This window comes from Bacillus sp. GBSW19, assembly GCF_002998655.1.
Classification (GTDB): domain Bacteria; phylum Bacillota; class Bacilli; order Bacillales; family Bacillaceae; genus Bacillus.
In genome coordinates this window covers 56,151-286,836 of sequence record NZ_PVRF01000002.1, presented here as the reverse complement: position 1 = coordinate 286,836, position 230,686 = coordinate 56,151, and the positions used below count along the sequence as shown (strand labels likewise).

At 41.8% G+C, this 230,686-nt stretch carries 238 protein-coding genes, 1 other RNA gene, 2 pseudogenes and 2 riboswitches (1 of these 243 running past the window's edge); of the genes and pseudogenes, 173 read left to right on the top strand and 68 right to left on the bottom strand.

Features of this window, described 5'->3' with window-relative positions; genetic code table 11:
• The 10 genes from gap to C6344_RS11245 all read left to right on the top strand — a co-directional run.
• Positions 1-217, top strand: partial view of a type I glyceraldehyde-3-phosphate dehydrogenase gene (gene gap / locus C6344_RS11290; protein WP_012011304.1) — the 3' portion only. 791 nt of this gene lie to the left of the window's left edge; only the last 217 of its 1,008 coding nucleotides appear in the window; its start codon lies off the left edge, out of view; it ends in the stop codon at positions 215-217.
• A 213-nt stretch (positions 218-430) separates the two neighbouring features.
• On the top strand, positions 431-1,615 hold the full coding sequence (locus tag C6344_RS11285; RefSeq protein ID WP_034660025.1) for a phosphoglycerate kinase: 1,185 nt from the start codon (positions 431-433) through the stop codon (positions 1,613-1,615).
• Positions 1,616-1,645: 30 nt separating this feature from the next.
• Entirely contained in the window at positions 1,646-2,407 is a 762-nt protein-coding gene (gene tpiA / locus C6344_RS11280) for a triose-phosphate isomerase (protein WP_106072953.1), read from the top strand.
• Positions 2,400-3,935: a 2,3-bisphosphoglycerate-independent phosphoglycerate mutase gene (gene gpmI / locus C6344_RS11275; protein WP_106030511.1), complete on the top strand. Its 1,536-nt coding sequence runs from the start codon at positions 2,400-2,402 to the stop codon at positions 3,933-3,935. Before tpiA ends, gpmI begins: the two co-directional genes overlap by 8 nt.
• Positions 3,936-3,965: 30 nt before the next feature.
• Complete coding sequence (eno, locus tag C6344_RS11270; RefSeq protein ID WP_003212752.1) at positions 3,966-5,258, top strand: phosphopyruvate hydratase; 1,293 nt, start codon at positions 3,966-3,968, stop codon at positions 5,256-5,258.
• Positions 5,259-5,516: 258 nt separating this feature from the next.
• Entirely contained in the window at positions 5,517-5,786 is a 270-nt protein-coding gene (locus C6344_RS11265) for a hypothetical protein (RefSeq protein ID WP_060597324.1), read from the top strand.
• Positions 5,787-5,844: 58 nt separating this feature from the next.
• Positions 5,845-6,612 carry an ATP-binding cassette domain-containing protein gene (locus tag C6344_RS11260; protein WP_106030510.1) on the top strand — a complete coding sequence of 256 codons (768 nt, stop codon included), beginning with the start codon at positions 5,845-5,847 and terminating at the stop codon, positions 6,610-6,612.
• A complete protein-coding gene (locus C6344_RS11255) occupies positions 6,584-7,981 on the top strand; it encodes a hypothetical protein (protein ID WP_106072952.1) in 1,398 nt (465 codons plus the stop codon). Before C6344_RS11260 ends, C6344_RS11255 begins: the two co-directional genes overlap by 29 nt.
• Entirely contained in the window at positions 7,978-8,346 is a 369-nt protein-coding gene (locus tag C6344_RS11250; RefSeq protein WP_060597321.1) for a zinc metalloprotease, read from the top strand. The genes C6344_RS11255 and C6344_RS11250 overlap by 4 nt, the downstream gene beginning before the upstream one ends.
• A complete protein-coding gene (locus C6344_RS11245) occupies positions 8,343-8,624 on the top strand; it encodes a hypothetical protein (protein ID WP_060597320.1) in 282 nt (93 codons plus the stop codon). The genes C6344_RS11250 and C6344_RS11245 overlap by 4 nt, the downstream gene beginning before the upstream one ends.
• Positions 8,625-8,646: 22 nt before the next feature.
• On the opposite strand, the gene C6344_RS11240 is transcribed toward C6344_RS11245, so the two are convergent.
• Positions 8,647-9,111: a GNAT family N-acetyltransferase gene (locus C6344_RS11240; RefSeq protein WP_106048206.1), complete on the bottom strand. Its 465-nt coding sequence runs from the start codon at positions 9,109-9,111 to the stop codon at positions 8,647-8,649.
• A 49-nt stretch (positions 9,112-9,160) separates the two neighbouring features.
• Entirely contained in the window at positions 9,161-9,511 is a 351-nt protein-coding gene (locus C6344_RS11235) for a hypothetical protein (RefSeq protein WP_223250421.1), read from the bottom strand.
• Between the two features lie 180 nt (positions 9,512-9,691).
• Here C6344_RS11235 and C6344_RS11230 point away from each other — a divergent pair, with 180 nt between their 5' ends.
• The gene (locus tag C6344_RS11230) at positions 9,692-10,324 is read left to right on the top strand and encodes a MarC family protein (protein WP_060597319.1); all 633 of its coding nucleotides are present in this window, start codon (positions 9,692-9,694) and stop codon (positions 10,322-10,324) included.
• Positions 10,325-10,379: 55 nt separating this feature from the next.
• Here C6344_RS11230 and C6344_RS11225 read toward each other — a convergent pair whose 3' ends face one another.
• Positions 10,380-10,916, bottom strand: coding sequence for a GbsR/MarR family transcriptional regulator (locus tag C6344_RS11225; RefSeq protein WP_060597715.1), 537 nt, complete (start codon positions 10,914-10,916; stop codon positions 10,380-10,382).
• Positions 10,917-11,185: 269 nt separating this feature from the next.
• Between C6344_RS11225 and C6344_RS11220 the strand changes: the two genes are divergently transcribed.
• From C6344_RS11220 to C6344_RS11205, 4 genes are read left to right on the top strand one after another with little or no spacing between them, the layout of a single operon-like run.
• Positions 11,186-12,334, top strand: coding sequence for a betaine/proline/choline family ABC transporter ATP-binding protein (locus tag C6344_RS11220; protein ID WP_034660016.1), 1,149 nt, complete (start codon positions 11,186-11,188; stop codon positions 12,332-12,334).
• A gap of 13 nt (positions 12,335-12,347) precedes the next feature.
• Complete coding sequence (locus C6344_RS11215) at positions 12,348-13,001, top strand: ABC transporter permease (protein WP_060597318.1); 654 nt, start codon at positions 12,348-12,350, stop codon at positions 12,999-13,001.
• Positions 13,002-13,014: 13 nt separating this feature from the next.
• Positions 13,015-13,932: an osmoprotectant ABC transporter substrate-binding protein gene (locus tag C6344_RS11210; RefSeq protein WP_034660015.1), complete on the top strand. Its 918-nt coding sequence runs from the start codon at positions 13,015-13,017 to the stop codon at positions 13,930-13,932.
• A 21-nt stretch (positions 13,933-13,953) separates the two neighbouring features.
• Positions 13,954-14,643: an ABC transporter permease gene (locus tag C6344_RS11205; protein WP_034660014.1), complete on the top strand. Its 690-nt coding sequence runs from the start codon at positions 13,954-13,956 to the stop codon at positions 14,641-14,643.
• Between the two features lie 80 nt (positions 14,644-14,723).
• Here the strand turns inward: C6344_RS11205 and catR are convergent, their stop codons facing one another.
• The 3 genes from catR to C6344_RS11190 all read right to left on the bottom strand — a co-directional run bounded on the left by catR (position 14,724) and on the right by C6344_RS11190 (position 16,063).
• On the bottom strand, positions 14,724-15,044 hold the full coding sequence (gene catR / locus C6344_RS11200; protein WP_106072951.1) for a catDE operon transcriptional regulator CatR: 321 nt from the start codon (positions 15,042-15,044) through the stop codon (positions 14,724-14,726).
• 82 nt (positions 15,045-15,126) lie between these two features.
• Positions 15,127-15,528 carry a helix-turn-helix domain-containing protein gene (locus tag C6344_RS11195; RefSeq protein WP_060597316.1) on the bottom strand — a complete coding sequence of 134 codons (402 nt, stop codon included), beginning with the start codon at positions 15,526-15,528 and terminating at the stop codon, positions 15,127-15,129.
• A 130-nt stretch (positions 15,529-15,658) separates the two neighbouring features.
• Positions 15,659-16,063: a helix-turn-helix domain-containing protein gene (locus C6344_RS11190; protein WP_034660010.1), complete on the bottom strand. Its 405-nt coding sequence runs from the start codon at positions 16,061-16,063 to the stop codon at positions 15,659-15,661.
• Between the two features lie 153 nt (positions 16,064-16,216).
• Between C6344_RS11190 and C6344_RS11185 the strand changes: the two genes are divergently transcribed.
• The 19 genes from C6344_RS11185 (at position 16,217) to C6344_RS11090 (ending at position 35,495) form a co-directional block, all read left to right on the top strand.
• Positions 16,217-16,459, top strand: coding sequence for a helix-turn-helix domain-containing protein (locus C6344_RS11185; protein ID WP_106072950.1), 243 nt, complete (start codon positions 16,217-16,219; stop codon positions 16,457-16,459).
• Between the two features lie 17 nt (positions 16,460-16,476).
• Entirely contained in the window at positions 16,477-16,767 is a 291-nt protein-coding gene (locus tag C6344_RS11180; protein WP_060597314.1) for an AbrB/MazE/SpoVT family DNA-binding domain-containing protein, read from the top strand.
• Between the two features lie 186 nt (positions 16,768-16,953).
• Positions 16,954-17,187, top strand: a complete 234-nt coding sequence (gene secG / locus C6344_RS11175) for a preprotein translocase subunit SecG (RefSeq protein ID WP_003212746.1) — start codon at positions 16,954-16,956, stop codon at positions 17,185-17,187.
• Positions 17,188-17,311: 124 nt separating this feature from the next.
• Entirely contained in the window at positions 17,312-18,058 is a 747-nt protein-coding gene (locus tag C6344_RS11170; protein WP_060597313.1) for an alpha/beta hydrolase, read from the top strand.
• Between the two features lie 19 nt (positions 18,059-18,077).
• Positions 18,078-20,420, top strand: coding sequence for a ribonuclease R (gene rnr, locus C6344_RS11165; RefSeq protein WP_106072091.1), 2,343 nt, complete (start codon positions 18,078-18,080; stop codon positions 20,418-20,420).
• Between the two features lie 139 nt (positions 20,421-20,559).
• Positions 20,560-21,030 (top strand): SsrA-binding protein SmpB, encoded by a 471-nt coding sequence (smpB, locus tag C6344_RS11160; RefSeq protein WP_060597311.1) that lies wholly within the window; start codon positions 20,560-20,562, stop codon positions 21,028-21,030.
• 176 nt (positions 21,031-21,206) lie between these two features.
• Positions 21,207-21,569: a transfer-messenger RNA gene (ssrA, locus tag C6344_RS11155) on the top strand.
• A gap of 519 nt (positions 21,570-22,088) precedes the next feature.
• Positions 22,089-22,268, top strand: a complete 180-nt coding sequence (locus C6344_RS11150; protein WP_080869546.1) for a tryptophan RNA-binding attenuation protein — start codon at positions 22,089-22,091, stop codon at positions 22,266-22,268.
• Between the two features lie 254 nt (positions 22,269-22,522).
• Positions 22,523-23,443, top strand: a complete 921-nt coding sequence (locus C6344_RS11145; RefSeq protein ID WP_066030409.1) for a terpene synthase family protein — start codon at positions 22,523-22,525, stop codon at positions 23,441-23,443.
• A 1,113-nt stretch (positions 23,444-24,556) separates the two neighbouring features.
• Positions 24,557-26,167 (top strand): histidine kinase N-terminal 7TM domain-containing diguanylate cyclase, encoded by a 1,611-nt coding sequence (locus C6344_RS11135; RefSeq protein WP_060597308.1) that lies wholly within the window; start codon positions 24,557-24,559, stop codon positions 26,165-26,167.
• Positions 26,168-26,421: 254 nt separating this feature from the next.
• A complete protein-coding gene (locus tag C6344_RS11130) occupies positions 26,422-26,877 on the top strand; it encodes a DUF6376 family protein (protein WP_060597307.1) in 456 nt (151 codons plus the stop codon).
• A 106-nt stretch (positions 26,878-26,983) separates the two neighbouring features.
• Positions 26,984-27,289 carry a metal-sensing transcriptional repressor gene (locus C6344_RS11125; protein ID WP_060597306.1) on the top strand — a complete coding sequence of 102 codons (306 nt, stop codon included), beginning with the start codon at positions 26,984-26,986 and terminating at the stop codon, positions 27,287-27,289.
• A gap of 74 nt (positions 27,290-27,363) precedes the next feature.
• Positions 27,364-27,570 (top strand): copper chaperone CopZ, encoded by a 207-nt coding sequence (gene copZ, locus C6344_RS11120; RefSeq protein WP_024423475.1) that lies wholly within the window; start codon positions 27,364-27,366, stop codon positions 27,568-27,570.
• An 81-nt stretch (positions 27,571-27,651) separates the two neighbouring features.
• Positions 27,652-30,087, top strand: coding sequence for a heavy metal translocating P-type ATPase (locus C6344_RS11115; protein WP_060597305.1), 2,436 nt, complete (start codon positions 27,652-27,654; stop codon positions 30,085-30,087).
• Positions 30,084-30,218, top strand: a complete 135-nt coding sequence (locus C6344_RS19125; RefSeq protein WP_258182048.1) for a hypothetical protein — start codon at positions 30,084-30,086, stop codon at positions 30,216-30,218. Before C6344_RS11115 ends, C6344_RS19125 begins: the two co-directional genes overlap by 4 nt.
• A 175-nt stretch (positions 30,219-30,393) precedes the next feature.
• The gene (locus C6344_RS11105; RefSeq protein ID WP_003213370.1) at positions 30,394-31,671 is read left to right on the top strand and encodes a cation:dicarboxylate symporter family transporter; all 1,278 of its coding nucleotides are present in this window, start codon (positions 30,394-30,396) and stop codon (positions 31,669-31,671) included.
• Positions 31,672-31,687: 16 nt separating this feature from the next.
• On the top strand, positions 31,688-33,133 hold the full coding sequence (gene aspA / locus C6344_RS11100) for an aspartate ammonia-lyase (RefSeq protein ID WP_060597304.1): 1,446 nt from the start codon (positions 31,688-31,690) through the stop codon (positions 33,131-33,133).
• 116 nt (positions 33,134-33,249) lie between these two features.
• Complete coding sequence (locus tag C6344_RS11095) at positions 33,250-34,566, top strand: sensor histidine kinase (protein WP_060597303.1); 1,317 nt, start codon at positions 33,250-33,252, stop codon at positions 34,564-34,566.
• Positions 34,563-35,495, top strand: coding sequence for a response regulator (locus tag C6344_RS11090; protein ID WP_060597302.1), 933 nt, complete (start codon positions 34,563-34,565; stop codon positions 35,493-35,495). Before C6344_RS11095 ends, C6344_RS11090 begins: the two co-directional genes overlap by 4 nt.
• 16 nt (positions 35,496-35,511) lie before the next feature.
• On the opposite strand, the gene C6344_RS11085 is transcribed toward C6344_RS11090, so the two are convergent.
• Entirely contained in the window at positions 35,512-36,120 is a 609-nt protein-coding gene (locus C6344_RS11085; protein WP_060597301.1) for a TetR/AcrR family transcriptional regulator, read from the bottom strand.
• Between the two features lie 89 nt (positions 36,121-36,209).
• Between C6344_RS11085 and C6344_RS11080 the strand changes: the two genes are divergently transcribed.
• Positions 36,210-36,758: a hypothetical protein gene (locus C6344_RS11080; RefSeq protein WP_060597300.1), complete on the top strand. Its 549-nt coding sequence runs from the start codon at positions 36,210-36,212 to the stop codon at positions 36,756-36,758.
• A gap of 239 nt (positions 36,759-36,997) precedes the next feature.
• On the opposite strand, the gene C6344_RS11075 is transcribed toward C6344_RS11080, so the two are convergent.
• Genes C6344_RS11075 through C6344_RS11065 form a run of 3 tightly spaced genes read right to left on the bottom strand, consistent with a single transcriptional unit; the run spans position 36,998 to position 39,565 of the window.
• Positions 36,998-37,936 (bottom strand): metal ABC transporter substrate-binding protein, encoded by a 939-nt coding sequence (locus C6344_RS11075; protein ID WP_066030412.1) that lies wholly within the window; start codon positions 37,934-37,936, stop codon positions 36,998-37,000.
• A 13-nt stretch (positions 37,937-37,949) separates the two neighbouring features.
• The gene (locus tag C6344_RS11070; RefSeq protein ID WP_066030413.1) at positions 37,950-38,822 is read right to left on the bottom strand and encodes a metal ABC transporter permease; all 873 of its coding nucleotides are present in this window, start codon (positions 38,820-38,822) and stop codon (positions 37,950-37,952) included.
• Entirely contained in the window at positions 38,822-39,565 is a 744-nt protein-coding gene (locus C6344_RS11065; RefSeq protein ID WP_060597298.1) for a metal ABC transporter ATP-binding protein, read from the bottom strand. The genes C6344_RS11070 and C6344_RS11065 overlap by 1 nt, the downstream gene beginning before the upstream one ends.
• Positions 39,566-39,993: 428 nt before the next feature.
• On the opposite strand from C6344_RS11065, the gene C6344_RS11060 reads away from it, so the two are divergent.
• From C6344_RS11060 to C6344_RS11025, 7 genes are all read left to right on the top strand, one after another.
• Complete coding sequence (locus C6344_RS11060; protein ID WP_106072949.1) at positions 39,994-42,093, top strand: heavy metal translocating P-type ATPase; 2,100 nt, start codon at positions 39,994-39,996, stop codon at positions 42,091-42,093.
• Positions 42,094-42,235: 142 nt separating this feature from the next.
• On the top strand, positions 42,236-42,922 hold the full coding sequence (locus C6344_RS11055) for a DsbA family protein (protein ID WP_060597713.1): 687 nt from the start codon (positions 42,236-42,238) through the stop codon (positions 42,920-42,922).
• Entirely contained in the window at positions 42,919-43,332 is a 414-nt protein-coding gene (locus C6344_RS11050) for a disulfide oxidoreductase (protein ID WP_060597297.1), read from the top strand. Before C6344_RS11055 ends, C6344_RS11050 begins: the two co-directional genes overlap by 4 nt.
• 146 nt (positions 43,333-43,478) lie before the next feature.
• Entirely contained in the window at positions 43,479-44,090 is a 612-nt protein-coding gene (locus tag C6344_RS11045; RefSeq protein WP_003212961.1) for a trimeric intracellular cation channel family protein, read from the top strand.
• A gap of 321 nt (positions 44,091-44,411) precedes the next feature.
• Complete coding sequence (locus tag C6344_RS11035; RefSeq protein ID WP_034659982.1) at positions 44,412-46,427, top strand: Na+/H+ antiporter; 2,016 nt, start codon at positions 44,412-44,414, stop codon at positions 46,425-46,427.
• 63 nt (positions 46,428-46,490) lie between these two features.
• Complete coding sequence (locus C6344_RS11030) at positions 46,491-47,360, top strand: ROK family protein (protein WP_106048294.1); 870 nt, start codon at positions 46,491-46,493, stop codon at positions 47,358-47,360.
• A gap of 69 nt (positions 47,361-47,429) precedes the next feature.
• Positions 47,430-48,275 (top strand): aldo/keto reductase, encoded by an 846-nt coding sequence (locus C6344_RS11025; protein WP_034659979.1) that lies wholly within the window; start codon positions 47,430-47,432, stop codon positions 48,273-48,275.
• A gap of 40 nt (positions 48,276-48,315) precedes the next feature.
• Here the strand turns inward: C6344_RS11025 and modB are convergent, their stop codons facing one another.
• From modB to C6344_RS11005, 4 genes are all read right to left on the bottom strand, one after another.
• A complete protein-coding gene (gene modB / locus C6344_RS11020; RefSeq protein ID WP_066030416.1) occupies positions 48,316-48,981 on the bottom strand; it encodes a molybdate ABC transporter permease subunit in 666 nt (221 codons plus the stop codon).
• Positions 48,981-49,757, bottom strand: a complete 777-nt coding sequence (modA, locus tag C6344_RS11015; protein ID WP_060597294.1) for a molybdate ABC transporter substrate-binding protein — start codon at positions 49,755-49,757, stop codon at positions 48,981-48,983. The genes modB and modA overlap by 1 nt, the downstream gene beginning before the upstream one ends.
• A gap of 151 nt (positions 49,758-49,908) precedes the next feature.
• Positions 49,909-51,759: an LTA synthase family protein gene (locus C6344_RS11010; RefSeq protein WP_106072102.1), complete on the bottom strand. Its 1,851-nt coding sequence runs from the start codon at positions 51,757-51,759 to the stop codon at positions 49,909-49,911.
• Positions 51,760-51,884: 125 nt separating this feature from the next.
• Positions 51,885-52,376 (bottom strand): metal-dependent hydrolase, encoded by a 492-nt coding sequence (locus C6344_RS11005; protein WP_060597293.1) that lies wholly within the window; start codon positions 52,374-52,376, stop codon positions 51,885-51,887.
• 171 nt (positions 52,377-52,547) lie between these two features.
• Here C6344_RS11005 and C6344_RS11000 point away from each other — a divergent pair, with 171 nt between their 5' ends.
• The 3 genes from C6344_RS11000 to C6344_RS10985 all read left to right on the top strand — a co-directional run bounded on the left by C6344_RS11000 (position 52,548) and on the right by C6344_RS10985 (position 55,101).
• On the top strand, positions 52,548-52,976 hold the full coding sequence (locus C6344_RS11000) for a MarR family winged helix-turn-helix transcriptional regulator (protein ID WP_034659971.1): 429 nt from the start codon (positions 52,548-52,550) through the stop codon (positions 52,974-52,976).
• A gap of 82 nt (positions 52,977-53,058) precedes the next feature.
• Positions 53,059-53,202: a small acid-soluble spore protein SspJ gene (gene sspJ, locus C6344_RS10995; RefSeq protein ID WP_034659969.1), complete on the top strand. Its 144-nt coding sequence runs from the start codon at positions 53,059-53,061 to the stop codon at positions 53,200-53,202.
• A 121-nt stretch (positions 53,203-53,323) separates the two neighbouring features.
• A riboswitch (Lysine riboswitch) is annotated at positions 53,324-53,502 on the top strand.
• A 192-nt stretch (positions 53,503-53,694) separates the two neighbouring features.
• Positions 53,695-55,101 carry an amino acid permease gene (locus tag C6344_RS10985; RefSeq protein ID WP_060597291.1) on the top strand — a complete coding sequence of 469 codons (1,407 nt, stop codon included), beginning with the start codon at positions 53,695-53,697 and terminating at the stop codon, positions 55,099-55,101.
• A gap of 35 nt (positions 55,102-55,136) precedes the next feature.
• On the opposite strand, the gene C6344_RS10980 is transcribed toward C6344_RS10985, so the two are convergent.
• Entirely contained in the window at positions 55,137-56,075 is a 939-nt protein-coding gene (locus C6344_RS10980) for an iron-hydroxamate ABC transporter substrate-binding protein (RefSeq protein ID WP_060597290.1), read from the bottom strand.
• A gap of 259 nt (positions 56,076-56,334) precedes the next feature.
• Here C6344_RS10980 and C6344_RS10975 point away from each other — a divergent pair, with 259 nt between their 5' ends.
• The 20 genes from C6344_RS10975 (at position 56,335) to liaR (ending at position 77,857) form a co-directional block, all read left to right on the top strand.
• On the top strand, positions 56,335-57,387 hold the full coding sequence (locus C6344_RS10975) for a FecCD family ABC transporter permease (protein WP_060597289.1): 1,053 nt from the start codon (positions 56,335-56,337) through the stop codon (positions 57,385-57,387).
• Positions 57,388-58,410 carry a FecCD family ABC transporter permease gene (locus tag C6344_RS10970; RefSeq protein ID WP_106072948.1) on the top strand — a complete coding sequence of 341 codons (1,023 nt, stop codon included), beginning with the start codon at positions 57,388-57,390 and terminating at the stop codon, positions 58,408-58,410.
• Between the two features lie 19 nt (positions 58,411-58,429).
• The gene (locus C6344_RS10965) at positions 58,430-59,245 is read left to right on the top strand and encodes an ABC transporter ATP-binding protein (protein ID WP_060597288.1); all 816 of its coding nucleotides are present in this window, start codon (positions 58,430-58,432) and stop codon (positions 59,243-59,245) included.
• Between the two features lie 176 nt (positions 59,246-59,421).
• Positions 59,422-60,144: a response regulator transcription factor gene (locus C6344_RS10960; protein ID WP_034659958.1), complete on the top strand. Its 723-nt coding sequence runs from the start codon at positions 59,422-59,424 to the stop codon at positions 60,142-60,144.
• Positions 60,145-60,147: 3 nt separating this feature from the next.
• Positions 60,148-61,902, top strand: coding sequence for a HAMP domain-containing sensor histidine kinase (locus C6344_RS10955; protein ID WP_106072947.1), 1,755 nt, complete (start codon positions 60,148-60,150; stop codon positions 61,900-61,902).
• Between the two features lie 137 nt (positions 61,903-62,039).
• A complete protein-coding gene (gene uxaC / locus C6344_RS10950; protein WP_060597287.1) occupies positions 62,040-63,476 on the top strand; it encodes a glucuronate isomerase in 1,437 nt (478 codons plus the stop codon).
• Positions 63,477-63,544: 68 nt separating this feature from the next.
• On the top strand, positions 63,545-64,555 hold the full coding sequence (locus tag C6344_RS10945; protein WP_060597286.1) for a LacI family DNA-binding transcriptional regulator: 1,011 nt from the start codon (positions 63,545-63,547) through the stop codon (positions 64,553-64,555).
• Positions 64,556-64,614: 59 nt separating this feature from the next.
• Positions 64,615-66,072, top strand: coding sequence for a tagaturonate reductase (locus C6344_RS10940; RefSeq protein ID WP_106072946.1), 1,458 nt, complete (start codon positions 64,615-64,617; stop codon positions 66,070-66,072).
• Positions 66,069-67,562, top strand: a complete 1,494-nt coding sequence (locus C6344_RS10935) for a UxaA family hydrolase (RefSeq protein WP_106039086.1) — start codon at positions 66,069-66,071, stop codon at positions 67,560-67,562. Before C6344_RS10940 ends, C6344_RS10935 begins: the two co-directional genes overlap by 4 nt.
• Positions 67,563-67,582: 20 nt before the next feature.
• Positions 67,583-68,971: a glycoside hydrolase family 28 protein gene (locus C6344_RS10930; protein ID WP_034660694.1), complete on the top strand. Its 1,389-nt coding sequence runs from the start codon at positions 67,583-67,585 to the stop codon at positions 68,969-68,971.
• 176 nt (positions 68,972-69,147) lie between these two features.
• Positions 69,148-70,098: an ABC transporter substrate-binding protein gene (locus tag C6344_RS10925; protein WP_106072945.1), complete on the top strand. Its 951-nt coding sequence runs from the start codon at positions 69,148-69,150 to the stop codon at positions 70,096-70,098.
• Positions 70,064-71,122: a FecCD family ABC transporter permease gene (locus C6344_RS10920; protein ID WP_060597281.1), complete on the top strand. Its 1,059-nt coding sequence runs from the start codon at positions 70,064-70,066 to the stop codon at positions 71,120-71,122. The genes C6344_RS10925 and C6344_RS10920 overlap by 35 nt, the downstream gene beginning before the upstream one ends.
• Positions 71,119-72,405, top strand: coding sequence for a heme ABC transporter ATP-binding protein (locus tag C6344_RS10915; protein ID WP_106072944.1), 1,287 nt, complete (start codon positions 71,119-71,121; stop codon positions 72,403-72,405). Before C6344_RS10920 ends, C6344_RS10915 begins: the two co-directional genes overlap by 4 nt.
• Before the next feature lie 123 nt (positions 72,406-72,528).
• On the top strand, positions 72,529-73,101 hold the full coding sequence (locus tag C6344_RS10910; RefSeq protein WP_106071434.1) for a cob(I)yrinic acid a,c-diamide adenosyltransferase: 573 nt from the start codon (positions 72,529-72,531) through the stop codon (positions 73,099-73,101).
• A 216-nt stretch (positions 73,102-73,317) separates the two neighbouring features.
• Positions 73,318-73,710 (top strand): membrane protein, encoded by a 393-nt coding sequence (locus C6344_RS10905; protein ID WP_034659942.1) that lies wholly within the window; start codon positions 73,318-73,320, stop codon positions 73,708-73,710.
• A 15-nt stretch (positions 73,711-73,725) separates the two neighbouring features.
• Positions 73,726-74,388 (top strand): stress responsive protein LiaH, encoded by a 663-nt coding sequence (liaH, locus tag C6344_RS10900; RefSeq protein ID WP_060597278.1) that lies wholly within the window; start codon positions 73,726-73,728, stop codon positions 74,386-74,388.
• A gap of 111 nt (positions 74,389-74,499) precedes the next feature.
• On the top strand, positions 74,500-75,369 hold the full coding sequence (gene liaG / locus C6344_RS10895; protein WP_106072943.1) for a LiaG family protein: 870 nt from the start codon (positions 74,500-74,502) through the stop codon (positions 75,367-75,369).
• Positions 75,370-75,372: 3 nt separating this feature from the next.
• Positions 75,373-76,164, top strand: a complete 792-nt coding sequence (gene liaF / locus C6344_RS10890; RefSeq protein WP_181185435.1) for a cell wall-active antibiotics response protein LiaF — start codon at positions 75,373-75,375, stop codon at positions 76,162-76,164.
• Positions 76,161-77,225, top strand: a complete 1,065-nt coding sequence (liaS, locus tag C6344_RS10885; RefSeq protein ID WP_034659938.1) for a two-component system sensor histidine kinase LiaS — start codon at positions 76,161-76,163, stop codon at positions 77,223-77,225. Before liaF ends, liaS begins: the two co-directional genes overlap by 4 nt.
• Positions 77,222-77,857: a two-component system response regulator LiaR gene (gene liaR / locus C6344_RS10880; protein WP_034659937.1), complete on the top strand. Its 636-nt coding sequence runs from the start codon at positions 77,222-77,224 to the stop codon at positions 77,855-77,857. Before liaS ends, liaR begins: the two co-directional genes overlap by 4 nt.
• A gap of 47 nt (positions 77,858-77,904) precedes the next feature.
• On the opposite strand, the gene C6344_RS10875 is transcribed toward liaR, so the two are convergent.
• Genes C6344_RS10875 through C6344_RS10860 form a run of 4 tightly spaced genes read right to left on the bottom strand, consistent with a single transcriptional unit; the run spans position 77,905 to position 81,934 of the window.
• Positions 77,905-78,273 carry a hypothetical protein gene (locus tag C6344_RS10875; protein ID WP_034659936.1) on the bottom strand — a complete coding sequence of 123 codons (369 nt, stop codon included), beginning with the start codon at positions 78,271-78,273 and terminating at the stop codon, positions 77,905-77,907.
• Positions 78,274-78,313: 40 nt separating this feature from the next.
• Positions 78,314-79,432 carry a Ger(x)C family spore germination protein gene (locus C6344_RS10870; RefSeq protein WP_106072942.1) on the bottom strand — a complete coding sequence of 373 codons (1,119 nt, stop codon included), beginning with the start codon at positions 79,430-79,432 and terminating at the stop codon, positions 78,314-78,316.
• The gene (locus C6344_RS10865; protein ID WP_060597275.1) at positions 79,429-80,523 is read right to left on the bottom strand and encodes a GerAB/ArcD/ProY family transporter; all 1,095 of its coding nucleotides are present in this window, start codon (positions 80,521-80,523) and stop codon (positions 79,429-79,431) included. The genes C6344_RS10870 and C6344_RS10865 overlap by 4 nt, the downstream gene beginning before the upstream one ends.
• Positions 80,510-81,934, bottom strand: a complete 1,425-nt coding sequence (locus tag C6344_RS10860) for a spore germination protein (protein ID WP_106071437.1) — start codon at positions 81,932-81,934, stop codon at positions 80,510-80,512. The genes C6344_RS10865 and C6344_RS10860 overlap by 14 nt, the downstream gene beginning before the upstream one ends.
• A 113-nt stretch (positions 81,935-82,047) precedes the next feature.
• Between C6344_RS10860 and C6344_RS10855 the strand changes: the two genes are divergently transcribed.
• On the top strand, positions 82,048-82,215 hold the full coding sequence (locus C6344_RS10855; protein WP_003213147.1) for a YvzF family protein: 168 nt from the start codon (positions 82,048-82,050) through the stop codon (positions 82,213-82,215).
• An 89-nt stretch (positions 82,216-82,304) separates the two neighbouring features.
• Entirely contained in the window at positions 82,305-83,699 is a 1,395-nt protein-coding gene (gene fumC, locus C6344_RS10850) for a class II fumarate hydratase (protein ID WP_034659931.1), read from the top strand.
• 78 nt (positions 83,700-83,777) lie between these two features.
• On the opposite strand, the gene C6344_RS10845 is transcribed toward fumC, so the two are convergent.
• Positions 83,778-84,656, bottom strand: coding sequence for a TetR/AcrR family transcriptional regulator (locus C6344_RS10845; protein ID WP_106072941.1), 879 nt, complete (start codon positions 84,654-84,656; stop codon positions 83,778-83,780).
• 192 nt (positions 84,657-84,848) lie between these two features.
• Between C6344_RS10845 and spxO the strand changes: the two genes are divergently transcribed.
• Positions 84,849-85,013, top strand: a complete 165-nt coding sequence (gene spxO / locus C6344_RS18860) for an anti-adapter protein SpxO (RefSeq protein ID WP_095285802.1) — start codon at positions 84,849-84,851, stop codon at positions 85,011-85,013.
• A gap of 20 nt (positions 85,014-85,033) precedes the next feature.
• Here the strand turns inward: spxO and C6344_RS10840 are convergent, their stop codons facing one another.
• Both C6344_RS10840 and C6344_RS10835 read right to left on the bottom strand, forming a co-directional pair.
• On the bottom strand, positions 85,034-86,365 hold the full coding sequence (locus C6344_RS10840; RefSeq protein ID WP_106030476.1) for a sensor histidine kinase: 1,332 nt from the start codon (positions 86,363-86,365) through the stop codon (positions 85,034-85,036).
• The gene (locus C6344_RS10835) at positions 86,362-87,039 is read right to left on the bottom strand and encodes a response regulator transcription factor (protein ID WP_066030424.1); all 678 of its coding nucleotides are present in this window, start codon (positions 87,037-87,039) and stop codon (positions 86,362-86,364) included. Before C6344_RS10835 ends, C6344_RS10840 begins: the two co-directional genes overlap by 4 nt.
• Before the next feature lie 336 nt (positions 87,040-87,375).
• Here C6344_RS10835 and C6344_RS10830 point away from each other — a divergent pair, with 336 nt between their 5' ends.
• Complete coding sequence (locus C6344_RS10830; protein WP_034659926.1) at positions 87,376-88,746, top strand: S1C family serine protease; 1,371 nt, start codon at positions 87,376-87,378, stop codon at positions 88,744-88,746.
• 45 nt (positions 88,747-88,791) lie between these two features.
• Here the strand turns inward: C6344_RS10830 and C6344_RS10825 are convergent, their stop codons facing one another.
• On the bottom strand, positions 88,792-89,637 hold the full coding sequence (locus tag C6344_RS10825) for an oxidoreductase (RefSeq protein ID WP_060597271.1): 846 nt from the start codon (positions 89,635-89,637) through the stop codon (positions 88,792-88,794).
• 110 nt (positions 89,638-89,747) lie between these two features.
• Here C6344_RS10825 and C6344_RS10820 point away from each other — a divergent pair, with 110 nt between their 5' ends.
• The 3 genes from C6344_RS10820 to C6344_RS10810 all read left to right on the top strand — a co-directional run bounded on the left by C6344_RS10820 (position 89,748) and on the right by C6344_RS10810 (position 91,500).
• Complete coding sequence (locus C6344_RS10820; protein ID WP_181185436.1) at positions 89,748-90,194, top strand: YusW family protein; 447 nt, start codon at positions 89,748-89,750, stop codon at positions 90,192-90,194.
• A gap of 148 nt (positions 90,195-90,342) precedes the next feature.
• Positions 90,343-91,173, top strand: a complete 831-nt coding sequence (locus tag C6344_RS10815; protein WP_008347057.1) for an ABC transporter ATP-binding protein — start codon at positions 90,343-90,345, stop codon at positions 91,171-91,173.
• A gap of 72 nt (positions 91,174-91,245) precedes the next feature.
• Entirely contained in the window at positions 91,246-91,500 is a 255-nt protein-coding gene (locus tag C6344_RS10810; RefSeq protein ID WP_060597269.1) for a YusU family protein, read from the top strand.
• Between the two features lie 326 nt (positions 91,501-91,826).
• Here C6344_RS10810 and C6344_RS10800 read toward each other — a convergent pair whose 3' ends face one another.
• From C6344_RS10800 to C6344_RS10785, 4 genes are all read right to left on the bottom strand, one after another.
• Positions 91,827-92,690: a DUF6973 domain-containing protein gene (locus tag C6344_RS10800; protein ID WP_106036530.1), complete on the bottom strand. Its 864-nt coding sequence runs from the start codon at positions 92,688-92,690 to the stop codon at positions 91,827-91,829.
• 206 nt (positions 92,691-92,896) lie between these two features.
• Complete coding sequence (locus C6344_RS10795; protein ID WP_060597266.1) at positions 92,897-93,244, bottom strand: spore coat protein; 348 nt, start codon at positions 93,242-93,244, stop codon at positions 92,897-92,899.
• Between the two features lie 11 nt (positions 93,245-93,255).
• The gene (locus C6344_RS10790; protein ID WP_223249598.1) at positions 93,256-93,507 is read right to left on the bottom strand and encodes a hypothetical protein; all 252 of its coding nucleotides are present in this window, start codon (positions 93,505-93,507) and stop codon (positions 93,256-93,258) included.
• 26 nt (positions 93,508-93,533) lie between these two features.
• Positions 93,534-93,671 (bottom strand): YuzL family protein, encoded by a 138-nt coding sequence (locus C6344_RS10785; RefSeq protein WP_003212904.1) that lies wholly within the window; start codon positions 93,669-93,671, stop codon positions 93,534-93,536.
• Between the two features lie 199 nt (positions 93,672-93,870).
• On the opposite strand from C6344_RS10785, the gene C6344_RS10780 reads away from it, so the two are divergent.
• The 23 genes from C6344_RS10780 to C6344_RS10675 all read left to right on the top strand — a co-directional run bounded on the left by C6344_RS10780 (position 93,871) and on the right by C6344_RS10675 (position 117,757).
• Positions 93,871-96,258 carry a 3-hydroxyacyl-CoA dehydrogenase/enoyl-CoA hydratase family protein gene (locus tag C6344_RS10780; protein ID WP_106072940.1) on the top strand — a complete coding sequence of 796 codons (2,388 nt, stop codon included), beginning with the start codon at positions 93,871-93,873 and terminating at the stop codon, positions 96,256-96,258.
• A gap of 12 nt (positions 96,259-96,270) precedes the next feature.
• On the top strand, positions 96,271-97,446 hold the full coding sequence (locus C6344_RS10775) for an acetyl-CoA C-acetyltransferase (protein WP_034659915.1): 1,176 nt from the start codon (positions 96,271-96,273) through the stop codon (positions 97,444-97,446).
• A 14-nt stretch (positions 97,447-97,460) separates the two neighbouring features.
• Entirely contained in the window at positions 97,461-99,242 is a 1,782-nt protein-coding gene (locus C6344_RS10770) for an acyl-CoA dehydrogenase family protein (protein WP_106072939.1), read from the top strand.
• 110 nt (positions 99,243-99,352) lie between these two features.
• Positions 99,353-99,709, top strand: coding sequence for an arsenate reductase family protein (locus C6344_RS10765; RefSeq protein ID WP_003213086.1), 357 nt, complete (start codon positions 99,353-99,355; stop codon positions 99,707-99,709).
• A gap of 66 nt (positions 99,710-99,775) precedes the next feature.
• Positions 99,776-100,159 carry a glycine cleavage system protein GcvH gene (gene gcvH / locus C6344_RS10760; protein ID WP_106072938.1) on the top strand — a complete coding sequence of 128 codons (384 nt, stop codon included), beginning with the start codon at positions 99,776-99,778 and terminating at the stop codon, positions 100,157-100,159.
• A 45-nt stretch (positions 100,160-100,204) separates the two neighbouring features.
• Positions 100,205-100,441 (top strand): YusG family protein, encoded by a 237-nt coding sequence (locus C6344_RS10755; protein ID WP_003212882.1) that lies wholly within the window; start codon positions 100,205-100,207, stop codon positions 100,439-100,441.
• Between the two features lie 128 nt (positions 100,442-100,569).
• Entirely contained in the window at positions 100,570-100,914 is a 345-nt protein-coding gene (locus C6344_RS10750; RefSeq protein WP_003213068.1) for a toprim domain-containing protein, read from the top strand.
• Positions 100,915-100,926: 12 nt separating this feature from the next.
• Complete coding sequence (locus tag C6344_RS10745) at positions 100,927-101,229, top strand: thioredoxin family protein (RefSeq protein ID WP_003213095.1); 303 nt, start codon at positions 100,927-100,929, stop codon at positions 101,227-101,229.
• A 120-nt stretch (positions 101,230-101,349) separates the two neighbouring features.
• Positions 101,350-101,691: an SCP2 sterol-binding domain-containing protein gene (locus C6344_RS10740; RefSeq protein ID WP_003212918.1), complete on the top strand. Its 342-nt coding sequence runs from the start codon at positions 101,350-101,352 to the stop codon at positions 101,689-101,691.
• A gap of 102 nt (positions 101,692-101,793) precedes the next feature.
• Positions 101,794-101,902: riboswitch (SAM riboswitch) on the top strand.
• Between the two features lie 155 nt (positions 101,903-102,057).
• Positions 102,058-103,083, top strand: a complete 1,026-nt coding sequence (locus tag C6344_RS10735) for a methionine ABC transporter ATP-binding protein (RefSeq protein WP_003213439.1) — start codon at positions 102,058-102,060, stop codon at positions 103,081-103,083.
• Positions 103,076-103,744: a methionine ABC transporter permease gene (locus C6344_RS10730; RefSeq protein ID WP_003213651.1), complete on the top strand. Its 669-nt coding sequence runs from the start codon at positions 103,076-103,078 to the stop codon at positions 103,742-103,744. Before C6344_RS10735 ends, C6344_RS10730 begins: the two co-directional genes overlap by 8 nt.
• Positions 103,745-103,758: 14 nt before the next feature.
• Entirely contained in the window at positions 103,759-104,580 is an 822-nt protein-coding gene (gene metQ / locus C6344_RS10725) for a methionine ABC transporter substrate-binding lipoprotein MetQ (RefSeq protein ID WP_003212678.1), read from the top strand.
• 104 nt (positions 104,581-104,684) lie between these two features.
• Entirely contained in the window at positions 104,685-105,053 is a 369-nt protein-coding gene (locus C6344_RS10720) for a carboxymuconolactone decarboxylase family protein (protein ID WP_003212803.1), read from the top strand.
• Positions 105,054-105,268: 215 nt separating this feature from the next.
• Positions 105,269-105,406 (top strand): YuzK family famiily protein, encoded by a 138-nt coding sequence (locus tag C6344_RS18855; protein WP_162839378.1) that lies wholly within the window; start codon positions 105,269-105,271, stop codon positions 105,404-105,406.
• A gap of 211 nt (positions 105,407-105,617) precedes the next feature.
• Positions 105,618-106,403: a Fe-S cluster assembly ATPase SufC gene (gene sufC, locus C6344_RS10715; RefSeq protein WP_003213654.1), complete on the top strand. Its 786-nt coding sequence runs from the start codon at positions 105,618-105,620 to the stop codon at positions 106,401-106,403.
• Between the two features lie 18 nt (positions 106,404-106,421).
• On the top strand, positions 106,422-107,735 hold the full coding sequence (sufD, locus tag C6344_RS10710; RefSeq protein ID WP_066030431.1) for a Fe-S cluster assembly protein SufD: 1,314 nt from the start codon (positions 106,422-106,424) through the stop codon (positions 107,733-107,735).
• Complete coding sequence (locus tag C6344_RS10705; protein ID WP_060597263.1) at positions 107,735-108,955, top strand: cysteine desulfurase; 1,221 nt, start codon at positions 107,735-107,737, stop codon at positions 108,953-108,955. Before sufD ends, C6344_RS10705 begins: the two co-directional genes overlap by 1 nt.
• Positions 108,945-109,391 (top strand): Fe-S cluster assembly sulfur transfer protein SufU, encoded by a 447-nt coding sequence (gene sufU / locus C6344_RS10700; protein WP_008347017.1) that lies wholly within the window; start codon positions 108,945-108,947, stop codon positions 109,389-109,391. Before C6344_RS10705 ends, sufU begins: the two co-directional genes overlap by 11 nt.
• A 17-nt stretch (positions 109,392-109,408) precedes the next feature.
• Complete coding sequence (gene sufB / locus C6344_RS10695) at positions 109,409-110,806, top strand: Fe-S cluster assembly protein SufB (protein WP_034659904.1); 1,398 nt, start codon at positions 109,409-109,411, stop codon at positions 110,804-110,806.
• Positions 110,807-111,237: 431 nt separating this feature from the next.
• Positions 111,238-111,810, top strand: coding sequence for a restriction endonuclease subunit S (locus C6344_RS10690; RefSeq protein WP_060597262.1), 573 nt, complete (start codon positions 111,238-111,240; stop codon positions 111,808-111,810).
• Between the two features lie 4 nt (positions 111,811-111,814).
• Positions 111,815-114,871, top strand: coding sequence for a type I restriction endonuclease subunit R (locus C6344_RS10685; protein WP_060597261.1), 3,057 nt, complete (start codon positions 111,815-111,817; stop codon positions 114,869-114,871).
• A 42-nt stretch (positions 114,872-114,913) separates the two neighbouring features.
• Complete coding sequence (locus C6344_RS10680; protein ID WP_060597260.1) at positions 114,914-116,122, top strand: restriction endonuclease subunit S; 1,209 nt, start codon at positions 114,914-114,916, stop codon at positions 116,120-116,122.
• A gap of 18 nt (positions 116,123-116,140) precedes the next feature.
• Positions 116,141-117,757, top strand: coding sequence for a type I restriction-modification system subunit M (locus C6344_RS10675; protein ID WP_060597259.1), 1,617 nt, complete (start codon positions 116,141-116,143; stop codon positions 117,755-117,757).
• A 169-nt stretch (positions 117,758-117,926) separates the two neighbouring features.
• Here the strand turns inward: C6344_RS10675 and C6344_RS10670 are convergent, their stop codons facing one another.
• Positions 117,927-118,577, bottom strand: coding sequence for an FMN-dependent NADH-azoreductase (locus tag C6344_RS10670; protein ID WP_106072937.1), 651 nt, complete (start codon positions 118,575-118,577; stop codon positions 117,927-117,929).
• Between the two features lie 83 nt (positions 118,578-118,660).
• Here C6344_RS10670 and C6344_RS10665 point away from each other — a divergent pair, with 83 nt between their 5' ends.
• A complete protein-coding gene (locus C6344_RS10665; RefSeq protein ID WP_106072936.1) occupies positions 118,661-119,593 on the top strand; it encodes a helix-turn-helix transcriptional regulator in 933 nt (310 codons plus the stop codon).
• 71 nt (positions 119,594-119,664) lie between these two features.
• Here C6344_RS10665 and C6344_RS10660 read toward each other — a convergent pair whose 3' ends face one another.
• On the bottom strand, positions 119,665-120,864 hold the full coding sequence (locus tag C6344_RS10660; RefSeq protein ID WP_106072935.1) for a DUF418 domain-containing protein: 1,200 nt from the start codon (positions 120,862-120,864) through the stop codon (positions 119,665-119,667).
• Positions 120,865-121,116: 252 nt separating this feature from the next.
• Here C6344_RS10660 and C6344_RS10655 point away from each other — a divergent pair, with 252 nt between their 5' ends.
• From C6344_RS10655 to C6344_RS10620, 8 genes are all read left to right on the top strand, one after another.
• Entirely contained in the window at positions 121,117-121,812 is a 696-nt protein-coding gene (locus tag C6344_RS10655) for a response regulator transcription factor (protein ID WP_106036537.1), read from the top strand.
• On the top strand, positions 121,799-123,106 hold the full coding sequence (locus C6344_RS10650) for a HAMP domain-containing sensor histidine kinase (protein ID WP_106072934.1): 1,308 nt from the start codon (positions 121,799-121,801) through the stop codon (positions 123,104-123,106). Before C6344_RS10655 ends, C6344_RS10650 begins: the two co-directional genes overlap by 14 nt.
• Positions 123,107-123,143: 37 nt before the next feature.
• Entirely contained in the window at positions 123,144-123,572 is a 429-nt protein-coding gene (psiE, locus tag C6344_RS10645; protein ID WP_106072933.1) for a phosphate-starvation-inducible protein PsiE, read from the top strand.
• Between the two features lie 443 nt (positions 123,573-124,015).
• On the top strand, positions 124,016-124,924 hold the full coding sequence (locus C6344_RS10640; RefSeq protein WP_223250423.1) for an alpha/beta fold hydrolase: 909 nt from the start codon (positions 124,016-124,018) through the stop codon (positions 124,922-124,924).
• Positions 124,925-125,063: 139 nt separating this feature from the next.
• Complete coding sequence (locus tag C6344_RS10635) at positions 125,064-126,017, top strand: ABC transporter substrate-binding protein (RefSeq protein ID WP_106030461.1); 954 nt, start codon at positions 125,064-125,066, stop codon at positions 126,015-126,017.
• A gap of 70 nt (positions 126,018-126,087) precedes the next feature.
• Positions 126,088-127,104 carry a FecCD family ABC transporter permease gene (locus C6344_RS10630; RefSeq protein ID WP_034659893.1) on the top strand — a complete coding sequence of 339 codons (1,017 nt, stop codon included), beginning with the start codon at positions 126,088-126,090 and terminating at the stop codon, positions 127,102-127,104.
• Positions 127,097-128,134 carry a FecCD family ABC transporter permease gene (locus tag C6344_RS10625; protein ID WP_066030438.1) on the top strand — a complete coding sequence of 346 codons (1,038 nt, stop codon included), beginning with the start codon at positions 127,097-127,099 and terminating at the stop codon, positions 128,132-128,134. Before C6344_RS10630 ends, C6344_RS10625 begins: the two co-directional genes overlap by 8 nt.
• A 21-nt stretch (positions 128,135-128,155) precedes the next feature.
• On the top strand, positions 128,156-128,899 hold the full coding sequence (locus C6344_RS10620) for an IucA/IucC family C-terminal-domain containing protein (protein WP_066030439.1): 744 nt from the start codon (positions 128,156-128,158) through the stop codon (positions 128,897-128,899).
• Positions 128,900-128,914: 15 nt separating this feature from the next.
• Here the strand turns inward: C6344_RS10620 and C6344_RS10615 are convergent, their stop codons facing one another.
• Complete coding sequence (locus C6344_RS10615) at positions 128,915-129,793, bottom strand: endonuclease I family protein (protein WP_106071448.1); 879 nt, start codon at positions 129,791-129,793, stop codon at positions 128,915-128,917.
• 169 nt (positions 129,794-129,962) lie between these two features.
• On the opposite strand from C6344_RS10615, the gene C6344_RS10610 reads away from it, so the two are divergent.
• On the top strand, positions 129,963-131,198 hold the full coding sequence (locus C6344_RS10610) for a pyridoxal-phosphate-dependent aminotransferase family protein (protein WP_066031736.1): 1,236 nt from the start codon (positions 129,963-129,965) through the stop codon (positions 131,196-131,198).
• 157 nt (positions 131,199-131,355) lie between these two features.
• Positions 131,356-132,546 (top strand): MFS transporter, encoded by a 1,191-nt coding sequence (locus C6344_RS10605; protein WP_106072932.1) that lies wholly within the window; start codon positions 131,356-131,358, stop codon positions 132,544-132,546.
• Positions 132,547-132,603: 57 nt separating this feature from the next.
• Here C6344_RS10605 and C6344_RS18995 read toward each other — a convergent pair.
• Both C6344_RS18995 and C6344_RS10595 read right to left on the bottom strand, forming a co-directional pair.
• Positions 132,604-132,744 (bottom strand): annotated as a pseudogene (locus C6344_RS18995) (oxalate decarboxylase); the annotation flags it as partial.
• 60 nt (positions 132,745-132,804) lie between these two features.
• A complete protein-coding gene (locus C6344_RS10595) occupies positions 132,805-133,965 on the bottom strand; it encodes a PucR family transcriptional regulator (RefSeq protein WP_060597245.1) in 1,161 nt (386 codons plus the stop codon).
• Between the two features lie 321 nt (positions 133,966-134,286).
• Between C6344_RS10595 and C6344_RS10590 the strand changes: the two genes are divergently transcribed.
• The 4 genes from C6344_RS10590 to yunB all read left to right on the top strand — a co-directional run bounded on the left by C6344_RS10590 (position 134,287) and on the right by yunB (position 137,787).
• Positions 134,287-135,138 (top strand): DUF72 domain-containing protein, encoded by an 852-nt coding sequence (locus tag C6344_RS10590; protein WP_034659883.1) that lies wholly within the window; start codon positions 134,287-134,289, stop codon positions 135,136-135,138.
• Positions 135,139-135,199: 61 nt separating this feature from the next.
• Complete coding sequence (locus C6344_RS10585) at positions 135,200-136,573, top strand: bifunctional metallophosphatase/5'-nucleotidase (RefSeq protein WP_106036540.1); 1,374 nt, start codon at positions 135,200-135,202, stop codon at positions 136,571-136,573.
• A 67-nt stretch (positions 136,574-136,640) separates the two neighbouring features.
• Entirely contained in the window at positions 136,641-136,946 is a 306-nt protein-coding gene (locus C6344_RS10580; protein WP_106036541.1) for a YunC family protein, read from the top strand.
• Between the two features lie 76 nt (positions 136,947-137,022).
• Positions 137,023-137,787 carry a sporulation protein YunB gene (yunB, locus tag C6344_RS10575; protein WP_034282711.1) on the top strand — a complete coding sequence of 255 codons (765 nt, stop codon included), beginning with the start codon at positions 137,023-137,025 and terminating at the stop codon, positions 137,785-137,787.
• 35 nt (positions 137,788-137,822) lie between these two features.
• Here the strand turns inward: yunB and C6344_RS10570 are convergent, their stop codons facing one another.
• A complete protein-coding gene (locus C6344_RS10570; protein WP_066030446.1) occupies positions 137,823-138,803 on the bottom strand; it encodes a M23 family metallopeptidase in 981 nt (326 codons plus the stop codon).
• A gap of 291 nt (positions 138,804-139,094) precedes the next feature.
• Between C6344_RS10570 and lipA the strand changes: the two genes are divergently transcribed.
• Entirely contained in the window at positions 139,095-139,991 is an 897-nt protein-coding gene (gene lipA, locus C6344_RS10565) for a lipoyl synthase (protein ID WP_034660686.1), read from the top strand.
• Between the two features lie 39 nt (positions 139,992-140,030).
• Here the strand turns inward: lipA and C6344_RS10560 are convergent, their stop codons facing one another.
• Positions 140,031-140,666 carry a YhcN/YlaJ family sporulation lipoprotein gene (locus C6344_RS10560; RefSeq protein WP_034659879.1) on the bottom strand — a complete coding sequence of 212 codons (636 nt, stop codon included), beginning with the start codon at positions 140,664-140,666 and terminating at the stop codon, positions 140,031-140,033.
• A gap of 120 nt (positions 140,667-140,786) precedes the next feature.
• Between C6344_RS10560 and C6344_RS10555 the strand changes: the two genes are divergently transcribed.
• From C6344_RS10555 to C6344_RS10545, 3 genes are read left to right on the top strand one after another with little or no spacing between them, the layout of a single operon-like run.
• Complete coding sequence (locus C6344_RS10555; protein WP_008346837.1) at positions 140,787-141,062, top strand: YutD family protein; 276 nt, start codon at positions 140,787-140,789, stop codon at positions 141,060-141,062.
• A gap of 19 nt (positions 141,063-141,081) precedes the next feature.
• Positions 141,082-141,516: a DUF86 domain-containing protein gene (locus tag C6344_RS10550; RefSeq protein WP_034659878.1), complete on the top strand. Its 435-nt coding sequence runs from the start codon at positions 141,082-141,084 to the stop codon at positions 141,514-141,516.
• A gap of 18 nt (positions 141,517-141,534) precedes the next feature.
• On the top strand, positions 141,535-142,308 hold the full coding sequence (locus C6344_RS10545) for a TIGR01457 family HAD-type hydrolase (RefSeq protein WP_106036583.1): 774 nt from the start codon (positions 141,535-141,537) through the stop codon (positions 142,306-142,308).
• 42 nt (positions 142,309-142,350) lie between these two features.
• Here C6344_RS10545 and C6344_RS10540 read toward each other — a convergent pair whose 3' ends face one another.
• Entirely contained in the window at positions 142,351-142,851 is a 501-nt protein-coding gene (locus tag C6344_RS10540) for a phosphatidylglycerophosphatase A family protein (RefSeq protein ID WP_060597240.1), read from the bottom strand.
• A gap of 115 nt (positions 142,852-142,966) precedes the next feature.
• Between C6344_RS10540 and yutH the strand changes: the two genes are divergently transcribed.
• The 6 genes from yutH to C6344_RS10505 all read left to right on the top strand — a co-directional run bounded on the left by yutH (position 142,967) and on the right by C6344_RS10505 (position 150,839).
• Positions 142,967-143,995, top strand: coding sequence for a spore coat putative kinase YutH (yutH, locus tag C6344_RS10535; RefSeq protein ID WP_106036542.1), 1,029 nt, complete (start codon positions 142,967-142,969; stop codon positions 143,993-143,995).
• An 85-nt stretch (positions 143,996-144,080) separates the two neighbouring features.
• On the top strand, positions 144,081-145,064 hold the full coding sequence (locus tag C6344_RS10530) for a 2-hydroxyacid dehydrogenase (RefSeq protein ID WP_106048239.1): 984 nt from the start codon (positions 144,081-144,083) through the stop codon (positions 145,062-145,064).
• Between the two features lie 208 nt (positions 145,065-145,272).
• Entirely contained in the window at positions 145,273-146,574 is a 1,302-nt protein-coding gene (locus C6344_RS10520; protein WP_034659873.1) for a homoserine dehydrogenase, read from the top strand.
• Entirely contained in the window at positions 146,574-147,635 is a 1,062-nt protein-coding gene (gene thrC / locus C6344_RS10515) for a threonine synthase (RefSeq protein ID WP_066030449.1), read from the top strand. The genes C6344_RS10520 and thrC overlap by 1 nt, the downstream gene beginning before the upstream one ends.
• A complete protein-coding gene (thrB, locus tag C6344_RS10510; protein ID WP_066030450.1) occupies positions 147,632-148,564 on the top strand; it encodes a homoserine kinase in 933 nt (310 codons plus the stop codon). Before thrC ends, thrB begins: the two co-directional genes overlap by 4 nt.
• 304 nt (positions 148,565-148,868) lie before the next feature.
• Positions 148,869-150,839 (top strand): alpha/beta hydrolase family protein, encoded by a 1,971-nt coding sequence (locus C6344_RS10505; protein ID WP_066030451.1) that lies wholly within the window; start codon positions 148,869-148,871, stop codon positions 150,837-150,839.
• A gap of 49 nt (positions 150,840-150,888) precedes the next feature.
• Here C6344_RS10505 and C6344_RS10500 read toward each other — a convergent pair.
• Positions 150,889-151,188: pseudogene (locus C6344_RS10500) on the bottom strand (NifU family protein).
• A gap of 121 nt (positions 151,189-151,309) precedes the next feature.
• Between C6344_RS10500 and C6344_RS10495 the strand changes: the two are divergent.
• On the top strand, positions 151,310-151,639 hold the full coding sequence (locus C6344_RS10495; RefSeq protein ID WP_106072931.1) for a YuzD family protein: 330 nt from the start codon (positions 151,310-151,312) through the stop codon (positions 151,637-151,639).
• A 99-nt stretch (positions 151,640-151,738) separates the two neighbouring features.
• The gene (locus tag C6344_RS10490; protein WP_058013767.1) at positions 151,739-151,969 is read left to right on the top strand and encodes a hypothetical protein; all 231 of its coding nucleotides are present in this window, start codon (positions 151,739-151,741) and stop codon (positions 151,967-151,969) included.
• Positions 151,970-152,020: 51 nt separating this feature from the next.
• Here C6344_RS10490 and C6344_RS10485 read toward each other — a convergent pair whose 3' ends face one another.
• Positions 152,021-153,088, bottom strand: a complete 1,068-nt coding sequence (locus C6344_RS10485; protein WP_060597234.1) for an NAD(P)/FAD-dependent oxidoreductase — start codon at positions 153,086-153,088, stop codon at positions 152,021-152,023.
• A gap of 255 nt (positions 153,089-153,343) precedes the next feature.
• Between C6344_RS10485 and C6344_RS10480 the strand changes: the two genes are divergently transcribed.
• The 3 genes from C6344_RS10480 to erpA all read left to right on the top strand — a co-directional run bounded on the left by C6344_RS10480 (position 153,344) and on the right by erpA (position 155,141).
• Positions 153,344-153,580 (top strand): YuzB family protein, encoded by a 237-nt coding sequence (locus tag C6344_RS10480; RefSeq protein ID WP_003213414.1) that lies wholly within the window; start codon positions 153,344-153,346, stop codon positions 153,578-153,580.
• A gap of 270 nt (positions 153,581-153,850) precedes the next feature.
• A complete protein-coding gene (dapF, locus tag C6344_RS10475) occupies positions 153,851-154,705 on the top strand; it encodes a diaminopimelate epimerase (RefSeq protein ID WP_060597233.1) in 855 nt (284 codons plus the stop codon).
• A gap of 73 nt (positions 154,706-154,778) precedes the next feature.
• The gene (erpA, locus tag C6344_RS10470; protein ID WP_012011138.1) at positions 154,779-155,141 is read left to right on the top strand and encodes an iron-sulfur cluster insertion protein ErpA; all 363 of its coding nucleotides are present in this window, start codon (positions 154,779-154,781) and stop codon (positions 155,139-155,141) included.
• Positions 155,142-155,263: 122 nt separating this feature from the next.
• Here the strand turns inward: erpA and C6344_RS10465 are convergent, their stop codons facing one another.
• A complete protein-coding gene (locus tag C6344_RS10465; RefSeq protein WP_106071454.1) occupies positions 155,264-155,680 on the bottom strand; it encodes a hypothetical protein in 417 nt (138 codons plus the stop codon).
• A gap of 206 nt (positions 155,681-155,886) precedes the next feature.
• Here C6344_RS10465 and C6344_RS10460 point away from each other — a divergent pair, with 206 nt between their 5' ends.
• The gene (locus tag C6344_RS10460) at positions 155,887-156,093 is read left to right on the top strand and encodes a hypothetical protein (protein WP_012011136.1); all 207 of its coding nucleotides are present in this window, start codon (positions 155,887-155,889) and stop codon (positions 156,091-156,093) included.
• Positions 156,094-156,140: 47 nt separating this feature from the next.
• On the opposite strand, the gene yumC is transcribed toward C6344_RS10460, so the two are convergent.
• The gene (yumC, locus tag C6344_RS10455; protein ID WP_034659862.1) at positions 156,141-157,139 is read right to left on the bottom strand and encodes a ferredoxin--NADP reductase 2; all 999 of its coding nucleotides are present in this window, start codon (positions 157,137-157,139) and stop codon (positions 156,141-156,143) included.
• Positions 157,140-157,530: 391 nt separating this feature from the next.
• Between yumC and C6344_RS10450 the strand changes: the two genes are divergently transcribed.
• The 4 genes from C6344_RS10450 (at position 157,531) to C6344_RS10440 (ending at position 160,157) form a co-directional block, all read left to right on the top strand.
• A complete protein-coding gene (locus C6344_RS10450; protein ID WP_161937191.1) occupies positions 157,531-158,748 on the top strand; it encodes an NAD(P)/FAD-dependent oxidoreductase in 1,218 nt (405 codons plus the stop codon).
• A gap of 137 nt (positions 158,749-158,885) precedes the next feature.
• A complete protein-coding gene (locus C6344_RS18850) occupies positions 158,886-159,011 on the top strand; it encodes a YuiA family protein (protein ID WP_159049984.1) in 126 nt (41 codons plus the stop codon).
• A gap of 81 nt (positions 159,012-159,092) precedes the next feature.
• Positions 159,093-159,413: a YuiB family protein gene (locus tag C6344_RS10445; RefSeq protein WP_034659859.1), complete on the top strand. Its 321-nt coding sequence runs from the start codon at positions 159,093-159,095 to the stop codon at positions 159,411-159,413.
• Positions 159,414-159,512: 99 nt separating this feature from the next.
• A complete protein-coding gene (locus C6344_RS10440; protein WP_060597230.1) occupies positions 159,513-160,157 on the top strand; it encodes a 3D domain-containing protein in 645 nt (214 codons plus the stop codon).
• Between the two features lie 42 nt (positions 160,158-160,199).
• On the opposite strand, the gene C6344_RS10435 is transcribed toward C6344_RS10440, so the two are convergent.
• Positions 160,200-160,676 carry a divergent PAP2 family protein gene (locus tag C6344_RS10435; protein ID WP_034659857.1) on the bottom strand — a complete coding sequence of 159 codons (477 nt, stop codon included), beginning with the start codon at positions 160,674-160,676 and terminating at the stop codon, positions 160,200-160,202.
• A gap of 327 nt (positions 160,677-161,003) precedes the next feature.
• On the opposite strand from C6344_RS10435, the gene C6344_RS10430 reads away from it, so the two are divergent.
• The 3 genes from C6344_RS10430 to C6344_RS10420 all read left to right on the top strand — a co-directional run bounded on the left by C6344_RS10430 (position 161,004) and on the right by C6344_RS10420 (position 164,918).
• The gene (locus C6344_RS10430; protein WP_060597229.1) at positions 161,004-162,494 is read left to right on the top strand and encodes a leucyl aminopeptidase; all 1,491 of its coding nucleotides are present in this window, start codon (positions 161,004-161,006) and stop codon (positions 162,492-162,494) included.
• Between the two features lie 141 nt (positions 162,495-162,635).
• The gene (locus C6344_RS10425) at positions 162,636-163,964 is read left to right on the top strand and encodes a Na+/H+ antiporter family protein (RefSeq protein WP_106072930.1); all 1,329 of its coding nucleotides are present in this window, start codon (positions 162,636-162,638) and stop codon (positions 163,962-163,964) included.
• 177 nt (positions 163,965-164,141) lie between these two features.
• Positions 164,142-164,918 (top strand): sporulation protein, encoded by a 777-nt coding sequence (locus C6344_RS10420; RefSeq protein ID WP_106036547.1) that lies wholly within the window; start codon positions 164,142-164,144, stop codon positions 164,916-164,918.
• A 66-nt stretch (positions 164,919-164,984) separates the two neighbouring features.
• Here C6344_RS10420 and C6344_RS10415 read toward each other — a convergent pair whose 3' ends face one another.
• From C6344_RS10415 to adeR, 3 genes are all read right to left on the bottom strand, one after another.
• Positions 164,985-165,581 carry a biotin transporter BioY gene (locus C6344_RS10415; protein ID WP_106036548.1) on the bottom strand — a complete coding sequence of 199 codons (597 nt, stop codon included), beginning with the start codon at positions 165,579-165,581 and terminating at the stop codon, positions 164,985-164,987.
• A 115-nt stretch (positions 165,582-165,696) separates the two neighbouring features.
• A complete protein-coding gene (gene ald, locus C6344_RS10410; RefSeq protein ID WP_060597226.1) occupies positions 165,697-166,833 on the bottom strand; it encodes an alanine dehydrogenase in 1,137 nt (378 codons plus the stop codon).
• Between the two features lie 110 nt (positions 166,834-166,943).
• Entirely contained in the window at positions 166,944-168,173 is a 1,230-nt protein-coding gene (gene adeR, locus C6344_RS10405; RefSeq protein WP_034659848.1) for a sporulation transcriptional activator AdeR, read from the bottom strand.
• A gap of 405 nt (positions 168,174-168,578) precedes the next feature.
• Between adeR and C6344_RS10400 the strand changes: the two genes are divergently transcribed.
• The 8 genes from C6344_RS10400 to C6344_RS10365 all read left to right on the top strand — a co-directional run bounded on the left by C6344_RS10400 (position 168,579) and on the right by C6344_RS10365 (position 180,106).
• Positions 168,579-168,872, top strand: coding sequence for a WXG100 family type VII secretion target (locus C6344_RS10400; protein WP_003213769.1), 294 nt, complete (start codon positions 168,579-168,581; stop codon positions 168,870-168,872).
• Positions 168,873-168,967: 95 nt separating this feature from the next.
• The gene (gene yukD, locus C6344_RS10395; protein ID WP_003213579.1) at positions 168,968-169,207 is read left to right on the top strand and encodes an ESX secretion system protein YukD; all 240 of its coding nucleotides are present in this window, start codon (positions 168,968-168,970) and stop codon (positions 169,205-169,207) included.
• Between the two features lie 14 nt (positions 169,208-169,221).
• On the top strand, positions 169,222-170,535 hold the full coding sequence (essB, locus tag C6344_RS10390; RefSeq protein WP_106072929.1) for a type VII secretion protein EssB: 1,314 nt from the start codon (positions 169,222-169,224) through the stop codon (positions 170,533-170,535).
• Positions 170,536-170,586: 51 nt separating this feature from the next.
• Complete coding sequence (gene essC, locus C6344_RS10385) at positions 170,587-175,062, top strand: type VII secretion protein EssC (RefSeq protein ID WP_106072928.1); 4,476 nt, start codon at positions 170,587-170,589, stop codon at positions 175,060-175,062.
• Entirely contained in the window at positions 175,059-177,956 is a 2,898-nt protein-coding gene (gene esaA, locus C6344_RS10380) for a type VII secretion protein EsaA (RefSeq protein WP_106072927.1), read from the top strand. The genes essC and esaA overlap by 4 nt, the downstream gene beginning before the upstream one ends.
• Positions 177,946-178,431, top strand: coding sequence for a type VII secretion protein EssA (gene essA / locus C6344_RS10375; protein WP_034659843.1), 486 nt, complete (start codon positions 177,946-177,948; stop codon positions 178,429-178,431). Before esaA ends, essA begins: the two co-directional genes overlap by 11 nt.
• Before the next feature lie 98 nt (positions 178,432-178,529).
• Entirely contained in the window at positions 178,530-179,273 is a 744-nt protein-coding gene (locus C6344_RS10370; RefSeq protein ID WP_034660685.1) for a (S)-benzoin forming benzil reductase, read from the top strand.
• A 299-nt stretch (positions 179,274-179,572) separates the two neighbouring features.
• Positions 179,573-180,106 (top strand): HD domain-containing protein, encoded by a 534-nt coding sequence (locus C6344_RS10365; RefSeq protein ID WP_060597222.1) that lies wholly within the window; start codon positions 179,573-179,575, stop codon positions 180,104-180,106.
• On the opposite strand, the gene C6344_RS10360 is transcribed toward C6344_RS10365, so the two are convergent.
• Positions 180,103-181,587 (bottom strand): esterase/lipase family protein, encoded by a 1,485-nt coding sequence (locus C6344_RS10360; protein ID WP_060597221.1) that lies wholly within the window; start codon positions 181,585-181,587, stop codon positions 180,103-180,105. The two genes, C6344_RS10365 and C6344_RS10360, sit on opposite strands and share 4 nt — an antisense overlap.
• 182 nt (positions 181,588-181,769) lie before the next feature.
• On the opposite strand from C6344_RS10360, the gene C6344_RS10355 reads away from it, so the two are divergent.
• The 9 genes from C6344_RS10355 to C6344_RS10315 all read left to right on the top strand — a co-directional run bounded on the left by C6344_RS10355 (position 181,770) and on the right by C6344_RS10315 (position 188,148).
• Positions 181,770-182,006 carry a YuzF family protein gene (locus C6344_RS10355; RefSeq protein ID WP_003213721.1) on the top strand — a complete coding sequence of 79 codons (237 nt, stop codon included), beginning with the start codon at positions 181,770-181,772 and terminating at the stop codon, positions 182,004-182,006.
• A gap of 185 nt (positions 182,007-182,191) precedes the next feature.
• A complete protein-coding gene (locus C6344_RS10350; protein WP_034659839.1) occupies positions 182,192-183,295 on the top strand; it encodes an AI-2E family transporter in 1,104 nt (367 codons plus the stop codon).
• A 66-nt stretch (positions 183,296-183,361) separates the two neighbouring features.
• Positions 183,362-183,583, top strand: coding sequence for a spore germination protein (locus C6344_RS10345; protein ID WP_034659837.1), 222 nt, complete (start codon positions 183,362-183,364; stop codon positions 183,581-183,583).
• A 99-nt stretch (positions 183,584-183,682) separates the two neighbouring features.
• Positions 183,683-183,904, top strand: a complete 222-nt coding sequence (locus tag C6344_RS10340; protein ID WP_106072926.1) for a spore germination protein — start codon at positions 183,683-183,685, stop codon at positions 183,902-183,904.
• Between the two features lie 96 nt (positions 183,905-184,000).
• A complete protein-coding gene (locus C6344_RS10335; RefSeq protein ID WP_034660684.1) occupies positions 184,001-184,249 on the top strand; it encodes a YueH family protein in 249 nt (82 codons plus the stop codon).
• 27 nt (positions 184,250-184,276) lie between these two features.
• Entirely contained in the window at positions 184,277-184,684 is a 408-nt protein-coding gene (locus C6344_RS10330; RefSeq protein ID WP_060597219.1) for a YueI family protein, read from the top strand.
• 60 nt (positions 184,685-184,744) lie between these two features.
• Positions 184,745-185,296: a cysteine hydrolase family protein gene (locus tag C6344_RS10325; RefSeq protein WP_060597218.1), complete on the top strand. Its 552-nt coding sequence runs from the start codon at positions 184,745-184,747 to the stop codon at positions 185,294-185,296.
• Positions 185,297-185,313: 17 nt separating this feature from the next.
• Positions 185,314-186,783, top strand: a complete 1,470-nt coding sequence (locus C6344_RS10320; protein ID WP_106072925.1) for a nicotinate phosphoribosyltransferase — start codon at positions 185,314-185,316, stop codon at positions 186,781-186,783.
• A 138-nt stretch (positions 186,784-186,921) separates the two neighbouring features.
• A complete protein-coding gene (locus C6344_RS10315; protein ID WP_106072124.1) occupies positions 186,922-188,148 on the top strand; it encodes an EAL and HDOD domain-containing protein in 1,227 nt (408 codons plus the stop codon).
• 33 nt (positions 188,149-188,181) lie between these two features.
• Here the strand turns inward: C6344_RS10315 and C6344_RS10310 are convergent, their stop codons facing one another.
• Positions 188,182-188,535, bottom strand: a complete 354-nt coding sequence (locus tag C6344_RS10310; RefSeq protein WP_060597216.1) for a YuzC family spore coat inner layer protein — start codon at positions 188,533-188,535, stop codon at positions 188,182-188,184.
• A 505-nt stretch (positions 188,536-189,040) separates the two neighbouring features.
• On the opposite strand from C6344_RS10310, the gene degQ reads away from it, so the two are divergent.
• The 6 genes from degQ to C6344_RS10280 all read left to right on the top strand — a co-directional run bounded on the left by degQ (position 189,041) and on the right by C6344_RS10280 (position 193,862).
• Positions 189,041-189,181 carry a degradation enzyme regulation protein DegQ gene (degQ, locus tag C6344_RS10305; RefSeq protein ID WP_003213123.1) on the top strand — a complete coding sequence of 47 codons (141 nt, stop codon included), beginning with the start codon at positions 189,041-189,043 and terminating at the stop codon, positions 189,179-189,181.
• Between the two features lie 151 nt (positions 189,182-189,332).
• Positions 189,333-190,256, top strand: a complete 924-nt coding sequence (locus C6344_RS10300) for a polyprenyl synthetase family protein (protein WP_106071456.1) — start codon at positions 189,333-189,335, stop codon at positions 190,254-190,256.
• Positions 190,225-190,407, top strand: a complete 183-nt coding sequence (gene comX, locus C6344_RS10295; RefSeq protein WP_317615021.1) for a competence pheromone ComX — start codon at positions 190,225-190,227, stop codon at positions 190,405-190,407. The genes C6344_RS10300 and comX overlap by 32 nt, the downstream gene beginning before the upstream one ends.
• Positions 190,408-190,420: 13 nt before the next feature.
• On the top strand, positions 190,421-192,727 hold the full coding sequence (locus C6344_RS10290) for an ATP-binding protein (RefSeq protein WP_106071458.1): 2,307 nt from the start codon (positions 190,421-190,423) through the stop codon (positions 192,725-192,727).
• An 80-nt stretch (positions 192,728-192,807) separates the two neighbouring features.
• A complete protein-coding gene (gene comA, locus C6344_RS10285; RefSeq protein ID WP_058013793.1) occupies positions 192,808-193,449 on the top strand; it encodes a two-component system response regulator ComA in 642 nt (213 codons plus the stop codon).
• 23 nt (positions 193,450-193,472) lie between these two features.
• The gene (locus C6344_RS10280; RefSeq protein ID WP_106071459.1) at positions 193,473-193,862 is read left to right on the top strand and encodes a hotdog fold thioesterase; all 390 of its coding nucleotides are present in this window, start codon (positions 193,473-193,475) and stop codon (positions 193,860-193,862) included.
• A gap of 107 nt (positions 193,863-193,969) precedes the next feature.
• Here C6344_RS10280 and mnhG read toward each other — a convergent pair whose 3' ends face one another.
• From mnhG to C6344_RS10245, 7 genes are read right to left on the bottom strand one after another with little or no spacing between them, the layout of a single operon-like run.
• Entirely contained in the window at positions 193,970-194,344 is a 375-nt protein-coding gene (mnhG, locus tag C6344_RS10275; RefSeq protein WP_003213369.1) for a monovalent cation/H(+) antiporter subunit G, read from the bottom strand.
• Positions 194,328-194,609, bottom strand: a complete 282-nt coding sequence (locus C6344_RS10270; RefSeq protein WP_012011105.1) for a Na(+)/H(+) antiporter subunit F1 — start codon at positions 194,607-194,609, stop codon at positions 194,328-194,330. The genes mnhG and C6344_RS10270 overlap by 17 nt, the downstream gene beginning before the upstream one ends.
• Entirely contained in the window at positions 194,609-195,088 is a 480-nt protein-coding gene (locus C6344_RS10265) for a Na+/H+ antiporter subunit E (RefSeq protein WP_066030467.1), read from the bottom strand. The genes C6344_RS10270 and C6344_RS10265 overlap by 1 nt, the downstream gene beginning before the upstream one ends.
• Positions 195,089-195,094: 6 nt before the next feature.
• Complete coding sequence (locus C6344_RS10260) at positions 195,095-196,573, bottom strand: Na+/H+ antiporter subunit D (protein ID WP_066030468.1); 1,479 nt, start codon at positions 196,571-196,573, stop codon at positions 195,095-195,097.
• On the bottom strand, positions 196,566-196,907 hold the full coding sequence (locus tag C6344_RS10255) for a Na(+)/H(+) antiporter subunit C (protein ID WP_066030469.1): 342 nt from the start codon (positions 196,905-196,907) through the stop codon (positions 196,566-196,568). Before C6344_RS10255 ends, C6344_RS10260 begins: the two co-directional genes overlap by 8 nt.
• The gene (locus C6344_RS10250; protein ID WP_106043633.1) at positions 196,907-197,338 is read right to left on the bottom strand and encodes a Na(+)/H(+) antiporter subunit B; all 432 of its coding nucleotides are present in this window, start codon (positions 197,336-197,338) and stop codon (positions 196,907-196,909) included. The genes C6344_RS10255 and C6344_RS10250 overlap by 1 nt, the downstream gene beginning before the upstream one ends.
• Positions 197,335-199,740: a Na+/H+ antiporter subunit A gene (locus C6344_RS10245; protein WP_106072924.1), complete on the bottom strand. Its 2,406-nt coding sequence runs from the start codon at positions 199,738-199,740 to the stop codon at positions 197,335-197,337. Before C6344_RS10245 ends, C6344_RS10250 begins: the two co-directional genes overlap by 4 nt.
• Before the next feature lie 219 nt (positions 199,741-199,959).
• Between C6344_RS10245 and C6344_RS10240 the strand changes: the two genes are divergently transcribed.
• A complete protein-coding gene (locus C6344_RS10240; protein ID WP_012011099.1) occupies positions 199,960-200,169 on the top strand; it encodes a hypothetical protein in 210 nt (69 codons plus the stop codon).
• 72 nt (positions 200,170-200,241) lie between these two features.
• Here C6344_RS10240 and C6344_RS10235 read toward each other — a convergent pair whose 3' ends face one another.
• The 7 genes from C6344_RS10235 to malK all read right to left on the bottom strand — a co-directional run bounded on the left by C6344_RS10235 (position 200,242) and on the right by malK (position 209,227).
• On the bottom strand, positions 200,242-201,579 hold the full coding sequence (locus tag C6344_RS10235; RefSeq protein WP_003213451.1) for a 2-hydroxycarboxylate transporter family protein: 1,338 nt from the start codon (positions 201,577-201,579) through the stop codon (positions 200,242-200,244).
• A 175-nt stretch (positions 201,580-201,754) separates the two neighbouring features.
• Positions 201,755-202,714, bottom strand: a complete 960-nt coding sequence (locus C6344_RS10230; protein ID WP_060597207.1) for an ABC transporter permease — start codon at positions 202,712-202,714, stop codon at positions 201,755-201,757.
• The gene (locus tag C6344_RS10225; RefSeq protein WP_003212654.1) at positions 202,715-203,761 is read right to left on the bottom strand and encodes an ABC transporter permease; all 1,047 of its coding nucleotides are present in this window, start codon (positions 203,759-203,761) and stop codon (positions 202,715-202,717) included.
• Positions 203,754-205,289, bottom strand: coding sequence for an ABC transporter ATP-binding protein (locus C6344_RS10220; RefSeq protein WP_060597206.1), 1,536 nt, complete (start codon positions 205,287-205,289; stop codon positions 203,754-203,756). Before C6344_RS10220 ends, C6344_RS10225 begins: the two co-directional genes overlap by 8 nt.
• A 159-nt stretch (positions 205,290-205,448) precedes the next feature.
• On the bottom strand, positions 205,449-206,531 hold the full coding sequence (locus C6344_RS10215; RefSeq protein ID WP_034659810.1) for a BMP family lipoprotein: 1,083 nt from the start codon (positions 206,529-206,531) through the stop codon (positions 205,449-205,451).
• Between the two features lie 394 nt (positions 206,532-206,925).
• Positions 206,926-207,633: a response regulator gene (locus C6344_RS10210; RefSeq protein ID WP_066030473.1), complete on the bottom strand. Its 708-nt coding sequence runs from the start codon at positions 207,631-207,633 to the stop codon at positions 206,926-206,928.
• Positions 207,626-209,227 carry a malate sensor histidine kinase MalK gene (gene malK / locus C6344_RS10205; RefSeq protein ID WP_034659806.1) on the bottom strand — a complete coding sequence of 534 codons (1,602 nt, stop codon included), beginning with the start codon at positions 209,225-209,227 and terminating at the stop codon, positions 207,626-207,628. Before malK ends, C6344_RS10210 begins: the two co-directional genes overlap by 8 nt.
• Positions 209,228-209,412: 185 nt before the next feature.
• On the opposite strand from malK, the gene C6344_RS10200 reads away from it, so the two are divergent.
• A complete protein-coding gene (locus C6344_RS10200; RefSeq protein ID WP_106072923.1) occupies positions 209,413-209,970 on the top strand; it encodes a DUF5366 family protein in 558 nt (185 codons plus the stop codon).
• A gap of 243 nt (positions 209,971-210,213) precedes the next feature.
• Here the strand turns inward: C6344_RS10200 and C6344_RS10190 are convergent, their stop codons facing one another.
• The 3 genes from C6344_RS10190 to C6344_RS10180 all read right to left on the bottom strand — a co-directional run bounded on the left by C6344_RS10190 (position 210,214) and on the right by C6344_RS10180 (position 213,831).
• Positions 210,214-210,624, bottom strand: coding sequence for a thiol-disulfide oxidoreductase DCC family protein (locus C6344_RS10190; RefSeq protein ID WP_034659802.1), 411 nt, complete (start codon positions 210,622-210,624; stop codon positions 210,214-210,216).
• Between the two features lie 18 nt (positions 210,625-210,642).
• Positions 210,643-212,544 carry a transglycosylase domain-containing protein gene (locus C6344_RS10185; protein WP_045210149.1) on the bottom strand — a complete coding sequence of 634 codons (1,902 nt, stop codon included), beginning with the start codon at positions 212,542-212,544 and terminating at the stop codon, positions 210,643-210,645.
• Between the two features lie 108 nt (positions 212,545-212,652).
• On the bottom strand, positions 212,653-213,831 hold the full coding sequence (locus C6344_RS10180; RefSeq protein ID WP_249117089.1) for an MFS transporter: 1,179 nt from the start codon (positions 213,829-213,831) through the stop codon (positions 212,653-212,655).
• A gap of 217 nt (positions 213,832-214,048) precedes the next feature.
• Between C6344_RS10180 and kapD the strand changes: the two genes are divergently transcribed.
• On the top strand, positions 214,049-214,666 hold the full coding sequence (kapD, locus tag C6344_RS10175) for a 3'-5' exonuclease KapD (RefSeq protein ID WP_034659799.1): 618 nt from the start codon (positions 214,049-214,051) through the stop codon (positions 214,664-214,666).
• Here kapD and kapB read toward each other — a convergent pair.
• Positions 214,663-215,055 (bottom strand): kinase-associated lipoprotein KapB, encoded by a 393-nt coding sequence (gene kapB / locus C6344_RS10170; protein WP_034659797.1) that lies wholly within the window; start codon positions 215,053-215,055, stop codon positions 214,663-214,665. The two genes, kapD and kapB, sit on opposite strands and share 4 nt — an antisense overlap.
• A gap of 90 nt (positions 215,056-215,145) precedes the next feature.
• On the opposite strand from kapB, the gene C6344_RS10165 reads away from it, so the two are divergent.
• The gene (locus tag C6344_RS10165; RefSeq protein ID WP_034659795.1) at positions 215,146-215,325 is read left to right on the top strand and encodes a hypothetical protein; all 180 of its coding nucleotides are present in this window, start codon (positions 215,146-215,148) and stop codon (positions 215,323-215,325) included.
• Here C6344_RS10165 and C6344_RS10160 read toward each other — a convergent pair whose 3' ends face one another.
• Together C6344_RS10160 and C6344_RS10155 are read right to left on the bottom strand one after the other, a co-directional pair.
• Complete coding sequence (locus tag C6344_RS10160; protein WP_034659793.1) at positions 215,326-216,618, bottom strand: ATP-binding protein; 1,293 nt, start codon at positions 216,616-216,618, stop codon at positions 215,326-215,328.
• Positions 216,619-216,751: 133 nt separating this feature from the next.
• Positions 216,752-217,927: a MalY/PatB family protein gene (locus tag C6344_RS10155; protein WP_034659792.1), complete on the bottom strand. Its 1,176-nt coding sequence runs from the start codon at positions 217,925-217,927 to the stop codon at positions 216,752-216,754.
• An 83-nt stretch (positions 217,928-218,010) separates the two neighbouring features.
• Here C6344_RS10155 and C6344_RS10150 point away from each other — a divergent pair, with 83 nt between their 5' ends.
• Positions 218,011-218,271 (top strand): YugE family protein, encoded by a 261-nt coding sequence (locus C6344_RS10150; RefSeq protein ID WP_003213422.1) that lies wholly within the window; start codon positions 218,011-218,013, stop codon positions 218,269-218,271.
• On the opposite strand, the gene C6344_RS10145 is transcribed toward C6344_RS10150, so the two are convergent.
• Complete coding sequence (locus C6344_RS10145) at positions 218,268-219,092, bottom strand: alpha/beta fold hydrolase (RefSeq protein WP_034659788.1); 825 nt, start codon at positions 219,090-219,092, stop codon at positions 218,268-218,270. The genes C6344_RS10150 and C6344_RS10145 overlap by 4 nt on opposite strands.
• A gap of 175 nt (positions 219,093-219,267) precedes the next feature.
• Between C6344_RS10145 and C6344_RS10140 the strand changes: the two genes are divergently transcribed.
• The 3 genes from C6344_RS10140 to yugI all read left to right on the top strand — a co-directional run bounded on the left by C6344_RS10140 (position 219,268) and on the right by yugI (position 221,553).
• A complete protein-coding gene (locus C6344_RS10140; RefSeq protein WP_003213765.1) occupies positions 219,268-219,768 on the top strand; it encodes an Lrp/AsnC family transcriptional regulator in 501 nt (166 codons plus the stop codon).
• Positions 219,769-220,962 carry an aminotransferase gene (locus C6344_RS10135; protein WP_034659785.1) on the top strand — a complete coding sequence of 398 codons (1,194 nt, stop codon included), beginning with the start codon at positions 219,769-219,771 and terminating at the stop codon, positions 220,960-220,962.
• Between the two features lie 198 nt (positions 220,963-221,160).
• Positions 221,161-221,553 carry a S1 domain-containing post-transcriptional regulator GSP13 gene (yugI, locus tag C6344_RS10130; RefSeq protein WP_034659784.1) on the top strand — a complete coding sequence of 131 codons (393 nt, stop codon included), beginning with the start codon at positions 221,161-221,163 and terminating at the stop codon, positions 221,551-221,553.
• Between the two features lie 67 nt (positions 221,554-221,620).
• Here yugI and C6344_RS10125 read toward each other — a convergent pair whose 3' ends face one another.
• On the bottom strand, positions 221,621-221,857 hold the full coding sequence (locus C6344_RS10125) for a DUF378 domain-containing protein (RefSeq protein ID WP_003212952.1): 237 nt from the start codon (positions 221,855-221,857) through the stop codon (positions 221,621-221,623).
• A gap of 144 nt (positions 221,858-222,001) precedes the next feature.
• On the opposite strand from C6344_RS10125, the gene C6344_RS10120 reads away from it, so the two are divergent.
• The 5 genes from C6344_RS10120 (at position 222,002) to C6344_RS10100 (ending at position 226,704) form a co-directional block, all read left to right on the top strand.
• Positions 222,002-223,165, top strand: coding sequence for an iron-containing alcohol dehydrogenase (locus C6344_RS10120; RefSeq protein WP_034659783.1), 1,164 nt, complete (start codon positions 222,002-222,004; stop codon positions 223,163-223,165).
• A 121-nt stretch (positions 223,166-223,286) separates the two neighbouring features.
• Positions 223,287-224,459 (top strand): iron-containing alcohol dehydrogenase, encoded by a 1,173-nt coding sequence (locus tag C6344_RS10115; RefSeq protein WP_034659782.1) that lies wholly within the window; start codon positions 223,287-223,289, stop codon positions 224,457-224,459.
• Positions 224,460-224,585: 126 nt separating this feature from the next.
• Complete coding sequence (locus tag C6344_RS10110; protein ID WP_024423293.1) at positions 224,586-225,941, top strand: glucose-6-phosphate isomerase; 1,356 nt, start codon at positions 224,586-224,588, stop codon at positions 225,939-225,941.
• A gap of 110 nt (positions 225,942-226,051) precedes the next feature.
• Positions 226,052-226,270: a spore germination protein gene (locus C6344_RS10105; protein ID WP_060597201.1), complete on the top strand. Its 219-nt coding sequence runs from the start codon at positions 226,052-226,054 to the stop codon at positions 226,268-226,270.
• 32 nt (positions 226,271-226,302) lie between these two features.
• Entirely contained in the window at positions 226,303-226,704 is a 402-nt protein-coding gene (locus C6344_RS10100; RefSeq protein WP_034659780.1) for a YugN-like family protein, read from the top strand.
• Here C6344_RS10100 and C6344_RS10095 read toward each other — a convergent pair.
• Positions 226,701-227,687 (bottom strand): potassium channel family protein, encoded by a 987-nt coding sequence (locus C6344_RS10095; protein ID WP_060597200.1) that lies wholly within the window; start codon positions 227,685-227,687, stop codon positions 226,701-226,703. The genes C6344_RS10100 and C6344_RS10095 overlap by 4 nt on opposite strands.
• 125 nt (positions 227,688-227,812) lie before the next feature.
• Here C6344_RS10095 and C6344_RS10090 point away from each other — a divergent pair, with 125 nt between their 5' ends.
• The 4 genes from C6344_RS10090 (at position 227,813) to C6344_RS10075 (ending at position 230,671) form a co-directional block, all read left to right on the top strand.
• The gene (locus C6344_RS10090) at positions 227,813-228,037 is read left to right on the top strand and encodes a YuzI family membrane protein (RefSeq protein ID WP_060597199.1); all 225 of its coding nucleotides are present in this window, start codon (positions 227,813-227,815) and stop codon (positions 228,035-228,037) included.
• A gap of 81 nt (positions 228,038-228,118) precedes the next feature.
• Positions 228,119-228,793 (top strand): zinc metallopeptidase, encoded by a 675-nt coding sequence (locus C6344_RS10085; protein ID WP_060597215.1) that lies wholly within the window; start codon positions 228,119-228,121, stop codon positions 228,791-228,793.
• Between the two features lie 48 nt (positions 228,794-228,841).
• Entirely contained in the window at positions 228,842-230,134 is a 1,293-nt protein-coding gene (locus C6344_RS10080) for a hemolysin family protein (protein WP_034659775.1), read from the top strand.
• Between the two features lie 135 nt (positions 230,135-230,269).
• Complete coding sequence (locus C6344_RS10075) at positions 230,270-230,671, top strand: secondary thiamine-phosphate synthase enzyme YjbQ (protein WP_060597198.1); 402 nt, start codon at positions 230,270-230,272, stop codon at positions 230,669-230,671.
• The last annotated feature ends 15 nt before the right edge of the window (positions 230,672-230,686 follow it).

The following is a 230,686-nucleotide window of genomic DNA, read 5'->3' as shown; positions in this document are numbered from 1 at the left end:
AGCTGAAGGAGAACTTAATGGAATCCTTGGCTACAGCGAAGAGCCATTAGTATCTGGTGACTACAATGGTAATGCAAACTCTTCAACAATCGATGCTCTTTCTACAATGGTGATGGAAGGCAGCATGGTGAAAGTCATTTCTTGGTACGATAACGAGAGTGGATATTCTCACCGCGTTGTTGACCTTGCAGCTTACATTGCAAAACAAGGTCTTTAATTTCTCACACTGAAGGAACTCACTTGGTTCTTTCCTAGAGACACGATATAATGAAGACGGACAAGGGAAGGGGAAGCATCCCTTTCCCTTTTTCTCTGTTTTTATCCGTTCTGCACGATTTCTCGTTTTGATGAGGGCAAAATGGGAAAAGGATAAAGAGAGACTTGTCCAATGCGTAAGGAAACCAGAATAAAGGAGGATCTCCTGACGAGCATGAATAAGAAATCAGTAAAAGACATTGACGTAAAAGGTAAAGTTGTGTTCTGCCGCGTAGATTTTAACGTTCCAATGAAAGACGGAGAAGTGACGGATGATACTCGTATTCGCGCAGCATTACCAACGATTGAGTATTTAACAGGACAAGGCGCAAAGGTACTGCTAGCTAGTCATTTGGGTCGTCCGAAGGGTCAAGTTACTGAAGAACTGCGTCTGACACCTGTGGCAAAACGTCTGCAAGAGCTTCTTGGACAAGAAGTGAAAAAAGCGGATGAAGCTTACGGAGACAACGTGAAAAAGCAAATCTCTGACTTAAAAGAAGGAGATGTGCTAGTGCTTGAAAACGTTCGTTTCTATCCTGGTGAAGAAAAGAACGATCCTGAATTATCAAAAGCATTTGCTGATTTAGCCGATGTGTATGTCAATGATGCGTTCGGTGCTGCACACCGTGCACATGCATCCACTGCTGGTATTGCAGCATATCTTCCGGCTGTTTCGGGCTTCCTCATGCAAAAAGAGCTTGAGGTTCTAGGAAAAGCCATTTCAAACCCTGATCGTCCATTTACAGCGATTATCGGTGGTGCAAAAGTAAAGGATAAAATCGGTGTGATTGAAAGTCTTCTGGATAAAGTGGACAACCTCATCATCGGCGGCGGACTTGCTTACACATTTGTGAAAGCACTTGGCCACGAAGTAGGAAAATCTTTATTAGAAGAAGACAAAGTAGATTTAGCGAAATCCTTTATGGACCGTGCAAAAGAAAAAGGCGTGAACTTCCTGATTCCAACAGATGTTCTGGTAGCCGACGACTTTTCAAATGATGCGAATACAAGCATTGTGCCAATCTCTGAAATTCCAAGTGATCTAGAAGCACTTGATATTGGAACAGAGACAAGAGAGAAGTATGCTGATGTCATTAAAAACAGCAAACTTGTTGTCTGGAACGGACCAATGGGTGTATTTGAAATTGATGCATTCGCTAAAGGAACAAAAGCAATCGCAGAAGCACTGGCAGAAGCAAAAGATACATATTCTGTCATTGGCGGTGGAGACTCAGCAGCAGCTGTTGAGAAGTTTGGTCTTGCTGATCAGATGAGCCATATTTCTACAGGCGGCGGCGCTTCACTTGAATTTATGGAAGGCAAAGAGCTTCCAGGTGTTACTGCATTAAACGATAAATAAGACCAAAACTGCTATAAGGAAGTGTCAATCATGAGAAAACCAATTATAGCTGGGAACTGGAAAATGAACAAAACACTTGGCGAAGCGGTTAGCTTCGTTGAAGAAGTCAAGTCATCCATTCCATCTCCTGACAAAGTGGAATCAATTGTCTGTGCGCCAGCACTTTTCCTTGAAAAGCTAAACAGCCTTTCTAACGGAACAGACCTTAAAATTGGTGCACAAAACATGCACTTTGAAGAAAATGGTGCATTCACTGGTGAAATCAGCCCTGCTGCGCTAAAAGATCTTGGCATCGGCTACTCAGTGATCGGTCATTCAGAGCGCCGTGAATTCTTCGCTGAAACAGATGAAACAGTGAACAAAAAAGCACATGCTGCATTCAAGCATGGCATCTTTCCAATTATCTGCGTAGGTGAAACGCTTGAAGAGCGTGAAGCTGGCAAAACAAATGAACTTGTCGCTGATCAAGTGAAGAAAGCACTAGCTGGTTTAACGACTCAGCAAGTCGCTGAATCTGTCATTGCATATGAGCCAATCTGGGCGATCGGTACAGGGAAATCTTCTACAGCGAAAGATGCAAACGATGTTTGTTCGCATATCCGTCAAACGGTTGCAAGCGAATATGGTCAAGAAGCGGCAGACAGCCTTCGCATTCAATATGGCGGAAGCGTGAAGCCGGCGAATATTAAAGAATATATGGCAGAATCCGATATTGACGGTGCTTTGGTAGGCGGCGCAAGCTTAGAACCTCAGTCTTTCGTTCAATTATTGGAGGAAGGTCAATATGAGTAAGAAACCAGCTGCATTAATCATCTTAGATGGATTCGGTTTAAGAGGCGAAACAGTCGGTAACGCTGTTGCCCAAGCAAAGAAACCGAACTTCGACCGCTACTGGAATGAATTCCCGCATCAAACCTTAACGGCTTCAGGTGAGGCAGTAGGCCTCCCGCAAGGTCAAATGGGTAACTCTGAAGTTGGGCATCTGAACATCGGTGCAGGACGCATTGTGTATCAAAGCTTAACAAGAGTGAATGTTGCCATTCGTGAAGGGGAATTTGAGAAAAACGAAACGTTCCTAGATGCAATGACTTATGCAAAAGAGAATGACAAGGCCCTTCATTTATTCGGTCTCTTGTCAGACGGCGGTGTGCACAGCCACATCCAGCATCTCTTTGCCCTGCTGAAGCTGGCGAAAAAAGAAGGCTTAACAAAGGTATACATTCATGGCTTCTTAGACGGACGTGATGTTGGTCAAAAGACAGCCAAAGTGTACTTAAAACAGCTTGAAGAACAAATCAAAGAAATCGGTGTCGGAGAAGTGGCAACACTTTCTGGACGCTATTACTCAATGGACCGTGACAAACGCTGGGATCGTGTGGAGAAAGCATATCGCGCGATGGCGTATGGTGAAGGCCCAAGTTATCAAAACATTTATGATGTCGTTGATGACTCCTATGAAAATGGAATCTACGATGAATTCGTTATTCCATCTGTCATCACGAGAGAAAATGGTGAGCCAGTTGCAAAAGTAAACGACGGAGACTCTGTGATTTTCTATAACTTCCGTCCAGACCGTGCGATCCAAATTTCGAACACCTTCACAAATGAAGATTTCCGCTCATTTGATCGCGGGGAAGCACATCCGAAGGATTTACACTTCGTCTGCTTTACACACTTCAGTGAAACGGTTGATGGCTATGTCGCCTTCAAACCAGTGAATTTGGATAACACAGTAGGAGAAGTGCTTTCTCAAAATGGATTGAAACAGCTGCGGATTGCTGAAACAGAGAAATATCCTCATGTGACGTTCTTTATGAGTGGTGGGCGTGAAGAAGAATTTCCTGGTGAAGACCGCATCTTGATCAATTCGCCAGATGTGGCAACCTATGACCTCAAGCCAGAAATGAGCGCTTACGAGGTAAAGGATGCACTTGTTGCAGACATCAATGCTGATAAGCATGATGCGATCATCCTGAACTTTGCTAACCCGGATATGGTTGGTCATTCAGGTATGCTCGAGCCAACAATCAAAGCCATTGAAGCAGTAGATGAGTGCTTAGGAGCTGTAGTCGACGCAATCCTAGCAAAAGGCGGACATGCCATCATCACGGCAGACCACGGTAACGCAGACGTGCTAATTACCGAAGAAGGAAAGCCGCATACTGCACATACGACAAACCCTGTTCCAGTCATCGTGACGAAAAAAGGTGCAACGCTTAGAGAAGGCGGCATTCTAGCCGATCTATCTCCAACGCTTTTAGACTTACTTGGTCTTGAAAAACCAAAAGAGATGACAGGAACATCATTGATTCAGAAATAAAAAAATTGATTCAAAAGGAGAGAAATAACGATGCCATACATTGTTGACGTATATGCACGCGAAGTATTAGACTCTCGCGGTAACCCAACAGTTGAAGTAGAAGTTTACACAGAATCTGGCGGCTTTGGCCGTGCATTAGTACCAAGTGGTGCTTCTACTGGTGAATATGAAGCAGTAGAACTACGTGACGGAGACAAAGACCGTTACCTTGGAAAAGGTGTTCTGACAGCTGTAAACAACGTAAATGAAATCATTGCACCAGAACTTTTAGGCTTTGATGTAACAGAACAAGTAGCGATTGACAAAATGTTAATCGAACTTGATGGAACAGAAAACAAAGGGAAATTAGGCGCAAACGCAATCCTTGGCGTATCTATCGCTGTAGCACGTGCGGCTGCTGATTTCTTACAAATTCCACTTTACCAATACCTTGGTGGATTCAACTCCAAAACGCTTCCAGTGCCGATGATGAACATCGTCAACGGCGGAGAGCATGCGGATAACAACGTAGACATTCAAGAATTCATGATTATGCCTGTAGGTGCACCGAACTTCCGTGAAGCACTTCGCATGGGCGCACAAATCTTCCATAGCCTGAAATCTGTATTAAGTGCAAAAGGCTTAAACACAGCTGTAGGTGACGAAGGCGGATTCGCTCCAAACCTTGGTTCTAACGAAGAAGCACTTCAAACAATCGTAGAAGCGATTGAAAAAGCTGGTTTCAAACCAGGTGAAGAAGTGAAACTTGCAATGGATGCTGCATCTTCTGAGTTCTACAACAAAGAAGACGGTAAATATCATTTATCAGGCGAAGGTGTTGTGAAAACATCTGCTGAAATGGTTGACTGGTATGAAGATATGGTATCGAAATACCCAATCATCTCGATCGAAGACGGCCTTGATGAAAACGACTGGGAAGGTCACAAACTATTAACTGAGCGCCTTGGCAGCAAGGTTCAGCTAGTAGGAGATGACTTATTCGTGACAAACACGAAGAAGCTTTCTGAAGGAATCAAAAACGGCGTAGGTAACTCTATCCTGATCAAAGTAAACCAAATCGGTACATTAACTGAAACATTTGATGCAATCGAAATGGCAAAACGCGCAGGATACACAGCAGTCATCTCTCACCGTTCTGGTGAAACAGAAGACAGCACAATTGCAGACATCGCTGTTGCAACAAACGCTGGACAAATCAAAACAGGTGCTCCGTCTCGTACGGACCGTGTGGCGAAATACAACCAATTACTTCGCATCGAAGATCAATTGGCTGAAACAGCACAATATCACGGCATTGCAACATTCTATAACTTGAATAAATAATGCCAGCTACGCGCTGCGTCCCGCTCTTTCATGAGAGCGGGACGCAGCGTTTTTTTTGTGTTGAGCGAAATCCGATAGCTAATTCATTTGTCTTATCCTATTTTTGTAAAAAATCCTCCTTCAGTTAGAGAAGCAGTCAAAATCCCCTCCATTTATAAGCACTAAATCATGAAAAATCGACTAAAAATATGATCTGAAATGAACTTATGCTTTCTGTAAGGGGGTGGTATCATTTTACATATATTAGGGGGTGATGAGATGCTGAATCCTTTTAGCCTTCGTTTTCCAGTAGGTGTGTATATGTATGTCCTTCACCTACTGGCGGCCTATGATGAAAGGAAGCAACGAATTCTAACTTCTAAGAACATACAGAAAAATGCATTTTGGATTTATGTCCTTGCCGCTATTTTAGGTATTGTGACAGTCGCAGCATTGATTTGGGCATGCAAGACCTTTGGAAAAGGCTCTAAATTTTTAGGCGAATTCAAGTTCTTAGGCATGTACGTGAAAATCAAATGCGGTTTCTAACAGGGATGAGAACAGATGCGAGGTCATCTGTTCCATCTGAAACAAACGGAGGAATATGATGCTGACATTACAAATACAAGAAAAAACGTATAGCCGCACCTTCTCTCTCCGCCATATACAAATGAACGTAGAGAAAGGCCGAACGATGCTTCTTTTAGGACACAATGGTGCAGGAAAGACAACAATGATCCAAGCTATGTTTGGGCTAACGCCATTTACTGGCTCTGTTTCCTTACATGGTGAACAGCTGAACCTTCAATCCTCAGCACATATTTCCCTATTGAAAAAACACGTTTCCTATATTCCTGACGAACATGCGTTGTTCGATTATTTAACACCGAGGGAATACTTTCAATTACTTCAGCTGCCACATGAGCAAGATATCACACGTGAAGAGACATTCATCGATTTGTTTGAGCTGAGTCCGTATATGGATCAGCCAATCGCTCAGCTGTCCCATGGCAATCAAAAAAAAACACAAATCATTTCGCAGCTTCTCAGGCCATGTGATTATTATGTGTTCGACGAGCCAACGAACGGACTTGATCCAGATATGATGATTATCTTAAGAAAGGTGCTCATGAAGCTGAGAGATCAAGGCGCTGGCATTCTGATATCAACTCATCATTTGAGCTTTGGTGATACATTATATGACCATCTCATGATCTTAAGAAATGGTGACGTCAAGCTGAATATGTCCCGCCAAGAAACGACTCAGACATTTCCTCATCAGGCACTTGAAGAGATTTATAAAGAAGTAAATCGAGATTACTATATGCAGGTGGAGAGGTTACTCAATGATTTGGACACGACACGTTCTTCATAAAATAGAATGGGGCATGCTGACAGCGAAAGGAAAGCAGCTTGGAAAAAAGTATCCTTTGCAGCTTCTCGCAGCTGCCGTTTTTCTCTTGCTGATCTATGCGATATACGTTGTCATCAGCCTGCGCTTTTACATGCAGGTAGGTGAAAGTGAGCCAGCTACGCTATACCTCCAATTTGTCAAAATGTCGCTCTTACTATTAGGAGCAGGGATTGTGTTATCCCGGAATAAACTGAAGCGCCAAGAATATCAATTCTACTTTTTAAACAGTGCGATTCAGAGTGTGCCATTTATCCTTTGCGTGTATTTCTTTCCAGTTCTTTTTTGCTTCCTCATGGCTGGACTGCTTTTTTTACCGATTATATTAGGTCTTTTGATCACGGGTGTCACTCCATCTCTGTATTGGATCATCGTTGTCTGCATCACATGTTGCATATTGGCACTTTATACGGTCTCTTCATGGATGCTGCTGCGGATCGGTGTGAGCCATTTCGTATCAAAAACAAAAGAGCATTTGCTGCTTCAAACGATCGGCTTTGCGGCGCTTCATGTACTAATATTTCTCCTTTTTCAAAAAGCGGTGGAGATGATCCATGTATGGCCGGCTGTCTATCTGTTGTTACTTGTCATCATCCTAAGCGCTGGATGGCTATGGGTGAAGGGTTTAGCAGCTTGCTATGTTCATCAGATGTTTTTGCAGCTGAAAAAAGAGGTGAAGTCGTTTTCCTACCAGAAAATCAGAACGCACTCTTCCTTTCTGACGCATCTGCGGCAGGAATTGGTCTATTTCAGCCGATCAGCTGTTTTTAAAGAGCAAGGCATTTTGTTTCTCTTTCTCATTTGTTTGACGGTGGGGCTGCCATTTGTTTTTACCCCGGCAGAAACTGGCTGGCTGTATGCCTTTATTGTGCAGTTTGCGTTAAAGGAAATATTGATCATGCTTCCGCTGATGATTGGCAGGGAATATCATATCAATCAAAGGGCCATCTTTATGTTAAATACATCAAAGGGCGCTTATTTAATGTCGAGAATGTTATTTTATTACACCATTAATCTGCTGACATATTTTGTGTATATTGGGCTTGCCTATTTGGTGATCGGTATTGAAAGTGAAGGTCATGGATTGGCGAGTTTGTCCATTTTATTGATTACCGCCATGGCGGCCTGTACAGGGTTTGTCGTGAAAATCAGTGATTTTAATAAGCTGTTTGTGATCGTGTTGATGATTGCTGTATTCAGCTTTATCGATATGCTTTTATTAGAATGGCTTTCATCTGATGTATCTCTTCTCGCCACCGCTTATCTGCTTGGTTCACTTGCCTTTTTCAGTTGTATATATGCTGCGATGTTAAAAAGGCCTGTATTGCGATGATGGGGCTTGTCATTAGTTTACTAGCTGTTGTGCTCATTCACGAACTCGGTCATATGTTGATGGTCATGGTGTGTAACAAATTCGAAAAAAGACCCCTTTTTGATTTTGTGATGATGATTGATTGGAAGCAAGTGGCGATCGTCCATGAGACATTTGCCCGGCCGAGCTTTAATCTGATGGTGGCACTTGCGGGTCCGCTGTTTCCTGTGCTCTGCTCGAGTGTGCTTTTTTTAATGTGGAAGCATCCGGTGAGTCATCAGCTGTTGTTTTTTTCTTTACTGAACACTGTGATGCTGCATCCAGCTTGCCCAGATGGGAAAAATATCACAGCCAGTTTAAAAGAGATGAAGGAGAGAAAGAGATGATCAAAGTATTTCATTCGTTTTCTAGCGGCTTAACACTTGCGATGCTGTATATATTTGCTGTGTTTATGACCCCTGTCTTTTTACTGCTGCTAGAAGTCAATCATGTTGAATCAAGTCCGACACTGTTTGGTATGCCATTTTATATCATGAAAATTGAAGAGTATCAATTCAGCTCAGAGGCGACGCTTTTTGGATGTGTTGTCTGCTTTTTAGCTGGCGCTGTGCTTTACTTTTTCATTCAATATGTGATTCATGCTGTGAAAAAGCGAAGAGTATAAAAAAAGCAGGCTGAACAAAAAGTCAGTCTGCTTGAAACGTGAAGGACAGCCGTACCATATCCATACATTGAATCCCGTTTTCATAAATCGGTTCATCATAATGCTTAAGGAAGAAATCGCGATCGATCGAAGTCAGGCGGAAGCCGCATTTTTGATAAAGTGCGAGCTGCTGAATACTCGAGTTGCCTGTGCCGATTTCAATCCTATGGAAACCAGCGGCTTTCGCTTCAGCGATCGCATGACGGATCAGCTGTTTCCCAATTCCCTTTCCTTGCCATGACTCCTTCACAGCAACATTCATGATTTCGACTGTATGCTGAGGTAGCGATGATAGCACATAAACACCAATCACATCCTCTTCATGAAAGGCGGCATAACAAGAGCCGGATTGCACATAAGCGAGAACCTTTTCCTTTGAAGGGTCAGCTAATAGTAAAAGATCCATAGGGAGAGATTGATCATGAGATAATCGCTGAATCTGTATCACATGTTTTCATCCTTTCTATTCTTTCATATACCCTTGTTTCACGCCCCAATCATATTGGTCCTGTACCCACCTGAGAGGGAGGGTGATGAGTGACATTCGGGTCTTTTTTGACAGTTGGTTTTCTTGTAGCCTGTGCGGTCTGCTTATTCGCTTGAGCAGTAGCTTTTGCTGCTGCCAGCTCTTTTTGAAGCTGGTCGACTTTTATCTCAAGCGCTTTACGCTGTTTGACCTCTTTTTCATAGGCTTTCTTTTCTTTTTTGAGCTTTTTTGTGACGGTGGCTATTTGCTTTTTTTGTTCATCGTTTTCATGCTTCATATCCGTTTGATCTGATTTTAACTTCGAAAGCTGCTTAGTGTTCGTTTTGCTTTCTTGCTGATGTTTTTCCTCTGCTGCTGCCAAACAATCCAGCCAGCTGCGCCTAACACCGCAACAGACAGAAGAATGATCGTAATGGTTTTTTCAAGTGTGAACCCTTTTCTTTAAACCTCTATTATCATCGGTTAAAGATAAACAGGTTTTAACATCAAAGGGAATATTCACATCAGTTTGGCAGACACTATGAAAAAAGGAGGGTGTCTGTTGATTTCCTTTATGATTCATGTTGTGGTCTCATTATTTGCTGTATCAAACCCCATTGGAAACGTGCCTCTTTTCATCACCTTAACAGAAGGCTATACAGAGAAAGAACGCGCTCAGACAGCCAAAAAAGCCATCGTGGTCTCTTTCATTATTTTGATTGCCTTTCTATTGGCAGGCAGGCTCATATTCAAATTGTTTGGGATCGATATTCATGCACTCCGCATCGCCGGAGGTATTTTTATTTTTGGTATCGCTTACAATTTGCTGAATGCAAAAGAATCACACGTCCAAAATCCTCATTCGGAGGAAAAGGCAGAAAGCAAAGAGAAGGCAGATATCTCCGTTACGCCGCTGGCAATCCCGATCATCGCTGGGCCCGGTACAATCGCTACAGTAATGAGTTTAACCCCGGGAAGTCAAGGGATGCTCCACATGTTTTCGATTCTAATCGGCATTATCATTGTTCTTGCCATGACGTATTATGCCTTTCATTATTCCAGTTTCATTATGCGGAAAATGGGGAAAACAGAGATGAATGTTGTGACGCGTTTGATGGGATTAATTCTTGCTGTAGTGGCAGTTGAGATGATCGGCGCAGGCTTAAAAGGGATGTTTCCGATGTTTATGTCATAAGTGTATATAAAAAAGCTGTTTTTTTCTACAATGATGTAAAATAAAACAGCTTTTTTTAAGGTTTCGGCACATGCTTAAATACTTCTTCACTTTCAAAGAATTCAATTAAGCGGCTAATCCAATCATAGTAATCAAGACTTTCCTTGATTTCTGAAAGAAGCAGATTGATTTTATCCTCTGTTTCTTCAGGTAAGTCGTCCTGTTCAAGCAGCTCTTGCAATTCCTTGCACGTTTTCTTATGTGCTTTACGGTTTTTGCTGACAACTCGGGACCAATTGGCTGCAAACAATGAAATAAACGTTTGGTATTGATCTTGCTCAACGTCATAAAGATCTTTACGTATTCCTTTTTCATAAACCTTTTCCGCAATATTCAAATCGAGCATTTCTCGAACGACTTGACTCATCCTCGTTTTGCTCATGCCGGTCGCCTCTGATAGCTCTTCCAGCGTCATTGGTTTACGGTTCATGTGAATGATACCAAGCACTCTACCCACTGTAGAAGAAAGACCAAAGGCATTCATGTTCTCCGCAGCTTTTTCAATATAATGATCCTGTGCTTTTTGAATGGCGCCTAACGCTTGCTTGTCCACTCCCCGCTTCATCCCTTCACGACTGACAATTTGTAACACAATATATCATATACCTGTTTGTTGATGAAAACAATAAATATTGAGTAATTGCTAGTAATTTGAAGGAAAAAGGAGAGATCTCTAGATATTACAGCGTTAACTGAAAATTTTATATAAATCTTATGCAATACAAACACATCATAAACTTTTTATTTTATAAAGTTTGCACTATAATGAATAAGGTGTAAATTTTCTGAATATATAGATCCAACTAATTGGAGGTGTCTCATTTGCTGAAACTAGAGAATGTATCTAAGACGTATAAAGGCGGAAAAAAAGCTGTCAAAAATATTGATTTAGAAATAGCAAAAGGAGAATTTATTTGTTTTATTGGACCAAGTGGCTGTGGTAAGACAACAACCATGAAGATGATCAACCGACTCATTGAACCTTCCTCAGGAAACATTTTCATCGAGGGAGAAAATATTATGAAAAAAGATCCAGTTCAATTAAGAAGAGAAATCGGTTATGTGATTCAGCAAATTGGACTGTTCCCCCATATGACCATCGCGCAAAACATCTCACTTGTGCCGAAGCTCTTAAAATGGCCGGAAGAAAAACGGAAAGAACGAGCACGCGAACTGCTGAAGCTCGTCGACATGGGCCCGGAATTTTTAGAGCGCTATCCTCATGAACTCAGTGGAGGACAGCAGCAGCGCATCGGAGTTCTTCGCGCACTGGCAGCAGAACCCCCTCTGATCCTCATGGATGAACCATTTGGTGCACTTGATCCAATTACACGAGATACATTGCAGGAAGAATTTAAGAAACTGCAAAAAACGTTAAATAAAACCATCGTATTCGTCACACATGACATGGATGAAGCCATTAAACTCGCTGACCGAATTGTGATTTTAAAAGATGGAGAGATTGTCCAAGTAGGCACACCTGAAGATATTTTGCGTAACCCCGCCAACGAGTTCGTAGAAGAATTCATCGGAAAAGAACGCCTGCTTCAATCAAATCCGAATATGGAACGTGTAGAACAAATGATGAACACGTCACCAGTCACCATTACAGTCGAACAAACGTTGACTGATGCCATCTACATCATGAGAGAAAAGCGGGTCGATTCCTTGCTTGTAGTAGATGAACATCATGTGCTAAAAGGCTATATCGATATTGAAACAATCGATGCGAACCGCAGAAAAGCGGCTTTCGTTGGTGAGATCTTAAATACAGAGTTCTATACTGTACAAGAAGGCGCACTTCTAAGAGACACCGTTCGGAAAATCTTAATACGCGGTATTAAATATGTACCGGTTGTGGATGCCAAAGGGCATTTAAAAGGCATTGTAACACGGGCAAGTCTTGTAGATGTTGTGTACGACTCTATTTGGGGAGACGATACGCCGGCGTCTGCCATTGAAATGAACTAAGGGAGGTGGACACATGGATCAAATCATCGATTTTCTAGAGAAAAATGGTGGGGAACTCCTCACAAAAATGTGGGAGCATTTATATATTTCCTTAATTGCCGTCGTGCTAGGAATTATCGTTGCCGTTCCTTTAGGCGTCGTTCTCACACGAATGAAACGAGGCGCAGGTTTTGTCATCGGTGTCGTGAATATCTTTCAAACACTCCCTAGTTTAGCGATTCTTGCATTTTTTATTCCTATTTTGGGGGTGGGGAAAATACCTGCAATCGTTGCTCTCTTTTTCTATTCGGTATTGCCTATTTTGAGAAATACGTATGCGGGCGTCCAAGGTGTGAACAAAAACATGCTTGAATCCGGTAAAGGGATCGGCATGACCACATGGGAACAAATTCGTCTTGTGGAACTTCCGCTTGCTGTACCGATCATTATGGCAGGTGTCCGAACGTCAACGATTTATTTAATTGGCTGGACAACACTTGCTGCTTTTATCGGTGGAGGAGGTCTTGGTGACTACATTTTGATTGGACTTCAGCTATACCAGCCGGAATACATTATTGCAGGTGCCATCCCAGTCACCATTTTAGCGGTCATCATCGACTTTTCATTGATGAAGCTGGAGAAAAAAGTAACACCAGAAGGCTTAAAAGGATTGAAGGAAGTTTCATAAGGAGTTGGCTTATGTGAAGAATCGAAAAACAAGATGGATCAGTGCACTGCTTGCCGGATGCTTGCTATTGATAAGCGGCTGTTCACTACCTGGACTAGCCGGCTCTTCAGGTAATACGCTGCGAATTGGAGCACAAAACTTTACCGAATCAGAAATTATGGCCTACATGGTTAGCGATATCATCGAACATTACACAGATAAAAAGACAACCATTGTGAAAAACCTAGGCTCTAATACCGTACAGCAGAAAGCAATGGAAAACGGAGATATCGACATTTCTGCCACAAGATATACAGGGACAGATTTGACGAGTACGCTTGGAATGGATGCGGAAAAAGACCCGGAGCGTGCGATGGAGATCGTCCAAAAAGAATTTAAGAAACGCTATGATTACAAATGGTTTGATTCCTATGGCTTTGATAATACGTATGCCTTTGCCGTGACGCAAAAGATGGCTAAGGAAAACAAGTTAGAAACCGTCTCTGACTTGAAAAAGAATGCGAAAAATTACCGGTTCGGTGTCGATAATATTTGGCTCAAAAAGAAAGGCGACGGTTATGAAGGATTCGTGAAAACATACGGAATTGAATTTGGAAGCACGTATCCAATGCAGATTGGTTTAGTCTACGATGCATTAAAAAATGAAAAAATGGATATTGTGCTTGCCTATTCAACAGATGGACGAATCAAAGCCTATGACCTCAAAATTTTAAAAGATGATAAGCGGTTTTTCCCGCCATATGATGCATCGCCAGTTGTCCCGGAAAAAGTCCTAAAAGAGAACCCAGGGCTTGATAAGGTGATCAACAGGCTGATCGGAAAAATCGATACAGAGCAAATGCAAGAGCTTAACTATCAAGTCGACGGGGAGCTTCAAGAACCAGCCACCGTTGCGAAAAATTTCCTGAAAAAGCACAATTACTTTGAGTAAGATGGGGAGGTGTCACGGCTGATGGACACACTGCAGCAATTATGGACGTATTATCAGCAGAACGGTTCATATGTGTTAGAAGAATTTTATCGGCATTTTCTCATGTCAGCGTATGGGGTGCTGTTTGCGGCGATTGTCGGAATTCCAGTAGGCATCTTTGTGGCGCATTACCGTAAGCTGAGCAATTGGATCTTCGCCATTACCAATGTTATACAAACCATACCGGCGTTAGCGATGCTTTCCGTGCTGATGCTTGTATTAGGTCTTGGCGCAAATACAGTCATCTTATCACTCTTTCTGTATTCGCTTCTGCCGATCATCCGCAACACGTATACAGGGATTGTCAGCATTGAACATGCTTATTTAGAATCGGGTAAAGCGATGGGCATGACGAAATGGCAAGTGCTGAGAATGGTTGAATTACCGCTTGCTTTATCGGTCATTATGGCTGGTTTAAGAACCGCCCTTGTCATCGCCATCGGCATTACAGCGATTGGGACATTTGTTGGTGCGGGAGGTCTAGGTGATATCATCATCAGAGGATCAAACGCCACAAATGGAACAGCCATCATTTTAGCAGGTGCTATTCCAACTGCGCTCATGGCCATTATCGCTGACCTAGTCATGGGCTGGCTCGAACGCTATTTAAGCCCAACTAACAAGAAAAAAGAAAGAAAAGCATTAGCTGCAAAAAACATCACATCTGCTTAAGCGGTTAAAAAGACAAAACCTCCCTTACATCTGTAAGGGAGGTTGTTTTATGATGATCAGGCGGTTCACATGCAGGTATTTTATGATTCAAGCGTGATCCATTCAGAGGACCACTTCGAAATTTCCTCAAAAACGGGTGCAAGGGAACGCCCCATATCAGTTAAAGAATACTCAATGCGCACGGGTGTTTCAGCAAAAACCTCCCGTTTTACAATGCCTGCTACTTCCAGCTCTTTTAATCTCTCAGATAATACTCTTCCGCTTAAATTTGTCAGAGCAGCCTCAATTTCACTAAAGCGCTGCGGACCTGAGAGAAGCTGAAAAACAATCAGTGCAACCCAGCGTTTACTCAATAACTCAACTGCTTTTTCAAACCGCGGGCACATGTCAGATTGATTCATCTTTCTTCACTCCAATCTGAACCCATTATACCGTAAATCTGTCATAAATCAGCTCAAAAAGCTTGTCAATGCTCAAAACATTCTATGATGACGAACGGCTGTTTAACATAAATAACAGATAGCGGTTAAGATCCTCTATTTCTTTTTTCGAAAGAGTTGACCAAATGTCTCCATCAAATATTTCGAGATCACCAAGTTCATATAGCGCTGCAGCTTCCTTTATTTTGGATAATGCCATTTCCTCTTCCTTCAACTGATGGACAGAAGAGGCTTCCTCAATATAGCCCGCAGCCTGCATCATTTCCTCATAAGGGACCTTTAATGCACCGGCTAGTTTTTTAATCGTAGGAGGCTTTGGAATACCGCGTTTCCCGTTTTCAATACGAGAAATACCAGCAGCGCTGACCTCTGAATACATCGCTAATTGGTTCACTGACAGCTTCTTTTCCTCACGTAATGCTCTTAAATATGCACCAAAGTTCATCAAGGCAAAACCTCACATGGTTATAGATTAGATATGTCTATTTTATCTGATTTGTTGACTATTGGCAACAAGTATACCATGAAAATATTGACATTAGTTAATAGTGGATGTACATTAGGTTTATGCCCCGCTATTTGTTCGCCTTTTTTTGGTTGATGAGCGTGAGAAAGTATTCATTCAGCTGGCTGATGTCTTGTGCGGAGAGCCTTTCCCATTTGTCCCCATCAAAAATGGGAAGATGTTCTACATCCTTTTGAAGCGCCGTTTGATAGATTTTCAACATGGATTCATATTTTGGTTTCATTTCATGAACTTGCTCCTGTTCAATATGACCGGCAAGCAGCATTAAATCCTCATAAGGCACCTTCAAGGCATGTGCTAATTTTTTGATAGTCAAAGGTTTTGGCACACCGCGCTTTCCATTTTCAATACGAGAAATTCCAGCAGCGCTTACACCTGAATACATGGCGAGTTGATTGACAGACATTTTTCTATTTTCTCTTAAAATGCGTAATTGTTCACCAAAGTGATTCATGACATCGAACCTCACATTTCAGTATATGACTTATTTTAGTATGATCATTGACCAAAGGAAATAGCAGAGGGGTAAAAGTGTTGACTTAAGTTAATAGATCTGTTTCATGTGAGCACCTACACGTTGTACATATTGATTCCATAGGAGGTTGTAATGATGGTCGAAAAGATTCAGATCAGGCGGGCTTTTGTCATGCAGTATATGATCGAAAACGATATGTCTTTAAATCAGCTCGCTGATGAAATTGGCATTTCTCCTGCCACACTCAGCAGGGTATTAAATGGTCACCGGAAACCAGGCCAGCTTGTCATTGGCAAAATGATTCATTACTTTGATAAAAAATTTGAAGATCTATTTTACTATGAAGATGTTGACAAAAGTCAACGAATGAAATGATCAAGGAGGCAATGTCGTTGAAAAGAACTGGGATGGTCAGACATATTGATTCACTAGGCAGAATTGTTCTGCCTTCAGAAATGCGCAAGGTGCTCAATATTAAAGAAGAGCAGCTATTAGAAATTTTCATTGAAGATCAAACCATTATGCTGAAAAAATATGATGCAGATAAGAGCTGCCTGTTAACTGGACAAGTGACGAAGTATAACAAAAGCTATGGAAATGGGAATGTGATGCTGAGTCCTGAAGGAGCTGAACGTTTGTTAGTAGAATTAAAACAGCTATTGAAAGAAGAAGCAACCCGTTAAAAACGTATTTTTAACCGAAAATTGCATATAAAAAATGCTGCATACTACTCTTTGGAATGAAATTGAATCAAAATAACGAATAAAGTCGACAATATAGAGGGAATCTTTATTTTGATGTTTCGTGACATGCACCTTGTTTTCATGTAAAATAAAGTTATGTGTACCAGTTTGTCTGGAGGTGTTTTCATGCACGCATTTGTTATCACATTACTCGTAATTGTCAGTATCGCACTTATCATCGTTGTATTGTTACAATCAAGTAAAAGTGCTGGACTGTCAGGCGCTATTTCAGGTGGAGCCGAGCAGCTTTTCGGTAAGCAAAAAGCGAGAGGCCTTGACTTGATACTTCACCGATTAACGGTTATTTTGTCAGTGCTTTTCTTCATCTTAACACTTGCATTGGCATATCTAGGCGTGTAAGGCGCGAGTAACAGAAGGTCTGATCTTTTTTCAGACCTTTTTTTATTATCAGCACTCTTTTGTGTTTGTTTCATACATACAAGTGGAAAATATAAACCATATCAGAAGGAAAGGAAGTCACATCATGAAAGTTGTTACACCGAAACCATTTACGTTTAAAGGTGGAGAAAAGGCGGTGCTTCTTCTTCACGGTTTTACTGGGAATACAGCCGATGTTCGAATGCTAGGCCGTTATTTGAACGAAAGAGGGTATACATGCCATGCACCTCAATATAAAGGACACGGTGTGCCGCCAGAAGAGCTTGTCCAATCTGGCCCGGCTGACTGGTGGAAAGATGTAGAAGAAGGCTATCAATTCTTAAAAGATGAAGGCTATGAGGAAATTGCGGTTTGCGGACTATCCCTCGGAGGAGTTTTTTCATTGAAATTAGGTTACACTGTACCTGTAAAGGGAATTGTACCTATGTGTGCACCTATGTACATAAAAAGTGAAGAAGTCATGTACCAGGGTGTACTAGAATATGCCCGTAACTATAAGAAATTCGAGGGTAAGTCAGAGGAGCAGATTGAACAGGAAATGGAAGAGTTCAAGAAAACGCCAATGGATACACTCAAAAGCCTGCAAGAACTGATTGCAGATGTCAGAAACAATGTCGACATGATTTATTCACCTACTTTTGTTGTTCAGGCACGTCACGATCATATGATTAATACAGACAGTGCGAATATCATTTATAACGAAGTAGAGACAGATCAAAAGCATTTGAAATGGTATGAAGAATCAGGCCATGTGATCACGCTTGATAAAGAGCGTGAGAAGGTTCATCAGGATGTATATGCATTCTTAGAATCACTTAATTGGTCAATTTAAATATATAGGGGGTTAGAGTGTGCAAAAAGAAGAATTTATGGATGAATTACTCGCTTTTATGAAAGATGAAGCTTATAAACCGTTAACCGTTCAAGAGCTGGAAGTGATGATGGAGATTACCAATCCTGATGATTATAAAGAGCTCGTCAAAGCACTTGTGATGCTGGAAGATCAAGGACTCATTGTTCGCACGCGCAGCGATCGCTACGGTGTACCAGAAAAAATGAACTTGGTAAAAGGAAAGCTGTCTGCTCATGCAAAAGGTTTTGCATTTGTGACACCAGAAGAGTTTGGACAGGATGATATTTTCATTCCGCCTAATGAGCTAGGCACAGCGATGAATGGTGATACGGTCATGGTTCGTGTCAGCCACAAATCAAACGGCACAAAAAAAGAAGGAACTGTCATCCGAATTCTGGAGCGTAATACTCAGACGGTTGTCGGTACCTACACAGAAACGAAAAGCTTTGGCTTTGTCATTCCTGATGATAAAAAAATCACAACCGATATCTTCATCCCGAAATCCGCTAAAAATGGAGCGGTCGAAGGGCATAAAGTGGTCGTGACGCTGACAAGCTACCCAGAAGGAAGAATGAGTGCAGAGGGCGAAGTGACTGAAATCCTCGGTCATAAAAATGACCCTGGCATTGATATTTTATCGATCATTCATAAACACGGCCTGCCAGGTGAGTTCCCAAAAGAAGCGCTTCAGCAGGCAGTAGACACACCTGAAACGATTGATGAAAAAGACCTGGAAGGCAGACGTGACTTGCGCAACGAAACGATTGTAACAATTGACGGAGCAGATGCGAAGGACTTAGATGATGCCGTTACGGTGCAAAAGCTGGATGATGGCAAATATAAGCTAGGGGTGCATATTGCAGATGTCTCTCATTATGTCACAGAGAACTCCCCGATTGATCAGGAAGCTTATGAGCGTGGAACGAGTGTGTATCTCGTAGACCGCGTCATTCCGATGATCCCGCACCGCCTGTCAAACGGTATTTGCTCATTGAATCCGAAGGTCGATCGTCTCACCCTGTCTTGTGAAATGGTCATCGATCGAAATGGGAAGGTCGTCAAACATGAGATTTTCCAAAGTGTGATCAAAACGACGGAAAGAATGACCTATTCTGATGTGAATAAGATTTTAGTCGACCAAGACGAAGAGCTTTTAGACAAATATGAGCCGCTTGTGCCAATGTTCCAAGAGATGGAGAAGCTTGCAGAGATTCTTCGCGACAAACGAATGGAGCGCGGAGCAGTAGACTTTGATTTCAAGGAAGCAAAAGTGCTTGTAGATGATGAAGGAGCGGCGAAAGACGTTGTCATTCGTGAGCGATCTGTCGCAGAGAAATTAATTGAAGAATTCATGCTTGTTGCAAACGAAACGGTTGCAGAGCATTTCCACTGGTTGAATGTACCTTTCATATATCGAATTCACGAAGAACCAAATCCTGAGAAGCTTCAGCGCTTTTTAGAGTTCGTGACAACGTTTGGTTACATTGTGAAAGGAACGTCGACAAACATCCACCCGCGTGCCCTTCAAAGTGTACTTGATGCTGTGAGGGATCAACCAGAAGAAGTTGTGATACAAACCGTGATGCTTCGTTCGATGAAACAGGCGAAATATGATCCAGAAAGCATCGGCCATTTTGGGTTATCAACGGAATTCTATACGCACTTTACATCACCGATCCGCCGTTATCCGGATTTAATCGTGCATAGACTGATCAGAACCTATTTGATTCAGAAAAAAACAGACGAAGCAACCTTAGAAAAGTGGGGCCAGCTGCTGCCTGAAATCGCAGATCATGCGTCTACTATGGAGCGCCGTTCAGTCGATGCAGAGCGTGAAACAGATGACCTCAAGAAGGCAGAATTTATGCTTGATAAAATCGGTGAAGAGTTTGATGGCATGATTAGTTCCGTGACGAACTTCGGACTATTTGTTGAACTGCCGAATACAATTGAAGGTCTTGTCCATGTCAGCTACATGACAGACGACTACTATCGCTTTGATGAACAGCACTTTGCCATGATCGGTGAGCGGACAGGAAATGTCTACCGTATCGGTGACGAAATCACTGTCAAAGTGGTTAGTGTTAATAAAGATGAGCACTCCATTGATTTTGAAATCGTCGGCATGAAAGGCACCCGCCGTAAATCGCCAAAAGATTTTAAGTTCAAAAAACGGACAGATTCACCAGCGAAAAAAGGACGCGGAGGTCAAAATGCCTCTGGGGATAAACCAAAGGAAGATAAAGGCGGAAGTGACTGGTTCACAGGCAGTAAGAAGAAAAAAAAGAAAAAACGCGTATTTGATAACGCGCCAAAACAAAAGCGTAAAAAGAAAAAGTAACGTGCCAAAAAGCAAATAGGGCGTCACGCTCTATTTGCTTTTTGACCATATGGCGTCAGCATTGTCGAAAGCTGGATTGTTTGATAAAATAATCCGTACGATTTGGACCGTGTTTGTGTCAAAAGGAGGGTGTACGCCAATGCCAAAGGGAGAGGGAAAGGTTGTTTCCCAAAACAAAAAAGCAAATCATGACTATTTTATAGAAGAAACGTATGAAGCCGGCCTTGTGTTACAAGGAACTGAAATCAAATCGATTCGTGCAGGAAAAGTGAATTTAAAAGATTCCTTTGCCAAAATCGAGCGAGGAGAAGTGTTTCTTCACAACATGCACGTGAGCCCATACGAGCAGGGGAACCGTTATAACCATGATCCGCTGAGAACGAGAAAGCTGCTGCTTCATCGCAAGCAAATCAGCAAATTGATTGGTGCGACAAAGGAAGAGGGCTACTCACTCGTGCCTCTGAAACTCTATTTAAAAAATGGCTTTGCCAAAGTGCTGATCGGAATTGGTAAAGGGAAAAAGAAATATGATAAACGTGACGATCTGAAGAAAAAAGATGCAAAACGTGAAATCGAGCGTGCTTTCCGTGATCGCCAAAAGCAATTCTAGATTCATGCAGATGTCTTGCTGAGAGCGGAAGCATTATGCTACAATATGTTATGCAGTAAACAATCATTGCTTTTCTTACAGAAACCACCAGTTGTTTCAAGCGAAGAGATTGTTATAATAGTTATATACGGAAGCAGTTAAGCTGAACGTTTCCATCCCGTATATCCCTTTTACAAGGGGACGTTACGGATTCGACAGGGATGGTTCGAGCTTAGGCTGCGAGCCGAGAGGCGATCTCGTTAACACGCACTTAAATGTAACTGGCAAAACTAAAAGTTTTAACCAAAACTTAGCACTAGCTGCCTAATAAGTGCAGCGAGCTCTTCCTGACATCGCCTATGTGTCTGTGAGGAGCCCAATGAAGTAGGCTACGCTTACGTTTCCGTCTGAGGACGTAAGAAGAGATCCATCAGACTAGCTCTCCAAGCGCCCGTCAGCAGGCATGCGGATGAGTGAACACGAAATATGTTGACTACGCTCGTAGACGCTTAAGTAATCGATGTCTCTGGACGTGGGTTCGACTCCCACCGTCTCCATCAAAACTTTTAGAATGCAGTCGGGTATCAAGGGTTTGAAAGCCCTTGATACGGGTTTGGCATCATTTTAGAAGTTCCAAAACTCTATCATTATTTTTAAAAGGCGCTATTTTTTGAGCGTCTTTTTTTATGCCCTTTAATAGATCCATCACTTGATTTGACAGACTTTGTGAAGCGTATGTCGGAGCAGAATCTAATGGTGCAGTTTATAGAGGAGCAAAAAATGATAAATATTTAATTACTTCGCTAAAAACATCCTTAATCATTGTGGTGTATTGAGATTCCTTAATTGTTCAGGGCTTTATGTTGGTCGCTCAATTAATGGTTTGCACGATGCAGCTCTCTTAAAGCCTCCTTAATAGATTAATTTGTCACTCAAACATTGAGCACTTTAATTATGTTATAATATGATATCTTTATTGCCAAATAGAAATTTTATTTAAAAAATGTATGTTTATGGATCTTATTAGATTTAAGGTTTAGCCAAGAAACATCATTATTCTATAAGTTGAGGTGAAAGAGATGTCAGTCATTATATCAACAGACGATTTAGAGCATGTTTGTCCTAATTGTAATGGAACAAGTCATATTTCTATTAAGAACGAAGAAAAAATATGCCCAAAATGTGATGGGAAAGGTGTTATCCTAACTGCTTTAGGCCAAACATTACTTCATTTTATGAAGAAGCATATACGCAATTAATTCAAAGAGATTCTGTACAAAGACAAGAACAAAGTTAAACCAACTGTTTGTTTAATAATGGAATATTGTTCAAGTCTCTTTATAGTTTACCCTGCGGAAACAGGTAAATGGTATTTTTTATTAATTATTCTGTTAAGATAAGCATTTTTCTGTTTATCTTTTTTTAGACAGAAAAACAAGATTATTAACTGCGTTTTTTGAAAATTTAAACAGGGTAAATACATAAAAAAGAAAATAATTTTTAGGAGGACGAAATGTTAGAAGTAAAAAACATACCGAAAATAGAAGAATGTTTCGAAAGTTCTATCAATCCTTATGTTAAAAAAGTACATGAAGACACAGTTAATTGGGCTAAAATTAATAATTTAATGAATGATTCAAACATAAAAAGATATGAAAGACAAAAAATTTCATACTTGGCAGGACGTTCTCAACCTTATGACTCTTACGACAGTGTAAGATTGTCTTCTGATTATCTTTTATTGTTTTGTATATTGGATGATTATAGCGACAATTTGAACAATCAAAAGTTATATGATATATATTCTAAAAAGATAATTGAAATTCTTAATGAAAGAGCATTTTATGATGATGATACTTTTTTATATGCGTGGCATGATTGGTGGAAACGTCTTAGTATAGGAATGCCTGATGAATGGAAAAAAAGAATTATTCAAAGTATTCAAAATTGTTTTAATTCTATTAAATGGGAAATTAAAAATGAAAAAGAAAAGTACATACCAACTCTTGAAGAGTACGTCAATCATAGGATGCATAGTGGGAGTGTTTTTGTCTGTTTTGATCTAATAGAAAGAGGAGGGAGAAGTTTTATTCCTGCTTCTAGTCGTAGTATTTTACTGAGAGATTTAATTAACTCTATCAATAAAATAGTAAATTGGACAAATGATTTATTATCTTTTAAAAAAGAATTTGAGAATGATGAAATTCATAATTTGGTTATCATTCTGCAAAAACAAGAAAATTGTTCAATAGAGACAGCTTTAGATAGAGCAAAGGAAATGTTAAACATAGAAATTAATACATTCATTGAACTTAAAAATAAAGTCTTTATCAGTAATGAGCCTTTTGATAGTGGTATGATTAAATTCATATCTAGGTTGGAGAATGGTGTTCGAGGACATTATGAATGGAGTATGAAGACTAAAAGGTTCTAATTTATTATTCTTAAATGATAATTGCTACCCTTATAGTGCTATTAAATAAAAATATATACTGTATATTTATGATGACTATTACCCCTCATTATATATGTGGCTCCGCTTTATAAAAAGAGGTTATATTATGTTTAATATGAGGGAGGTTTTGTACGACTAATATATCAAAACGTTTTAGATCCATTGCTTCATGATAAGGAACAGGGTCGTGGATATTTATTGATGTTGTTTGCATTTCTTTAAGTTGGGGTGAATCGGTTTAAAAGAACGTGGCCTCTACCACTAGATCAATTGGCATAGCATAGAATATTGATGTTTTTAGGTTTGAGCATCAATGACCCCGTTCCTTATCATTTGGCATCGCCTTACTCGATTTAAAGATACAACGATTTTCCAGGACATTTTCAATGAGATTATTCTTCAAGCCATTAATCGGAATAATCTAGCAATACAAAATCGGCTTTGTGTTGAGAAGGATTTCTAGAGTGGAATATGAGAACAACACCTTGCTTTAACGAGAAATTTCTCTATTATAAAATGGATGGAATTAAGAAGAAAATAAGACTGACGAGATTTTCTCGGAAAACTTAAAGATGCCGATAGCCAGCATCTTTTTTTAATGTATTGGTCAACTTATGTCCCCCGAAACAACTGTAAAAATCGAATTAACAAAGGACAAACAACTATAATAGCAATGATGAGTAAGAGCTGATTAGATAAGAGTTCCACAAACGTTGTTTGAATCACATAAACTGCAATCAGTAGTAAATAACTCACCAAAAATATCAACCCAGAACTTCTCTTCTCAAATGGCTTCTCTAAGAGAATCAGCATAAATAGCCCCGCCATAATAATCAAAAAAGTCATATACCTTGTAAGCCTCCTCGTCATTGATCCCCGATTTCCACATTGTACAGATATTTCACCTACCGCAACATACTTCTCCCTCAAATTAAGCAAAAAGTAGTGAAAATATAAGGGATCACGAACAGATAACGACCGAAACTGTACAAAAAACCTCCAACCAAATCAAAATCACATCTTCCCATTTATGACTTCCTCATATATAGTAAGATTAGACTAGTTCTAAATAACTGAAATTGGGGCGTTTACATGGATTCGATTGTTTTACATTTTATTGTGATCATGAGTGTTTCTGGCATTCTGTCCGTGATATTATCAATCATTGCTCATGCGAACCGCCGCCGGTATATTGGCTGTCAATTGTTTATGTACATGTCTGGAGCAACTGCGATTTATATCTTTGGGCACACGTTTGAATTATTGGCAAGTACACCTGGACAGATCATGTTCTGGGTTTGTTTTCAATACATAGGTCTTCCGTTCATCGCACCATTCAGTCTGATGATTGTGCTGCAATTTACGGGATTCCATCAATATTTCACAAAGCGCCGCGTGCTTCTCATCTTACTGATTCCAACTCTCACTACCATTATGGTGTTCACCAACTCTTTTCATTCACTCTTTTATCGTAGCATCACGATGAATCCAGTAGACGGATTTTTATTGGCTGATTTTACGATTGGCTATTGGTATATCATTCATGGCGTCTATACATTTGGCTGTTCGATGCTCGCTATTTTTATGCTGGTTTGGTTTTTACGTGTCACAAAAAAAGAATATTTAAAGCAGATCCTCATTTTGCTAGTGGGAATGTTACTGCCAATCACGACATCTTTTATCTATTTATTAGGCGTTACGCCTCTTCATATTGACCCGGTCCCTGTGGTGATGTTTTTAACCAATGCACTCTACTTATGGGCGATTATGTCGTTCCAGCTCTTTAAGCTCTCTCCCATTGCAATGGAGCGTGTGTTTGAGCATATGTCTGAAGGGGTTCTCATTTTAGATCGATACCGGACACTCATAGATTACAACCCCGCTGCTGCATCGATCATTCCAGCACTTTCTAATAAAAAGGGCATTGGCTTTAAAATTGACGATATTTTCTCAGGGATCATCAAAGATACCGCGTTCATTCAGTGGCTGCGTTCTCCGCAGGATCATTCGCAATATGATTTAATGTTGAAAAGGGAAAAAGATCATTCCAGCTATTATCACTTGACCGCATCGTCCCTATTTAATAGAAGAGGAGAGATCGAGGGCAGGCAAATTGTGATCAGTGATGTAACAGAGCAGCGTTTGCTGCAGGAAGAGCTGGAGCGTCGTGCGTATATTGATGGGTTGACGAATATCTTCAATCGTTCTTCTTTTATTGAACGAACGCAGATGATCTTGGAAGAGGATGCGCAGGATACGGCGATCTTGCTGTTTGATATTGATTTCTTTAAACAAATCAATGACACGCATGGACATCATATTGGAGACGAGGCGCTGCGTCATGTTGTCACCATTTGTCAGCAGCATTTACAGATGGACGATTTATTCGGACGATATGGCGGAGAAGAGTTTGCTATTTGTCTGCCGCATCATTCATTTGAAGAGGCATGTCATATTGCGGAGCGAATGAGACATTCGTTTGAGACGAGTTTCTTTGAGACTGATGAGGAAAAAGTGCGAGTGACAGCGAGCTTTGGAATCGCTCATACAGCTTATGATCCAAATGTATTAGAAACTCTTCTATTTGAAGCGGACCAAGCCTTGTATATGTCAAAACGCCAAGGGCGCAACCGGATTTATGCGTCAACTGGAGCGGGCTATATGCTGTATGAAGAGCATGATCTACCGCCAGCTTCTCATTGACTGTTGTCCTGACATTCGATATGATAAACATAACATTTGAACGGTTTCCTAAAGGGGAGTAGCTTTTACGGTTTGGTCGTCATTACAGAAACTCACGTTGTTTCTCGGCCATTCCGGCATGAACATGTTAGCCAGACCTTTGCCTATCACACATGAGGCAAAGGTCTGGCTTTTTTAAGGTCTTATTGCATCTGTGTGATGGGGGAGCGGGACAAATGATGTTTTCAATACCGCAGATGAAAGGATGATCGATCTTGAAAAAACATGTGATCTCTTTGTTATTTTCGGGCACGCTTGTATTAAGTGGATGCTCCGGTTTGCTTGACCAAGTAAGTGATACAACGACATATGTCACAGAGGCAAATGAGTATGTGACGGACATTCAGCAATTTACGGAGGACTTTCCACAGCTCGCAGAAGAAGCTGTAAAAAACGCCGCCAAAAAAGCAGAATTAACCCAGCAGCTTGAATCATTGAAGGCAGACATTCAAGAATTTAATGAACTGACAGCACCAAAAATAGCAGAAGACCTGCATGTGCAGATCATTGAAAAAAATAAGGTGCTGTCAGAGGAAATTCAAACGTATTTACAGCAATTGAAAGCGGACAACATCGACGTTGCTGCTATGCTTGAGGACCAGCAAGGGTTGATCAAGCAGCTTCAGCAGTCCGTCAATCTTTTACAGGATATTGAACAATTAACAAACTAGGACAAACACAGCTCTTAGACGCGCATTCAGCATATCTTTGCCTTTTCCAGTGGAGATATGCTTTAATTTAAGGAAAGACAAGTCATATTAGAAAAAAGGTGATCACATGACAGAACATGAAGAAAGACATATGGCTTCGCCTAGAGCCGAGAAGGATAAAGATCAATTGATCAATCGGTTGAAACGAGTGGAAGGACAAGTGCGCGGGATTCAGCAAATGATTGAAAACGATCGTTACTGTATAGATGTTGTCAATCAAATCTCCGCTGTCAATGCAGCTTTGAAAAAAGTCAGTCTTCATTTGATGGAAAAGCATACACATCACTGCGTAGCGGATGCTATTAAGAGCGGCAATGGGGATGAAGCCATTGAAGAGTTAATGAACGTCTTTCATAAGCTCACAAAATCGTAGCATTTATATGTTTACATTGATACCCTACTAGGGTATAGTAAGGTGTAGAAAATGATTGATGGAGGCGATGAGAAGTGGAACAAGCAACACTTCAAGTGCAGGGCATGTCTTGCGGACATTGCGTGAAAGCAGTCGAGGGAAATGTAGGAGAATTAGCAGGTGTTGAATCTGTGAAAGTCCATTTAGACAAGGGACAGGTGGAGGTTTCTTTTCATCCTGATCAAGTCACGTTACACCGAATCTCTGATGTGATTGAAGAACAGGGATATGATGTCGTATAAATGATATACGTGCTGCATGTGACAGCGCGTATTTTTTTCAAAAAAAGATACCCCCATGGAGTATGTGAAGAGGTGAGATGAATGAAAAAGGAAATTGATTTTCATATTACGGGGATGACCTGTGCTGCCTGTGCAGGACGCATTGAAAAGGGTTTGAACAAGCTGGAAGGTGTGGATGATGCCAATGTGAATTTGGCGCTGGAAACATCTCATATTGTGTATGAAACAGAACAACTAACACCAGATGATCTGAAGCAAAAAATTCAATCCCTTGGCTACAATGTGGTGATGGAGCAAGCAGAATTTGATATAGAGGGAATGACGTGTGCAGCGTGTGCCAACCGAATCGAGAAAAAAATTAACCGGATGGACGGTGTTGATCACGGATCTGTGAACTTTGCACTTGAGACCCTTCAGGTCACGTATCATCCTGGCCAAACGTCTACAAGTGATATAAAGGATGCGGTTCAGTCCATTGGATATTCTTTAATTGAACCAGCTGCAGATGAAGCAGAGGAAGGAAAGAAAGATCATCGCCAAGCAGCAATAGAGAAGCAGACGGCACGCTTTTTATTTTCAATGATCTTGTCACTGCCGCTTCTTTGGGCAATGGTCAGCCATTTTTCCTTCACGTCTTTTATTTGGCTGCCAGAAGCGTTCATGAATCCATGGGTTCAGCTGGCTTTAGCAGCGCCGGTTCAGTTCATTGTCGGCTGGCCCTTCTATGTAGGAGCATATAAAGCTTTACGTAATAAAAGTGCCAACATGGATGTTCTTGTCGCACTTGGGACATCAGCTGCGTTTTTCTATAGTTTATACGAAAGCATTCAGTCAGCGGTTCAAGGCACACATGAGGCAGCCCTCTATTATGAAACAAGTGCTGTGCTTATTACGTTGATCGTGCTCGGAAAATTAATGGAAGCAAGAGCAAAAGGGAGATCATCAGAAGCGATTCAAAAGCTGATGGGCCTACAAGCGAAAGAAGCGGTCATCGAGCGAGATGGAAAAGAGATGACCGTGCCAATTTCCGAAGTAAAAGTGAATGATCTTGTGTTTGTCAAACCGGGGGAAAAAGTGCCGGTAGATGGAGAGATCGTGGAGGGAACAACCGCAATTGACGAGTCCATGATTACGGGAGAAAGTCTGCCTGTTGATAAAACTGCAGGTGATGCGGTTATCGGGGCAACCATCAATAAAAATGGGTTTATGAAAGTGAAAGCGACAAAAGTCGGGAAAGAGACCGCCCTTTCACAGATTATCCGAGTCGTAGAACAAGCACAGGGCTCAAAAGCGCCGATTCAAAGGATGGCAGATCAAATATCAGGGATATTCGTTCCCATCGTTGTAGGAATTGCTGTGCTCACCTTCCTGATATGGTTTTTCTTTATTGAACCAGGAAATGTGACGTCAGCCCTTGAAACGTTTATCGCAGTCATCGTCATCGCATGTCCGTGTGCGCTTGGTCTTGCCACACCAACCTCTATAATGGCTGGCAGCGGCCGTGCAGCTGAATCAGGCATTTTATTTAAAGGCGGGGAGCATTTAGAAGTGACCCAATCACTCGACACGGTTGTTTTAGATAAAACAGGGACTGTGACAAAAGGGGAGCCGAGTCTGACAGATGTGTTGGCATATGCCAATTGGACAGAAGCTGCGCTGCTACAGCTAGCAGGATCAGCAGAACAGCAGTCGGAACACCCGCTTGCCAGAGCGATCACAGACGGAATGAAGGAACAAGGTCTTGAAGCGGTCGAGGTCGAAGCGTTCCAAGCAGACCCAGGCCATGGAATTGAAGCAAAAGCCGCAGGACGCAAGCTTTTGATTGGAACGCGTAAGCTATTACAAAAACATCATATCCCATATGATCAAGTCGAAGCGTCTGTAACGTTACTGGAGCAGCAAGGGAAAACGGCTATGCTTGTCGCGATTGATGGAGAAGTCGCCGGCATAGTCGCGGTCGCAGATACGATCAAATCATCCTCACCTCAAGCTATCAAGCGTCTGAAAGAGCAAGGGATTCACGTTGTGATGATGACAGGTGATAACAAGCTGACAGCAGAGGCGATTGCGAAACAGGCGGGCATTGATCATGTCATTGCTGAAGTCCTGCCTGAGGAAAAGGCTGCTCACATTGCGGCGCTTCAGGAACAAGGAAAGAAAGTCGCCATGGTCGGAGATGGCATCAATGATGCCCCGGCTCTTGCGACAGCGAAAATTGGGATGGCAGTTGGAACAGGGACAGATGTCGCCATGGAAGCAGCAGATATCACGCTCATGACAGGAGACCTCCATGCCATTGCAGATGCGCTTGAATTTAGTAAAAAAACAATGAGAAACATCAAGCAAAATCTATTTTGGGCGCTTGCTTATAACTGCATTGGGATACCGATAGCTGCTTTTGGACTTCTTGCGCCATGGCTTGCAGGAGCAGCAATGGCCTTTAGCTCCGTGTCGGTTGTATTGAACGCGCTCAGATTGCAGCGTTTGAAACCGGTTAGAGAGGGAGTGGCACAATGAAGCTGAATGTCAAATGGATTTGGACGATTAGTGCATTGTTCTATGTTGCTCTTGTTCTTATTGGATATGCTATGTATGATGAATTTTATCCAAAGCAAGAACCGCCAAGTGAACAAATGCAACATCATTAAGACTTCGCCAAAAGCGAAGTCTTTTTTTAACAATTTTGTGGAAAAACCCACCTTTTAAAAGATTTTTCATAAAAAATTCACTTCTTTTTGTTCCTTTTTGTCGTTTTTTGTAGGTTCATCGTTAAGATGCGATTAAGCAACAAAGAAAGCGTTATCAAAAAAAGGGGGTTCACGTATGAAAAAGTTAGGGTTAGCTTCTCAAATACTCATTGCACTTGTTCTGGGTGTTATCGTGGGAGCGCTGTTTTATCAAAATGAAACCGTTATTAATGTGTTAACGCCGATTGGCGATATATTCATCCATTTAATTAAAATGATCGTTCTTCCAATTGTTATTGCTGCGTTGATTGTAGCAGTAGCTGGTGTAGGGGATATGAAAACCATCGGAAGACTCGGCGGAAAAACGATTCTTTACTTCGAAATTGTGACAACGATTGCATTAGCAGTGGGACTGCTTGCAGCAAACGTCTTCCATCCTGGTACAGGAATTGACATGAGCAACATGGAAAAAGGCGATATCTCTAAATATGAAGAGACATCGAAAGCTTCTTCCGAAAAAGCGAGTTTCTCTGAAACCATTGTGCATCTAGTGCCAACAAACGTTTTCCAATCCATTGCAGAAGGTGATCTATTACCAACGATCTTCTTTACAGTCTTATTCGGATTAGGAATTGCCGCAGTAGGAGACAAAGGGAAACCAGTATTAGGATTCTTTGAGGGTATACTCGAAGCCATGTTCTGGGTGACCAATAAAGTGATGAAGTTTGCACCATTTGGTGTATTCGCGCTCATCAGTGTGACGGTGATCAAATTCGGGGTCGGAGCGCTTCTCCCGCTAGGTAAACTGGTACTTGTCGTTTACGGTACAATGGCATTCTTCGTCATTGTCGTACTTGGCATTATCGCAAAATTAGCTGGAACAAGCGTCTTTACACTATTTAGAGTGCTAAAAGAAGAAATCATTCTTGCATTCTCAACAGCAAGTTCAGAAGCTGTACTGCCTAGACTTATGGATAAAATGGAGAAGTTCGGCTGCCCGAAAGCGATCACGTCGTTCGTTATCCCAACAGGCTACACCTTTAACCTAGATGGAAGTGCCATCTATCAATCCATTGCCGCCATATTTGTTGCACAAATGTACGGCATGCCGCTTTCCATCTATGAGCAAATTACGTTACTATTAATCTTGATGCTGACATCTAAAGGAATGGCTGGTGTACCAGGTGCATCAATCGTTGTTGTCATCACAACACTTGGTGCAATGGGACTGCCGCTTGAAGGACTTGCCTTCATCGTTGGGATCGACCGTATACTTGACATGGTTCGTACAACTGTTAACGTATTTGGTAACTCACTTGCAGCCATTGTCATGTCTAAGTGGGAAAAAGTTTTTGATCAAGAGAAATCGAAGAAGTATATTGAGGAATTAAAACAACAAACAAAAGCAGCGTAAAAGGAGATCTTTTCAAATGACGAAGCTACAGGACAAGCAAGTTCGAATCGAACGAGACTTTCTAGGTGAAAAGGAAGTAGACACTCAAGCGTATTATGGAATTCAAACATTACGTGCAGTAGAGAACTTTCCAATTACTGGCTACCATGTTCATGAGGAACTCATCAAAGCATTAGGGATTGTCAAAAAGGCAGCCGCACTTGCAAATATGGATACAAAGCGACTATATTCTGGTCTTGGAGAAAAAATTGTTCAAGCCGCAGATGAGGTTATTGAAGGAAAATGGAACAACCAATTTATTGTCGATCCAATTCAAGGCGGGGCTGGCACTTCAATGAATATGAATGCCAATGAAGTCATTGCAAATAGAGCGCTTGAACTACTAGGAAAGGAAAAAGGCGCTTATACTGAGCTAAGTCCAAACACGCATGTGAACATGTCGCAGTCAACAAACGACGTTTTCCCAACAGCGATTCATATTTCAACATTGAATATGATTGAAAAACTACTTTATACGATGGAAAACATGCATCAAGTCATGACGGAAAAAGCGCAGGAATTCGATCATGTCATTAAAATGGGGCGTACGCATCTTCAGGACGCTGTTCCAATCAGACTTGGTCAAGAGTTTAGTGCTTATGCAAAGGTTCTTGCTCGTGATATTAAACGTATCAAGCAGTCTAGACAGCATTTATATGAAGTTAATATGGGAGCAACAGCAGTCGGAACTGGCTTAAATGCTGATCCTAAATATATTCGCCAAGTGGTTGGCTATCTATCTGACATTAGCGGATTACCGTTAGTTGGAGCAGAAGACTTAGTCGATGCCACGCAAAATACGGATGCTTATACAGAAGTATCAGCTGCACTGAAAGTATGTATGATGAATATGTCCAAAATGGCGAATGATATTCGCTTGATGGCATCAGGTCCAAGAGCAGGCTTTGGTGAGCTTCACCTGCCGCCGAGACAGCCAGGTTCATCTATCATGCCAGGGAAAGTTAACCCAGTAATGCCTGAGGTCATGAACCAAGTGGCATTCCAAGTGATCGGAAATGACCACACGATCTGTCTTGCATCAGAGGCTGGTCAGCTTGAACTGAACGTCATGGAACCAGTTTTAATATTCAACTTACTGCAATCTCTCAGCATGATGAAAAATGTATTCGAATCCTTCGTGGACAACTGCTTGCGTGATCTAAAAGCAGATGAAACAAGATTAAAAGAATATGTAGAAAGAAGTGCTGGTGTCATGACAGCGGTGAATCCGCATATTGGTTATGAAGCTGCTGCACGAATTGCAAGAGAAGCGATTCTTACAGGCGCATCTGTACGTGAGCTTTGTCTGCAAAATGATGTGTTAACAGAGGAAGAGCTTGACGTCATCTTGAATCCTTTTGAAATGACCAAACCAGGTATTGCTGGCGCATCACTTTTAGAAAAGGATCGTTTAGAAGATTAAGCGGCATCATGAGAAGCGCACACCGACAAAGTTCCGGTGTGCGCTTTTTCATGGATGTTTGTTTTTCTCAAGCTCACATAGTATACTATCGTCAATTATTAGGGATGTGACTGCGTTTGAATCTACTAAAAAAATGGCTGAATACAGAGCCTTATTTAATTGTGATGCTCATTGTACTGACACCGATTGGCGGAGAGTTTAAATTTTATCCATTTGAGGACAGCTTTCGGGTCAGCTTTGGAACCGTTGTCTTTTTCTTTATCCTGCTTCAAATGAAAAAATTCCCGGCATGGGCAAGCGGTATTATTGCAGGGGTATCTGTTTTTGCGTTTCGCGTGCTTCTTGATACAGCCGTCACAGGTCATCTTCCGCTGGAAGAGGCGGTTTCATTAAGATTTCCTTCCCTGCTTTATTATGTCGTCTATGGCACGCTCTTTTATTTATTACAGGTCAGACGTTTCCGCGATCAGCCTTGGCTGATTGGTGCGACAGGCATCATCATGGAACTGTGTGCGAGCGTTGTTGAGATGATTGCACTTCGTGGCACCATCGATGAAATTTTAACGATGCGGACGCTGTTTCAACTTTTTGTTTTGGCGATTTTCAGAAGCTTTTTCGTGTTGGCTTGTTATACAATGATTCGATTATATGAAGAGCAGGCGAGAGAGCGTCAAATGAAAAAGGAAAAGGAACATCTGCTGATGCTTCTGTCTAACCTTTACACGGAATCTACATATTTTCATAAAACACTTGCACATGCTGAGCACATTACAGCGACATCCTATCAATTGTATCAATCCCTGCACCACGCAAAGGATACAGAATCATTGGATTTGAAAAAGCTCGGAAAAACAGCCCTGCAAATTGCAGGAGAGGTACATGAGATCAAAAAGGATAACCAGCGGATTTTTTCTGCATTATCAAAGCTGATTCATGAAGAAAATTTCCAGGCTTATGCAAGTCCTGCCCATATTGCTGGGCTTGTGATTCGTATCCATGAAAATTACGCAGAATCTCTTAAAAAAAACATTGTCTTTCATTATGATGAAGATGGGCAGCATCCCGCCTATCACGTGTATACCATTCTATCTTTGTTAAATAATATCGTTTCCAATGCTGTCGAAGCCATTCCAGTGGATGGAGAGGTGTCACTCTCTATTTCACAGAAAGAGAACCAGGTGATCTTTCAAATCAGTGACAACGGGCCTGGCATTAAAGAGCGTAATCATCATGTGATTTTTAAACCCGGTTTTACTTTAAAATACGACCAGGCTGGGAATCCATCAAGCGGTATCGGGCTTTCCTATGTGAAGGATACAGCGGAGAAACTTGGCGGAAGTGTTGAGATGAAGAGTATCCCAAATAAACAAACGATTTTCACGTTAACGATACCAGTGGATCAAGTCAGTAGAAAAGAGGGGATTGGGAGATGAGATTTTTTATTGTTGATGATGATGAAGCCGTGCGTTCTTCACTGGCTCAGCTCATTGAAGATGAAGAGCTTGGCATTGTCGCAGGGGAAGCAGAGGATGGCGCAGAGTTAACGGCAAGCTACTTAAATGATTTGCACATTGATATCTTATGTATTGATTTATTGATGCCGGAAAGAGACGGTCTTGAAACGATTCGAGCCATTAAGGATGAGTTTCATGGGAAATACTTAATGCTGTCGCAGGTAGAAACAAAGGAATTAATCGGCCAGGCGTATACGCTTGGTGTTGAGTATTATGTGACAAAGCCAATCAATCGTGTAGAGGTCTTAAGCGTGCTCCATCTCATGATTGAACGTCTTCATTTAGAGCATTCAATTGAAAACATTCAGCACTCACTCAAATCCGTCATGCAGTTTCAGCAGCGCGGTCAGACGAAAACGAAGCAGCGGGGGAAAAGTCTTGCAGAGGCAGGTCAGTTCTTGCTGGCGGAGCTTGGGATTGTCGGTGAGAAGGGGTCTAAAGATTTATTAGATATGATTCTCTTCACAGATCAGTATGTAGGGCTGCATACTGATCATCATGATTCTTTTCCTTCTTTAAAGGTCATTTTTACCGGAATCACGGAGGATAAATTAAATGAGCCGTACACATCAGCAGACATTGCAAGAGAAGCGAAGGCAGCGGAACAGCGGGTAAGACGTGCGATCAACCAATCTTTGAAACACATCGCATCACTTGGGTTAACTGATTTTTCTCATCCGACCTTTGAAAATTATGCATCTAAATTCTTTGATTTCACCATCGTGCGAAAGAAAATGAGTGAATTAACAAAAGAGACGAGCGGTAGAGAAGAACATACTCGTATCAATGTGAAGAAATTTGTGCAGGTGCTCTACTACGAAGCAAAACGTATTTTTATGGAAGATTAAAAAAAGACATGCTCCCTCATGAGGGAGACATGTCTTTTTTGGTGATCGATTGCAGATGCATCTGCAGCACGGAGCGTAAGAGCTCAGGCGGTAAACGATGAGGCTGCAAGATTCCATTCAATGCAAGCCCGTTGATGACCGCATAAAGCCGCTCAGTTTCGACTAAAAGATCGATATGATCAAGCAAAAGCCCATCCTCTTTTAATTTCATTAAACAATATTGGGTCATTTGGAGAAGCTCGTCATACATCTTTGCATTGAGCGGCTGTAAATCTGGTTCAGTCAGCGACTTGACTGTAAAAGCCTGCCACACCTCCATTTCAAATCTTCGTTCTTCATCAAGTGGAAGAACCTGTTCCAATAACGCGAGGACATTTTCTTCCGTTGAACCGTTAAGCTGAAGTCCTGTAATACGCTCTTTGACTCTTTCCTGAATCAATGTCATAGAGAAAAGAAATAACTCTTGCTGTGTGGAAAAATAATGACGCATAGAGCCCGCTGAAATACCAGCTTCTACCGCTACTTTTCGTACAGAAGCGTTTTCCAATCCATCCTGTTTAATCACTCTCATGGCAGCTTGAGCGACTTTTTGTTTTTGTTTATGGTGATCGACGATTTTTGGCATACATTGATTTTAGCACAGCTATTGTTTTTTTAACACAGTTGTGTTATTTTTTATTTAATACAATTGTGTTAAAAAGGATGTGGTGAAAATTGGTCGGGTTATTGATTGTGGCATGTGAAATTGGTTTTTGGCTGTTTATTCTGGTGGGTTTAACACTGCGTTATGTATTTAGACAGAAAAAGTGGGGCGCCTTCTTTCTGGTCTGTACGCCGATTTTGGATCTAATCCTTCTTGCGGCTACTTATATGGATTTAAGGCAAGGGGCTGTGGCGAGTGTCATCCACGGGCTTGCGGCTGTTTATATTGGGGTGAGTCTCGCCTTTGGACATCAAATGGTGAAATGGGCAGATGCTCGGTTTGCTTATCGATTTGCAGGAGGCCCTAAGCCGAAGGGAAGACCTAAGTACGGGAAGGAACGGTCAGTGTATGAAATGGTCAGCTGGACGCGGCATTTCGTCTCTTATGTCATCGGAGCTGGTCTGCTATTTGGGTTATCTTTTCTCATCCAAGCACCAGAACGAACGGAAGCACTGATGCAGCTAGCGAGAGTATGGGGAATGGTCTTAGCCATTGATTTCGTCATTAGCATCAGCTATGTGATCTGGCCGAAAAAACACCCGCAAAATATAGCCAGCTAACAAAAAAGACAGGCGGATTCACTCCGCCTGTCTCAGCGTGTAGACAAACCCTCGCATTCGTTGTCAGTCCTGCGCGCTGGTGCTCACGAATGTCAAATTCGTTCCGCGCCAGTGCTCGTCCTTCCTAGACTGCAAAGGTTTTCTATCACGCTGAAAAGAAGACAAAGGGCTAAAATAAACATCATTTTAGCCCTTTGTCAACAATCTAAGACAGGCGGAATCACTCCGCCTGTCTTTTCTTATGATGAAAGCCCTTTGTAAATGGTGTCAATATTCCATTTCATCATCTTATAGTAGCTGTCCCCATCTTCACCTTTCTTTCCAATGGAGTCAGTGAATACTTTTCCTTTAATCGGAACCCCGGTTTCCTCAGATAAGCTTTCAAGGCTGCGTTGATCGACACTTGTTTCAAGAAAGAGCGCAGGAACTTGATGATCTTTGACAAAATGAATGATGCGCTTCATTTGTCCAGGTGTTCCTTCACTTTCTGTGTTGATCTCCCAAATGTAGCCTGCTTTCAGTCCATAGGCATCTGCAAAATACTTGAAGGCTCCCTCACTTGTCACAAGGAGCTTTTTGTCTTTTGGCAGCTGATCAAACTTGTCTTTTGCTTCATCGTGAAGCGCTTGAAGCTTTTTGATATAGGCTTCTGTATTTTTTTCGTAATCCTCTTGATGCTCAGGGTCCGCTTCAATAAGCGCATCCCGGGCATTTTGAGCATACAGAACCCCATTTTCGACATTCAGCCAAGCATGGGGGTCCTGCTGGCTTTCGAGGCCTTTTGAAGATAAATGTTTTACTTTGACGCCTTTACTTAATTCGGCTACAGGTGCATCATCCCCGTCCTTGCCACTCGATTCGAGCAGCTTTTGAAACCAGCCGTTCCCTGTTTCAAGGTTTAAACCATTATATAGAACAAGGTCTGCATCCGTTGTATGCTGAACATCCTTTGGCAGTGGGTCAAATTCATGTGGGTCTGTACCAATGGGAACAATGCTGTGAATAGAGACATGCTCTCCGCCTACTTCCTTCACAATGTCATAAAGAATGGAGTAGGTCGTGACGACTTTTAATGTGCCGTCATCTTTGCCGGAATTATTTTGTTTAGTAGAACAGCCTGTGATGACCATAAGGGCAATGAATACTGCGGTCAAACGGATTGCAAATACCTTCTTCATATATGTCCTCCTTTTACATAGACGCTTCCTTTTTTAGCTGCGTTCGTTTTCGTTTAGATTTTAATGATCTCCATAGAATTCCTTGCTTTGGTGAAAGGATAAAGGCACTCCCGAATAAAATGGTCGCGACCAGCACGATAGAAGCGCCAGACGACAAGTTATACGTAAAACTAAGCCCAAGTCCGACGACGGCAGAAACTGCCCCGAAAAAAGCAGATAAATAGATCATGATCCATAGCCGGTCTGTTAAGAGATACGCAGTGGCTGCCGGCGTAATAAGCATAGCAACAACAAGAATAATCCCAACAGTTTGCAGTGAAGCAACGGTCACAAGGGTCAACAGCGTCATGAGAAAATAATGGATCATTCGATTCGGTAAACCGTAAACCGAAGAAATGACCGGATCAAATGAACTAATGAGCAGTTCTTTGTAGAAAACGATGACAGCCAGCAGGATAAAAATGCCGATGCCAAGTGTAATCCACATATCAGATGATCGAACAGCTAGAACGTTTCCAAACAAGATATGATATAAATCACTGGAACTTTTCAAAAATGTGATCAAAATGATCCCGATTGAGAAAAAAGCGGTGAAGACAATGCCAATCGCAGAGTCATTTTTAATTCGGCTGTTTTGACTCACATATCCGATCCCAATCGCTGTTAATACGCCAGTTAAGACGGCCCCGAAGAAAAAGTTAATTCCCAGCATATAAGAGATGGCGACACCTGGCAGCACAGCATGCGATATGGCGTCTCCCATCAATGCCATGCCCCGTAAAATGATAAAGCAGCCAATGACCCCGCAAATAATGCCTACCATCACGGATGTAAATAACGCTTTTTGTAAAAACGCATATTCAAAGAGTCCGGTTAAAAATTCCATTACACGTCTCCTCCTGCTGATTTTAAGAATGGTAGCTGCGTTTCATATGCCTCCAGCATGACCTCTGGGCGAAGGATGTCGTGTACAGGTCCAGCTTTGATGAGTTTTTTATTTAACAGAACGAGGTGGCTGAAGTAATCATCGGCTTTACTTAAATCATGATGGACAACCAAAATGGTTTTTCCTTCATCCCGTAATTCTTGCAAAATGCGAACCATCGTTTCTTCACTGGCCATATCAATCCCAACAAACGGTTCATCCAAACAGAAGAGCTGTGCGTTTTGCGCAAGTGCTCTTGCAAGGAAGACACGCTGCTGCTGACCGCCGGATAACTCACCAATCTGTCTTTTGGCAAAGTCCTGCATGCCGACCTTTTCTAAACAGTGGTACGCATATGCCCGGTCTTCTTTTTTCGGACGTTTCATCAGGCCAAGCTTCGGATATGTTCCAAGTAGCACGGTATCCAGCACATGAATAGGAAACGTCCAGTCTAGATCATTTCTCTGTGGTACATAGGCGATCTGTTTTCTGACTTGTTTAAAGGGCTGTTCAAAAAAGCGAATATCCCCTTGGTCTTTTTCAATTAAATCCAAACATGCCTTGAGTAAAGTCGATTTACCGGCACCATTTGGACCTATGATTCCTGTCATCGTTCCTTCCTGTATGGAAAGAGAGATGTTCTCTAATGCATCCTGCCCGTGATATGAGACATGAAGACGGTCGATTGTTAAAGCATTTGGCATGTCTTGCGGCCCCTTTCAATCATCATTGCACTTCCTAAAGATATATGCATACATTAAATAATTTTGACTAAAGGATGAAATGATTCTCTAATGCTAATTTGTTTCCTTAGGGAAACTTTTATTTCATTCTAAGTGTATGTCCTTCTTTTGTAAAGAGAAAAGCTGCACTTTTTCTGTCAGAGGTCAAACGATCGTTTTTATGTTATGCGGGGAGCGGGGGACATGAGCTTGGATTATTGAAAATCCATGTGGCAGTATTGGGCATAAAAAAACCAAACATTTGCTTATAAATGATTGACAGCTGATCAGAACTCCTCATATAATAAAGATAATTCAATATATGAATATGTGCTCATATATAATATCCACAGCAGCTGATAGGTTTGATTGAATCAGGGAAGGCTACTTATATAGAAAAAGGTGAGAACATGAAAAAGATGAAGGATGAATACGTATTAAGCGGTCTTGATTGCGGCAACTGTGCACGTAAAATAGAAACAGGTGTCAGCAAAATGGATGGTGTTGAAGCTTGCTCTGTTAATTTTGCGACAGGCACATTGACTGTTACGCATGCAGATAAGCAAGAAACGATGTCAAAGCGCATTGAAAAAACCGTTCAGTCCATTGAACCTCATGTGAGTGTATCACCGAAAGAAGAAGGACATCATCACGATCATGATCATGGGACGAAAAATTTAAAAACGATTGTGCTGAAATTAATTGGCGGTGCAGTCATTGGAACAGCAGCTTTCTTTATACCTGAAGATGGTGTATTAAAGTTCATTATGTTCTTCGCAGCATATTTACTAGTCGGCGGTGATGTGGTTTTTAAAGCGCTGAAAAATATTGTGCGCGGCCAAGTATTTGATGAGAACTTCTTAATGACGATTGCAACGGTTGGTGCTTTTGTCATTCAGCAATATCCAGAAGCGCTTGCTGTCATGCTCTTTTACCAAATTGGAGAGCTCTTCCAAGGGGCGGCAGTGAACCGTTCAAGACGATCAATTAGTGAATTAATGAATATACGTCCAGAATACGCGAATCTAAAAGTCGGAAATGAAACGAAAAAAGTAAATCCAGAAGAAGTAAAAGCCGGTGACCGTATTGTCGTGAAGCCTGGTGAAAAAATTCCGCTGGATGGGCTCGTTATGGAAGGCTTCTCGCTCGTAGATACATCTGCATTAACAGGGGAGTCGGTGCCGCGGGATGTAGAAGCGGGAAAAGAAGTTCTTGCAGGATTTGTGAATCAAAACGGTATACTTGAAATTGAAGTGCAAAAAGAGCTAAGTGAATCGGCAGTGACGAAAATTTTAGATTTGGTTGAGAATGCGAGCAGCCGAAAAGCACAGACAGAAAATTTCATCACAAAGTTTGCAAAATATTATACACCGGCTGTCGTCTTGCTTGCCTTATTGCTTGCCTTTATGCCGCCGCTTTTCATTCCATCGGCACAATTGTCTGACTGGGTGTACCGGGCACTTGTCTTTCTCGTGATCTCTTGTCCTTGTGCTCTTGTTGTGTCCATTCCATTAGGATTTTTCGGGGGAATTGGGGCAGCTTCTAAACGAGGCATCCTTGTGAAAGGCAGTAACTATCTAGAAGCATTGAATTCTGTGAGATATGCTGTATTTGATAAGACGGGCACACTCACAAAAGGAAACTTTACGGTGACCAATATCGTCACAACCAGTGACAAGTGGTCAGAAGAGGAGCTGCTTTCTTTTGCAGCACTGGCAGAAGCCCATTCCTCACACCCTATTGCAGAATCGATTAAAGCGGCATACAGCTCGCCGCTTGATGAAAGCCAGATTGAAGCATATGAGGATATCGCGGGACATGGAATTAAAGCGACCATCAGCGGTTCCCATGTCTTAGCGGGAAATCATCGCTTGATGGAGCGAGAAGGCATTGCGTATGAAAAAGAAAAAAGAAGCGGAACCGTTGTGTACATGGCGATTAACGGTGAGTTTGCCGGATCGATCTTGATTGCAGATGAATTGAAGGATGATGCAATCGAGGCCGTTTCTGCTCTAAAAGCGTCTGGTATTCAAACCGTCATGCTCACTGGTGATGCTAAGCAAGTCGGAACTGCGGTCGCCAAGCAAATTGGTATCGACGAAGTACATGCAGAATTATTGCCGCAGGATAAAGTAACGAAATTAGAAGAAATTGATCAGAAAAAAGCGCCTCAAGAAAAACTGTTATTTGTTGGGGACGGCATTAATGATACACCTGTATTAGCAAGAGCAGACATAGGAATTGCAATGGGCGGGCTTGGATCAGATGCAGCTGTCGAAGCGGCTGATATCGTCATCATGACGGACCAGCCATCAAAGGTAGCAGAAGCCATCGCTGTCGCAAAACGAACAAGAAGGATTGTATGGCAGAATATCGCATTTGCCCTTGGTGTCAAAGGCATTTTCCTATTACTCGGTGCATTCGGTATTGCGACCATGTGGGAAGCCGTCTTCTCGGATGTCGGTGTCACCGTACTCGCTGTTTTAAATGCCATGAGGGTCATGAAATAAAATTGTAAGGAAAATTTCATGAATACCATCTTTCATAATCGACCCCCTCTTGTTAAAATAGAAGAAGTTGGATAATGGCATTTTTCTAAGCTATTATCCTTTTTCTTTTTTAAGGAATGAAAAAGATAAGGTAGGTGCTTATGTGAGTAAGAAAAATAATCAATCTTCATCCATTAAATTTGCTGTCATTTTAACCATCATCGCAGCTCTTCTCATCGGTCTATTTGTTGTGATTGGGAACAAGAACAGCCAAGAAGCACAAACAGTTGACAGTAAGCCTTCGATTAAAGGACAGCCTGTCATAGGGGACAAAAACGCAGCGGTGCAAGTCGTTGAGTTTGGGGACTACAAATGTCCGTCATGTAAATCATTTGAAACAGACATTTTCCCAAAGCTGAAAGCAGACTACATAGATAAAGGCGATGTATCCTTTTCATTTATTAATTTACCACTGCCTGTTCATGGAGATGGCGCAGTGTTAGCAGCACTAGCTTCTGAAGAAGTGTGGAAAGAAGATCCAAAAAACTTCTGGGCATTCCATGAAGCTGTCTATCAAGCACAGCCAGATAGTGAAGCAGAATGGGTTACGCCTGCTAAGCTGACTGAACTAGCGAAAAAGACAACAAAAATTGATACGGACAAACTCAAAGATAACTTATCAAAGAAAACGTATCAGCCGCAGCTGAACACAGACGATCAGCTTGTGAACAAATATAAAGTGAATTCAACACCAACGATTTTGATTAACAATAAACAAGTTCAAAACTTTTATGACTATGATGAAATCAAAGAATTAATTGATCAAGAGCTCAAAGGGAAAAAATCATGAAGAATAAGCTCATTTACTTATACAGTGCTTGGATTGTCTCTATCGTTGCGACGATGAGCAGCCTGTATTTAAGTGAAATAAAGAAGTTTATCCCATGCGATATGTGCTGGTTTCAGCGCATTTTCATGTACCCGCTCGTGCTCTTACTTGGAATTGCTACGTTCCGGGGCGATGTCAAAGTGAAGTATTACGTACTGCCTTTGGCTGTGATCGGTGCTGGCTTTTCCATCTATCATTATATGGAACAAAAGATCCCGGGCTTTGCGTCGATTCGTCCTTGCTTAAGCGGCATTCCTTGTTCCGTTGATTATCTGAACTGGTTTGGTTTTATTACCATTCCGCTGTTAGCACTTATTGCATTTATTCTGATCATCCTCAGTATGCTGCTGTTAAATGCAAAAGAAGATTGAGAGATAGCCTGCTTTTAAGCGGGCTATTTTTTATTTTTGCAAAAAGATAAAATTTAAAGAAAATTTGTATTGCTTTTCGCTTATGTCAGATATACATTAAGGGAGTAGTGTTAGATGATCAGATCATGTAAGGAGATAAGCGGAAAATGGCATGGGAAGTCTTAAGTATCATTGGTATTATCGCATTCGCCATTAGTGGTGCGATAGTAGCAATGGAGGAAGAGTACGATATTCTTGGTGTGTACATTTTAGGGATTGTGACAGCATTTGGCGGTGGAGCGATTCGAAATCTATTAATCGGTCTTCCGGTGTCTGCTTTATGGTCACAGGGCAAAATGTTTACCATTGCTCTTGTATCCATTACGATTGTGTTTCTTTTTCCAAAGCTTTTGCTCAAGCACTGGAGCACATGGGGGAATTTCTCGGATGCGATTGGTTTAGCAGCGTTTGCGATTCAAGGTGCATTATTTGCTGTGCAAAGAGAGCTTCCGCTCAGTGCGGTCATTGTGGCAGCCATTTTGACTGGAAGCGGAGGCGGAATTGTGCGTGATTTATTGGCAGGGCGAAAGCCGCTTGTGCTAAAAGCGGAGATTTACGCAGTTTGGGCAGCACTTGGCGGCTTACTCGTAGGACTCGGTTTAGCACAAGGAGAGATTGCTTTGTATTTGCTGTTTCTCATCCTTGTCGTATGCAGGGTTTGTTCCTACCTATTCAAATGGCGGCTTCCCGCTAGGTCTTATTTTTTAAATAAAGGGTAAAACGAGAAAAGAGCGGTTTCGCTCTTTTTTTTGTGTTTGATACGAGCTGGATGTCAGCAGGTAATGGAGTTTTCGTGTAAAATAAAAGCAGGGTCTTTTTGTTCATCATTGAAACAATACATGGGATGAAAATTTTGTCAGCTGGCTGAATATCTGGATTCAGCTTTTTTTGCCTAGATGGATTGTTATGTGTTGGTTTCACATTTTGCGGAATACTAAAGAAGCACCTATGATCGGACGGATGAATCAACATGGAATGAACACATCTTTGCATGTAAGCAAAACTTGACGAAAAAATTGAAATAGGAGGGACACGTACTAGTGGAGATTTTTTTGGCAGTGCTTGTATTACTAGCACTCATCGCATCATCTAATATTATCAATCGTTTTGTCCCCTTTATTCCAGTCCCGTTAATTCAAGTGGGCTTAGGAATATTGGTGGCGGCTTTTCCTTCAGGTTTACATATTTCTTTAAATCCCGAACTATTCTTCGTTTTATTCATTGCGCCGCTGTTATTTAATGACGGGAAGCGTACCCCAAGGGACGAGCTGTGGAAATTAAGAGCGCCGATTCTTCTGTTAGCCCTAGGGTTAGTATTTGCGACAGTCATTGTAGCAGGATATACCATCCATTGGATGATCCCAAGCATTCCGCTTCCAGCCGCATTTGCGCTTGCAGCGATTTTATCACCGACAGATGTGGTAGCAGTAAGTGCTCTTTCCAGCCGTGTGAACATGCCAAAGGGCATCATGAGACTGCTGGAAGGCGAGGGATTGATGAACGATGCATCAGGACTTGTCGCTTTTAAATTTGCTATTGCTGCAACGGTGACTGGCGCTTTTTCGATTGCTGAGGCATCCTTTAGCTTTGTCCTGATTGCCGCAGGCGGTCTATTGACTGGATTTATTCTATCCTTTTTTATCATTCGTTTCCGCTATTTCCTCCGCCGGTTAGGAATGGACGATGTCACGATGCACATCATCCTGCAAATCCTTACACCATTTGTGATCTATTTAGCAGCGGAAGAAATCGGTGTGTCCGGAATTTTAGCGGTTGTAGCGGGTGGTGTGACACATGCCATTGAGCAGGATCGAATGGAAGCAAATTTAGCCAAACTGCAAATTGCTTCATCAAACACATGGAATATTATTTTATTTATTTTAAACGGACTTGTTTTCGTTATCCTTGGGTTGCAGATTCCTGATGTATCGACGGTCATTTTCCAGGATGAAGCCTTTAATAATATGCAGGTCATCAGTTACATCTTAATCATCACGCTGTGTCTTATGATCCTGAGGTTCTTATGGGTATGGCTGTTCTGGGCAGGGAATTGGAGTGCAACGAAAAAGCAAAATGTGAAAAAACCGAAGCTTCGCGCCTCGATGCTCATGACATTCTCTGGTGTTCGTGGGGCTGTGACATTAGCCGGTGCCTTCTCCATCCCATTTACACTTGCGGACGGATCACCGTTTCCTGAACGGCATTTGATTATTTTCCTCGCAGCAGGCGTCATCTTATGTACACTCATTTTAGCTAGTGTGTTACTGCCTCTTTTATCTGAGAAAAAAGACAAGCAAATCGCTGTGGATTTGGATACAAAGATTCAGCATGCGAAACGGAAGCTGCTAAGAAGTGCCATTAAAACCTTAAGAGAAGGAATGAATGAAGACAATAGGGAAGTGTCTCTTGCACTCATCAATGATTACCGAATGAAGCTGCGCAATATCCAGCGTGAACCGTATCAATTCGGGATGAGAAAACAAGAGAGAAAGATCAGGCTGCACGGAATCAAAGCTGAGCAGATGAAGCTGCAACAGCTCATTGAGGAAGAGAAAATCGATAAAGAAGAAGCCTATGAGCTGCAAGAAAGATTTCATGAGCTAGAAATGCTGTATTCAAACTCCTTCAAAATCCGTTTTTCAAAAGTGAAGTTTCTGCGCTTGCTTCAATGGCTCCAATTATGGCGGCCGAATCAGCACGTTTCCAGCGGCATTTTAGAAAACGAGGGCTCGTACAAACAAATCCGTAAGAAAACGGCTGAGGCTGCTGTGGACTCGATCAAACAGCATATGACCGATGAAAATAAACAAACGTGTCATCAAGTGATTGGTTTTTACAACCAAGTCATTTATCGATGTGAACACGGTCCAAGCTTCTTTCAGCAAAAAGACCGTTCATTTGACCGGAAGAAAAAAGAGCTTAACTTCCAAGCTGTACAGACAATACGAAATGAAATTCAAACTCTGTATGAAGATGGTGAAATCAATCGTGACATTGCCCATCATTTAAGGGAGTATATCAATGACATGGAAGCTGTTCTCCTGACTAATACGTAATGTTGTCATCTTTTCCCCTATGTTTTATGATGAAGAAAGAGAACAAGCAGGGGGAGATCAATGATGGCGTATTATGGAGCAATTGAAGCTGGCGGTACAAAGTTTTGTTGTGCAATCGGCAATGAGCATGGGGACATTCTCGAGGAAATGACGATTCCAACAGAGCACCCAGAAAAAACATTACAAAAGCTCATTCCATTTTTCGAGCAGCATGACATTGTAGCATTAGGGGTCGGCTCCTTTGGACCAATCTGTGTTCAAAAAGACGATCCTTCTTACGGTTATATCATGAACACGCCGAAAGTAGAGTGGAAGCATTACCCGTTCATTCCAGAACTAGAGAAGCAATTACGGGTCCCAGTATCCTTTACAACAGATGTTAATGCGGCAGCCTTAGGTGAATTAACAAAAGGAGCAGCCAAAGGGCTGAAAAGCTGTATGTATATCACGGTCGGTACGGGTATCGGTGCTGGCGCTGTTGTAAAAAACGAACTTCTTCACGGTCATTCGCACCCAGAGATGGGGCACATCCTTGTCAGGCAGCATGAATCAGACCCGTTTGAAGGAGTCTGCCCAGCGCATGGGACGTGTTTAGAAGGACTGGCAGCTGGCCCAGCGATTGAGAAAAGGTGGGGGAAATCTGCCAAAGAGCTCACGGAGGAAGAATCAGTTTGGGCACTTGAAGCTGATTATTTGGCTCAGGCGCTGATGCAGTACTCGCTCATTTTAAGCCCAGAGCGCATCATGATGGGCGGGGGTGTCATGAAGCAAAAGCAGCTGTTTCCACTGATTCGAGAGAAGCTTGCTGCTTATCTCAATGATTATGTAGACCTGCCGCCGCTTGATACATACATTGTCTCTCCTGGACTTGAGGACAAGGCCGGCATGACAGGTGCTTTGCTGTTAGCCATCGAAGCGAAGAAAAACGCCTGATAATAGAGTTTTAATGGACAACGTGAGATAATGAAAAAGATGGAATCTATGAAAAAGGTGGTTGTTAAAATGGTCAAAAGCTTGAATGATACCGTAACACTGAATAACGGAGTGGAAATGCCTTGGTTTGGTTTAGGTGTATTCAAAGTGGAGGACGGCAATCAAGTGGTAGATGCCGTAAAAGCAGCCATACGAAACGGATACCGCAGTATTGATACGGCTGCCGTTTATAAAAATGAGACAGGCGTAGGCAAAGCGATTAAAGAATCTGGCGTGAAACGAGAAGACTTGTTCATTACGTCTAAAGTATGGAACACGGATCAAGGCTATGACAAAGCGCTGGCTGCGTTTGACGCAAGCTTGAATCGATTAGGTCTTGATTACTTAGACCTCTATTTGATTCATTGGCCTGGCCCAAATGCAGATACATTTAAAGACACATGGCGTGCGCTTGAGACGCTTTACAAGGATGGGAAAGTGAGAGCCATTGGCGTCAGCAACTTCTACATTCAGCATTTAGAAGAGCTGTTAAAAGATGCTGAGGTTGTTCCAGCCGTGAACCAAGTTGAATTTCATCCGAAACTGACACTTGTCGAACTGCGTCAATACGCAAAAGAAAAAGGCATTCAAATTGAAGCGTGGTCTCCGCTGATGCAAGGAAAGCTATTAGATCATGACGTATTGAAGGACATTGCTGCACGCTACAACAAATCTGTTGCGCAAGTCATCTTGCGCTGGGATCTGCAAAGCGGCGTCGTGACGATTCCTAAATCAATCAACGAAGAACGCATTAAACAAAATGCAGATATTTTTGATTTCGAACTATCCAAAGAAGACATGGAAAAAATCGATGCGTTAAACAATAACGAGCGCGTCGGCTCGAATCCAGAGACGATGACGGTTGGGTTTGAATAAATGAAAAAAATCCTCTTTCTCATATGAGAAAGGGGATTTTTTATGTACTGCTTCTGCGCACAGCCAAAAGCATAATAAAAGATAAGATCACAATACAAATCGTCCAGGCCCAAGCAAGTTCCATTCGTCCAGAGTCAATCGCCACATAGATAGCGGTTGGGAGTGTTTGAGTTTTTCCTGGGATGTTGCCGGCAAACATTAAGGTCGCTCCGAATTCTCCTAGGGCTCTCGCAAAGCTGAGGACGCTGCCAGACAGCAGGGAAGGCAGGGCAAGAGGTACCGTAATATAGGCAAAGACTTGGAATGAATGAGCACCATCAACTTTTGCAGCCCCTTCAATATCTGACTCAATTGTAGAAAAGCCCGCCTTTGCTGATTGATACATGAGCGGAAATGCCACGACTGTCGAAGCAATGACCGCCGCCCACCATGTGAAAATGACCGGCTGATGGAAGATCCATTCAATCGCACCCCCTATTACACTATGTTTTCCGAATACGACGAGCAATAAAAAGCCAACGACTGTTGGCGGGAGAACGAGCGGCATCATCAGGAACGTTTCCACAATCATTTTCCCTTTAAAAGTTGTTCGCGTCATCCAAAAGCCGACCGTTGTGCCAAAAACAGTGGCCAACAGTCCGCTGACGATGGCCACTTGAATGGACAGCCAAATGGGTGATAGAAATTCTTCAGTCAGCATAGCCATTACGACACTTGAAAGCCGTATTTCTTAAAAATGGATTTGGCTTTATCAGATTGAAGAAATTGAAAAAAGACCTTGGCTTCCGTTAGATGTTCTGTCCCTTTTACAATCCCTACTGGATACATAATCGGGGAGTGCATGTCCGGATTTGCCTCAGCTGCAATCTTTACTTTTTTGGAAACGAGGGCGTCTGTTTTATACACAACACCTGCTTCTACATTTCCTGTTTCGACGTAGCTTAGGACTTGCCGCACATCCTTGCCGTAGACAGCATTCTTTTTCACTTGGTCCCATATGTTCAGTTGTGTGAAGATCTCTTTGCCATATGTACCAGCAGGAACCGATTCAGGTGTGCCAAGAGCAATCTTTCCTTTTACGTGCCGGACGTCTTGAAAGCTTTTAATAGAGGAAGAGCCATCTTTTGGCACAATAAGGACTAGCTCGTTTTGTATAGCGTCCTTGATATAATCTTGATCAATGTCTCCAGATTGAACAAGTTCATCGAAGGGCTCCTCAGCTGCTGAGAAAAAAAGATCCGCTTTTGCTCCTTGAGCGATTTGCTGCTTCAATGCGCCGGATGACCCGAAGTTATTCGTTAATGTCACATTCGGATGTTGCTTGTGAAAGGAGGCTTCAATTTCCTTTAGTGCATCCTGAAGACTTGCCGCTGCTGAAATCACAAGCTCTGTTTTTTTATTCGAATTAGATGGCATCATCTCTGTTTGGCATCCACTCAGGAGCAAACATATGGAGATGAAGGCTAAGAATGTATACTTCATGTTCACACCTCTTATCATTCAATATCATGTGGTTCCCTTTATTATAAGCAAACTTATTTGAGCATTCATAGGCTTTCAGTAAAAAGAGAAAAGAAAAAGCCGCCAAATGGCGACTTTCAGCGTGAAGATAAAAGGGATCGTTTTATCCTGTTTACTTCTGATAAAAACGCAGCAAATTCCCATTGATCACTTTGTCTGATAAGGAAAGCTCTTTATTGGCTTTTTCGATATAAGGCTGACACACCTCATCCTGTTCAACAGGTTCTTTTGTTTTTTGATCATAGCAGGTGTTCTTTGTATAGAGATAATCATCTGTAATAAAGTTCCCGTTTCTCAGTACAGCGAAAGGCGTACGTTCATTTGAAAATAAATCATTGCCGAATTGAATGGCATCCTTCGTTTCAATCCCAAGTAAGTGAAGAAGTGTCGGCTTTACGTCCATTTGACCAGCTGTTTCAGAAATGGTCTGCGGTGCTTGATCCGTGACACCTGGAATGTAAATCAAAAAGGGTACCCGCTGCAGTTTGACCGCATCAAACGGCGTGATTTCCTCTTTATTGAGCAGCTGTGCCATTGCCTCATGATGTGCCTCTGAGATGCCATAGTGGTCACCCATGAGGACAAACATCGTATTGTCATACAATCCTTCTTCTTTCATACGGTCAAAAAACATTTTAACCGCTTCATCTTGATAGCGGACGGTCGTCACATAGCGGTTTAAAATGGTACTGGACGAATCATATTCATCAATAAACTGATCCTTCGGGTCAATTTCAAATGGAAAATGATTGGTCAGTGTAATGAATGTGCTGTAATAAGGCTGCTTCAACTTTTTTAAATGATCAATGGATTGATCAAAGAAGTCGATATCTTTTAAGCCCCAGCCAGTTGAATTCCGTTCATTGACATGATATGAATCGACATCATAAAAACGATCAATTCCAAGCGATTCATACATCACATCACGATTCCAAAACGTTTTATTATTCGCATGAAATTGGACGGATTGATAGTTTTCCTTTTTCAACTGCTTGTATAACGTGTCATATTCGTTGTCACTCGCTGTGAAAAAGACAGCGCCGCTGCTAGAAGGGTAGAGGGAATTAGCGACAATAAACTCTGAATCCGACGTCTTCCCCTGCTCTGTCTGCTGATAAAATTCATCAAAATAAAAACTCTTTTTAGCCAGTTGATTTAAAAAGGGAGTGATGGATTGTCCATTCACCTTTTGATTCATGACAAATTGCTGCGTCGATTCAAGTGAAATGAACACAACGTTCTTGCCTTTAGCAAGTCCAAAATACTCTTCGTTTGGTGCGCTGTAATCAGCCTTTGTGTAGTTTGCTACAGTAGAAAGCGTATCTTCATCTGCAAAGGCCTTTTGTCCAATGCGTGCCGTTTGGGCAGCACCGTCATACAGATGAAATTGGAAAAGCCCGAGGTTTCTGACAATGACTTCACGATCATAAGAGCTTGTCAGAAATCGAGGGTGATCCATCATAGCTGAGCTGACATGAAACAATAAGAAGCTGCAGCAGACCGCATAATACGTTTTGATCGTCTTGAATGACGCTTTTGGGGCTAATGGTTTGCGCTTGAGCAGCCATGCCAGTACCACAAAATCAATGAGCATCAGCACAAAGAGCGGGTGGAATAATTCCGTCATACTGCTGCCCATATCTCCCATGTTCTTCGCTTGGAATAACACGGGAATGGTAATGAAATCAATATAAAAACCATAAAAGATCGTATTCGAGATGAGAATCGCCGTTAGAATAAAATTTGCGGTCAATAAAAAAACCTTTTGGTTGGTTTCATTTAAAAAAAGAGCAATCCCAAACAAAGGGAGCAAAAAGCTAAGTGGATTGATCAAAAGCAGCCATTCATGAAACAGATTGGCCGTTCGTATGTGAAATCCGAATTGATAAATGATGTATGTTTTCATCCACATGAAAAGGATGGAATACACTAAAAACCAGTGATTTTTGAAAAACGCTTTCATTTATGTATCTCCTCACCATTCTGTATTCAGCTGCAAGGCAAAAACACTTATCTTAAACCTACTAAAAAAATGAGGAATGATCAATTCATATCCTGTCTTTTTCGCAAAACTCTTTTTTTATTCTGTTAGAACTGGATTGGGATGGATATGCCGCAGATGACGGCGATGTAATAGCAGGTGACGACGGTGAGAGCAGCTAGTACGACTTGTTCTCCTGTGCTGCCTGTTTTGACATAGAAGGGGAGACGCACTTTAATGGAAGCTGGAAATAAAAATTTAATGCCGTTCACTGTTCCAGCATCAAGGATAAGGTGGCTCGCCATTCCAACGAGTAAACCGGTACTTAAGCTGTCATTTGGAATGTATGTTGTCGCGAGAAAATAAATGATCAGCAGAAATAATAAACTGTGTGTAAACGTGCGATGACCGAACACGCTGCTGATTAGTGTCGAGAGCAGCGGAAATTTTCTGCCGATTTTACTTTTTGTATGGCAAAGATCGGGGATCAGAGCACCTGCTGATCCAGCTGCAGCCATGATGACTGGGTCGAGTCCGTAGTAGTAGGCGACGGCCGTTGAGGCGGCGATTCCGCCCATAATGTGTGTTTTTCCTGTCATGATGCGTACTCCTGTTCTATCTTTTGTTCAAGTACTCACTATATCAAGGGTGAATTCATTCAGCAAGGCTTATTTCTAAAGAAAAAGAGGACAAAAGGGTTGGCTGATTGGAAAAACATTCTATAATAAGGGGGAAGTCATGTTGATACTAACGATAAGGATGCGATTCGGATGAGTAATGCAGACATTTTAAAAGAAATTGTTCTCGTACATTATGAAGTCAGCCGTAAATTAAACCGCAAGTTACTTGAGTTAGAAAAAGACATCACGCCACCGCAGATATATGCTCTTTCTATTTTGATACAAGGCAAAGTATCACATGCCGAAGAGCTGAAACAAAGACTCTCCTTAAACCCAGGTGCAGCCTCCATTGCACTCAATAAATTATGTGAGCAGGGCTATATTCAGAGAGAACGTGACAAAGACGACCCCACGCTAGTCCGGTTAGAAGCTACGGAAAAAGGGGTAGCGATTTATGAAAAGCATACACGTCTTTTCGGAAAGGTGATTCAGCATATGATGTCAGACTTCACAAAGGAAGACTTAAAGACCTTTTTGACGTATTTGCAAAAAATGAGACAGACCTTCCATGATGATTGAGCCTTTCCACCTTGTATAATGAGGCGCACTGTAGCACAAATTAAACAGGCAACCGCATTTTATGAAAAGGGAGGAAACAGCGATGTCATTTTTCCAAAAGGATAAAAAGGCGAAAAGCGAGCAAGACCACAAGCAGGTTGATCAGCTGTTAGAAGAAGCAAGCAAAGAGCTAGCAGGCGATCCGCTTCAGGAAGCTGTACAAAAGAAGAAAAACAACGATCAATAAGCAGGTAATAGGCAGAGAAATGATTCTCTGCCTTTTTTCTATGTTTTTCCCTTTGACAGATGTGAGAATGTTTGATAACCTTCGTGTAGTAAAAATGAATAGAAATCCTCACGCTATGTCTCAGTGAGGTAGAGGTTGCGCGGATGATGAGTCACTCATGGGAGAGATGGAATCGAAGATCATGAGAAAAAAGGCATCAGCGCCGAAGTGTAGAGAGAGCTCCAACTTTCTTTATGCTGGGTCTGCATTGAATAAATGCAGGACTGCCACGTCTTTGAAGCGTGGAGGGCTATCCGGAGATCAAGGTGTATGTTTTGAAAAGCATGGACTGTTGTTCAGGCTTTTTTTTATGTTCTGAGTATCTAAGATAAGGGTATGCTGTTAAGAAAGTGACCCATGATGAACATAAAGAATACAAGTCATTGCTTCACGAATATATCAATGAAGATACTGCCGGGTCTGGTCCGAAGTGAATATAACGGAGGTACGGAAATGGAACAGACAAAAAAATGGGGTTTTTGGTTATTGACGGCTTTTGTCGTCGGAAATATGGTAGGGTCAGGCATCTTTATGCTGCCAAGTACACTTGCCCAGCATGCCAGTCCTTTAGGTGTGACGATGGCATGGCTTGTTACAGGTGGCGGTGTGCTGATGATTGCACTTGTTTTTGGGCATTTGTCCATTCATAAGCCGCAGCTGACGGCTGGACCACAAAGTTATGCAAGAGCGCTTTTTAACGATCCGAAAAAAGGGAAAGCGGCCGGTTTTACAATGGTTTGGGGATATTGGGTGGCAAGCTGGATTAGTAATGTCGCAATTATTACGAGTCTTGCCGGTTATTTAACGACATTTTTCCCTATTCTCACCGTGAAGACGGAGATTTTCACCTTTGGAAAAGAAGCGATCACACTTGGTCAGCTGACAACGTTTATTGTATGTACCATTCTTCTTTGGGGCACACATACGATCTTAATTACAAGCTTAAGTGCTGCAAGTAAATTAAACTTTATTACGACCTTTTCAAAGGTACTTGGATTCGTCCTTTTTATTGTTGCGGGATTATTTGCATTCCAAACGGCATTATTTGAACATTATTACTTCCCAGTTGCAGCAGAAGGCGAAGGAGTGCTCGGACTTGGAGGCCAAATTCATCATGCGGCCATTTCCACACTATGGGCATTTATTGGCATCGAATCAGCTGTGATTTTATCAGGGAGAGCATCCTCGCAGCGCGATGTGAAACGTGCAACGATTACAGGTCTTTTAATCGCACTTTCCATCTACATGATTATTACATTGATTACAATGGGCGTCCTGCCGCATGATCAGTTGCAAGGCTCAGATAAACCATTCGTTGACGTGCTTCAGCTCATTATTGGACCGGCTGGCGGAATAGTCATGGCACTGCTTGCGATCATTTGTTTATTTGGCTCGATGCTTGGCTGGATCTTACTTGGTTCAGAAGTACCGTATCAAGCAGCAAAGGCTGGCGATTTCCCAGCAGTATTTGCAAAAACAAACAAAAAAGGCAGTCCTGTTTTTGCTTTGACAGTTACAAATATCATGTCACAACTGTTTATTTTCTCAGTGATGTCCCGTACGATTAATGAAGCTTTTACCTTTTTAACGACATCAGCGACACTTGCGTATCTCATTCCGTATATTGTGTCTTCGATCTATAGCTTTAAGGTCATCATGCAAGGTGACACGTATGATCTTCAAAAAGGGAAGCGAACAAGAGACGGAATCATTGCGCTTGTTGCGATGGGGTATTCCGCTTGGGTCATTATTTCAGGCACAGCTGATTTGAAAACATTTGGACTTGGCATCGGTCTGTTCTTAGTAGGTATTTTGCTTTATCCATTCATGTCAAAAGGATTCGCCAAAGGAACAGAATAATTTTAACGTTTCTCCAGAAATGGAGAAACGTTTTTTTATGATGCGGATGTTAATCGGTCCACAATAAACTCAAGCTGTCCTTCTAGTGACACTGGGTCATTAAAGAAATAACCGACAGGATCGATTTCAAATACGTGTTTATTTTGTACAGCAGGCAGTGATGTCCAAATGCTGCTTTCATACACTTGGTCTCCTTTACTTTTTGAACCACTCCATGGACTAGTGAAAATATAGTCGCCTGCGTATTCTGGCAGCTTTTCAAGGGAAATGTTTGCATAGCCGACACCGCTGTCGATAGCGTCTTTTTTAACTGCCTTTGGCGCACGTAATTTCAGCTCGTCATAAATAATTTCGCCTCCGCGCGCAAAGGTGTTTCCAAAGATATAAATACCTTTATCAAAAGGCGACACGATTGAAACGGTTTTGCTGCCGACCGCTTTTGTTACTTTAGGCTTTACCTCAGCTATTTTTGTATCCCATTTTGTGATCCATTCTGCTGCTTTTTTCGGTGTACCTGTCATTTTACCGAATTCTTTTAGCTGATCTTTAAAGGAATATTGATTGTATTTAATTGCAACGGTTGGAGCAATTTTTTTGTATTGATCAAATTTCTCGTCTTCTCCCCAAGCGATAATCATATCTGGCTTCAAAGCCGCTACCTTTTCGACAGAAGGGGTTGGTCCAAGGTTTTTGACACCATCCGTTTTTCCCTTATAGAAAGGGTTTTTAAAGATGGGTGCAGTTGCAGCAATTGGCGTCTTGCCAAGTGTCACGAGGTCTCCATAGTAGCTTTCCGCCAGAAGCACAATTCGTTTCGGATCTTTAGGGAGTTTGACCTCACCTTTGACATCCTGATAGGTGATTGTGTCATTCTGGTTGGCGCCAGATTTTTTATTTGAAGTGCTGCCGCAAGCAGCTGTAAAAAGCATAAGAACGGCTAAGAAAATCAAAAGAAATCCCGATCGTTTTTTCACAAAGATTCTCTCCTATTCACTTTCTTTTGATAATGATTCTCAATTTCAATTATATCGTAACATGATGGGATGAAAAATGCATCGGCTATTTTAGGACCTAAAGAAAAATGGTAAGTTTCTCCCGGTTTTTTGATGAAAATAAAGAAAATGTTCAGAACAATGATTTCAAAAAGAAAAGAAAATGATATACTAGACTTCGAGATTGATAATCATTATCACTAATGAGGAATAGATATGAACGGAAAGGAAGAGACTGGTTTTGGGCTCACAATCGAATAAACAGCTGCCAGCCAAGGACGATGCAATGGATATTGTCACGAAGCCTTTTGGAACAGCAGCTGTTGTTATCATAGGAATTATCGCTTTAGCATTTGGTCTTTTTTTATCGGTATCATTAGGAGCAGCAAATATTCATCTTCACACGGTATGGGAAGCCATTTTTCAATTTGATCCACAACAAACTTCACATCAAATCATTCGGGAATTGAGGCTGCCGCGTACAGTTGGGGCTGCACTCGTCGGTGCCTTTTTAGCTGTATCTGGTGCCATCATGCAAGGGATGACAAGAAATGCGCTTGCGTCTCCTGAAATTATGGGTGTGACAAATGGCTCTGCATTTGCGATTGCGATAGCATTTGCATTTTTCCCAGGCCAATCTTCTTTCACATTAATTCTTTGGTCATTTGCTGGAGCCGCACTCGGTGCATCTATTGTGTTTGGTGTCGGTACTCTGTCTAAAGGAGGACTGACCCCAGTGAAGCTCGCACTAGCGGGTACGGCGGTTGGAGCACTTTTAAGCTCAATCTCTTCAGCAATTGCCATCCGGTTTGATGTCGCTCAGGACATGAGCTTTTGGTATGCGGGCGGCGTTGCAGGTGTGAATTGGAGCAACATTCAGGTCATTATTCCAGTCGCTATTGCAGGACTTTTGATTGCGATGATCCTTGCTCGCTCGATCACTGTACTGAGCTTAGGTGATGAATTGGCTAAAGGGCTCGGGCAGTATACGAAAACGGTCAAGGTGCTAGGAATATTGGTCGTAATTCTTTTAACCGGTGCTGCTGTGTCGGTGGCAGGCTCAATTGGTTTTATCGGGCTTGTCATTCCCCATGTCACTAGATTCTTGGTCGGAGTGGACTATCGATGGATTATCCCTTGCTCAGCTATTTTAGGTGCCATTTTGTTAATTTATGCAGACATTGCTGCAAGGCTAGTCAATGCTCCATTTGAAACGCCAGTCGGTGCCATTACTGCGATTATAGGCGTTCCTTTCTTCTTATATTTAGCTAGACGTGAAAGGAGCGGAATTTAAATGGAAATGGTGCAGCAGGCAAAGAAAAAGAAATATAAACGAACGATGCTGATGATCTTTTTAGCCATCGTCGCGGTATTTCTGATTAGTTTAAATACCGGAGAAATTCGTATTTCTCCGGTAGATACATTGAAAACATTTTTTGGATTCGGAAGTGAAATGGATGAGCTTGTGCTGTTCGAATTCAGACTTCCAAGAATGATCATCGCCTTACTTGTTGGTGCTTCCATCGCTGTATCAGGAGCTATCTGGCAAGGTGTTTCTCAAAACGGCTTGGCTGATCCCGGTATTCTTGGTGTGAATGCGGGCGCAGGATTTGCCGTTGTGCTCTTTATCTTTGCATTCCAAGGCACGATGTCGAACTTAGGTAATTTGACGATTTTTGTACTGCCGCTTTTCGCATTTGCAGGTGCAGGCTTTGCTGCATTTCTCATCTATGTGTTAGCGTGGAAAAAAGGCATCACACCTGTTCGATTGATTTTAACGGGAATTGGCGTTAATGCTGCGTTTTCAGCAGCGATTGTGGTCATCCAATTAAAAATGAGCCCAAATGACTTTAACCAAGCCATCGTGTGGTTATCAGGAAGCATTTGGGGCTCAAGCTGGACGTATGTCCTGTCTGTTCTGCCATGGATGCTCATTTTCCTTGTGTTAGCGCTTGTGAGAGCACGCTACCTAAATATCATGAATTTAGGTGACCAGCTGTCCTATGGCTTAGGGATCTCGGTTCATAAAGAAAGAAGCTTTCTGATGCTGATTGCCGTTGCATTAGCAGGTGCAAGTGTCGCTGTTGCAGGTAGTATCTCGTTCCTAGGGTTAGCCGCACCGCACTTGGCGAGAAAGCTTGTTGGGCCAAAGCATCAAGGAATGATACCGGCCTCCGCGTTGATTGGCGCACTGTTATTATTACTGGCAGATACACTTGGCCGCGTCATACTTGCACCATCAGAGGTGCCAGTTGGCCTTGTCGTTTCTGCTTTAGGCGCACCTTACTTCATTTACTTATTGATGAAAACGAACTAATGAGGAAGGAGAAAAACATATGAAATCGCTCGAAACAGAAAAGCTTTGTATCGGTTATCAGGACCGTTTGATTGTAGATGATTTAAATATCAGTATCCCAAAAGGCAAGGTGACAACACTGATCGGGCCGAATGGATGCGGGAAATCAACGATTTTAAAAACAATGTCTCGGATCATGAAGTCCCATCAAGGAGCTGTTTACTTAAATGGTCAGGCTATTCATCAAACGCCTACAAAAGAAATTTCAAAACAAATGGCGATCTTACCGCAAACGCCCGAAGCACCAAGCGGACTGACAGTGTATGAGCTTGTGTCATATGGACGTTTCCCACATCAAAATGGATTTGGTCGCTTATCAAATGAAGATAAACGAATCATCAGATGGGCACTTGAGGAAACGGGCATGATCGCTTTTCATGACCGGCCAATTGAAGCACTTTCCGGTGGACAGCGTCAGCGTGTATGGATTGCGATGGCACTTGCCCAGGAAACAGAACTGCTTCTATTAGATGAGCCAACGACGTATTTGGATCTTGCGCATCAGCTCGAGATTCTTCAGCTGTTAGAACGGTTAAACAGAGAGCAGGGACGAACTGTGTTGATGGTCATTCATGATTTGAATCATGCGGCACGTTTTTCTCATTACATGATTGCCCTCAATCAAGGAAAAGTCATCAAAGATGGGACGCCTCATGAGGTCATGACCAAAGAGGTGCTTGGTCAGGTATTCCACATTGATGCAGAAATTGTACTTGATCCTAGAACAAATAAGCCGATCTGTTTAACATATGACTTAATGAATCATGAAAGAAAGCTAGAAGCTGTGAATGGATAATAAAAGTAAAAGGAACTCGGTGGAATAGCCGAGTTTTTTTGCGTCTCTGAAACTTCCTAGTACTGCCATTTTCTCCAGTTGATATTTTTTCGCTTTTATGCAGAAAAGAGGTACTTTTTTACTTTAGACAATGGTAATATACGGTTAGAGATCATAGCTAGAAAGGAAAGAGATGCGTGGAAACAGCAAAAATATTGATTGCAGATGACGAAGAAGCAATTGTAAAAATGGTTGAACGCGTATTAAAAAAAGAAGGATTCAAGCATATTTATAAAGCCTACCATGCAGATGAAGCATTAGATGTTGTCAAAAACGAGGACATCCACCTCTTACTTCTAGATGTGATGATGCCCGGTAAGTCTGGCTTTGATGTTCTTCCTGAAATGAGAAAATATACGAAAGCACCCATTTTCTATTTAACTGCAAGAACGTCTGATGTAGATAAACTGACCGGCTTTGCGCAGGGGGCAGATGATTACATTACAAAGCCATTTAATCCGCTAGAGCTTGTGGCTAGAATTAAGGCTCACTTAAACCGAACATATATCTCCTTACAGGAAGAGCAAGAAGAGGCTCAAAACCAATATGAATATGCCCATTTCTCATATCATCCTCATTCAGCCGAACTGAAAGTGAGAGGAGAGATGACGGCATGCTCAGCTCAGCTTCTATCCTTGCTGAAGTACTTTTGTGATCATCCGAATGTGGTTCTTTCAAAAGATCAAATCTATGAGAAAGTATGGGGCGTCCCGTCGTATGGTGATAACAACACCGTCATGGTTCATATTCGAAAGCTGAGAGAAAAGATTGAATTAGATCCAAGTCAGCCTGAATATATTGTGACCATCCGTGGTATGGGATATAAATTTATTCCGCACCCTGTGAAGGTTCTTAATTAATTCATGAATTTACGAACAAAACTTTTCTTTCACTTTGTCGGACAGATGTTTATCGTCATTGCGATTCTGCTGATCGGGAATACGTTTACTGAGAATCTATATTATAAAAAATACTATGAGAATATGACCGAAACTGGTTTAACAAAGGCTGATGGGGACACACTCATGAGCTGGCTCTATTTTAACGAGGATGGCAAAATGGAAGCCGAAGATCAGCTCAAGCAAGCAGTGAAAAAACGTGACGGCTGGCTGCAAGTGATTGATTCAAAAAAACATAACGTATATAGCTATCACCTTCCTAAAAATATTCCAACATCCTATCAAAAGGATGAAATGATCAAGATCTTTGAAAAAAGACAATTTAAAGATTACAAGATGTACTTCTGGCCAATTGAGATTGATCAAGAAAGCTTTATCGTGTTATATGGGTTCAAAACGAACAGCACAAAGGTAGCCAATTATCTTAAGCAGCATGAGAAAAATCTGGCTGCACTTTCTCAATATTCGCTTGAAACGATAGAGTTCTTGAAAAGAATGAATGGATCGGTACACCTGTTTAATGAAGAAGGAAAATACTTAAAAGGCATTCGAGCCAAAAACGATTTGAAACATAACGTAACAGATGTTGAATTGCTTAAGTACCAATCGAAGCCTTGGGAGTTTAGAAGTGACCTATCTTATATCAGAGTGAATAAAAGTCTATATTTGATCGTTTCGGTACCAAACAAAGTATATAGCCCAGACGAATTGTATGATAAAGAGACAGATGCTTTAAATCAATATAGAACCATCTTGATTGCAGGTCTTGCACTCACTATTATTATCGTCATGACATTATGGTACTCGTATCGCTATGGTCTGCCGATCTATCACATTATCCGCTGGCTGATTTTCTTATCTAGAAATAAATTGCAGGAACCAACAAATAGAAAAGGAATTCCAATCAGTAAAAATAAAAAAGGTCGTATTAAGCGGGAATACCGATTATTTGAGGATATCCTAAAAACAATGGATCAGCTCACGCTTACATTAAAAGAGAATGAAGCAAACCGAAGAAAAATTCAAACCACAAGGGAAGAATGGATTGCAGGATTGTCTCATGATTTGAAAACACCTCTTAGTACGATTTACGGCTATGGGCTCATGCTTGAATCTGATCAATATCAATGGTCCAAGGAAGAAGTCATGGAAATGGGACAGGTGATTCGTGAGAAATCAGAATACATGTCGACCTTGATTGAGGATTTAAACCTCACGTACCGATTGAAAAATGGGGCCTTGCCTATTAATCGAAAGCCGGTCGAGCTGGGTGAATTTTTAGCCTCTATTATGGACGAGTTTTCAAGAAGCTCCTTTTCTGAGGATTTTTCATCCTCTTTTGAAGATCAAACAAACGGTGTCATGTTTGAGATCGACAAAGCCTGGTTCAGACGAGTGATTGAGAACCTGCTGGCGAATGCAGTCAAGCATAACCAAAAAGGCACTCATATTACAGCTGTTTTATCTGAAACAAATGAAGAAGTTCGGATCGAAATGAAAGACAACGGATGCGGAATGGCACAAGAAACGGTAGATCACTTATTTAACCGCTACTACAGAGGGACAAATACAAATGACCCAACGAATGGAACAGGACTTGGGCTGGCAATAGCAAAAGAGCTTGTCTTGCTGCATGACGGTGATATTCAAGTGGAAAGCGAACTAGGTGCTGGAACAACTATTGCGATTATCCTAAAAAAATCACCTCCTGTAAAATAGGCAAAAAACGATTTTCCTTTCTTAAGGAGATCGTTTTTTCCTGTTTTAGGATTGAAATCAACTTTGTAAACGATTACAATTAAATTGTTAACGTGAACAAATTATTTTTCATACGATAAGAGGGATGGGGGAATTTGATGAGAGCCTTTTTAGATGAGCAGTTTTTACTAAACAGTCCAACGGCGGAAAAGCTATACCATGAGTTTGCAAAGGACCTTCCAATTATAGATTACCATTGTCATTTAAGTCCTAAAGACATCTATGAAAATAAAACCTTCCAAAATATCACCGAAGCATGGCTTTATGGAGATCATTACAAATGGCGTGCCATGAGAACAAATGGCATCCCTGAAACGCACATTACGGGGGATGCATCAGATCATGAGAAATTTTTGGCGTGGGCGAAGACCGTACCCATGACCATTGGAAATCCACTCTATCACTGGACTCATCTAGAGCTAAGACGATATTTTGAAGTCGAAGACCTATTAAACGAAAAAAACGCAGACATTATTTGGAAGAAAGTCAATGAAAAGCTGCAAGGAGAGGGATTTGGTGCGAGGGACTTCATTGTGAAATCAAACGTTGAAACCGTTGTGACAACAGATGATCCGGTCGATTCGCTTCACTATCATCAAAAACTGCGGGAAGAGGAATTCTCTGTACAAGTGCTCCCAGGGTTTCGACCTGATAAAGCACTCGATATAGCGAATGATCTGTTTGCAAAATATGTTCACGAGCTGGCAGAGGTTTCAGCTACTCCAATACAATCCTACCAAGACTTCTTAAAAGCACTCCGTGCAAGAATTGATTTCTTCCATGAACACGGCTGTTTGATCTCAGATCATGCTATAAATGAAATGACATATGAAGAAACGTCAGAAGAAGAAGTGGAGACCATCTTTCATAAAAGAATGTCTGGTCATCCATTGACGGAAGAAGAGAAGATCAAGTTTAAAACAGAGACATTCATTATGCTAGGTCAGGCATACTGTGAGCGTGGCTGGGCGATGCAGCTTCATATCAATGCGCTTAGAAACAACAATACGAAAATGTTTGAGCGGCTCGGACCAGATACGGGGTATGATGCGATGAATGATGAGGACATTGCAAAGCCGCTTTGCCGAATATTAGATCGTTTAGAACAAGAAGATGCATTGCCAAACACCATTCTCTATTCCTTGAATCCTAGGGACAATGTGGTGATATCAACATTGGCTGGAAGCTTTCAAGACGGGAAGACACCGGGGAAGATGCAGCACGGCACAGCCTGGTGGTTTAATGATACGAAGCAAGGAATGACAGAGCAGATGATGGCTCTTTCCAGTATTGGACTGATCAGCCGTTTCATCGGGATGCTGACTGATTCACGAAGCTTTTTGTCGTATACAAGGCATGAATATTTCCGAAGACTGCTTTGTGATATCATCGGAGATTGGGTAGAAAAAGGAGAAGTCCCCTATGACCTTGAGCTGTTAGGGGGGATCGTGAAAGGAATCAGCTATGAAAATGCCAAGCAATATTTTCAATTTGACCGGGCAAAGCAGCTCCATCACCAAAGTAAAATCACATGAAGAAAAAGGTGAGAAAATGAAAGCGGTTTTATGATAAGATGGAAAAAAATCATAAAAGGCGGAATAGCATGACAGTCACAATTAAAGACATAGCAAAATTGGCAAACGTCTCTCATACTACGGTATCAAGGGCTTTGAATAACAGTCCTTTTATTAAAGAGAAGACAAAACAAAAGATTTTGTCGATTGCAAAACAGCTGAATTATTCACCGAATGTCCATGCCAGAGGCCTTGTATCACAAAAATCGTTTACAATCGGTCTGTTTTTTACGAGTTTAACAGAAGGCACATCTTCAAGCTTCTTTGTAGATGCGTTAAAGGGCGTCAATAGCGTGATGACTGAGCATTATAATCTGTTTGTAAGGGGAATTGACGACTTTCACGATTACACAACCATTCATAAACAGCGCTACGATGGCATTTTGCTTATGAGTCAAAGCGAGCACGATGAAGCGTTTATCCATCATGTCAAGAAACAGGGCATTCCAATCATTGTGCTGAATCGCCGTGTAGAAAGTAATGAAGTGATGAATATATTAGCAGATGATAGTCAAGGAGCATATCAGGCAGCGCACTATTTCATTCAGCAAGGCCATCATCAAATCGCCATCATTGAAGGAAAAGAAGGCTTTAAATCGACTCAGGAGAGAAAAGCCGGCTTTCTCCAAGCGTTAATTGATCACCATATTCCTATGAAGAAAGAATATATGATCACAGGTGACTACCACATGAAAAGCGGCTATGAATCAATGGAATCCCTGCTGACCCTTGATCATCCGCCAACAGCGCTTTTTTGCTCTAACGATGACATGGCCATTGGTGCGATGAATGCTTTATATGCAAAAGGCAAGACATGTCCAGGTGATATCTCTATTATCGGTTTTGATGACATAGCATTCTCATCCTACACCACGCCTGCACTGACAACGGTAAAAAAGCCTATCGAAAAAATGTGTGCACTTGGAGCAGAAGCCATCCTATCAGTCATAAACGGTGAAGAGCAGGAAGAAGATCAAATGGGAAAAATCTATGTCCACACAGAGCTGATGATCAGAGATTCAGTCAAAAAGGTGCAGTAATCAGCACCTTTTAAAGATAAATGTTCACGTGTGCATATCACGAAGAGAGGGGAATCCATTTGAAACGTTTATCAAAAGCCATGTACCCGGCGCCTGAGTATCCGGAAACGATTTTACAGATCGGTGAAGGGAATTTTATGCGAGGATTTATTAATTGGCACATCCAGAAGCTGAACGACTGCACAGATTTTAAAGGAAGAGCTGTTGTTGTTCCTCCGCGAAAAGGATCCGTTGCGGCTTTAAATGAACAAGATGGCTTATATACTTTATGTATACAGGGCTATCATGACCAGCAAGAAATGAATGAGCGCATGATCATTCAATCGATCAGCAGAGGAATCAGTACGTATACGGATTACGATGGTTTTTTATACGTAGCTGAAAACCCCGATCTCCGCTTTGTCTTCTCAAACACGACAGAGGCAGGACTTATGTTCAGAAAGGAGGATCGCTTGGAGGATCGACCGCAAGCCAGTTTTCCAGGAAAGCTGACAGCGTTCTTATATCACCGGTTTAAAGCATTTACTGGAGATGAACAAAAAGGGCTGATCATCCTTCCATGTGAACTGGTCGAACATAACGGTGACCGTTTGAAGGAATATGTGATAGACATGGCAGCTGAGTGGGACCTGCCGCCTGCGTTTATCACATGGATCAAAGAAGCCAACACGTTTTGTAATACGCTTGTGGATCGGATTGTTCCTGGGTTTTCTAAGGAAGCAGCTGAAATTGTCCAAAAGGAAGATGGGTATATCGACGAGTTGCTTGTCACGGCAGAATATTATCACCTCTTTGTTATTGAAGCACCTGCCTTCGTACAAAAAGAGCTTCCCTTTCAAAAAGCAGGATTAAATGTCCTTTTTGTAGAAGATATTGCGCCTTATCGCATGAGCAAGGTACGAATTTTAAATGGTGCACATACAGCAATGGTGCCAATCGCTTACTCATGTGGTATAGACACTGTAAAAGAAGCTGTGGATGACAAGCATGTTGGTCCGTTCATCCGGCGTATGCTGGAGGAGGAAGTACTGCCAGGGCTTGAGCTCTCTCAAGATGAGCTTCTTCTTTATACACAATCGGTTTGGGATCGTTTTTGCAATCCATTTGTGAAGCATCAATTGCTCGATATTGCGCTCAATGGTATATCCAAGTTCCGAACCCGAGTTCTTCCGTCATTGCTTGATTATGTTGAGCAAAAGAAACAGCTGCCAATGAATCTCGTGTTTTCACTCAGCAGTCTCATTTATTTTTACAGAGCATATGCAGAAAGGATAAAGGATGATGAGACTGTAATGGCATTTATGGAGGAAGCCTGGGAAGGGGAGAACCAATCCAATGAAGCGATCGCAGCCAGGATTCTATCATGTGAGCCATTATGGGGGAGAAATTTAACGGATGTAGATGATTTGAGTCACGCTGTAGCTGATCAGCTTACCTTCATACAGGAGCAAGGGATGAGAGCGGCTGTTCAACGAATGCTGCATCATCAATATGAAAGTCAGGGGGAGAAGGCATGAAAGATTTTATTGTGATTCACCCTTCAGATAATGTCGGTATTGCATTAAAAGTACTTGAACAAGGGGAGGAGCTGCATCATCAAGATCACTCTGTTGTCTTAAAAGAGAACGTTCCCAAAGGTCATAAGTTTGCTTTGGCTGATATCAAGCAAAGAGAGAATATCATGAAATATGGCTACCCCATTGGGCATGCAACGACTACCATTTCTGCTGGAGAATGGGTGCATACGCATAATATCAAAACCAATCTATCAGGAAAGCTCGATTACGAATACGAGCCTTCATTCACAGACAACCCCTATGAAAAAACGAATCTTACATTTAAAGGATATAAACGAAAAAATGGGGAAAGCGGGATTCGCAATGAGCTTTGGATTGTCCCAACCGTTGGATGCGTGAATGGCATTGCCGATCAAATCATCCAAATATTCACCGCTGAAATGGGCGGAAACATCCATCCGTTTGAAACAGCTCTCGTATTAAAGCACAATTATGGATGCTCCCAGCTTGGGGACGATCATGAAAATACAAAAACCATTTTACAAAATGCCGTGAAGCATCCTAACGCTGGAGGGGTGCTCGTCCTTGGACTTGGTTGTGAAAATAATGATATTGAAGATTTTCAGTCCACATTAGGTGAATATGACCGTGAGAGAGTGAAATTTTTAAGAAGCCAAGAAGTAGGAGATGAGATTGAGACGGGAGTCGCTTTACTCAAGGAAATTTATGATGCGGCGAAAGAAGATCACCGTGAAGAGATCCCGTTATCTGAGCTGAAAATCGGCTTGAAGTGCGGAGGATCAGATGGATTCTCCGGCATTACCGCAAATCCGCTTTTAGGAAGGCTGTCCGATTTTATTGTTGCTCAAGGCGGCACGACAGTGTTAACAGAAGTGCCCGAAATGTTTGGAGCTGAAACGATTTTAATGGAGAGAGCGGAATCAGAAGCGACTTTCGACAATATTGTGCAAATGATCAATGACTTTAAACAATACTTCATGGATCATCGACAGCCAGTATATGAAAATCCTTCCCCGGGAAATAAAGCTGGTGGAATTTCGACATTAGAGGATAAATCTCTCGGCTGTACACAAAAAGCAGGGACTTCTGACATTCAAGATGTATTGAAATATGGGGAATTGCTGAAGCGAAAGGGCCTGAATTTATTAAGTGCGCCAGGTAATGATTTGGTTGCTTCATCCGCACTTGCTGCTTCCGGCTGTCAGTTGGTCCTTTTTACAACAGGAAGAGGGACACCATTTGGTACGTTTGTCCCTACAATGAAAGTCTCGACGAATACAGCCTTATATGAAACAAAAAAGCACTGGATTGACTTTAATGCGGGAGAACTGCTTGAAGATGTACCAGAAGATGTTGTATTAGAAAAATTCATTTCAACTGTCATTGATGTGGCGAGCGGAAAGCTATTAAATCATGAAAAAAACAATTTTAGAGAGCTGGCTATTTTCAAAACAGGTGTCACACTTTAAGGCGACTGGGGGATGAGAACGTGTTTAAAATGCGGGATTTGATGTATATCACAGCAGGAACGGTACTCACAGGAATCGGACTCACGCGTTTAGCAAGGCAAGAGAAGAAAGACAAAAAAGCAAACGGAATCGATCAAGTGTTAAAGCAGATAAAAGCGCCGCTGTTCCCTGATCGTGAATTTAATGTGGTTCATTATGGTGCAGATGGGAAAGGGATAGAGCTTTCAACAGATGCTATCCAGTCTGCGATTGATGATGCGCACCGTTTGAAAGGGGGACGTGTGCTTATTCCAGAAGGGACGTTTGTGACAGGTGCTCTAGAATTGAAGAGTCATGTAGAGCTGCATTTGCATGAGAAAGCCTATGTGGCATTCAGCCAAGATCCAAAGGATTATCTGCCGATTGTACTGACAAGATATGAAGGGATTGAGCTTTATAATTATTCACCTCTCATTTATGCACACCATGCAGAAAATATCGCCATCACAGGAGCTGGAACGCTTGATGGCAGAGGGGATGAACATCATTGGTGGCCTTGGAAGTATGGCACGAATGGCCAGCCGTCTCAGGACCGGGATCGGCAGCTTCTATTTGAAATGGCTGAAAAGAGGATACCAGTAGAAGAAAGAGTGTTTGGAGAAGGCCATTATTTAAGGTCAAGCTTTATCCAGCCCTACCAATGCCAGCAAGTTCTCATTGAAGGAGTGACAGTGAAGGATTCACCGATGTGGCAAATTCATCCTGTGCTAAGTGAAAATGTCATCGTCCGTGGAGTCCATATCATCGGGCATGGACCAAATACAGATGGTGTTAATCCGGAGTCTTGCCGGAATGTGCTCATTGAAGATTGTTATTTTGATAATGGAGACGATTGTATTGCCATCAAATCTGGCAGAAACGAGGACGGGCGGAGAATAGGGGTTTCATCTGAAAACATTGTCATTCGTAGAAATGAGATGCGTGATGGACACGGCGGAGTGACGATCGGGAGTGAAATCTCTGGCGGGGTCAGGTATGTATATGCAGAGAATAATGTAATGGATAGTCCGAACCTTGACCGGGCACTGCGTATTAAAACCAACTCTGTCAGAGGCGGTACCATTGAACATATTTACTTTAAAAACAACACAGTCAAAAGCTTAAAGCATGAAGTGGTCTGTATCGACATGATGTATGAGGAAGGGGATGCGGGTCCACATCGTCCTGTTGTGCGTCATATTGAAGTAGAAGGACTGAAAAGCAGCGGCGGACGATATGGTGTGAAAATAGCCGCCTACTCACATTCCCCCGTTACACACTTCAACATGAAAAATTGTGTCATAGATCATGTGACGTATCCACTTTCTTTGGAGCATGCAGTATCTCCTTCTTTTCAGAAAGTCGTCATCAATGGGGAACAAATCAATTGATAGATGAGTGAAAAACAGTCTTTTCGGAGGCTGTTTTTCTTTTAGTAAGAACGAAAAAGACGCTTTTAGAAATCACATATACAACCTATCTGCACTGTAGTATAATATTCCCGAAATTAGAAAAGAATTGACGGAAGAGATGACGTCAAGCAGTACATAAACCAGGGGGTTCATTCATGAAAAAGTTAACGGCCATTTGGCTATCGCTATTGCTTGTGATGGGTGTTTTAGCAGGATGTGCAGGTGCTGAGACAGACCATAAAGCAAAGAGTTCACAAAATAACGAAACAGCGGCTGCGGCATTTCCTGTCTCGATTAAAGATGCAGCTGGTAAAACAGTCGAAATCAAAGAGCAGCCTAAGCGTATTGTTTCATTAATTCCAAGTAATACAGAGGTTGCCTATGCGCTTGGTCTTGGCGATAAAATGGTTGGACGATCAGATTTTGACAATTATCCAAAGGAAGTTGAAAAGGTAGAGAAGATTGGCGGACTTGAATTCAATGTCGAGAAGGTCATTTCCTTAAAGCCTGATCTAGTATTAGCTCATGCATCGCAGATGGGATCAAAAGATGGATTTAAACAGCTTGAAGATGCAGGAATTCAAGTACTGACTGTAAATGATGCCACCTCCTTTAAGGATGCGTACAAATCGATCAATTTGATCGGTGAAGCAACAGGTGTAAAAGAAGCATCAACAAAGCTTGTAGATGAGATGAAAACAAAATTGAATGACATCAAGAAACAAGCAGAGGCGATCTCCAAAGACGAACAAAAAACAGTCTTTGTCGAAGTATCAGGTGCGCCTGAAATCTATACAACAGGTACAAATACATTTATGGACGAAATGCTTTCTGTTATCCATGCGAAAAATGCTGCTGGCGATCAAACTGGCTGGGTGCAAATGACAGAAGAAGCGATTATCAAACGAAATCCTGATGTGATCGTCACAATTGATGGTTCCAGCTTAGCTGATCTGAAAAAGAGAGACGGCTGGAATGCGATCAAAGCAGTGAAGGAAAAACAAGTCTTTCAATTGAATACGGATCTCGCATCAAGACCGGGACCGCGATTGGTTGAAGGAGTCGAGGCTCTTGCGAAAAGCATCTATCCTGACACGTTCAAATAAATTCATCATCGCATACACACTAAGTGTTTTACTTCTTGTGGTGAGCATTGGAATGGGAATCTCCTTTGGAAGCTTAGGGATTCCCATTCCTTCTATTCTCCGTATATTTGTTCATGAACTATTCGGGGTGCAGATTGGCACAATAGATTCAATTGATCGCAATATTATGATGAATATCCGGCTGCCGAGAGTGATATTAGCGGCACTAGTCGGAGCAGCGCTGGCGTTATCAGGTGCAGCCTTTCAAGGTTTATTAAAAAATCCTCTCGCTGACCCATATACGCTAGGTGTATCTCAAGGGGCATCAGTTGGAGCCGTCGCGACACTATTTTTCAGCTTGCAGCTCCCTTTGCTCGGCAGTTTCACACTGCCTTTTTTCAGTATGACAACAGCGCTTGTGACCCTATGTCTCGTCCTCTTTTTTGCGCGTCTTGTTCATCGGGGGATGAGCATCTCTTCTTTAATTTTAACAGGGGTGATTTTTAGCTCTTTTTTGAGTGCGCTTATATCATTGATGATTGCTTTAACAGGTGATGATCTAAAAGAGATTATTCATTGGCTTCTCGGCAGTGTGTCCATGAGGGGCTGGCGCTATATTGCGCTTTTCCTTCCTTTCTTTCTTGTGGGGACCTTTGCATTAATGCTGATGGGACGAGATTTGAATGTCATGACGTATGGCGAGGAGAAGGCACAGCTATTAGGTGTACATGTGAAAAGGAGCAAATATATAGTGCTGCTTGCTGGCTCAATTCTGACTGGTAGTGCGGTAGCGGTGTCAGGGACGATCGGATTTGTGGGACTTGTGATTCCGCATTTTATTCGCCTCTTAGCCATCACAGACCACCGGCACCTCCTGCCTTTGTCTATGCTGAACGGCGCTTCCTTTCTCGTTTTAGCAGATGTGTTATCCCGTACGATCATTGAACCGACTGAATTACCGATTGGCATCATTACTGCGTTAATTGGTGCCCCTGTATTCGGCATCATCCTCATCCGTAAATATAGAGGAGGGACACATCTATGATTCAAGTGAAGGAAATCAGAGGTGGATATGGAGAGAAAGAGGTCATACGTGGCATCAGCCTTGAGGTAAAGCAAGGAGAATTTCTCGGTATACTTGGTCCAAATGGAAGCGGGAAGTCGACCTTGCTTAAAATGATTTCTGGGATGCTGGCACCTGAGAGTGGCGAGGTACGCCTGAGCGGTCAATTGGTTCAATCCTACCGTCCAAAGGCGTTTGCGCAAAAAATGGCTGTTCTACCGCAGAAAACGGACCAAGCCTTCTCATTTACAGTGGAAGAAACGGTTCAATTCGGTCGTTACCCATATCAAAAAGGATGGCTGCAATCTGTTACTCGAGAAGATATGCAGGTCGTAAACAAAGTAATGGAACAAACGGATGTTGCACAATTTAAGGATCAATCCATTCATGAGTTGAGCGGGGGAGAACAGCAGCGTGTGTACTTGGCACAGGCATTAGCCCAGCAGCCTGAATATTTATTGCTGGATGAACCAACCAGTTTTCTTGATTTGGCCTATCAAAAAGACTTGCTTGATTTAATTAAAGAAGAGACCACTTCCTCTAGGCTAACGGTGATCGGCGTGTTTCATGATGTGAACATCGCCAGTTTATATTGTGACCGGCTGCTGCTGCTTGATGAAGGAAAGACGGAAATGATAGGACTGCCGCATCACGTCTTGACGCCTGAGCGAATCAACCGTGTGTATGAAACAGAGGTAACACCGCTCCAACACCCGCGAAGAGCAAACCCTCAGCTGATCATTGAGCCTGCGGGGGCTTCTATAGCATCAAATGGAAAGTTAGCGGATGGCTGGAAAACGTATGGCTCAGAAGGAATGACGTTTTCCCTCAAACAGCCGCTCCGCGTCCTTTCCTCACATCAGAAAAGGGGCGGCTTTTTTTGGGAAAGATCTCTCGGAACAGGAACTGAGATACTTCGTGACGAGCTGGATGATCGTGAAGGAATATTGTTTTACGACCAAACGAGTGGACCAAACCAATTTGCTGCTGAAGACACAGAAAACGACATGGTGCTTTACGGCATGCGTCATCAAAAAGAGCTGACCATTTGGCTTGTACTGAAAGAATCTTTATCAGACGGATCGTCTGTTCAGCTCATGGGGCAGCTTGTCCACATGATTAAACAGGAGACGAGCATGTCCATTCATCATCTTTGTATCGCTGCTGCGGGTATGCAGGAAACAGAAGATGATGAGCATTTACATGAAAGATTAAAACAGAAAGTGCACCGTCTTCTTTATACATTGAATGCCATTCAAAAATGAACCAAAGGGTTCGCTTTTTTGTTTATGATGCGATGAAAATCACAGTGCTTTAGTTAAACAAATACATCCTTTCCACTTCAGGTTATACTAAAAGGACAAAGCAATAGACAAGGAGGGACACCGATGAAACTTTATACAAAAACAGGGGATCAAGGCCAAACAGGCTTGATCGGCGGGAGAGCCGATAAAGATGATGTAAGAGTCGAGGCGTACGGCACGTTAGATGAGGCGAATAGCTTCATTGGACTCGCACATGCAAATTTACGTCAGCATGGCGAATTGTTTCAAGACATTTTGTCAGAGCTGATTGTGATACAGCACGAGCTCTTTGACTGCGGCGGTGATTTGGCAGCAGTCAAACCACGTAAAGAAGGCAAATTAACTGAAGCATCAGTGGCAGTCCTTGAACAAAGAATGGATATCTATGTAGAAGAAGCCACGCCTCTCACAAAGTTTATTTTACCGGGCGGCCAGGAAGGAGCAGCTCTCTTACATGTGGCGCGGACAGTCGTCAGAAGAGCAGAGAGGCATATTGTGACGCTTGCGAAGCAGGAGGAAATTCCAGCGGTTACACTCACCTATGTGAACCGTCTATCCGACTATTTATTTGCAGCCGCACGAGTCGTGAATCATCGGCTCGGTGAAGCTGATGTTGAATATGAACGAAGCGCAGACGTGTTTCGGTCTACACGCTGAAAAGAAGACAAAGGGCTAAAATAAAGATCATTTTAGCCCTTTGTCAACAATCTGAAGCACTCTTCGAATGAGAAGAGTGCTTTTTTATTGGGTTCTATCGCTTAGTCTGAGTGAAGTTACGACTCTGGTCGCAATGAAAGATCAATCTGTGACACGTTTTGCCAGCTTTCTTTTTTGACTATAGTAAAAGCAAGGAGCAAGAAAGGAGGCATGAAGATGAAAATAACAAGTAAAACCATCATCGGTTCGATTTTAATGTTTGTCGGTCTATCCATCTTCTTCGGTGGTTCACTAGGAGGGCTGATCCCGATTCTGATTGGGGCGTGGCTCATCTATGTAGGTGTAAAGAAATATGAGAAAGGCAGTCAAACCTTCGGTGTCATTCTAGCGGTCATTGGTGTACTGATTGTTGTGCAATCTCTGCCGTTTATCCTTGGAATCGCATTGGCTGGGGGGCTTCTCTACTTCGGCTGGACGATGATCAATGGTGAACAGGCAAAAGAATCATCAAGCAGATCATATATGGAGCCAAACACGGCACCGAAAATGGAAGAACCTATTCACACGTCATTTGATCAAGAATGGGAAGACTTTTTAAAGAAAAAATAAGAGGAGGAATATCAAATGGTATTCAGAAGAGTAAGAGATATGTTTGTTGCAACGGTCAATGAAGGCTTAGATAAATTGGAGAATCCGCGTGTCATGCTGAATCAGTACGTTCGTGATATGGAGGACGATATTGCCAAAGCGAAACATGCGATCATCAAACAGCAAACGATTCAACAAGGCTTCCTGCACAAAGCAGAAGAGACAGAAGCATTTGCTGATAAAAGAAAGAAGCAGGCTGAGCTGGCATATCATGCGGGAGAAGAGGAACTTGCACGAAAAGCGCTCACAGAAATGAAGTATTTTGAAGAAAAGCACCAGGAATATCAGGAAGCTTATCAGCACTCTGTGAAACAATTGAAAGAGCTGAAAGAGCAATTGCAGCAGTTAGAAACGAAGCTGCGTGATATTAAAGACAAGAAGCAGGCTCTGATTGCAAGAGCAAATGCTGCACAGGCAAAGCAGCATATGAACGAATCCATGAACAAAGTAGACAGTGAAAGTGCATATAAGGAATTTCTTCGAATGGAGAACCGTATCGAAGAAATGGAGACAAAAGCGGGCAGCTATGCACAATTTGCCGATCAAGGAGCATATGCTCATCTAGACTATGCGGATGAGGTTGAAAAAGAATGGCAGAAGCTCAAGCTGGAGAAGAAGCCTGAGCAGCAAGCAAACTAAGGAATCGATGTCAGATCGGAAGAAAAGCAGGATTTTTCTTCCGATATTTGATTTCTTTCTGTTTCGCTTTTACTTATAATGAAAAGGTCAGAAGATAAAAGGATGGTACGAATGAAGCGGTTAATCGGTCTAATTTGTATACTTGTAGGTGTCTTTTTAATGATTGGGATGCTTTTCAAAAATGAAGATCTCTTTCATTTGAGTTTCTCCCGTGAAAAAGCAGTCACAACAGCTTCAGCGAAAAAAGATGAAATTGATCAATTAGATATCTCTCTTTCTGGGTTTCGCGTGAAGGTAAAGCCTGAAAATCGTTCCGATATTTCCGTGATTGTCGTTAATGGAAAAGGGAAAATGTATGCGGACCAAACAGGCAGTACATTCAACGTCCGTGCTGAAAATAAAGGATTCTTGTTTTTCTCCTCATTTGAAAAAGGAGAACTCTTAGTCAAAATTCCAACAGATTATCATAAAAATGTGAAGATTACGGGTGGAAGCGGGGTCAGCGAGATGGATGGCGAAGGGAAGCTCTCTCTTCAAGATGTGACGCTCAAATCAACAAGCGGAAACCTCAAAGCCGAGAATTTCTCAGCAAAAAATGTAGAAATCAAAGCGACATCGGGCAGACTCTCCGTGTCTCACATCGATGCGAAAAATAGTGATATTGGGGCAACCTCTGGACGTGCCGATATTAAAGATGTCAAAGGGGAGCTGCAACTAGGCATGACAAGCGGTAGATTAACGGCAAGTTTTGATACCATTGCATCACCTGTCTCCTTCCATATGACATCAGGCAGTGCAAAATTTAATTTACCGGATGAAGGAGATTTCAATGTCCAGGTGAAAAAAACAAGTGGAAGCGTCGATCACTCCTATCACTTTGATCAAGCGGATAGTGAAGGACGAGGCTTTACAGGCACGCGGGGAAAAGGAACACACTTAGTCGATATTGAAATGACAAGTGGAAACTTAAAGCTGCGGTAATGAATGGAAGAAAGGAAGGAGGCGAGTCAACTGCGTTTTTCAAGGAATCAAATTTTAGGCATCATTGTCGTGATTTTTGGTATTAATCTATTTCTCAAAATTATTGGGATCGGAGCCGATTTGTTTTGGCCTGTGTTTTTTGCGCTGGCTGGCTATTGGCTGCACTCAAGATCCAAACGTTGGCTCGGTTCAGTTTCCTATATTTTTGCCGGCTTTCTCTTTTTAAAATTTCTGCTCAATATTACATTTAGTCTCACAGGATATTTATTTGCGGCCTTTTTGATATATGCCGGCTATCGCTTATTGAAGAATAAACCCGTTTTTGATGTCGATAAAAAGGAAGCATCGGACGATGGAAAGCCTTCGCTGAAAGTCAATCTTGAAAAAGAGGGCGACCAAAAGAAAACAAAGAGCCAGACAAAGCCGCGCAAAGAGCATGACTTTTTTATCGGTGAAGTCAGGCTGATGAAAAAGCCGTTTCAATTAAGTGATTTGACGATTTCAGGGTTTATCGGGGATGTCAAAATCGACTTATCAAAGGCCATCATCGCAGAAGAAGAGAGCACGATCGTGATTAGCGGGCTCATCGGAGATGTGGATATTTACGTACCGCAGGATATTGAAGTATGTGTGAGTGCTTCAGCTGCAATTGGTGATATGAAAATTATTGATGAAAAAAGAAGCGGATTCGGCAGTAAAGTGTATGTGATGACCAACAATTACGATGAGAGCAAACGAAAAGTGAAAATCTCCATCTCTTTACTGATTGGAGATGTGGATGTGAGATACTTATGAGGAAACTCCATCTAGGTATCCAGTGGCAATCTATTCGTCTTGGAGTAGGGATCTCGCTTGGTGTTGTCATCATGACGATGCTGCCCATGTTTTTTTATTATCAGCTTGATCCGATGATTCTCCTCTCTACCCGCTGGTTCGGCATTCCGTTTTTTTGTATTTTACTGATCATTAGTCTTGTCATTGGGGTTTCTGCCTCGCATGTATTTGGCTATCAGCATAAGAAGCGTCTCGATCAGCTTGTAGAGTCGATTTTAAAGTTTGAAAATGGGAACTTTGCATACAGGCTGCCGTCTCTTGGCGACGATGAAATTGGCTTAGCGGCAGATCAATTAAATGAAATGGCGAAACGAGTTGAAGGGCAAGTAGCTTCTTTGCAAAAGCTCTCGAATGAACGGGCTGAATGGCAGGTGCAAATGAAGAAATCCGTCGTTTCAGAAGAACGTCAGCGTCTAGCACGAGAACTGCATGATGCGGTTAGCCAGCAGTTGTTTGCGATTTCGATGATGACCTCTGCGATTCTTGAAGGCATGAAGGAAAAGGATGAAAAGATTTTAAAGCAAATGCGCCTAGTCGAACGAATGGCTGGCGATGCACAAAATGAAATGCGTGCGCTTTTGCTTCATCTAAGACCGATCACCCTTGAAGGAAAAGACTTGAAAAAAGGCTTGATTGAACTCCTAAATGAATTTCAAGCAAAGCAGCCGATTGATATTGATTGGGAAATAGAAGATGATGTTCCGCTGTCTAAAGGAGTAGAGGATCACCTCTTCCGAATTGTACAGGAAGCCCTATCAAATGTGTTCAGGCATGCAAAGGCGACAAAGGTGACGGTACGTCTGCTCATTCGAAATCGGCAGGTGCAGCTGAAGATTATCGACAATGGGATCGGTTTTCAAACAGATCATGTGAAGACAGCTTCCTACGGACTTGAATCGATTCGTGAAAGAACAAGTGAAGTAGGCGGTGTCGCAGAGATTATGTCATTTGAGGGAAAAGGAACACAAATCGATGTGAAGGTCCCCATTTTTGATGAAGGAAAAGGAGAGAACGTTCGATGATTCGAGTACTTTTAATCGACGATCACGAAATGGTGAGAATGGGGCTTGCTGCCTTTTTAGAGGCGCAGGCTGATATTGAAGTCATTGGTGAAGCGTCAGATGGACAAAAAGGTGTAGAGCTTGCGGTTGAATTAAAGCCAGATGTGATTTTAATGGATCTTGTCATGGAAGGAATGGATGGCATTGAAGCAACGAAAAGAATTTGTCAGGAAATTGAAGATGCTCGAATTATCGTTCTGACGAGCTTTATTGACGATGATAAAGTCTATCCAGTGATTGAGGCAGGTGCTTTAAGCTATTTATTAAAAACATCCAAGGCAGGAGAAATTGCGGATGCCATTCGGTCTGCAAGTATCGGCGAACCAAGACTTGAATCAAAAGTGGCTGGAAAGGTCATGAATAAACTCCGTCATTCCTCAAATGGATCGATCCTTCATGATGCATTAACAGCAAGAGAAATGGAAATCTTGAAGCTGATTGCGGATGGAAAATCGAATAAGGTCATTGCTGAGGAACTATTTATTACAATTAAAACAGTGAAGACACACATTACCAACATTCTTTCCAAACTCGATGTAGAAGACCGGACGCAAGCGGCTGTGTATGCGCATCGTCATAAGCTGATTCAATAAAATAAAAAAACAGCTTTCAAATGAAAGCTGCTAGAACATGCGTAAAATTAGTCCTTCTGTCCTGTGATCGGACGTTCGGATAGTTGATGGAGCTCAGGAACTGGAAAAGCCTCCTGCTCCTCGGCCGATTTGTCTTCTAGGGCTTTCTTCATCTCGGATAATAGCTGTACGCTCTCCTTTGCCACTGCTGCTTTTTTCTCCTGCAAACCAATGATCTGTGAAAGTCCGACGAATAAACCGCCTCCAATAAGAAGGAGCGCAGGGGTTTGTCCATAATAAATCACGATCAAAAATGTGCTCGAAAAGCTGTCGGCTTCAATGAAGAAATCTTCTTTTGATTGCATGAATACAACGACTAACAGGAGTATTCCTAGAATCAAAAATAGAATGCCGGCCGAAAGTAAAGCTCGTTTCATGATTGACACCCTTTTTTTCTTACCATTTTAACATACTCTATCAGGATTGTGTTGCGCCCTTAGTCCCGAAGTCACGGATTTTCACATTTGTTTTGTAACGAATATCTGATTCACTAAAAATCTCATCCCAATGTTTTGCTTCTTTTCGAAAGTCCTTTGGGTAGGCAATACTCGCCTTTTGATAAAACCCGCAAATATCTGCTTTAATCTCATGCTGTAATTCTCCGATGAAATCATTTACGTTTTTCTCTAATCGACGCTTGACAACGCCTTCAATTTCTCTGAGATACTTTTCATTAAAAGCGTTTTCGCGTTCATTCCAATCCTCAGACAATCGCCCATCAAGATCCACTGACACATCAAATTGATATTTTCCACTGGCTGATTTATGGGTTTTGATATGGTGCTTGATTTTGAAAATCTCAAAAGAGTAGAGGCTGTGATCATATTCAAATTGTATGACTCCGCCTTCTCCGTCCCCAGTTAACAAATTGTATGACTCCACTGCTGACGGAGAGATATTGGTGAGAAATCGTCTATTCTTAATAATAGAGGCACCGTCGATCATTAATTTTCCTTGATCGACGCTGACTTTCGGAAGAGCAAAGGATACATTGTTTTGCATGGCAGAAGAAATATCTCCTAATGAGACCGTCTTGAACATGGAAATGGTCGTTTTTCTGTTTTCTGAAAGATCGTATAAGGTCGAAGAGGCTGGCTGTCCGTCGTCATTGATTTTCAGCATGTCCCCAGGTTTCTCAGAGGTCATAAAGACGAGGCTGCCTCTCCGCGTTTCATTGTCTCGAATGAATTGATTAATGACGAGGTCAAAATTATTCTCATTGATGAGCTCCTCAGAAAATAAATACACCCTTAGCTGCTGCGCAAAAATGCGGTGGCTTTTCAGCGCCGTTGTGCGGAAAATTTGATGCATAGAATCCCCGCTATTTTCAATGATTTTCGTAGGGTCTTTGATGCTTGCTTCCTGATCGATCTTTTGAGGAACGAGGACTTGCATAGACAGCTTTAATTTATGTCCTTGGTCCCCTTTATCTACTGCAAACCCAATCGCCATGTTGAGCTCCTCAATATTTGTACTATCCCAGCAACCACTTAATAGAACTAGCATCAAAAGAGCACAAGCTGCCTTCTTTTTCATGCTGTTTTCCGCCTCCTTTTGAAAAAAACGATTATAAATAAGAGAAACGGGAGAATGCCGAACAGCAGGAAAAAGAGGTTGTTCACATAGGTTAAATAATCTCGCACTGTATCGACATCCTTTGGGAAAATCGCTGCAAAGTAAATGACAATTCCCATTAGAGCGACGACTACCTTTTTAGGAAACTTGGTCAGTCTGGATACCCCGATTGCGGCAAAAAATGTATATCCGACAAAGCTTGTATACAGCTGAACCAGCCAAACGATAAGCAAAAATGATTCAATTCGTTCAATAAAAATCCCCTGAATATCAAACGATTGGAATAAGGCAATGGTCGGCCAAGTCAAAGTCGCCGTTTCTTTGACCGTCAGCGCACCTATCACAAGAATATAAGTGAAAATATAAATAATCGCAGGAATCAAAAAGCCGACTGTTCCATAAGCAAAAGTGTGTTTTTGCGTGTTCATATAAGCAGGCATAAACAGCATCATTTCAATGCCGACAAACGATATGGCTGATGCATTAAAGGAATTGAAGACAGGGGAGAACCCCTCTCCTAAAACGGGCCGGAGGTTATCTAACTTAAATTCTTGCAAGCTAAGTCCGTAAGCGACAAATAAGATGATGAGCGTCACAATCAAAATAAAAGGAAAAAGCCTGGCTAAATCACCAATCCCGCCAATCACAAGATAAAAACCAACTATAATAAAGCTGATCATTGTCACCGCTACAGGCGTGTTTTGAAGCAAAAAGAATTTCACCATTTCCGACATCGCTCGTACTTCATAGCTGGCGACGCCAAGAAAATAAATAATAATCAAGAGGTTGGCAAGAGCGCCAATCCATTTTCCAAGCCCCTCGTTCGTATAATCATAATAAGAGGAGAAGGGGACTTTTTTCATCATGAGGACATTTGCAAAAATAAACACAATGTAAATGACACTCATGAGTAAGAGTGCAATCCAGCCGTCAGGTGTAGCCGCAGCCTGAGCCATTGATCTTGGCAGAATCATCATACTTGCGCCTAGTGTTGTATTGGCAATAATGGCACTTGCCTGATAGCTGGTAATCGACTCTTTATGATTGACCATGTCGTTCTCCTTTCTGTTGATTTTTTAAAGGCAATCGAATAATGGAATTGTCTTCGTTTTTATAGCTGAACACAAAATCTGGTGAGAAATAAGGCGTGCCAAAACTTTTTTGTCGCGTGAGATGAGTAAGGAGTACAAGCATAAACAGCACAATCCCATATAAACCAAAGGTAGCCGCAGTAAACATGGACACAAAGCGGAGCACGCGAAAGGACATGCCCATCCCATATTGAGGAACAGTAAAGGATGCAAGTGCAATGACACTAACGATAATCACCATAATCGAGCTGACAATATGTGCCTGAACGGCAGCCTGTCCAATGACAACCCCGCCAACAAGTCCGATCGTTTGACCGAGCGGATTTGGCAGCCTTAAGCCAGCTTCCCGCAGCAGCTCAATGGTCATCTCCATGATGAGTGCCTCGACAATGGGTGAAAAGGGGACATTTTCCCTTGTGCTCGAGATTGTAATAGCCAAAGTGGTTGGCAAAAGACCTTGATGAAACGACACAAGCGCAATATAAATGGCTGATAGAAATAACGTCAGAAAGATCGAGGTAAACCGCAGCAAACGAATAAGAGAGGCGGCGATCCATCTTTCATAATAATCATCGGGTGATTGCATAATTGTCGCAAGGGATGCAGGTACAATTAACACAAAAGGTGAATGATCGACAAAGATGGCGACCCGGCCATTATTTAAAGCAGATGCCACTTTATCCGGCCGTTCTGTGTTTTGAATTTGCGGGAAAGGAGAATACACATTGTCTTCAATGAGCTCCTCAAGAACACCAGAGTCCTGTATATCATCAATGGTGACTTGCTTGAGCCGTTTTTTGACTTCCTTTAAAACAGGCACTTGAACGATACCGTCGATGTACATGATGGTCACCTGAGTGTATTTCTGTAGACCAATCTTCATATCGACGGTTTTGAGATCAGGATTTTTCAAGCGCTGTCTTACAAGCGCTAAATTCGTATTTAAATCTTCAATAAAGCCAATTTTTGGTCCTCTCACGACTGTTTCAGAGGTAGCATCCCCTAAACTGCGTTTCTTCGTTCCATGCGTTTCTAAAATATACGCATGCTGAAATCCATTAATGAGCACCACGCAATGCCCTTCAAAAATCGCATTGACCAATTGTTCAGAGGTCTTCACCGAACGTGTGGTCATCATCGATAAATTGGATTCCAGCTTCTCTTTTGTGAGAGACGTATGATCTTGGAGAAGCAGCTTCAAAAAGGTTTGAATCTCCATCTTTTCGTTCATTTCTTTTATGTATAAATAGTAAACGACCTGCCCGTGAGGCAGCGTTTTTTTCTCATGAACCAAATCGTCCATTTCCTTTAATTGCGGGAGAATGACGGAGAGATTATCGTATAAGTGCTCTTTCAATGGAGTCTGATTCAAAAGGATCACCCGCCTCAATAACTTTTTCTTAGCATTACCTGCTTGAAAAAACAATATTCTGTGTTACATTATTTTGTGGTAAAAGAAAGAATGAGGGTTTTGGAGGAAACAAGATGGCGCAAATTCGTTTAGCAGGAACAAAAGAGGAGATTGACCGTATTCTACAGTCGTTTGACAAGCATTATGAAGTGACATATACATCAAAGGATTACGGAAAAACGAACCCAAAATACAAATATTCGAAAGATGTCCGCGTTTATATTGAACTAAAATTAAAATAAAGATAAAATTTTAATTGAAAACGCTTAAAGGATTTTGGTTTTTTGTATAGAATAGAGTTGAGTGATGAGAAGCTATGGAGGGATACATAATGACGGAATTTAGAATCGAAAAAGATACAATGGGCGAAATCAAGGTGCCAAAGGACAAGTTCTGGGGTGCACAAACACAACGAAGCAAAGAAAATTTCAAAATCGGTTCTGAGAAAATGCCAAAGGAAGTTGTGAATGCGTTTGCAATTTTGAAACGTAGCACAGCGATTGCCAACGAACGTCTTGGCAACCTTGAGAGCGAAAAAGCAGAAGCAATTGCTGCTGTATGTGATGACATCATCAGCGGAAAGTATGACGAGCATTTCCCGCTTGTTGTATGGCAGACAGGCAGTGGAACACAAAGTAACATGAATATGAACGAAGTTGTTGCAAATAGAGCAACTGCTTACTTGAAAGATAAAAATAGTGAGTTCAGCATTCATCCGAATGATGATGTCAACCGCAGCCAAAGCTCAAACGACACATTCCCAACTGCTATGCACGTGGCAGCTGTTTTAGCTGTGTATAAAAAATTATTGCCGGCGATTGATCAATTAAGAGCCACTCTTGATGAGAAAGCAAAAGCGTATCAAGAGATTGTTAAAATCGGTCGTACGCACTTGCAAGACGCAACACCACTGACAGTAGGTCAAGAGATTAGCGGCTGGGTGTACATGCTGGATCGTTCAAAAGAAATGATCCTAGAATCAACTGAAAAAATGAGAGAGCTTGCGATTGGCGGAACAGCTGTTGGTACAGGGATTAACGCACATCCTGAGTTCGGACAATATGTCGCTGAGGAAATCAGCCAACTGACAGGTCAAACATTCAATTCTTCACCAAACAAATTCCATGCGCTGACAAGCCATGATGAAATTACGTATGCACACGGTGCCCTAAAAGCACTTGCAGCTGATTTAATGAAAATTGCCAATGATGTGAGATGGCTGGCAAGTGGTCCGCGCTGCGGAATTGGTGAATTGATCATTCCTGAAAATGAACCAGGAAGCTCCATTATGCCAGGTAAAGTCAACCCAACTCAAAGTGAAGCTTTAACAATGATTGCAGCACAAATCATGGGGAATGATGCAACAATCGGTTTTGCCGCTAGCCAAGGAAATTTTGAGCTGAACGTATTTAAGCCGGTCATCATTTATAACTTCTTACAATCAGTTGAATTACTTGCTGACGGCATGAACTCATTCCATGACAAGTGTGCAGTTGGAATCGAACCAAACCTAGAAACAATCGAGAAAAATTTGAACAATTCATTGATGCTTGTGACGGCACTCAACCCGCACATTGGTTATGAAAATGCAGCGAAAATTGCAAAGCTTGCTCACAAAGAAGGTTTAACATTAAAAGAAGCAGCACTTCAATTAGAGCTCTTAACAGAAGAGCAGTTTGAAGAGTTTGTGAAACCAGAAGAAATGGTGACACCGAAAGCAAAATAAGAAACCAGGGGAAGCAGCCCCTGGTTTTTTTCATTGAGAGTATCGAACAAAATGAAAGTCCAGGGACTGCCCTGGGTTCTACAAATGATCCTCTTTCAAAATACGCATAAGTGATTCAGAGTTGGTTTGGAGCGGTGCGTATAATTTTAATTGATACAGCATGCCTTTTACGATGACTTGTCTTGGTTTTTGTTTGTTTAATTCATTTTCTAAAATGCCAAGCGCTTCAAATAAATCTGGCTCGTCTTTCACTTCATAGTGTGCTTCAGCCTGCTCTCTTAATTCTTTTAAAAGAGATTCTGTCAGCGGGTCGAATGACCGTTCGTAAATAGGACCAAACCAATCGCTCGCTTGATCTACAGATATGAGCGGAAAATCATTTCGCTCCATCATACCGCCCATCAAATCATCGATACGGTGAATCATCGTTGCAGCTAGCTCCTCAGCCTCCAGCTGAAAATCATATAAAATCGCAAGCTCGAAATAAACGTGGCTCATGCCCTCAATCGTCAAACAAAGATCAGCCATATAAGGAATCGCTGCATCTCCATATACCTGCTTAATGTTATCAATGTGAAGCTGAATGGTGGCAAGTCTGATTTGTTTTGCGAGCAGCTGCGTTTCTTCATTCATTGGCAGTGCTCGATCGCTCAGCTGCATTTTAATAAAATCCTTTTGCTGTAAAATATTATCGTAGTAGACAGTGAGCTGCTTTCGGTAGGCTTCCTTTGGTGTGCCGCCCTCTGTTTGAACCTCGTGAATCCGGGTAAATACCTTATCATAATAGTAATGCAAGATTGAAATGAGCAGTGCTTCCTTTGATTTAAAATAAAGATAAAAAGCACCCTTTGACATGTGGCATTCATCCGCAATTTCCTGAACAGACGTTGTATTGTAGCCTTTGCTGGCAAACAATTTCATGCCGGCCTCAATGATCATTTTTTCTTTCTTTTTCAATATGAATGTCATCCTTTCTTACCGAGAGACAAATGTCTTAGGAAACGTGCGCAAAGAGATGTGACTTATCGGTCATAAACGACGAAAGTTTTCAAAAATTAATCAGATTGTAACTTGTTTTTTACAGTGTAATTCTTTATATTATAAAGTAAGGTGACCAACTGGTCAAAAAATGTGAAAGGATGATGTTCCATGAGAGAAATCGATGATATGATGAGACGCTTGCGAACAAAAGGAATACAAGTAGAAAAAGTCAAAATGCCGAAAGAGACAACCATTGAAAAGAAATGGATGTATCAAGCTGGCAAGAAAATCAAAGCCACATACCGTGATTTCAATGGGTATTCATTCATCTAAAAAAGACTGCGGTCAAAAACCTACAGTCTCTTCTTTGGAACCGTGATCGTATAACGTACACCTAGATCATCATTTTCAATTGATATAGACGCTTGATGCATGGAGAGAATTTTTTTGACAATGCTTAATCCAATACCGAATTCGCCCTTTTTTCCCTTACTAAAAGGTTCGTATAGGTTGGATAGCATATGTTCTTCAATGTGAGGACCGTCATTACGAATGACAATGCGTATTTGATCCTCTTCCTGTTTCATTTGGATATCAATTTTACTTTTTGCGTAGCGGAGTTGATTTTCTAGTACATTCTCAAATAATTTGCTCCATTGTTCTGGATCGCCTTCAAGAGCAGCCTCATCATCTAAGTCCACGTTCCACTGCAATTCATTTTTCGACCAGCGTATTCGGTCGACCACTTCCAGCATCGTATTACTGAGTAGGAAGGAAGCATGTGCGGGGTGTTGTTTTGATAAATAATCAAGCTTTGTTAAGTACAGCAAATCCTTGATTTTCTTCTCAAGTTTTTCCGCTTCACCTTCAATGACTTCCACCGTTTGTTCAAGATCTCCCTTAGGAAAAATACCATCTTTAATCGACTGCGTATAGCCGCGGATGACCATGACAGGTGTCTTTAAGTCATGTGATATATTTTGCAAAAGAGTCCGTTCTGTTTCATCCTTTTGAATGAGCTTTTGTCTCATTTCTTCAATGGTATGACCAAGCTTCCCGATCTCATCTTGCCGGTCAACGATGACAGGGTCGTCCCAGTCCTCTTGCGCAATCCGCTTCACGTGCTTTTCAAATGCAACGATTGGACGGGATAAGTAGCGGGCAAGCCAAATCGATGGAATCCAGCTTAATAAAATAACGGTGCCCAGGATAAATATCAGCTGTTTAAACAGCGTAAAGGACAGGTCGTCTCGATAAGAGTCTGGTGCATAGGACAGAAGAATATATTGTGTATTGTCTGTTGATACTTTTTTGATGACAAAAAAGATGTGCTGGCCATTCACCTCTTCAGAATAGCGTTTCGTTGCGCTTTTTTGTTTTTTCACAAAGGCTTGGATTTTCTCAATAAAGGCGTGCGGGAAAAACTGCGTCATTTGGTTTAATTCATCTGACGGAATCAGAATGTGCTGCACCGAGCGGTTTTCCGGTGTCGACTTTGGCGAGCCGTCTCGGTTCAACGGATATTCTGTGAGCACCTGCTGTTCATTTTCGATATTTTTATAAATTTCATTCGTGAAAAAGTTTCGTAATGTGTTGGAAAATAGGATGATCAGGACAATCGAGATCGTGAGCAAAATACCAGAGATGACGACCCAAATTTGAAAAGCGAGCGGTTTGTTCTTCATCCTTTTAGCATCCTATAGCCAAATCCATAGATGGTCTCGACCTTTAAGTCGGGCATTTTTTTGCGTAGCCGTCTGACAAGGTCATCGACCACACGATCTGTTCCGAAGTAATCGTGTCCCCAAATTTTGACGAGGATATCTTCACGAGAAAAAGCATGTCCCTGATGATGTGTAAATAAAAGCAGCAAGTCAAATTCCTTAGAAGTTAAGTTAATCAGCTGATCTCCTTCATACACCTCTCTTACATCCTCATGAATGACATAGGAGGAGACGGGTGTGACGCTTTTCTGCTGCGGAGTATCGCTATTTTTGTACACAAGCTCAAGCAGCTTTTGCACCCGAATGATCAGCTCGCGCGGAAGAAATGGCTTCGCAATATAATCACTGCTTCCCAGCTCTAAGCCGAGGACACGGTCGATATCTGCATCGCGTGCCGAAATGAAAATGACCGGTACGTCAGGTGATGCGGCTTTGATTTCTTTAATGAGTGTGTAGCCATCTGTATCAGGCAGCATGATATCTAAAATCCATAGATGCGGCGGCTTGTTCATTGCCCGGCGTGCCGCTTCTCCGGTTAAAAAAGAGGAGACATTCCAATTTTCACTTTCTAAATATTTGGTTAAAAGTTCGTTTAAGTTTTGTTCATCTTCCACTAAATAAATGGTGTACGACAAAGTCTTCCACATCCTCTCAACGTCATTATAACGGGATACAAAGGCGGCATGTCAACAATCACATGCTTTTTTCACAATTTCACATATTCTTCTCATCATTATCCCATAATGTTTGTTTATGATAAGCTCAAGGGAAAAAAGGGCATAGACAAAAGGTAGATAAATAGGTGCTTTTCACGAATGTGCGCACCTTGCTTTTTTTCTATCAATAAGTATTATATAATTTGACATATTGTCATGAAGTATCTTCAATGATATTGCCATTAAGAGGACATGAGTCCTATCTAAACATATGAATCAAGCAAGTCATGAACACGATGTAAAGGAGTGCAAGCGATGGATTTCCGAAGAGAAGATGAAGAGAAGAAGATGAATCATCAAGAAGATGTGCATCAAGAGAATGAGAAACAAATAGACGAACCAGAAAAAGAAAAGGAACTCGTTTATCAACCTCATGAAAACGAAGCATCTGCCACTCAGGAGAGTGTGACAAACCATTCTCCTCAAATGGAGGATGACCGTGCGTCGAAAAAGGAGAAAAAGCGGAAAGCGGCATGGCTCAGTCCGATCCTTGGAGGGATTATTGGCGGAGGCCTTGTGCTTGGCATTACACCGCTTTTGCCGCAGTCACAGGACACAGCTGCAAACACACAAACGCAAACAGCTTCAAGTGAGCCGGCAGCTTCTGATAATTTCTCAACAAAACAAATCACCAATGCCACGAATGTCGCTGATATGGTAGAAGATTTAGAGCCAACCATTGTAGGAGTCTCAAACTATCAATCTACACAAAATTCGTTTGGCCTTAGCGGTGACTCAACAGAAGCTGAAGCTGGAACGGGTTCTGGTGTCGTCTTTAAAAAAGATGGCAAAAAAGCGTACATTATTACAAATAACCACGTAGTCGAGGGTGCCAATAAACTGAAGGTCACACTTTATGATGGGAAAACAAAAGACGCAAAGCTGGTCGGCAATGATGTGATGACAGATTTAGCTGTTGTTGAAATCAATGCAGACGGCATTGATAAAGTGGCGAGCTTTGGTGATTCTTCTAAGCTCCGTGCTGGAGACAAAGTGATCGCAATTGGGAACCCGCTCGGTGCACAGTTCTCTGGTACTGTGACAGAAGGGATTATTAGTGGTCTTGATCGTACAGTTGAAGCGAACACATCATCTGGTACGGTGGAAATGAATGTACTGCAAACAGATGCAGCGATTAACCCCGGGAACAGCGGGGGACCGCTTATCAATACAGATGGTCAAGTGATTGGCATCAACAGTTTAAAAATTAGCGAAAGCGGTGTGGAATCACTTGGCTTTGCGATTCCAAGTAACGATGTCAAACCGATTGTAGATGAGCTGTTGAAAAATGGAAAGGTTGAACGTCCTTACCTTGGCGTACAAATGATTGACCTTGAGCAAGTGCCTGAAACGTATCAAGAAAATACGCTCGGCTTATTTGATAAACAAATCGGCAAAGGGATTTATGTAAAAGATGTATCAAAAGGATCACCTGCACAAAAAGCAGGCTTGAAATCTGGAGATGTCATCATCAAATTCAAAGGGAAAAACGTGGCAAACAGCTCTCAGCTGAAAGAAATTTTGTACAAAGAAACAAAAGTCGGCGATAAAACGACAATGACTGTCATTCGTGAAGGGAAAAATAAAAATCTAGACATTACCCTTGGACAGTCTGAAACCGAATAAATGAAAAAACAGGTGGACGTTAAAGGTCTACCTGTTTTTTTATGCTTATTTTTTTGAAGAGAGTGTACGTAATATGATCTTTTCCCACATGCTCCAAGGCAAGAGCTGCTTTGCTGTGAATGAAAGTCGCACCCCTTTCCCAATCGGATATCTCAACTTTTTCAGCCGTTTCTTCTCGGCTAATCGAATCACAAGCTCTGCGACTTCACGCGGGTCACCGTAGTTGGTTTTCTGGGCATTGATATAAACCATCATCTTTTGATAGATGCTTGTGTATTTCGATCCTTCCCCTGGCTGCAACATGTGCTCGTTCATAGACGTGTTCCAAATATTTGTTTGGAAAGAGCCTGGCTCGATCAAGGCTGCCTGTATACCGAACGAGGCCAGTTCAATGCGCAAGCTCTCTGTATAGCCCTCCAAAGCAAACTTGGAGGATACATATGGAGAAAGCGCGGGCATTCCCATTAATCCGCTGATGCTGCTCATATTGAATATCTTTGCACCATTTGTCATAAACGGAAGGACGGCTTGTGTCACTTCCATGACTCCGAAGACGTTTACATCAAATTGCTGGCGGTACGTGTCAACAGGAACTTCTTCAGCAAAACCCGCATAGGCTGTTCCCGCATTGTTGACAAGCAAGGTTATGGGGGCGTAAGCATGTAGCTTTTTCTGAAATGCTTGAATCGACTGCGTATCTGTCACATCTAATGCTTCAATATGTATCGCTTCGGATAAAGAGGCTTGCTTGATCTCTTCGGCAAGCTTTTTTGCATTGGCTTCCTGCCTGACCCCTGCAATCACTGTATAGCCTTGCTTGGCGAGACCTATCGTGATGAGCTTGCCGAAGCCGCTATTGGCACCAGTTACAATGGCTGTTCTTTTCATCATCTCGTTCTCCTTTTTGTTTCAATCTACCATAGTCCGCTGTTTTATTGAATAACGAAAAGCAGGATGGAGAAGAATAAAAAGCGATGATAAGAAATAGGAGGAAGCACATGATGTGTTGGAAGAAGGCGGGACAAATAGGAGTGCTGCTTTTTATGCTGTCTGGCTGCCAATCAATCGAACCGCTGCAACAAACAAAGGAAGCAGAAGCAGAGAGTCTCTCAGCGGTTCAAATGAAGGAACTTCCATTTGAGCATCTCCACCTGCATGTTCAATACGGGCAGAAAAGCGAATTATACGAAGCCACCTATCGTCAGGCGAAAGGCAAAGAAGAAGCACTTATCCGTGATCATATGAACGGTGTCCGCTATGAAGGTGAAGAAGCATTACGCGAGATGAAGATGAAGCTAAATGATATGTCTATTCCTAGTGAGAAGCTCAATGATGCGTATGTAAATGAGCTATTAGCCGCTTTTAATCTAGACGATGATTATCAGCGGATTCAGGTCGATATTAAGCTTGAAGATGGGACCAAACGTACATTCCAAAAGAAGAAGTAAAACGAGACTTTCTCATTTTTTAATTGAAAATGATTTTCAAGATCACTTAAATCTGATACACTAAATTGAGATAAGTGATCTTTTCCGTCTATACATAGACGATATTTCATATAAAAAATTTGCATGAGAAAAGGAGCGTTTGAGCGGAATGAGTGCCATTTCTACTGAAGGTTTAAGCTTAGGCTACGGAGAAACAATGATCATAGATGAACTAAATGTATCAATCCCTAAGGGTGAAATCACAGTATTTATTGGCAGCAATGGATGCGGTAAATCCACGCTACTTCGCTCTTTGGCCCGTCTTATGAAGCCAATGGGTGGTTCTGTCCTGCTTGAAGGTCATTCCATTGCCAAATTACCAACAAAGGAAGTAGCGAAACAGCTCGCCATTCTTCCACAAGGACCAGAAGCGCCAGAAGGATTAACCGTGCATCAGCTAGTGAAGCAAGGTAGATATCCTTATCAAAATTGGCTGAAGCAGTGGTCGAAGCAAGACGAAGAAGCAGTGAATCGTGCACTGAAGTCAACAAAGATGGAAGACCTCGCTGATCGAACGGTCGATTCATTATCAGGTGGACAAAGGCAGCGTGCATGGATTGCGATGACGTTAGCGCAGGAGACGGATATCATTTTGTTAGATGAGCCGACGACGTATTTAGACATGACGCATCAAATTGAAATTCTCGACCTTCTGTTTGACTTAAATGAAAAAGAGCAGCGCACGATTGTCATGGTTCTTCATGACCTGAATCTCGCATGCAGATATGCGCATCACCTTGTTGCCATTAAAGACAAGTCGATTTATGCAGAAGGAAGACCGGAAACCGTCATTAACTGTGATCTCGTGAAAAATGTCTTTGATATGAACTGCCAAGTGACAACAGATCCTTTATTCGGAACACCATTATGTATTCCGCACGGCAGAGGACGTTGTATTGTACAGCAGGCACAAGCCGAGACATTTCTTGCTGCAAGATAATCGTATGTCAAAAGCCTGACATCTGTTACGCACAGAGTCAGGCTTTTTTCTTAAAAAGGGAGCGGAAACTCAATGGGAAATGAATTAGATGAAAAGCTTGAGGGCTTGCTTGATAAATATACAGAGCTGCTGCTTGGCGAATCAACAGACGCACTGAAACAAGATGTGAAACAATGGGTGATCTACTCTCATATCGCAAAAAGCATGCCGCCTCTAGCAAAGCACTTTAATGAAACGTATCCAGAAGCAAAAGAAGAAATCAAACACACGATTCAACGAATCAAACAGTTGAACGAAGCTCACCGCGCCAATAAAGGTAAATTTTAAGATAAATAAAAAACTACCCCACACGAAGAGGTAGTTTGGTGAAATTACTTTTTTTTAATGCCAAAAAACAAAAGGAGAAGAGATAATATAATTATAATGTAAATAGGTGTAATCCAAATTTCATAAACTGAGTTTGGATTATCTTTTACAAACCCAGTGTCTATGAGGATGTAATTCCATTTGATGCTAATCGGATTATCTACTTCGTATGAAAAATCATTTAAGTATAATTTGGGTTTTGTTATTCTAAATATTAAATAAATTAAACTACCTAGTAATAAAGTGATAGCTATAAGGATTTTCTTCATATAGGTCACATCTTTTCACTATCTTTTTCTTCCACCTGAAGTTGTTTCAACAAATTTATTTACATACTTTGTTTTAACACCATCTAAAATTCTATCTGCTTTACCTGAAGTGTAAGTTCGTATGCGAACTTTTTTTCCTTTAGATACTGTATCAGCAACAATTTGAGTTAACTGAACATCATTATAGTCTTTATATGTAGTTCCATCAAGTCTACCTCTATAATTGTTCGTGATATCCATTTTTGTATCCAAATCAGGAGCCTTTTCACCGGGTTTTAAATTTTCGTGTGCATAACCTACTTGGTAAGCCCAATTCCTACTGATATTTTTAGTCATTATGGCATTCCATAAAGCGTGTCTATAAGCGTCCCCATTCCCTTGCCATAGCGTATACTTAGAATATCGTTTTGCAGCTTCTCTTGAAGCGACATCTGCAATGTTTTTAGTTTTGGCAGCATTATGAGGGTGTTTTGCAAAAAGATTAATTTCTTTAGCATTAGCACCTAATTTACCTAATGAATATTCAACATAGGAGCTTTTTATAGATATTGTATTTATTTTTGATTTTTCTTCACTTAATTCAAGAGCAACTTGATCGTCAGAATTTTTTAAGGCTGGGGAAATGTTTTCTTTAATTAATTTTTCTAATTCTTTTTCGTTGATCTCTCTGTTTTCGAACATATCAAAATATGTCATTATGTTATTTCTAATACTTTCATAGAAAAATTTTGTAGATGCCCTTGATTGTGCAGTTTTGTTTAGTGAAGAAATTACTTTTTTATTATCTAAAGAATTTACTTCTGCAACTGCAATATTTTCCTTAATAAATAATGTTGATAAAACCAAAGAAAAAAATATTATTAACAAGCTTTTTTTGTACATTTATTCCTAAACTCCTTTTTTCTATAATATGTTCTATATTATAGAATATATTAGGTGGAATAGATAGTTTAATTTCTAGTATTATATAAAAATTCAGGAATATTTAATCTTATTATGTATAAATTGTCATTTCAAAATAATGGATCCGGATAAAATCGGATCCATTATTTTATGAATATCCATCTTCATTTACTGGAAGTTTTTTCTTATGACATTGGTGATGAACCGTATGGAGATTGATCTGTCAGTGTTTGCTGGAATTTCTGGTGTGCCTGCTGGAGTTTTTGCTGGTCAGCCGCTTCAACAGAATACCAGCCATATCTGAACATGACATCATATAAATGTCTTTGTGTTTTCTGTGTTTCAAGCGCAATTCGCTGAATATCTTGGTAAAGAGATTCATGACTGAATTCATTGAGCGCTGTGTTATATCCACTTGTCATATATTTCTCAGTCGACAGCAGATCTGTGATAAAATCACGATCATTCATGTTTGTTGTCGTGGGAACCGGAGTTTGTGGATTCCCGATTTTTTGTTGGTTTTGTTGTTCCATGTTTTTTCCTCCTATTGCATAAAGCCAGTAGACTGGCCTTGCCCTGAGCTGCCTAAATGCTGAAGAATTTGTGTGTAATGCTGATGATGCATTTGGCCCACTTGATTTAATTCTTGTTTCAACGTCTGGTCTTGGCAGTGCTCGGCCATAAAGTGAGCCTTTTTCATAGCGATCAAGTTCCAATTCAGCATATCCTCTAAGTACAAGGAATCTTTCACTGAAATGACTTGCGGGGGCATATTCATTTGCTGATTGTTCAAGATGTGTTCCTCCTTACGATTTTGTTTCCTTACTGATTCTTTTTATATTGCTGATTTTGACTGGTCTTTTTACCGCCTAGGTCTGCTTCCTGTGATGGACCTGCGTTTCCTTTTACACTTGCAGCACTTACGCCTGCTTTCGATGGGTTTTTCTTCAAACGAGACATGTGGACATCACCTCCATTCTTACAATGCCCTCTCATCTTTAATTCATACGCCGCAAAGTAAGGCACATCAGAATGTGTAAATTTTTGAAATCCGCTCTTGAACTGTTTCGGAAAATCTTTTAAGATAAAGAAAGAGGCATTGCTTTTTTTTGGACAAAAAATGAATGACTGTTCATTCAAAATGTTTAGGGGGATATTTATGGGCAAACATATTCGCAAGGCGGCTGTCATTGGTTCAGGTGTCATGGGCTCAGGCATTGCTGCGCATCTAGCCAATATCGGGATACCAGTAACATTGCTAGATATTGTGCCAAACGAACTGACAAAGGAAGAAACGGCGAAAAAGAGAACGCTTGATCACCCTAGTGTTCGGAATAGATTAAGTCAAGAAGCGATGAAAAAATTGTTAAAGCAAAAGCCAGCACCTCTTACATCAGCAAAAAACCTATCATACATCACACCGGGAAATCTCACAGATCACCTTTCCTTATTACATGATGCTGACTGGATCATTGAAGTCGTCACTGAAAAACTCAGCATCAAACAACACGTATTCTCTCTCATCGACGAACACCGCAAAGAAGGCAGCATCGTATCAAGTAACACATCCGGTATTTCGGTTGAAAAAATGGCAGAAGGCCGATCAGATGATTTTAAACGCCACTTTTTAGGCACACACTTTTTTAACCCAGCCCGTTATTTAAAGCTTTTAGAAATCATTCCTATTCAAGAAACAGATCCAGAAGTACTCCAATTTATGAAAAAGTTTGGCGAGGATGTACTTGGTAAAGGCGTCGTTGAAGCGAAAGATACGCCGAACTTTATTGCCAATCGTATTGGTACTTATGGACTCCTTGTGACAGTGCGTGAAATGCTTGAAAACAAATACACCATTGGAGAGGTGGATTCGGTCACAGGACCCCTCATTGGAAGACCGAAAAGTGCGACCTTCCGTACACTTGATGTCGTAGGGCTCGACACGTTTTCCCATGTAGCTCGCAACGTATATGACCAAGTAGAAGGAAAGGAAAAAGATATTTTCCAGCTGCCTGAGTTTATTGAAACAATGCTTGAAAAAGGATGGATTGGCAGCAAGGCAGGGCAAGGATTTTATCAAAAAAATGGAAAGGCCATTTTAGAACTTGATCCTGTGACGCTCACGTATGGAGAACGAACGAAGCTTAAAGATCCAGGCATTGAGATGGCGAAGCAGCAAAAAGGGACGAAAGCGAAATTGAAAGCGCTTATTTATCAAGATGGCCGTGCAGGACAATTGCTTTGGAACATGACGGCACCTGTGCTCCTTTATTCAGCTCAGTTAAAAGGCGAAATTGCGGATGATATTCAGTCGATCGATAACGCAATGAAATGGGGATTTGGCTGGCAGCACGGTCCATTTGAGCTGTGGGATGCAATCGGTGTGAAAAAAGCAGCCGAGCGCATGGAAGCAGAAGGTCACACCATCCCGCAGTGGGTGCAAGACATGCTGGCAGAAGGACACGATACATTCTATCAAGAGAATGCTGATGGAGAGCGTGCGTTTTATCATAATGGGACTTATGAACAGGAAAAAGGAAACGAAAAGAATATTTCCTTAGCGAGATTGAAAAAGAAGCAGGGCGTGATTTTTAAAAATTCTGGTGCGAGCTTAATTGATATCGGTGATGATGTCGCCTTGCTCGAATTTCACTCCAAAAGCAATGCCATTGGACTAGATGTCATTGACATGATCAATCGCGCTGTCGATGAGGTGGAACAGAATTATAGAGGGCTTGTCATCGGAAACCAAGGGAAGAACTTCTGTGTTGGTGCCAATCTTGCTCTGATTTTAATGGAAGCTCAGGACGATAATTTCTTTGAAATTGACTTTGTGATCCGCCGCTTCCAGCAGGCAATGATGAAGGTGAAATATAGCGACCGTCCAGTCGTTGCTGCACCGTTTGGCATGACACTCGGAGGCGGAACAGAGGTTTGTCTGCCGGCAGCAGCTATTCAGGCGTCGAGTGAAGCATACATGGGTCTTGTCGAAGCGGGAGTTGGACTGATTCCAGGCGGCGGTGGAAACAAAGAATTATACCTTCGCCATCTGCAAGGATCAGCGAAGCCATCGCAGACCGCTATACAAGACGCCACGATGAAAACATTTGAAACAATTGCAATGGCGAAAGTATCCACTTCGGCAGAGGAAGCGCGGGATATGAACATGCTGCGCGCGAGTGACCGAATCAGCATGAACGGAGACCACCTGATCTATGATGCGAAACAACTCGTGCTCTCTCTTGATGAATCGGGTTATCGTGCGCCGCTTACGCAAAAGGTGCCCGTCATGGGAGAAACAGGCTATGCAGCGATGATATTGGCTGCTGAAAATATGAGACTGTCTGGATACATTTCAGAGCATGACATGACCATAGTTAAAAAATTAGCTCATGTCATTTCCGGCGGGAAACTGCCATTTGGAACAGAGGTAGAGGAGCAATACTTATTAGAGCTTGAAAGGGAAGCCTTTTTAAGTCTTGTAGGAGAAGTGAAATCACAGGCACGCATGCAGCACATGCTCGTCAAAGGAAAACCTTTACGTAACTAAGGGGGAGTCAAAATGAGAGAAGCAGTCATTGTCGCTGGCGCGAGAACACCAGTAGGGAAGGCGAAAAAAGGATCGTTAAAACATGTTCGGCCTGATGATATGGGCGCATTGTGTGTAAAAGAAACATTAAAGCGTGCCGGTAATTACGACGGACAGATAGATGATTTGATCATCGGGTGTGCAACACCAGAAGCAGAGCAGGGGTTAAATGTGGCTCGGAATATTGGGGCGTTAGCAGGGCTTCCGTATACAGTACCTGCCATCACCATCAACCGCTACTGCTCATCTGGTCTTCAGTCAATCGCTTATGCGGGTGAACGGATTATGCTCGGCCAGGCAGAAACGATCTTAGCCGGAGGAGTCGAATCGATGTCACAGGTGCCGATGATGGGTCATTCCATTCGTCCGAATGCTCAATTGGCAGAGCAAGCGCCTGAATATTATATGAGCATGGGCCACACGGCAGAGCAAGTGGCGCAAAAATATCAGGTCACACGTCAAGATCAGGACGCCTTTGCGGTAAGAAGTCATCAAAAGGCAGCCAAAGCATTGCAGGAAGGGAAATTTTCAGATGAAATCGTATCCGTTGATGTAACAGAGCGGCGGGTAGGAGAGCAATATCAATTAGAAGAGCATTCATTCACCTTCTCACAGGATGAAGGCGTGAGAGCGGGCACAACGGAGGAGATTCTTTCCACTTTGCGTCCGGCTTTCTCAACAAAAGGCACGGTGACCGCAGGGAACTCTTCTCAAACAAGTGACGGCGCTGCGTGTGTGATGATGATGGATCGTGAGAAAGCATCCTCACTTTCCCTTCAGCCGCTCGCCAAGTTCAGGGCGTTTGCTGTTGGCGGTGTACCGCCTGAGGTAATGGGAATCGGTCCAATTGAAGCCATTCCGCGTGCGCTGAAAATCGCTGGACTTGAGCTGAAGGATATCGGGCTGTTTGAATTAAACGAAGCGTTTGCCTCTCAGGCAATTCAAGTCATTCGTCATTTAGGGATCGATGAAGAGAAAGTGAATGTCAATGGCGGGGCAATCGCGCTAGGGCATCCGCTCGGCTGTACAGGAACGAAACTTACACTGTCACTCATTCATGAAATGAAACGGCGAAACGAGCAATTTGGCATCGTCACAATGTGTATCGGCGGGGGCATGGGAGCAGCAGGAATTTTTGAATTGATCTAAAGGGGGAAATCAGGATGAAAGCAATGGAAGATGTAAAAAAGGGTGGAAGCTTCTTAATTGATGAGACGAATTATGAGCATATCTTTACACCAGAGGATTTCTCTGATGAGCATCAAATGATTGGAAAGACAACAGAGGATTATATTTTACAAGACGTTGTTCCGTATATAGATCAAATTGAACATCATGAATTCGAGCATTCCGTCAGGCTTCTCAAAAAGGCTGGAGAGCTTGGACTTCTAGGAGCTGATGTGCCTGAAGAATTCGGCGGACTCGGATTAGATAAAATCAGTTCAGCCATCATTACCGAGAAATTCTCCAGAGCAGGGAGTTTCTCACTTTCCTATGGCGCCCATGTCGGCATTGGATCTCTGCCAATCGTGCTGTTTGGAAATCAAGCGCAAAAGGAAGCATACCTGCCTGGACTCGCTTCTGGAGAAACGATTGCGGCGTACGCCCTAACTGAGCCAGGATCAGGCTCTGACGCTCTTGGAGCAAAAACGACTGCAGTCCTGAATGAAGCTGGAACCCATTATGTGCTTAATGGGGAAAAACAATGGATTACAAACTCCGCATTTGCCGACGTCTTTGTCGTATATGCGAAGATTGATGGTGAACACTTCTCTGCTTTTATCGTAGAAAAGGATTTTCCAGGTGTCAAAACTGGACCTGAAGAGAAAAAGATGGGCATTAAAGGGTCCTCGACGAGAACGTTAATTCTTGAAGATGCTCAAGTGCCGAAGGAGAATTTACTAGGTGAAGCTGGCAGAGGTCATGTCATTGCCTTTAACATTTTGAATATCGGACGCTACAAGCTGGCTGTCGGGACAATTGGTGCGTCAAAACGTGTCATTCAATTATCGGCAGAATATGCAAACCAGCGTAAGCAGTTCCAAACACCAATTTCTCGATTCAGCTTAATTGGTGAAAAAGTAGCCAACATGTCGGCAAAGCTCTATGCGATGGAAAGTGCTGTTTACCGCACAGTCGGATTATTTGAACAGCGCATGGGTCTATTAAGTGAAGAAGAGCAAAAGGACGGCAAACAAATTGCCCAGTCCATTGCAGAATATGCGATTGAATGCTCTCTTTGTAAAGTGCTTGGCTCTGAAACTTTAGATTATATTGCAGATGAAGGCGTGCAGATTCACGGCGGATATGGATTCATGCAAGAATACGAGGTCGAAAGAGCCTATCGTGACTCGCGGATTAACCGTATTTTTGAAGGGACTAACGAAATCAACCGTCTGCTTGTACCAGGCACATTCTTGAAGAAAGCGATGAAGGGAGAGCTTCCGCTGCTTCAAAAGGCGCAAACCTTACAGGAAGAGCTCATGATGATGATGCCGGAAGAGCCAGGTGATCAGCCGCTCGATCAAGAAAAATACTTGCTCGCCCATGCGAAAAAGATCGCCTTAATGGTATCTGGAATGGCGGCGATGAAGTATGGAAAAGCATTAGACAAAGAGCAAGAGATTCTTGTGAACATAGCGGATATCGTCAATGAAATTTTTGCTGCTGAATCGGCGATTCTGCGTACTGAAAAGGCAATCGCTGCATCAGGGCTAGATAAGAATACTCAAAAGCTTGCTTACACACAAATTTTCACGCAGGAAGCCTTCTTAAAAATTGAAGCTCATGCAAAAGAATCCTTGATCGCGATGGAAGAAGGAGATGCACTCCGCATGAGTCTGTCAGCTCTTCGCAAACTGACAAGATTCACCCCGATCAATGTCATCGCCAAAAAGCGCGAAGTGGCGAAACGAATCTTTGAAGCAGAGAAATATATCGTATAAGACGGCTGAAAAGGTGCGGGTATCACTCCGCACCTTTTTGTAAGCATACATTTAGGTTTTTAAAATATTTTGTGATAAAATGTTCTCACTACTTGCAGGAGGTGAAAATAGTGGCTTTAGATTTTTATGAATACCCATCTTGCGGTACATGCCGAAAAGCAAAAAAATGGCTGGAAGAACACAATAAAGATATCAACAGCATACATATCGTCGAAGAGACGCCTGATAAAGAAACATTAAAAGCGCTTTACGAAAAAAGTGGCTTAGAGCTGAAGAAGTTCTTTAATACAAGCGGACAGAAATACCGAGAGCTACAGCTGAAAGATCAACTTCCTGCAATGTCAGAAGGCGAGCAGCTAGAATTACTCGCATCTAACGGAATGCTGATCAAGCGCCCGATTACAACAGACGGTAAACGAGTCACAGTTGGATTTAATGAAGATACATTTAAAAGCGTCTGGAAATGATGTAACTTTCATTCAGATTGTGGTATCTTCAATATAGATTGAAAGAAAAGACTGGAGGGGTATTGAATGAGCACACCAAAAGATTTACGTTATTCAGAAGAACATGAATGGGTCAAAGTAGAAGGAGATAAGGTGCGTATCGGTATTACGCATTTTGCTCAATCTGAGCTAGGCGATATCGTGTTCGTTGAGCTTCCTGAAGTAGGAGACAAAATTACAGCGGACGAGCCTTTCGGAAGTGTAGAATCAGTGAAAACAGTTTCTGAGCTTTACGCACCGATCAACGGTACAATCGTCGAAGTGAACGATGAGCTGGATGACAGCCCTGAATTCGTCAACGACTCTCCATACGAAACAGCATGGATGATCGTGGTAGAGCCAGCTGATACATCTGAAATTGAGAACTTGATGACTGCTGAGCAATATGAAGAAATGACAAAAGAAGACTAATTCACGTGAAATTGGACACTCTACCTTTATGGGGGGGTGTCCAATTTGTCTTTTCAAAAAGAACATGTGGATATAACAGATCATGTCACTGGACGATTCAAAGAAAGCGGCATGGTGCTGTATCATCAAAATGAAGAGATTGGCACGATGATTAGTGAAAACCAATATGAGTTAAAATCAGGTTATTCCTATGAGCAAAATCGTTTTTATCGTCTGACGGATACATTGACCCACGGAACAGAAAAATATGTAGACTGTGATGATGAAAATGGCTGGTGCTAATCACAGATGAGGCTGCAGTGAGCATAAGCTGCAGTCTTTTTAGTGCAAGCGCCCAATCTTTACAACCTGAATGAAAAATTGTAATCTAAGGGAGAAGTGAACAACGTCAAAAGGGCCGGGTGATCGTGATGAATGTAGAGGTAGAAAAGGTCATCATTGTAGAAGGTAAAACAGACAAACAAAAGCTAAAAGAAGTCATAAGTGAACCTGTTACCATCATTTGCACCAATGGCACGATCAGTACATCGAAGCTGGATCAGCTCGTAGACGAATTATTGGGGAAAGACGTTTACATATTAGCAGACAGTGACGATGCAGGCGACAAACTGCGGAAGCAATTTCGAAAAGAATTCCCTGAAGCATTTCATCTTTTTGTCGACAGAACGTACCGCGAAGTGGCCGCTTCACCGTCAGCCCACATTGCATCTATCCTATTAGCTGCAAACATTGATGTTCATTCGAAATATTTATGAGGGTGGACGTATATGAAAGAGATTGAAGAACACGAATTCAAGGAGATAAAGGACGATTTATTTCTTTTATACTTATATACACCGTTTTGCGGAACATGTCAGCTGGCAAAGAAAATGCTGGCTGTCGTAGACACCATGCAGCCGGATGTACCTTTTTATGAAAATAACTTAAACTACTCACCAGGCTTTGCGAAGGCTTTTGAGATCGAAAGCGTTCCTTGCTTTCTACTGTTTAAAAAAGGTGAGCTGGTGCAAAAAGGCTATGCCTTTCACTCCGTACCATATCTTCATGAAATGATTGAAACCGCTAAATAAAGCGGTTTTTTGTCATATTTCAAGCAATTCATCTGAAAATTTGTCGAGTTATTTATAAAGGACAAGCGAATGTTTGTAGAGAAATGTTATGTATAACCAAATGACAGGGAGGTTATACATGTGGAAAAAGTGAAAACCCATGGAAACACAGGGCAGCGATTATTGCTAAAACCGCTGCTCTCATCATCATCCTTGAAGATTACATTTGAGGCGGAAACTGACTCTTGTACATTGATTGTGGATGAGCGTGGTGAAGTGAAGAAACTACCTGCAATTGAGTTATCGGATCTCATCTTTTATGGTGAGAGAAAAGAAATACTTCAATTATTAGATGGAGATATGTCCTTACAGCAGTTAATTAGCAGGGGACAAGTGAAAGTAAAAGGGTCATTCCGTGCGCTCCTAAGACTAGAGGCGGTACTTTGGCTGACGAACGGTTTTTTTCGAAAAATGATAACTTAGTCGTTTACTTGGAAATTAGCGATTTACAGCGTTGACATATCTCGGGTGGCATGATATTCTACGTTAGTAAAAACATGAACATCACATAAAACAACATATTTTCTCTTATTAAGAGAGGTGGAGGGACGTGCCCTATGAAACCCGGCAACCGTCAGCATAGCTGAAATTGGTGCCAATTCACTCAAAGTCGCAACGCTTTGAAAGATGAGAGAAAGGCGTATTTGAAATAAAAGGCCTTTCTGCTTGCGTTGCAGTTAGGTCTTTTTTACTGATCTGGCAACAGGCTAGAGTCATGACAGCACGAAGAATAAATGAACGTATGTGATGGCAACCTATAGATTCAGCAAGAAAGCAGGTGAGCAGACTGTGATCCATTTACAGAATGTATCAAAAACGTACTACTCAAAAAGTGGAAATGTTGACGCAGTAAAAGACGTCAACTTAGATATTGATAAAGGTGAAATATTCGGAATTATCGGGTATAGCGGTGCCGGAAAAAGCTCGCTTATTCGCCTATTAAACGGTCTGGAGCTGCCAACAGAAGGAATTGTTGAAGTGGCAGGCAACCGGATCAATGAAGTATCGAATGCGAAACTTCGGAAAGCAAGACAAGAAATCAGCATGATTTTCCAGCACTTTAACCTACTTTGGTCAAGAACAGTGAGACAAAATATTATGTTCCCGCTTGAGATCGCAGGTGTACCTACATCGAAACGGAGAGAGCGTGCGAATGAACTGATTAAATTAGTCGGTTTAGAAGGAAAAGAAAATGCGTATCCGTCTCAGCTTAGCGGCGGACAAAAGCAGCGTGTGGGGATTGCGAGAGCATTAGCAAATGATCCAAAGGTTCTTCTTTGTGACGAAGCAACATCAGCGCTTGATCCGCAAACAACGGATTCTATCCTTGATCTTTTAGCGGATATCAATAAACGTTTAGGGCTGACAATTGTGCTCATCACACACGAAATGCACGTCATTCGCAAAATTTGTCATCGCGTCGCGGTCATGGAAAATGGACGCATTGTCGAAGAAGGCGAAGTATTACGCGTCTTCAGACAGCCGAAGGAAGAGATGACGAAGCGATTTGTACAGCAGCTTGCTGAACCAGAGGAAGCGAAAGAAACAATCGAACACGTCTTAGAGCGAGTAAAAGAAGGTCAGGTCGTACGGTTGTCCTTTATTGGCGATTCTGCCGAGCAACCGCTCATCACTGAAATCATTCGATCCTTCAAGGTCGATGTAAACATCCTTCAAGGAAAGATTTCTCAAACGCAGGAAGGCGCGTTTGGAACACTCTTTATCCATATTAATGGAGAAGAGACCGAGGTTGAAAAAGCCATCGCCTATATCCAAAGTAAACAGGTTGAAATTGAGGTGATGACACATGTTTGAGAAATGGTTTCCGAACGTTGACCTAGATGTGATTTGGAATGCAACGGGTGAAACGGTGTACATGACACTCATTTCATTGGCATTTGCTTTTGCAATCGGGATTATCCTAGGACTCCTGCTCTTCCTTACAGGAAAAGGCGGTCTTTGGGAAAATAAACCGATCAATGCTGTCATCGGTGCAGTCGTCAACATTTTCAGATCGATTCCTTTTATCATCTTAATTATTCTTTTATTAGGGTTCACGAAATTCTTAATGCATACAATTCTAGGTCCAAATGCAGCACTCCCTGCCCTTGTCATTGGGTCAGCTCCATTCTATGCACGTCTTGTCGAAATTGCACTGCGTGAGGTAGACAAAGGAGTCATTGAAGCAGCACGGTCAATGGGAGCGAAAACGTCGACCATCATTTTCAAAGTATTGCTGCCAGAATCATTGCCAGCCCTCATTTCAGGTATTACCGTAACAGCGATTGCTTTAATTGGCTCAACTGCGATTGCAGGTGCAATTGGAGCAGGCGGACTTGGTGACCTTGCTTATGTGGAAGGATACCAATCTGGTAATACAGATGTCACACTTGTAGCTACTGTGTTTATTCTCATCATCGTCTTTATTATTCAAATAATCGGTGATTTGATTACAAATAAAATTGATAAACGTTAAGGGAGGATTTATTCATGAAGAAATTGATTTTAAGTGCACTATTTCTAGCATTTGCAGGCATCTTAGCTGCATGCGGTTCATCTAATAACGCAAGTGATAGCAAAACCATTACGGTTGCCGCTTCAAAAACACCACATGCCGAAATTCTTGAAGAAGCAAAACCACTTCTAAAAGAAAAAGGCTACGATCTAAAAGTGAAAGTACTTAGTGATTATAAAATGTACAACAAAGCGTTAGCTGAAAAAGAAGTGGATGCAAACTTTTTCCAACATATCCCTTACTTAAATGAAGAAAATAAATCAAACAAAGATTACAACCTAGTTAGTGCTGGTGCGGTTCACCTTGAGCCTTTCGGTATCTACTCTAAGAAATACAAATCAGTAAAAGATATTCCAAACGGCGGAACGATCATCATGACAAACAACGTAGCTGAACAAGGCCGTATGCTTGCACTATTGCAAAATGCTGGTGTCATTAAGATTGATCCTAAAGTTGATACAATCAACGCAACAGTAAAGAACATCAAAGAAAACCCGAAGAACCTAAAGTTCAAAAAAATCGCTCCTGAACTAACAGCGAAAGCTTATGAAAACAGTGAAGGCGATGCTGTGTTTATTAACGTCAACTATGCGATTCAAAATAAATTGAATCCGAAAAAAGATTCAATTGAACTTGAGCAAACAAAGAACAACCCATATGCAAACATCGTGGCGGTTCGCAAAGGTGAAGAAAAATCAGATAAGATCAAGACATTAATGGAAGTTCTTCACTCTGATAAAATCAAAGAATTCATCGACAAAAAATATGACGGTGCTGTACTACCGGTATCTGAATAACAATGTGTTAACCTCGCTTTCATCAAAGCGAGGTTTTTTTGTGTATTTTTTCAAATCTCGCTCATAATAAAAATGTACAAATGACCTGAAGGGATGGAATGAAGATGAATGAACAGCATATGAGCGGATCCATGCAGCAATCACTGACTGATTATAAAACGGCAATGGGTGAATTTCAGAAGAAAATGCCGGTGTTTGGGAAGAAATTCAATGAATTTACGGAGCAATGCTTTCAGAGCGATTCATTAACGCAAAAGGAAAAGCAAATGATTGCCCTTGGCATCAGTATTCATGCACAGGATGAATACTGCATGATTTATCATACAAAGGGAGCGCTCGATCAAGGCGCGACAGAAGAGAATTTGCTGGAGGTTGTCAGCGTGGCGGCAGCATTTGGCGGCGGGGCAGCACTGAGTCAAGGGATTACTGTCGTTCAGCAATGTATTGATGAATTTGGAGGACAGACGCATTAAGGGAAGGATAAGACGGTATTTTTCCATATCAGGGAGTTGAGTCGTTCTCAGCCGATTGTGTGAGAAAATATGCCAGCATAGAACGTCATATCCCTTTTGAGTGAAGCCGCATGTCTTTGATATAATAAAGCTACACTCAAAGAAGGGAATGGTTTATTATTTGTTCGGACCATAGTACACTGGGATTGGATTATACCGCCGAGATGGAAAAGGCCATGCATAAAGCTCACGGCATGAGCTATGCAGAGTACGAAAGGGACCATGACTTACGGATGAAAGTGGAATATAAACGAGAGCAGTCCTATCGAGATGAGAAAAGACAGCTCGCAAAAATGAATATACGAGGCTATTAAATAGCTCAGGGACGGGGAGAACAGTTTCCCGTCCTTTCTTTATGAAAACAGTCTTTTCGACATAAATCCTTTTATCTACCGGCTTTTTTTGTTAGAATTTTGAGAGCATCCTCTCACGTATATCGTGAATGTGTTGTATTCACTTTTAATTTGTTATAAAATTAGAATGAGAATAAATTGAGAATAATGATTATTTTGGAGGTATCGATATATGACTGCTTCGACATTAACAATTAAGGACTTGCACGTTGAGATTGAAGGGAAAGAAATCTTAAAGGGTGTAAACCTCGAGATAAAAGGTGGAGAATTCCACGCAGTAATGGGACCAAACGGTACAGGTAAATCAACTTTATCTGCTGCAATTATGGGACACCCTAAATATGAAGTAACAAAAGGCAGCATTTTGCTAGATGGCGAAGATGTACTTGAAATGGAAGTAGATGAGCGCGCTCAAGCAGGTCTTTTCCTTGCGATGCAATACCCATCTGAAATTAGTGGTGTCACAAATGCGGACTTCCTTCGTTCTGCTATTAACGCTCGCAGAGAAGAAGGCGATGAAATCTCTCTGATGAAATTCATCCGCAAAATGGACGAAAACATGGAGTTCCTTGAAATGGACCCAGACATGGCGCAGCGCTACCTAAACGAAGGTTTCTCAGGCGGGGAGAAAAAACGCAATGAAATTCTTCAATTAATGATGATTGAACCAAAGATTGCGATTCTTGACGAAATCGATTCTGGTCTTGATATCGATGCTTTGAAAGTGGTTTCTAAAGGAATTAACAGAATGCGCGGCGAAAGCTTCGGCTGCTTAATGATCACTCACTATCAGCGTCTACTGAACTACATCACACCAGATCATGTTCATGTCATGATGCAAGGACGTATCGTGAAATCTGGCGGACCAGAGCTCGCGCAGCGTTTAGAAGCAGAAGGCTATGACTGGATTAAAAAAGAGTTAGGAATTGAAGACGAAACTGTTGGTCAAGAAGCGTAAGCGTTAGGAGGATTATTGATGACATTAGAAACGAAATTATCAGTAGATCAAGATTATGTCAAAAGCTTCTCCGAGAAGCATCAGGAACCGGCATGGATGAGCTCCCTTCGCTTACAGGCTCTTGAAAAAGCAGAAGACCTTCCAATGCCAAAGCCTGACAAAACGAATATTTCTAAATGGAATTTAACCAATTTCAAACAGCATACAGTCGAAAGTGCGCCATTTGGATCATTAGAAGAGCTTCCTGAAGAAGTGAAATCTCTCATTGATTTAGAGGACACGGATAAGACAGTCTACATTCAGCGTGATCAAACGCCAGCATACTTGTCTCTTTCAACGGAAGCGAAAGACAAAGGTGTGATCTTCACTGACCTTCATACAGCGATCCGCGAACATGGAGATCTAGTGCAGAAATACTTCATGACTGATGCAGTAAAAGTAGATGAGCATAAACTAACAGCTTTACATGCTGCTTTAGTCAATGGTGGAGCTTTCCTCTATGTACCGAAAAATGTAGAACTTGAAGCACCAATTCAAGCCGTCTACCTGCATGAAAATGACGACACGACTTTGTTCAACCATGTCATCGTCGTAGCAGACGACCATAGTGCTGTGACATATGTAGAAAACTACATCAGTACGGCAAAGCCGGAAGAAGCGATCTTCAATATCGTGTCTGAAGTGTTTACAGGAGCTAATGCCCGCGTCACTTACGGTGCAGTAGATAACCTTGCAGAAGGTGTCACAGTCTATGTGAACAGACGCGGTATGGCAAATGGCCGTGACAGTAAAATCGAATGGGCGCTTGGCCTGATGAATGATGGAGACGTCGTGTCTGAAAACATCACAAAGCTCATGGGCGACGGTACATTCGGTGATACAAAATCAGTTGTTGTCGGCCGGGGCAATCAAACAGAAAACTTTACAACAAGCATCATCCACTTCGGTAAAAACTCTGAAGGGTATATCTTGAAGCATGGTGTGATGAAGGATCAAGCATCCTCTATCTTTAACGGAATTGGTAAAATCGAGCATGGCGCAACGAAGTCAAATGCAGAGCAGGAATCACGAGTTCTCATGCTGAGTGAGAAAGCACGCGGTGACGCAAACCCAATTCTATTAATTGATGAAGATGATGTCACAGCAGGGCATGCTGCTTCTGTTGGACGTGTCGATCCAATTCAATTGTATTACCTCATGAGCCGCGGGATATCCAAAGAAGATGCAGAAAGACTTGTGATTTATGGCTTCTTAAATCCAGTCGTCAAAGAACTGCCGATTGAAGGAGTTAAAAAGCAGCTCGTTTCTGTGATTGAAAGGAAAGTAAAATAATGAATATCAAAGACGTTCGTGAGCAGTTTCCAATCCTTCATCAGCAAGTGAACGGACATGATTTGGTGTATTTGGACAGTGCAGCGACTTCTCAAAAACCAAGAGTGGTCATTGATGCAATGAATGAGTATTACCGGTCTTACAACTCGAACGTCCACAGGGGTGTTCATACCCTTGGCACAAAAGCAACGGACGCATACGAGGGTGCGAGAGAGAAAGTTCGTGCATTCATCCGTGCTTCATCTGTCCAGGAGATTATTTTTACTAGAGGCACAACAACTGCACTAAACACAGTGGCGATCAGCTATGCAAGAGCAAACCTCAAAGAAGGCGATGAGATTGTCATTACGCACATGGAGCATCATGCGAATATCATCCCTTGGCAGCAAGCAGCAAAAGCAACTGGCGCCACATTGAAATACATTCCGTTACAGGAAGACGGCACGCTATCGCTTGAAGATGTGAAGCAAACGGTCACACATCAAACGAAAATCGTCGCTGTCACACATGTCTCAAACGTATTAGGAACCATCAACCCGATTAAAGAGATCGCTAAAATTGCCCATGATCATGGGGCAATCATTGTCGTCGATGGTGCGCAAAGCACGCCGCACATGCAAATTGATGTTCAGGATCTAGATTGTGACTTTTTCGCATTCTCTGGGCATAAAATGTGTGGACCGACTGGCATCGGTGTACTTTACGGGAAGAAGGACCTTTTGAATAATATGGAGCCTGCTGAGTTTGGCGGTGAAATGATCGACTTTGTGGATCTGTATGATTCTACTTGGAAAGAGCTGCCGTGGAAATTTGAAGCGGGAACACCGATTATTGCCGGAGCAGTTGGACTAGGAAAAGCGATTGATTTCTTAAATGACATTGGTATGGAAGAAGTCAGCCGTTACGAGCATCAGCTTGTCACTTATGCGCTTGAGCGCTTTAAGGAGCTTGATGGTGCGACTGTTTATGGACCGCAGCACCGAGCTGGACTTGTGACGTTTAACTTAGACGACGTCCATCCACATGATGCGTCTACTGTTCTGGATACGGAAGGTGTCGCCATTCGTGCTGGACACCACTGTGCACAGCCGCTCATGAAATGGCTTGGTGTATCAGCGACTGCAAGAGCAAGCTTCTATCTGTACAATACAGAAGAAGAGATTGACGAGCTCATCGCAGCGCTCCGTAAGACAAAGGAGTATTTTACGAATGTCTTTTAATGTAAACTTAGACACACTGTACAGACAAGTGATTATGGATCATTATAAAAATCCGAGAAACAAAGGTGTGTTAAACGACAGCATTGTCGTCGATATGAACAACCCAACGTGTGGTGACCGCATTCGTCTCACGATGAAAATCGAAGACGAAAAAGTCATTGATGCGAAATTTGAAGGAGAAGGATGCTCTATTTCGATGGCATCTGCCTCTATGATGACGCAGGCGATTAAAGGGAAAGATATTGAAACAGCTTTGAAAATGTCTCAGATTTTCTCCGATATGATGCTAGGAAAAGAATACGACGATTCCATTGATCTTGGTGACATTGAGGCGCTGCAGGGAGTGGCAAAATTCCCAGCCCGCATCAAATGTGCAACATTATCCTGGAAGGCGCTTGAAAAAGGCGCATCTGCCGAAGATAACGGCAAATCATAAGATTGGAGTGAAAATGGATGGCTAAAAAAATGCCAGATGTTGGTGAATATAAATACGGCTTTTCTGATAAAGACGTTTCCATTTTCCGTTCAGAGCGCGGACTGACAAAAGAGATCGTTGAAGAAATTTCTCGTATGAAAGAAGAGCCTCAGTGGATGCTCGACTTTCGTTTGAAATCTCTTGAGCACTTTTACAACATGCCGATGCCACAATGGGGCGGAGATTTAAATGCATTAAACTTTGATGAAATTACGTACTACGTAAAGCCATCTGAGCGCTCTGAGCGTTCTTGGGATGAAGTACCAGAAGAAATCAAACAAACCTTTGATAAGCTTGGTATCCCAGAAGCAGAGCAAAAGTACTTAGCAGGTGTATCTGCTCAGTATGAATCTGAGGTTGTGTATCACAACATGAAGCAAGACCTTGAAGATCTAGGCATTGTGTTTAAAGATACAGACAGCGCATTAAAAGAGAACGAAGACATCTTCCGTGAGCACTGGGCAAAAGTCATTCCTCCGACTGACAACAAATTTGCTGCGCTTAACTCGGCTGTATGGTCTGGTGGTTCATTTATCTACGTACCAAAGGGCGTAAAAGTAGATACACCACTTCAAGCATACTTCCGTATCAACTCTGAGAACATGGGTCAGTTCGAGCGTACACTGATCATTGTTGATGAAGGCGCACATGTGCATTACGTAGAAGGCTGTACAGCACCAGTTTACACAACAAACTCTCTTCACAGTGCGGTTGTTGAAATCGTCGTTAAAAAGGGCGGCTACTGCCGTTATACAACGATTCAGAACTGGGCAAACAATGTCTTCAACCTTGTGACGAAACGTACAGTATGTGAAGAGAATGCGACAATGGAATGGATTGATGGAAACATCGGTTCTAAGCTGACAATGAAATACCCAGCGGTCATCCTAAAAGGTGAAGGTGCTCGTGGTATGACATTAAGTATTGCCCTAGCAGGTAAAGGTCAGCACCAAGATGCAGGTGCGAAAATGATTCACCTTGCACCAAACACATCTTCAACGATCGTATCGAAATCGATTTCGAAACAAGGCGGTAAAGTCACATACCGCGGAATCGTTCACTTCGGACGCAAAGCAGAGGGTGCACGCTCAAACATCGAGTGTGACACACTCATCATGGATAACAAATCAACATCTGATACGATCCCTTACAATGAAATCTTAAACGACAACATTTCATTAGAGCACGAAGCGAAGGTATCAAAAGTATCAGAAGAACAGCTATTCTACTTGATGAGCCGCGGAATTTCTGAAGAAGAAGCAACAGAAATGATCGTCATGGGCTTCATCGAGCCATTCACAAAAGAACTGCCAATGGAATACGCCGTTGAAATGAACCGTTTGATTAAGTTCGAAATGGAAGGTTCGATTGGTTAAAATTTAAAAACCTTTATTTACAAGGGTTTGAATAGTGTAGAAGGCGAACTTTTGAAGTTCGTCTTCTTTTATTTTTCAGTAATATCTAGATAAATGTCCTCTGTTTTTTAATCGATTTATGCCCCACAACCTCATTAAAGAAGCAGTATTGCGCATGTGTAGGTTAAATCATGTGTGCCTTTATATTTGTACATATTACTATGTCTGGAGATGATTCCTTAAGCACATCAGTCACAAACATATGATAAAAATAGAAAATTATAGAAATTTTAAAATCGCTTATGTTATGGTTTTCAAGATGTTTTTTCAAAAACGACAATATGTAATATGGAAATATTTCATATTATCGTTGACGAAACAATCTTGATGTGTTTTAATTTGTAATATGGTGATATTTCAAAAAATCATATATGTGATTAGGGGCGATTTAATTGGAGAAAAGTAAATTAAATGAATTCGTAACGTTCGTTCCCGGTATTAATCCAACAAGAGCACAAAAGCAGTTTGAAACTCAAGAAATAAAGTATTATGACCAAGCGTCTTTTGAAGCTGATTATCATCGTGAGGACGTAGCTGTTGAAGAAAAGGCAAAATCTCAAAATAACCTATCGTTAAATGAAGGTGATGTTGTTATCAGTAACTCATTGCAGCTAGCTACAATTGTTGGTGAAAATAATGTTGGTAAAGTGTTGTCTCTCAACTTTACGAAAATAGAGTTTGATAGCGAACAACTTGATAAGAGATATTTTCTTTACTTGTTTAATGCTCATAAAGATGTGAAGCAGCAAAAAGAAAGGGGGTCACAGGGGAGTGGCCTTATTCTAAGAATTCCGCTTCGTGCCCTTGGGGAAATGATCGTTCCAATTGTTCCGATCGAGGAACAGAAGAAAATAGGCACTATATACGTAGAAACAATGAAGCTACAAAATAAGTTAAGCCAATACGCAGACTTGATAGGGCAGTTTACGAGCTCGGTAATAGAAGAAACATTAAAGGGGGAGTAATGAAATGAAAAGTCAATCGGAATTAGCATTTGAAAATGAAGTTATCGATTATTTGACCAAAATCGGTGGAGTAAAACAATGGGATTACAAAAAAGACATTAAAACAACTGAACAACTTTGGGATAACTTTAAAATAATCCTAGAACAAAACAATAGCGCACGATTAGATGAGCCCTTGTCTGTTACTGAATTTAACCAAGTGAAGAAAATCATCACTAGTATCGAATCACCTTACCAGGCCGGACAGTTTTTGTATGGCGTTAATGGTGTTTCTGAAATTGAAGTTGACCTTGATAATGGTAGACATGTGTTCTTGACAGTATTCGACCAAGCCCAAGTCGGTGGCGGGAATACCGTTTATCAAGTAGTAAATCAAATTAAGCGGCCAAAAGTTGTTGATGGTAAGCCGACTCGCAGGTTTGATGTGACTTTGCTCATTAATGGTTTGCCGATTATTCAAATTGAATTAAAGAAAGCACTTCATAGCGCTACGGAATCTTTAAATCAGATGGAACAGTATATAGCTGAAAAACAATTCAGCGGTATCTTTTCAACTTTGCAGATTTTAATCGCGATGACACCGTTTGATATTCGTTATATGGCAAATACCCCACTCGAAAACTTTAACCGAGCTTTTGCTTTCAACTGGCAAAATGAAGATGATGCTCGCCCTATTCGATCATGGAAGACGTTTGCGGATAAAGTGTTGTCCATTCCAATGGCTCATGATTTGGCAACACGTTACATGGTACTAGATGGTACAAAAAATAAAGAAAGTATCAAAGTCATGCGTCCCTATCAAGTCTATGCCACAAAGCGTGTACTTGATAAAGTTAGAAAGTTTGACTTTAAATATGATGGTGGTAAATTAGGATACATTTGGCACACGACAGGCTCAGGTAAAACAATCACAAGTTTTAAGACAGCGTGGCTTGCAAGCCGTCTATCTAATGTAGATAAAGTGATTTTTTTGGTTGACCGGATCGCACTTACCAACCAAACAGCAGATGCTTATAAAGCCTATGATCCTGTTGCTGGTTTTGAAGGGAAAACTGGTGTTGTGGGTGACACAGCCAATATCTCAGACCTTCATCGCAAACTAACGAAGAAAAGCGATAAGAACATCATTGTGACAAGTATCCAAAAAATGTCACGTTATGTAGTGCGGGACAGCTTCAAGCCACTTAATGAAAATATTCTTTTTATTGTGGATGAAGCCCACCGATCAACTGGCAGTGGTACTGAAAATGAAGGGATGCTTGAATCGATTCGAAAAGCAGTTCCTAATTCTGCTTGGATTGGTTATACTGGTACACCAAAATTCCCTGAAACACGAGAAATCTTTGGTGAACTATTACACGCATATACCATTAAAGAAGCGATTGCGGATAAAAATGTATTAGGGTTTAACGTTGAATTTAAGGAAACGATCGAAGCTCCCGAAGATCCTACCGAAGATGATATTGATGATAATATTCGTGGTAGTGTTTATGACTATAGTCCAGAACATGTGAACTTAGTAGTGAAAGACATCTTCGATAACTGGAAGAAACGTTCAAATGAGCGTAAATATAATGCCTTGTTTACAGTTCACGTTGGTGGTAATAAAGCAAGTACACCAAGAGCGATGGAATATTTCGATAAGTTTGCTGAAGAAAATGCGAATCGTCCAGCAGATCAACGGTTAAAAGTTGCAGTGAGTTTCTCAGCAGATACATCCAATAGTGTCCATCAACTGAAAACGAACGAGAACTTGCACAGAGCTATCAAAGCCTATAATGCAGCGTTTGGCACAGCTTTTGATATGACGACAGTGAAAGCCTACACAGAAGACTTAGCAAGACGTTTGAACAAGACAACTGATGATGGCAACTATTTAGATTTAGTCATTGTTGTGGATCAACTTTTGACCGGTTTTGATGCGCCTGAGTTGAATACGCTCTATATTGATCGAACGCTTAAGGGTGGGAATTTGATTCAAGCATACTCACGTACAAATAGAATACATAACCTTGTCGATAAGCCTTGGGGAAATGTCGTGAATTATCGTTGGCCGGAGCAAAACGAGTATGAAATGAATAAGGCTTTTGCTATTTATTCAAATCGTGCATCTGCCGACGAACAGCTTCCACTTGAAGAATTGAAGAAAGGCAACGAAGAGTCTGGTATTACTTCTAAACCATTTAGCAAGGTCCAAGCTGAGATGCAAGAAGTCATCAAGAAGCTTTCCACACTCACAGACGATTTTGTACAATTACCACCAAGTGAAAAAGCACAGGATGAAGTCTTTGAGAATCTGAAAGAGTATAATCGCTTGTTGAGTCAGTTGAAACAATATACCGAAGATGATGATCAAAATCCTATTTCTGCCTATGATAATCCTGAAGAGTTCTATGAACGTTTAGGTATTACTGAAGAGCAGGAAGTCATTTTAACAACTGTAATCGCAGGTGAGTTGAAAGAACGACGTGCAAAGCGAGAAGACATTGATATTTCGCAAGTCAATCTCTCGATGGTTCATATTCACGATGTGACCATCAACTATGATTATTTGATTGAGTTGATCGCCCAGATGGCTGACCAAGTACACGCGAATGAAATGTCAAAAGCTGAAAGTACACGTGATGAAATCCAAGTTGAAATCGCCAAGTCTGACAATGAAAAAGAAAAATCTAAAGTGAGTCATTTTGTGTCTAAGATTTTCTCGAAAGAGTTTGAATTTGATCATTATCCAGCACCTCGAAGTGTTGAAAAAATGAACCAAGCAATGGATCAAGCACAAAAGGATACGAATATCCAACTTGTAACGAACTTCATCCGGAATTGGGGACTAGATAACAGTACTAAGCCTAAGGAACTTGAAAACATGATTAAAAAACACCGATTAGGTCAAGAGGATATGGATAAACAAGGGGAATTAACCGCTATTATGAATGACGCAAGAGCTGATTATAAAGAAATCGCCGTTGAAGAGATTGCAGCGTTAAGCTGGGTTCGGTATCGTATTGATTTTCGTAAAGCATTTTACGAAATGGCCGACGAAATTAAGAAAGGAGAATAGTCAAGTGATAAAATTAAGCAGACTACAAAAAGGAGATCAGAAATGAGCGATAAAATAACAAAATCACCTCAAATTAGATTCACAGGATTTGCGGATGCTTGGGAACAGCGCAGGCTTGTTGACACTGTGAAAGAAGTGCTAGATTATCGTGGAAAAAGCCCTGCAAAATTTGGAATGGAATGGGGCAACAAAGGGTATTTAGTTCTTTCTGCATTAAATGTTAAAGATGGTTATATTGATAAGTCTGTTGAAGCGAAATATGGAGACCAAGAACTTTTTGAGATGTGGATGGGAGAACGTAGATTAGAAAAGGGTGACGTACTTTTTACTACTGAAGCACCACTTGGAAACATTGCACAAGTACCAGATGATGATGGTTATATTCTTAATCAACGTACAGTTGCATTTAAGACTGACGACAGAAAAACAAATAATGATTTCTTGGCTCAACTATTGAGAAGCCCTCTTGTTCAAGAGAAACTAAATGCTAATGCCTCAGGTGGAACAGCTAAGGGAATCGGTATGAAAGAGTTTTCCAAATTAAGAGCTTATGTCTCAAGTCAAGTTGAAGAACAAAAAAAGATTGGAGTATTTTTTTCTAATCTTGACAACCTCATCACCCTTCATCAGCGTAAGCTGGAACTGCTGAAGGATACGAAAAAGAGTCTGCTTCAAAAAATGTTTCCGAAAGATGGAGCCAATTTTCCTGAAATTCGTTTAGCAGGATTTACAGATGTTTGGGAACAGCGTAAGTTGGGGGAAATTACTAAAATTAAGACTGGTTCGAGTGATTTGCAAGATGCAGTTGGAGATGGAGAATACCCATTTTTTGTTCGCTCTGAAAATATTGAGCGAAGTAATCGCTGGATTTTTGACGGAGAAGCTATATTAATTCCCGGAGAAGGACGACTTGGTGAGATTTATCATTACATAAATGGAAAATTTGATTATCATCAACGAGTCTATAAAATAAGCAATTTCACTGAGTCTGTAACTGATGGAAAATACATTCTGTATTACATGCAAAGGAATTTTAAACGGCACGCGCTAAAATTTACAGTTAAGGCCACTGTGGATTCATTAAGATTGCCAATGCTAACTGAATTTGAAGTGGTTCTACCTTCTTTAGAAGAACAACGTAAAGTTAGTGCAATTTTCAGTCATCTAAACAACCTTATCACCCTTCATCAGCGTGAGTTAAATTCGCTTAAAAATTTGAAGAAATCACTGCTTCAACAAATGTTTATATAAGAAAAGGAGATTACACAAATGAGTAATGCAACACATATTACATCACAGCTATGGGGAATGGCTAACAAACTGCGTGGGACAATGGATGCAAGTGAGTACAAGAACTATATTTTACCATTTATGTTCTATCGATACTTATCAGAAAATCAAGATGAATACTTAAAAATCAATGGTTTGGAAGAGTTCTACGAAGTGACAGATGAGACTGAAAAAGAAGATTACCTTGAAGAAATCAGTAAAGGTATCGGATATGCGATTGACCCAGCCTACACCTGGGACAAAATCGTATCAAAAATCGAAAATCATAAAATCAAAGCTAGTGACTTCCAAGATATGTTTGACTCATTCAATACAAATGCAAAACGTAACGCGATTGCCGAAGCTGATTTTGCTAATGTATTTTCAGATGTTAACCTTGGGGATACACGTCTAGGTTCAAGTACAAACGAACGTGCAAAGGCTTTGAATGATATCGTGTTGATGATTAACGAGTTCACTTTCAAAGACGATTCAGGGCACGACATTTTGGGTGACGTTTATGAATACTTAATTGGACAATTTGCTGCAAATGCTGGTAAAAAAGGAGGGGAATTTTATACACCACATGAAGTTAGTCAAATCTTAGCGAAAATTGTCACGAATGATGCAGATGGTACTGGCGGTCAATTCCGTGTTTATGACCCTACAATGGGATCAGGTTCACTTCTTCTAACAGTCCAAAAAGAATTACCAAATGGTGATGAAGAAGGAAGCGTTGAGTTTTACGGCCAAGAGTTGAATACGACGACTTATAACTTAGCTCGTATGAACTTGATGATGCATGGGGTAAATTATCGCAATATGGAGTTGAAACGTGCAGACACACTGGATGCTGACTGGCCATTTGCTGAAAAAGATGGCACACAAATTCCTTTGAAGTTCGACGCAGTCGTATCAAATCCCCCATATTCTCATAAGTGGGATACAAAAAACGTTGATAGAGAAAAAGACACACGTTTCAAGGGTTATGGTATAGCACCAGCATCTAAGGCAGATTACGCCTTTGTTCTTCATGGACTTTACCATTTAGATAAAGCAGGAACAATGGCTATAGTCTTGCCGCATGGGGTACTTTTTCGTGGTGCGTCGGAAGGTAGAATTCGTAAAAATATTATCGACAACAATCTGTTAGATACTGTGATTGGATTGCCAGCTAACTTGTTCTTTGGCACAGGCATCCCCACATGTGTGCTTGTGTTTAAAGGTCGTGAAGCTCGCAAGAATAAAGACATATTATTTATTGATGCTTCAAATGAGTTTGTAAAAGGAAAGAACCAAAACAAACTCTCCCCTGAAAACATCGACAAAATTATTGAAACATACAGTAACCGTAAAGACGTTGAAAAATATGCTCATGTGGCATCTTTGGATGAAATCAAAGAAAATGATTACAATTTAAACATTCCACGTTATGTCGATACGTTTGAAGAAGAAGAAGTAATTCCACTTTCGCAAGTGGCTCAAGAGTTGGCAGAAGTTAAAGCAGAAATTGCGAGTTCATATGATAATTTGTTTGGGTTAATGAATGAGCTAGAAGGGACAACAGATGAAGCTAAAGAAGAACTGAGTAAATTTATCCGTCTTTTAGGTAAATAATAGTCTTAAAAAAGAGCAAAGGATTTAGTTCGTGGCTCTTTTTGGCTTGAAAATTTCTTTATTTCCGTATTAATCAAGTTTGAAATGGAAGGTTCAATCGGTTAATAAAAAAAGACCAAAAACGTGAAATCAAACGTTTTTGGTCTTTTTGTTTTTGAAAAAATCCAATTCACATCTCGCTAGGTGAGTAAAACTCATCAAAGGCTTTAGACAAATCGTCAGCTGCAGATGTCAAGATCGTTTCTTCTTCTAAAATCGCTGTTCCTTGTGCCCGGACAATATGAAATTGATGAAACCCCATCAAGTTTTGAAATATTTCTTTTAGGTAATGATGTGAAAATTCCAGAGGTGTATATCGATCGTTATTTGTGAAAATTGAGCCGCTTGCTTGAAGCAAAAGTACACGATAATCGTCAGTCATCAGACCAACTGAACCAGCTTCTGTATATTTGAACGTTTCTCTAGCAATCAAGATATTATCTATATAATCTTTCATACGTGAAGTCACATTGAAATTATGAACAGGTGACACAATCACAATTCGATGATGTGCTTTGAATTGAGCCAATAAAGCAGATGAAGCAGCAGCGATTTTTTCTTCGGTAGCTGTTAATGTTTGTTCGGATGCTTGCTTATCCCAAATACGTAGCAGCTGGTCTTTTTCGATACGAGGAATTTCAGTTTCATGTAAATGTAAAATTGTAGGTTCATCATGAGGGAATCTTTCTTTAAACTGTTCTAAAAATAGTGTTTGCAGTTTGTTTGAATAACTTTCTCGATGAGTGAAATCAGGGTGCGCGTTAATGATTAATGTTTGCATATACATGCTCCTTTTCTTTTGATAAACTGAGTATAAAATATAAAGGTGACAAAACATGTCACCTTTTTCAAAAGGAAAATCAAATGAAAAAATCAGAACGATTAAATCAGGAACTTATTTTTTTAAGTGATAAGTACTCTTTTCAATTAAAAGATTTAGAAACCGAATTTGGCATATCGAAACGTACGGCGTTGAGAGATATGGAAGAGTTGGAGTCCATGGGTTTAGCTTTTTACGTTGAAAACGGCAGACATGGAGGGTATCGACTGGTGAAACAATCTCCATTGGTTCCTATTTATTTCAATATCGATGAAATTCAAGCTATTTTTTTCGCGCTTAAAGCTTTAGACTTGGTGTCAGCAACACCATTTAAAAAATCCTACTCACAAATTCGGCAAAAGCTGTTTGCCACAATGTCTGATGAGAGAAAACAAATGATCACGGAGACTTTGGATGTGATTCATTACTATAATGTCGCACCAGTCAGTGAACAAAATCAATTGGAATTGATTTTACAGGCGATGATGGAAGATCAAATCGTGAAGATGACTTATACTCAAAATGAAAATAAAAGGATCAGGCTGCAATTTCTTGAGTTGTTTTATCGAAATGGGATTTGGTTCACCAAAGCATATGATGTTCGAAATAAAAAGTGGGGCATCTATAGATGTGACTTTATGAAGGACGTGATGATTGAAGAAGAAATCAGAGACACCTTTACGAAGGAAGAATTAAAAGAACTGCAGCTCGAGTACGAAAAAACTTATCATGATATCTCATTTAAATGTCGATTAACGGAACAAGGAAAAGAAAAGTTTTTGAAGAATCATTACCCAAATATGAGATTGGAGATCATTGAGAATACTCCTTATATTGTGGGTGGATACAACCAAGAAGAATTATCGTATATGACTCACTATTTGATCTCATTTGGGAAACATGTGAAAATTGAATACCCTGATGAATTAAAAGAAAGTTATCTGAATCAATTGCAAGAAATGGTCGACCAGTATTGAACCATAAAAGACTTCAGAAAAGGCGAACCACTACAGTTCGCCTTTTTCTTATCTGTTTTTATCACGGTGAGTTACTTCGCCGCAGTGAATGTATTGGTTTTCGGTTTATCATGTACCTTTCCATACGTCAGCTGACGCCAAATAAATTCCATCGGTCCGTACTTAAACCGTTTTAACCATAACGTACTGAAAAGCACAAGGAAGACATACACGCCAATAGCCATGAAGAACGTACCAGCAGGCTGAAGATGATCGACAAGCCCCGCTCCATACTTTAGAAATAGCATGGTTCCAATGATCGAGTGAAGCAAATAACAGGTCAGGGACATCCGTCCGACTTTGGTAAAGACCATTAAAGCACCTCGCAGCTGAGGAACGTGCAGAAATAGCATCGCAAGTGTACTCATATAAAACATACTGCCAGTTAATCCGCCGTTTTGTTCAAGGGCAGAGGCCATGTCCATCCACAGTGTATTTTCAACAGGATTGACCGCCGTAATGATCGTACTGCTCTGTGTAATCATAAACGCGATTGTGAAAATGACCCAAATGCGATTCCAAATCGCTTTTTTCGCCTCCATGTTTTTGAAAAACTCCATTTTCACAAAATACACACCAAGTAAAAACATGAAGAACATGGAATAGACGGTAGAAAAAGAACTGGAAGCCATCGTCACCATATCTGTCCACCGGTCACCAATAGATGCTAAATAAGTCAGACTGTTGTGGCTGGTCAAATCAAAATCTGCAAAGTCCGGCTTGCCCGATGAGCCTGCACTGATGGTATGAAGCAGCATCGTGAAAAAAGGCGTGAGCAATTGAATCACAAAGAGTGTGATCAGCCAGTTTCGGATGGTTTTGGCTGTGCGTTTGTAAAAGAAAAGCAATAAAAAGCCAGTGACTGCATAATAGGCCAAAATATCACCAATCCAAACAAAAGTTAAATGCAGAAGGCCAAACCCTAAGAGAATGGTTAACCTGCGGGCAAACAGCTTGTTCGGACTGTCCACCTTTTGGGCAGCGCGATCCATAAAAATCATAAAACCAACCCCGAATAGGAAGGAGAACAACGTAATGAATTTCCCTGAGGCAAACCAATTCACCAAGTTGTGAAAGACATCATTTGATTCCATATCGAACCCCTTCGCCGAATCCACGATTAAAAAGTAATTGACCAGAATAATTCCCATTAAGGCGAATCCTCTTACGATGTCTAAGAAATGAACTCGATCCTTCAAATTCATCGCGTGTGCTACTTTGTTTGCATTCATATCCATGCTCCTTTTCTTGTTATGATAAATGTCATTCGGATCAACACATCGATCCTTACAATGAATCAATATACGACCCAATTCTTAACAATTTATGAAGATCCAATTTTTTGAAAATGAATGTGACAAATTGATGGCAGATGGTCATATTCATAAACTGTTAAGATTTATGCTGTATCTTTTCACATAGCTAGATGATATATAGTAAAGACATAAAAGAAAGTACATCACGTATCATGAGGTGAGAGAGACATGACGCATCGAATATTAATCGTAGAAGATGATCAAGATATTGGAGACCTTTTGCAGGAATCCCTTACACGTGCTGGATATGAGGTGCTGAGAGCGATGAATGGCGAGCAAGCATTGAAGCTTGTGAACGATTCGCTCGATTTGGTGATTTTGGATGTGATGATGCCAGGCATTTCAGGCATCGAAACGTGCCAGCAGATGAGAGCCTCCTCTAACGTTCCGATTCTATTTCTGACAGCCAAATCAAGTACATTCGATAAAACCGAAGGCTTACTCGCCGGCGGGGATGATTATATGACAAAACCTTTTTCACAAGAGGAGCTTCATGCTAGAGTGATTGCACAATTACGCAGGTACACCGTCTATCAGGAAAAGAAGGAGCAGGAAGAAACTTTTCTTGTTGGGGGCAAGCTGAGGGTGAGCGAAGAATTTAATGAAGTGTGGAAAGAAAGTCAGCAAATCAAGCTGTCTGATTTAGAATATCGTGTGCTCAAGCTGCTGATGAGCAGGCGAAACAAAATATTTTCAGCCCAAAATATTTATGAGAGCGTGTGGGGACAGCCTTATTTCTATTGTTCCAACAATACGGTGATGGTGCATATTCGAAAGCTGCGTGCCAAAATTGAAGATGATCCAGCTCGCCCTGTATATATTAAAACGGAATGGGGAAGAGGATACCGATTTGGCACATCGTAAATATACACTAGCCAAAAAGCTGGCATTGCTGATTTTGGCGGCTGCCATTGTGAGCGGTCTTGTTTTTATGACGCTGCAAAAGATCACCAATGAGCTCATTGACGGATACTTGAGTTCGGACGAGTATTACGAGGAGGAGTCAGCCAGGTATATTCAAAAATTCAGCCGCTATGTGTCTGAGAATGAGCTGTCTTCAACAGATCGAAAAGCGTTTGGTGAGTGGGTGAAAAAAGAGGATTACATTAATTTGACCATCTTCAAGGATGAAGTGCTACAATATGACTCCATCTATTCGGCTGCGGATGAATCGGCGTATGGAAAAGAAAAGGTGACCCAGTACGCCGAGCATCATTCGTTTCCGGTTCAGTTTAGCGACGGTGAAGGCCGCGTCATGGTGGATGGTTTCTATTCATCTCGTTACCACGATCTTGCCTTTACACTTGAGCTGCTCGGAGCGACACTTATTTTTCTCCTTATTGTTCTTCTCGGTATTCGCAAAAGTTTACGCTACCTGCAAACGATTCACCAAGACATTCATATTCTTGAAGGCGGCGAGCTGGACTATGAGATGACGGTGAAAGGTCATGACGAATTAGCGATGATTGCCAAAAGTATTGAGGATCTTCGTAAAGCTTTTCTGGACAAGCTTCAAGCCATCGACGAGCTACAAGAAGAGAGCCGCAGCTTGGTTACTGAAATGTCACACGATATGAGAACACCGCTGACGTCGCTGATGATGAATTTAGAGTTTGCGAAAAAAGAGGAGGCTGGAGCGGATACCCGTAAAGATCAATATATAGCAAGTGCTTATGAAAAAGCACTGCAATTGAAAAATCTGTCTGATAATCTGTTTGCCTATTGTCTACTTGATAAAGAACATGAACCTGAGCTTGAGACCGTTGCAGTCAAAGAGGTCATTTACGATCTCTTATCAGATCAGGTGGCGATCTTGCATCAAGAGAAATTCAAAGTACACCTGTTAGGAGAGCTGCCCGACAGCTATATCAACGTGAATGTCGAGGAGCTTGGCCGAGTGTTTGATAATTTGATGTCCAACTTACTTAAATACGCCGATCCCAAAAAAGACATCAATCTCACGTTTTTATCCGATCAAGAAATCTTTGAGATTCACGTCAGCAATGCGATAAAAGAGACAGATGACACGCAGGAAAGCACTGGACTTGGTGAACGAAGCATAAAACGAATGATGTCCCGCATGCACGGGCAGTTTGAAAGGATGGAAAAGAACGATATTTACTACATCGTGCTGCGATTCTGGCACATCAAAATATAGACCACAAATGAATAATATGGAATGGAGAGACTACCCAATGAAACGATTCAACAACTTCCAAAAGGTACCCGATCTCTTGCAAGGCCTTCTGAATATCTGTCTGTTCTTTCTAGCCATTGCTTTAAGCGTCCTCTTAATTAGTGAAACTTGGTATATTGTCCAATTCGTCTACAACACTTTGTTTAACAAAGGAGAAAGCTATTATGGGATGCTTGGAGAACTGCTGATCTTCTTTATGTATTTTGAGTTTATAGCCTTAATTATTAAATACTTTAAATCAAACTTTCATTTTCCGCTTCGCTATTTTATTTATATTGGTATCACAGCTGTCATCCGATTGATTATCATCGATCATGAAGAGGCTGTATCGACGTTCTGGTGGGCGCTGGCCATTCTTGCGATGACTTGTGCACTCTTTATCGCCAATAAACGACATACCGCGCAGGAGCATGAAGAAGTGAAGTGAGGGAAGAAGACGAACGATGACCGTTCGTCTTTTTTTCATGTATTGGTATTGAGGAGGTGAACATTCCATCTTTAAAGTAGTACATTAAGATGTTGTAGTGATGAGTGATCGCAAGAAGAAACAGGGATATTCAAAAGTGGTTTACCTGATGGACGGATTCTTATGGTATGCTTTAGAAGCCTTTTCTTTCCATTCATATTCATCATTCTATGAACATGGTTCGATCAGGTTGTTTTTTTACGAAATATTCTAGTTGAACAACTGCTCGTTCTGACGAGAATTGTGCCCATTTCCAAAGCACCGAACCGTCAGTATATGAGTACGATTCTTATTTTCACTGAAAGTAAATTATTCTTATTTCGAAATATCACTCATTAGGATATAGGAATGAAGATGACTAGCGCGGCTGGCCATTCTCGTTTCTGTTTGAAGGAGCGGAGAAATTGACAGACATCAAGAACGAACCATTCTCATTGACAAGTATGCAGCAGGCAGCCCCTGTCCATATTCCAGAAAGACAATTCATTTCATCACACGACGGCACAAGCCTTGCGTATTATCCATTTTTATCAGAAGAGAAGACGCAGGCCAATGTGATCTTGATTCATGGCGGTGGTGCTCATAGTTTGGCTGGTTACGAGCATATCGCCTATACGCTTCAGCATAATTTTCAAGTGAATACGTTTTTAATCGATTTAAGAGGTCACGGCCATTCTGATGGAAAAAAGGGTGATACACCTAGTATCACAGATGTGTGGCAAGATATTTCGCAGTTTGTGGATGCGGTCAAACAGCAGCATAAGGGAGCTGTTTATCTTTGCGGGCATTCATCTGGAGCAGGATTACTGCTAAACTACATATCTTGGCCGAAAAAAAGAGAAGTTGATGGCTACTTTTTTATTGCACCTGAATTTGGCTATCAATCAGACACTGCAAGACCTGATCAAATTCCTTTTGCGACCGTTCAAGTATGGAAATTCGTTTTGTCTGCCATGACAAAAGGGTTGCTGATGAGTCATTCTGAAGCCGTGCGTTTTCATTATCCAGCATGGGCAGTCGAGCAGGATCCGCTTCTATTGACAGCCATCACCGTCAATCTATCACTTGCTTTAACCCCGTCTGCACCTAAAAAACAATTTGCGATGATGGATCGGCCCTATGCGATGTTAGTAGGCAGCGAGGATGAGCTGTATGATATAGAAAAATTTCCTGCCTATCATGAGCTACCACATGAAGAGATCAAACAACAATCAGTCTATGAAGTGCTGGATGGACATACCCATTTGTCGGTGTTACTAGAAGCAGGAAAACATATTGGAAAGACCATCCAAATGTGGAATCGTTCTATTTAGTATGAACAACTAGTCAACACTCTCCCTTTTTCTTAAAAATTTACATTGACACCATCCTTTTCTATGATAAAATCATAGTGTGATAATGAGAATCGTTATCAAACGATATGACTACATATAGAATGGATAGGTGAGGTACATGTTCAAAAAATCTTTTTGGTCGCTAATAGTTGTGCTCTCCATCGTTTTACTTGCAGCTTGCGGCAGCAATAACAGTGAAGGCAAGTCAGCTAGTAAAGAAAAAACAAGAACCGTTGAAAGCGCTATCGGTTCAACTGAAATAAAAGGATCGCCTAAACGTGTGGTGACGCTGTACCAAGGAGCAACAGATGCAGCAGTCGCTATGGGCATTAAACCAGTGGGTGTTGTTGAATCATGGCTTGAAGCACCTACGTATAAATATTTAAGAGATGACTTAAAAGATGTCAAAATTGTTGGGCAGGAAACTCAGCCAAACTTAGAGGAAATTGAAAAGCTTAACCCAGATTTAATCATTGCATCAAAAATCCGCCACGAGCAAATTTTTGATCAGCTGAAAGAAATCGCTCCAACTGTAGCAACAGAAACAGTATTCACTTTTAAAGATACAGTGAAATTAATGGGTGAAGCGTTAAATCAGCAAGACAAATCAAAAGAATTGCTAACGAAGTGGGATGATCGTGTCGCTGATTTCAAAGAAAAAGCGAAAAAAGACATCAAAAACTGGCCAATGAGTGTGTCTGTGGTGAACTTCCGGGCAGATCATGCTAGAATCTATCAAACTGGATTCGCAGGGTCCATTTTAACAGAGCTAGGCTTTGAAGGACCTAAGAATGTCAAAGATAAAAAGCAAGACATCATTACACTGACAGACAAAGAGAGCATTCCGCAAATGGATGCAGATGTGATCTATTACTTCATGGATGATCAGGATAAAGCGGTTGAAAAAGCATATAAAGAGTGGACGAGTCATCCTTTATGGAAGCAGCTTGACGCAGTGAAAGCGAAACAAGTGCATAAAGTCGATGAAATCACTTGGAACATGGCAGGCGGTATCACTGCTGCAAACATGATGCTTGATGATATTTATGATCGTCTCGGAATTGATAAATAAGGATAGCAGAGGAGAAAATGTGAAAAACCATTTTCTCCTTTTTCCATAACAGATTGAAAGCGGGAATCAGATGAGAAGTTTATTAAAAAAGGATTCGAGCAAGGCGCTGCTGTTTGCTGGATTCGTCGTATTGATGTTGGTCTTTTTTATGCTCAGCATTTCTCTTGGGCAAACCTCGATTTCCCTCAAAGCCACCATCCATGCGTTTCTTCATTTTGATGAATCGGATCCAAACAGTGTCATTGTCATGACATCCAGATTATCAAGAGCTTTAATTGCAGCGGTTGTTGGATCAAGTCTAGCCATTTCAGGTGCACTGATGCAGGCATTAACGAGAAATCCGCTTGCGGCGCCAGATTTGTTAGGCATTAATGCAGGTGGACTATTTTTTATCGTCATTTCGATTGTTTTCTTTTCAACAGAGTCATTAACAGGCTATATGTGGACAGCCTTTTTAGGTGCTGCGATTGCAGGGATGCTCGTTTTTCTCTTGGGCTCCATTGGAAGAGATGGATTGACACCGGTCAAAATTGTCCTTGCAGGTGCGGCGATATCTGCACTGTTTGCGTCCTTTACACAAGGTCTTTTAATCGTGAATGAACAGTCGATTCAAAGCATCCTGTTCTGGATGGCGGGTTCAGTGTCTGGAAGAAGCATTGATATGCTGCTGCCTGTTTTGCCTTATATTTTAGGTGCAACAGTTGTGGCGCTGCTTCTTGGACGCTCCATCAATGTCCTTTTGTCAGGAGATGATATTGCAAAGGGACTTGGCCAGCGTACGCTGGTGCTGAAAATCACGATGGGAGTTCTCGTCGTCTTTTTAGCGGGTGGTTCCGTTGCTGTCGCAGGATCGATTGGGTTTGTTGGTTTTCTAGTGCCGCATATTGTGAAAAAGCTTGTCGGACCTGACCACCGCTGGGTACTTCCGTATTGTGCAGTAGTGGGGGCGTCTCTTTTACTTGTCGCAGACCTTGCGGCTCGTTTTCTGATCATGCCGCAGGAAGTACCGATTGGTGTCATGACGGCGGTAGCAGGAGCGCCTCTATTTGTTTATCTCGTGCGCAAGGGGTTGAAGACAGGTGGCTAAAACATATACAGTGCGTTCAAAGGGCGGGCGCATTTCATTTCAATTTTCAAAGCGGACGTTTTTGATTTTACTTTTATTGACGGCCGTTGCTTTTGGATTATTTATTCTCAGTCTCTGTATGGGCAGCCGGTTTATTCAGCCGATGGATGTGCTGCTTCATTTAATCGGTCAGGGAGAGGGAAACACCTTTGTGCTCAATACACTGAGAATTCCAAGAACACTGCTGGCTGTCTTAGTGGGGGCCGCGCTTGCGGTATCAGGACTTATTTTGCAAGGGTTAATCCGCAATCCGCTTGCATCGCCTGACATCATTGGGATTACGAGTGGTGCTTCGTTCGGTGCGATTATGTTTATTGTCTTTTGGATGGGCACTGTGCCTATTGCGTATCAATCCTTATGGGCGATTGCAGGGGCTTTTGCTGTTTCGTGTCTGATTTATTTGCTTTCATGGAAAAAAGGGGTGAAGCCGATCACACTTGTCCTAATGGGCATCGGGATTTCTGCCATTATGAAGGCGTGTGTGACGTTTACTCTTGTTCTTAGTGATACGATGACGACGACAAAGTCATATATTTGGCTGACGGGCAGTTTATATGGTTCTACGATGAAGGACGTCATGTCGATGCTTCCTTGGGTCATGATCATTTTACCAATTGTCATGGTGTTAGCAAGAACGATGAATGTGAAGGAGCTTGGAGATGATCTCGCAACAGGTCTCGGGGTAAAAGTGCAGGCAAAACGGTTATTCTTTCTGCTGATGAGTGTGACATTGGCGGGGATTGCTGTTGCCTTTGCAGGCGGCATTGAATTTGTTGGACTGATGGCGCCGCATGTCGCACGGATGATCATCGGCCGCTCCTTCATTGCGCTGGTGCCGGCATCTGCGCTTGTTGGGAGTATTCTCGTGATGCTGGCAGATTTAGTAGCTAGAACGGCTTTTCTACCGTTAGATGTACCAGCAGGTGTATTCACGGCTGCAATTGGTGCACCGTTCTTTATTTATTTGTTATACCAGCAGCGAAATCGATAAACGAAAGATGGAGGTTTTGATATGAGGCCAGAGTGGGTTGAGAGAGAATTACTTGATTTCGGGGTACACATCACAAATGGACCAATGACATCTGACCGCACACTTGCTGCGCTTTTTTCAGAAGCATCTGTCCTGCGTTTATTAGAGGCTGAAAAGGAAGCCATGCATGCACCGAATGTGGCGGTAGCAGCGTCGATGTTTTCAAAGCGTTATGCCTACTTAGCCGTCAGTTCCTCTTTGTACATGATGACGCTGTATGACGGTGTCTATCAGTTTTCACCGGAGGCATGTGCCTTTAGAGAGGATCGGAAAATTGAAATTGATGAGTCTTTGTGTTCGTTTGTTCCACTAGAAGGAGATCGGCATGAATGGAGAGAGCAGGCTGTGCATGCGCTGTTTACGGAGTGTGTTACCCCTCTTTTAGACGTGCTGAAGCGCACTTCAAGACTTCCGTATACCATTTTGTGGGAGAATATAGCGGTTCGTATCAATTCTCTTTATCGCAGCATGATGCGGGAAGCCGAAGAGCCTGCGGTGAAGCAGCGCGTGCGGGAGGATTATCTGTATCTGAAGCAAGCGGCTGGTGATGTATTCGGAGCAAAACAAAATCCATTTCATCACAGCTTAAACTTAGATGACAGTTTACTAGAAACATCCGACCGAAAGACCTGCTGTATGTATTATAAGCTCGAGAAAAAATCGGAGAGTCTCGATTATTGTCTTGTCTGTCCGCTTGAAAAAAAGAAAGGCACTGCTTGCTCATAGCAGTGCCCTTCTTTTTTATTCCCAAATCGCGCCTGCCCATTCTGGGTGATCGATAAAGGGATTGCGGTTGTTCTGATACGTTTCATAAATGATCTCGTTGCGGTTCCGTTCGATTTGATCGACTGGATCTTGTTTGTGCCACTTGAGAAGTACGGACATTTTGCCATGGAGAGGGGCGCTTCCATTATTCACTTTGTCGTTTAATTCTAAATCTGGAAAGCGGTCATCGCCCTCGTACCGCACTGCCATATAAAAGAGCATTCTTGCCACATCCCCTTTCACCCGGCTATGAGGTTCGAATGAGTCGCTGTCGTAGAAATTACCCGGTGCCCCCTTGTATTCATTTCCGCCCAGATCAAAATCTAAATTTCCACGTGTGCTATTCGTTTGCACGTCTGTTGCCCGCAGATGATGGAGATCTGTACCGGGGCCCTGGCTTGTCCCAAAGTTGCCGTGTGACTTAGCCCAGACATGCTCCCGGTTCCACTGGCCAACATTTCCGCCATTCGCTTGCTTTGAGCGAGAGACACCGCTATAGAGCAAGAGCACATTGCTTGGATTCTTTGGATCTTCATCTGTTTTCTTTAAGGCATCCCAAACTTGGCTGTAGGATAGCTGCTTATGATCATCAATAATATCGTGTAAAGCTTTCTTTAGAGCGGGTCCTGATTTGCCATTAGCAGATTGATAATAGGAATCGATTTGACTTGTAGCGGCTGTTTTCGCTTGTTGTGCAGATGTTTCGTTTTGAAGCTGTAACGGGGAAAATGTGATGGTTTGGCTCGGTTTATTCAGAGTAAAGCTTTGAGCTTTCGCAGCTGGAGGCAGCGGGGCGGCTAACGTGCCGAATATCATGATTCCGGCAGCCACAGTTCCAAATAAGGTTCTCTTCATTCGATTTCCTCCTTAATAGGGAATGTATTCTCTTTATTTCTATCATATTGTCAGAAAGAAATAAATGGATTTATCGTAAATGTTATGTAATGAATTCGTAGGAAATGAGATTGCTATTTTAACAGCATTGCTGTATAAGTGGGCATATAGGACGACAGCGAGGGAGAGGATGGATAACGTGAAAGAACTGCAAATACCTTCAAGAACGATTATGACACCAGGACCTGTTGAAGTAGACCCGAGAGTGCTCCGTGTGATGAGTACCCCAATTCTCGGTCAATTTGATCCAGCATTTACACATATCATGAATGAAACGATGACCTTATTGCGGTCGCTTTTCCAAACAGAAAATGAATGGGCTTTTCCGATTGACGGCACGTCTCGTTCAGGGCTTGAAGCTGTGCTTGCCAGTGTCATTGAGCCGGGTGATTCAATGCTTGTGCCTGTCTTTGGCCGCTTCGGTCATCTGCTCATTGAAATAGGACAGCGCTATGGTGCTGAGGTACATACAATGGAATGTGGATGGGGAACGGTTTTTGATCCTAGCGATATCATTCAGGAAATGAAGCAGGTCAAGCCTAGAATCGTTGCGATGGTCCATGGTGAAACATCCACGGGGCGGTTGCAGCCGCTTGAGCAAATTGGTGAAGCGTGCCGAGAACTCGATGCACTGTTCATTGTAGACGCTGTAGCAACCATTGGCGGGGCCCAGGTGAAAGTGGACGAATGGAAGATTGATGCGGCGATTGGCGGTACGCAGAAGTGCTTGTCTGTTCCATCAGGCATGTCACCTATCACGTATAATGACCGGGTGGCAGCTGTCGTTGAATCGAGAAAGAAAGTGGAAAAGGGAATTGCGACACAGGATGAATTGCAGGAGCAAATGGATATTTCTCCAATTAAAAGCAATTACTTTGATCTCAGCCAGCTCCAGGATTATTGGAGCCCTAGACGATTAAATCATCATACAGAAGCGACAACGATGCTCTATGCACTTCGTGAAGGGGTTCGTGTTGTGCTGGAAGAAGGACTGTCTGAGCGTTTTCAAAGGCACGCATATCACGAGAAAGCCTTGATGAAAGGTCTTGAAGCGATGGGACTTGAATTGTTCGGTGATCCACATTGTAAAATGCCAGTTGTGACATGTATTGAGATTCCAAGTGGTATTGATGGAGAAGCGGTACGTGCCGATCTGCTTAAGCATTTTGGCATTGAAATCGCAAGCTCCTTTGGACCGCTAGCCGGACGTATATGGAGAATTGGCACAATGGGCTATAGCTGCAGAAAAGAAAACGTGCTGTTTGTGTTAGCAGGGCTGGAAGCGATTCTAATCAAACACGGTGCATCCATCCATTGCGGAGCAGGGCTTCAGGCGGCTCTTTCTATCTATGAACAAGGTGAATAAAGTCATACGGATACTCGCTATTTGCGGGTATTTTTTAATTGGAAAAGAAAACTAATTTTTGAAAAACTAGACTTATAGACAGTGATATCGCTATACTGAAGAAGTTCTGAGTTTTTGACATCATTTTCATTTATTTTGGAGAAAGAGGTTTTTTGATATGAAGAAAATGGGCAGATTATACATTTTGATGCTCAATATTTTTATTGCCATGCTTGGCTTTGGCCTCATTGTCCCTGTCATGCCAAGTTATATTGAAGCCTTTGGCGCAACAGGAAAAACACTCGGTTTTCTTGTCGCTGCAACAGGTCTTACACAATTTGCTTTATCGCCGGTTGCAGGCGCACTGACCGATCGATTTGGACGTAGAAAATTGATCATTGCCGGGATTGCCGGCTTTACCATTGCCCAGTTTATTTTTGCATTTGCTGATCAGCTGTGGATGCTGTTTGTATCACGTTTTTTAGGCGGTGCGGCCGGAGCTTTACTCATGCCAGCCATGTTTGCATACATTGCTGATATCACAAGTGAGAAGGACCGAGGGAAAGGAATGGGGCTATTTAGTGCAGCAATGACGTTAGGCTTTGTTATTGGACCAGGCGTAGGCGGCTATTTGGTCGAGTATGGGATCGCTTTTCCTTTTCTCATCGCAGGTTCCTTTGCAGCTCTTTCAACCCTATTATCCGTCCTGTTTTTACCTGAAACATTAATAAAGGAAAAGCAGGAAGAAGCGCGGTTAAACAAAGACATTCATTTCAACCCTTTTGTGCAAATGATGCAAGCTTTAAAGACATCCTACGGTTTTTTGTTTATATTGGCGTTTGTCCTCAATTTTGGCATTATTCACTTTGAATCGATTTTCGGCTTATATGTAGACCAAAAACATGGATTTACACCGAAGGATATTGCGTTTGTGATTACGGTTGCGGGTCTTGCTGGCGTGCTTGTCCAAGGTGCGTTGGTGAATGCCTGTGTGAAACGATTTGGTGAAATGCGCGTCGTGCGTTATGCACTGCTAGGAGCGGCTTTGATGCTCATCGTCTGCCGTTTTGCGCCGTCCTTTTGGCTGATCTTTACAGGCTCTATTTTATTTTTGTCGGCTACTTCATTTGTTCGTCCAGCTCTCAATACATTGCTGTCCAAAATGGCAGGTAATCAGCAAGGAGTAGCGGGCGGTCTCAATACATCCTTTATGAGCCTTGCCAATATCGTCGGGCCGAGCCTTGCGGGCATACTATTTGATGTGAATATTGAGTTTCCTTTTATGCTCGGAACACTAGTGCTTTGCATAAGCTTCATTGCATCCATCGTGTGGGGGAAAAAAGTGCAGCATACTTCTGCAATTTCTTAAAATTTGTTTATAAAAAAACCGATCAGCACAGATTGATCGGTTTTATTATAATGGTCATCACCTTTTATATGTAACGACAGGTGATTTTTCTTTATGAAGCGCACGAATCATGGCATCATCTACATGTAAATGCTCTTTCACTAATTGAGGAGGGGTTAAGGCCATCCACTGATTCAACGAAATATCTGCAAAGCGATTTTTGCCTCCTCGTGTATCACTTTTCTCCTCCAAACTATATGAAGCTTCGGCAGAAAACATTCAATCAGGATGGTGTGAGAGAAGCATCTGAATACGTAATGCTAAGCGCAGCCTTAATGTGGCTTCAGGGTCTTTTAAGCTGATCCGAAGCAGCTCCTCACACTTCTCCAATCGATAAATGACCGTGTTGCGATGAATAGACAAACGTTTCGCTGTTTCTGAAATGTGGCAATGCGTTTCTAAATAGACAGATAAGGTGTGGAGGAGGTTTTGACCAGCTTCATATAACGGGTGAAGGTGCATCTGGTGAAACGTGACTAAATCCTTTCTTGGAATAAGCTTCAATAAATCTGGCACATCCTTTGCCTGATAGAACTGAATATATTCCGCCTGCGACGAGAGATGTCCGGCTTGAAGAGCCTCTAATGCTTCACTGTAGCCCTCAGACAGATGGGTGATGCGACAACTAGTCAAGCTCACGCCAAAGGAAATGGTGTGATTCGCTTGTATGCTAACGAGCATCTGCAACTGTTTCAAAAAAGAGAGGAGTCTGCCACTCATCTCTGACCAACTTCCTGTCTCTTCCATTAATACAATGCCCATATCACCTTTGACAAACAGAAAGGAAGGAAAAGGAGAGCTTGGAAGTGCGCTGTCAAGTAGATCAACGACTTGATCTAACATCAGCTGCTGGTTCAAAAAATGAGTGGTTTCATGACAATGATCAAGCTGACAGATCATACATAGATAGCTGTTTTCTACGTTTAATCCAAACGTCTTCGCAATGTATGCAGCGTCTTGCTGAGAATACGATGCACCCTCTATCCATCTGCGAAACCCTTCATTTCTGGCACGCTTGGCCGTTTGCTGGGCAGTATATTGTCTCATTCGCGCAATTGAGATTTCGTTTACTGCTTGTGCAATGAAGACTTGCAGTGTTTCATCCAGCGGAGGAATGAAGGAAGGGATGACCACATACTCACATGTTTGTTCGGTTAGATCAATCGGAAAGACGGAAAAGGTTTGCTTCGCATATATCATCGAAAAATAATGGGGTGTCCTTCTTTGGAAAAAGGGGAGAATGCGAATCCAATCTGGGCTCGTGATCATGGTGTGCGAGTTGCAGAGAATACGTCCATGCTGGTTACACAAATAGACAGGCTTGAGAATCCTTTCGGCGATTTTTTGCAATGCTTCAAACTGGTTATCGTCTATGTTCATATCCACTAAGTCTCCTTTATTGAGAACTAAAGCTCTTGGTGAAGATGAATAAATAAATGGACAATCACTGGTAACTTCTCTGATATGCAATTTATGTTATCAGCTCAAATCATTTTAGATAGAAAGTTGTCAACTAATATCACAAACAAACAGAGCGTCAGGACAAAATCACGTACCGTCAGTCATCTTCATTCAGAATTACGGGCAAATATGATATGTTGTAGACAGAAGAATTTCTTTCAGAAATATGGGTATCACAAGAGAAAAAGGCATTCATGTGAGGAAGCCGTCTATACATGAGAGTGGCAAGAGGTGAGAAACATGATTTATATCGGATTAACTGGCTGGGGAGACCATGACAGTCTTTATCCGCCGAAAATCGGCAGCGCTCAAAAGCTGTTTCACTATTCATCAACGTTTCCCATTGTGGAGCTGGATGCCAGCTTTTATGCGGTTCAGCCTGAGCGTAATCATGAAAAGTGGATCAAGGATACGCCAGATACCTTTCAATTTGTCGTGAAAGCATATCAAGGAATGACCGGGCATCAGAGGGGCGAAATTCCGTTTGCTTCGAAGGAAGAGATGTTTGACGCATTTATTCTTTCATTGACTCCGCTCATTCGTGAAGGGAAACTAGCCATGGTTCTGTTTCAATTTCCACCATGGTTTGATTGCAAAAAAGAGCACGTCCACTATTTAAGATGGTGTAAAGAGAAGATGGGTGACATTCCATGTGCCCTCGAATTCCGTAACCGCACATGGTTCTCAGATGAATTTTATGAGCAGACCTTGTCCTTTATGGAAAAAGAAGGATGGATTCATTCTGTTTGTGATGAGCCGCAAGTTGGAGAAGGCTCCATTCCGCCAGTCATACAAGCTACGCACCGTGATAAAACATTGGTCCGTTTTCACGGAAGAAATAAACAGGGCTGGCTTCACCCAGCAGACCATGAGAATTGGCGTGAAGTGCGATACTTATATTTATATAATGAAGCTGAATTAAAAGAGTGGAAAAAGAATCTCGACATTCTGCATCAGCAATCAAAAGATGTCTATGTCGTGTTTAATAATAACTCCGGCGGAGATGCAGCGGCGAATGGCCAGCAGATGATTGATTTGCTGGATATTACGTATTCAAGCCTTTCTCCGAAGCAGTTAGATTTATTTAGTTAATTGAGAGCTGCGGCTTTCAACCTGAATGACGGTTCAGTGACAACTTGAGGGAGAGATCAACATGCTGCAGAAGCTATGGTTATATCATACAAACGACTTGCACAGCCACTTTGAGAACTGGCCAAAAATCGCAGCTTATATTGAAGAAAAGCGTCAAGTTCACGATCAGATGCTCTTGTTTGATATTGGCGACCATATGGACCGAGTGAACCTTGTGTCAGAAGCTGATTATGGAAAGGTAAACGTCAAGCTCCTCAATCAGCTTGGCTATAACGGGGTCACGATTGGGAATAATGAAGGCATTACGCTGCCTCATGATCAGCTGGATCAATTGTACGAGCATGCACAATTTCCAGTGGTCCTGTCTAATTTATTTGAGAAAGGCAAAAGGCCATCGTGGGCAAAGCCCTATCATATGATCCAAATGGAAAACGGACTGAAAATATGTCTCTTAGGCGTGACCATTGCGTATACACCCGTCTATGAAAAGCTGGGCTGGGACATTACAGATCCGTTTGACAGCATACGGGTCATGCTGCAGGAAGTGAAGGGACAGGCGGATGTCATTGTGCTCTTATCCCATCTTGGTATCATCCATGATCGGGAGGTCGCCCGTGATTTCCCTGACATCGACATCATCCTAGGCTCGCACACGCATCATTTGTTAGAACAGGGTGAAATGAACAATGGGGTGCTGCTTGCATGCGCTGAAAAGTATGGGCATTATATTGGCTGTGTCGAGCTGACAATTGACATAGCGCGCAAAGAGCTGATCGAGAAAAAAGCAACGGTGCAGTCAGTGGATCAGCTGATCAGTGAATCAGATGAAGCCATCACTACCTTACAGCAAGCAGAAAGAAGAGCCAAAGCCCTCATGCAGGAAAAAGTAACAGCGATTGAGTCAAGGTTAGAAACGAAGTGGTTTGATGAATCCCCGCTTCCGCAGCTCTTAACAGATGCCATTAAAGATTGGTGCGGGGCAGATATCGGCATGATGAATGCAGGTATGGTGCTTGATTCATTAGAGGCAGGAATCGTGACAAGAGAAGAAGTCCACCGAATCTGCCCGCATCCCATTAATCCCATTCGGGTGACGCTTACCGGTCAACAGCTCATCGAAACCGTTCGGCGTGCCTGTGAAGAAAAAATGGAACAGCTGCGCATCAAGGGCTTCGGCTTTAGAGGTGAGCTGATGGGGAAAATGCTGTATAGCGGCCTCACCTTTACAGTAGAAGAAGGCGAAACCAAACGGGTAAAGGATGTCTTTGTACATGATCAATTGATCAAAAAGGACGCTTCCTATACGGTTGGCACAGTCGATATGTATACATTAGGCTCTCTATTTCCTCATATCCGTGACCATGAACACATTGAATATTTCATGCCGGAATTTTTACGTGATGTGCTTACTTGGCGCCTGAAGGAAACCACATGAAATCCGCTTTAGCCTAACAACACTCGCCCTCTTGTCACATAGATTGTGATGAGAGGAGTGAAGGGATTTGGTGAATTTAACACCTATTAAAATTGATGGACATTCCTTTACAGCCGTCACCGTCAAACTGCCGAAGACGAATTTTATGGCGGTGACAAATGAACATGGGTATATTATGTGCGGTGCACTGGATGTCGGGCTCTTAAATGAAAAGCTTGCAGATAGAGGAATTATCGCAGGGAGAGCAGTTGGTGTGAGGACCATTGAGCAATTGCTTGATGCCCCTTTAGAATCTGTGACATACGCCGCAGAAGCGCTAGGCATTACAGTTGGAACCAATGGAAGAGACGCATTATTAAAAATGGTGAAATAAAAATGGATAGATGATTCCTATCCCCCCGCCTGTCTGCATACACTTGTAGTGGAGAAGGGGGGATTTTTTATTGAGAATGAACCGCCGTTATCGCCCCTATAAAAAGGGCCCTTTGCCATTTCGATACGTCATGCTGCTTGCAATCTTATTCTTTGTACTCTCAACCGTCATTAGTCTATTTTTTATTAACCGTTCAATTAAACCAACCCTTATTCACATTGCTGAACTAGAAACAGAGCGTATCGCCAATCATCTGATTCAATATTCTGTTCAAGACTTTGCAGACGATCAGGAGAATATGAAGGATATGGTGGTCATGAATACAAGTGAGAACGGAAAAGTAACGACCATCGATTTTAATGCGCAGGCAACATCGAAAGCAATGGCTGATCTGTCACGTCATCTTCAAAAAAATTTAGAGGACATTGAAAAGGGGAACTTTCAAAAAGAGGCAAAAGAAGCGTTAAAGGATCAAACAGATGGACATGACGGCATTATATATAACATTCCGCTTGGGCAAGCGTCCGGAAATGCACTCATCGCCAATCTAGGGCCAAAAGTGCCTGTACGCTTTAGTGTCATTGGTGACCCGCATACGGACGTTGAAAAAAATATTAAGCCCTATGGCATCAACAATGCCTTGATTGATATTAGTGTTCTGATCGAGGTCAAGGTGAGAGTCATCATCCCGTTTGCATCTGAAACAATCGTGGTCAAGAACTCAGTTCCCGTCTCCATACAAGCCGTTCAAGGGGACGTACCAGATTATTATAACGGCAGTGGAACAAACTCAGGCGCTCCATCGATTGTTCTCCCAGAGAAAAAGGAGAAGAAAGAATAATGAAAAACAGCCCAAGGAATGATTGGGCTGTTTTTTTATTTGCGTTTCCGCTCAGCTCTTTCCCACGCCCTTAAATGAGGGTATGGATCAAATGACCATTCAGTTCTGCCGTTGTCTTTATACATGCCATAGTGAAGATGCGGCGGAAATTTTCCTGCTGTGCCTGGGGGGCCATAACCGGAGCTTCCGACAGATCCAATGACCTGTCCGGGTTCAACAATTTGACCTGTTTTGAGTCCTTTTGCAAAGCCATTTAAATGAGCGAAGTAATGATAATGATTATGAATATCTCGAATACCAATCCGCCAGCCGCCAAAGCGGTTCCAGCCTTTCATTTCAATCACGCCATACGATGTCGCACGAACGGGAAGTCCATAATGGGCAAATAAATCCGTGCCCTCGTGAATTCTTCTGCCTCCAAATCCTCTTGCATCTCCCCATGTGCTCCGGTAGCTGTAGTCAGCTCCAACCGGAAGAGGGAAAGCATGCTTTCCGAGGTCAAGATGGCCATAGTGCTGATATAGCTTCATAAAAGATGAAATGATTCCAACGGTTTGATCTCGGCCATAATAGTCCCATAAAGCAATTTTTAATTGATCAATGCTGCTGCCGTAATGAAGCAAGTATTGAGCAAACGTGAATAATACATCCTCATCGTCATCGCTGTTCGCTTTTCCATCCCCGTTTCCATCAAGTCCAATTCCATCAAACACTTTAATGCTTAAAGGAGAGGTATCCTGCTTATTCGGGTTTTCAGGGCCGATCCACATTTCCCGGGGAATGTAGATACCAATGATGCCTTTTTGTTTCGGTAAATCTCTTCTGCTTTTTCGAATATTGTGCTCATACTGATCAACCGCAGCAAGTACATACCATGGAACTTGTGTCGTGATGGCGACTTTTTCGTATAGTGCCATTCGCTGCTTCAGTACATCTGGCTGCTTGCCTTCCCCTTGTGCATGAACAGGTAAAGGAAGCATTGAAAGAGCGATCATGATGGCTAAAACCACTTTCATAAACGTCCATCTCCTTTCATCAAGCATCGTCTTCTACCGTTTAGTGTGGTTAGATCATCCTATTTCATAAGAAGAAAATGTTAGTAATTTTCTTCTGATTTTTTTAGGAGGCTTTTGGGTATTTTTGCAGCTCATTCCCTTGTTGTTCAATCTGTACTATGTTAAAGTGTCTAAAGAAAAGGCTTTAGGCCGAAGATTCAATTTTTTGCAGCTTCTTAGCTGCATCCATCGTATATAGCAGGAAGATTTTTGTAGATGCACCTTTAACGAATTCATATGGAGATGATGGAATTGGCAAAGAAGGAAGAGCACGTAAGAAAACCGGACTGGCTTAAAATTAAGCTGAATACGAATGAAAACTATACCGGTTTGAAAAAAATGATGCGGGAAAACAACCTGAATACCGTTTGTGAGGAAGCAAAATGTCCGAATATCCATGAATGCTGGGCGGTGAGAAGAACCGCTACATTTATGATCCTTGGATCTGTTTGTACGCGCGCATGCCGTTTCTGTGCGGTGAAAACAGGACTTCCAACTGAGCTTGACCTGCAAGAGCCAGAACGCGTGGCAGATTCAGTAGCCTTAATGAACTTAAAGCACGCTGTCATAACAGCGGTTGCAAGGGATGATCAAAAGGATGGCGGAGCAGGTGTGTTTGCTGAAACCGTTCGTGCCATTAGAAGAAAAAGTCCATTCACGACAATTGAAGTTCTCCCTTCAGACATGGGCGGCAATTACGATAATTTGAAGACGTTAATGGACACACGTCCTGATATTTTAAATCACAATATTGAAACAGTTCGCAGATTAACGCCAAGGGTTCGTGCACGTGCTACATATGATCGTTCATTAGAATTCTTGCGCCGCGCAAAAGAAATGCAGCCCGACATTCCAACGAAATCAAGCATTATGATTGGACTAGGTGAAACGAAGGAAGAAATCATTGAAGTCATGGATGATCTTCTTGCGAGCAACGTGGATATTATGGCGATTGGTCAGTATTTACAACCTTCGAAAAAGCATTTGAAAGTTCAAAAATACTACCATCCGGATGAGTTTGCAGAGCTGAAAGAAATTGCGATGTCAAAAGGCTTTAGCCATTGTGAAGCTGGACCGCTTGTGCGCTCTTCCTACCATGCAGATGAACAAGTAAACGAAGCGTCTAAAAAGCGTCAGGCGCAAGCATAACAAAGAAAACGCCAGAGATCTCTGGCGTTTTTTCTCATATTAATTTTGGCCGTAAGGGGCGTTTCTTCTCATGGTACGGTCAGAATTCGTCATACCATTTGCATCTTCTTTCGTAGAAATATCTCCACCTTGAGGGGAATATTTCATTTGTTGAATCGTTTTGGTTAATATTTGATCAAAATCACGTGAATTGGTTTGAAGACGTGAAAAATTGGCAATGGATTGAAAGTGCTCTGGATTATCAGAGACGTATACATGATAATAACGAGGGAGAACAGAAACCGCCGTTTTCTTTACTTGATCGGCAGATTCATCCCGGTTTTTGTTTCCTGTTCGATATACAATCAGTGCATCCTCATCTGTCACAAGTGTGGCTGCATCTTTGATGTTTGGGAGCTGCACAGTTAAACTTGTAATGACGTGGGCAAGATGCTCGCGATTTAAAGCAGGTGTTCTTTCTTTCTGATCCGTTACTTGCTGGCGCTGATAACGAACATATCCTGCTCTGTTTGTGTCTGCTTCTGGCATGTTGGAATTATTTCCTTCATGACGATCCGATAGACGGATGGTTTTACTTGAAGAATCTTCATCCACTTGCCGGTTCATACCTGATTGAAAGCCGCACCCGCCTAAAAGCATGCTGAGGAGAATCGCGGCTGTCAGTTGTTTCTTCATAAATGTGACCTCCTTTTTTCTTTAGCTTCGGCTAAATCGGAAAAAACATGCTTTAGCAATTGATGGAGTTCTTCCAATGAATTATCATTAAAGATGGATCGTTTAAAAAGAGGTGAGAAGATGATCGTCATTCAGAATGCTACTTTTGATCTTGTAAGAGAGATTAAAGACGGTTTTGATGAAGAAGCGTTTAAAGCAAGGTACTCAGATATTTTAAATAAGTACGATTATATTGTGGGGGACTGGGGCTACAATCAGCTGAGACTGAAGGGGTTCTTTGATGACCAAAACCAAAAGGCCACATTTGATACAAAAATCAGCACACTTGATGAATACATTTATGAATACTGTAATTTTGGCTGTGCCTATTTTGTCTTAAAACGAATCAGAAAATAACGCAAAGGGGAGCGTCATGATGTATTTCGTAGACAGAAAAAAAATTGAAGAGACATTACGTTTTTTCGAGGAGCAATATGAGTTGATGCGCAGTCATCAAACATGGACAAGTCCACTAGAGAAAAAAGCGCTGGAACGAATTGTTCATTTGCTCGTCGAATGTATTCTTGATACGGGAAATGATATGATTGATGGCTTTATTATGCGTGATCCAGGAAGCTATGATGACATCATGGATATTCTTGTTGATGAAAAGGTTGTACCCGAAGAGGAAGGCAGTCAGCTGAAAAAGCTTGTCTCGTGCCGTAAAACACTTGTGCAGCAATACCAGGAAGTGGTTCATCACGACTTGCTGCAGGTGATCAGCGAGGTTGAGCATGCGCTAGAGGTTTTCCCAAGCCGCATCCGTACCTACTTGGAGCAGGAGCTTGGCCCAGTATCAGCGTTTAAATAATCCATTGGAGTTGTGAGCATCATGAAATACAAAGGCTACTTAATTGATTTAGACGGAACAATGTATAAAGGAACAGAAAAGATCGAAGAAGCAGGTCAATTTGTTCAAAAGTTAAATGAGCTAAACATTCCTTACTTGTTTGTCACGAATAACTCGTCACGCACGCCGAAGCAGGTAGCAGACAAGCTTGTTTCATTCGATATTCCAGCAACTGAAGAACAAGTCTTTACAACAAGTATGGCGACAGCCAATTATATTGCCGAGCAAAAGAAAGACGCGTCTGTTTACGTTATCGGTGAAGAAGGAATCAAGCAGGCCATTGAAGAAAAAGGGCTAATGTTCGGTCAGGAAGACGCTGATTTCGTTGTTGTTGGAATTGACCGAGACATTACATATGAAAAATTCGCAGTAGGTGCGATTGCCATTCGTCAAGGCGCACAATTTGTCTCAACAAATGGTGATATTGCCATTCCAACAGAAAGAGGACTTCTGCCAGGCAACGGCTCTTTAACATCTGTATTGACTGTCACTACTACGGTCAAGCCAACATTTATCGGGAAGCCAGAATCCATCATCATGGAACAAGCGATGAGGGTGCTCGGGACCGATCTGTCTGAGACGCTTATGGTGGGTGATAACTATGATACGGATATTATGGCAGGGATGAATGCAGGAATGGACACATTACTCGTTCATACAGGCGTGACAACAAAAGAGCTGCTTCAGAAGTATGACAAACAGCCAACCTATGTCATTGATTCATTATCCGAGTGGATTGAGCGATTATCATAAAAAAAAGAGGACAAGCGTTACGCGCGCGTCCTCTTTTTTGCTTTATTCCGCATTTCTCGTACTATGTGCAAGCCTGCTTGATGCTGCAGCAGCAATGGCGCCGACAATGTCATCTAAAAAGGTGTGGCACTCGCCTGTGGATTTATCATTGAGTTTCCCGAGAATCCCTGGTTTTTCTTTATCGATATATCCGTAATTCGTAAAGCCGATCGAACCATAAATATTGACGATAGCAAAGGATAGAATTTCATCAACACCATACAGGCTTTCGTCTGTTTCTAAAATGGACTGAAGCGGCTCGGTTAGCTTTTTTTGCTCGGCTAGTACGTCTAGTTCGACGCCTGTTAATATCGCATTTTGGACTTCTCGTTTTGCGATGACACGCTCCACATTGTGGATGCATTCTGTCATGTCTAAGCCAGGATGATATTTTTCCTGTAAAAAGTAGACAAGGTCTGCTATATCTTGAATGGATACGCCTCGTTCTTGTAGACGGCGTCTTGCTGTTTTTTCTACTTCGTTCATCTCATGATGATGCGGCATATATTCCTCACCCAATCCTCGTAATTTGGTCCACAACGTGTAAAAAGCTTCGGATAGTAAATAGTATTCATAAATCCCTCAACCTGCGACTACGATATGATAAGAGATCGATCATATGAACGCAGGTGAAAACATGAAAGAAACCATTTATCACACATTTGGTATTGATGTGCGTCAATTTATGCCATATGGCAGTTATCAGAGCTTTCAAACGTCAGAGACTCTCTTCATCATTGTCCCTGTGTCTCATTTGCGAGAAGAAGAACTCACAGAGCTGTATCATATCAGTCAGTATTTACTGAATGCCGGAGACCCATACGTCGCTGTGTTTGAATTAACAAATGAAGAGAAGCCCACCTTTACTCATGGAAAGGAACTGTATGCTTTATTAAAGGCAGCACCGCCGATCTCAAGCCGCTCGTTCCAGCAGGCGTCAGAGCTGGCGGCCTTTCATGTCAGGGGAAGAGGGTTTCCATATGAGGTATCTGAAACAAAACGTGTGGGAGCCTGGAAGGAATTGTGGGCAAAACGGTTAGATCAGCTTGAAGGCTTTTGGATGCAGCAAATGCACCAAAAACCACTGGAACAGTTTGAAAAAAAATTCATCGAATCCTTTCCGTATTATCTTGGATTAACGGAAAATGCCATTCAATATTTAGTGGATACTGAGCTTGATGATGAACCGAAGGAATGTGACTCAGGCACTGTCTGCCACCAGCGTTTTTCGCGGAGGACTTGGCCGCATGAGCAGCCGCTTCGTTTACCTGTAGATTGGGTCTTTGATCATCCAACCCGGGATATTGCCGAATACTTAAGAGAAACCTTTGTCCAGCATAAGGAAGATTTAATTGAAGAAGGCTTCTCCTTTCTTCAGCAATATGAGCAGGTGACACCTCTTTCTTCCTTTTCTAAGCGTTTGTTATACAGCCGCTTGTTGTTCCCGCTTCATTATTTTGAAATTGTGGAAGGCTACTACATGTCAGGAGAAAATGAAAAATCATATTATGAAGAGCGGTTAGATTACGTCCTAAATGATGCCAATCGCTATGAATACTTTCTGAAGGTCTTTCAAGAAATGAGTGCCATGCGAAGCGGCGAGAGCCCGATACCGTCAGTTGGCTGGATCACAGGTCCAGGGATTTGAAGTTTCAGTGAACAGATGAAACGTCTCTTTTCTCTTGAGGCGTTTTTCGTTATGCTTAAAGAAATCAATCAAAGGAGTGTTCTTCTTGCCGAAACCTTATGTCTATATCACAAGAAAGCTGGATGAAGCATCACTTACACCATTAAAAGAAGTCGCTCATATTGAGATGTGGCCGAGCGAGGATGAGCCATGTCCAAGAGAAGAATTAGAAAAACAAGCAGCTCAAGCGGATGCGCTTCTCACCATGCTGTCAGATCAAGTAGATGAAGCCCTTTTATCAAAAACTCCAAATGTTAAGGTGATCGCAAACCTTGCTGTTGGCTATGACAATATTGATCTTGAGGCCGCTGAAAAGCGCAATATCACTATTTGTCATACACCGGATGTATTAACAGAATCCACGGCTGATTTAGCCTTTGCCCTTCTGATGGCGTCAGCCAGACGGATTGTCGAGGCGAGTGATTGGATTAAGGAAGGAAATTGGACAGGCTGGGGGCCTCTTCTTCTTGCCGGCGCTGATATTCATCACAAAACCCTTGGAATTGTTGGCATGGGCAGCATCGGAACAGCGCTTGCCAAGCGGGCAGCAGGCTTTGACATGAAGGTGCTGTACCATAACCGGTCAAGAAAGCCAGAGGCAGAAGCGCAGCTCGGCGTGACTTATGCGCCATTTGAGGAACTGCTTACGCAGTCTGATTTCATCGTCTGTCTTACCCCTTTAACCCCGGAAACAAAAGACATGTTTAATGAAAAAGCATTTGATCTGATGAAGAACTCAGCCTATTTTATTAATGTATCAAGAGGACAGACTGTGGATGAGGATGCTTTATATGAGGCGGTCACGACAGGAAAAATTGCCGGAGCCGGTCTGGATGTATTTAGACAGGAACCTGTCAGCCCGTCTCATCCGTTAACAACATTACCTAACGTCACGGTTCTCCCTCATATTGGAAGTGCAAGTGTCGAAACGAGAAAAACAATGATGCGTTTGTGTGCTGAAAATATTGCGCTTGTCTTACAAGGTCAGCAAGCCAAAACGCCGGTTCGTTCATCATATAAGGCTCCCTGAGTTTCGGGAGCTTTTCTGACAAAAATATTTTGAAAATATAGAATCTTGATATAAATAGCTGTTAAGCGGTTTCATTCTGACAATCTCTTATTTTATTACCTTGTCAAAATGAGGATACCCCTTTATAATGTGTGTACATTGAATGTCTGTGTTAGGTTAACAAATGTCTTTTTAGAGAGGACATTGACGGAGAAAGGTGGAATTTCAGGTGAAGGCAATTCGAGTTGGACTATTAGGATTAGGAACAGTGGGGAGCGGTGTCGTCAAGATTATCCAAGATCACCAGGATAAATTAATGCACCAGATCGGCTGTCCGGTATTAATACAAAAAGTGCTTGTGAGCAATCCCGATAAAAAGAGAGATGTGGATGTGGCAAGAGAGGTCTTCACAACTGAAGTATACGATGTGATTAGAGATCCAGAGGTCGACGTCATTATTGAAGTGATGGGCGGCATTGAAGAGACAAAACAATATTTAATAGATGCGTTAAATGAGAAGAAGCATGTCATTACAGCCAATAAAGATTTAATGGCGCTTTACGGAACAGAGCTTTTACATGTTGCGAAAGAAAATGGCTGTGATCTTTATTATGAAGCAAGTGTAGCCGGAGGAATTCCGATTCTGCGTACGCTGGAGGAAGGATTGGCCTCTGACCGAATTACGAAGATGATGGGGATTGTGAACGGTACAACGAATTTTATTTTAACGAAAATGAACGTCGATAAAAGCGCATATGAAGATGTCTTAAAAGAAGCGCAGGATCTTGGCTTTGCAGAAGCAGACCCGACAGCTGATGTAGAAGGACTTGATGCAGCAAGGAAAATGGCGATTCTTGCAAGACTCGGCTTTTCCATGAATGTGGAATTAGAGGATGTAAAGGTCAGAGGCATCTCTGACGTGTCTGATGAAGACATTAATTTCAGTAAACGATTTGGCTACACAATGAAGCTGATCGGAATTGCCCAGCGGGACGGAGAAAAGGTAGAAGTCAGTGTCCAGCCAACTTTACTCCCTGATCACCATCCGTTATCATCGGTCAACAATGAATTCAATGCGGTGTATGTCTATGGGAGTGCTGTAGGGGAAACGATGTTTTACGGACCTGGAGCTGGAAGCCTGCCAACGGCAACCGCTGTTGTATCAGACTTAGTCGCAGTGATGAAAAACATGCGCCTTGGCGTGAACGGAAGCGGATTTATCGCACCGCAGTTTGAGAAAAAGATCAAATCGCCATCGGAAGTATTTGCTCAGCAATTCTTAAGAATTCATGTCAGAGATCAAGTCGGGGCATTCTCCCGCATTACATCTATTTTTTCTGAAAGAGGCATCAGCTTTGAAAAGATCCTTCAGCTTCCTGTGAAAGGGCATGATGAGCTGGCTGAAATTGTGATTATTACACACCGGACCTCAGAAGAAGATTTCTCAAATATCCTGCAAAAATTAAACGATCTCGACGTGGTGGTTCAAGTGAAGAGCACGTACCGAGTAGAAGGGAACGGTTTAAGCTGATGAAGTGGAATGGACTTATTGAGGAATTCCAAGAATTCTTACCAGTAAACGAATCAACACCAAAACTAACATTAAATGAAGGGAATACACCGCTGATCCACCTTGCCAAACTTTCGGAAAAGCTGGGGGTTGAGCTTCATGTGAAAACAGAAGGCGTCAATCCAACAGGCTCTTTCAAGGATCGTGGAATGGTCATGGCTGTTGCAAAGGCAAAAGAAGAAGGCAATGATACGATCATGTGTGCTTCGACAGGGAATACCTCTGCGGCGGCAGCGGCTTATGCAGCCCGTGCTGATATGAAATGTATCGTCATCATTCCAGACGGGAAAATTGCCTTCGGGAAGCTTGCACAGGCTGTGATGTACGGAGCAGAGATCATTGCGATTGACGGCAACTTTGATGATGCGCTGAAAATCGTCCGCAGCATCTGTGAAAAAGCGCCGATTGCTCTTGTTAACTCTGTCAATCCGTACCGAATTGAAGGACAAAAAACTGCGGCATTTGAAATCTGTGAGCAGCTAGGCTCGGCCCCGGACGTACTGGCGATTCCTGTTGGAAATGCAGGGAACATCACCGCCTACTGGAAAGGCTTCAAGGAATACCATGAGAAAAAAGGAACTGGACTGCCAGTCATGCGCGGCTTTGAAGCAGAAGGTGCAGCAGCAATCGTACGAAATGAAGTGATTGAACAGCCAGAAACAGTGGCAACTGCCATCCGTATCGGAAATCCAGCGAGCTGGAAGCAAGCTGTGGCAGCCGCAGATGAATCAAACGGAAAGATTGATGAAGTGACTGACGAGGAAATTCTTCATGCATATCAATTGATTGCACGTGAAGAAGGCGTGTTTGCAGAACCGGGCTCTTGTGCGTCTATCGCAGGTGTGCTAAAGCAGGTGAAATCCGGAGAAATCAAGCCAGGCAGTAAAGTTGTTGCGGTATTAACAGGCAACGGATTGAAAGATCCAAATACGGCAATTGATATTTCACAAATCAAGCCGGTCACACTCGATGCAGATGAAGATCAAATTCTTGAACACTTAGAAAAGGCCGCGCGCGTATGAGTAAAGCCTCCATGCTTTTTACAATCACAGTACCGGGAAGCACTGCCAATTTAGGACCAGGCTTTGATTCAGTTGGAATGGCGCTCAGCCGCTATTTAAAGCTATCGGTCTATGACCATGATAGCTGGCTGTTTGAAGCAGAAACAGATGTCGTGTCCGGGATTCCATCAGGCACCGACAACCTAATTTATCAAACAGCCAAAAAGGTCGCAGATCACTTTGGAAAAACACTCCCGCCTGTTTATGTCAAAGTGTGGAGTGATATTCCATTGGCACGGGGGCTGGGAAGCAGTGCTGCTGCAATTGTAGCAGCCATTGAGCTGGCCAATCAGCTTCTCGAATTAAATATGACAGATGATCAAAAGCTCTTTTTTGCAAGTGAGGTAGAAGGTCATCCAGATAATGCGGGTGCTTCTTTATTCGGCGGTTTACTGATTGGTCTTCATGAAGAAGACCAGACACATGCCGTCAAAGTGCAGCATGTGGATATAGATGTTGTCGTCGTGATTCCTTTTTATGAAGTGCTGACAAAGGATGCCCGTGATGTCCTGCCAGAGGATCTTTCCTATAAACATGCTGTCAGTGCGAGTGCTGTGAGCAACGTGCTTGTAGCGGCATTAATGACGCAAAACTGGCCGCTTGTTGGAGAAATGATGAATAAGGATTTATTTCATCAGCCTTACCGCACAATGCTCGTCCCAGAGCTGTCGAAGGTAGAGCATGTCGCTTCGCTAAAAGGAGCGTATGGAACGGCATTAAGCGGTGCTGGACCGACGATCTTAACCTTAGTTGAAAAAGGGAAGGGAGAAGCGCTGTTAGAACAGCTTGCCCAAAACTTCCCGCATTGCGAAGTAGATTTGCTGACGGTACCGGTAGAAGGTGTTGTCGTGGAGCATGATCCTGTCAATCAAGTAAAGAACGTGCTGTAAAAATGCACGTTACCAGCGTGTAGACAAACCCTCGCATTCGGTGTCAGTCCTGCGTGCTGGTGCTCACGAATGTCAAATTCGCTCCGTGCCAGTACTCGTCCTTCCTAGACTGCAAAGGTTTTCTATCACGCTGAAAAGAAGAAAAAGAGCTAAAATAAAGATCATTTTAGCCCTTTTTCAATAATCTGAGAACGTGCTGTAAATCTGCACGTTCTTTTTTTATCCTTGTTTTTATAGGAAGAAGCAGGGATTATTATTTAGAGGATCGAACTATTTTTTATGCGTAAAAGGGGGAGATACATTCATGAAGAAATTGATGACGGCAGAAGATTTAACGAAGATTGTTTCTGTTTCTCATCCGGTTTATTCACCAGATGGAAAAAAGGCGGTTTTTACAAAAGTCACGGTGAATGAGAAAAAAGATGATTACAACATCCATTTATGGGTTCGAGATGAAGAGACAGAGGAGCTGTCACAATGGACATTTGAGGATGGAAAGCATCATCAGCCAGTGTGGTCAAAAGACAGCAGGCAGCTTGCTTTTATTTTGCAAAAGCCAAAGGAAGTTCCTCAGCTGGCACTGATTCAGAGTCAGGGAGGCGGTGTGCGCACCTTAACGGCGATTCCATACGGGGTATCTCATCCTGTCTTTTCACCAGATGGAGCTTTCATTTATGCGGCTGTGTCACTGAAACAATCAGAATCTGTTCATGATGAAAAAAAGGAAGAGCGAGATGATTTCGCTCCTGCGGTATATGATGATTTGACCTATAAAGCAGATGGCAGAGGTTATTTAGATGGGCGTTTCACGCAGATCATTCAAGTGGATACCCACTCAGGAGAGGTAGAGGCTGTCACGAGCGGGCAGCATCATCATGTGAGTCACACGGTCTCTCCGTGCGGGAAATGGCTTGCCTATATTCAATCAAATCCTCAGATACCTTACATAAGTGACGTGTGCCTCCTGTCATTAGAGGACAGTACGACAAAGAAAATCACACAATCAGCTGGCGCTTATTCCACCGTGTCTTTTTCTCCAAATGGAGAGAGCCTCGTGTATATCGGACATGAGCGCGAATTTCAAAATGCTACCTTCCCAGCATTATGGCTGTATGATCTGAAGGAAGAAAAAGTAGTTCAGCTGTCAGAAATGCTCGATATGTATGTGGGCAACTGTATGGCAGGAGATAGCGTCATGGGCGAAGCCAATCAGCTTCCGCAGTGGACAAAGGATAGCCAGGGGTTTTATGCGCTTGTTTCTGATCAAGGCAGTACAGGGATTTATTATTTCTCCGTTGAAGGCTTAGCCTATCCAGTTCGATTAGAGGCAGAACATATTACAAACTTCAGCCTTCATCCAGATGAATCCAAATTGCTGCTCAGCCGGCTTACGCACGTTTCACCAAGTGAGCTGTATGAGCTGACATTAGGGGAGGCGGATCTAAAGCAAATCACGTTCGAGCATGACACCTTTCTTAAGGAGCATGTCCTATCGGTACCAGAGCCATTTTCGTTTCAGTCAAAAGAAGGTGATGAGGTGCATGGCTGGTTTATGAAGCCTTCCCAAATGGAAGACGGGAAGAAATATCCTCTCATTTTAGAGATTCATGGTGGACCGCATGCGATGTATGGTTATACGTATTTTCATGAATTTCAAATGCTCGCTGCTGAAGGCTATGCCATCGTATATATCAATCCTCATGGCAGTCATGGATACGGACAGATGTTTAGCGACCGTGTGAGAGGAAGCTATGGTGGCGTTGATTATAAGGATGTCATGCAGGCTGTTGATCATGTGCTCAAAGCCTATGATTTACTTGATGAAACGAGGCTCGGAGTAACAGGCGGCAGCTATGGAGGTTTTATGACAAACTGGATTGTCGGGCAAACCGACCGCTTTCGCGCAGCCGTCACACAGCGGTCCATTTCAAACTGGATTAGCTTTTATGGCATTAGTGACATCGGTTATTACTTCACAAGATGGCAGATTGATGGGGATATTTATGATTCGGCCGATAAGCTATGGGATCGTTCGCCGCTAAAGTATGTGAAGCAGGTGAAGACGCCGCTTCTCATCTTGCACAGCGATGAAGACTATCGCTGCCCAGTTGATCAAGCAGAACAACTTTTTGTAGCACTGAAGGAGCTTGGGAAAGACACAAGGCTCGTCAAATTCCCGAAGGCATCTCATGATTTATCCAGAAGTGGCCATCCGGGGCAGCGTATTCAAAGACTGACCTTTATGAAGGACTGGTTTAGAGAGAAGTTAAGTTAATAATGAAAAAAACGACCCGAATTCGGGTCGTTTTCATGTCATATATGAATTAGAAAACCTGTTCAACTTCTACAACGCCAGGCACTTCTTCTAATAATGCGCGCTCAATACCGGCTTTCAATGTAATGGTTGAACTTGGGCAGCTGCCGCATGCACCAAGAAGACGTAATTTCACAATGCCATCTTCAATGTCTACAAGCTCACAGTCTCCACCATCACGTAATAGAAATGGACGAAGTTTGTCCAGTACTTCCTGTACTTGGTCTTTCATTTCGACTTCAGTCATTAGATATAATCGCTCCTTTCACAACATATCACCATTATATTCATCTGGACGATAAAAATCTATTGATTGGTTTCAAAGTTTCCTTCTCATTATAGCACAATCTCATCTTGAAACAAAAAGTGATTTTGACTTTTTTCATACAGAAAATTCAGCTAAAATAAAGAAAGAATAGGGGGCTTGCCAAATGAATCAAACCATTGATCTTTATGTATATGGAAGAGATGTACTGTGCGCTAGCTGCGTGAATCTGCCTTCTTCAAAAGACACATTTGAGTGGTTAGATGCAGCGTTAAAACGAAAATATCCGAATCAGCCGTTTCGTATCACATATATTGATATTGAGCACCCGCCAGAAAACGAACACCAAAAAGAATTGTCTGAACGAATTCTTGATGATGAATTCTTTTATCCGCTTGTCTTAGTGGAGGATCAAATTGTTGGAGAGGGCAATCCAAAATTAAAAGACATTTATCAAGAAATGGAGAAATACGGTTACACGGAGAGCAGTGAATAAACTGTTCTTTTTTTGAGAAAACAAATAGAACAAACGTTCCTTTTGGGTTGAAAAAGAACGTTTGTTCGATTATAATCAAATGAAAGGAGCGTGAGCATCATGAATTATTTACTGAAACAATCTCTTCATCAGCAAATACCAATTGAGATGATTTATATGAAGAAAAACGGAGAGTGCACGAAGCGTAAAATCATTGTCCACCGTCAAACAGACCAGCTCATCCAAGCGTATTGTTTATCGAAGAAAACGATGAGAACCTTTCGTAAAGACTGCATCCTTGCCCTTGCTCCGATTAAATTGACCCGTTCATCGGCACATGCCGTTTCATAGAAAAAAAGCTCCCTCGTCATGAAGGAGCTTTGAGAAAAAATTCACATGATGTTAGCCATTGTGATGCTTGTACATCCAAAGGAGTCCGGATTTTAGAAGTCTTGGTACACGGCCAATAAGTGGACGATCTGCTACTAAGCCAAAGCCGGCTTTTTTCCCTAAAGATCCTAAGACACCTTTTAGCTTAAACTGAGGATAAGCCTCAGGAAGCGGCTCGTTTTTCCAGCGTTTTTGCAGAGATTGGACAATTTGTTCTGCCTGCGCCTCGGCAAGCTGTGCACTTGGGGCATGCGGCAAGCTTGCGCAATCACCCACGACATAGACATGCTCATTTCCAGGGAGATTGTGATGAGGTGTTAATACGACGCGGCCTTGTGCGTCTTTTTCAACATCCATCTCCCGTACCACTTTGCTTGGCTGAATGCCTGCTGTCCATACGATGACCTCTGCTTCAATGGCGTCATCATGGTTGTAAACAACACCTTCTTCAACCTTCGTAATATTGGCACAGTTAATGATCTTTACGTCATTTTCTTCAAACCACTTTTGCACATATAAACTTAATCTTTTTGGGAAGCTTGATAGAATCAGCTCTCCGCGGTCAAAAAGAATAATGTTTAAATCAGCACGGCTTTCTCTTAATTCACTGGCTAGCTCTACCCCGCTAAGTCCAGCACCGACGATACCAACCGTTGCACCTGCACCCAAATTGTTTAATTTGTTATACGTATGTCTTGACTGATCAATGGTTTGAATACTGTATGTATGTTCTTTCGCACCAGGGACATTATGATACTTGTCCTCACAGCCGAGTCCAATCACCGTGTCGTCATAAGGAATGGGTTCACGGTCGCTGAATAAGATCTGTTTGTTTTCAATATCAATTTTTTCTACTTCCCCATATTGAATATCCAGCTTCGGATGCTCTGGAAAAGATACTCGGATGTGATGATCAGAGATTGTTCCAGCAGCGAGTGCATAATATTCTGTTTTTAAACAGTGGTAAGGATTTCGATCAACTAATGTGATAGTAACATCATCAGGTAATTGATTTGGCAATAAGCGGTGGAGAACCCGCATATTCCCGTAACCTCCGCCGATCAAGACTAAATTTTTCATGACGATTCTCCTTTTCCCCGTAGACATTGAAAAACACTTATACTAAAAAACTTTAAGTTAAAATACCAAATAAAATTATATCGAATTTACTGTGAAACCACAATAATTGTTTCAAAATAACCTACATATTCATTAGTTAGTCCTAAATAGTAAAACATTTTACGAGGAATAGGCGTAACGATACAGATGAAGCTCATGTTTTGACTAATAGAAGGAATTTCGGTAGGATGGTAAAGCAATGTGAGGTGAAGCAAAGTGTTCCCACTGATCGAATTTTGTGTAAGTAATCTTGCACAAGGGTCTCAAGAAGCAAAAGAGAAGCTTGATAAAGACCCAAACCTAGACGTTATGGAATACGGCTGTTTAAGCTATTGCGGCAAATGTATGGACTCCCCATTTGCACTTGTGAATGGAGAATTTGTTTCAGGAGAAAATGCAGAGCAGCTAGTCGAGCGTATTTATGCTTTTATAGAGGAAAATGAGATGTTTTAAATGCACCACATGGGTCATGAGGTGCATTTTTTTCTTACTTCAATCTTCCATTTTTAAGGAGAATGCATAGAAAGCGCATCCAATATGTTATGCTAATAAAATATCATCAAAATGAAGCATCACACGAGAAAAAAAGAGGCATATGCATAATAAAAGCCCTTTGCCATGGCAGCAAAGAGCTTCTATGTATGAAAAACGGGGGATGATAAGATTGTCTCCTGAATCGACTCCTTTTATACTATAAAGAAACAACATTTTTGGAGGAAGCTCATGACATCATTTCAATTCACGAAAATGCACGGATTAGGAAATAATTATATATACGTCAATCAGATGAAGGAACAGCTTCCAGAAGAGCAGCTATCAGAGATAGCGATCCGCGTTTCTTCTGTTTATACAGGAATCGGTTCAGACGGAATGATCCTTATTTGCCCATCAGATGTTGCTCCTGTGAAAATGCGCATTTTCAACAATGATGGATCAGAGGGTAAAAACTGCGGCAACGGTCTGCGCTGCGTCGCAAAATATGTGTATGAGCATCAAATCGTAACAGACACAACGTTCCAGATTGAGACATTGTCAGGACTCGTTGAAGCTACCGTTCACGTGCAGGATGGTCACGTTCATTTAGTGACAGTAGATATGGGGAAACCTCGTTTTGAAAAAAAAGCGATGCCGATGCTTGGTGAACCGGCCAGCACAACGATTCATGAAGCACTTGATTTTGGCACTGTGACTTTAAATGGAACGGCTGTTTCAATGGGAAATCCGCACATCGTTTTTTATTTAGAGGACATTGAAAAGGCACCGCTTGATACAATTGGGCCAATCATCGAAAAACACGACATGTTCCCAGAAGGCGTCAATGTAGAATTTGTAGAAGTGGTCAGTGAAACAGAACTGCATTTTCGTGTGTGGGAAAGAGGGTCTGGCATTACTCAAGCCTGCGGAACGGGAGCTTGCGCTGCGGCTGTATCCACGATTGTGAATGGACAGGCGAAAAAAGAAACGGACATGACGGTTCACTTAGCAGGCGGAGATCTCATCATTCGCTGGAAAGACAACGACCATGTGCTCATGACAGGGCCTGCTGAAACGATTTGTGACGGCACATTTTATCTGTAAACCATTTATTTGAGAAAAGGCACCATCACGTTTATAATTGAAAAGAAACATCCAGTCAAAAGGAGGGATGATCATGAGTACACCAGTAACCATTACAGAAGCTGCTGCACTGCAGATTAAAGATATGATGAAAGAACATGAAGAAGAAAATGCGTTCCTACGAGTGGGCGTAAAAGGCGGCGGATGCAGTGGTCTTTCATACGGCATGGGCTTTGACCATGAAGTTTCAGAGAAAGACACGCAGTTCGAACAGCAAGGCATCCAGGTCCTTGTCGACTCCGAAAGCCTTGATATCATGAACGGCACCATCATTGATTTCAAACAATCACTAATGGGCGGCGGTTTCACCATCGACAATCCGAATGCGATTGCTTCATGCGGATGCGGTTCTTCTTTCCGAACAGCGACGAATACCGGTACGCCGGAAGAGTGTTAACAACTGATCATGGATTAAGATAAGCCTTCTTGTTCGTTTGTTTTTGTAAACAACACGATCGAGGAGGCTTCTTTGATGAGGAAAATGAACCATAAAAAAGACACTCATTCAGTGTCTCTTTCTCATATTGCTTCTTCTATTTTCAACAGTTCTTTATCCAGGACATCCACCAACTCTTGGGTGCTAAACATATAGATCACCACTTCTTTATTGCCATCTTCCACATGGACTTCAATCACAATTTTAATATTTGCGAGTTTTTCATGGTACACCACTTCATAAGTGCCCATTTTTTTCGTTTCATTGTTTTTATTCATTTTTTGAACTTTGGAGAGTATCTGTTTGATTTCTTGATCACTCAAACCAGAATCTAAAATTGAAGTGGACACACGCTTTAAAAAAGGTCCTAGTTGATCAACATTAATATTCAATCCTGCTGCGAACTGAGCATAATGTTTGTTATAGTCTTTTGCAAACAGTTCTACTGAGCCACCAATCATCAGTAATAAGCACAAACTGATCATTAAACGCTTTAACATCTTTCCACCTATCCTTCATTATGAACTTCTTCATTTCCTATATCGGTTGATCAGATGAAACCTTCATTGATTCCATTATCTCTTCAACAATTTATAAATCGCTCAATTTTGTTACAGCTTGCCCTCACAACTGGCTATTTCCACCCAAAAAGAGTATCATGATAACCAAACATAAACTGTAGGTAGAGAAAAGAGGTTGCTGAGGTTTGAGTGAACAAATCAATTGCAGGAACTGTCATGAACTGATTCCGTATCGTTCCAAAACGTGTCCAGCTTGCGGGATTGAGAAGCCGCTTCCGAAAAAGGAACGTGTGAAGGATCGGGTGATTTTGGTTGTGGCAGGGATTGTTGTGGTGCTGCTTGCTGCAATGGTACTTGGAATGGCGAATGCCTATATTGGGGTTTTTAAATAAACGAAAAAGGAGTTCCGCTAGTGAGAACTCCTTTTTTTGATCCGCTTTTATTTGTTTTCAAATAAGCTTGTGGAATGAAGAGGCTGTACACGGGCTTTCGGGTCCATGTAGGCTTTCGCATTGTTGACAGCCGTTGGTGCTTCACCAAATCCGCTGGCAATCAATTTGACCTTTCCTTCATACGTGCAGATGTCTCCAGCCGCATAGAAGCCTTCAATGTTTGTTTCCATTGTGGATTTCACGACGATCGAGTTCTTTTCGATTTCAAGACCCCATTGTTTAATTGGTCCAAGGGAGGAAACAAAACCGAAGTTGACGATCACGTCGTCTACATCAAGCACTTGTTTTTTGTCGCCTTTGACTTCTTCGAGCACAATCTGTTCAATGCGGTCTTCACCAATGAGCTCAGTTGGCACAAATGGTGTCACTACATTGACTTTCGAATTGTGCAGGTTTTCTACACTGTGCTCATGGGCGCGGAATTTATCACGGCGGTGAATAATGGATACTTCTTTTGCGATAGGTTCAAGCATTAGTGCCCAGTCTACTGCAGAGTCTCCGCCGCCAAGAACGGCCACACGTCTGCCGGCAAATTGGTTCAAATCATTAATGAAGTAATGCAGGTTGCTTCCTTCAAATGATTCTGCTGCACCTAGCTCAAGCTTTCTCGGTTGGAATGCACCGTTACCAGCTGTAATGATGATCGTTTTAGAATAATGAATCTCTTGATTTGTCACAAGTTTAAAAATGCCATCTGCCTGCTTTTCAACCGTTTCAACTGCTTGCTCTAAGCAAATGGTTTGATCAAATTTATCCATTTGTTCCTTTAAGTTATCAACTAATTCTTGTGCGCGGATTTTTGGAAAACCAGCCACATCATAAATGTATTTTTCAGGGTAAAGAGCGGATAATTGACCGCCGAGCTGAGGAAGGCTTTCAATGATTTTCACACTTGCCTGTCTCATGCCACCGTAAAACGCAGTAAACAATCCTACTGGGCCGCCCCCGATAACGGTAATGTCATATACCTTAGAATCTTCTTGCATTCCTTTAATCCTCCCAAATGAAAATTGTTATCACTATATCATATCATACCACATATCGTCGTTTGACTTGTTTTGAAAAACTTGTCGTTTTTTGATGCCGAAGCTTTGAAAAAGAGGAAAAAGTGAGAAAGACCGTTTATCATAAGGATTTTCAGTTTAAAGCCTTGAAAAAAGGAGCAGAACTCGCTATTATTGTTAAGGGAACTAAATATTAATTTTTTATGAATTTTTGTCGGATACGGTCAAATGCTTTCGTTTTATGTAGGTGAAAGTTCAGATTTTCACATACTTATTTTTTTGTTTAAATTTCATAAAATGCCGGAAAGCGGTTGAGAATAGCAATATGTAATTCTTTATCCGTTTTACAGCAAATTTAAAAAAGGTGGATGTGATTCCAGTGAATAAACCGAAAATCGTTGTATTAGGTGCAGGTTATGGCGGATTAATGACTGTAACAAGATTAACAAAACAGCTTGGCACAAATGATGCGGACATTACTCTTGTGAACAAGCATAATTATCATTACGAAACAACATGGTTACATGAAGCAAGCGCAGGTACACTTCATCATGACCGCTGTCGTTATCAAATCAAAGATGTGATTAACAGTTCCCGTGTCAACTTTGTACAAGCAACAGTTGAAAGCATTAATAAGGAAGCAAAGAAAGTTGTGACATCAGATGGCGAACTTTCTTACGACTACCTTGTTGTTGCACTTGGTGCTGTTCCTGAAACATTTGGTATTGCAGGACTGAAAGAATATGCATTCTCAATCTCTAATATCAACTCTGCTCGTCAGCTTCGTGAGCACATTGAGCTTCAATTTGCGACGTATAATACGGAAGCTGAAAAACGTCCAGAGCGCTTGACAATCGTTGTCGGCGGTGCAGGCTTCACAGGTATTGAGTTCCTTGGTGAGCTTGGAAACCGGGTGCCTGAGCTTTGCAAAGAGTATGATATTGATCAAAAAGACGTACGTATCATCTGTGTAGAAGCTGCACCAACAGCTCTTCCAGGATTCGATCCTGAATTGATCGACTATGCAATGAACTACCTTCAAGGTAAAGGTGTTGAGTTCAAAATTGGTACAGCGATCAAAGAATGTACGCCTGAAGGCATCATTGTTGGAAAAGACGATGATACAGAAGAAATCAAAGCTGAAACTGTTGTTTGGGCTGCTGGTGTACGCGGTAACCCAATCGTTGAAGAAGCTGGATTTGAAAACATGCGCGGCCGCGTAAAAGTGTCTCCAGATCTTCGTGTACCAGAAAATGATGATGTATTCATCATCGGTGACTGTTCATTGATCATCAATGAAGAAATCAACCGTCCATACCCACCAACTGCACAAATCGCGATGCAGCAAGGTGAAACAGTAGCGAAAAACCTTGCAGCACTAGTTAAAGGTGGTTCTCTTGAAAGCTTTAAGCCAGACATCAAAGGAACAGTTGCTTCTCTTGGTGAACACGACGCTGTAGGTGTTGCGTTTGGTAAAAAACTTCAAGGAACAAAAGCTTCTGCAATGAAGAAAATCATCGACAACCGTTCTTTATTCATGGTTGGCGGCCCAGGACTTGTTCTGAAAAAAGGAAAATTCAAGTTCTTCTAAACCTTAATAGACAAAAACGTGTATCCTCGTGATACACGTTTTTTTTATGACGTATGGTATATTTTCTTACTTGGTCATCGGAAGCAAAGTATGTTATGATGAATTATCAGAAAATTTAGATTAAGGGAGTGAGCAATATGAATGCACAAACAAAAGAAAAAAAATCCACCTGTCAATATTGTTCGGGGAAAGGGTATTTTCAGCTATTGCTCGGCGGATCTGAAACATGTGAGGAATGTAAAGGGACAGGAAAGAAGCTTTAATCCATCTGCTTTTTCCATTGATTGACTTCATCTCTATTTCCAAGTTAAACTAATGATGGGATATTTGGGGGTGGAGATGAAGTGATCAGTTTACCAGTCGTTATCATTTCAGTTATTTTATTTTTCGTGTTATTCTTCGGCATTGGCTTTTTGCTCAATATGCTGCTCAGAATGTCATGGATTATGGCTATTTTATATCCAATTGTATGCCTTTTCATTATCAATAATCAAAAGATGATCGCTTATGTCAGAGAACCGGGCATTGCTTTTTCAGGGATAGGAGAACGCATTGTCTCTCTCGCTGCGGCAGATATCATTATCTTGTTAAGCGGTCTGATTGGTGCAATTGCATCAGGTTTTGTCATCAATGCACTTCGAAAAAGAGGGTATCAAATGTTTTAACTCACTTGTAGACATGCAAGTGGGTTTTTTTGTTTCTCCTTTGCATAGTTTCCATTTTGTTTGGAAACAAATAGATGGGTAGAGGAGTGACAAATAAAGATGAAAACATGGATGAAACGATTGTTCATGACAGCCCTTTTCATGCTTGCTCTCTTGACAAGCTTTACGGGCATATCTGGAGTTGAACCAAGTGATTTAGCTGTCTGGGTGAAAGAGACTGACCCTGGCAAGCAAGTATCTTCTTTTTTCCAACAGCAAAAAAGGGAAACGATGGCACTCAAAAGTGATGACTTGCGGGCTGTTTCTCTCGAAGAAGCGTTTAATTGGAACGATTACCCGAAGCAAAAGGTTGTCGCCACAGGTTATACAGCAGGTGTGGAATCAACAGGTAAAACGAAGGAACACCATGCATATGGCATTACATATTCAGGCGTCAAAGTGAAACGTGACTTATATTCAACTGTGGCAGCAGACCCATCAGTCTTTCCGATTGGAACCGTGCTGTTTATCCCAAACTATGGCTACGGAGTGGTCGCAGATACGGGAAAAGCCATTAAAGGTCATAAGCTTGATTTATACTATGAAACCGTAGATGATGTGTATAGAGAATGGGGTAAAAAAGTGCTCGATGTGTATATCATCAAAAAGGGCGAAGGAACGTTAACGGAAAAAGACCTTAACCAGCTGAATGAAGCAAAATCAATGCAAGTATTCCGTCAGCAGTTTCAAGCCAATAAAGAATAAAAAAGCTTTGGACAAGTTTTAGGTCCAAAGCTTTTTTCGCTTCTACATGAAGTAATAATCTAAGATGAGTGTCAGTAAGATCCCTGTTAAGCCGCCAAAGAAGACTTCAATCGGCTTATGACCAAGAAGCTCTTTTAATTTCTTTTGCTTTTCTTTTTCTTCTGCACTCGGGAAATTCTTTGCTTCAGAAACAAATCGGTTAAAATCTGTCACCAGCTTGTTAAGTACAGTCGCCTGTTCTCCTGCCTGTCTGCGCACACCTGTCGCATCGAACATGGTAATAATGGCAAAGATGGCGGAAATGGCAAAGATAGATGTATCTAGCCCGTGCTCTAAAGCCACTGCTGTTGAGAGTGCTGTTACGGCTGCGGAGTGTGAACTTGGCATTCCGCCTGTGCTTGTAATGAGCGACCAATCTAGTCGTCTAGAAATGATAAATTGAATCGGTACTTTTACAAATTGAGCAAAAAAGATGGCTGCAAGGCTGGCAAGCAGCGGAAAATTCATCAGTACGCTCATGAACAAGAAACATCCTCTCTGTAAGAAAAAATATGGTGCGAAATGATGGACTGTATACCCTAGTAAGATGAAAAAATGATAGCAGTATCAAATGCTGCCAAGTCCATGTTCAATTATAACATTAAAGAAAGTAGATGTGGAACGAGGAGAATGCAGGCGGGCTGCTCAAGTTTTCATCGCTTTTTTCATGATGCCCTTCCGCGTGTGAAAATATAAATGTTCATCAAGTAAAGACAGACTGGCAATGATCGTATAGGCACGTAAATTTTGATATAATAGAAGTTCCAATGTGAAAAATGGAGTTCATTGAAGGAGCGTGTGATAAATATGTTTTTCTCGACAAATGAATTGCAACATAAAGATACACTGGTGATCGGACTTTTTCAAAAGAGCCAATTATCAGGAAAAGCAAAAGAAATGGATGAATTACTTGAAGGAAGAATCACTGAATTATTAAAAGAAGGCGATATTTCATCTAAACGAAATCAGCTTTCGAAGTTTTTCCCATCCCCTGAGACAGGCATCAAACGCATTTATTTTGTCGGACTTGGGAAGGAATCAGATTACACGTTTGAAGAGGCAAAAGAAGGGTTTGCCCATTTATTTAAAAAGCTCCATCAAGATAAAAAGCAAGCGGTTTCGGTCTTGCTGGATACGTTTATTGGAAAGAATCTGCCTGCCCAAGATGCAGCCCATGCCCTTTCTGAAAGCTGCCTTTTAGCTACATATGAATTACAAGATTTTAAACATAAAACAAATGAACCGGATCGCTTCATCGAGTTTGTTTATGCAACGACGGATCATGATACAGCTGAAATTCAGGCAAGTCTGAAAGTGGGCGAGGTCTACGGACAGTCCGTCAATTCGGCCCGTACCCTTGTGAATATGCCGCCGAACATGCTCACATCCTCTGATCTGGCTTCGTACGCGGCAGAGCTTGCGTATAAATACGAATTTGAGATTGAAATTTTAGATAAAGAACAGATGGAAGAGCTCGGCATGGGCGGAATTCTAGCTGTCAATAGAGGCTCAACAGAACCACCAAAGCTGATCGTTCTGAAATATCAAGGCAAGGAAGAATGGACAGACGTCATCGGGCTTGTCGGTAAAGGTATCACGTATGATACTGGTGGCTATTCTTTAAAGCCAAGAGCCAGTATGGTTGGGATGAAAACAGATATGGGCGGCTCTGCCTCTGTTTTAGGCGCCATGGAAATCATTGGTGAACTGCGCCCAGAGCAAAATGTCATTGCTGTCATTGCCTCGACAGACAATATGATCTCGGCTGACGCCATGAAACCGGATGACGTCATTGTGTCACTTAGCGGTAAAACAATCGAAGTGCTGAATACGGATGCAGAAGGCCGTCTTGTTTTAGCAGATGGAGTGACATATGCGAAGCAGCACGGTGCCTCTGTCCTTGTAGACGTGGCGACATTAACAGGCGGGGTCATTGTGGCACTTGGAAATGAGACAACAGGCGTCATGACGAATAACGATGAACTATATGCTCAGTTTAAAGAGGCATCAGAAGAATGCGGTGAAATGATTTGGCAGCTGCCAATCACTGAAAAAGATAAAAAGCGCGTACGAAACAGCAAAATGGCGGATCTCAATAACTCACCAGGCCGCGATGGTCATGCGATCATGGCAGGAGCATTCATCGGTGAATTCGCTGAGGATACGCCTTGGGTTCACTTAGATATTGCAGGAACAGCAACAACAGAAAAGCCTTCATGCTTTGGGCCAACAGGGGCGACAGGTGTGATGGTACGGTCATTGGCCACATTTGTGGAACGATTTGAAGGAAAGAAATAAAGGATCAGGCTCTGCCAAATGGCGGAGCTTTTTTTATGTAGGACATACGCCATTTGACGAAGAAAATTTTCTATGGTAACATACGTTGGTACTTTAATTATCTACTACATTAGTAAACTAAAGGATTTCGGGGGTTTCACCATGAATGCAGTTGTTTTAGCGGTTGTTTTAATGTTGATATTAAGCTTGCTGCGGGTCAATGTCGTGATTGCGCTGGCACTCGGTGCTTTAGCTGGCGGACTTGCAGGTGGATTAGGCTTGGGAGGAACAGTGGAAGCCTTTACTGACGGGCTCGGAGGAAATGCGACAGTTGCCATTAGCTATGCACTTTTAGGGGCATTTGCTGCGGCGCTGACAAAAACGGGTCTTCCAGATGCCATGGTTGAAGGAGCAGTGAAGCTTCTAGGAAAAGAAGGCGACTCAAGAAGAAAAACATTATCAAAAGTACTGATCATTCTTGTGATTTTGATCGTATCTTGTTTTTCACAAAACGTCGTTCCTGTTCACATTGCCTTTATTCCGGTCTTAATTCCGCCATTATTAAAAGTGTTTAACGAGCTTCAAATTGACCGCAGACTGCTAGCGTGTGTCATGACCTTCGGACTCACTGCACCATATATTTTACTTCCAGTCGGTTTTGGACAGATTTTCCACGGAATGCTCCGTGATAACATGAAAGAAGCAGGATTGACTGTTCAATTAACAGATGTTCCATTGGCCATGCTTATCCCTGTAGGGGGCATGATGCTCGGGCTGCTTGTTTCCCTTTTTGTGTATCGGAAGCCAAGAGTATATGAGGATCGAGATATCACGGACGTAGAAAAATCAGCTTATACAAAAAAGAGCTTATTGTTCGCAGTGCTGGCTATCTTAGTATCACTCATTGTCCAGCTTTATTTATCTCAAAGCCTTGGCGTGGAAGGAATGATCTTCGGTGCACTGGCAGGCCTTCTTGTTCTGTTTGCCACAGGCATGATGAAACGAGATGAAGCGGATGCGCTGATTACTTCCGGTATGAATATGATGGCATTTATCGGCTTTGTCATGCTTGTAGCGGCTGGATTTGCCAACGTATTAACGAAAACAGGAGATATTGAACAACTAGTGAAAGCATCTTCTCAGTTCATTGGAAACAATCAAAGCGTAGCGGCCATTTTAATGCTATTAGTTGGTTTACTTGTGACAATGGGGATCGGTTCATCCTTTGCGACGATTCCAATCATTACAACCATTTTTGTTCCGTTATGTATGCACTTAGGATTTAGCCCACTAGCCACCATTGCCATTATTGGTTCAGCTGCGGCTGTTGGGGATGCAGGTTCACCTGCAAGTGACAGTACGCTTGGACCGACATCTGGGTTGAATATGGATGGACAGCATCACCACATTTGGGGTACTTGTGTTCCAACCTTCGTATTTTATAATGTTCCGCTTGTCCTGTTCGGCTGGCTTGCGGCAATTATTCTTTAACATGAAAGCTTGTAGAGAAAACGTTGTTTTTTCTATAAGCTTTTTTTGTGATGTTTTATCCATTTGTTCACTTTCTGAAGGTGAAAAATAATTAGGTCTAAAGTATGAATTAAATGAATCTTTCTTTCTCTTTCTTACGTATATATGCTGATAAAAATGAAAAGGGGAAGATGAGAGATGTCATTTTTTAAAAAGCTAGCGGCAAGTGCTGGGATTGGTGCAGCGAAAGTAGATACTATTTTGGAGAAAAACGCCTATTATCCAGGACAAGAGGTAAGGGGAACCGTCCATGTAAAGGGAGGGAAAATCTCTCAGGACATCCGCTATATCAATGTCAAGATTCAAACACAGTATGTGATTGTGAAAGATGATGAAGAGCATAGAAAATATGTGAATATCTTTACTTTACGGGTGACGGATTCTTTTACCATCCAGCCTGGAGAAAAGCATGAATTTCCGTTTTCATTTATTCTTCCTATCGATACCCCGATGACGATCGGAAAAGTAGAAATTGCAGTAATGACAGACCTTGATATCCAAGGAGGAATCGATAAATCTGACTATGACCGCATTTTCGTTGAAGCACATCCTTGGGTGAGAAATGTACTGGAGGCCACTAGAAATCTTGGCTTCCACCTGAACGAAGCAGACTGTGAACAAGCGCCTTACTTCCAGCGCCGACTGCCATTTGTTCAAGAATTTGAGTTTATTCCGACATCAGACTACTATCGCTATATGCTTGATGAGCTAGAGCTGATTTTTCTGATAGATGAAGGCGGCTTAGACATTGTGTTTGAAGTCGACCGCAGAGCAAGAGGCCTCAGAGGGTGGCTTGAGGAGATGTATAACGATGGAGAACAGCTGGTACGCTACCGCTTCAGTCCAGCAGATCTTGAAGATGTAGAAGTGCTTGAGGGAATGCTAGAAGGAATCATCGATCAATACGCTGAATAAATGATGGAAAAAGAGCCTGAATGGAGACAGGCTCTTTTCTATGCGACTTGTAGATGATGTCTGCCCTTATGATGCGGCTTGTTGTTTTCGAAAGGACGTAGCTTTTGAAACAGAGCGATAAATTTTAGGTGCCAGCATCGCAAGTAATATCGTCAATGCGTAATCTTTCACCATAAACCAGATCATAAAAAACCACGTGGTTTGATAAGAAATTGGGGCATTTAGCCACACATTTAATGCGAGGTACGTATAAGTCGTTCCGATCACATACATGACGGTCGTACCAGCAATAGCTGCAAGTAAAAAGCGGCCAAAGCCAGGGTTTTTTCTTTTTTCTAAAATGAATCCAGCTAGCCAGGCAGCAGGAATATACGATAAGATAAAACCACCGCTTTTGCCTAAAATCACCCCAAAGCCTGCTGAAAACTGTGCGAATACAGGTGCGCCAGCAATTCCAACCAAGGCATACACAATCATCGCTAATGCGCCAAGCCGTCTGCCAAGCAAAAGACCAGCAAGTACACAAAAAAACGGCTGCATCGTAAGTGGAATTCCGCCGACCTGTAAAAACGGTACAATGGATGTGATATTCGCACCAATCGCCATGAGTGCAGCAAACATTCCGACTAACACAAAATCAGCGGTTCTTGTTTTCTGTTGCATGATGTTTCCCCCTGTCTTATCTGTACAAATAGATTAAGGGGATGAGTGTTATTTGTCAACCTGTTTTTGTTATGGGTTAACAATAAAACCCGCCCATCAAATGGGCGGGTCTGTATTAAGCTTCTGTCATAGAAGACGCATCGATCGCTTGATGAACAGGCACATAATCATAGCCGAGATCACGAGCGACGGCTTCATATGTGATATGTCCGTTCATGACATTGACACCTTCTGCGATGGCTTTGTTTTCTTGAATGGCTTTTGCAGCGCCTTTATTAGCAATTTGCAGCGCATATGGAACGGTGACATTCGTTAAAGCAACAGTCGATGTCCGTGGAACGGCTCCAGGCATATTGGCGACAGCATAATGTAAAATACCGTGTTTTTCATAAGTAGGCTGATCATGTGTTGTGATATGATCGATTGTTTCAACAATTCCGCCTTGGTCAATGGCTACGTCTACGATGACGGAACCGGGCTTCATTTGCTTCACCATTTCTTCCGTCACAAGCGTTGGTGCTTTGGCACCTGGGATCAGCACCGCACAAATGAGAAGGTCTGCCTCACTGACTGAATCGGCGATGTTGACAGGGTTAGACATTAACGTTTTCATTTGATGACCAAATTGATCGTCCAGCTGACGTAAGCGTTCTGCGTTTACGTCAATAAGAGTGACATCTGCGCCAAGCCCAATCGCCATTTTCGCTGCGTTTGTTCCAACAACACCGCCGCCTATAATCGTGACCTTTCCTCTTGATACCCCCGGTACGCCTGCAAGCAAGATGCCTTTACCGCCTTTTGGCTTTTCTAAAAATTGTGCACCGATTTGGGCGGCCATTCTGCCTGCCACTTCAGACATAGGTGTTAAGAGAGGGAGTGATGTTCCGTCCGTTACTGTTTCATAAGCAATAGCTGTGACGCCTTTTTGTTTTAAAGCTTCAGCCAAGGAGGGCTCTGCGGCAAGATGCAGGTACGTAAATAAGATGAGTCCTTCTCTGAAATATGAATATTCCTCAGGTAATGGTTCTTTTACCTTCATGATCATATCAGAAGATGCCCACACATCTTTCGCTTGATCAAGAATTTCTGCACCAACAGATACATAATCGTCATCAGTGAATCCGCTTCCAAAACCAGCGTTTGTTTCAATCAAAATCTGATGTCCAGCTGAAAGTAATTGAGAAGCTGCTCCTGGTGTTAATGCCACTCGGTTTTCATTGTTCTTAATCTCTTTCGGAATGCCGATGATCATGTTTATTCCTCCCATGCTTATCTATTCATATTGTATGTCTAGTGTATCCTGAATGTTTAAAAAATGCTTCGGTTGAAATAAAAAATAAAAAAACGCCTCTTTGTGAAATTTCACAAATGGACGTTTTTAAGCTTCATATCAAGGTATATGGTCATTTTCTCATTCATGTTTTTTAAATCTATTTCTGCAATGTCTGTAATACGTTTTAATCTGTAATTCAAGGTATTGATGTGGATGTTTAATTGCTTTGCGGCAATATTGGCATTGCTGTCACAGTCAATAAATCGTTCAAGGGTTTCGACTAGGTTGGAATGATGCCTCAGGTCGTAATCTTCCAGCTTTGATAAAGAGTAACTGGAGTAAGATGAGCCCCTTCGTTTTTCAGCGAGGACATCTAAATATTGATAAATACCAAGTTCAGAAAAACTGTGTAAACGTTCGGTTTCAACAGGAAAGCGCTCTTTTGTTTTTAATACAGCCAGTGCTTCTTTATAGGAAGGCTGAATATAAGAGATGTTATCGTAAATTCCACCAATCGCTGCTTGAACGTGATGGATATGATAACGGTCAGACAGCTGCTGCAGCATGCCGCTTGTGAATTGTTTAATATCGTGCAGCGGGTGTTCCGTTTTGGGTGAGACAAGAATAATGAATTCGTGAAAATCAACAGTTGTTAACAGCACTTGGACTTGCTGCGTTGTTTCAAGCAGGTAAGATAGCTTTTTTTCTGTGTCTTCTGTGAGTTCGTCACGAAGGCGGAAAATGATGATGGCATACGTGTCTGGACATCTGATGCCAAGTCTTAAAAATAGGTCTAGCATCTCATCCTTTTCATGAATATGACCTGTGAGCATCTTCCAGAAAAGCTCCTGATTGCGTTCTTCTGTTTTCGTTTTGCGAATTTGTAAGTTAAGTAATTTGTTTTTAACAGCATGCGCTGCCATCTTCAGAAGGTCCATTTCTTCTTCTGAAAAAGGCTGTGTGGACTCAATCGCCCAGATAAAACCGAGTACTTCTTTGTCCTTCCAGATTGAAATGGCAACCCTGCTAGATAAACCCACCTCTGCAATTTGAGGGACACGAAGCGGTTCGTCTGTTTTAAGGAGTGTAGGAATGATGCCGTCCTTCCAAAGCCGATTAATGACTTTTTCCGGTACCCGGCGGGAGATAATGGTTGAAGTTCTGGCGGGATCAGTAAAATCATTATGTGTGCTATAAGCCAACAATCGATGATGCGTATCTTCTATAGTAATAGGGCAATTGAGCACATCACTAATTTGGTCTGCCACATCCTCTAAACGATCAAGGCTGTACTTAAATGGATCTGTCTTTTTTGTCATAAAAACCCCTGCTTTTTCGAATATTTCACGTACTTACATTATGAAGAGAAAGAGGTACGTAAATCAATAACAAAATGCCATAAATTTAAAAAAGAGATCGCTCTGAGAAGCGAGCGCATCGATGCTAAAAGTAGGCGAAAAAGAAATAGTACAATAATAACGTAGTAATAAATCAATAGGCGGAAAGATTCAGTGAAGTGTGTCTACACTTATTAAGAATATATGACCAAAAAAATGTTAAATACTAGATAAAAAGCGAAAAAACAGTAATTCTATAGACTCATTTTGTAAAATAAAAACAGATTTGTTTGACTGTGTATCATTTCTGTTTTTATAATAATAACGTCAAAAAATAAGTGGATTAGCCCATTATATGGCGGCTATGCACGGGAGGTAATGAGGAATATGTCAGGAATTATTCGCGTAACCCCAGAAGAACTAAGAGCGACCGCTAAGCAATATGGTGTTGAAAGTCAAGAAGTGTTAAACCAAGTTGATCGTCTAAATAGAATGATCTCTGATTTAAAAGGAATGTGGGAAGGTGCTTCTAGTGAAGCATTTGCTGATCAATACGAGCAGTTAAAGCCTTCATTCATCAAAATGTCTGATCTATTAACAGATGTCAGCAATCAGCTTGATCAAACGGCAAATACACTTGAAAGCACTGACCAAGACATCGCAAGCCAAATCCGCGGCTAATCAAAGGGATTTCCTTTCTAAGTGTGAAAAGCAGAAAAAGCGCCGAGTGTGTCAATGGATGCCGGCGCTCTTTCTATTTTGTGAGGTGGAAATTTGTGTATATCGATATTACCATCGACTTAAAAAATTATGATGGCAGTGTGTTTGATTTGAGACTATCAAATTATTTACATATTAAACAAGTCATCCATATCGCCTGGCAGGCAAAACAAATCTCACTTCCTAAGCGAGAAGGCGGCTGGGTGCGAGTAGTCAATAAGAAAGCTGTGTTTTCAGGCGAATATAAGCTGTCAGACTGTGGAATCACCACAGGAGACAGGCTGGAAATACTATGAAAGGACTTTTGTAAATGGCAGATAAAAAGAGTTCCTATTTAGAAGAACAATTAGAAGCAGTTATGAAAAAAGAGGGTGGCACCTACAGCTTCATTTTTCAAAGAGAGACAATTAAACTCTTAGACGGTTTAGAAGCGGCACCGATCAAAGACATCAATCCTTCATTCAAAAAAGAGATTCAATTAACTGAAGATGAGGTCATCATTTCTATTCAACCGCCTCCTGCCTATCAGGAATTTCGTTTCATCCATGCAAAGGATGAAAAAAGCAAATGGATTTTTTCATACCAGCTTGTCGATGCAGTGTGCAAACACGACGTGAAGCGGCTGCATCCTATTGTTTCTCCTGAAAACATTGTTTTTCATCAAGGCTTAGCTCCTGCATTTTTGCATTACGGGGTCAAAGAAAGCATCCCGCCATATGAAACGGATGAACATCGTTTATTAAAAGAAGTCAAAGCCGTCATTCTTCGAGTGGTGGACCATGAATATCAGTTTCAAGAATATGTGGCTTACAGCGAAACGCTGAAACTATCTGAACTGGCAAAAGAGATCAGCGAAACGCAGTCTTTGGAAGAATTGTCTGCCCTCACTCAGCAAAAAATCGAAGCGATTGAAACGAAAGAGAAAACGCTATTAACCATTCCGAAAAAGAAATGGAAGATCGAACGATATATCGGACTAGGTCTGCTTGTCCTATTAATCCCGGCATTGGTGTACACCATTTACACCTTCTTTTTTGCGATGCCGAAACAAGAAGCGTATGTCGAGGCAAACAAATATTATCTCAACAAACAGTACAGCCAAGTGGTGGATACGTTAGAAAAATATTCAGCCAATCAAATGCCGGTCTCTCTTCAATATGAACTGGCCATTTCGTATGTACAAACGAATCAAGGCAACCTGTTACTCGATCAGCATAAAAAAGAAATCACAGATACATACACATTACAGACTGATCCGCAATATTTCCTTTTCTGGATTCATATTGGACAAGGCAATAGCAAGGAAGCACTTGATATTGCACGTGTACTTGGAGACGACCGGTACATATTCACGGCACTCGTCGCCTACCGCAATGACATTCAAAACGATGACAGTCTTACTGCAGAAGAAAAACAAAAACAGCTAGACCCGATTATTAAGGAAATGGCGAAATATGAAGAAAAAGAAACAACGGAGACAAGCACCAACGACTCCTCGGGCGCAAGCCAAACAGATGAAACAGCTGAACAAAAAGAGCAGTCAAAAGCCGATCAAGAGAAAAAAGAGAAAGAATCTGAAGCGAAAAAGAAAACCTCTCAGACGAAAAAAGATGATAAAAAATAATTCTTTCGATACAACTGACAGTTGCTGCTGTCCCATGAGGAGGTGGAGCGTTTGAGTCTTCTTTGGGTTTTTTATGAGGAGGATTATCAAACCGTCCGTTTAGACGAGCAGTTCAATCGAGAAGCTGTGATTGGACCTGAAATAGAGCATACGGTGACAATCCCTACACTTTCGTTTGATGAAGGGGTCATCCGTTTATCTCCCGATGAACCGAATGATGGCTTTTCCATTTATCAGGGTGAAGGGAAGAAAGGCACATTACTTCTACATGAACCATATAAACTTGGATCACTTACACTTATGTTAATGGAAGCACATCATGACCAACACATTTATTACCTAGGAAATAGAGTCGAGCTGTCTTTTTCACGTGAGGAAAAAGATGGTATTGATGTGTGGAAAGAACAAGCGCATTCCATGTTTCAAGATGCGAGCCAGTTTACTTTGGAGAAAATCGAAGGAACTTGGTATGTCATGCCTCAGGACGAGACGATTTATGTGAACGGGAAAAAAATCCATGGTCCAGAGAAGGTTTATACTGGAGATGAACTGTTCTGGAACTTTCTAACGGTGACATTGAAAGATGATGATTTATTGCAGGTGACTGCATATGAACCATTTCAAACACGTTTGGAAAAAACAAAAGCACCAAGCACAGAAACAAAACAAAAATATCCTTTATATAGACGAACACCTCGTTTAATTTATGACCTGCCAGATGACCGGGTATCCTTTAGCTTTCCTTCGCAGGAGAGTGAAAATAACAGCAGAGGGCTTTGGCTTGTTGTCCTTCCGCCGCTTGTGATGCTCCTTGTGATGGGAATTGTCGCTCTTGTCCAGCCGCGCGGGATCTTTATTGTCGTGTCGATGGCGATGTTTATCATGACCTTAATCACATCGTCCGTTCAATACTTTAAAGAGAAATCACAACGCAAAAGACGGGAAGAGAAACGGCAGCGAGTCTATTCTCTATACTTAGAAAATAAACGAAAAGAGCTGCAAGAGCTCTACGACCGCCAGCAATATATTTTGACGTATCATTATCCGTCATTTGAACAAATGAAGTACTTAACGTCAGAAATTAGCGGCCGGATTTGGGAAAAAACACTTGTGAGTGACGATTTCTTGCAGCTGCGTCTTGGGACGGGTGCAGTCCCATCAAGCTATGAATTATCGATGAGCGGTGGCGATATGGCCAATCGTGACATGGATGACTTAATGGAACAAACGCAGCACATGCAACAGGTCTATCGTGAAGTGAAGGATGTACCCATTACATTTGGTCTTGCAGATGGCCCAACAGGCTTGATTGGAAAGCCAGCCATTGTGAAAAAGGAGCTTCATCAACTTGTCGGACAGCTTGCTTTCTCGCACAGCTATCACGATTTGAGATTTGTCTTTATTTTTCATGAGCAGGAGTATGAGAATTGGGAATGGATGAAATGGCTTCCGCATTTCCAGCTGCCTCATACATACGGCAAAGGGTTTATTTACAACGAACAAACACGCGATCAGCTGTTGTCCTCGATTTATGAAATTTTACGTGAGCGTGATTTAGAAGAAGAAAAAGAGAAAAAAATCTTTACGCCTCACTTTGTGTTTATCGTGACAAATCACGAGCTTATTGCTGAACATGTGATTTTAGAATATTTAGAAGGCAGCCGGACTGACCTTGGCATCTCAATTATCTTTGCTGCTGAAACAAAGGAAAGCTTAGCTGAAAATATCTCGACGCTTGTCCGTTATATTAACGAAGAAGAAGGAGATATTCTCATTCAGCACAAGAAAGCCGTCCGAATTCCATTTCAGCTTGATACACATGAGCGCGGGGACAATGAGCTGTTTGCCAGAACGCTGAGAACATTAGATCATCAAGTTGGAATGACCAACTCGATTCCTGAAACGGTCTCCTTCCTTGATCTTTTTCATGCCAAACAGGTAGACGACATTGGCATTCGTGAAAAATGGCTCACATCGGAAACGGCCAAATCACTATCTGTGCCAATCGGTTATAAAGGGAAAAATGACATTGTGGATCTGAATCTGCATGAAAAAGCACACGGTCCGCACGGCCTGTTGGCGGGAACAACAGGATCAGGGAAAAGTGAATTTTTACAGACGTACATTTTATCGCTCGCTGTACACTTTCATCCACATGAAGTCGCTTTCCTGCTGATTGACTATAAAGGAGGCGGAATGGCGCAGCCGTTCCGAAATATTCCTCATTTACTTGGCACCATCACCAATATTGAAGGCAGCAAAAACTTTAGTGAAAGAGCGCTTGCCTCAATTAAAAGTGAATTGAAGAAAAGACAACGGTTGTTTGATCAATATCATGTGAATCACATCAATGATTATACGAAGCTCTATAAGGAGAAAAAGGCTGAACAGGCAATGCCTCATTTATTCTTAATCTCTGATGAGTTTGCTGAATTAAAAAGTGAAGAGCCGGACTTTATCAGGGAGCTTGTCAGTGCTGCACGTATCGGCCGAAGCCTCGGGGTCCATCTCATTTTGGCTACACAAAAGCCAGGCGGAGTCATCGATGATCAAATTTGGAGTAACTCCCGCTTTAAGGTGGCACTAAAAGTACAAGATGCGTCAGACAGTAAGGAAATTTTGAAAAATAGTGATGCGGCGTCCATTACCGTTACAGGCCGCGGCTACTTACAAGTGGGGAACAATGAAATTTATGAATTGTTCCAATCAGCTTGGAGCGGTGCGCCTTATATGGAAGATGGCTACGGATCAGAAGATGACATTGCCATTGTGACAGATACTGGACTCATTCCGTTATCAGGGGTAAGCACAGAGCCGGCAGTGAAGAAAGAGACAGTATCGGAGATTTCTGCTGTTGTGGATGAAATTGAACGTATGCAGCAGGAGCTTGGGATTGAGAAGCTCCCAAGTCCATGGCTTCCACCGCTTGAAGAACGGATTCCAAAATCACGTTATGCGTCGAGTGAAGAGCATGTCTTCCATTTTGCGCTTGTCGATGAGCCAGATCAGCAAAGCCAGCATCCACTTTCTTATCAAATGATGGAAGATGGGAACATTGGCATCTTCGGTTCCTCCGGCTACGGCAAATCACTTGCTGCCACAACACTGCTCATGAGCTTTGCGGAGAGATATTCACCTGAAGAATGGCATGCGTATATTTATGACTTCGGAAACGGGACATTGCTTCCGTTAGCCAAGCTGCCGCATACGGCGGATTATTTCTTAATGGATCAAATGAGAAAGATTCAAAAGTCAATGACGCGTTTGCGGGAAGAGGTTGAATACCGCAAGCGGTTATTCAGGCAACAAGAAATGAGTCATATCAAAATGTACAACGCCTTAAATGAGAAAAAGCTCCCGTTCATTTTCATCGTGATCGACAACTTTGACATTGTCAAAGACGAAATGCATGAACTTGAATCTGAATTTATCCAGCTGAGCCGTGATGGACAATCATTAGGAATTTACTTCTTGATTACAGCGACTCGGGTAAACGCAGTCCGCCAATCTCTTATGAACAACTTGAAAACAAAGGTCGTCCATTACTTAATGGATCAAGGAGAGGCGTACTCGATTATTGGCAGACCGAAATTCAGCTTAGAGCCGATTCCAGGACGAGTCATTATCAACAAAGAAGAGCTTTACTTTGCACAAATGTTCCTGCCAGTTGAAGGAGAGAACGATCTCGAACTGTTTGAGCATTTGAAAGAAGAGATACAACTTCTTCATGATCGCTTTGAATCAGCTGAAAAACCAAAGCCTGTGCCAATGCTTCCTGATAAACTGACCATTTGGGAGCTAGAGAGTCGTTTAGAAGAACAAAAACAGCCGTATGACATTCCAGTCGGACTAGATGAGGAATCTGTTGCACCTGTTTACTTTGACTTGAAAAAGAATAAACACTGCCTCATCATCGGTCAAACGCAGCGAGGGAAAACAAATGTGACAAAACTGATGCTTGATCAGCTTTTAGCAGCAAAACCTGAGAAACTGGCCGTGTTTGATTCGATTGATCGGGGTCTTTCCCATTATGCAAAGGAAGAGAATATCGATTACCTTGAAACAAAGGATGATATTACCGAATGGGCAGAGGAAATAGACCGTTTATTCAAGGTGCGGGAAGAGATGTACGTCGAAGCTGTACGCAGGGGAGAGACCGATCAGTTGTCGTTCCCTCAAATTGTGCTTGTGATTGATGGCATTACGCGTTTTCAGCAGACGATCGATCCGCGTCTTCAAGATCAATTGGCTGATTTCATGAAGTCATATGCACACCTAGGCTTTAGCCTGATCGCATCAGGGAATCATACCGAATTCAGTAAAGGCTATGATGCACTCACAAACGAAATCAAACAAGTTCGTCATGCCATGTTACTCATGAAAAAATCAGAGCAAAACATCATACCGCTTCCATATGCAAGACAAGAACCAGATATTCAGCCAGGGTTCGGGTATTTGGTTGAAAACGGGAAAGAGAAGAAAATCCAGGTTCCTTTATGTGCGGTAGAAAGGAAGAGTGTTCAATGACAGAGCAGCAAAAAAGCTCCATCAAAATCGTATCGACCATGATATTGATTCTTGTTCTGCCGGTTTTATTTTTCCACCTCATTGGAGATGACCCGGCAAAACAGAAAAAGAATGCCACACGTAATATTGCTGTGGTCAATGAAGATATGGGAGCGAGCGAAAGTGAAAACACCGCTCGTTTCGGACAGGATGTCGTGGCAGCATTATCAGAGCGTCCAGATTATACATGGACCGTAGTGAATCGCAGTGCGGCGGAAAATGGACTGAAAAACAGAAAGTATGACGCTGTCCTCTATATTCCGTCTGATTTCTCTAAAAATGTGCTCAGCTATGATAAAGACCACCCTGAAAAGGCATCCATTCAATTTTCCATTCAAGATCAGCTCAATTCAGTCAATAAAGAGAAAGTGCAAAGAGAGCTGGAAAATGCGCAAAAGAAAATGAATGAACAGATGTCAACGTTATACTGGAGTTTTGTATCACAGGAAATCGGCAATGTCAGAGAAGAGTTTGAGCATATTGTCGGCAAAGAAGTCGAATTCCAAAACACAATGTATAATTTCTATAAGCCGAACTCAAACAAATTATCAGATGCCGTTCAGCAGCAGAAGAAACAAATAGAAGAATTAAAAAATGCGATGACCGATTCACAGAAACAGTATAAAGACGGTTTGAGTACAACAGAAGAAGCAAAGAACCAGTTAAAGGACTTTGTGAAAGCAGTCGATCAATACCAGCAGTATCAAGACAAACAAAAGGACCTCTTGATCAAAGCGCAATCGACAAGTCAAAAACAAATCCAGCAAGGGCTCAAACAGCTTGCTGATATTCAAAACCAAAATGCCCGCAGCTTTAGTGATCAAATGGGCGGACTAAAAACAGACATCAACGGGGTACAAAGTAAGCTGAACACAACTGACAGCGCCATTCAATCTGTTCAAAAGTCAAGAGAGGACGCCATTCCTAAGCAAGCAACGGGATTAACGGATCTTGTGATGGCGTCTCAAGAAGAACTGATTAAAAAGTATGAAGATCGTTACTTAAAAGACTATCGAAATAAGATATCAGCCTTGCAAACGAAGCTATTGGCTAAACGGCAAGAGTTGATGGATGAGCCTGAGCGTCCAGTTGACTCTGATGATGACGGGCCATCAGATCAAGATAATGAAAAACCAGAAGAGATTGGGATTAACCTAGATGAAGAAACAAATGAGCTCTCGCAAATTTCAACAGAAATGAACAACCTTGCAGATGAATTAGGAGAACAGGAGACGCCGCCTTCTACTGAAGATGGCAAAGAAGGTGAAGGCGATGAAAATCCTGCTCAGCCAGATACCGGCAGCACGAATTCATCTCAGGATGACCTTAAAGCACTCTCTACTCGTTTAGAAGAAGTGAAAAAGAAAATTCAAGAAAAAGCTACCGCTCATAATGACGAATTGAAAGATAAAGTGAGTCAAATGAGTAAAGAGCTTGAGAGCCTTACGAAAAAAGTAGAAAAGCTTGAAAAGATGTTCCTATGGTTACAAGATCGATATAATGTGATTCCAAATGAAATCAAAAATCAGGAATCCTCTATTTTAAGCAAAGTAAAAGAGCTGAAGCGCAGAAACTCACCGATTGGTGAAGCCTTTAATGATAACCTTTTTGAGAAAAAATTTGAAACAAATTCAACAAGAACTAAAAAATTAATGGACTATTCCAATCAACTCTCCCAGCTAGAGCTGATGATTGCAAATGTCTATCAACCATCTAATAACTCTTCTCTACTAGACACAAAAGAAGAGAAAATCCAGTCCATCCTCTCCATCAAAAAAGAGGAAACAGAAAACTGGGATACGCTCAAAAACCAGATGCTGACGTCAAACGATGATGTGTCTACTTTTATTGATGAGATGCAGAAGTTTTCAGATGGCTATGCAGAATACATTTCGACTCAGCAGGCAAGCATGGAACAGGAATTAAATACAATCTCTGAAAGTGCGGACAATGTTGCGGAGCAAATGGCTGATCAAGGAGATGCAGTGTATACGGCAGACCTTGCAGGCAGTTCAATTGTTGTCAGTGCACAGGATTCAATTGGTCAGGAAGTGCTTCGTCTTTCTGAAAATATGAGTTCGTTAACCGACCGCCAAAAAGGGGTGGCGGATTATACGAATAACATTGAAGAGAGTGTGACAACAGTTCAAGAAAAAGCGGATACGTTGAATGAAAACTGGAGCAAGAATGTCAACTCTACGAAGCTTGTTCAGCAAGATTTGAAAGGTATTTTAGGAAACACATTGAGTGATCAAGGCAACAGCAACTATGTGTATAACCACTTAGCCAATCCGCTGAAAATTAGCGGTGATGTGCCGGAAGAAAAAACGCAGACGGTACCGCCAGTGGTCATTTTGGTCATTGTGATGATCAGTAGTTTGTTAATTGGCTTTTTCAGCTCGTATTATGCGGCAGCTCCGATGCTGGTTAAAGGTGCACTGTTTGGCATCTTAAATCTATTAGTCGGACTCATGATCAGCTTGTTTGGACTGAACATTTACAAGCTTGCAGATGATCAAGCGATTCAGTGGTCCATTTTCACGATTTTACTATTAGTGGCTTGTTCCGCCTTTATTCGCACGGCGTTCCTTTTCGGCTCTATTGCCGGATGGATGGCAGCAACGGCGCTTATTTTCTTCTTTGTCGCACCATTAATTGATTTGGTGATGCCGAATTTCTATTTCACAAATCCAGTGACAGACGTGTACCTATCCATCCAATATGGAAATGGAGATCACTTTGGAATGGGTGTTATAGGATTAGTGATTTTAACTGTCCTCTTCATGGCCATCCCGCTTGTGACAAAGCTATGGAAAGATAAAACGGAGGAACGTGATGTGACTCATGAGGCTTAATCTGTTCGTGAAAGGGGTGGCACTTGGTGTCATGTCCCTTTTTCTCCTCATTCCTGCTGCTTTCGCTGCTGGTGAAGATACGGATACAAATGTCAAGCCGAATGAATATCAGGAAAAAGAACTCAATATTAACTCAAGTATATTGAGGGATCAAACGAAATACGAACAAAGCAAAAAGACATCAACAGTCAAAACAGACATTCATTTTGCTGAACCGCCTAAAACTCCGGGAGGGTCTCTTTCTCCGCAGCTTTTCAGTGATCTAAAAGAGAACCCGCCCAAAACATCAGCTCACATGATGGAAGAGATGAATATCTCTTTTCGTGATGCCGCTGTATCAGCACCTTCTGGCGATGATCACAAGAAGCAGACATCAGCACTGCTTCCCATCATCTTTGGTTTCTTAATCGTCTTTGGCATTGTCGTGATGTTCATTCTGATTCCTAAGGTGAATGTGAAGGCTGAAAAGAAATAGCCTGTCTCTTTGAAAAGAGGCAGGCTTTTCTTATGCAGATTGCTTGATGTCATACCGTTCCACTACGTAAAATAGTGTTATCAAGGGAGGAGATTGTCATTCGAATTTCAATCGTTACAGGCGGATCAAAAGGATTTGGTCTAGCACTTGTGAACCGGCTGCTTTCACGCGGGGACCATGTGTATACGGCAGCAAGAAGTGCATCGCCGATTTACCATCCGGAGCTCACACATACACAGGTCGACCTGACAGATGAGAAAGCAGCAGCCAAATGGCTTCAAGATAGTCTCACGCCGCAAACACTGGCAGCTGCTGATGACATCTTATTCGTCAATAATGCAGGCATGGTGACACCTATCAAACGTGTGGGGCAAGGCGGACAGGATACGCTTCATCAGCATTATACGTTGAATCTTGTCATCCCTGTTTTGCTGAGCCATGTTTTTACCAAGCAGACTCAATCATATAGCGGAAAGAAAACGATCGTTCACCTTTCTTCTGGAGCGGCGAAAAACCCTTATAAAGGCTGGAGTGCGTATTGCAGCTCAAAGGCAGGACTTGATATGTTTATGAGGACTTTGCATGAGGAACAGCAGGACGAGGCGTATCCAATCAACACGTTTTCATTTTCCCCTGGCACCATTGATACAGATATGCAGGGGGAGATTCGGAAGTCATCAAAACAGGACTTCGAACAAATTGACCGTTTTCAGCAATTATATGAAACAGGCACGCTGAAGAGTCCAGATGAAGTCGCAGGTATTTTGCTCGATCTTTTAGCGGATGATCCAGCTGGCGGATGCGTATACGATGCACGTGAGTATGTGAAAAAGCAGTCATAACGACTGTAGCAGCGTGAAGACAAACCCTCGCATTCGGTGTCTGTCCTGCGTGCCGGTGCTCACGAATCTCAAATTCGCTCCGCGCCAGTACTCGGCCTTCCTAGACTTCAAGGGTTTTCATATCACGCTGTACAAGACGAAAAAAGCAGTTATCACGACTGCTTTTTTCGTCTTGTACAAGCAAAACCAGCTGATTTGACATAAGCTAATCTTGAGACTCATAGAAAATATAACAGAACATTTGAGTTTCTTTTCAGAATATGTTAGGATGCTAAAAATATAGATAAGGAGGGGTTTCCATGAGAAAGGTTACATTAATGGATGTTTACACCCATCCAGTTGCTCAAAAGTATTTAAATCGTTCAGGAAAAGCCCATGCGATTGCTTGTGCTTATCACGCATTCAAGCTGGCGATGCAGGCGGGAATTAACCCAGATCTGGCTGTGAAAGCAGCACTCTTGCATGATATCGGCCACTATGAATGGTATACAGCCGGCGGAGAATGGGATTACGAGACATATAGAAGAAATGATATTCATGCCATTAAAGGTGCAGAGCGGGCACACAAACTGCTCATACGGCTCGGGGAGGAACCAAAAGCAGCCAAAGATATTGCACTTGCGATTCTGCTTCATACGGATTCATATTTGCCAGAGGGCGACCTCCATAAGGACACACTCCAGCAAATTGTGAAGAAAGCAGATGAAATGGATGAAGAGCCTGGCGGACACCACCATTACAGACAAATAGACGAATCATTGGCAATGAAAAAGATTGCCGATTTGGATCAGAAAGTGCAGCAGGCACTCCAGCCCATGAAACGCTCTGTTTAGTATGGAATGTCTCCATGAATCGTTCCGTGCTGATCGACATACAACGTGCGAATAACGGTACGGTTAAACGCAGATGTTCCTGACGTAGTGAGTCCGGTGTAATGCACCGTGACGGAATAAGCACCTTCTTTTTTCAATTGAATGGCTGATGAGGTACTTGTTTTCAGTGGATGGTCCTTTTGTGCATCTTTAAAGTAATTGGTTTCCACTGATTTGCTTAACCGTTTAATCAGACCGCTTGAATGGGTCGATGCATCCCCTGACTTCGATGCAGCTGCTTTAATTTCTTCATTTAATGGTGAATCAAAGGATACAAGCAGCAGATAAGGAGCCTTTTTGCCTGAATTCGATCGAATCGTCCATTTTCCAGGAACGGGCTTATTGATTTGCACATGGTGTGAATATGCGCCTTCATATGGGAAAGATGCTTCCGATGTCTTAAGGTTTGTTAAGACGTCTCCATTTGGGGCGATGATTTCTGGCCGCGTCTCCTGCCTTTCATTTAACCACTGAATCGATAAGCCATTCGTTCCTTCCTCTACATAGAACGCTTCTGTTTTATCCTTTTCACTTTCTCCACCTTTCACATAAACATCTGTATTCAGCTCAGCAGAAACGGGCTCTTGTTCCTCTTTATTTTCATTTTCAGCGCTTGCGACATTTGCCAGAAGCTGATGCTGGAACACAGGAAACATACTTGTGCCGTTTTTGATTGAATGATGATCCCATTTTCCTGTTAAAATATTGTTTGCATACGATAGTCTTGTGCTGTTTACTGTGACGGCGCCATCATTTGCACCAAAGCTCTTTAAATACATGCCGCCTAAATACAGCACACCGCCAAATGTTCCCCATTCCGAGCCAGAGTAGGTGACATATTTATTGGGAAACGCCTCCAGCTGGTCGGTTTCACTTCGAAAAGCCGCCATCAGACCGGTTTGCAAAGAATAAAGCGCGTCGCTTTTTTGTCCAAGAATTTGCGCGAGCCAGCTTCCGCCCTTGCTATACGCTAGATCCGCAAGCGGTGTCCCGTTATGAGGAGAGCCGAGAGTAATGACTTTTTCCACATAGGGATGTGCTTTGAAATACACCAGTGCGGACTGTGTATCGACCCCGCCTTTACTATGACCAATCACGATGAGTTTTCTACCAAACGCATCATAGATTTCTTTGAGCTTTTCTGCTAATAGTTTGCCGTTCTTTTTCATGTCCTGATCTGGATGCAAATCTATGAATGCGCTTTCGTATCCGTTCAGAACAGCCTGCTTTGCCATATCGTTTCGATCGGACCAAGTGGAGGAGGAGCTGTTAATGCCATGAACAAAAACAAGTGGTGGTTTTGACTCGTCTTTTTGAACGGGCTCTTCTCCTTTAAACCACTTCCCCGGCGTCCCAGGTGGATCTCCAATTGTGCCTGCATACGTATAACTTGCAGAGGATAGAAAGAGCATGACAGCAACAATACAGATGAGTTTTTTCAAGACAATTCACCTCTTCGAATGATTTAAATTGTTGGCAGCACCAATCTATTATACTTCTTAAAAATGTAAAAACGTACTATTTGTAAAAATATGGTATTAATGTTGTGGGTTTGCCCTGAGTGACATTCACATGGGTTCATGCATACGCTGTGGGTAAATACACAAGTAAAGGGGCAGGTAGGATGGCACAACAAGGAAGTCCACAGCTTGTTTCATTAGTTGATCCATATGTTTATCAAACATTGCAGAAAGTGGTCGGTATGAGATTAATTGTGCAAACAGTGAAAGATACGGTGCGTGGGAAATTGAAGGAAGTTATGCCGGATCATATTGTGATTGAAGCGGGGGCGAAATCAGTTTTTTATGTGCGGATCCAGCAAATCGTGTCGGTGATGCCTGATCACAGTGAAAGAGTGTAACAAGCAGACGCATAGATGTCTGCTTTTTTTTCATGCTTATAGAATGTATATCTGGAAAAAGTGCATGATATACCAATTGTTCTTTTTTTTTCAAAAAATGAGGTTCTAAAACAAGAAGCAGTTGACAGAAGGTGGGTTGAATAGTAGTTTTTTAATAAGATCAATACGTAACAGGAGGAGCATCTTTGTTAAAATCTAAAGTTCATTTTTGGACATTCCAAATATTACTTGTTTTACTCATTGTCTATGTATCAACTAAGGTTTCGTTTTTATTTCAGCCGATTATTTTATTTGCATCAACACTGTTTGTCCCCATCTTACTGGCGGGTATTCTCTTTTTCATCTTTAATCCAATTGTTCGATTTTTGTCCAAGAAAATTCCTAGGACACTCGCTATCCTGATCATTTATCTCTTGTTCATTGGACTCATCACGTTCATCGTCAATGCTGCTGGACCGGTGATTGTCTCGCAGGTCGGTGGACTTGTCAAAAGCTTCCCTGGTTATGTGACGGACATGCAGAAGTTTATCAATGACTTTTCGCATTCTAAAACATTTACTTGGATGATGAACCAAGATTATGTGTCTGTCTCAAAATTTGAACAGACGATCGTTTCGACATTAAAAGATTTGCCGGAAAATATCGCTTCAAGTATGTCTGCGGTGTTTGGCGTGATTGCCAATATTGCTTTAGCCGTCATCACAGTTCCGTTCATTTTGTTTTATATGCTGAAAGACGGACATAAGTTTCCCGACAAGCTCGTTCAATTTTTGCCAATGCCTTACCGTAAGGAAGGATTGAAGATTTTTAAAGAATTAAACGACACACTTGCGGCTTACATACAGGGGCAGATTGTTGTCTGTTTATTTGTTGGAGTGGCTTGTTTTATCGGATACTTATTAATTGGTGTGAAATATGCGCTTATTCTCGGTATTATCATTGCGGTCACAAATGTGATCCCGTACCTTGGACCATATCTTGGCGCGGCACCAGCTGTGCTGATTGCCTTTCTTGATTCGCCTGGAAAAGCAGTGGTGACAGTGATTGTGATTCTTGTCGTTCAGCAAATTGACGGAAATGTCATTTCTCCATTGATCATTGGGAAACGCCTTAACACACACCCTTTGACCATTATCCTGCTGTTAATTGGGGCAGGAAGCTTTGGGGGCATCCTTGGCATGATCTTTGCAGTCCCTGTCTATGCACTGCTCAAAGCGATCACCTTGAATATTGTCAGATTGGTTCAGCTGCGTCAGCGGTCTCGTAAAGAACAGCATTTAAACGTATAGGGCAGATGCACAACTTTTCCCTTTTTGCATAAGATGGTTGACATAAGCAGATAGGGGGAGATTCTGATGCCTGCAATCGTTGGACCTATTCATATCGAGTCATTAGGAGGAAACGGTGCAGCTACTTTCGGTGATGTACTGGCCATTGCCCCTTTGGCTGTAAACCACTCCACTGGCGGGGCGGGAGCCTTTAATTCAGGTGATTATATGTCTCTTACAAGTGATCCTAATGCGACGATGCTTTGGGACTTCACATTGTTTGACCAGCCTCAATCATTTAATGCATAGAAAGACAGCTGGTGATCAAATATCAGCTGTCTTTTTTTATTTGTGATACACGTATTGTTGAGCTGGGCAAATGATGTGGATAGAAAAGGTGGTGGCGCAATGCCAGCGATTGTTGGACCTATTCATATAGATCGTGTGTACGGAAATGGGGCGGCACATTTCGGCGGTGTTTTTCCCATTTCGCCAAAAAGTGTTGATTACTCCGCCGGTGGTTCAGGTATCTATAATGCAGGGGACCTCGTCCAATTTTTTAACAGTCCAAACGTCACATTTGTTTGGGATTTAAATCTTATTAGTCAGCAAAAGAGCTTCAATGCGTAGCCAGCTTTGAAAGGGATTTCCTTTTCAGAAGCTGTCTTTTTTTATGGTACAATGGATATGGATGTAAGAAGAAAAAAGAGGTGTGAACAGAGTCAAATGAAAATTAGAAAAGCACACATCACAAGCCGGCAACCAAAGACCTACAATGTATATTTACATGAAAATAAAAAAGAATATAAAACGCTTGTTGCCGTACCTGACATTGAATGGAGTATATCCATTGCGTACGAGGACGAAAAAGAGCAGCTGATCCATACGCTCGAGCAATCCTTAATGGAAAGAGCAGAAACAGACGAAGCCCGTGAGCTTGCACTAAAGATTGTGCACTGGGTCACAGAAATGTAAATTTTAAAACCAGGAGTGAAAACAGCGATGAAAGAAGAATCCGTAGACTTTTATTTGCAGCAAGGAATATTTGGACATGCTGAAACAAAGCCCGATGAACGAAGAATGTTTCTCGGTTCATTAAGGGAACGAGCGCTTCTCGCCCTGACAAAGGGACAGGTATTACGAAATAAACCGTATCAAGAGGTCGAACAAGTATTAAAGTCCAACCGTCAGGCCACTGTTCTTTTAAATGGTGAGTTGTCCTATGCTTCATATTCTCAATATGTGAAAATGGCTAATGCCGCTGGTTGTTCCTTTAAAGTGGTGAATCATTATGAGGCGCATTCTCCTTTTGGTCTTGTGATAGAGCTGCCGAATGCGGTTAATCAAGAGCACATCTATATAGAAGATGAGCTGCTTCAAAAGGCTTTTTCTCACGAATCTGTTGAATAGGTTTCCCTAGTGAAATGAATAGGCTATAATGAGTCAAAAGAGCATATGGGAGAGATGCGGATGGGCAAAGCATTGATTTGTATTGATTATACCGTTGATTTTGTTGCAGACGATGGAAAATTGACATGCGGAAAGCCTGGACAGGCGATTGAGCCTAAGATCACAGAGATCACTTCTTCGTTTATTGATGAAGGACACTTTGTCGTCTTTGCAGTCGATCATCATGAAGAGCAAGACCCTTTTCATCCAGAGACAAAGTTATTTCCGCCCCATAATATTCGCGGGACAAAGGGAATTGAACTTTATGGCAAACTAAGTTCACTATTTCACACGTCAAAACATTTAAAGCATGTCTACTATATGGAAAAAACAAGATACTCTGCTTTTGCAGGCACTCAATTAGAAATGAAACTGCGCGAACGCGGCATCACTGAACTTCATTTAGCCGGCGTATGTACCGATATTTGTGTACTTCATACAGCTGTTGATGCGTACAATAAAGGCTTCGAACTTGTGATTCACCAGAATGCTGTAGCGAGTTTTAATGAAGCGGGGCACGAGTGGGCACTTTCTCACTTTGAGCAGTCGCTTGGTGCGAAAGTGGTTAAGTAAGGGAAGGAGAATGGAAGTTGGAGCATCGGTTTATTGACGACAGTTTATCACTACATACAGATCTTTATCAAATTAACATGGCAGAAACGTATTGGAGAGACGGCATTCATGAGAAGAAGGCAGTTTTTGAACTCTTCTTCAGAAAGCTTCCATTTGACAATGGCTTCGCTGTATTTGCTGGTTTAGAGAAAGCGATTGAATATTTATCGAACTTCTCCTTCACCGAAAGTGATCTAGCGTATTTAAAAGATGAACTCGGTTATAAAAGCGATTTCATTGATTATTTAAGCGGGTTGTCCTTTACAGGAACACTTCATTCAATGCGTGAAGGCGAAATTGTCTTTGCAAATGAACCGATCATGCGCATCGAGGCAACGCTTGTAGAAGCGCAGCTAATCGAAACAGCCTTGCTGAATATCGTGAATTTCCAAACACTGATCGCAACAAAGGCGGCTCGGATTAAAGGAATCATTGAAGATGAGACAGCACTAGAATTCGGAACAAGACGTGCGCATGAAATGGATGCAGCGATGTGGGGAGCAAGAGCGGCACTCATCGGCGGCTTCCAGGCGACAAGTAATGTTCGTGCTGGGAAGCGCTTCAACATTCCAGTGTCAGGAACTCATGCCCATGCGCTTGTACAAGCATACCGCGATGAATATACGGCATTTAAAAAATACGCTGAAACCCATACAGACTGTGTCTTTTTAGTCGATACGTATGATACCGTGAGATCCGGTATTCCGAATGCCATTAAGGTAGCGAAAGAATTCGGAGACAAAATCAACTTTATTGGTGTCAGACTTGATAGCGGTGACCTTGCATACTTGTCTAAAAAAGCTAGAACGATGCTGGATGATGCAGGATTCCATGATGCAAAAGTCATTGCATCGAGCGATCTTGATGAACATACCATCATGAATTTAAAAGCACAGGGTGCCAAAATTGATGTGTGGGGTGTTGGGACAAAGCTGATCACAGCATTTGATCAGCCAGCCCTCGGTGCAGTGTATAAGCTTGTGTCCATTGAAGAAAACGGCAAAATGAATGATACCATCAAAATTTCATCCAACCCAGAAAAAGTGACAACACCAGGACGTAAACGTGTGTACCGCATCATCAATCAATTGAATCATCATTCTGAGGGTGACTACATTGCCCTTGAAGAGGAAGATGTTCATAGTGAGGATAAACTGAAAATGTTCCACCCTGTGCATACATTTATCAGCAAATTTGTCACAAACTTTGTGGCTAAGGATCTTCATGTCCCTATTTTCGAACAAGGAAAACTTGTATATGACAATCCGGATATTCAAACGATTCAAGCTTATGTGCAGGATAGCCTCGGACTTTTCTGGGAGGAATATAAACGAATCAGCAAACCAGAAGAATACCCAGTCGATTTGAGTCAAAAATGCTGGGATAACAAGATGCAGTTTATCCATGACGTGAAAAATAAAATTAAAAAAGAGCTTTATGAAAGCTAATTGGAAGAAAAGGAGATCATCAAGCCGGGTGATCTCTTTTTTTATTTTTTGACCGATTCAAAGTGAACCATAAGCACAATCATTTGGTATACTGAAAGCACATCTTGTTTGTCATTGCATAAAGGAGGATTGGAGCAGTTGAGGGTGTTTGTTGCGAGACAGCCTATTTTTAACAGAAAAGAACAAGTCGTATCATATGAGCTGCTTTATAGAGATAGTGAAACCAATACATATAGCGCTGAAGACGGTGACCAAGCGACAACGGACCTCATTATAAATAGCTTTTTAAATATAGGTATCGAAACATTGACAGAAGGCAAACGATGCTACATTAATTTCACCGAAAGCTTACTTTCGTCTGATCTGCTCACCTATTTTGATCCGCATCAGCTTGTGATCGAGATATTAGAAAATGTACCGATTACCCCGGCACTTATTATGAGATGTAAGCAGTTAAAAAAATGGGGATATACGATTGCACTTGATGACTTTTTTCTAAGCGGAACACATTTTAGTGACAAGTTGCTTGACGAACTCCTCTATTGCATTGATATTTTAAAAATTGACTTTTTGAAGACCAATTCGGAAGAACGAAGAAATATTCTACATACGTATAAAAAATATCGACTTCGCTTCCTTGCAGAAAAGGTGGAAACGCGAAGAGAGTATGAAGAAGCGCTAGAAGCCGGCTTCCATTTGTTTCAAGGGTATTTCTTTAGCGAGCCTCGTGTCATATCAGGACGAGCATTATCGACCAGCTTCCATGCGTACCACCAGCTCTTAAATGAGCTGAGCAAGGAACAGCCGAATATCCAGGTCGTGACCCATTTTATTGAAAGTGACCTTTCGCTGTCATATCAATTATTAAAAATGCTGAATTCAGGCGGCATGAGACGTCTTTATCAAATCAAAAGTATCCGGCAGGCGATTATCCTGCTTGGGTTTAATGAAATTCGGCGCTGGATCTTTATTCTTTCATTTAAAGAACTGAATGTCCAAGCTAACTCAAGCCAAAAAGAAATTATCAAAATGTCATTCATTCGGGCGAAAACGTGTGAACTGATTGCGAGTCGTACTGAACGAGAGCACCCAGCCTCTTATATGCTGACAGGTATGTTTTCTCTCATTGATACGCTTGTCAGGGCAGATATTACAGAACTTGTGAAAGAGCTGCCGCTTTCTGATGAAGTTGGCGAGGCACTGCTTGGCTATGAAAATGATTATTCATTTGTGCTAGATGTAGCCAAACGAATTGAACGAAATGAATGGGATGATGAGATGTTAAATGGGGAACTCCCGAAGCAAGAAGCCTACGGCTGTTATATAGAAGCCATTGAATGGTGTCATAAAATGTTTGAATCTTAAGAAAAGCCGCTCACGTCAGAGCGGCTTTTTTTGTTATGCCCACTGTAAAAGAAGAAAAAGTCTGCTAGAGGCGAGAGACAAGTAGATACGAATGCCTTCTGGACTAAAGCGGATGTCAATGCCACTTTTCACACCGATTTGCTTCAGCATCCGGATGACACTTGTCGAATCAGAGCGCTCAGCAGCCTCCATGATGCGCTGTGCAAATGAAAGCGAGCTGGAAATCTGTTGTGTAATGAGTGAAGCATCAGCAACAAGTCGGGCTGATTCTTTTGCGGCTCGTTGAAACGAGTGGGCATCTACTGGAGGAAAAGTCATAGGTGTGCGCGGGTATGCATGGCTCATTGCGGGGACCTGCAAAGCAGGATAAGGAACATAGTAAAACATATGGTCACCTCTTCTCTCATTGACGTGAAATTGGACGGATATCTGTTCTAAATGTATGTAGAAAATCAGAATAAAGAATCAAAATGATCTTTCTATCTTTATAAATCCAACATAAAAATAGGTACTTTTGCGGTCAATTTCGGTGAATGTCGCCAAAAAATTGCGGTGTCCACAATAGGGTCTGTCGTCTGACCTATAACACGCAAAACCGAGGATATGGAAGGGATCATACGTTCTTATGTGAGAAAAGTGTGACGAATGATGCCTATTCTTGTCGCAAAAATGACGCAGTTCCTTTGAAATTGAGATAAAAGTATGATTTGAAAAGTCAGAAAATGATGAAAAAAGACCTATTGAATTTTGCGGTATCACGCACACATTTTGTGCATACTTTTCGGTGAAAAAATACTCAATTACATTTACACTGTTAGTAACAGATCAAATACTTATGACCCAATCACCATACACAAATACATTGATCTTCCAAAAAAGGAGAGTGGAATCGATGGAAAAGTATGAAATCGAAGAACTTAAACAATTATTATGGAAACTTGAAAACGAAATTAGAGAAACAACGGCTTCTCTTCATAACATTAACAAAAGCATTGATCAATACGACAAATATGAATATGTGAAAATTTCTTAAAGACTTGATAATCATCAAGTCTTTTTTTTATCCAAATACATACAAAAAAAGGATATATTATTATATAATTGTTAAATAGTGATGTCAGTGGACATTTGCTCATGTCTTTTTAGTAAAATAAAAGGCGGAAGGGTGAGGTACAAGACCGAGTATGCTAAACTATCTAGAGAATACAAAAATCAAGCAGAATATGTCTGATTTTATTCAACATGCAGTCAGGCAGAAGGATTTACAACAACTGCTTCTAGAATTTACGGATATAAAGAATGAATTTCCCTTTGGGCAATTGGCTTACAAGCATTATGAGGCATTTGGCGGACAAGACAAGCAAGCGATTACACAATTGGCAGCAGGGATTGAACTTCTCACTTTATCAGCCGATATATTAGATGATATTGAAGATCAGGATAAAGATTCGTATCCTTGGATGAAGTGTCAGAGCGGAATTGCAATTAATGCGGCAAATGTTCTTTTTACATTGAGTTTTGAAGCCTTTTCAAAACTTGAGCATGCAACGGAACTTTTACACAGTGTATATTCTTATGCCATTCAATCAATGCAAGGACAACATGTTGATATGACACTGGAGCCGGAGAATGAGCAGGATTGTTTAAATATCATGAAGTCAAAAGCAGGATCACTATTTGTGTTACCCTGTGTGTTAGGGGTTATTTTGGCAACAGGTTCTTTTGAAAAGAATGTAGAAGAATATGCGTATTATCTTGGAATGGCGGAACAGCTTGAAAATGACTATTTAGGTCTTTTTAATAAAGAGAATATTGATTTTAAAAGAATGCAAACATTACCGCTTGTCTATTTAAAAAATGAATTTAACCCATCCAGTTCAGGCTTGCTCAGTTATTATCAATCAGAGAATAAGAGCATCGGTTCTGAAGAATTCAAGGATAAATTAAAAGAATCTGGTGTTCAACAATATGTATTTATTATGAGAAACCTCCTCAGAAATAAGTTTAAAGAATCATTCAAGAAGCTACATTTAGAGGCTTCTAAAAAGGAAAAGCTGTTACTATTTTTAATTGGAGATGGAGAAGATGAACATTCAGAAACTGGTTAGTTATCTAGTGGGAAACCCCTCGGCGTTAAAGCAAGTTACTAATGGAAATGCATCGTTACTTCACGTTGATCAAGTGACTGCGAGTATTATTGTTGAGGGATTCCAAAAAGAAGACGCCATTAGATCAATCATATGGAAAACTGCTGGATGAGTAGATAAATATTATGAGAAAGTTTTACTCTAAGTTAACAGTTATATTAGTTATTCTTAGCTTCATCTATGTGATTTACATCTCTTATATCAACGTGTTTAATATTTTTGTGGGAGCAGCTGTTAAAGTAAATAGTCACGGTCAACTTGAAGTAGTGGATGTCGATAATTTTACAGACAGCTATCTTGCTGGTGTTAGAAAAGGCGATATCATACTTGAAGTGAACGGTAATGAAAAACCAGTTGAAGAAGTTAGAAGAGGTTTTTTAGCTAATGTTAAAAGTTTAGTCGTTGATAGACACGGTGATAAAATTTCTTTAGAAAATGTAAGGTTATTAAGTCAAGAGAATCTTTTTATTTATCTAATCCCAGTCATTCTTTACTCAATCAGTCTATTTTGTATATTTATGATTTTAAAATTTAATAAAGCTAACAAAAAAACGTCCGCATATATTTTAGCTTTATTTCTTTTGGCAGTTTCTATAGGCTATGTAAGCTCTGGTGGTTCTGGAAAAGGAGAGGCTATTAGTCGCGTTCTCGTAATCGCTACAATGAATAGTGTACCTCCACTATATATGCACTTTATGTATCAATATTTAAAAGAATTAGGAACAAAGATTATTCGTCGGCGAGTTCTTTTTAGTTTGTATCTAGTTCCAGTTACTAACATCTTATTAGATTTATTCTATAAAAATAAAGAAGAGCCAATTAATCTATTAGCATATGTCAATTTACTTTCATTTTTTATTCTGTGTTTCATTTCAATTATTATCACTATAATAGCGGCTAAGAAATTAAAAGACAATGCAGTCAGCAATGTTCTTCGAGCATTTGCACTCATTTTAATCTCATCGTTCAGTCCATTTATGCTGTTTTTTATCATTCCTTATTTTTTTGGTATATATTTTATTTCACCCTATGTTGTTGCATCATTCGTTCTATTAATTCCTTTTTTCTTAGTCTATCAATTTATGTCAAATAAGTTGTATAATGTTGATTTTTTCATGGGAAGGATTAAATACTATGGTCTTTTAGCGATAACACCAACGATACTAGTCGTTATTATTTTTGATTTTATACAAAAGCCAACTGCAAATTTTTATACAGTGAAATTTACGATTATCACGTATATTCTTATGCTAACTGTCTTCTATTTCAAAGAAATCATTGATTTCCGCTTCCGGTTGAAGCGTTTTTCAGAGAAGCATAATTACCAGGACAGCGTGTTTAAATTTACGCAGCTTATTCGTGAGGCGTCATCACTTCATCAAGTGCTGTATCATTTGAAATACACCATTTTAGAAGTGCTTGTTGTTAATAAAGCCTTTGTGCTTGAAGTGAAGCCAGATGGGCAGATTGAAGAGATTGATGAATCTTCAGGTGATAGCAATCTATGGAAAGAGTATGTGGATCAATTTCAGGATATTTTAGGGGAAGTCGGGAAAATCATTGAGCTTGATAAAGGGTTTATGATGAAAATTGGCGAGCGGGGCGGTCACTCGTTTATGATTTGCTGTTTATCCAATTTACAGACACCGAAATTGACGCGTGATGAGATTTCTTGGCTGAAAACATTGGCTTTTTACACAAGTGTCAGTTTAGAAAATGTCGTCAAGATCGAAGAATTGATGGAGCATCTTGAAGATTTGAAGCAGCGTGAAGCGAACCCTGCTTGGCTGAAAAAAGTCATGTTTGCGATGGAAGAAAAGCAGCGCTCCGATTTAGCGAGGGATCTTCATGATTCCGTGCTGCAGGATTTGATATCGCTGAAAAGACAGTCAGAGATGTTTTTAACGAATTTCCAAAACGATCAATGCCCAACGTCTATTGAACAATCGCTTATCTCATGGAATGAACAAATGTCTAAGGTGATTCAAACCACGAGAGAAACATGTCATGAACTTCGGCCGCAGCTGCTGTACGATTTAGGTTTAGTCAAGGCGATGTCGAAGCTGACTTCTCAAATCCAGGAGGAAGCACCGTTTCATATCCGGCTGAATACGACTCGCTTTGATAAGGAGCTGGACATTGATATTGACTCCCAGCTCAATATTTACCGGATTGTTCAGGAGCTGTTATCCAATGCCTTGAAACATTCTCAAGCCAGCCAAGTGCTTGTGATGCTGATTTGTATTAAAGATCAGGTTGTTCTTCACTACGAGGATGATGGAGTCGGTTTTGATGCAAGCCATCTTGATCAGCACACCATGAGCATGGGCCTCTCGGGAATCAGAGAACGAGTCAAGGCGTTAAATGGGAAGTTTCACATTCACACAGCCCCAGAAAAAGGGCTGAAGGTGAAAATTGAAATGGAATTGTAACGATTTATTAAGGAATAAGACTTGGCATCTGCCAAGTCTTTTATATAAAATGGAAGTGAGTGATTTAAAGGGAGGAAGACATGAAGAAGATATTGGTCATTGATGATCATCCGGCTGTCATGGAAGGGACAAAAAGCATATTAGAATCAGATCAGCAGCTATCAGTCGATTGTTTAAGTCCTGATGCAGAAGCCGCCTTTTTAAAGACGCATGACTTTTCCATCTATGATGTGATTTTGATGGATTTAAATCTCGGGGATATCAATGGAATGGACATTGCGAAACAAATTCTAGAAACCAACCAACAAGTGAAAATTATCATTTATACAGGGTATGAAGTAGATGATTATTTTGAAGAGGCCATTCGGGCTGGATTGCACGGTGCAATTAGTAAAACAGAGACAAAAGACAAAATTATTGAATACATACACCGCACATTGCAAGGAGAAGTTGTCATTCAGCTATCCTATTTAAAGAAATTAATTTCACAGCAGCAAGAAAAGCCAGAACAGGCGCAGCAGACCGATCACGAGCTGTTAACAGAGCGAGAGTGTTTGATCCTCAGAGAAGTGGAAAAAGGATACACGAACCAAGAGATTGCCGATGTGCTTCATTTGAGCAAACGCTCGATTGAATACAGCTTGACGTCCATCTTTAATAAGCTGAATGTTGGCTCTCGAACCGAAGCGGTGTTAATTGCAAAATCTGAAAGTGTGCTGTAAACGTGTGAAGGGAGAGAACCCTGATGGAAGTGAGTGGATCAAATACACTGCTTGAGGCACTGGGGATTGAGATTGTAGAGTGTAATGAGTCACGATGCGTAGCGACAATGCCAGTCGATCACAGAACAAAACAGCCATTTGGACTGCTGCACGGAGGAGCATCTGCTGCTCTAGCAGAAACAGTGGCAAGCATGGGGGCTGCGGCTCATTTAGACTTAACTCAGCAAGTTTGCTCAGGGATTGAAATCAATGCCAATCATTTAAAATCTGTACGTGATGGAGTAGTGACAGCGACGGCTGTTCCTGTACATGTAGGGCGCCGTACAATGGTATTTCAAATTGATATTAAAGATGATCGAGATCGGCACATCTGTACGTCAAGATGCACACTTGCTATCATTGATCGCATATAAAAAAGCTCCCGGTGCAGCGGAAGCTTTTTTTAGGTTGGATTGATCCATAAAATGGTTTTTTTATAGAAATAAAAGAAGGACCTCACATGTGAGGCCCTTCTTTCGGTTTATAAGTACGAGTCTTCTTTTCGTTTAATCACGAAGTTACGAAAACCACCATAATCATCTTGTACACTTCGTTTGTCCATCTTGACTCCAGTATTGTAGGCGGCTCTTCCGATCAAGTGTGCGCCGACCGGAGCTGTTAAAAAGATAAAGACAATCCCAAGTAGAATCTTCGCAGAAATAATGCCTGCAAGAAACCATTCGTGAAAGAATACCCCAACTAATATGAGGACAACACCAAGTGTCGATGCTTTTGATGCAGCATGCATACGTGTATAAACATCCGGCAGGCGAAGGACGCCAATGGCTGAAATAAGACAAAGGATGGCGCCAAGCAGGATGAAGAAAATGACAATAGCTTTAGCGATGACGATCATTTTCAATCACTTCCCCTTTCTCAAGGAATTTGGAAAAAGCGACAGTGCCGATAAAGGCAAGGATACCGAGCAGTAAAATAATTTCAAAGAACGTTGTCGTTTTCAGCAAAATGGAAACGATGGCTGTCATCCCAATTAAATTGATTCCTATCGCATCAAGCGCACTTACACGATCAGGAATAGAGGGACCTTTGATAACTCGTATAACAAAAAGAAGGGTGGACAGTGCAAGAATGCCAAGTGAAATTTGTAATATGATCTCCATTACTTACCACTCACCTCCTGAATCGCTTTTTCAAATGAAACCCGGATATCGTGAATGGCTTTTTCCGCATCTTCAATATCCATCGCATGAATGTATAAAATCGAACGATCATCAGAAATATCAATGACTAGTGTACCTGGTGTCAAAGTAATCATGTTAGAAAGTATGGTAATTTCCCAATCCATTTTCAAGTCCGTACGAAAGGCGAAAATACCGGGCTTAATTGTGAGCTTTGGAGATAATACGGTCTTTAGTACACTTAAATTGGCAAGAAGCAGCTCCCGAATAAAAATCAAAACGAGCTTGAAAATGGCATAAAGTGCAAAGCCATAAAAACGTTGCGGGAAGAAACGGCGCAGCATAAAAATGGCAACCATCCCAAGTATAAACCCTGATACAAAGCCTGAGGCCGTGTATGTATCATTCATAAACATCCATGTAAAGGCGAGGAGAGCGTTTAATAATATTTGAAAGGCCATGTTCATCTACTCCTTCAGCACAGCTTGAATATATTTTTCTGGTGTTGAGAGCATTTCCGCTGCTTGATTGATGTAAGGAGCAATGAACTCTGTTCCTAATCCAATCGCAAGCGATAAGACGACAAGCAGTACGCCAGGGTACACCATTCCTTTAATTGACGGTTTTCTTCTTGGCAGATCCTGTTCCTCGCCCCAAAATGCGAGCATAAAAATCCTCATGACACTATAAAGGACAAGAAGGCTGGATAGTAAGACAAGGATAGAAAAAGTCATAAGCCCAGCTGAAAAGCCGCCTTCCACAATTTTCAGTTTTCCTACAAACCCGCTAAGCGGCGGAATTCCTGCAAGGGATAATGCTGATATGAAAAACATCCAGCCAAGAAGTGGCTGTGATTGAATCAGCCCGCCCATCTTTTTCAGATTGTTTGTGCCAGCGTACACAAAGAGTGCACCTGCCAGCATAAATAAAGCCCCTTTGATGACCATATCGTGAATGAGATAATAAATGGCCCCTTGGAGTGATGCAGGAGTATTGGCTGCAATTCCAAATAAAATGACCCCGACCGCTGTCACAATGTTATAAATCACGATCTTTTGCACATCGGAATAGGCAATTGAGCCAATCACACCAAATATCACCGTCAGTGCGGCCAGCCACGCCATAAATGTATGAGTGAACCCTGTATCGTGTATAAAAATTAACGTAAAGACTCTGGCAATCGCATACAAGCCAACCTTTGTCAGCAAAGCGCCAAATAGAGCGGAAATCGCTGCAGGCGGTGCATGATACGACCCTGGAAGCCAGAAATAAAGCGGGAAGATCCCAGCTTTTAAGCCAAATACAATCATGAACAGAATGGAAATGACAGTGATTAATCCTGTTTGCCCTGATTCAGCGATCTTCACACTTAAATCAGCCATATTCAATGTACCAGTGACGGCATATAAACAAGCGACACCGACGATAAATAAAGCCGATGAGATGATGTTAAACACAATGTATTTGAGTGATTCACGAAGCTGCGGTTTTGATCCACCCAGCACAATGAGCATGTATGACGCCATCAGCAGCAATTCAAAGAATACAAACAGGTTGAAGATATCTCCTGTTAAAAAGGCACCGCTCACGCCAGCTAACAAGAACTGTACGCCAGAATAATAGAACAGCCGCTCTCTTTCCTTTCCAATTGTTTGAAAGGAAAAAAGCACTGTGACAAGCCCAACAATGGAAGCGGTCAGTACGAGCAGTGCAGCAAACTGATCGGCCACAAGCGCAATGCCAAATGGTGCTTTCCAGCCGCCCAAATAAAGTGTTTGAATCCCATTTGTGAAAATCGTTTGGACCAAAAATAGATTGCACGCGATCGCTGTAAGAGACGCAAAAACGCTAAAACCTCTAGACAGCATGATATTTTTATTCATAAAAATCAGCAATGTAGCGGATAGAACTGGTATCAAAATAGGTAATATAACGAGATTATTCATGCTGATCATTTCCTCTCATTTGATCCATGTCATCTGTTCGCAGCTCTTGGAAGGCTCGGAAGGCCATGACGAGTAGAAATGATGTCACACCAAACGAAATGACAATAGCCGTTAAAATTAATGCTTGTGGCAATGGATCTACATAGGAGGTAATCCCCTCAGTTAAAATGGGAGGAGCTCCTTTTTTTAAGCCGCCCATTGTTAATAGAAGTAAATGGACGCCGTGGCTCAAAACAGCAGTACCGACGATGACCCGCAAAAGGCTTTTTGAAAGCAGTAAATAGGTCGCCGTCATAAAGATAATTCCGACGAGAATAGACATTAGAAATTCCATTATTCCTTCTCTCCAATCGTTTGAATAATGGTCATGGTGACACCGACAACAACCAAATACACACCGATATCAAACAGGACGGCTGTTGCCAGCTCTGTTTTCCCTAAAATCGGTAATTGAAAATAACCAAAGGTATGGGATAGGAAAGGTGCGCCGAACAGGAAAGATCCCATACCAGTCAATAGCGCAATGAGCAGCCCCACACCTGCAACATAGATAAAGTTGAACGGCAGAATGCGTCTTACTGTCTTCAGATCGTAGGCTAAGAGCAGAAGGACGACAGCGCTGGCACTCATTAATCCGCCAATAAATCCTCCGCCTGGATTGTTATGTCCCGCAAGAAATAGGTGAAGGGAGAAGAGCAGGATGATAAATGCAGTGATTTTGGTTGTGACTTGTAAAAGCATATCATTCGTATCAATTTTTCTCATCGGCGCACTCCTCTCTTCCGTTTTCCTTGTGTCTTTAATAATCCATAGATACCAAGTGCCGCAATCGCCAGCACGGTAATTTCAAACAGTGTATCAAAGCCCCTGAAATCAACAAGGATGACATTGACAATGTTGTCTCCGCCTGCAAGCTTGTAGCTGTTTTCAATAAAGTAAGACGCAATCGTATCAAGTGACTGATTGCTTGTTGAAGCGAAAGCAAGGCATGTCACAATGACACCAACACCTACTGAAATAATGAGATTGGTCATTTTAAATTTCCTTGTTTTTTGCTTCATGCTCAGCTTTGGCAAGTGATAGAAGCAAAGTAAAAACAGTGCCACAGAAATTGTTTCAATAATTAACTGGGTGAGGGCAAGGTCAGGTGCCCTGAAAATAACAAAAAATAGTGACAGCGTATACCCCATGACACCTAGCCCGATAATGGCTGTTAAGCGAGAACGAGCAAACACAGTCGTGAGGGTTGCTGCTATCATCACTAATGACAGAATGACCTCGTACGTGCCGATTGGAGCAGCATGCTCCATATTAAATGAGAAGGCATTCTGATAAAACATGACACTCCCAAGCACGATAATCATGAACCCAAACACATAGACAAGGTAATCACGAAGGAAACCAGTCATATAGCTGCTTGTTAGACGATAGGAGCCTTTTTCTAAGCCTATGAGTGAACGGTCATATAAGGAGTTAAATGACCATTTTTTCTTGAATATATTATATATCGGACGCCATTTTGACAACGTCAAATATCCGATAATTCCTAAAGCGACAACACCTATTGTCATATATACCTCTGGCAGGAAGCCGTGCCATGCCTCAATTTTGACAACAAACCGTTTTCCTGGATCAATCGCATCTGGAATAATGGCTGCAATTGCAGGTTCAATGACAGAATAAGCTAGAATATTTGGGAAGAAGAAAAAGGTGACCACAAGTGCAGCAAGGATAATTGGCGGGATGAGCATACCAATCGGTGCTTCATGCGGCTTTTTCTCTAATTGATCTAACTGAAGATTGCCTCTAAATGTTTTAAAGAGAAGCATCATACTGTAAATGAACGTAAAGACACTAGCGAGCCAAGCAATTGCTGGAAAAATAGTGCCCCATGTCGAAATATCTGTAAAGCTGATTTCAGAAATGCGTATCATACTTGTGAAAAACAGCTCTTTACTTAAGAAACCATTAAATGGTGGAAGACCAGCCATTGAAAATGTACCGATTAACGTAATCGTAAAGGTAATCGGCATAATGGTCATTAAACCGCCTAACTTCCGAATGTCCCGAGTGCCGGTTTCGTGATCAATGATACCAGCCGCCATAAAGAGACTGCCTTTAAACGTGGCATGATTAATTAAATGGAAAATCGCAGCGAGAACGGCCGCGCCGAAATAGGCAGGATTGTTTTCATGAATCGCAGCTGCTCCTACACCCAGCATAAGCATAATCATCCCGAGCTGACTAACGGTAGAAAAGGCAAGAATGGCTTTTAAATCGTTTTGACGAACGGCGTGGAATGATCCCCAAAATAATGTCACAAGTCCAACGATGGATATGGTCCAAAACCACACCTCTGAAATAGCAAAGATTGGACTGAAGCGGGCAACAAGATAAATACCAGCTTTCACCATCGTAGCAGAATGCAGATAACTGCTCACAGGGGTAGGTGCTTCCATTGCATCAGGCAGCCAGATATAAAATGGGAACTGCGCTGATTTCGTAAAGGCACCAAGTAAGATCAGAATCATGGCAGGGATAAAGTAAGGTGATGCCATAATGAGCTGAAGCTGATTGACTGCTTCACGAATACTGAATGAATCAGTTATCAGGTAGATGAGGATGAAGCCACCAAGCATAGCTAATCCGCCAAAAACAGTAATAAGCAGTGATTTGGTTGCTCCATATCTAGAGCGTTCCCGCTTATACCAATACCCAATTAAGAGGAAGGAAGAAATACTCGTTAGCTCCCAAAACAAGTAAAGAACCACCATGTTGTCAGATAGAACGACACCGAGCATAGCGGTCATAAACATTAACAAATACGTATAAAAAGAGCCGAGTTGTTCTTTTTCCTTCGATAAGTAGAAAATACTGTACAAGACGACAAGTGCGCCAATACCTGTAATCAATAGCGCAAATAACAAACTAAGACCGTCTACATACACAGTGAAATTCATTCCTAGAGAAGGAATCCATTCGACCTGTGAAAATAACGTTCGTCCATTTGATGTCATCGTAATCATCTGGACAAAATAGCTAAATAATAGAATAGGCAAGATAAGAACAAACCACCCTGTATGTATACGCTTTACGTATTTAAAAAGAAAAGGCACAACAAACGCAAGCAAAAAAGGCGATAGGATGGCGAAGTGAATAAGCTGCAAGAAAATAAACCTCCTTCAATCAATATAAATTCACGTTCTAAAGAACTGGTAAATAAAATTATAGCGTAAATACAGACATAGTGCATTGGTTTGAACTGATTTACAGTAAACTGTATTTGTTTTGAGTTCTTTTGACCACAAAAAATATTTTATCAAAAATGAAACTCATTGTATATTGTTTTGTATTTCGTACATGCTTTTCTTAAAGGAGCTGATTACATGAAACTAAAAGCGGGCATCAGCTTAAGCATATTCTGCACGATTTTAGGAGGAGCATTCTTCATAGAACGAAATGATCAAAAAAGGTGGCAGGCGGAAAGTGAATGGCCGTTGTTTTCAGAACATCTTCTCTATATGACCTATCAAGAGGCAAGACAATATCCATTCCAGCCAAGAGAATATATACGCGTGGTCTCTGCCGAAGAATAAAACCCTTATAGGAGAAAAGAAATATAAAAAAAGCATGTGCCCGTAATAGAGCCCATGCTTTTTATTGTTTGATTAAGTAAACATTCTAAGTAAGATTGTTGCGCAGATCACAGTTGCTGCTCCGCCAAGACGTGTAGATACTTGTGCGAAAGGCATCAGACCCATTCTTCCAGAAGCTGAAAGGATCGCAACGTCACCAGTACCGCCAAGTCCGCTGTGACAGCCTGTCACAATCGCAGATTCTACTGGGTACATGTTCATCAATTTCCCAACGAAGTAACCTGAACCAACCATTCCAAGAACGACAGCGATACATACACAAACAAATGGAATAGAAATCACTGTTGCTACATCATCAAGTGGAATGTATAGAATTCCGAGACCGACCATAAGCGGCCATGTAAAGCTTCTTGATACAAACTTGTAGAACTGCTGTGAGCCATCTTGCAGATGCTGAGGCATCACGTTTAAGTATTTGATTAAAGCGGCAAGTACAATCATTAAGATTGGACCTGGAATATGAACAAAGCTTTCTAACAAACCACCAAAAATGAACGTTGTACAAGCAACGAGTACACCAGCACCCATTAACCCGAAATCAACTTTTGGATCCATATCAGGCTGTTCAAAAATTTCATTTGCCTCTTTTGATTTTACAAGACGGCCATTCCCGTTTAGTTCAGGACGTTTTTCACCAAGCTTCTTCATTGCGCCAGCACAGATAATGGCAATGACGTTCCCAATGACGGCAGCAGGAATTAATTGAGAAATTAATGACTCTGCTGATACACCAAGAATTTGTGAATAAGCAATAGATAATGGCAAAATTCCTTCACCAACACCACCGGCAATAATCGGAACAATAATAAAGAAGAACGAATGATGCGGTGTGTAACCAACTAAAAGACCAACAAGAATTCCAGCAGTCACAGCTGCAATTGTACCTGCAACAAGAGGAACAAACATACGAATAAGGCCTTGTACTAAAACAGTTCGCTGCATCCCAAGAATACTACCTACTACAAGAGCAGAAATATAGAAGTAAAGGAAGTTCGACGTTTTCATAAGAGACGTAACCGCTTCCAACGAGTTCGGATTCAGAACATGAAAAAAGACCAAGAACGATGGTACGAATAAAGAAAGAATCGCCGGTCCACCAATATCTTTTAAGATCGGAATACGTTGTCCTATATCTCCAAGGAAAATCCCCAAAATCATAATAACAGCGAAACCACCAAGCATATTTGCTGGAATTTTATTAAAATAAGCGGCAGTTAAAATAATCGCTGCAAGTACTAAATACACAGGTAAGTCAATAACACCAATTTTCCAAGACATGATCTTACGGAAAACGCTTTTATTATTGTCAGAATCGTCTGTAATCGATTTCAATTGTTGTGTATTAGCCACATAAACACCCCCAAATGCTATTTGTCTCAATTGTAGAAGATTCTGTGACACTCATCTATTTATTAAACTAAATTAAGTGTAATAAAAGTAAAATAAACAGGAGTTTTTATGTTTTTATCATACAAAAATCCCCTGAAGGTAGTTTATCCTTCAGGGGATTGATCATACATCGTATTTATCGTTTTCCTTTTAAATAAGGGGTCCCAAGTGCTTTCGGTGCATCTGCCCGGCCGATGAAGCCAGTGAGTGCTAGGATGGTAAGCACATATGGTGCAATGAGCATATACACGTTCGGTATATCTTGGAATAGCGGCAGGAGAGAGCCAATGATGCTTAAACTTTGAGCAAATCCAAAGAATAAAGCAGCGCCCATTGCGCCGAATGGGTGCCATTTACCGAAGACAAGCGCAGCTAGTGCGATGAAGCCTTGTCCAGTAATGGTAGCATGTGAGAAATCAAGTGCGATGGTCGACGCATAAACAGCTCCGCCAAGACCACCAAACAGTCCACTAATAAAGACGCCGATATAGCGCATCCGGTACACTTTGATTCCCATTGTATCAGCAGCCATTGGATGTTCTCCGACTGCACGAAGACGAAGACCAAACGGCATTTTAAATAAAACAAACCAAGCAACAACCGCAAGCGCTAATGCGAGTATGGATGTATAATAAACATCTTTAAAGAATATATCGCCAATTATCGGAATGTCACTTAAAAGGGGAATATCACCTTTATAGAAAGGCTCTGTAATTTTATCTGTTTGTGCTTTCCCGTAAATGAGTTTCACGACAAACAGCGTAGCGCCAAGTGCCAGCATGTTAATGGCAACACCACTGACCGTTTGATCTGCCCGGAATGTAATGGTTGCAACTGCATGAATCAAAGAGAACAATCCGCCGATTGCCATTCCGACGAGGAGCCCAAGCCACGGGGTCAACGCCCCAAACGTATCAGCATAAAATAAGTTAAAGATAATACTAGAAAATGCTCCGACGACCATCAAACCTTCAAGACCGATATTCACAACACCTGATCTTTCTGAAAAGACGCCTCCAAGAGCGGTTAAAATAAGTGGTGCAGCATAGACAAGTGTAGCTGGGACGATGATTTCAAGAATTTGCAGAAATCCCACTTATTTTCCCCCCTTTTTTTTCATTTGGTTCATCACAAGACGGATAATATAGCTTGAGGCGACGAAAAGAATAATGATCGCAATGACAATATCAACGACCTCAGTCGGTACGCCAGATTCAAGCGGCATATTTAAAGCACCGACCTTCAATCCACCAAGCAGCAGCGCAGCAAGAACAACACCAACAGCAGTATTTCCACCTAATAAAGCGACGGCGATTCCATCAAAACCTACACCGGTAAACGAGCCTTTAATTGAGGCATATTCAAATGTGCCAAGACCTTCCATTGCGCCTGCAAGACCTGCAAAAGCACCTGAAATCAGCATCGCATAAATGATATTGCGACGAACGTTCATACCAGCATAATGGGATGCCTGCTGGTTCATTCCAACAGCCCGCAATTCAAAGCCTTTAGAGGTTTTTTGAATAATGACCCACATCACGACCGCAGCTATAATGGCAACAAAAATACCATTGTGCATCCGGGAGAAATCGGTAATTTGTTCAAAAAATCCAGAGCGAAGCGAGGCAGTGGCATCGATTTTTTCTGTTTTATCTTTATTATTTGTTAAGACATTTGAGATCAAATAGTTTGTAACATGAAGGGCAATGTAGTTCATCATGATCGTGACAATCACTTCATGAACATAAAAACGAGCCTTTAAAAACCCAGGAATAAAGCCCCATAATGCACCAGCAGCAGCTGCGGTGATGAGTGCAAGCGGCAGATGGATATACATAGGTGCATGGACAGTTGTACCGATCCATACAGCAGCTACCCAGCCAATCAGCATTTGACCTTCTACACCGATATTAAAGAGACCTGTTCGAAATGCAAAAGCAACAGCAAGTCCTGATAAAATGTAAGGCGTGACTTGTCTGATGGTTTCTCCCATATAATAGGTTTCACCGAAGACGCCATTCCAAAGGGCGCCATAGCCTTCGATGACACTATAACCGCTTGCCAGCATAATAATGGCCCCAACAAAAAGACCAAGTACAATGGCTATAAGCGGAATTAGCAGATTTGTTAAGCGATTAGACATTTGCTTCGTTCCCCACTTCCTGTTGCGTACTTCCAGCCATTAATAGACCAAGCTCTTGCTCTGTTGTTTCTTTTGGATCAACGATGGCGATAATGCTGCCTTCGAAAATAACAGCGATCTTATCACTGACATTGATAATTTCATCAAGCTCAAAGGAGATGAGCAGGACGGCTTTCCCTGAGTCCCTTTGCTCAATCAGACGCTTATGAACAAATTCAATTGCACCAACATCAAGTCCTCGTGTCGGCTGAGCGGCAATTAATAAATCAGGATTGCGGTCAACTTCTCGGCCAATAATGGCTTTTTGCTGGTTCCCGCCTGACAGGGCGCGTGCCTCTGTATATTCACTCGGTGTTCTTACGTCATACTCCGCAATGATTCGTTTTGCTTTTTGGTAAATATTTTTCATATTCATCAAGCCAAATTTTGAGTATGGGCGCTGATAATACGTTTGTAAGGAAATATTTTCTCCAATTGAAAAATCAAGCACAAGTCCGTGTTTATGACGGTCTTGAGGAATATGTCCAATTCCAGATTCGGTCACCTTCCGAGGCGGAAGGTTTTGAATGGCTTTCCCGTTTAGCTTGATCGTGCCAGACTCTGATTTTTTTAGACCAGTAATGGCTTCAATTAATTCAGATTGACCATTGCCATCTACTCCAGCAATTCCGACAATTTCGCCAGCCTTCACTGAGAGGTTGAGATGTTTGACTGCCTCAATTCCTCGCGCGTCTTTTACCGTAAGGTCTTGAATTTGAAGCACTTCCTCAGCAGGGGAGGCGTCTTTTTTGTCTGTTTTAAATGAAACTTCACGACCGACCATGAGGCTCGCAAGTTCATCTTTATTTGTGCTTTCCACATCAAGTGTACGAATGCCTTGGCCTTTTCGGATAATGGTCACACGGTGACAGGCATCCATAATTTCTTTCAGCTTATGGGTAATTAAAATAATGGATTTGCCTTCATTGATTAAGTTTTTCATAATTTGTATGAGTTCTTTGATTTCTTGAGGTGTTAAGACGGCTGTTGGTTCGTCGAAGATCAAAATGTCAGCGCCGCGGTAAAGTGTTTTTAAGATTTCTGCACGCTGCTGCATGCCGACAGAGATGTCAGATACTTTTGCGGCAGGGTCTATTTTTAAACCATAGCGGTCAGAAAGCTCTTGTACTTGCTGTATGGCTTGTTCTTTGTCGATCTTTCCAAACTTCTTAGGCTCTTTTCCTAAGATGATGTTTTCAGCGACGGTGAATGTATCGACAAGCATAAAGTGTTGATGCACCATACCGATGCCTAAATCACTAGCATCATTTGGACTAGAGATGGTCACAGGTTTTCCGTGTACCTTGATTTCACCTTTTTCAGGCTGATACAGTCCGAAAAGCACGTTCATAAGCGTTGATTTTCCAGCGCCGTTTTCACCAAGCAGCGCATGAATTTCGCCCTTTTTTAGCTGCAGCGTAATGTTGTCGTTTGCTACAATGCCAGGGAACTCTTTGCGTATATTCAACATTTCAATGACATAATCCACAGGTTTAACCGCTCCTTTTTTAGGGTGCTGATAAAGATAAAAACTAGCAAAAGAAAAGCTGCAAAGCGAGGCTGCAGCTTTTCTTTTACCACCTTTTACGAATAAAGAGGAGGTAAAGGAGAGGCAAGGGGATAAGGCGCGCTTATCCCGATGCTCAAATTAAGCTTTAAAATCTTTTAGTTCATCACGTGTTGCAGGGATTTTGACTTCACCCTTGATGATTTTTTGTTTCCATTCTTCTACTTTCTTCAATACATCTTTATCAAGGTTGTCCTGAGATGGAGAAATGTCAACAGCGCCTTCTTTCAGACCGTAAGTGATCACTTCGCCGCCAGGGAATTTACCTTCTTTTGCTTTCGTTGTTAAGTCTTGTACCGCTGTGTCTACTTTCTTAATCATAGAAGTAAGAGTGACACTTTGTTTTGTTCCAGGTACTTTTCCTTCGTCATACTGGTCTTTATCTACACCAATAACCCAAACTTTACGGTTAGGATCAGCTTTTTTCAGGTTTTTCGCTTCTGTGAAGACACCAGTTCCAGTACCGCCAGCTGCGTGATAAATGATGTCGACGCCAGATTTGTACATGCTTTCAGCTGTTGCTTTACCGATGTCTGCTTTATCGAATGCACCAGCATATTTCACTTCCACTTTTGCTTTCGGGTTAGCTGCTTCAACGCCTGCACGGAATCCAACTTCGAATTTTCTGATTAATTCAGAGTCAACGCCGCCAACAAAACCGATTTTGTTCGATTTTGTAGAAAGAGCAGCCGCAACACCTACAAGGAATGATCCTTCATTTTCGTTAAACATAATGCTGGCTACGTTGTCTTTTTTCACAACTGCATCAACAATACCAAAGTGATTATTTTTACGTTGATCTGCGATTTCACTAATAGAATCTTGCATTAAGAAACCAATTCCATAAATCAGGTCGAATTTCTCACGAGCAAGTGTGTTTAAGTTCGTTGTATAGTCAGCGTCTGATTTAGATTGTAAGTAATCAAAGCCGTTTTTACCTTTTTTTAAATTGTTGTCTTTCCCAAAAGCTTGTAAACCTTCCCAAGCTGATTGGTTAAATGATTTGTCATCGACACCACCGACATCAGTTACCATTGCAACAGTGAATTGATCTTTATCTTTTTTGCTTTCACCGCTGTTTGAGCCAGAGTTGCCGCATGCTCCAAGGATGGTTCCTGCTGCTACGACTAAGGACAATGCTAGTCCAATTTTGCGCTTCTTCAAAACATAACCCCCTATAAAATTTAAAAGTTTCAGAAAAGTCTCGCGAAAAAAGACCGTTCTACCTCTTCTTACCCTTCTGAATAGGGTATTTTATCCTGCTTTCTCCTGAAACTTGTGGAGGGCAGGAGAGAAGATGTAAGACATCAGACTTATATCTCGTTGAACTAATCAATCATAATTTATCATTTCCAATCGAATAAATAAATAGAAATTTGTTTTATTTTAAAAAAAATGTTAAAAGGCTAAATTCGATGTCTTTTTATCTGCTGAAATATGATATAATGCCGCTTTTGTGATGTGCTCTACTACAGTGGAACCGCTGATATCAAGGGGTTTGTGACATCGTGTGCCATAAAAAAACATCTGGCCTCTGTAAAAGGTCAGATGTGTCAAATTATAGATATTGCTGAATCAAATTCATATTTGTTGTACTGAGTTTATATTGGAAAACAGGACGTCCAATTGTCCCGTATGCCATTTCGACATCAACTACTTCGATGTCCTCAAGGAATTTCAAGTATTTTCTAATGGAGACTTGAGAGATTTCTGTATGATTTGCTAGGTCTTCGGTCGTGAAAGCTTGATGACCGAATGATTGAATACTTGTCCAGATGAGTTTGAGTGTGCTTTTGGTCAGGCCTTTTGGCAGAAGGACTTTTTCTGTCTCTGCTTTTTTATGAAAGAGCTTCGCATCTAAATCATTTTGCGAGATGCTGTTCATCGTTTGGTACAAGGCGTGTTTACGTTTATACTCTGAGAGCGCTGATTGGAAACGTTCAAACTCAAATGGCTTGATTAAATAATCAACGGCCCCGTTTCGCATCGTTTGCTGGATCACGTCGACTTCATTGGCAGCTGAAATGACAATGACATCAACAGAATGATTTTGTTTGCGTATTTCTGATAATAGGACCAGTCCATTTTGTCCAGGCATATAAATATCGAGCAGTACAAGGTGAATGGCTTCTGTTTTTAAGATGTCCAGTGCCTGCTGAAAAGAGGTGGCAATCCCTATTAATTCAAAACCGTCTATTTGGGTCAGGTAGCGTTTGTTCAGCTCCCCAACCATTGGGTCGTCTTCTACTATTAACACATTAATCATGTGAATCCTCCTTTTGTTTATACGGAATGCGGAGACTAAAGGTCGTTCCTTCTCCTTTTTCACTCGTGACAATCAGGTGTCCGTTCAATTTTTTGATGCTTTGGTCAACAAAGTAGAGACCGAATCCTCTGTCTTCTCCTTTAGTTGAAAAGCCTTGATCAAACATGATGTCTTGTTCGTCTTTTGTGAGACCAACACCTGTGTCCGTAATCTCAATATGAAGCTGCTCCTGGACGTATCGGAATGAGATTGAGATGTTTTTCGTCTCAGTATGAGAAACAGCATCGAGTGCGTTATTTAACAGGTTGCCAATCACGGTAATGAGATCATGCGTCACTGCTGGGTCCTCTGAATTTGGGACTTGTGTGCTGCATATGACTTCTAAGGTCGCGCCTTGTTCCCTGATGTAGCTTTGTTTTCCTAGTAAAAATCCTGCTAAAACAGAGTTTTTCACATGGTTGATGATTTCATTTGTTTCCGTTTGCTGATAGATCGCAATATCTTTGATATAGGTGCCAAGGTCATCGTAGTTTTTGAGCTGAACCAGTCCTAAAATGACATGAAGCTTGTTCATAAATTCATGTGACTGGGCACGGAGGGCATTTGCATACATTTTGACTCCGCTCAGCTGCTCAGCCAAGTGTTTGACTTCTGTTTTGTCACGGAAGGTGGCGATTGCCCCAACAATCTCGCCTTTAACCGTAATCGGGACCTCGTTAAAGACGAGCTCCAGTCCGTTCATTCTCACGTCGCGGTCAAGCAGCGGCTTGCGTGTTTCAATGACTTGCTTTAAGCCGCTTGAAGGGAGGAGCACCTGAACATCTTGTTCTCTAGGATCAACCATAATGCCCATATTATGAAAGAGCCGTTTGGCTTCAGCGTTGGCCAGCTTGATTTTACCGTGCTGATCGACCGCAAGAATCCCTTCTTTTGTTGATTCTAGCATGGCGCTTCGTTCTTTTAATAATGTAGCGATCTCATCTGGCTCTAGTCCAAACATAATTTTCTTCACTTTTCGTGCCACAATGAGTGCTCCGATGATACCAGAAAGAAGGCTGAGCGATATGACGAAGTAGAGCGGAAGTAAGCTTTGATGAATAATCAAGTCAATTTCCTTTAACGTAATCCCTACTGCCACAGCCCCGAGCTGCTTTCCATCTTGATCATAAACAGGAACAAAAGCACGCATGGATCTGCCAAGTGTTCCAGAAGCCGTACTAATATGTTCTTTACCCTGTAATGCTGGTTTTTCATCACCGCCAGCAAACCGCTTCCCGATCTTCTGCGGATTTGGATGGGTTTTTCGAATACCGTTCATATCCATCACGACAACGAATTCGGTTTTGGTGATTCGCTGAACACTTGTTGTATATTGACGAAGTACTGAATATGATCGATTTTCTTCTAATGATTTCGCTGTGATCGGAGCCTCTGCGACCATTTTGGCAGTGGAGAGGGCGATGTCACGTTCCTGTTGATGAATGTTCTTAGCTGTTTCCGACCAGATCGTAAAGAATGTGATACAAAGGGAGATCAGGACAACGATACAAACAAAAATCGTCAGCCGTGTTTGCAGTCTTAATGTTTTTTTCACGAGTATACCCCTAACGCACGATTTTTTCGTAATAGTAATACTTTAACGGGAAAATGTAAGTTTGTGAAGGAATGTACGTGCAAAATCACAAATTTGATTTTGCTGCCAGTTTACTTTGAAAGCATCTTGTCAATCCGTTTTAAGTGAGCCATAATAAATGTGAGCTTATGAGAAAGGATCTATTTATGAAAAATACATATTTGACTGGATATTTTCCGCTGATTTCGATTTTACTATTCAGCTCTGCTTTTTCGATTTTCACAGTAGGGATCACGACTGATTTCTTGACTCAAACAGGTATTTTAAAAGGAATGCTGGAATTTTTCTCGGAACAGGGCATCAGGCTTGCTCTTTTTGCTGCTTTTGCACTTGTTTATTTTATGATTTTATCTGCCTTGAAACTGATTGCAGATACGGTGTTAGAGCTGGCACTACTCTTTTTCGCGAAAGATCCTGAAGGGGAGAACTTAAAGAAAATTCGGATTGCATCCGTTGTTTATTTATTTGCCAGCTTGCTTGCATTTCTGTTGACGCATCAGCTGATTCTGCTTGTCGGACTGTTTGTTTTAGCAAGTCTTGTCTATTTTATCTGGGTTGTGGTTCGCATTTATCAATCGCTTTCCATGCTGAATTTAATTGGATTTATGATGTTTATTCTTCTGTTTTGGGCCACGTTTTTAATCGGCATTTTGTACTTATTTATTAAGCTTTATAACAGTGTTATGGCGAGTCTGCCTTCTTAAACAGACAAAGAAAGCATCCTCCACCATCGGAGGATGCTCAGCGTGTAGACAAACCCTCGCATTCGGTGTCAGGGCTGCGTTCCGGTGCTCACGAATGTTCAATTCGCTCCGCTCCGGTACTCGTCCTTCCTAGACTGCAAAGGTTTTCAGGTCACGCTGAAAAGAAGACAAAGGGCTAAAATAAAAATCATTTTAGCCCTTTGTCAACAATGTGAGCATCCTCCACCATCGGAGGATGCTTTTTTATGAAAGAAACCGTTTTTGAATATCGGGTGTAGGCATCATACAAGATGTTTTTTGACCGAACCATTTGTAGCGATTTTTCGCCATCCGCTCATAAAACCAATCACGGATAGGGCGGGGAATGGCAATGAGTAAATAACTCCATTTGTAGATCCCTTTTAAATGCCGCGTGGCTTTTAAGATGCCTGTCGACTTCGTATAAAGGGTGCCTTTTTCAATATAAATGAATGAATTGAACTCATCTAAAGGCAAACCGTTTTCTTTTAAAATGCGCTGCCCTGTATCTGATTGTAATGAAGCAAACATCATTCGCTCATCTGGATCACGCTTAATCACAAACTGAACAGCGCCGCTGCACACGTTGCAGACACCGTCAAATAAAATTAAATGGGGTGGATGTGTTGAATGCATTGCAATCAAACCTCCTGTTTATCTGGCGTATTGCATCGTATTTTTCCAAATACGTAAGTGCGGGCTGGAGCTGTAAATTGATTCAACCGTTCCTCTATCTCTTCCAACCCATACACCCATTGTATATTGATCTGTCAGTCCAACAAACCAAATGTCTTTGTAGTCATTGGATGTCCCTGTTTTACCACCAATGTAAGGGGAACTGAAATTCGCTTTTTTCCCTGTTCCGCTTTTTACAACGGAGGCAAGCAGTTTACGCATGGTGTCATTTGTCCGCTGAGAATACACTTGCTTCGGTGACTCTTTCCACTTGTAAAGGGTCTTACCGTTTAAGTCTGTTACCTTTGTGATCGAATGACTTTGCGTGTAAGCTCCTTGATTACCAAAGACGGTATACGCATCTGTTATTTCTAGCGGTGAGAAGCCCTTCGTAAATCCGCCAAGTGCAGAAGGAAGGCGATAATCATCCGCTACGATATGCTCGAATGAGAATTTCTCTAAATAGCTGAAGCCTTTTTTGACACCGACTGTATCCAGCATTCGGATCGCAGGGGTATTGTAAGAGTTCTTAAAGGCTGTTTCAAGTGTGACAGTTCCATACGTTTTATGATTATAGTTCTGCGGACAGTATCCGCTGCTGCAAAACTTGCCGGCACTGATTTTGCTTGAAGCTGTTGCACCGGTTTGGTCGATGTAAGGACCATAGTCTAAAAGCGGCTTAATTGCAGAACCAGGCTGTCTTTGCGCTTGATAGGCGTAGTTGAAATCAAACTTCTTATAGTTTTTTCCGCCAGCAAGTGCAACAATTTGATGCGTTTCATGATTAATGACCGCTGATCCGCCTTCTACACCTTGGTAAGGGAGTTGCGCATTGAGCTGATAGACGGCTCGTTGCTGTAAGGAAGGATCAAGTGCCGTATAAATTTTGACACCATCCTGAAGCAGGGCACTAACTTTTTCAGATAATTCTTTTTGAATGGCTTTTTTTGCTCCATCTGTTTTGGCTTTCTTCAATCGTTTTGTGAAGCCTTCCTGATCTGACACAAGATCGGTAAATTCCTCATTGGTATATGTCACATAGTCAGGATAAAGGTTTTTCTTTTCACTTAAGGACAGGCTGATTTTTTCTTTGACGGCTTTTTTGTATTGCTTTTTGGTAATGACGCCGTCTTTCTTTAAAATACCAAGCAGTCGTTCTTGGCGTTTCTTCGTGTGCTTGAATTGTTTCAATGGGTCATACAGTGTTGGGTTGTTTGGAATCGCAGAGATAAATGCCATCTGTGCAAGCGTTAAAGAACTAAGCGGCTTATCAAAATAGTAATTAGCCGCAGAACCGACACCGTAAACACCATTACTGAAATAAATCGTATTTAAATAGCTTTCGAGAATTTCATCTTTCGAGAATTTCCGCTCTAATTCATAGGAATAGAGAAGCTCTGTAAACTTTCGGGTGAACGAACGTTCATGGCTTAAATATAAGTTGCGGGATAACTGCTGTGTGATCGTACTCGCTCCTTGGCTGATGCCATGGTTTTTGACATTTGAGGCAAGGGCACGAACAACCCCCATAAAGTCAATGCCTTTATGGTCATAAAAGTTCCGGTCCTCTGAGCGGAGGAACAGCTCCTTCACAGAATCAGGAATTTTATCATACGTCACGAACACTCGGTTTTCATCGTTTGATACGATCTCAGAGATGAGAGAACCATCCCGATCATACATATAACTGTTTTGGGAAAAATCTATCTTTTCCAGCTTGATTTTTTGATCAAGCACTTCGTTAACAGGCTTGACACTTGCAGCTTCTTCCTTTGATAGATAAAAAGTAAGAACAAATAATGGAATGAGGGCAGCAAGTAATAACCAACCAATGATTGCACGAAACATGAGGTCACTCACTTTCTTCAATTTTCTAGCCATATCGTACCATTCTTTTGCGAATACGAGAAGGTTATTTTTAGAAAAGAATGGGCTTGAAGACTAGTGAATAAGGCTTCTACACATGAAAAAAGAGTACCTGATGCTGGATCAGACACTCCTTTCTTTTGTCTTCCCATGCGAGCGGACCGCCCATAAAAATAACGCGCCAAACAGAAAAATTCCGGCGGTGACATAAAAGACAGCTGGAATCCCATAATGACTCGCCACAATGCCGCCAATCACCGGACCGACGACATTCCCAAGAAAGCGGAAGCTGACATTGTATCCGAGCACTTCCCCTTGCATAGAGGCAGGTGCTTTGATCCGAATATACGCTGTCGTACACGGAATAATCCCGCCAAGTGCCATTCCGTATAGAAAACGGAAAAGTACTAACATCACATAGGAATCCGCCATCGCTTGCGGGATGAATAAAATAGAGGAGAGGATGAGAAGGGCAAGCAGCACCTTGTCGTGACCAATTCGATCTCCGAGATCTCCCCATTTTCGTGTAAAGAGCAAATTGCCAAGTCCAGTTGCAGAGAACGCAAGACCCGCATAAAATGCGAGATTAACAGGACCGTGTAAATCATGAATGTATAAAGCCAAAAGTGGCTGAATGCTAAAGTTCCCTACTTGTGTAATAAACGTTAAAAGCATCGTGACCACAAGCAAAGGCTGTTTGAAAATATGAACGAGTACATCCTTCCGTGAGTAAGAAACGCGCTTTGCTTCTTTTGAACGGATGGGCTGTTCTTTCACTCCGAAAATAATCACAATAGCTGACACATAAATGACAGTAGCTGTGAGGAAAAACGTATAAATAAATCCGACGCTGTCTGCCATGAATCCGCCCATTAATGGACCAAACAACCCCCCGGCAACATTACTCATCTGCATCGTTCCAAGGGTTTTACCTGCAGTTGCCTTTTCCGTCTGTGCAGAGATCAGTGCCATCGAAGTCGAGATAAAGCCTGTGACAAGCCCCATGAAGAGCCGCAGTGCGAATAGCTGATAAACGGTTTGCACAAGCCCCATTAATAGAATACTTGTTGCAATCCCAATTCCGTTAATGAGCAAAATCTTTTTATAACCATGACGGTCACCAATCCGTCCCCAAATCGGAGAAATCAGAAAGGCCGTTAAAAACGTGACCCCAAAGACATAGCCGCTCCACCTTTGGACAAATTCATTTGAATAGCTGCTATCAAGAGATTCTATGTAAAGTGATAAAAAAGGGACGATCATTGTAATGCTGGCAGATACAAAAAAGTTCACAAACCACATGATGTACAAGTTTTTCTTCCTGTTTGTGATAGAGACCACCTTCTTTATTTATTTCGTGTTCCTTAATAATTATAAAGGAAAATAAACGATCTTTCATCTGATGATAGGTTGGGCATAGTGAATCTGCATTATTTTCAAGAAAATGAAGTGATTTCAAGGTCCGTCTTAATATAATGATATCAGGATGAAAAACTGACGAGAAAGTGAGGTGAGACTGGTGGAACAGAAGGCGGTGCTTGTGGTCGATTTTGAATTTACGATGCCTGATGGAAAGTATCATCCACAAAATTTTTTTCCTGAAATTATTGAAGCTGGGGTAGTGAAAGCGGCAAGTGAAACGATTATAGACACGTTCTCTAGCTACGTCAAACCGAAAAAGTTTCCGAAGCTGACGAAACGCTGTAAATCGTTCCTCGGCATTACGCAGCAGGATGTAGAGAGCGGAATTTCCTTTGAGGCGTTTATCGAGAAGCTCGTGTCGCTTGATGAGGGAGAGGATTGTGAGATTATTACATGGGGCAATATGGACATGAAGGTGCTGAAGCAAAACTGTATGCTCAATCACATCGCCTTTCCTTTTAAGGGAAAGCTGAGGGACCTCGCCTTTGAGTATAAAACCTTTTTTGGTGATCGTACACTGACAGGGCTTCGCAAAGCGGCAAAGGAATACGGCAGTGAAGAAGCTGGTAAGCATCATAAAGCACTTGATGATGCCATGACGACTTATCAGCTGTTAACCCTTTTTGAAAAAGACAGAGCCTATGTGGAAAATCCGCAAACAACCAAAATTGGTGAGCTGATCGATTTCTCACACTTTTTTGATTCGGCTGATTAGCGGGCGTCTTCTGGAAAATAATCTTTTTCGAGAGAAGATAGGCATGCTCTTGATTTTTCAGCCCATTTGGAATCATCCGCATGGAGCGTTTGTTTTAATTTATCTACAGCTTCTTTTAGTGATACTTGATAATCTGGTATACCGCCATCATAAGGCTTCACCATATGATGAGGGATATTCGTCTGTTCACGATAGGCCAAAGCCCGTCTCTCTTGGAAAAAAGGCACGTCTGCTTCTTTTGGGTGATGCAGGTCGCCTTGAGTGGGATGTGTCAGAACGGCTTTTACTTGAACGAGATAGGTCGATGGTTTCACTGCTGTCACTTCCCCAACGTAAACACCTGTTTTGTAAAATCCTTTCACAACTTGTCCAATTTGAATGTCTGTCATGTGAAATTCCTCCATTTCCTTCTCGCAGGAAGGTATTTCATTTCTTTTAGCCAATATAGTGAAGTAAACGAGCAAAAGGGGGAATGGCGAATGCTGTCGTTCATCGCACTCTTTCTACTGTATTTTCCTGAAGATAAAAGGGAGTACATCCCAGCGGCAATCACCACGGTGATTTTCTTTATTGCTGCATTTATTTGCTTTCGTCTGATCGTTCGTGCGTCTAAGAAGCAGGAGCGGATAGATGAAAAAAGGACAAAAAAAATGGATTGATCATTTTCTTCTTGTATCTTCAGGAAACTTCACGGTGACGGTTGTACCAGACTGCAGCGAGCTTTTGAAACGAATGGTTCCATGGTGATTTTCAATGATAGAAAATGTCACTGTCAGCCCAAGTCCAGTCCCTTTATTTTTCAGGGTGTAATATGGTTCGCCAAGCTTTTTCATTTGGCTTTCTGTCATTCCTACACCGTTATCCACGAAATAAAGGCATATTTTATGATTTTCTTTTGAAGCAAAAAGTTCAATTTCCCCTTCGTGTTCTGGGGCTGCTTCAATCGCATTTTTGATTAAATTAATCATGACTTGCTTGATCTTCGTTTCATCCCCTTGAATGTATAAGTCTGGTTCAATGGATTGATGAATCGTGACCGATTTGAAATTCGCATAGGATGTCATCAGTGATGCACATTCCTCTAGTAATTTAGATAGATTGAGAGATTCAATTTGATAATAATTTTGTTTCGCAATGTCAAGATAACTCGTGATAATATCCTGCGCCCGGTCTAACTCTGACAGAACGAGATTTTTATAATCTTTATTGGTTGACGGCTCTTTTGTATTGTCACTAGAAAAGAGCAATTGGATAAAGCCTCTCACCACTGTCAGCGGATTGCGTACTTCATGGGCAACGCTTGCAGCGAGTTCACTTACAATGGTCAGCTTTTCTGACTGGACGAGCTGTGTTCTCATTTGCGCATTTTCTTTGACGAATTCAATGGAATAGATACTTAGCACAAGAAAGAATATGTAGTAAAGGGTTGAGAAAAATAACTCAAGTAACTTTTGCTGCATAATAAAGGCTGGGCTGTATTCCATTAAGCTGACCGCAAACAGTCCAATGTAAATAAAGAATCCTTTGGATAAACCGATAAGCACTCCATACATCAGCTTTTTCAGCTTCGAATATTGACGCCATTTCCGGTAGAACAGAAATGGGATGAAAAAGTAAATCGGAACAACAATGATTCCAACCCATAAGAAGGAGCCATACATCACGAATTTGACCATGGAACTTATCAAGATGGCGACGATCCCAGCAGTGTACCCTCCGTATAAAATGGCAAGTACAAGAGGGATGGATTGAAGCCCAGTCTGCAAATCTAAAATCGAACCAACTGGATATATAATACATAGTGCTGAAGAGATGGATGCGAATACTGTGATGAGCAGTTTATTCGTTTTTGGGAAATGAGCAGGGGTCCGGCTTAGCCATAGCGCATGATATAAAAAGATTGGAAATAGAATAAAAGATACATGGAGCAGAAAATCCTTGAACATTTCCATTTAAATGCTCTCCTCGTAAATAATTGTAATTCCTCTCATTATATCATCTCATGTACAAAGTAGATATGATAAAAGGAGGGTTTTTTTCTTTAAAAAGAACACCCGTTAGGATGTTCTTTCGATCGTATAGGGCTTATTCAGATGATCGCGTGAACGCTTGATGAAGGCGTTTCAATCCTTCTTTGACTGTTGAAGCAGGACAGCCGAGATTCATCCGAATAAAGCCGTCTCCTTCGTGTCCATACACGTGACCAAGCTCTAGGATCACTTTGCCCTTTTTCAGCAGATTCCGTTTCAATTCCGCTTGACTGAATTGATAATCCCGAATGTCCAGCCACAATAAATAAGAAGCATCTGGTTTCATATAACGCATATTTGGAAGGTGTTCGTCAATATAGTCCATCGCCATTTTCATATTGCTTTCGAGATAAAGAACAAGTGCATCGAGCCACTCATCCCCGTGGCGGTATGCTGCTTCCATCGCAGGAATCGCAAATGCATTCAGTTTGGCTAGTCCGTTTCTTTGCAATTCATTGGTGAAAAGGGTTCTTTTTTCTTCATCGGAAATGATAATGGCAGATGCTTGGAGGCCAGCTAAATTAAATGTTTTACTTGGTGCAATACACGTCACTGTGATATGTGCTATGTCGTCAGAAAGACTAGCAAATGGCACATGCGGCTTTCCGTATAGCATCAAATCAGAATGAATCTCATCTGAAACGACTGTGACACCATGCTTGACACATAAGTCTCCTACTCGCTTTAATTCTTCTTTTGTCCACGCTCTTCCGGACGGATTATGCGGATGACATAGGAACATGAGCTTCGCTTCTGGTCTGCTCAGTTTTTTCTCTAAATCATCAAAATCCATAAGATAGCGGTTGTTTTCTATTTTTAAAGGGTTGGTTGAGACTGTACGTCCATTTCGCTCAATCATTTGATAAAAAGGCGTATACACTGGTGACTGTATGACCACTTCGTCATTCGGTGCTGTAAAGGCTTGGACAGCAAAACTAAGTGCCGTGACGATCCCTGGTGTGAAGGTGACGGCTTCTGTCTGAATCGACCACCCGTGTCTTCTTTTGAGCCATTCGGCTACTGCCTGCTGCGTATCCTGGTCTTGAAAGGCATAGCCAAATACGCCATGATCCAATCGCTCTTTCAATGCATCAAGGACGACCTGCGGCGCTTTAAAATCCATATCTGCCACCCACATCGGCAGCGCATCTGTTGTCAGGAACAAAGACTCTGCTTGGTCCCATTTCACTGATTTTGAACCTTTACGTATGATCTGTTCGTCGAAATTCATGAAACCCACCTCTAGCCGTTTTTCAACCATTGTTGGTTGTGCTAAAATAAACATCACAAAATTTATTATAAGCGGTGATACCGATGAAAGATAGTCAAGCTGTAGAAGAGATGATTCAACTTATTAAGGCATGGGACCCTTTTCAATATGGAGAGGACTTTTATGAAACGGAGCCTGCTGACGTCATCAGTGCATTATACGACGCAGAAGACTCTTTATCTTTAGCAAAAGACATTCAAGCCATTTATCATCACTCATTTGAGCAGCTCCTGCCTTTCGAAAGCTGTCAACATATAGCGAATCAGCTTTTCGTCATACGAGACAGCAGCTCCTGCACACGCTAAGACAGGCTGAAATGTCCGATTTGATCAGACACAAAGACCGGATTTTCCTCAGGAACGAGGTGCCCGGTTTTTTTTAATGCATGCAAGGTCGAGTTTGGCAGATCCTTGTGCAGTCTTTCTCCTATTTGAATGGGAACGATCCGATCTTCCTCACCCCAAATGAGCAGCACTGGTGTCTCCATTTTCTTTAGGACATCCGAGGTCAAATCGCCTTCCCGGTGCCGAATCAAGCGGAAAATTCCTCGGAAAATTTGATCATCAGAAAAAGGCTTTAAATATCCGTCCACCATCTCTTGATCAATGATGGAATGATCATGTACAACAGCGGTTAAATTTTTCATTATGCCTTGCTTCAAGAGCTTTCTTTTAAGATAGAGATAAAAATAAGGAATATATGTGCTGTAAACAAGCGATCTCTTTGATTTATTTAAATACCCTGAGCTGCACAAAAGTACCGCCTTTTCAAATAGGTCTGGCCGTTCAGATGCAGCGTATAAAGCAATTTGGCCGCCCATCGAATGACCCACTAGGATCGCATGCTGAATCTGCAAGTAACCAGCTAGCTCAATAATGATCTTTCCCATGTTGCGATAGCTGTAAATAAACGTATTCGACTTCTCGGACTGTCCAAACGGCGGCAGATCAATTGCAATTAAATTGAAGTCTTGTTTCAGAAGCGGGATGAGCTTTCGATAGCTGAAGGTAGAAGAGAAGAGTCCGTGAATTAAGATCAATGTTTTCTTCCCCTTATTTGGATAGTGCTCATAATAGATATCTAAACCGAATTTACTTTTCATATAAGCTGGCTGAACAAAGTCCACACTCATCACTCCGATACTTGATACTCTCTCTGTTAGGTGACTGTATTGTACCCTAAAAAGTGGATTTTAAGCTATGGTTAGCATCTTTTCCCTGCTTAGCATAATGGGAAAAACGTGCTATAATGTTCAGAAGATTTTTTAAAACTAGCTTTTACAATCTGAGGTGTGAAATCAAATGAAACTAACAGAAAAAGAAACTGAAATATTAGAGATTTTAGATGAAAATAGCCGCGCCGATTTAAATACAATTGCAAAAATGGCAGGCGTGACAACAGAAGAAGCAGAAGCCATTATTCAAAAACTAGAAGATCAAAAAGTCATTATTGATTATTCAACCATGATTGACTGGCGTAAAGTGGATGGTCATGAAGGCGTCACAGCAATGATTGATGTAAAAGTGACACCAAAAAGAGGCGTCGGATTTGATGAAATTGCTGAACGTATTTATCGCTTTCAGGAAGTGGAGTCTGTCTATCTCATGTCAGGTGTTTATGATCTATCTGTTGTGATCCGCGGAAGATCTATGTCTGATATTGCCCGCTTCGTATCTGAAAAATTATCGACACTTGATTCCGTGGTTTCAACAACTACCCACTTTATTTTGAAGAGATATAAACATGATGGGAAAGTGTTTGAAACAGGAGACGATGACAAAAGAATCGTGGTGTCTCCTTAAATGAAAAAGTCTTATTTATCTGAAACGGTACAAAGCATTCAGCCGTCAGGTATTCGGAAATTCTTTGATTTGGCAGCCACAATGGAAGGGGTCATTTCCCTTGGTGTCGGCGAGCCAGATTTCGTGACAGCTTGGAATGTCAGAGAAGCAAGTATTATGTCATTAGAACAAGGGCTTACCTCTTATACGGCGAACGCAGGGTTGTTATCTTTGCGAAAAGAACTGAGTCACTATTTATATAAGCGGTTTCACATTGACTACAGTCCTGAAGAAGAACTTATTATCACAGTTGGCGGAAGCCAGGCACTTGATTTGGCCTTTCGTGCGATTTTAAACAGTGGGGATGAAGTGATCATTCCAGAGCCTTGTTTCGTAGCATATGGGGCCCTTACGACACTTGCAGGCGGAGTACCTGTTTATTTAAGTACCTCGGCTGAAAAAGATTTCAAAGCAGACTCGGCGGATCTACGCACGAAGCTGACGCCTAAGACAAAAGCGATCCTGCTTTGCTCACCATCAAATCCAACTGGCTCTGTCTATTCAAAGGAAGAGCTTGAAGATATTGCTCAATTTGCAAAAGAGCATGACCTTCTCATTATCACGGATGAGATTTACGCAGAGCTGACGTATGATGAAGCTTTTACAAGCGTAGCTGCAATTCAAGATATGAAGGAAAGAACGATCCTGATTTCAGGCTTTTCAAAAGGGTTTGCCATGACAGGCTGGCGCTTAGGATATGTGGCAGCACCACCTGTACTGCGCGATGCTATGCTGAAAATACACCAATATTCTATGATGTGTGCGCCCGCTATGGCACAATATGCAGCAGAAGAAGCTTTGAAAAATGGACTTGAAGATGTAGAGAAAATGAAGAAAAGCTACAGAAGGCGCCGTAATTTGTTTGTCGGCTCTTTGAATGAACTGGGGCTGACATGCCACCAGCCAAACGGCGCATTTTACGCTTTCCCGTCCATTAAAACGACGGGCATGACGTCAGAACAATTTGCCGAGGAGCTGCTCCTGAGTGAAAAAGTAGCTGTTGTCCCTGGTAATGTCTTCGGGCCGAGTGGTGAAGGTCATATTCGCTGTTCATATGCTTCGTCTCTTGACCATCTTCAGGAATCACTTTCAAGAATCCAGCGCTTTTTGCAGGAACGACAAGTGAAAGAAGAAGCACCTGTCATCATAAAATAAAAAAAGGCATCAATCCATTAGGACTCATGCCTCTCAAATTAGGGGGGAATACTAGAAAGCATTCTTGTTTTCAGGTATTCCCCCTTTTGAACTGATCTAAACCCAATTAAAAAATATTTTGCGTAACTGACCGTTCTATGATATAGTTTTTAATTGCGTATAAACGAATATTAAAACATTTATTTAGGAGTTGTTATCATGGCGACAAAGTTTGAAGTAGGCAGTGTTTACACTGGTAAAGTAACAGGATTACAAGCGTATGGTGCGTTTGTTGCATTAGATGAAGAAACTCAAGGACTTGTGCATATTTCTGAAGTAACACATGGCTTTGTAAAAGACATCAACGAGCACCTTTCAATTGGTGACGAAGTACAAGTAAAAGTTCTTTCTGTTGATGAAAAAGCAGGTAAAATCAGCCTTTCTATCCGTGCTACACAAGATGCACCTGAAAGAAAAGAAAGCAAACCAAAGAAACAAAGACCACAGCAAGTGAAAGAAGAAGCTGCTGCACCACAAGGTTTCAATACACTTAAAGATAAACTTGAAGAGTGGATTGAGCAATCTAACCGTAAAGATCTTATCAAGAAATAAAAAAAGCACCGCTTCAAACGGTGCCTTAGGCTGCCTCGTATAGGCGGCCTTTTTTATGTCTTTTTGTTTAGCGAACCTCTGGATTCGGCTCGTCACGGCGAACAGCTTCTTCGCTTGGCTTGAACAATAGACCAAGGTTAACAAGACCTGCAATTCCAACAAGACCATAAATAATACGTGATAATGCAGAGCCTTGTCCGCCAAAGATCGCTGCTACTAAGTCAAATTGAAAAAAGCCGATTAGTCCCCAGTTAATAGCACCGATAATCGTGAGCACGAGGGCAATACGCTGAATAGCACTCATCGTGATTCCTCCTTTCGCTACAGCATCAATACATTTATATTTTGCAGATTTTTAGCCAAACTATGCGTAAGAAAATGGATTAAAGCAAATTACTTTACTTTTGGAATGATTGAGGCGCATAATGTAGCGCGAGGAGGAGATCAAATGGATCGATTTACTTATTGGAACCCAACGAAATTAATGTTTGGAAAGGGAGAAGTATCAGCCCTTTCAGATGAACTCAAACACTACGGAAAAAACGTATTACTTGTATATGGTGGAGGCAGTATTAAACGAAACGGCCTTTATGACCAAGTTGTCAGCATCCTAAAAGAATCAGGAGCTGCAATCACTGAACTTGCTGGTGTTGAGCCAAACCCGCGCTTAACAACAGTAAGAAAAGGGGTTGAGCTTTGCAAAGAGAACAACGTTGATTTTATTTTGGCAGTCGGCGGCGGCAGTGTCATTGATGCAACGAAAGCGATCGCAGCTGGAGCGAAGTACGATGGAGATGCTTGGGATATCGTGACGCGTAAGCATGTCCCAATGGAAGCTATTCCGTTCGGTACTGTGTTAACACTTGCTGCAACAGGTTCTGAAATGAACTCTGGATCAGTGATCACAAACTGGGAAACAAATGAGAAATATGGCTGGGGAAGTCCAGCAGTCTTCCCTAAATTCTCTATTCTTGATCCAGTGAACACATTCACTGTGCCAAAAAACCATACGATTTATGGCATGGTTGACATGATGTCACATGTGTTCGAGCAATATTTCCATCACACGGAAAATACACCTTATCAAGACCGTATGTGTGAAGGGCTTCTTCGTACGGTCATTGAAACAGCACCGAAGCTGATCAACGATCTAGAGAACTATGAGCTGCGTGAAACCATCTTATTCACTGGCACCATTGCCCTTAATGGAATGCTGTCAATGGGGGCACGCGGTGATTGGGCTTCTCATAACATTGAGCATGCGGTATCTGCTGTTTATGATATCCCTCATGCCGGCGGACTTGCGATCTTGTTCCCGAACTGGATGAAGCATGTCATTCAGGAAAACCCAGGCCGCTTTAAACAATTAGCGGTACGTGTATTCGATGTGGACCCTGCGGGCAAAACAGACGAAGAAGTGGGCTTAGAAGGAATCGACAAATTGTCAGCTTTCTGGACAAGTCTTGGTGCACCAAGCCGTTTAGCGGACTATGATATCAACGATGAGAAAATTGATTTAATTGCAGACCGTGCAATGGCACGCGGTGAATTTGGTCAATTTAAAAAGCTAAACAAAGAAGATGTTCTAGCCATTTTGAATGCTTCTTTATAATCGACCAACCAAAAGATAGCTGCTTTCGAGCAGTTATCTTTTTTTGAGTTCGACGTGTACATATGTTAAAGTAGTCTTTCATGTTTTTGGATATATACGCTGTAAGGAGATGTATCAACAGATGGAAAATTTTATTTACTATAATCCAACGAAATTAATGTTTGGAAAAGGACAACTAGAAGGACTAAAGAGCGAACTCGCTCGTTATGGAAAACGAGTGTTACTTGTATATGGCGGAGGCAGCATTAAGAAAAATGGTCTTTATGACAATGTGATCAGCGCGTTAAATGAAGCAGAAGCTGAAGTATTTGAGCTGTCAGGTGTTGAACCAAACCCGCGCCTTACCACAGTGGAAAAGGGAATCGACATCTGCCAAAATGAAAAAATTGATTTCTTATTAGCTGTTGGCGGCGGCAGTGTGATTGACTGTACAAAAGCGATTGCAGCCGGAGCAGAGTATGACGGAGATGTGTGGGACATTATCTCTAAGAAAACAACCGCTCAAAAAGCATTGCCATTTGGCACAGTACTGACACTTGCAGCAACCGGTTCAGAAATGAATCCAGACTCTGTCATCACAAACTGGGAAACAAATGAAAAATATGTGTGGGGCAGTTCAGTCACTCATCCTGCTTTTTCCATTCTAGACCCTGAGCATACATATTCTGTGCCAGAAAACCAGACGGTGTACGGCATGGTCGATATGATGAGCCACGTCTTCGAGCAATACTTCCATAATGTAAAAAACACGCCGCTACAGGATCGAATGTGTTTTGCTGTTCTTCAAACAGTCATCGAGACAGCACCAAAACTGCTTGAAGACTTACAAAACTATGAGCACCGTGAAACGATCCTTTATGCAGGAACGATCGCTTTAAATGGCACGCTGCAAATGGGCTACTTTGGAGACTGGGCGTCCCATACGATTGAGCATGCGGTATCGGCTGTCTATGACATTCCGCATGCAGGCGGACTTGCCATCCTCTTCCCAAATTGGATGCGTCATACACTCGATCACAATGTGGAACGCTTTAAAAACCTCATGCTGAACATGTTTGACATCGAGACAGAAGGAAAATCAGATCGTGATATCGCATTAGAAGGAATCGACAAGCTGTCAGCCTTCTGGACAAGCCTCGGTGCACCAAGTCGTTTAGCGGATTATGACATTGGTGAAGATCAGCTGGACAAAATTGCCGACATTGCGGCGAAAGAAATGGAATACGGTGGTTTTGGTAACTTTATGAAACTTGGTCGTGATGACATTCTTTCTATTTTGAAAGCTTCTTTATAATCCTGCTTGCCGTTTCTCATAGAGAGAAACGGCTTTTTGCTATGCCAGTGACGATCACTTGATTTCAATAGCTAGTTCCGCTAAAGTGAAAGGGACAGAACTAACGTAATGGAGGGCTTACAAGCGATGACACATATTCAATTTGACTACTCGAAAGCGTTACCTTTCTTTCAAGAACATGAGCTTACATATTTAAAAGATTTTGTGAAGGTGGCCCATCATAATATTCATGAACAAACGGGTGCAGGCAGTGATTATTTAGGCTGGGTTGACTTACCGAAGCAATATGATCGCGAAGAATTTGCCCGCATTAAAAAAAGTGCAGATAAAATTAAGTCTGACTCTGATGTCTTGCTTGTTGTCGGAATCGGCGGCTCTTATCTCGGCGCACGTGCGGCGATTGAATTTTTGAACCACTCTTTCTATAACACGCTGCCAAAAGGCAAACGCAAGACGCCGCAAATCATCTTTATTGGAAACAACATCAGTTCTTCTTATTTAACAGATGTGATGGATCTATTGGAAGATGCAGATTTCTCTATTAACGTCATTTCAAAATCTGGAACAACAACAGAGCCAGCGATTGCGTTCCGCATCTTTAAAAAGCTCCTCATTGAAAAATACGGTGCTGAAGAAGCGAAAAAACGTATTTATGCGACAACTGACAAGGCACGCGGTGCACTGAAAACATTAGCAACGGAAGAAGGCTACGAATCATTTATCATCCCTGATGATGTAGGTGGACGCTATTCTGTATTAACAGCAGTTGGTCTATTGCCAATCGCTGTGAGCGGTGCAGACATTGATCAGATGATGGAAGGCGCGGCAAAAGCAAGCGAAGACTTCGCTTCATCTGAGCTTTCTGAGAATGCGGCATACCAATATGCTGTCGTCCGTAATGTCCTTTACAATAAAGGCAGAACGATTGAAATGCTGATTAACTATGAGCCAGGCCTGCAATACTTTGCAGAATGGTGGAAGCAATTATTCGGTGAAAGTGAAGGAAAAGATGAAAAAGGAATTTATCCTTCATCTGCGAACTTCTCAACAGATCTTCATTCACTTGGTCAATATGTTCAAGAAGGAAGAAGAGACTTGTTTGAAACAATCGTCAATGTAGACAAACCTCGCCATGAGCTTGTCATTGAAGCAGAAGAACAAGACCTTGATGGCTTGAACTATCTAGCAGGAAAAACGGTTGATTTCGTTAATAAAAAAGCATTTGAAGGAACGATGCTTGCTCATACAGATGGAAAAGTACCGAATCTTATCGTCACAATTCCTGAGATGGATGCTTATACATTCGGATACCTCGTTTACTTCTTTGAGAAAGCATGTGCGATGTCTGGATATCTACTAGGCGTCAATCCATTCGACCAGCCTGGAGTAGAAGCTTATAAAGTGAATATGTTTGCTTTATTAGGAAAACCAGGCTTCGAAGAGAAAAAAGCCGAGCTTGAAAGCCGCCTGAAACAATCGTAAGAGTAAAAAAGGCACACCTTTGAAAGGTGTGCCTTTTTTGTTTTCTCACGGTTCCTGTGCAAGCTTCCTCATGCTCTGTACATAGAATAATGAGTAGAGGAGGGTGAAACATGAGAACGAATCATATTTACATTCACGATATTTCTGACCAGGCAATCGTCAACTTTGGCAATGTCGGACGTATTTGTCCTATGAGTGCTGTCAAGGATACTGAAGGTGCTGGCAGTGTGAACGAGACGAATCAATTATCCAATCAAAGCTTATTTGATGCTGCTTTTACAAACAATGTACAAATCACAAGAGGTAGATGTATGAATTCCTCTCTTTAACGAACCCTATTATACAAAAAGGAGGGTTTCGTATGATTCATGTACCATCCAGGCTGCCTGGTGAAAGCTTTTCACTTTACCATTTAGAAGAGACCATGAAGCCGCTCGGTTATGTCATTAATGGCAACTGGGATTATGATCACGGGTACTTTGATTATAAAATTGATAACCGTGATGGCTATACTTTTCTCAGAGTTCCTTTTACAGCCGAAAAAGGCCAGCTGGATCAGCCAGGCGTTGTGGTGAAAATGGGAGATCCATTTCTCTTAAAGCATGTATATCAAGATAAGTTAGATGATCATGCGATGGTTGGAAATGTGGGAGCATCCTTTAACCAATTCCAAGAACCAAAAGAGAAAGATGGAGATGTATCAAAAGCTTATACTGAGATTGGCTTTTCACTCGTCAAGGAATTAGAAGACGCACTGCTTTAAAGGCTGATCAGTTCATCCTCTGGATGAAGCTCATATCCAAAGGGAGGATTCATCATGGGTCCTTCTTTTTTTTGTACACCGACAATGATCACATGATGCTCTAAAAAGTGATGGAGCACTGTTAAGAATGTTTCTCCGGCTAACGAAGCTGGAACCGGTATGATGGTGACGTGTTTATGCAAGGTCATATGTCTTTTTTTCTTTAACGCTTTGAACTGTTCCTTTAGAAGAAAATGTTCGACCATTAAATGATTGACTGCATCAGAGGTATGAATGACTTGATTGGCACCAGCACGCTCGGCATTTTTCACGTAACGATCTGTTAAGATTTCAATTAAACAGTATAGCGAAGGATTTAATCCTTTTGCTGCAAGTAATGTTAAAACACTCTGCATATCAGCTGTCACTTCATTTTCGTGCTGATCTGCGGTAATCATCAGTGCATCTGCACTGGTAATATTGGCTTTGCGAAGTGTGACATCTTCGGTGCCATGCCCTTTAATAAAATGAACATTCTCTAAAAGTGGCCCTTCCTTCAAGGAGTCATCAATCAGCACAATCGGCATAGCTGGATCAATCGTTTGAAACGACTGAAGCAGTTTGTTCGTTTTCTCATTCCAGCCGACGATAATGAGATGTCCTTTCCCTTTAAAGGCGACCTTTCCTTCTACATAATGGTGCTGCTTGCTGAACACAGCGGCGGCAAGCGTGGCGAAATAAGCTGTGACAAAGCTTGCGCCGATCAAAATCAGAGCCATACCCGCTACTTGTCCAGGCATGGTTTGCGGCACAAAATCACCATAGCCTACCGTAGAGACTGTAATGAGCGCCCACCAGATCCCATCAAAGATCGTATGATACTGCTTCGGTTCAAGCAAAACGATTAATTGTCCAAAAAAAAGAAGCAAGAAACAGATGATGATGGCAATTCGAAGATAGAGTGGCCACCTTAGCCAAGCGATAAAGATACGATTTGATTTCATCGGACTCTTCCTTTCAGGAGACTGCTAATGTCAGTATGCCCGATTGAGGAACATTTTTTCATCTTCGTCATGTATTGAAACAGATCCCATATCTTAAAATAAGAGAGAAGAAGGAGGGAATGCGAATGTCGTTCGTTCAAAAGACCGTACTTCTTTTTATCGGTGCGCACTTTTTATCATCAGCTGTGATCTTGCTCGTGTTTGACTTAAATGCTGTGAATCATTTTATGAGTGATTTTTCATGGCTGCACTTTTTTCAAGACCTATACGGAACAGTGACCTTTTATACAGCATGCTTAGGTGTGTTCTTCTTTTTCATTGGTGCGGTTATTCCCCTTAAAAAGACCTAGTGCTTTTTTCTGTACACGTTACATAAAAGTCATTAAAATTGTAAATAAATATATAAAATAAAAAGGAAGCTGATGAGCATGCTGTTTTTTTATTTTTTAACATTTGCCGCATTGGGATTGTCATTTTGGGCACAATTTAAAGTAAAGAATAATTTTGAAAAGTATTCAAAGGTTGAAGCATCCAGTATGAAAACAGGTGCGGAAACCGCTCGACATATTTTAGATCACAACGGGTTATATGACGTGCCTGTTGAACCGGTAAGAGGAACTTTGACTGATCATTACGACCCGACGCAGCGTGTGGTTCGCTTATCTGAACCTGTGTACTACGGTCATTCCATATCGGCCATTTCAGTCGCATCACACGAGGTTGGACATGCCTTGCAGCATCAGGAGTCCTATGGTGCGCTTGTCTTGAGACATAAGATCTTCCCTGTCGTGAACTTTGCATCTGGTGTTGCCCCGCTTCTTTTCCTTGGAGGAATCTTGCTCGGCAGCCTTAACTTAATCGGGCTTGGGATCATTTTGTTCTCAGCGGCTGTGTTTTTTCAGCTTGTGACATTGCCTGTCGAGTTTAATGCAAGTTCTCGTGCAAAAGATATCATTGTTTCAGAAGGAATCATTAGAAGCAGTGAAGAAAGAGGCGTGAACAAGGTGTTAAATGCTGCAGCTCTTACGTACGTCGCAGCGGCCCTTGTTTCCTTGTTTGAATTGCTCCGTTTTGTAATGATCTTCCTAAATGGCCGTAATGATTAATTGATGCCAGAGGAGGTGAGCCCTTACCATTGTTAGGTAAGGGTTTTTTTGTATATTTTAAACGTATTTTTAGTCATATTACTTATTGCTGCGACAGCATTTTTTGTTGTCACTGAATTTGCGATTGTGAAAATTAGAGGCTCTAAAATCAATCAGCTGATTGAAAGCGGTGATAAGAGAGCCATCCACGTACAAAAGCTCATATCAAATCTCGACGAATATTTATCTGCCTGTCAACTCGGAATTACCATCACCGCTTTAGGCTTAGGGTGGCTGGGCGAGCCGACGGTGGAACATTTTCTGCATCCGCTGTTTGAGGAATTAGGGCTTCATTCCGCATTAACCGACATCCTATCGTTTATCATCGCATTTGTGATCATTACGTTTTTACATGTCGTTGTGGGAGAACTGGCGCCTAAAACGATTGCCATTCAAAAGGCAGAGGCCGTCAGCCTTGTGACAGCAAAGCCACTCATCTTTTTCTATAAAGTCATGTACCCGTTTATTAAAGCATTAAATGGGGCGGCACGAGGCATTGTGAAATTATTCGGTTTTCATTCTGTCAAAGAACATGAAGTGGCGATCAGTGAGGAAGAATTGCGTCTCATTTTATCTGAAAGCTATGAGAAGGGCGAAATTAACCAATCTGAGTACAAATATGTGAATAAAATTTTTGAATTTGATAACCGGGTGGCGAGAGAGATCATGATCCCTCGTACAGAAATTTCAGCCATAGAGGTTGAACAGACGCTTGAAGACATGACGCATTATATGCTGAACGAAAGATACACACGCTACCCTGTTATTAAAGAAGACAAAGATCATGTGATTGGTGTCATCAATAGCAAAGATGTGTTTAAGGCGAGCTTCCTGAATCAAGATGTGACGATTGAAGACTTAATGCGTCCGGTGATTCGGGTGATTGAAAGTACTCCTGTTCAAGAATTGCTCATTTTGATGCAAAAGGAACGAATTCATATGTCAGTGCTCGTAGACGAATATGGAGGAACAGCCGGTCTTGTCACAGTAGAGGACATTTTAGAAGAAATCGTGGGCGAAATTCGGGATGAATATGATCAAGATGAAACACCTCATATCGTCAAAAAAGGTGACTTCCACTATGTAATGGATGGGAAAGCCTTGATTGATGAAGTAAATGATTTATTGGATTTAGCCATTGAGAATGATGATGTTGATACAATTGCTGGCTGGATGATGACACATAAATTTGATTTTGAGATTGGAGATACGATTGAAGCAGAAGGCTGTGAATTTACCATCATAGATGCAGAAGACCATCATATTCGGACCATTGAAATCAAAAAGGTTCACTTTTTCTAAAAACCTCGTAACACTTGACGAGGTTTTTTTAGTTGGTAAACTTTAGGTAAGAGAATGCCTTCTGCCGATAAGCAGTGATTTATTTCACATAAAAAGGGTATGGTTTTATAGAAATGACAAAAAGGAGCCGCTCATATGAAAAAAATCAATGTACAAACAAATAGACGCGATGAGATGATCGACGTGACGAACGAGATCCATCAATATGTCAAGGAAACAGGTATTCAAAACGGAACCGTCATCGTCTACTGTCCTCATACGACAGCAGGGATGACCATTAATGAAAATGCGGACCCAGATGTGAAACGAGATATGCTCCGGAGGCTTGACGAAGTCTTTCCGTGGGAACATCCGAAGGACCGCCATATGGAAGGAAATACAGCCGCACATATGAAAGCGAGCTATATGGGTGCTACGCAGCATGTTCTCATCAATCATGGTGATCTTGTACTTGGCACGTGGCAGGGAATCTATTTCTGTGAGTTTGACGGGCCGAGACATCGCCATTTTTATATACAGGTGTCTTCAAACGAATAAGAGATGGGGGAAATA

Excerpts from the sequence above, each read along its gene's own strand:
- C6344_RS10255 (WP_066030469.1), bottom strand. The coding sequence starts at position 196,907 with ATGGAATTTCTAATGTCTATTCTCGTCGGAATTATCTTTATGACGGCG.
- C6344_RS10985 (WP_060597291.1), top strand. The coding sequence starts at position 53,695 with ATGGAACAGACAAAAAAATGGGGTTTTTGGTTATTGACGGCTTTTGTC.
- gcvH (WP_106072938.1), top strand. The coding sequence starts at position 99,776 with ATGAGCACACCAAAAGATTTACGTTATTCAGAAGAACATGAATGGGTC.
- C6344_RS10785 (WP_003212904.1), bottom strand. The coding sequence starts at position 93,671 with ATGTCTCGTTTGAAGAAAAACCCATCGAAAGCAGGCGTAAGTGCTGCA.
- C6344_RS10745 (WP_003213095.1), top strand. The coding sequence starts at position 100,927 with ATGAAAGAGATTGAAGAACACGAATTCAAGGAGATAAAGGACGATTTA.
- fumC (WP_034659931.1), top strand. The coding sequence starts at position 82,305 with ATGACGGAATTTAGAATCGAAAAAGATACAATGGGCGAAATCAAGGTG.
- C6344_RS10660 (WP_106072935.1), bottom strand. The coding sequence starts at position 120,864 with ATGAATGCAAACAAAGTAGCACACGCGATGAATTTGAAGGATCGAGTT.
- C6344_RS10125 (WP_003212952.1), bottom strand. The coding sequence starts at position 221,857 with ATGAGTGCTATTCAGCGTATTGCCCTCGTGCTCACGATTATCGGTGCT.
- mnhG (WP_003213369.1), bottom strand. The coding sequence starts at position 194,344 with ATGATCGTCATCGCTAAAGCTATTGTCATTTTCTTCATCCTGCTTGGC.
- C6344_RS10105 (WP_060597201.1), top strand. The coding sequence starts at position 226,052 with ATGAGAACGAATCATATTTACATTCACGATATTTCTGACCAGGCAATC.
- C6344_RS11025 (WP_034659979.1), top strand. The coding sequence starts at position 47,430 with ATGGTCAAAAGCTTGAATGATACCGTAACACTGAATAACGGAGTGGAA.
- C6344_RS10610 (WP_066031736.1), top strand. The coding sequence starts at position 129,963 with ATGGATAACGTGAAAGAACTGCAAATACCTTCAAGAACGATTATGACA.
- C6344_RS10910 (WP_106071434.1), top strand. The coding sequence starts at position 72,529 with ATGAAACTTTATACAAAAACAGGGGATCAAGGCCAAACAGGCTTGATC.
- C6344_RS10550 (WP_034659878.1), top strand. The coding sequence starts at position 141,082 with ATGTATTTCGTAGACAGAAAAAAAATTGAAGAGACATTACGTTTTTTC.
- C6344_RS10705 (WP_060597263.1), top strand. The coding sequence starts at position 107,735 with ATGAATATCAAAGACGTTCGTGAGCAGTTTCCAATCCTTCATCAGCAA.
- C6344_RS10675 (WP_060597259.1), top strand. The coding sequence starts at position 116,141 with ATGAGTAATGCAACACATATTACATCACAGCTATGGGGAATGGCTAAC.
- C6344_RS10505 (WP_066030451.1), top strand. The coding sequence starts at position 148,869 with ATGAAGAAATTGATGACGGCAGAAGATTTAACGAAGATTGTTTCTGTT.
- C6344_RS11060 (WP_106072949.1), top strand. The coding sequence starts at position 39,994 with ATGAAAAAGATGAAGGATGAATACGTATTAAGCGGTCTTGATTGCGGC.
- sufC (WP_003213654.1), top strand. The coding sequence starts at position 105,618 with ATGACTGCTTCGACATTAACAATTAAGGACTTGCACGTTGAGATTGAA.
- sspJ (WP_034659969.1), top strand. The coding sequence starts at position 53,059 with ATGTCATTTTTCCAAAAGGATAAAAAGGCGAAAAGCGAGCAAGACCAC.
- sufD (WP_066030431.1), top strand. The coding sequence starts at position 106,422 with ATGACATTAGAAACGAAATTATCAGTAGATCAAGATTATGTCAAAAGC.
- C6344_RS10670 (WP_106072937.1), bottom strand. The coding sequence starts at position 118,577 with ATGCAAACATTAATCATTAACGCGCACCCTGATTTCACTCATCGAGAA.
- C6344_RS10250 (WP_106043633.1), bottom strand. The coding sequence starts at position 197,338 with ATGAGAAAAATTGATACGAATGATATGCTTTTACAAGTCACAACCAAA.
- liaS (WP_034659938.1), top strand. The coding sequence starts at position 76,161 with ATGAGGAAACTCCATCTAGGTATCCAGTGGCAATCTATTCGTCTTGGA.
- C6344_RS10595 (WP_060597245.1), bottom strand. The coding sequence starts at position 133,965 with ATGAACATAGACGATAACCAGTTTGAAGCATTGCAAAAAATCGCCGAA.
- C6344_RS11205 (WP_034660014.1), top strand. The coding sequence starts at position 13,954 with ATGGACACACTGCAGCAATTATGGACGTATTATCAGCAGAACGGTTCA.
- thrB (WP_066030450.1), top strand. The coding sequence starts at position 147,632 with ATGAGTAAAGCCTCCATGCTTTTTACAATCACAGTACCGGGAAGCACT.
- C6344_RS10095 (WP_060597200.1), bottom strand. The coding sequence starts at position 227,687 with ATGAAATCAAATCGTATCTTTATCGCTTGGCTAAGGTGGCCACTCTAT.
- sufB (WP_034659904.1), top strand. The coding sequence starts at position 109,409 with ATGGCTAAAAAAATGCCAGATGTTGGTGAATATAAATACGGCTTTTCT.
- C6344_RS10365 (WP_060597222.1), top strand. The coding sequence starts at position 179,573 with ATGAGAAAGGTTACATTAATGGATGTTTACACCCATCCAGTTGCTCAA.
- C6344_RS10875 (WP_034659936.1), bottom strand. The coding sequence starts at position 78,273 with ATGAAACGAGCTTTACTTTCGGCCGGCATTCTATTTTTGATTCTAGGA.
- C6344_RS11255 (WP_106072952.1), top strand. The coding sequence starts at position 6,584 with ATGATTTGGACACGACACGTTCTTCATAAAATAGAATGGGGCATGCTG.
- C6344_RS10855 (WP_003213147.1), top strand. The coding sequence starts at position 82,048 with ATGGCGCAAATTCGTTTAGCAGGAACAAAAGAGGAGATTGACCGTATT.
- C6344_RS10820 (WP_181185436.1), top strand. The coding sequence starts at position 89,748 with ATGTGTTGGAAGAAGGCGGGACAAATAGGAGTGCTGCTTTTTATGCTG.
- C6344_RS11115 (WP_060597305.1), top strand. The coding sequence starts at position 27,652 with ATGAAAAAGGAAATTGATTTTCATATTACGGGGATGACCTGTGCTGCC.
- C6344_RS10770 (WP_106072939.1), top strand. The coding sequence starts at position 97,461 with ATGAAAGCAATGGAAGATGTAAAAAAGGGTGGAAGCTTCTTAATTGAT.
- psiE (WP_106072933.1), top strand. The coding sequence starts at position 123,144 with ATGAAACGATTCAACAACTTCCAAAAGGTACCCGATCTCTTGCAAGGC.
- C6344_RS10830 (WP_034659926.1), top strand. The coding sequence starts at position 87,376 with ATGGATTTCCGAAGAGAAGATGAAGAGAAGAAGATGAATCATCAAGAA.
- kapB (WP_034659797.1), bottom strand. The coding sequence starts at position 215,055 with ATGACAGACATTCAAATTGGACAAGTTGTGAAAGGATTTTACAAAACA.
- C6344_RS10490 (WP_058013767.1), top strand. The coding sequence starts at position 151,739 with ATGAATTATTTACTGAAACAATCTCTTCATCAGCAAATACCAATTGAG.
- C6344_RS10635 (WP_106030461.1), top strand. The coding sequence starts at position 125,064 with ATGTTCAAAAAATCTTTTTGGTCGCTAATAGTTGTGCTCTCCATCGTT.
- uxaC (WP_060597287.1), top strand. The coding sequence starts at position 62,040 with ATGAGAGCCTTTTTAGATGAGCAGTTTTTACTAAACAGTCCAACGGCG.
- C6344_RS11145 (WP_066030409.1), top strand. The coding sequence starts at position 22,523 with ATGTTAGAAGTAAAAAACATACCGAAAATAGAAGAATGTTTCGAAAGT.
- C6344_RS10400 (WP_003213769.1), top strand. The coding sequence starts at position 168,579 with ATGTCAGGAATTATTCGCGTAACCCCAGAAGAACTAAGAGCGACCGCT.
- liaH (WP_060597278.1), top strand. The coding sequence starts at position 73,726 with ATGGTATTCAGAAGAGTAAGAGATATGTTTGTTGCAACGGTCAATGAA.
- C6344_RS11185 (WP_106072950.1), top strand. The coding sequence starts at position 16,217 with ATGATGGTCGAAAAGATTCAGATCAGGCGGGCTTTTGTCATGCAGTAT.
- eno (WP_003212752.1), top strand. The coding sequence starts at position 3,966 with ATGCCATACATTGTTGACGTATATGCACGCGAAGTATTAGACTCTCGC.
- C6344_RS10815 (WP_008347057.1), top strand. The coding sequence starts at position 90,343 with ATGAGTGCCATTTCTACTGAAGGTTTAAGCTTAGGCTACGGAGAAACA.
- C6344_RS10165 (WP_034659795.1), top strand. The coding sequence starts at position 215,146 with ATGCTGTCGTTCATCGCACTCTTTCTACTGTATTTTCCTGAAGATAAA.
- yutH (WP_106036542.1), top strand. The coding sequence starts at position 142,967 with ATGAACGCAGGTGAAAACATGAAAGAAACCATTTATCACACATTTGGT.
- modA (WP_060597294.1), bottom strand. The coding sequence starts at position 49,757 with ATGAAGTATACATTCTTAGCCTTCATCTCCATATGTTTGCTCCTGAGT.
- C6344_RS10280 (WP_106071459.1), top strand. The coding sequence starts at position 193,473 with ATGGAAGTGAGTGGATCAAATACACTGCTTGAGGCACTGGGGATTGAG.
- C6344_RS10100 (WP_034659780.1), top strand. The coding sequence starts at position 226,303 with ATGATTCATGTACCATCCAGGCTGCCTGGTGAAAGCTTTTCACTTTAC.
- liaF (WP_181185435.1), top strand. The coding sequence starts at position 75,373 with ATGGAAGAAAGGAAGGAGGCGAGTCAACTGCGTTTTTCAAGGAATCAA.
- C6344_RS10300 (WP_106071456.1), top strand. The coding sequence starts at position 189,333 with ATGCTAAACTATCTAGAGAATACAAAAATCAAGCAGAATATGTCTGAT.
- C6344_RS11125 (WP_060597306.1), top strand. The coding sequence starts at position 26,984 with ATGACAGAACATGAAGAAAGACATATGGCTTCGCCTAGAGCCGAGAAG.
- C6344_RS11215 (WP_060597318.1), top strand. The coding sequence starts at position 12,348 with ATGGATCAAATCATCGATTTTCTAGAGAAAAATGGTGGGGAACTCCTC.
- C6344_RS10120 (WP_034659783.1), top strand. The coding sequence starts at position 222,002 with ATGGATCGATTTACTTATTGGAACCCAACGAAATTAATGTTTGGAAAG.
- C6344_RS10325 (WP_060597218.1), top strand. The coding sequence starts at position 184,745 with ATGGGCAAAGCATTGATTTGTATTGATTATACCGTTGATTTTGTTGCA.
- C6344_RS10915 (WP_106072944.1), top strand. The coding sequence starts at position 71,119 with ATGATTCAAGTGAAGGAAATCAGAGGTGGATATGGAGAGAAAGAGGTC.
- C6344_RS11050 (WP_060597297.1), top strand. The coding sequence starts at position 42,919 with ATGAAGAATAAGCTCATTTACTTATACAGTGCTTGGATTGTCTCTATC.
- essA (WP_034659843.1), top strand. The coding sequence starts at position 177,946 with ATGAGGCTTAATCTGTTCGTGAAAGGGGTGGCACTTGGTGTCATGTCC.
- C6344_RS10585 (WP_106036540.1), top strand. The coding sequence starts at position 135,200 with ATGCTGCAGAAGCTATGGTTATATCATACAAACGACTTGCACAGCCAC.
- essB (WP_106072929.1), top strand. The coding sequence starts at position 169,222 with ATGGCAGATAAAAAGAGTTCCTATTTAGAAGAACAATTAGAAGCAGTT.
- C6344_RS11260 (WP_106030510.1), top strand. The coding sequence starts at position 5,845 with ATGCTGACATTACAAATACAAGAAAAAACGTATAGCCGCACCTTCTCT.
- catR (WP_106072951.1), bottom strand. The coding sequence starts at position 15,044 with ATGAATCAATCTGACATGTGCCCGCGGTTTGAAAAAGCAGTTGAGTTA.
- C6344_RS10605 (WP_106072932.1), top strand. The coding sequence starts at position 131,356 with ATGAAGAAAATGGGCAGATTATACATTTTGATGCTCAATATTTTTATT.
- C6344_RS10290 (WP_106071458.1), top strand. The coding sequence starts at position 190,421 with ATGAGAAAGTTTTACTCTAAGTTAACAGTTATATTAGTTATTCTTAGC.
- C6344_RS10225 (WP_003212654.1), bottom strand. The coding sequence starts at position 203,761 with ATGTCTAATCGCTTAACAAATCTGCTAATTCCGCTTATAGCCATTGTA.
- smpB (WP_060597311.1), top strand. The coding sequence starts at position 20,560 with ATGCCAAAGGGAGAGGGAAAGGTTGTTTCCCAAAACAAAAAAGCAAAT.
- C6344_RS11190 (WP_034660010.1), bottom strand. The coding sequence starts at position 16,063 with ATGAATCACTTTGGTGAACAATTACGCATTTTAAGAGAAAATAGAAAA.
- yumC (WP_034659862.1), bottom strand. The coding sequence starts at position 157,139 with ATGCAAGAAGATTCTAAGGTATATGACATTACCGTTATCGGGGGCGGC.
- spxO (WP_095285802.1), top strand. The coding sequence starts at position 84,849 with ATGAGAGAAATCGATGATATGATGAGACGCTTGCGAACAAAAGGAATA.
- C6344_RS10155 (WP_034659792.1), bottom strand. The coding sequence starts at position 217,927 with ATGAATTTCGACGAACAGATCATACGTAAAGGTTCAAAATCAGTGAAA.
- sufU (WP_008347017.1), top strand. The coding sequence starts at position 108,945 with ATGTCTTTTAATGTAAACTTAGACACACTGTACAGACAAGTGATTATG.
- yunB (WP_034282711.1), top strand. The coding sequence starts at position 137,023 with ATGAACCGCCGTTATCGCCCCTATAAAAAGGGCCCTTTGCCATTTCGA.
- yugI (WP_034659784.1), top strand. The coding sequence starts at position 221,161 with ATGGCGACAAAGTTTGAAGTAGGCAGTGTTTACACTGGTAAAGTAACA.
- C6344_RS10335 (WP_034660684.1), top strand. The coding sequence starts at position 184,001 with ATGAAAATTAGAAAAGCACACATCACAAGCCGGCAACCAAAGACCTAC.
- C6344_RS10355 (WP_003213721.1), top strand. The coding sequence starts at position 181,770 with ATGGCACAACAAGGAAGTCCACAGCTTGTTTCATTAGTTGATCCATAT.
- C6344_RS10330 (WP_060597219.1), top strand. The coding sequence starts at position 184,277 with ATGAAAGAAGAATCCGTAGACTTTTATTTGCAGCAAGGAATATTTGGA.
- C6344_RS10110 (WP_024423293.1), top strand. The coding sequence starts at position 224,586 with ATGACACATATTCAATTTGACTACTCGAAAGCGTTACCTTTCTTTCAA.
- C6344_RS10780 (WP_106072940.1), top strand. The coding sequence starts at position 93,871 with ATGGGCAAACATATTCGCAAGGCGGCTGTCATTGGTTCAGGTGTCATG.
- C6344_RS10540 (WP_060597240.1), bottom strand. The coding sequence starts at position 142,851 with ATGCCGCATCATCATGAGATGAACGAAGTAGAAAAAACAGCAAGACGC.
- C6344_RS11005 (WP_060597293.1), bottom strand. The coding sequence starts at position 52,376 with ATGACAGGAAAAACACACATTATGGGCGGAATCGCCGCCTCAACGGCC.
- C6344_RS10115 (WP_034659782.1), top strand. The coding sequence starts at position 223,287 with ATGGAAAATTTTATTTACTATAATCCAACGAAATTAATGTTTGGAAAA.
- C6344_RS11065 (WP_060597298.1), bottom strand. The coding sequence starts at position 39,565 with ATGCCAAATGCTTTAACAATCGACCGTCTTCATGTCTCATATCACGGG.
- C6344_RS11070 (WP_066030413.1), bottom strand. The coding sequence starts at position 38,822 with ATGGAATTTTTAACCGGACTCTTTGAATATGCGTTTTTACAAAAAGCG.
- C6344_RS10270 (WP_012011105.1), bottom strand. The coding sequence starts at position 194,609 with ATGGAGATCATATTACAAATTTCACTTGGCATTCTTGCACTGTCCACC.
- C6344_RS10955 (WP_106072947.1), top strand. The coding sequence starts at position 60,148 with ATGAATTTACGAACAAAACTTTTCTTTCACTTTGTCGGACAGATGTTT.
- C6344_RS10345 (WP_034659837.1), top strand. The coding sequence starts at position 183,362 with ATGCCTGCAATCGTTGGACCTATTCATATCGAGTCATTAGGAGGAAAC.
- C6344_RS10485 (WP_060597234.1), bottom strand. The coding sequence starts at position 153,088 with ATGAAAAATTTAGTCTTGATCGGCGGAGGTTACGGGAATATGCGGGTT.
- C6344_RS11245 (WP_060597320.1), top strand. The coding sequence starts at position 8,343 with ATGATCAAAGTATTTCATTCGTTTTCTAGCGGCTTAACACTTGCGATG.
- adeR (WP_034659848.1), bottom strand. The coding sequence starts at position 168,173 with ATGACAAAAAAGACAGATCCATTTAAGTACAGCCTTGATCGTTTAGAG.
- C6344_RS11105 (WP_003213370.1), top strand. The coding sequence starts at position 30,394 with ATGAAAAAGTTAGGGTTAGCTTCTCAAATACTCATTGCACTTGTTCTG.
- C6344_RS18850 (WP_159049984.1), top strand. The coding sequence starts at position 158,886 with ATGAATGCACAAACAAAAGAAAAAAAATCCACCTGTCAATATTGTTCG.
- C6344_RS11000 (WP_034659971.1), top strand. The coding sequence starts at position 52,548 with ATGAGTAATGCAGACATTTTAAAAGAAATTGTTCTCGTACATTATGAA.
- C6344_RS10435 (WP_034659857.1), bottom strand. The coding sequence starts at position 160,676 with ATGAGCGTACTGATGAATTTTCCGCTGCTTGCCAGCCTTGCAGCCATC.
- dapF (WP_060597233.1), top strand. The coding sequence starts at position 153,851 with ATGACATCATTTCAATTCACGAAAATGCACGGATTAGGAAATAATTAT.
- C6344_RS11030 (WP_106048294.1), top strand. The coding sequence starts at position 46,491 with ATGGCGTATTATGGAGCAATTGAAGCTGGCGGTACAAAGTTTTGTTGT.
- C6344_RS10720 (WP_003212803.1), top strand. The coding sequence starts at position 104,685 with ATGAATGAACAGCATATGAGCGGATCCATGCAGCAATCACTGACTGAT.
- C6344_RS10570 (WP_066030446.1), bottom strand. The coding sequence starts at position 138,803 with ATGAAAGTGGTTTTAGCCATCATGATCGCTCTTTCAATGCTTCCTTTA.
- C6344_RS10140 (WP_003213765.1), top strand. The coding sequence starts at position 219,268 with ATGAAACTAACAGAAAAAGAAACTGAAATATTAGAGATTTTAGATGAA.
- C6344_RS11250 (WP_060597321.1), top strand. The coding sequence starts at position 7,978 with ATGATGGGGCTTGTCATTAGTTTACTAGCTGTTGTGCTCATTCACGAA.
- C6344_RS10420 (WP_106036547.1), top strand. The coding sequence starts at position 164,142 with ATGTCATTTTTTAAAAAGCTAGCGGCAAGTGCTGGGATTGGTGCAGCG.
- erpA (WP_012011138.1), top strand. The coding sequence starts at position 154,779 with ATGAGTACACCAGTAACCATTACAGAAGCTGCTGCACTGCAGATTAAA.
- C6344_RS10555 (WP_008346837.1), top strand. The coding sequence starts at position 140,787 with ATGATCGTCATTCAGAATGCTACTTTTGATCTTGTAAGAGAGATTAAA.
- C6344_RS11010 (WP_106072102.1), bottom strand. The coding sequence starts at position 51,759 with ATGAAAGCGTTTTTCAAAAATCACTGGTTTTTAGTGTATTCCATCCTT.
- C6344_RS11195 (WP_060597316.1), bottom strand. The coding sequence starts at position 15,528 with ATGAACTTTGGTGCATATTTAAGAGCATTACGTGAGGAAAAGAAGCTG.
- C6344_RS11150 (WP_080869546.1), top strand. The coding sequence starts at position 22,089 with ATGTCAGTCATTATATCAACAGACGATTTAGAGCATGTTTGTCCTAAT.
- C6344_RS10465 (WP_106071454.1), bottom strand. The coding sequence starts at position 155,680 with ATGTTAAAGCGTTTAATGATCAGTTTGTGCTTATTACTGATGATTGGT.
- C6344_RS10190 (WP_034659802.1), bottom strand. The coding sequence starts at position 210,624 with ATGCATTCAACACATCCACCCCATTTAATTTTATTTGACGGTGTCTGC.
- comA (WP_058013793.1), top strand. The coding sequence starts at position 192,808 with ATGAAGAAGATATTGGTCATTGATGATCATCCGGCTGTCATGGAAGGG.
- C6344_RS10430 (WP_060597229.1), top strand. The coding sequence starts at position 161,004 with ATGTTTTTCTCGACAAATGAATTGCAACATAAAGATACACTGGTGATC.
- C6344_RS10425 (WP_106072930.1), top strand. The coding sequence starts at position 162,636 with ATGAATGCAGTTGTTTTAGCGGTTGTTTTAATGTTGATATTAAGCTTG.
- comX (WP_317615021.1), top strand. The coding sequence starts at position 190,225 with ATGGAGAAGATGAACATTCAGAAACTGGTTAGTTATCTAGTGGGAAAC.
- C6344_RS19125 (WP_258182048.1), top strand. The coding sequence starts at position 30,084 with ATGAAGCTGAATGTCAAATGGATTTGGACGATTAGTGCATTGTTCTAT.
- C6344_RS11090 (WP_060597302.1), top strand. The coding sequence starts at position 34,563 with ATGAGATTTTTTATTGTTGATGATGATGAAGCCGTGCGTTCTTCACTG.
- C6344_RS10310 (WP_060597216.1), bottom strand. The coding sequence starts at position 188,535 with ATGTTTTACTATGTTCCTTATCCTGCTTTGCAGGTCCCCGCAATGAGC.
- C6344_RS10615 (WP_106071448.1), bottom strand. The coding sequence starts at position 129,793 with ATGAAGAGAACCTTATTTGGAACTGTGGCTGCCGGAATCATGATATTC.
- C6344_RS10730 (WP_003213651.1), top strand. The coding sequence starts at position 103,076 with ATGTTTGAGAAATGGTTTCCGAACGTTGACCTAGATGTGATTTGGAAT.
- C6344_RS10160 (WP_034659793.1), bottom strand. The coding sequence starts at position 216,618 with ATGGAAATGTTCAAGGATTTTCTGCTCCATGTATCTTTTATTCTATTT.
- thrC (WP_066030449.1), top strand. The coding sequence starts at position 146,574 with ATGAAGTGGAATGGACTTATTGAGGAATTCCAAGAATTCTTACCAGTA.
- C6344_RS10655 (WP_106036537.1), top strand. The coding sequence starts at position 121,117 with ATGACGCATCGAATATTAATCGTAGAAGATGATCAAGATATTGGAGAC.
- C6344_RS10150 (WP_003213422.1), top strand. The coding sequence starts at position 218,011 with ATGAAAGATAGTCAAGCTGTAGAAGAGATGATTCAACTTATTAAGGCA.
- C6344_RS10075 (WP_060597198.1), top strand. The coding sequence starts at position 230,270 with ATGAAAAAAATCAATGTACAAACAAATAGACGCGATGAGATGATCGAC.
- metQ (WP_003212678.1), top strand. The coding sequence starts at position 103,759 with ATGAAGAAATTGATTTTAAGTGCACTATTTCTAGCATTTGCAGGCATC.
- C6344_RS10925 (WP_106072945.1), top strand. The coding sequence starts at position 69,148 with ATGAAAAAGTTAACGGCCATTTGGCTATCGCTATTGCTTGTGATGGGT.
- C6344_RS10865 (WP_060597275.1), bottom strand. The coding sequence starts at position 80,523 with ATGGTCAATCATAAAGAGTCGATTACCAGCTATCAGGCAAGTGCCATT.
- C6344_RS18855 (WP_162839378.1), top strand. The coding sequence starts at position 105,269 with ATGCATAAAGCTCACGGCATGAGCTATGCAGAGTACGAAAGGGACCAT.
- C6344_RS10180 (WP_249117089.1), bottom strand. The coding sequence starts at position 213,831 with ATGTGGTTTGTGAACTTTTTTGTATCTGCCAGCATTACAATGATCGTC.
- C6344_RS10965 (WP_060597288.1), top strand. The coding sequence starts at position 58,430 with ATGAAATCGCTCGAAACAGAAAAGCTTTGTATCGGTTATCAGGACCGT.
- C6344_RS10775 (WP_034659915.1), top strand. The coding sequence starts at position 96,271 with ATGAGAGAAGCAGTCATTGTCGCTGGCGCGAGAACACCAGTAGGGAAG.
- C6344_RS10265 (WP_066030467.1), bottom strand. The coding sequence starts at position 195,088 with ATGGCCTTTCAAATATTATTAAACGCTCTCCTCGCCTTTACATGGATG.
- C6344_RS10810 (WP_060597269.1), top strand. The coding sequence starts at position 91,246 with ATGGGAAATGAATTAGATGAAAAGCTTGAGGGCTTGCTTGATAAATAT.
- C6344_RS10240 (WP_012011099.1), top strand. The coding sequence starts at position 199,960 with ATGAAACTAAAAGCGGGCATCAGCTTAAGCATATTCTGCACGATTTTA.
- C6344_RS11045 (WP_003212961.1), top strand. The coding sequence starts at position 43,479 with ATGGCATGGGAAGTCTTAAGTATCATTGGTATTATCGCATTCGCCATT.
- C6344_RS10260 (WP_066030468.1), bottom strand. The coding sequence starts at position 196,573 with ATGAATAATCTCGTTATATTACCTATTTTGATACCAGTTCTATCCGCT.
- esaA (WP_106072927.1), top strand. The coding sequence starts at position 175,059 with ATGACAGAGCAGCAAAAAAGCTCCATCAAAATCGTATCGACCATGATA.
- C6344_RS10945 (WP_060597286.1), top strand. The coding sequence starts at position 63,545 with ATGACAGTCACAATTAAAGACATAGCAAAATTGGCAAACGTCTCTCAT.
- tpiA (WP_106072953.1), top strand. The coding sequence starts at position 1,646 with ATGAGAAAACCAATTATAGCTGGGAACTGGAAAATGAACAAAACACTT.
- C6344_RS10090 (WP_060597199.1), top strand. The coding sequence starts at position 227,813 with ATGTCGTTCGTTCAAAAGACCGTACTTCTTTTTATCGGTGCGCACTTT.
- liaR (WP_034659937.1), top strand. The coding sequence starts at position 77,222 with ATGATTCGAGTACTTTTAATCGACGATCACGAAATGGTGAGAATGGGG.
- C6344_RS10590 (WP_034659883.1), top strand. The coding sequence starts at position 134,287 with ATGATTTATATCGGATTAACTGGCTGGGGAGACCATGACAGTCTTTAT.
- C6344_RS10340 (WP_106072926.1), top strand. The coding sequence starts at position 183,683 with ATGCCAGCGATTGTTGGACCTATTCATATAGATCGTGTGTACGGAAAT.
- C6344_RS10415 (WP_106036548.1), bottom strand. The coding sequence starts at position 165,581 with ATGCAACAGAAAACAAGAACCGCTGATTTTGTGTTAGTCGGAATGTTT.
- C6344_RS11085 (WP_060597301.1), bottom strand. The coding sequence starts at position 36,120 with ATGCCAAAAATCGTCGATCACCATAAACAAAAACAAAAAGTCGCTCAA.
- degQ (WP_003213123.1), top strand. The coding sequence starts at position 189,041 with ATGGAAAAGTATGAAATCGAAGAACTTAAACAATTATTATGGAAACTT.
- C6344_RS10620 (WP_066030439.1), top strand. The coding sequence starts at position 128,156 with ATGAGGCCAGAGTGGGTTGAGAGAGAATTACTTGATTTCGGGGTACAC.
- C6344_RS10905 (WP_034659942.1), top strand. The coding sequence starts at position 73,318 with ATGAAAATAACAAGTAAAACCATCATCGGTTCGATTTTAATGTTTGTC.
- C6344_RS10825 (WP_060597271.1), bottom strand. The coding sequence starts at position 89,637 with ATGATGAAAAGAACAGCCATTGTAACTGGTGCCAATAGCGGCTTCGGC.
- modB (WP_066030416.1), bottom strand. The coding sequence starts at position 48,981 with ATGGCTATGCTGACTGAAGAATTTCTATCACCCATTTGGCTGTCCATT.
- C6344_RS10185 (WP_045210149.1), bottom strand. The coding sequence starts at position 212,544 with ATGGCTAGAAAATTGAAGAAAGTGAGTGACCTCATGTTTCGTGCAATC.
- C6344_RS10750 (WP_003213068.1), top strand. The coding sequence starts at position 100,570 with ATGAATGTAGAGGTAGAAAAGGTCATCATTGTAGAAGGTAAAACAGAC.
- C6344_RS11285 (WP_034660025.1), top strand. The coding sequence starts at position 431 with ATGAATAAGAAATCAGTAAAAGACATTGACGTAAAAGGTAAAGTTGTG.
- liaG (WP_106072943.1), top strand. The coding sequence starts at position 74,500 with ATGAAGCGGTTAATCGGTCTAATTTGTATACTTGTAGGTGTCTTTTTA.
- C6344_RS10200 (WP_106072923.1), top strand. The coding sequence starts at position 209,413 with ATGAAAAATACATATTTGACTGGATATTTTCCGCTGATTTCGATTTTA.
- C6344_RS10630 (WP_034659893.1), top strand. The coding sequence starts at position 126,088 with ATGAGAAGTTTATTAAAAAAGGATTCGAGCAAGGCGCTGCTGTTTGCT.
- C6344_RS11265 (WP_060597324.1), top strand. The coding sequence starts at position 5,517 with ATGCTGAATCCTTTTAGCCTTCGTTTTCCAGTAGGTGTGTATATGTAT.
- gpmI (WP_106030511.1), top strand. The coding sequence starts at position 2,400 with ATGAGTAAGAAACCAGCTGCATTAATCATCTTAGATGGATTCGGTTTA.
- C6344_RS10970 (WP_106072948.1), top strand. The coding sequence starts at position 57,388 with ATGGAAATGGTGCAGCAGGCAAAGAAAAAGAAATATAAACGAACGATG.
- C6344_RS10135 (WP_034659785.1), top strand. The coding sequence starts at position 219,769 with ATGAAAAAGTCTTATTTATCTGAAACGGTACAAAGCATTCAGCCGTCA.
- ald (WP_060597226.1), bottom strand. The coding sequence starts at position 166,833 with ATGATCATCGGCATTCCGAAAGAGATTAAGAACAATGAAAACCGAGTG.
- C6344_RS10665 (WP_106072936.1), top strand. The coding sequence starts at position 118,661 with ATGAAAAAATCAGAACGATTAAATCAGGAACTTATTTTTTTAAGTGAT.
- C6344_RS10680 (WP_060597260.1), top strand. The coding sequence starts at position 114,914 with ATGAGCGATAAAATAACAAAATCACCTCAAATTAGATTCACAGGATTT.
- C6344_RS10795 (WP_060597266.1), bottom strand. The coding sequence starts at position 93,244 with ATGGAACAACAAAACCAACAAAAAATCGGGAATCCACAAACTCCGGTT.
- C6344_RS11075 (WP_066030412.1), bottom strand. The coding sequence starts at position 37,936 with ATGAAGAAGGTATTTGCAATCCGTTTGACCGCAGTATTCATTGCCCTT.
- C6344_RS10870 (WP_106072942.1), bottom strand. The coding sequence starts at position 79,432 with ATGAAAAAGAAGGCAGCTTGTGCTCTTTTGATGCTAGTTCTATTAAGT.
- C6344_RS10210 (WP_066030473.1), bottom strand. The coding sequence starts at position 207,633 with ATGATTAATGTGTTAATAGTAGAAGACGACCCAATGGTTGGGGAGCTG.
- C6344_RS10560 (WP_034659879.1), bottom strand. The coding sequence starts at position 140,666 with ATGAAGAAACAACTGACAGCCGCGATTCTCCTCAGCATGCTTTTAGGC.
- C6344_RS10440 (WP_060597230.1), top strand. The coding sequence starts at position 159,513 with ATGAAAACATGGATGAAACGATTGTTCATGACAGCCCTTTTCATGCTT.
- secG (WP_003212746.1), top strand. The coding sequence starts at position 16,954 with ATGCACGCATTTGTTATCACATTACTCGTAATTGTCAGTATCGCACTT.
- aspA (WP_060597304.1), top strand. The coding sequence starts at position 31,688 with ATGACGAAGCTACAGGACAAGCAAGTTCGAATCGAACGAGACTTTCTA.
- C6344_RS10840 (WP_106030476.1), bottom strand. The coding sequence starts at position 86,365 with ATGAAGAACAAACCGCTCGCTTTTCAAATTTGGGTCGTCATCTCTGGT.
- C6344_RS10935 (WP_106039086.1), top strand. The coding sequence starts at position 66,069 with ATGAAAGATTTTATTGTGATTCACCCTTCAGATAATGTCGGTATTGCA.
- C6344_RS10800 (WP_106036530.1), bottom strand. The coding sequence starts at position 92,690 with ATGTACAAAAAAAGCTTGTTAATAATATTTTTTTCTTTGGTTTTATCA.
- C6344_RS10685 (WP_060597261.1), top strand. The coding sequence starts at position 111,815 with ATGAAAAGTCAATCGGAATTAGCATTTGAAAATGAAGTTATCGATTAT.
- C6344_RS11135 (WP_060597308.1), top strand. The coding sequence starts at position 24,557 with ATGGATTCGATTGTTTTACATTTTATTGTGATCATGAGTGTTTCTGGC.
- C6344_RS11170 (WP_060597313.1), top strand. The coding sequence starts at position 17,312 with ATGAAAGTTGTTACACCGAAACCATTTACGTTTAAAGGTGGAGAAAAG.
- C6344_RS10495 (WP_106072931.1), top strand. The coding sequence starts at position 151,310 with ATGAATCAAACCATTGATCTTTATGTATATGGAAGAGATGTACTGTGC.